Origin of the sequence: Amycolatopsis sp. NPDC005961 (genome assembly GCF_040629235.1) — a bacterium.
Classification (GTDB): Bacteria; Actinomycetota; Actinomycetes; order Mycobacteriales; family Pseudonocardiaceae; genus Amycolatopsis; species Amycolatopsis camponoti.
The window spans coordinates 1-221,595 of the sequence record NZ_JBEXVF010000004.1 but is presented as its reverse complement, the minus strand read 5'-3'; the positions used below and the strand labels follow the sequence as shown (position 1 = coordinate 221,595).

228 protein-coding genes, 1 tRNA gene and 1 pseudogene (1 of these 230 only partly in view) are annotated in these 221,595 nt (G+C 70.7%); 119 read left to right on the top strand and 111 right to left on the bottom strand.

Going from position 1 to position 221,595, the window contains the following annotated elements:
• Positions 1-301, top strand: the 3' portion of a protein-coding gene (locus ABZ342_RS05855) for a hypothetical protein (protein WP_155547929.1). It extends 272 nt beyond the left edge of the window; the window shows 301 of its 573 coding nt (coding positions 273-573); its start codon lies beyond the left edge, outside the window; it ends in the stop codon at positions 299-301.
• Here the strand turns inward: ABZ342_RS05855 and ABZ342_RS05850 are convergent.
• Complete coding sequence (locus tag ABZ342_RS05850; protein ID WP_360469131.1) at positions 294-1,064, bottom strand: NAD(P)H-binding protein; 771 nt, start codon at positions 1,062-1,064, stop codon at positions 294-296. The two genes, ABZ342_RS05855 and ABZ342_RS05850, sit on opposite strands and share 8 nt — an antisense overlap.
• Before the next feature lie 109 nt (positions 1,065-1,173).
• On the opposite strand from ABZ342_RS05850, the gene ABZ342_RS05845 reads away from it, so the two are divergent.
• Positions 1,174-2,721 (top strand): pentapeptide repeat-containing protein, encoded by a 1,548-nt coding sequence (locus tag ABZ342_RS05845; protein ID WP_360469128.1) that lies wholly within the window; start codon positions 1,174-1,176, stop codon positions 2,719-2,721.
• Positions 2,722-2,826: 105 nt separating this feature from the next.
• Here the strand turns inward: ABZ342_RS05845 and ABZ342_RS05840 are convergent.
• From ABZ342_RS05840 to ABZ342_RS05825, 4 genes are all read right to left on the bottom strand, one after another.
• Positions 2,827-2,914, bottom strand: a tRNA-Ser gene (locus ABZ342_RS05840).
• A 33-nt stretch (positions 2,915-2,947) separates the two neighbouring features.
• The gene (locus ABZ342_RS05835; protein ID WP_155547934.1) at positions 2,948-3,151 is read right to left on the bottom strand and encodes a CsbD family protein; all 204 of its coding nucleotides are present in this window, start codon (positions 3,149-3,151) and stop codon (positions 2,948-2,950) included.
• A gap of 30 nt (positions 3,152-3,181) precedes the next feature.
• Positions 3,182-3,610: a nucleoside deaminase gene (locus ABZ342_RS05830; protein ID WP_360469125.1), complete on the bottom strand. Its 429-nt coding sequence runs from the start codon at positions 3,608-3,610 to the stop codon at positions 3,182-3,184.
• Between the two features lie 23 nt (positions 3,611-3,633).
• Positions 3,634-4,116, bottom strand: a complete 483-nt coding sequence (locus ABZ342_RS05825; protein ID WP_230863018.1) for a tRNA adenosine deaminase-associated protein — start codon at positions 4,114-4,116, stop codon at positions 3,634-3,636.
• Between the two features lie 77 nt (positions 4,117-4,193).
• Between ABZ342_RS05825 and ABZ342_RS05820 the strand changes: the two genes are divergently transcribed.
• Positions 4,194-5,423 carry a M20 family metallopeptidase gene (locus tag ABZ342_RS05820; RefSeq protein WP_360469121.1) on the top strand — a complete coding sequence of 410 codons (1,230 nt, stop codon included), beginning with the start codon at positions 4,194-4,196 and terminating at the stop codon, positions 5,421-5,423.
• Here the strand turns inward: ABZ342_RS05820 and ABZ342_RS05815 are convergent.
• A complete protein-coding gene (locus tag ABZ342_RS05815) occupies positions 5,420-7,366 on the bottom strand; it encodes a phosphocholine-specific phospholipase C (RefSeq protein ID WP_360469118.1) in 1,947 nt (648 codons plus the stop codon). The two genes, ABZ342_RS05820 and ABZ342_RS05815, sit on opposite strands and share 4 nt — an antisense overlap.
• 69 nt (positions 7,367-7,435) lie before the next feature.
• Here ABZ342_RS05815 and ABZ342_RS05810 point away from each other — a divergent pair, with 69 nt between their 5' ends.
• From ABZ342_RS05810 to thrS, 4 genes are all read left to right on the top strand, one after another.
• A complete protein-coding gene (locus ABZ342_RS05810; protein ID WP_360469115.1) occupies positions 7,436-7,813 on the top strand; it encodes a VOC family protein in 378 nt (125 codons plus the stop codon).
• A gap of 25 nt (positions 7,814-7,838) precedes the next feature.
• Positions 7,839-8,306 carry a heme-degrading domain-containing protein gene (locus ABZ342_RS05805; protein ID WP_155547940.1) on the top strand — a complete coding sequence of 156 codons (468 nt, stop codon included), beginning with the start codon at positions 7,839-7,841 and terminating at the stop codon, positions 8,304-8,306.
• A gap of 60 nt (positions 8,307-8,366) precedes the next feature.
• A complete protein-coding gene (locus ABZ342_RS05800) occupies positions 8,367-8,990 on the top strand; it encodes a dihydrofolate reductase family protein (protein WP_360469112.1) in 624 nt (207 codons plus the stop codon).
• A 161-nt stretch (positions 8,991-9,151) separates the two neighbouring features.
• On the top strand, positions 9,152-10,321 hold the full coding sequence (gene thrS, locus ABZ342_RS05795) for a threonine--tRNA ligase (protein ID WP_360469110.1): 1,170 nt from the start codon (positions 9,152-9,154) through the stop codon (positions 10,319-10,321).
• Here the strand turns inward: thrS and ABZ342_RS05790 are convergent.
• From ABZ342_RS05790 to ABZ342_RS05770, 5 genes are all read right to left on the bottom strand, one after another.
• Complete coding sequence (locus ABZ342_RS05790) at positions 10,311-11,150, bottom strand: MerR family transcriptional regulator (protein ID WP_360469107.1); 840 nt, start codon at positions 11,148-11,150, stop codon at positions 10,311-10,313. The genes thrS and ABZ342_RS05790 overlap by 11 nt on opposite strands.
• A 111-nt stretch (positions 11,151-11,261) precedes the next feature.
• Positions 11,262-12,089 (bottom strand): ABC transporter permease subunit, encoded by an 828-nt coding sequence (locus ABZ342_RS05785; RefSeq protein ID WP_155547944.1) that lies wholly within the window; start codon positions 12,087-12,089, stop codon positions 11,262-11,264.
• Positions 12,086-12,979, bottom strand: coding sequence for an ABC transporter permease (locus ABZ342_RS05780; RefSeq protein ID WP_360469104.1), 894 nt, complete (start codon positions 12,977-12,979; stop codon positions 12,086-12,088). Before ABZ342_RS05780 ends, ABZ342_RS05785 begins: the two co-directional genes overlap by 4 nt.
• Positions 12,976-14,019: an ABC transporter ATP-binding protein gene (locus tag ABZ342_RS05775; protein ID WP_360469101.1), complete on the bottom strand. Its 1,044-nt coding sequence runs from the start codon at positions 14,017-14,019 to the stop codon at positions 12,976-12,978. Before ABZ342_RS05775 ends, ABZ342_RS05780 begins: the two co-directional genes overlap by 4 nt.
• Positions 14,016-15,242 carry an extracellular solute-binding protein gene (locus ABZ342_RS05770; RefSeq protein WP_155547947.1) on the bottom strand — a complete coding sequence of 409 codons (1,227 nt, stop codon included), beginning with the start codon at positions 15,240-15,242 and terminating at the stop codon, positions 14,016-14,018. Before ABZ342_RS05770 ends, ABZ342_RS05775 begins: the two co-directional genes overlap by 4 nt.
• 62 nt (positions 15,243-15,304) lie before the next feature.
• Here ABZ342_RS05770 and ABZ342_RS05765 point away from each other — a divergent pair, with 62 nt between their 5' ends.
• The 4 genes from ABZ342_RS05765 to ABZ342_RS05750 all read left to right on the top strand — a co-directional run bounded on the left by ABZ342_RS05765 (position 15,305) and on the right by ABZ342_RS05750 (position 18,596).
• Positions 15,305-16,009: a GntR family transcriptional regulator gene (locus ABZ342_RS05765; RefSeq protein WP_360469238.1), complete on the top strand. Its 705-nt coding sequence runs from the start codon at positions 15,305-15,307 to the stop codon at positions 16,007-16,009.
• Entirely contained in the window at positions 16,006-16,911 is a 906-nt protein-coding gene (locus tag ABZ342_RS05760) for a dihydrodipicolinate synthase family protein (RefSeq protein WP_360469097.1), read from the top strand. Before ABZ342_RS05765 ends, ABZ342_RS05760 begins: the two co-directional genes overlap by 4 nt.
• Before the next feature lie 468 nt (positions 16,912-17,379).
• The gene (locus ABZ342_RS05755) at positions 17,380-18,417 is read left to right on the top strand and encodes an acyl-CoA desaturase (RefSeq protein ID WP_155547949.1); all 1,038 of its coding nucleotides are present in this window, start codon (positions 17,380-17,382) and stop codon (positions 18,415-18,417) included.
• Entirely contained in the window at positions 18,414-18,596 is a 183-nt protein-coding gene (locus tag ABZ342_RS05750) for an RGCVC family protein (protein WP_360469094.1), read from the top strand. The genes ABZ342_RS05755 and ABZ342_RS05750 overlap by 4 nt, the downstream gene beginning before the upstream one ends.
• Positions 18,597-19,002: 406 nt before the next feature.
• Here ABZ342_RS05750 and ABZ342_RS05745 read toward each other — a convergent pair whose 3' ends face one another.
• Positions 19,003-19,986 (bottom strand): RNA polymerase subunit sigma-70, encoded by a 984-nt coding sequence (locus ABZ342_RS05745; RefSeq protein ID WP_360469091.1) that lies wholly within the window; start codon positions 19,984-19,986, stop codon positions 19,003-19,005.
• A 196-nt stretch (positions 19,987-20,182) separates the two neighbouring features.
• Here ABZ342_RS05745 and lysA point away from each other — a divergent pair, with 196 nt between their 5' ends.
• Positions 20,183-21,526 carry a diaminopimelate decarboxylase gene (gene lysA, locus ABZ342_RS05740; RefSeq protein ID WP_360469087.1) on the top strand — a complete coding sequence of 448 codons (1,344 nt, stop codon included), beginning with the start codon at positions 20,183-20,185 and terminating at the stop codon, positions 21,524-21,526.
• Here lysA and ABZ342_RS05735 read toward each other — a convergent pair.
• Entirely contained in the window at positions 21,504-22,124 is a 621-nt protein-coding gene (locus tag ABZ342_RS05735; protein WP_360469084.1) for a TetR/AcrR family transcriptional regulator C-terminal domain-containing protein, read from the bottom strand. The genes lysA and ABZ342_RS05735 overlap by 23 nt on opposite strands.
• 63 nt (positions 22,125-22,187) lie before the next feature.
• Here ABZ342_RS05735 and ABZ342_RS05730 point away from each other — a divergent pair, with 63 nt between their 5' ends.
• Together ABZ342_RS05730 and ABZ342_RS05725 are read left to right on the top strand one after the other, a co-directional pair.
• A complete protein-coding gene (locus ABZ342_RS05730; RefSeq protein ID WP_360469082.1) occupies positions 22,188-23,549 on the top strand; it encodes an FAD-dependent monooxygenase in 1,362 nt (453 codons plus the stop codon).
• A 182-nt stretch (positions 23,550-23,731) separates the two neighbouring features.
• On the top strand, positions 23,732-24,208 hold the full coding sequence (locus ABZ342_RS05725) for an Lrp/AsnC family transcriptional regulator (protein WP_155547955.1): 477 nt from the start codon (positions 23,732-23,734) through the stop codon (positions 24,206-24,208).
• 60 nt (positions 24,209-24,268) lie between these two features.
• On the opposite strand, the gene helR is transcribed toward ABZ342_RS05725, so the two are convergent.
• Positions 24,269-26,473, bottom strand: a complete 2,205-nt coding sequence (gene helR, locus ABZ342_RS05720) for an RNA polymerase recycling motor ATPase HelR (protein ID WP_360469080.1) — start codon at positions 26,471-26,473, stop codon at positions 24,269-24,271.
• A 102-nt stretch (positions 26,474-26,575) separates the two neighbouring features.
• A complete protein-coding gene (locus ABZ342_RS05715) occupies positions 26,576-28,399 on the bottom strand; it encodes a LamG-like jellyroll fold domain-containing protein (protein WP_360469077.1) in 1,824 nt (607 codons plus the stop codon).
• Positions 28,400-28,479: 80 nt separating this feature from the next.
• Between ABZ342_RS05715 and ABZ342_RS05710 the strand changes: the two genes are divergently transcribed.
• The gene (locus tag ABZ342_RS05710; RefSeq protein WP_155547958.1) at positions 28,480-28,872 is read left to right on the top strand and encodes a VOC family protein; all 393 of its coding nucleotides are present in this window, start codon (positions 28,480-28,482) and stop codon (positions 28,870-28,872) included.
• Here ABZ342_RS05710 and ABZ342_RS05705 read toward each other — a convergent pair.
• The 3 genes and pseudogenes from ABZ342_RS05705 to ABZ342_RS05695 form a co-directional block, all read right to left on the bottom strand.
• The gene (locus ABZ342_RS05705) at positions 28,848-29,336 is read right to left on the bottom strand and encodes a DUF6328 family protein (RefSeq protein ID WP_360469074.1); all 489 of its coding nucleotides are present in this window, start codon (positions 29,334-29,336) and stop codon (positions 28,848-28,850) included. The genes ABZ342_RS05710 and ABZ342_RS05705 overlap by 25 nt on opposite strands.
• Before the next feature lie 29 nt (positions 29,337-29,365).
• Positions 29,366-29,761 carry a WYL domain-containing protein gene (locus ABZ342_RS05700; protein ID WP_360469070.1) on the bottom strand — a complete coding sequence of 132 codons (396 nt, stop codon included), beginning with the start codon at positions 29,759-29,761 and terminating at the stop codon, positions 29,366-29,368.
• A gap of 47 nt (positions 29,762-29,808) precedes the next feature.
• Positions 29,809-30,327 (bottom strand): annotated as a pseudogene (locus ABZ342_RS05695) (HTH domain-containing protein); the annotation flags it as partial.
• Positions 30,328-30,383: 56 nt separating this feature from the next.
• Between ABZ342_RS05695 and ABZ342_RS05690 the strand changes: the two are divergent.
• On the top strand, positions 30,384-30,911 hold the full coding sequence (locus ABZ342_RS05690) for a DinB family protein (protein ID WP_360469068.1): 528 nt from the start codon (positions 30,384-30,386) through the stop codon (positions 30,909-30,911).
• Complete coding sequence (locus ABZ342_RS05685; protein WP_360469066.1) at positions 30,908-31,522, top strand: GNAT family N-acetyltransferase; 615 nt, start codon at positions 30,908-30,910, stop codon at positions 31,520-31,522. The genes ABZ342_RS05690 and ABZ342_RS05685 overlap by 4 nt, the downstream gene beginning before the upstream one ends.
• Positions 31,523-31,525: 3 nt before the next feature.
• Here the strand turns inward: ABZ342_RS05685 and ABZ342_RS05680 are convergent, their stop codons facing one another.
• From ABZ342_RS05680 to ABZ342_RS05670, 3 genes are all read right to left on the bottom strand, one after another.
• Positions 31,526-31,918 carry a TIGR03667 family PPOX class F420-dependent oxidoreductase gene (locus tag ABZ342_RS05680; RefSeq protein WP_360469063.1) on the bottom strand — a complete coding sequence of 131 codons (393 nt, stop codon included), beginning with the start codon at positions 31,916-31,918 and terminating at the stop codon, positions 31,526-31,528.
• Between the two features lie 67 nt (positions 31,919-31,985).
• Positions 31,986-33,797, bottom strand: coding sequence for a DUF2339 domain-containing protein (locus ABZ342_RS05675; protein WP_360469060.1), 1,812 nt, complete (start codon positions 33,795-33,797; stop codon positions 31,986-31,988).
• A gap of 45 nt (positions 33,798-33,842) precedes the next feature.
• Positions 33,843-34,805 (bottom strand): Gfo/Idh/MocA family oxidoreductase, encoded by a 963-nt coding sequence (locus ABZ342_RS05670; protein ID WP_360469058.1) that lies wholly within the window; start codon positions 34,803-34,805, stop codon positions 33,843-33,845.
• A 97-nt stretch (positions 34,806-34,902) separates the two neighbouring features.
• Between ABZ342_RS05670 and ABZ342_RS05665 the strand changes: the two genes are divergently transcribed.
• The 14 genes from ABZ342_RS05665 to ABZ342_RS05600 all read left to right on the top strand — a co-directional run bounded on the left by ABZ342_RS05665 (position 34,903) and on the right by ABZ342_RS05600 (position 50,428).
• Positions 34,903-35,295 carry a hypothetical protein gene (locus tag ABZ342_RS05665; RefSeq protein ID WP_155547965.1) on the top strand — a complete coding sequence of 131 codons (393 nt, stop codon included), beginning with the start codon at positions 34,903-34,905 and terminating at the stop codon, positions 35,293-35,295.
• A gap of 38 nt (positions 35,296-35,333) precedes the next feature.
• On the top strand, positions 35,334-36,473 hold the full coding sequence (gene dusB, locus ABZ342_RS05660) for a tRNA dihydrouridine synthase DusB (RefSeq protein ID WP_360469054.1): 1,140 nt from the start codon (positions 35,334-35,336) through the stop codon (positions 36,471-36,473).
• 225 nt (positions 36,474-36,698) lie between these two features.
• Positions 36,699-37,358: a VC0807 family protein gene (locus ABZ342_RS05655; protein WP_360469052.1), complete on the top strand. Its 660-nt coding sequence runs from the start codon at positions 36,699-36,701 to the stop codon at positions 37,356-37,358.
• Positions 37,359-37,390: 32 nt separating this feature from the next.
• Entirely contained in the window at positions 37,391-38,083 is a 693-nt protein-coding gene (locus tag ABZ342_RS05650; RefSeq protein ID WP_196425777.1) for a GntR family transcriptional regulator, read from the top strand.
• Positions 38,080-39,099 carry an ADP-ribosylglycohydrolase family protein gene (locus tag ABZ342_RS05645; RefSeq protein ID WP_360469049.1) on the top strand — a complete coding sequence of 340 codons (1,020 nt, stop codon included), beginning with the start codon at positions 38,080-38,082 and terminating at the stop codon, positions 39,097-39,099. The genes ABZ342_RS05650 and ABZ342_RS05645 overlap by 4 nt, the downstream gene beginning before the upstream one ends.
• A gap of 16 nt (positions 39,100-39,115) precedes the next feature.
• On the top strand, positions 39,116-40,555 hold the full coding sequence (locus tag ABZ342_RS05640; RefSeq protein ID WP_360469046.1) for a cytosine permease: 1,440 nt from the start codon (positions 39,116-39,118) through the stop codon (positions 40,553-40,555).
• A complete protein-coding gene (locus ABZ342_RS05635; RefSeq protein ID WP_155547971.1) occupies positions 40,552-41,079 on the top strand; it encodes a cysteine hydrolase in 528 nt (175 codons plus the stop codon). Before ABZ342_RS05640 ends, ABZ342_RS05635 begins: the two co-directional genes overlap by 4 nt.
• Positions 41,080-41,089: 10 nt before the next feature.
• Positions 41,090-44,140: an NACHT domain-containing protein gene (locus ABZ342_RS05630; protein WP_360469042.1), complete on the top strand. Its 3,051-nt coding sequence runs from the start codon at positions 41,090-41,092 to the stop codon at positions 44,138-44,140.
• A complete protein-coding gene (locus ABZ342_RS05625) occupies positions 44,137-44,970 on the top strand; it encodes an alpha/beta hydrolase (protein ID WP_360469040.1) in 834 nt (277 codons plus the stop codon). Before ABZ342_RS05630 ends, ABZ342_RS05625 begins: the two co-directional genes overlap by 4 nt.
• Before the next feature lie 86 nt (positions 44,971-45,056).
• A complete protein-coding gene (gene idi / locus ABZ342_RS05620; RefSeq protein WP_360469037.1) occupies positions 45,057-45,620 on the top strand; it encodes an isopentenyl-diphosphate Delta-isomerase in 564 nt (187 codons plus the stop codon).
• A 120-nt stretch (positions 45,621-45,740) separates the two neighbouring features.
• Positions 45,741-46,430 (top strand): GGDEF domain-containing protein, encoded by a 690-nt coding sequence (locus ABZ342_RS05615; protein ID WP_155549349.1) that lies wholly within the window; start codon positions 45,741-45,743, stop codon positions 46,428-46,430.
• A 300-nt stretch (positions 46,431-46,730) separates the two neighbouring features.
• Positions 46,731-49,001, top strand: a complete 2,271-nt coding sequence (locus ABZ342_RS05610) for an LCP family protein (protein ID WP_360469035.1) — start codon at positions 46,731-46,733, stop codon at positions 48,999-49,001.
• An 83-nt stretch (positions 49,002-49,084) separates the two neighbouring features.
• Positions 49,085-49,750, top strand: a complete 666-nt coding sequence (gene phoU, locus ABZ342_RS05605; RefSeq protein ID WP_155547975.1) for a phosphate signaling complex protein PhoU — start codon at positions 49,085-49,087, stop codon at positions 49,748-49,750.
• Between the two features lie 117 nt (positions 49,751-49,867).
• Positions 49,868-50,428: a dihydrofolate reductase family protein gene (locus ABZ342_RS05600; RefSeq protein WP_360469033.1), complete on the top strand. Its 561-nt coding sequence runs from the start codon at positions 49,868-49,870 to the stop codon at positions 50,426-50,428.
• A gap of 83 nt (positions 50,429-50,511) precedes the next feature.
• Here the strand turns inward: ABZ342_RS05600 and pstB are convergent, their stop codons facing one another.
• The 6 genes from pstB to ABZ342_RS05570 all read right to left on the bottom strand — a co-directional run bounded on the left by pstB (position 50,512) and on the right by ABZ342_RS05570 (position 56,410).
• Positions 50,512-51,288, bottom strand: a complete 777-nt coding sequence (gene pstB, locus ABZ342_RS05595) for a phosphate ABC transporter ATP-binding protein PstB (RefSeq protein ID WP_103337881.1) — start codon at positions 51,286-51,288, stop codon at positions 50,512-50,514.
• A gap of 9 nt (positions 51,289-51,297) precedes the next feature.
• Positions 51,298-52,212, bottom strand: a complete 915-nt coding sequence (pstA, locus tag ABZ342_RS05590) for a phosphate ABC transporter permease PstA (protein ID WP_360469030.1) — start codon at positions 52,210-52,212, stop codon at positions 51,298-51,300.
• A 2-nt stretch (positions 52,213-52,214) separates the two neighbouring features.
• Positions 52,215-53,135, bottom strand: coding sequence for a phosphate ABC transporter permease subunit PstC (gene pstC, locus ABZ342_RS05585; protein ID WP_155549351.1), 921 nt, complete (start codon positions 53,133-53,135; stop codon positions 52,215-52,217).
• Between the two features lie 198 nt (positions 53,136-53,333).
• Positions 53,334-54,464: a phosphate ABC transporter substrate-binding protein PstS gene (gene pstS, locus ABZ342_RS05580; protein ID WP_155547978.1), complete on the bottom strand. Its 1,131-nt coding sequence runs from the start codon at positions 54,462-54,464 to the stop codon at positions 53,334-53,336.
• 226 nt (positions 54,465-54,690) lie between these two features.
• Entirely contained in the window at positions 54,691-55,596 is a 906-nt protein-coding gene (gene mshD / locus ABZ342_RS05575; RefSeq protein ID WP_360469026.1) for a mycothiol synthase, read from the bottom strand.
• A gap of 67 nt (positions 55,597-55,663) precedes the next feature.
• Positions 55,664-56,410: a response regulator transcription factor gene (locus tag ABZ342_RS05570; RefSeq protein ID WP_196425778.1), complete on the bottom strand. Its 747-nt coding sequence runs from the start codon at positions 56,408-56,410 to the stop codon at positions 55,664-55,666.
• A gap of 152 nt (positions 56,411-56,562) precedes the next feature.
• Here ABZ342_RS05570 and ABZ342_RS05565 point away from each other — a divergent pair, with 152 nt between their 5' ends.
• From ABZ342_RS05565 to ABZ342_RS05520, 10 genes are all read left to right on the top strand, one after another.
• The gene (locus ABZ342_RS05565) at positions 56,563-57,462 is read left to right on the top strand and encodes a DUF2993 domain-containing protein (protein ID WP_360469023.1); all 900 of its coding nucleotides are present in this window, start codon (positions 56,563-56,565) and stop codon (positions 57,460-57,462) included.
• Positions 57,463-57,472: 10 nt separating this feature from the next.
• Positions 57,473-57,913 (top strand): thioredoxin family protein, encoded by a 441-nt coding sequence (locus ABZ342_RS05560; protein ID WP_360469020.1) that lies wholly within the window; start codon positions 57,473-57,475, stop codon positions 57,911-57,913.
• A gap of 7 nt (positions 57,914-57,920) precedes the next feature.
• Positions 57,921-58,094, top strand: a complete 174-nt coding sequence (locus ABZ342_RS05555) for a putative leader peptide (RefSeq protein ID WP_360469017.1) — start codon at positions 57,921-57,923, stop codon at positions 58,092-58,094.
• Between the two features lie 83 nt (positions 58,095-58,177).
• Entirely contained in the window at positions 58,178-58,612 is a 435-nt protein-coding gene (locus ABZ342_RS05550; RefSeq protein ID WP_360469014.1) for a DUF4395 domain-containing protein, read from the top strand.
• A 30-nt stretch (positions 58,613-58,642) separates the two neighbouring features.
• Positions 58,643-59,479, top strand: coding sequence for a sulfurtransferase (locus ABZ342_RS05545; RefSeq protein WP_360469011.1), 837 nt, complete (start codon positions 58,643-58,645; stop codon positions 59,477-59,479).
• Positions 59,479-59,790 carry a DUF1416 domain-containing protein gene (locus tag ABZ342_RS05540; RefSeq protein ID WP_196425779.1) on the top strand — a complete coding sequence of 104 codons (312 nt, stop codon included), beginning with the start codon at positions 59,479-59,481 and terminating at the stop codon, positions 59,788-59,790. The genes ABZ342_RS05545 and ABZ342_RS05540 overlap by 1 nt, the downstream gene beginning before the upstream one ends.
• A 250-nt stretch (positions 59,791-60,040) precedes the next feature.
• The gene (locus ABZ342_RS05535; protein ID WP_155547985.1) at positions 60,041-60,655 is read left to right on the top strand and encodes an FABP family protein; all 615 of its coding nucleotides are present in this window, start codon (positions 60,041-60,043) and stop codon (positions 60,653-60,655) included.
• A gap of 4 nt (positions 60,656-60,659) precedes the next feature.
• Positions 60,660-61,256 (top strand): allophanate hydrolase subunit 1, encoded by a 597-nt coding sequence (locus ABZ342_RS05530; RefSeq protein ID WP_360469007.1) that lies wholly within the window; start codon positions 60,660-60,662, stop codon positions 61,254-61,256.
• Positions 61,253-62,098: a biotin-dependent carboxyltransferase family protein gene (locus ABZ342_RS05525; RefSeq protein ID WP_360469004.1), complete on the top strand. Its 846-nt coding sequence runs from the start codon at positions 61,253-61,255 to the stop codon at positions 62,096-62,098. The genes ABZ342_RS05530 and ABZ342_RS05525 overlap by 4 nt, the downstream gene beginning before the upstream one ends.
• A 98-nt stretch (positions 62,099-62,196) precedes the next feature.
• Positions 62,197-62,616, top strand: a complete 420-nt coding sequence (locus tag ABZ342_RS05520; protein WP_196425780.1) for a hypothetical protein — start codon at positions 62,197-62,199, stop codon at positions 62,614-62,616.
• On the opposite strand, the gene ABZ342_RS05515 is transcribed toward ABZ342_RS05520, so the two are convergent.
• A complete protein-coding gene (locus ABZ342_RS05515) occupies positions 62,595-63,443 on the bottom strand; it encodes an aminodeoxychorismate lyase (protein WP_360469002.1) in 849 nt (282 codons plus the stop codon). The genes ABZ342_RS05520 and ABZ342_RS05515 overlap by 22 nt on opposite strands.
• 31 nt (positions 63,444-63,474) lie before the next feature.
• Here ABZ342_RS05515 and ABZ342_RS05510 point away from each other — a divergent pair, with 31 nt between their 5' ends.
• From ABZ342_RS05510 to ABZ342_RS05500, 3 genes are read left to right on the top strand one after another with little or no spacing between them, the layout of a single operon-like run.
• Positions 63,475-64,605, top strand: a complete 1,131-nt coding sequence (locus tag ABZ342_RS05510; protein WP_360468999.1) for a folate-binding protein — start codon at positions 63,475-63,477, stop codon at positions 64,603-64,605.
• A 49-nt stretch (positions 64,606-64,654) separates the two neighbouring features.
• Positions 64,655-65,218, top strand: coding sequence for an aerial mycelium formation protein (locus ABZ342_RS05505; RefSeq protein ID WP_155547990.1), 564 nt, complete (start codon positions 64,655-64,657; stop codon positions 65,216-65,218).
• Positions 65,215-66,147 carry an asparaginase gene (locus ABZ342_RS05500; protein WP_360468997.1) on the top strand — a complete coding sequence of 311 codons (933 nt, stop codon included), beginning with the start codon at positions 65,215-65,217 and terminating at the stop codon, positions 66,145-66,147. Before ABZ342_RS05505 ends, ABZ342_RS05500 begins: the two co-directional genes overlap by 4 nt.
• A gap of 60 nt (positions 66,148-66,207) precedes the next feature.
• On the opposite strand, the gene ABZ342_RS05495 is transcribed toward ABZ342_RS05500, so the two are convergent.
• Entirely contained in the window at positions 66,208-67,104 is an 897-nt protein-coding gene (locus ABZ342_RS05495; RefSeq protein ID WP_360468994.1) for a hypothetical protein, read from the bottom strand.
• 207 nt (positions 67,105-67,311) lie between these two features.
• Between ABZ342_RS05495 and ABZ342_RS05490 the strand changes: the two genes are divergently transcribed.
• Together ABZ342_RS05490 and ABZ342_RS05485 are read left to right on the top strand one after the other, a co-directional pair.
• Complete coding sequence (locus ABZ342_RS05490) at positions 67,312-67,503, top strand: DUF3073 domain-containing protein (protein WP_155547992.1); 192 nt, start codon at positions 67,312-67,314, stop codon at positions 67,501-67,503.
• A gap of 119 nt (positions 67,504-67,622) precedes the next feature.
• Positions 67,623-68,477, top strand: coding sequence for a 3-hydroxybutyryl-CoA dehydrogenase (locus ABZ342_RS05485; protein ID WP_196425782.1), 855 nt, complete (start codon positions 67,623-67,625; stop codon positions 68,475-68,477).
• Here ABZ342_RS05485 and ABZ342_RS05480 read toward each other — a convergent pair.
• The 4 genes from ABZ342_RS05480 to ABZ342_RS05465 form a co-directional block, all read right to left on the bottom strand.
• On the bottom strand, positions 68,468-69,301 hold the full coding sequence (locus ABZ342_RS05480; protein WP_360468990.1) for an ECF transporter S component: 834 nt from the start codon (positions 69,299-69,301) through the stop codon (positions 68,468-68,470). The two genes, ABZ342_RS05485 and ABZ342_RS05480, sit on opposite strands and share 10 nt — an antisense overlap.
• 118 nt (positions 69,302-69,419) lie before the next feature.
• Positions 69,420-71,018, bottom strand: a complete 1,599-nt coding sequence (locus ABZ342_RS05475) for an ATP-binding cassette domain-containing protein (RefSeq protein WP_360468987.1) — start codon at positions 71,016-71,018, stop codon at positions 69,420-69,422.
• Positions 71,015-72,076, bottom strand: a complete 1,062-nt coding sequence (locus ABZ342_RS05470; protein ID WP_360468984.1) for a CbiQ family ECF transporter T component — start codon at positions 72,074-72,076, stop codon at positions 71,015-71,017. The genes ABZ342_RS05475 and ABZ342_RS05470 overlap by 4 nt, the downstream gene beginning before the upstream one ends.
• Positions 72,066-72,695 carry a hypothetical protein gene (locus ABZ342_RS05465; protein ID WP_360468981.1) on the bottom strand — a complete coding sequence of 210 codons (630 nt, stop codon included), beginning with the start codon at positions 72,693-72,695 and terminating at the stop codon, positions 72,066-72,068. The genes ABZ342_RS05470 and ABZ342_RS05465 overlap by 11 nt, the downstream gene beginning before the upstream one ends.
• 66 nt (positions 72,696-72,761) lie before the next feature.
• Here ABZ342_RS05465 and ABZ342_RS05460 point away from each other — a divergent pair, with 66 nt between their 5' ends.
• The 3 genes from ABZ342_RS05460 (at position 72,762) to ABZ342_RS05450 (ending at position 75,497) form a co-directional block, all read left to right on the top strand.
• On the top strand, positions 72,762-73,667 hold the full coding sequence (locus tag ABZ342_RS05460; RefSeq protein ID WP_360468979.1) for a Gfo/Idh/MocA family oxidoreductase: 906 nt from the start codon (positions 72,762-72,764) through the stop codon (positions 73,665-73,667).
• A 260-nt stretch (positions 73,668-73,927) separates the two neighbouring features.
• Positions 73,928-74,581, top strand: a complete 654-nt coding sequence (locus ABZ342_RS05455) for a VanZ family protein (RefSeq protein ID WP_360468976.1) — start codon at positions 73,928-73,930, stop codon at positions 74,579-74,581.
• 181 nt (positions 74,582-74,762) lie between these two features.
• Positions 74,763-75,497 carry a GNAT family N-acetyltransferase gene (locus ABZ342_RS05450; RefSeq protein ID WP_360468973.1) on the top strand — a complete coding sequence of 245 codons (735 nt, stop codon included), beginning with the start codon at positions 74,763-74,765 and terminating at the stop codon, positions 75,495-75,497.
• Here the strand turns inward: ABZ342_RS05450 and arfB are convergent.
• From arfB to ABZ342_RS05420, 6 genes are all read right to left on the bottom strand, one after another.
• Complete coding sequence (gene arfB / locus ABZ342_RS05445) at positions 75,494-75,910, bottom strand: alternative ribosome rescue aminoacyl-tRNA hydrolase ArfB (RefSeq protein WP_155549356.1); 417 nt, start codon at positions 75,908-75,910, stop codon at positions 75,494-75,496. The genes ABZ342_RS05450 and arfB overlap by 4 nt on opposite strands.
• A 48-nt stretch (positions 75,911-75,958) precedes the next feature.
• On the bottom strand, positions 75,959-77,029 hold the full coding sequence (gene purM / locus ABZ342_RS05440; protein WP_155548000.1) for a phosphoribosylformylglycinamidine cyclo-ligase: 1,071 nt from the start codon (positions 77,027-77,029) through the stop codon (positions 75,959-75,961).
• Positions 77,030-77,058: 29 nt separating this feature from the next.
• Positions 77,059-78,585 carry an amidophosphoribosyltransferase gene (gene purF / locus ABZ342_RS05435; protein ID WP_155548001.1) on the bottom strand — a complete coding sequence of 509 codons (1,527 nt, stop codon included), beginning with the start codon at positions 78,583-78,585 and terminating at the stop codon, positions 77,059-77,061.
• Between the two features lie 117 nt (positions 78,586-78,702).
• The gene (locus ABZ342_RS05430) at positions 78,703-79,008 is read right to left on the bottom strand and encodes a hypothetical protein (RefSeq protein ID WP_155548002.1); all 306 of its coding nucleotides are present in this window, start codon (positions 79,006-79,008) and stop codon (positions 78,703-78,705) included.
• Complete coding sequence (locus tag ABZ342_RS05425) at positions 78,995-79,234, bottom strand: DUF397 domain-containing protein (RefSeq protein ID WP_360468969.1); 240 nt, start codon at positions 79,232-79,234, stop codon at positions 78,995-78,997. Before ABZ342_RS05425 ends, ABZ342_RS05430 begins: the two co-directional genes overlap by 14 nt.
• 316 nt (positions 79,235-79,550) lie before the next feature.
• Positions 79,551-80,429, bottom strand: a complete 879-nt coding sequence (locus ABZ342_RS05420) for a helix-turn-helix transcriptional regulator (RefSeq protein WP_155548004.1) — start codon at positions 80,427-80,429, stop codon at positions 79,551-79,553.
• 200 nt (positions 80,430-80,629) lie between these two features.
• Between ABZ342_RS05420 and ABZ342_RS05415 the strand changes: the two genes are divergently transcribed.
• Entirely contained in the window at positions 80,630-81,427 is a 798-nt protein-coding gene (locus ABZ342_RS05415) for an SAM-dependent methyltransferase (RefSeq protein ID WP_360468965.1), read from the top strand.
• Positions 81,428-81,461: 34 nt separating this feature from the next.
• On the opposite strand, the gene ABZ342_RS05410 is transcribed toward ABZ342_RS05415, so the two are convergent.
• Positions 81,462-81,842 carry a sterol carrier family protein gene (locus ABZ342_RS05410; RefSeq protein WP_360468962.1) on the bottom strand — a complete coding sequence of 127 codons (381 nt, stop codon included), beginning with the start codon at positions 81,840-81,842 and terminating at the stop codon, positions 81,462-81,464.
• A gap of 62 nt (positions 81,843-81,904) precedes the next feature.
• Here ABZ342_RS05410 and ABZ342_RS05405 point away from each other — a divergent pair, with 62 nt between their 5' ends.
• The 6 genes from ABZ342_RS05405 to ABZ342_RS05380 all read left to right on the top strand — a co-directional run bounded on the left by ABZ342_RS05405 (position 81,905) and on the right by ABZ342_RS05380 (position 87,542).
• Positions 81,905-82,603, top strand: coding sequence for a type VII secretion system-associated protein (locus ABZ342_RS05405; RefSeq protein WP_155548006.1), 699 nt, complete (start codon positions 81,905-81,907; stop codon positions 82,601-82,603).
• A 99-nt stretch (positions 82,604-82,702) separates the two neighbouring features.
• Positions 82,703-83,503, top strand: a complete 801-nt coding sequence (locus ABZ342_RS05400) for a lysozyme (protein ID WP_155548007.1) — start codon at positions 82,703-82,705, stop codon at positions 83,501-83,503.
• A gap of 188 nt (positions 83,504-83,691) precedes the next feature.
• Positions 83,692-84,561, top strand: a complete 870-nt coding sequence (locus tag ABZ342_RS05395; protein WP_360468958.1) for a lysozyme — start codon at positions 83,692-83,694, stop codon at positions 84,559-84,561.
• A gap of 182 nt (positions 84,562-84,743) precedes the next feature.
• Complete coding sequence (locus ABZ342_RS05390) at positions 84,744-85,652, top strand: hypothetical protein (RefSeq protein WP_360468955.1); 909 nt, start codon at positions 84,744-84,746, stop codon at positions 85,650-85,652.
• A 4-nt stretch (positions 85,653-85,656) separates the two neighbouring features.
• Complete coding sequence (locus ABZ342_RS05385; protein ID WP_360468952.1) at positions 85,657-86,721, top strand: pentapeptide repeat-containing protein; 1,065 nt, start codon at positions 85,657-85,659, stop codon at positions 86,719-86,721.
• 62 nt (positions 86,722-86,783) lie between these two features.
• Entirely contained in the window at positions 86,784-87,542 is a 759-nt protein-coding gene (locus ABZ342_RS05380; RefSeq protein ID WP_360468950.1) for a pentapeptide repeat-containing protein, read from the top strand.
• A 696-nt stretch (positions 87,543-88,238) separates the two neighbouring features.
• Here the strand turns inward: ABZ342_RS05380 and purL are convergent.
• Entirely contained in the window at positions 88,239-90,521 is a 2,283-nt protein-coding gene (purL, locus tag ABZ342_RS05375; protein ID WP_360469233.1) for a phosphoribosylformylglycinamidine synthase subunit PurL, read from the bottom strand.
• A 361-nt stretch (positions 90,522-90,882) separates the two neighbouring features.
• Here purL and ABZ342_RS05370 point away from each other — a divergent pair, with 361 nt between their 5' ends.
• The 3 genes from ABZ342_RS05370 to ABZ342_RS05360 all read left to right on the top strand — a co-directional run bounded on the left by ABZ342_RS05370 (position 90,883) and on the right by ABZ342_RS05360 (position 94,752).
• Positions 90,883-92,517 carry an ABC transporter ATP-binding protein gene (locus ABZ342_RS05370; RefSeq protein ID WP_360468948.1) on the top strand — a complete coding sequence of 545 codons (1,635 nt, stop codon included), beginning with the start codon at positions 90,883-90,885 and terminating at the stop codon, positions 92,515-92,517.
• Positions 92,514-94,259: an ABC transporter ATP-binding protein gene (locus ABZ342_RS05365; RefSeq protein ID WP_360468946.1), complete on the top strand. Its 1,746-nt coding sequence runs from the start codon at positions 92,514-92,516 to the stop codon at positions 94,257-94,259. Before ABZ342_RS05370 ends, ABZ342_RS05365 begins: the two co-directional genes overlap by 4 nt.
• 67 nt (positions 94,260-94,326) lie before the next feature.
• Positions 94,327-94,752 (top strand): pyridoxamine 5'-phosphate oxidase family protein, encoded by a 426-nt coding sequence (locus ABZ342_RS05360; protein ID WP_155548013.1) that lies wholly within the window; start codon positions 94,327-94,329, stop codon positions 94,750-94,752.
• Positions 94,753-95,084: 332 nt separating this feature from the next.
• Here ABZ342_RS05360 and purQ read toward each other — a convergent pair whose 3' ends face one another.
• Together purQ and purS are read right to left on the bottom strand one after the other, a co-directional pair.
• Positions 95,085-95,762 carry a phosphoribosylformylglycinamidine synthase subunit PurQ gene (gene purQ, locus ABZ342_RS05355; RefSeq protein ID WP_360468944.1) on the bottom strand — a complete coding sequence of 226 codons (678 nt, stop codon included), beginning with the start codon at positions 95,760-95,762 and terminating at the stop codon, positions 95,085-95,087.
• On the bottom strand, positions 95,759-95,998 hold the full coding sequence (purS, locus tag ABZ342_RS05350; RefSeq protein WP_086675945.1) for a phosphoribosylformylglycinamidine synthase subunit PurS: 240 nt from the start codon (positions 95,996-95,998) through the stop codon (positions 95,759-95,761). Before purS ends, purQ begins: the two co-directional genes overlap by 4 nt.
• Positions 95,999-96,158: 160 nt before the next feature.
• Between purS and ABZ342_RS05345 the strand changes: the two genes are divergently transcribed.
• Positions 96,159-97,718, top strand: a complete 1,560-nt coding sequence (locus ABZ342_RS05345; protein WP_360468941.1) for a GMC family oxidoreductase N-terminal domain-containing protein — start codon at positions 96,159-96,161, stop codon at positions 97,716-97,718.
• A 140-nt stretch (positions 97,719-97,858) separates the two neighbouring features.
• Here ABZ342_RS05345 and ABZ342_RS05340 read toward each other — a convergent pair whose 3' ends face one another.
• Together ABZ342_RS05340 and ABZ342_RS05335 are read right to left on the bottom strand one after the other, a co-directional pair.
• The gene (locus ABZ342_RS05340; RefSeq protein WP_155548016.1) at positions 97,859-99,355 is read right to left on the bottom strand and encodes an aldehyde dehydrogenase family protein; all 1,497 of its coding nucleotides are present in this window, start codon (positions 99,353-99,355) and stop codon (positions 97,859-97,861) included.
• 34 nt (positions 99,356-99,389) lie between these two features.
• A complete protein-coding gene (locus tag ABZ342_RS05335) occupies positions 99,390-100,535 on the bottom strand; it encodes an MFS transporter (RefSeq protein ID WP_360468938.1) in 1,146 nt (381 codons plus the stop codon).
• 61 nt (positions 100,536-100,596) lie between these two features.
• On the opposite strand from ABZ342_RS05335, the gene ABZ342_RS05330 reads away from it, so the two are divergent.
• From ABZ342_RS05330 to ABZ342_RS05320, 3 genes are read left to right on the top strand one after another with little or no spacing between them, the layout of a single operon-like run.
• Positions 100,597-101,529, top strand: a complete 933-nt coding sequence (locus ABZ342_RS05330; RefSeq protein WP_360468936.1) for a DUF5937 family protein — start codon at positions 100,597-100,599, stop codon at positions 101,527-101,529.
• 3 nt (positions 101,530-101,532) lie between these two features.
• Positions 101,533-102,303, top strand: a complete 771-nt coding sequence (locus tag ABZ342_RS05325) for a tyrosine-protein phosphatase (protein ID WP_360468934.1) — start codon at positions 101,533-101,535, stop codon at positions 102,301-102,303.
• Positions 102,304-102,336: 33 nt separating this feature from the next.
• The gene (locus tag ABZ342_RS05320; RefSeq protein ID WP_360468932.1) at positions 102,337-102,972 is read left to right on the top strand and encodes an MBL fold metallo-hydrolase; all 636 of its coding nucleotides are present in this window, start codon (positions 102,337-102,339) and stop codon (positions 102,970-102,972) included.
• Here ABZ342_RS05320 and ABZ342_RS05315 read toward each other — a convergent pair.
• The 3 genes from ABZ342_RS05315 to ABZ342_RS05305 form a co-directional block, all read right to left on the bottom strand.
• Positions 102,969-103,664, bottom strand: a complete 696-nt coding sequence (locus ABZ342_RS05315; protein ID WP_360468930.1) for a DUF2334 domain-containing protein — start codon at positions 103,662-103,664, stop codon at positions 102,969-102,971. The genes ABZ342_RS05320 and ABZ342_RS05315 overlap by 4 nt on opposite strands.
• Positions 103,665-103,738: 74 nt before the next feature.
• A complete protein-coding gene (locus ABZ342_RS05310; RefSeq protein ID WP_360468928.1) occupies positions 103,739-104,203 on the bottom strand; it encodes an NADPH-dependent FMN reductase in 465 nt (154 codons plus the stop codon).
• Positions 104,124-105,128: a phosphoribosylaminoimidazolesuccinocarboxamide synthase gene (locus ABZ342_RS05305; RefSeq protein WP_360468926.1), complete on the bottom strand. Its 1,005-nt coding sequence runs from the start codon at positions 105,126-105,128 to the stop codon at positions 104,124-104,126. The genes ABZ342_RS05310 and ABZ342_RS05305 overlap by 80 nt, the downstream gene beginning before the upstream one ends.
• Before the next feature lie 47 nt (positions 105,129-105,175).
• On the opposite strand from ABZ342_RS05305, the gene ABZ342_RS05300 reads away from it, so the two are divergent.
• Complete coding sequence (locus tag ABZ342_RS05300; protein ID WP_360469230.1) at positions 105,176-105,982, top strand: SAM-dependent chlorinase/fluorinase; 807 nt, start codon at positions 105,176-105,178, stop codon at positions 105,980-105,982.
• Here ABZ342_RS05300 and ABZ342_RS05295 read toward each other — a convergent pair.
• From ABZ342_RS05295 to ABZ342_RS05255, 9 genes are all read right to left on the bottom strand, one after another.
• Positions 105,865-106,746 carry an MOSC N-terminal beta barrel domain-containing protein gene (locus ABZ342_RS05295; protein ID WP_360468924.1) on the bottom strand — a complete coding sequence of 294 codons (882 nt, stop codon included), beginning with the start codon at positions 106,744-106,746 and terminating at the stop codon, positions 105,865-105,867. The genes ABZ342_RS05300 and ABZ342_RS05295 overlap by 118 nt on opposite strands.
• A 42-nt stretch (positions 106,747-106,788) precedes the next feature.
• The gene (locus ABZ342_RS05290) at positions 106,789-107,529 is read right to left on the bottom strand and encodes an amino acid ABC transporter ATP-binding protein (protein ID WP_196425790.1); all 741 of its coding nucleotides are present in this window, start codon (positions 107,527-107,529) and stop codon (positions 106,789-106,791) included.
• Positions 107,526-108,290, bottom strand: coding sequence for an amino acid ABC transporter permease (locus ABZ342_RS05285; protein ID WP_155548022.1), 765 nt, complete (start codon positions 108,288-108,290; stop codon positions 107,526-107,528). The genes ABZ342_RS05290 and ABZ342_RS05285 overlap by 4 nt, the downstream gene beginning before the upstream one ends.
• A gap of 6 nt (positions 108,291-108,296) precedes the next feature.
• The gene (locus ABZ342_RS05280; protein ID WP_360468921.1) at positions 108,297-109,109 is read right to left on the bottom strand and encodes an ABC transporter substrate-binding protein; all 813 of its coding nucleotides are present in this window, start codon (positions 109,107-109,109) and stop codon (positions 108,297-108,299) included.
• Between the two features lie 123 nt (positions 109,110-109,232).
• A complete protein-coding gene (purB, locus tag ABZ342_RS05275) occupies positions 109,233-110,660 on the bottom strand; it encodes an adenylosuccinate lyase (RefSeq protein ID WP_360468919.1) in 1,428 nt (475 codons plus the stop codon).
• On the bottom strand, positions 110,657-111,499 hold the full coding sequence (locus tag ABZ342_RS05270; protein ID WP_360468917.1) for a DUF4380 domain-containing protein: 843 nt from the start codon (positions 111,497-111,499) through the stop codon (positions 110,657-110,659). The genes purB and ABZ342_RS05270 overlap by 4 nt, the downstream gene beginning before the upstream one ends.
• Complete coding sequence (gene dgoD, locus ABZ342_RS05265; protein ID WP_360468915.1) at positions 111,493-112,638, bottom strand: galactonate dehydratase; 1,146 nt, start codon at positions 112,636-112,638, stop codon at positions 111,493-111,495. Before dgoD ends, ABZ342_RS05270 begins: the two co-directional genes overlap by 7 nt.
• 13 nt (positions 112,639-112,651) lie before the next feature.
• Entirely contained in the window at positions 112,652-113,335 is a 684-nt protein-coding gene (locus tag ABZ342_RS05260; RefSeq protein ID WP_360468913.1) for an SDR family oxidoreductase, read from the bottom strand.
• A gap of 14 nt (positions 113,336-113,349) precedes the next feature.
• Positions 113,350-115,389: a hypothetical protein gene (locus ABZ342_RS05255; protein ID WP_360468911.1), complete on the bottom strand. Its 2,040-nt coding sequence runs from the start codon at positions 115,387-115,389 to the stop codon at positions 113,350-113,352.
• A 112-nt stretch (positions 115,390-115,501) separates the two neighbouring features.
• Between ABZ342_RS05255 and ABZ342_RS05250 the strand changes: the two genes are divergently transcribed.
• The 3 genes from ABZ342_RS05250 to ABZ342_RS05240 all read left to right on the top strand — a co-directional run bounded on the left by ABZ342_RS05250 (position 115,502) and on the right by ABZ342_RS05240 (position 117,517).
• Positions 115,502-116,119, top strand: coding sequence for a bifunctional 4-hydroxy-2-oxoglutarate aldolase/2-dehydro-3-deoxy-phosphogluconate aldolase (locus ABZ342_RS05250; protein ID WP_360468909.1), 618 nt, complete (start codon positions 115,502-115,504; stop codon positions 116,117-116,119).
• Positions 116,112-117,116, top strand: coding sequence for a beta-propeller fold lactonase family protein (locus tag ABZ342_RS05245; RefSeq protein ID WP_360468907.1), 1,005 nt, complete (start codon positions 116,112-116,114; stop codon positions 117,114-117,116). The genes ABZ342_RS05250 and ABZ342_RS05245 overlap by 8 nt, the downstream gene beginning before the upstream one ends.
• Before the next feature lie 206 nt (positions 117,117-117,322).
• Positions 117,323-117,517 carry a hypothetical protein gene (locus ABZ342_RS05240; RefSeq protein WP_360468905.1) on the top strand — a complete coding sequence of 65 codons (195 nt, stop codon included), beginning with the start codon at positions 117,323-117,325 and terminating at the stop codon, positions 117,515-117,517.
• Between the two features lie 18 nt (positions 117,518-117,535).
• Here the strand turns inward: ABZ342_RS05240 and ABZ342_RS05235 are convergent, their stop codons facing one another.
• The 4 genes from ABZ342_RS05235 to ABZ342_RS05220 are packed head-to-tail and all read right to left on the bottom strand — an operon-like array spanning position 117,536 to position 122,598.
• Positions 117,536-119,548, bottom strand: a complete 2,013-nt coding sequence (locus ABZ342_RS05235) for an alpha-galactosidase (protein ID WP_360468903.1) — start codon at positions 119,546-119,548, stop codon at positions 117,536-117,538.
• Positions 119,549-119,562: 14 nt separating this feature from the next.
• Complete coding sequence (locus ABZ342_RS05230) at positions 119,563-120,384, bottom strand: carbohydrate ABC transporter permease (RefSeq protein ID WP_360468901.1); 822 nt, start codon at positions 120,382-120,384, stop codon at positions 119,563-119,565.
• Complete coding sequence (locus tag ABZ342_RS05225) at positions 120,381-121,298, bottom strand: sugar ABC transporter permease (RefSeq protein WP_360468899.1); 918 nt, start codon at positions 121,296-121,298, stop codon at positions 120,381-120,383. Before ABZ342_RS05225 ends, ABZ342_RS05230 begins: the two co-directional genes overlap by 4 nt.
• A 1-nt stretch (position 121,299) precedes the next feature.
• Positions 121,300-122,598, bottom strand: a complete 1,299-nt coding sequence (locus ABZ342_RS05220) for an extracellular solute-binding protein (protein ID WP_360468897.1) — start codon at positions 122,596-122,598, stop codon at positions 121,300-121,302.
• Positions 122,599-122,756: 158 nt separating this feature from the next.
• On the opposite strand from ABZ342_RS05220, the gene ABZ342_RS05215 reads away from it, so the two are divergent.
• From ABZ342_RS05215 to ABZ342_RS05205, 3 genes are all read left to right on the top strand, one after another.
• Entirely contained in the window at positions 122,757-123,455 is a 699-nt protein-coding gene (locus ABZ342_RS05215; protein WP_360468895.1) for an FCD domain-containing protein, read from the top strand.
• 77 nt (positions 123,456-123,532) lie between these two features.
• Positions 123,533-124,303, top strand: coding sequence for an inositol monophosphatase family protein (locus ABZ342_RS05210; RefSeq protein ID WP_360468893.1), 771 nt, complete (start codon positions 123,533-123,535; stop codon positions 124,301-124,303).
• The gene (locus ABZ342_RS05205) at positions 124,300-124,911 is read left to right on the top strand and encodes an NAD(P)H-binding protein (protein WP_360468891.1); all 612 of its coding nucleotides are present in this window, start codon (positions 124,300-124,302) and stop codon (positions 124,909-124,911) included. Before ABZ342_RS05210 ends, ABZ342_RS05205 begins: the two co-directional genes overlap by 4 nt.
• A gap of 23 nt (positions 124,912-124,934) precedes the next feature.
• Here ABZ342_RS05205 and ABZ342_RS05200 read toward each other — a convergent pair whose 3' ends face one another.
• The 4 genes from ABZ342_RS05200 to ABZ342_RS05185 are packed head-to-tail and all read right to left on the bottom strand — an operon-like array spanning position 124,935 to position 127,716.
• Positions 124,935-125,855, bottom strand: a complete 921-nt coding sequence (locus ABZ342_RS05200) for a LysR family transcriptional regulator (RefSeq protein WP_360468889.1) — start codon at positions 125,853-125,855, stop codon at positions 124,935-124,937.
• 11 nt (positions 125,856-125,866) lie between these two features.
• Positions 125,867-126,463: a TetR family transcriptional regulator gene (locus ABZ342_RS05195; RefSeq protein WP_155548039.1), complete on the bottom strand. Its 597-nt coding sequence runs from the start codon at positions 126,461-126,463 to the stop codon at positions 125,867-125,869.
• Between the two features lie 34 nt (positions 126,464-126,497).
• Positions 126,498-127,214 (bottom strand): hypothetical protein, encoded by a 717-nt coding sequence (locus tag ABZ342_RS05190; protein WP_360468886.1) that lies wholly within the window; start codon positions 127,212-127,214, stop codon positions 126,498-126,500.
• Positions 127,207-127,716 carry a SigE family RNA polymerase sigma factor gene (locus tag ABZ342_RS05185; RefSeq protein WP_360468884.1) on the bottom strand — a complete coding sequence of 170 codons (510 nt, stop codon included), beginning with the start codon at positions 127,714-127,716 and terminating at the stop codon, positions 127,207-127,209. The genes ABZ342_RS05190 and ABZ342_RS05185 overlap by 8 nt, the downstream gene beginning before the upstream one ends.
• Before the next feature lie 135 nt (positions 127,717-127,851).
• On the opposite strand from ABZ342_RS05185, the gene ABZ342_RS05180 reads away from it, so the two are divergent.
• The 3 genes from ABZ342_RS05180 (at position 127,852) to ABZ342_RS05170 (ending at position 130,365) form a co-directional block, all read left to right on the top strand.
• Positions 127,852-128,877 carry a threonine aldolase family protein gene (locus ABZ342_RS05180; protein WP_360468882.1) on the top strand — a complete coding sequence of 342 codons (1,026 nt, stop codon included), beginning with the start codon at positions 127,852-127,854 and terminating at the stop codon, positions 128,875-128,877.
• Between the two features lie 14 nt (positions 128,878-128,891).
• Positions 128,892-129,470, top strand: coding sequence for an HAD family phosphatase (locus tag ABZ342_RS05175; protein ID WP_360468880.1), 579 nt, complete (start codon positions 128,892-128,894; stop codon positions 129,468-129,470).
• A gap of 82 nt (positions 129,471-129,552) precedes the next feature.
• On the top strand, positions 129,553-130,365 hold the full coding sequence (locus ABZ342_RS05170; RefSeq protein WP_360468878.1) for an SAM-dependent methyltransferase: 813 nt from the start codon (positions 129,553-129,555) through the stop codon (positions 130,363-130,365).
• 4 nt (positions 130,366-130,369) lie between these two features.
• Here the strand turns inward: ABZ342_RS05170 and ABZ342_RS05165 are convergent, their stop codons facing one another.
• From ABZ342_RS05165 to purD, 9 genes are all read right to left on the bottom strand, one after another.
• The gene (locus ABZ342_RS05165) at positions 130,370-130,561 is read right to left on the bottom strand and encodes a hypothetical protein (protein ID WP_155548045.1); all 192 of its coding nucleotides are present in this window, start codon (positions 130,559-130,561) and stop codon (positions 130,370-130,372) included.
• Positions 130,562-130,663: 102 nt separating this feature from the next.
• A complete protein-coding gene (locus tag ABZ342_RS05160) occupies positions 130,664-131,836 on the bottom strand; it encodes a pyridoxal phosphate-dependent aminotransferase (RefSeq protein ID WP_360468876.1) in 1,173 nt (390 codons plus the stop codon).
• 15 nt (positions 131,837-131,851) lie between these two features.
• Positions 131,852-132,994 carry a transglycosylase SLT domain-containing protein gene (locus ABZ342_RS05155; protein WP_360468874.1) on the bottom strand — a complete coding sequence of 381 codons (1,143 nt, stop codon included), beginning with the start codon at positions 132,992-132,994 and terminating at the stop codon, positions 131,852-131,854.
• Between the two features lie 20 nt (positions 132,995-133,014).
• A complete protein-coding gene (locus ABZ342_RS05150; RefSeq protein ID WP_360468872.1) occupies positions 133,015-133,326 on the bottom strand; it encodes a hypothetical protein in 312 nt (103 codons plus the stop codon).
• Positions 133,327-133,458: 132 nt separating this feature from the next.
• A complete protein-coding gene (locus ABZ342_RS05145; RefSeq protein WP_360468870.1) occupies positions 133,459-134,217 on the bottom strand; it encodes an ESX secretion-associated protein EspG in 759 nt (252 codons plus the stop codon).
• 1 nt (position 134,218) lies between these two features.
• Complete coding sequence (locus ABZ342_RS05140; RefSeq protein ID WP_360468868.1) at positions 134,219-135,805, bottom strand: hypothetical protein; 1,587 nt, start codon at positions 135,803-135,805, stop codon at positions 134,219-134,221.
• Positions 135,806-135,815: 10 nt separating this feature from the next.
• The gene (locus ABZ342_RS05135) at positions 135,816-136,382 is read right to left on the bottom strand and encodes a DUF3558 domain-containing protein (RefSeq protein ID WP_360469227.1); all 567 of its coding nucleotides are present in this window, start codon (positions 136,380-136,382) and stop codon (positions 135,816-135,818) included.
• Between the two features lie 25 nt (positions 136,383-136,407).
• Positions 136,408-136,788: a hypothetical protein gene (locus tag ABZ342_RS05130; RefSeq protein WP_360468866.1), complete on the bottom strand. Its 381-nt coding sequence runs from the start codon at positions 136,786-136,788 to the stop codon at positions 136,408-136,410.
• A 113-nt stretch (positions 136,789-136,901) separates the two neighbouring features.
• The gene (gene purD / locus ABZ342_RS05125; RefSeq protein ID WP_360468864.1) at positions 136,902-138,176 is read right to left on the bottom strand and encodes a phosphoribosylamine--glycine ligase; all 1,275 of its coding nucleotides are present in this window, start codon (positions 138,174-138,176) and stop codon (positions 136,902-136,904) included.
• A gap of 168 nt (positions 138,177-138,344) precedes the next feature.
• On the opposite strand from purD, the gene ABZ342_RS05120 reads away from it, so the two are divergent.
• The 3 genes from ABZ342_RS05120 to ABZ342_RS05110 all read left to right on the top strand — a co-directional run bounded on the left by ABZ342_RS05120 (position 138,345) and on the right by ABZ342_RS05110 (position 142,072).
• Positions 138,345-139,481, top strand: coding sequence for a glycerophosphodiester phosphodiesterase (locus tag ABZ342_RS05120; RefSeq protein ID WP_360468862.1), 1,137 nt, complete (start codon positions 138,345-138,347; stop codon positions 139,479-139,481).
• A gap of 40 nt (positions 139,482-139,521) precedes the next feature.
• Positions 139,522-140,460: a serine hydrolase domain-containing protein gene (locus ABZ342_RS05115; RefSeq protein ID WP_360468860.1), complete on the top strand. Its 939-nt coding sequence runs from the start codon at positions 139,522-139,524 to the stop codon at positions 140,458-140,460.
• A gap of 70 nt (positions 140,461-140,530) precedes the next feature.
• Complete coding sequence (locus tag ABZ342_RS05110) at positions 140,531-142,072, top strand: amino acid permease (RefSeq protein WP_155548054.1); 1,542 nt, start codon at positions 140,531-140,533, stop codon at positions 142,070-142,072.
• A 582-nt stretch (positions 142,073-142,654) separates the two neighbouring features.
• On the opposite strand, the gene ABZ342_RS05105 is transcribed toward ABZ342_RS05110, so the two are convergent.
• Positions 142,655-143,920 (bottom strand): aromatic acid/H+ symport family MFS transporter, encoded by a 1,266-nt coding sequence (locus tag ABZ342_RS05105; protein WP_360468857.1) that lies wholly within the window; start codon positions 143,918-143,920, stop codon positions 142,655-142,657.
• A gap of 150 nt (positions 143,921-144,070) precedes the next feature.
• On the opposite strand from ABZ342_RS05105, the gene ABZ342_RS05100 reads away from it, so the two are divergent.
• Entirely contained in the window at positions 144,071-145,705 is a 1,635-nt protein-coding gene (locus tag ABZ342_RS05100) for a cation:proton antiporter (protein WP_360468855.1), read from the top strand.
• Positions 145,706-145,730: 25 nt separating this feature from the next.
• Here the strand turns inward: ABZ342_RS05100 and ABZ342_RS05095 are convergent, their stop codons facing one another.
• Complete coding sequence (locus ABZ342_RS05095; RefSeq protein WP_360468853.1) at positions 145,731-145,958, bottom strand: hypothetical protein; 228 nt, start codon at positions 145,956-145,958, stop codon at positions 145,731-145,733.
• Positions 145,959-146,168: 210 nt separating this feature from the next.
• Between ABZ342_RS05095 and ABZ342_RS05090 the strand changes: the two genes are divergently transcribed.
• Complete coding sequence (locus tag ABZ342_RS05090; RefSeq protein WP_155548057.1) at positions 146,169-146,666, top strand: OsmC family protein; 498 nt, start codon at positions 146,169-146,171, stop codon at positions 146,664-146,666.
• Positions 146,667-146,677: 11 nt separating this feature from the next.
• Here the strand turns inward: ABZ342_RS05090 and ABZ342_RS05085 are convergent, their stop codons facing one another.
• Positions 146,678-147,964 (bottom strand): adenylosuccinate synthase, encoded by a 1,287-nt coding sequence (locus tag ABZ342_RS05085; RefSeq protein ID WP_360468851.1) that lies wholly within the window; start codon positions 147,962-147,964, stop codon positions 146,678-146,680.
• Positions 147,965-148,078: 114 nt separating this feature from the next.
• Here ABZ342_RS05085 and ABZ342_RS05080 point away from each other — a divergent pair, with 114 nt between their 5' ends.
• From ABZ342_RS05080 to ABZ342_RS05055, 6 genes are all read left to right on the top strand, one after another.
• A complete protein-coding gene (locus ABZ342_RS05080) occupies positions 148,079-148,723 on the top strand; it encodes a hypothetical protein (RefSeq protein ID WP_155549367.1) in 645 nt (214 codons plus the stop codon).
• A gap of 140 nt (positions 148,724-148,863) precedes the next feature.
• Positions 148,864-149,502, top strand: coding sequence for an HNH endonuclease family protein (locus ABZ342_RS05075; protein WP_155548059.1), 639 nt, complete (start codon positions 148,864-148,866; stop codon positions 149,500-149,502).
• Between the two features lie 134 nt (positions 149,503-149,636).
• Positions 149,637-151,247, top strand: coding sequence for an ABC transporter substrate-binding protein (locus tag ABZ342_RS05070; RefSeq protein ID WP_360468849.1), 1,611 nt, complete (start codon positions 149,637-149,639; stop codon positions 151,245-151,247).
• A complete protein-coding gene (locus ABZ342_RS05065; protein WP_360469224.1) occupies positions 151,244-152,197 on the top strand; it encodes an ABC transporter permease in 954 nt (317 codons plus the stop codon). The genes ABZ342_RS05070 and ABZ342_RS05065 overlap by 4 nt, the downstream gene beginning before the upstream one ends.
• A complete protein-coding gene (locus ABZ342_RS05060; RefSeq protein ID WP_360468847.1) occupies positions 152,190-153,011 on the top strand; it encodes an ABC transporter permease in 822 nt (273 codons plus the stop codon). Before ABZ342_RS05065 ends, ABZ342_RS05060 begins: the two co-directional genes overlap by 8 nt.
• Positions 153,008-154,558 carry an ABC transporter ATP-binding protein gene (locus ABZ342_RS05055; RefSeq protein ID WP_360468845.1) on the top strand — a complete coding sequence of 517 codons (1,551 nt, stop codon included), beginning with the start codon at positions 153,008-153,010 and terminating at the stop codon, positions 154,556-154,558. The genes ABZ342_RS05060 and ABZ342_RS05055 overlap by 4 nt, the downstream gene beginning before the upstream one ends.
• A 3-nt stretch (positions 154,559-154,561) precedes the next feature.
• Here the strand turns inward: ABZ342_RS05055 and ABZ342_RS05050 are convergent, their stop codons facing one another.
• Positions 154,562-155,185: a hypothetical protein gene (locus ABZ342_RS05050; RefSeq protein WP_360468843.1), complete on the bottom strand. Its 624-nt coding sequence runs from the start codon at positions 155,183-155,185 to the stop codon at positions 154,562-154,564.
• Between the two features lie 328 nt (positions 155,186-155,513).
• On the opposite strand from ABZ342_RS05050, the gene ABZ342_RS05045 reads away from it, so the two are divergent.
• Together ABZ342_RS05045 and ABZ342_RS05040 are read left to right on the top strand one after the other, a co-directional pair.
• Positions 155,514-156,407 carry a glycosyl hydrolase family 18 protein gene (locus ABZ342_RS05045; RefSeq protein WP_360468841.1) on the top strand — a complete coding sequence of 298 codons (894 nt, stop codon included), beginning with the start codon at positions 155,514-155,516 and terminating at the stop codon, positions 156,405-156,407.
• Positions 156,408-156,424: 17 nt separating this feature from the next.
• Positions 156,425-157,531, top strand: coding sequence for a glycosyltransferase (locus ABZ342_RS05040; protein WP_360468839.1), 1,107 nt, complete (start codon positions 156,425-156,427; stop codon positions 157,529-157,531).
• Here ABZ342_RS05040 and ABZ342_RS05035 read toward each other — a convergent pair.
• Positions 157,515-159,392, bottom strand: coding sequence for an FAD/NAD(P)-binding protein (locus tag ABZ342_RS05035; RefSeq protein WP_360468837.1), 1,878 nt, complete (start codon positions 159,390-159,392; stop codon positions 157,515-157,517). The genes ABZ342_RS05040 and ABZ342_RS05035 overlap by 17 nt on opposite strands.
• Before the next feature lie 218 nt (positions 159,393-159,610).
• Between ABZ342_RS05035 and ABZ342_RS05030 the strand changes: the two genes are divergently transcribed.
• The 4 genes from ABZ342_RS05030 to ABZ342_RS05015 all read left to right on the top strand — a co-directional run bounded on the left by ABZ342_RS05030 (position 159,611) and on the right by ABZ342_RS05015 (position 164,223).
• Positions 159,611-159,934 (top strand): hypothetical protein, encoded by a 324-nt coding sequence (locus tag ABZ342_RS05030; RefSeq protein WP_360468835.1) that lies wholly within the window; start codon positions 159,611-159,613, stop codon positions 159,932-159,934.
• 81 nt (positions 159,935-160,015) lie between these two features.
• Positions 160,016-161,161, top strand: a complete 1,146-nt coding sequence (locus ABZ342_RS05025; protein WP_155548067.1) for an LLM class flavin-dependent oxidoreductase — start codon at positions 160,016-160,018, stop codon at positions 161,159-161,161.
• A 317-nt stretch (positions 161,162-161,478) separates the two neighbouring features.
• Positions 161,479-162,738 carry an MFS transporter gene (locus ABZ342_RS05020; protein ID WP_360468833.1) on the top strand — a complete coding sequence of 420 codons (1,260 nt, stop codon included), beginning with the start codon at positions 161,479-161,481 and terminating at the stop codon, positions 162,736-162,738.
• A 318-nt stretch (positions 162,739-163,056) separates the two neighbouring features.
• A complete protein-coding gene (locus ABZ342_RS05015; protein ID WP_360468831.1) occupies positions 163,057-164,223 on the top strand; it encodes a GGDEF domain-containing protein in 1,167 nt (388 codons plus the stop codon).
• A gap of 12 nt (positions 164,224-164,235) precedes the next feature.
• Here the strand turns inward: ABZ342_RS05015 and ABZ342_RS05010 are convergent, their stop codons facing one another.
• Entirely contained in the window at positions 164,236-164,880 is a 645-nt protein-coding gene (locus ABZ342_RS05010; RefSeq protein WP_155548070.1) for a TetR/AcrR family transcriptional regulator, read from the bottom strand.
• A gap of 88 nt (positions 164,881-164,968) precedes the next feature.
• Between ABZ342_RS05010 and ABZ342_RS05005 the strand changes: the two genes are divergently transcribed.
• The gene (locus ABZ342_RS05005; RefSeq protein WP_360468828.1) at positions 164,969-166,192 is read left to right on the top strand and encodes a lipase family protein; all 1,224 of its coding nucleotides are present in this window, start codon (positions 164,969-164,971) and stop codon (positions 166,190-166,192) included.
• 40 nt (positions 166,193-166,232) lie between these two features.
• On the opposite strand, the gene ABZ342_RS05000 is transcribed toward ABZ342_RS05005, so the two are convergent.
• A complete protein-coding gene (locus ABZ342_RS05000) occupies positions 166,233-166,643 on the bottom strand; it encodes a DUF3151 domain-containing protein (RefSeq protein WP_155548072.1) in 411 nt (136 codons plus the stop codon).
• Between the two features lie 231 nt (positions 166,644-166,874).
• Between ABZ342_RS05000 and ABZ342_RS04995 the strand changes: the two genes are divergently transcribed.
• Positions 166,875-168,074 carry a hypothetical protein gene (locus ABZ342_RS04995; RefSeq protein WP_360468826.1) on the top strand — a complete coding sequence of 400 codons (1,200 nt, stop codon included), beginning with the start codon at positions 166,875-166,877 and terminating at the stop codon, positions 168,072-168,074.
• Positions 168,075-168,178: 104 nt separating this feature from the next.
• A complete protein-coding gene (locus ABZ342_RS04990) occupies positions 168,179-169,093 on the top strand; it encodes an HIRAN domain-containing protein (protein ID WP_360468824.1) in 915 nt (304 codons plus the stop codon).
• 66 nt (positions 169,094-169,159) lie between these two features.
• On the opposite strand, the gene fbaA is transcribed toward ABZ342_RS04990, so the two are convergent.
• Both fbaA and ABZ342_RS04980 read right to left on the bottom strand, forming a co-directional pair.
• Complete coding sequence (fbaA, locus tag ABZ342_RS04985; protein WP_155548076.1) at positions 169,160-170,191, bottom strand: class II fructose-bisphosphate aldolase; 1,032 nt, start codon at positions 170,189-170,191, stop codon at positions 169,160-169,162.
• A 152-nt stretch (positions 170,192-170,343) separates the two neighbouring features.
• Positions 170,344-171,165 (bottom strand): LLM class F420-dependent oxidoreductase, encoded by an 822-nt coding sequence (locus ABZ342_RS04980; protein WP_155548077.1) that lies wholly within the window; start codon positions 171,163-171,165, stop codon positions 170,344-170,346.
• 63 nt (positions 171,166-171,228) lie between these two features.
• Between ABZ342_RS04980 and ABZ342_RS04975 the strand changes: the two genes are divergently transcribed.
• The 6 genes from ABZ342_RS04975 to ABZ342_RS04950 all read left to right on the top strand — a co-directional run bounded on the left by ABZ342_RS04975 (position 171,229) and on the right by ABZ342_RS04950 (position 176,997).
• Positions 171,229-172,137 carry an aldo/keto reductase gene (locus tag ABZ342_RS04975; RefSeq protein ID WP_360468821.1) on the top strand — a complete coding sequence of 303 codons (909 nt, stop codon included), beginning with the start codon at positions 171,229-171,231 and terminating at the stop codon, positions 172,135-172,137.
• Between the two features lie 72 nt (positions 172,138-172,209).
• Positions 172,210-173,124: an SDR family oxidoreductase gene (locus ABZ342_RS04970; protein WP_155549370.1), complete on the top strand. Its 915-nt coding sequence runs from the start codon at positions 172,210-172,212 to the stop codon at positions 173,122-173,124.
• An 11-nt stretch (positions 173,125-173,135) separates the two neighbouring features.
• Positions 173,136-173,609, top strand: coding sequence for a pyridoxamine 5'-phosphate oxidase family protein (locus ABZ342_RS04965; RefSeq protein ID WP_360468819.1), 474 nt, complete (start codon positions 173,136-173,138; stop codon positions 173,607-173,609).
• An 81-nt stretch (positions 173,610-173,690) separates the two neighbouring features.
• Positions 173,691-175,163 carry an NAD(P)/FAD-dependent oxidoreductase gene (locus tag ABZ342_RS04960; RefSeq protein WP_360468817.1) on the top strand — a complete coding sequence of 491 codons (1,473 nt, stop codon included), beginning with the start codon at positions 173,691-173,693 and terminating at the stop codon, positions 175,161-175,163.
• A complete protein-coding gene (locus ABZ342_RS04955) occupies positions 175,160-176,011 on the top strand; it encodes a metal-dependent hydrolase (protein ID WP_360468815.1) in 852 nt (283 codons plus the stop codon). Before ABZ342_RS04960 ends, ABZ342_RS04955 begins: the two co-directional genes overlap by 4 nt.
• Positions 176,008-176,997, top strand: coding sequence for a PDR/VanB family oxidoreductase (locus ABZ342_RS04950; protein ID WP_360468813.1), 990 nt, complete (start codon positions 176,008-176,010; stop codon positions 176,995-176,997). The genes ABZ342_RS04955 and ABZ342_RS04950 overlap by 4 nt, the downstream gene beginning before the upstream one ends.
• On the opposite strand, the gene ABZ342_RS04945 is transcribed toward ABZ342_RS04950, so the two are convergent.
• The gene (locus tag ABZ342_RS04945; protein ID WP_155548083.1) at positions 176,992-177,276 is read right to left on the bottom strand and encodes a YciI family protein; all 285 of its coding nucleotides are present in this window, start codon (positions 177,274-177,276) and stop codon (positions 176,992-176,994) included. The genes ABZ342_RS04950 and ABZ342_RS04945 overlap by 6 nt on opposite strands.
• 201 nt (positions 177,277-177,477) lie before the next feature.
• Here ABZ342_RS04945 and ABZ342_RS04940 point away from each other — a divergent pair, with 201 nt between their 5' ends.
• From ABZ342_RS04940 to ABZ342_RS04925, 4 genes are all read left to right on the top strand, one after another.
• Entirely contained in the window at positions 177,478-178,050 is a 573-nt protein-coding gene (locus ABZ342_RS04940) for a SigE family RNA polymerase sigma factor (RefSeq protein ID WP_196425916.1), read from the top strand.
• 91 nt (positions 178,051-178,141) lie between these two features.
• Positions 178,142-179,293: an N-acetylglucosamine-6-phosphate deacetylase gene (gene nagA, locus ABZ342_RS04935; RefSeq protein WP_360469221.1), complete on the top strand. Its 1,152-nt coding sequence runs from the start codon at positions 178,142-178,144 to the stop codon at positions 179,291-179,293.
• Positions 179,294-179,319: 26 nt separating this feature from the next.
• Positions 179,320-179,682, top strand: coding sequence for a hypothetical protein (locus ABZ342_RS04930; RefSeq protein ID WP_155548085.1), 363 nt, complete (start codon positions 179,320-179,322; stop codon positions 179,680-179,682).
• 45 nt (positions 179,683-179,727) lie between these two features.
• Complete coding sequence (locus tag ABZ342_RS04925; RefSeq protein WP_360468810.1) at positions 179,728-180,432, top strand: VTT domain-containing protein; 705 nt, start codon at positions 179,728-179,730, stop codon at positions 180,430-180,432.
• 124 nt (positions 180,433-180,556) lie between these two features.
• On the opposite strand, the gene ABZ342_RS04920 is transcribed toward ABZ342_RS04925, so the two are convergent.
• Together ABZ342_RS04920 and ABZ342_RS04915 are read right to left on the bottom strand one after the other, a co-directional pair.
• Positions 180,557-181,948 carry an FAD-linked oxidase C-terminal domain-containing protein gene (locus ABZ342_RS04920; protein ID WP_360468808.1) on the bottom strand — a complete coding sequence of 464 codons (1,392 nt, stop codon included), beginning with the start codon at positions 181,946-181,948 and terminating at the stop codon, positions 180,557-180,559.
• 58 nt (positions 181,949-182,006) lie between these two features.
• Positions 182,007-182,432: a PPOX class F420-dependent oxidoreductase gene (locus ABZ342_RS04915; RefSeq protein ID WP_360468806.1), complete on the bottom strand. Its 426-nt coding sequence runs from the start codon at positions 182,430-182,432 to the stop codon at positions 182,007-182,009.
• Positions 182,433-182,617: 185 nt separating this feature from the next.
• On the opposite strand from ABZ342_RS04915, the gene ABZ342_RS04910 reads away from it, so the two are divergent.
• The 4 genes from ABZ342_RS04910 to ABZ342_RS04895 all read left to right on the top strand — a co-directional run bounded on the left by ABZ342_RS04910 (position 182,618) and on the right by ABZ342_RS04895 (position 187,368).
• On the top strand, positions 182,618-183,148 hold the full coding sequence (locus ABZ342_RS04910; RefSeq protein ID WP_155548089.1) for a MarR family transcriptional regulator: 531 nt from the start codon (positions 182,618-182,620) through the stop codon (positions 183,146-183,148).
• Positions 183,145-185,751 (top strand): MFS transporter, encoded by a 2,607-nt coding sequence (locus tag ABZ342_RS04905; protein WP_155548090.1) that lies wholly within the window; start codon positions 183,145-183,147, stop codon positions 185,749-185,751. The genes ABZ342_RS04910 and ABZ342_RS04905 overlap by 4 nt, the downstream gene beginning before the upstream one ends.
• On the top strand, positions 185,748-186,569 hold the full coding sequence (locus tag ABZ342_RS04900) for a YceI family protein (protein WP_155548091.1): 822 nt from the start codon (positions 185,748-185,750) through the stop codon (positions 186,567-186,569). Before ABZ342_RS04905 ends, ABZ342_RS04900 begins: the two co-directional genes overlap by 4 nt.
• Before the next feature lie 130 nt (positions 186,570-186,699).
• Entirely contained in the window at positions 186,700-187,368 is a 669-nt protein-coding gene (locus tag ABZ342_RS04895; RefSeq protein ID WP_155548092.1) for a DedA family protein, read from the top strand.
• Positions 187,369-187,371: 3 nt separating this feature from the next.
• Here ABZ342_RS04895 and ABZ342_RS04890 read toward each other — a convergent pair whose 3' ends face one another.
• From ABZ342_RS04890 to ABZ342_RS04855, 8 genes are all read right to left on the bottom strand, one after another.
• On the bottom strand, positions 187,372-187,785 hold the full coding sequence (locus tag ABZ342_RS04890) for a VOC family protein (RefSeq protein ID WP_360468802.1): 414 nt from the start codon (positions 187,783-187,785) through the stop codon (positions 187,372-187,374).
• A 182-nt stretch (positions 187,786-187,967) separates the two neighbouring features.
• Positions 187,968-189,011 (bottom strand): 2OG-Fe(II) oxygenase family protein, encoded by a 1,044-nt coding sequence (locus ABZ342_RS04885; RefSeq protein ID WP_360468800.1) that lies wholly within the window; start codon positions 189,009-189,011, stop codon positions 187,968-187,970.
• Positions 189,012-189,083: 72 nt separating this feature from the next.
• On the bottom strand, positions 189,084-189,824 hold the full coding sequence (locus tag ABZ342_RS04880) for an SDR family oxidoreductase (protein ID WP_360468798.1): 741 nt from the start codon (positions 189,822-189,824) through the stop codon (positions 189,084-189,086).
• Positions 189,821-190,456 carry a nucleoside/nucleotide kinase family protein gene (locus ABZ342_RS04875; protein ID WP_155548095.1) on the bottom strand — a complete coding sequence of 212 codons (636 nt, stop codon included), beginning with the start codon at positions 190,454-190,456 and terminating at the stop codon, positions 189,821-189,823. The genes ABZ342_RS04880 and ABZ342_RS04875 overlap by 4 nt, the downstream gene beginning before the upstream one ends.
• The gene (locus tag ABZ342_RS04870; protein ID WP_155549373.1) at positions 190,453-191,286 is read right to left on the bottom strand and encodes a PfkB family carbohydrate kinase; all 834 of its coding nucleotides are present in this window, start codon (positions 191,284-191,286) and stop codon (positions 190,453-190,455) included. The genes ABZ342_RS04875 and ABZ342_RS04870 overlap by 4 nt, the downstream gene beginning before the upstream one ends.
• Before the next feature lie 2 nt (positions 191,287-191,288).
• The gene (locus tag ABZ342_RS04865; protein ID WP_360468795.1) at positions 191,289-192,098 is read right to left on the bottom strand and encodes an ATP-binding cassette domain-containing protein; all 810 of its coding nucleotides are present in this window, start codon (positions 192,096-192,098) and stop codon (positions 191,289-191,291) included.
• Positions 192,095-193,096, bottom strand: a complete 1,002-nt coding sequence (locus ABZ342_RS04860) for an ABC transporter permease (protein WP_360468793.1) — start codon at positions 193,094-193,096, stop codon at positions 192,095-192,097. The genes ABZ342_RS04865 and ABZ342_RS04860 overlap by 4 nt, the downstream gene beginning before the upstream one ends.
• Positions 193,093-194,109 carry a substrate-binding domain-containing protein gene (locus ABZ342_RS04855; RefSeq protein ID WP_360468791.1) on the bottom strand — a complete coding sequence of 339 codons (1,017 nt, stop codon included), beginning with the start codon at positions 194,107-194,109 and terminating at the stop codon, positions 193,093-193,095. The genes ABZ342_RS04860 and ABZ342_RS04855 overlap by 4 nt, the downstream gene beginning before the upstream one ends.
• A 119-nt stretch (positions 194,110-194,228) precedes the next feature.
• Between ABZ342_RS04855 and ABZ342_RS04850 the strand changes: the two genes are divergently transcribed.
• The 3 genes from ABZ342_RS04850 to ABZ342_RS04840 all read left to right on the top strand — a co-directional run bounded on the left by ABZ342_RS04850 (position 194,229) and on the right by ABZ342_RS04840 (position 196,757).
• Positions 194,229-195,266, top strand: coding sequence for a LacI family DNA-binding transcriptional regulator (locus tag ABZ342_RS04850; RefSeq protein ID WP_360468789.1), 1,038 nt, complete (start codon positions 194,229-194,231; stop codon positions 195,264-195,266).
• Positions 195,267-195,335: 69 nt separating this feature from the next.
• A complete protein-coding gene (locus ABZ342_RS04845) occupies positions 195,336-196,202 on the top strand; it encodes a substrate-binding domain-containing protein (protein WP_360468787.1) in 867 nt (288 codons plus the stop codon).
• 33 nt (positions 196,203-196,235) lie between these two features.
• The gene (locus ABZ342_RS04840; RefSeq protein ID WP_360468785.1) at positions 196,236-196,757 is read left to right on the top strand and encodes a GNAT family N-acetyltransferase; all 522 of its coding nucleotides are present in this window, start codon (positions 196,236-196,238) and stop codon (positions 196,755-196,757) included.
• Here ABZ342_RS04840 and ABZ342_RS04835 read toward each other — a convergent pair.
• Positions 196,722-197,744 (bottom strand): glycoside hydrolase family 76 protein, encoded by a 1,023-nt coding sequence (locus tag ABZ342_RS04835; protein WP_360468783.1) that lies wholly within the window; start codon positions 197,742-197,744, stop codon positions 196,722-196,724. The genes ABZ342_RS04840 and ABZ342_RS04835 overlap by 36 nt on opposite strands.
• A 72-nt stretch (positions 197,745-197,816) precedes the next feature.
• Between ABZ342_RS04835 and ABZ342_RS04830 the strand changes: the two genes are divergently transcribed.
• A complete protein-coding gene (locus tag ABZ342_RS04830; RefSeq protein WP_360468781.1) occupies positions 197,817-199,952 on the top strand; it encodes a molybdopterin oxidoreductase family protein in 2,136 nt (711 codons plus the stop codon).
• An 82-nt stretch (positions 199,953-200,034) separates the two neighbouring features.
• Positions 200,035-201,012, top strand: a complete 978-nt coding sequence (locus tag ABZ342_RS04825) for a cellulase family glycosylhydrolase (RefSeq protein WP_360468779.1) — start codon at positions 200,035-200,037, stop codon at positions 201,010-201,012.
• Here the strand turns inward: ABZ342_RS04825 and ABZ342_RS04820 are convergent, their stop codons facing one another.
• From ABZ342_RS04820 to ABZ342_RS04790, 7 genes are all read right to left on the bottom strand, one after another.
• Positions 201,013-201,669 (bottom strand): RNA methyltransferase, encoded by a 657-nt coding sequence (locus ABZ342_RS04820; protein ID WP_155548105.1) that lies wholly within the window; start codon positions 201,667-201,669, stop codon positions 201,013-201,015.
• Between the two features lie 14 nt (positions 201,670-201,683).
• On the bottom strand, positions 201,684-202,070 hold the full coding sequence (locus tag ABZ342_RS04815) for a DUF2784 domain-containing protein (protein WP_155548106.1): 387 nt from the start codon (positions 202,068-202,070) through the stop codon (positions 201,684-201,686).
• 300 nt (positions 202,071-202,370) lie between these two features.
• Positions 202,371-202,796, bottom strand: a complete 426-nt coding sequence (locus ABZ342_RS04810) for an Asp23/Gls24 family envelope stress response protein (protein WP_155548107.1) — start codon at positions 202,794-202,796, stop codon at positions 202,371-202,373.
• Positions 202,797-202,864: 68 nt separating this feature from the next.
• On the bottom strand, positions 202,865-203,176 hold the full coding sequence (locus tag ABZ342_RS04805; protein ID WP_155548108.1) for a hypothetical protein: 312 nt from the start codon (positions 203,174-203,176) through the stop codon (positions 202,865-202,867).
• Positions 203,173-203,529: an Asp23/Gls24 family envelope stress response protein gene (locus ABZ342_RS04800; RefSeq protein ID WP_155548109.1), complete on the bottom strand. Its 357-nt coding sequence runs from the start codon at positions 203,527-203,529 to the stop codon at positions 203,173-203,175. The genes ABZ342_RS04805 and ABZ342_RS04800 overlap by 4 nt, the downstream gene beginning before the upstream one ends.
• Positions 203,526-204,110, bottom strand: a complete 585-nt coding sequence (locus ABZ342_RS04795; protein WP_360468776.1) for an Asp23/Gls24 family envelope stress response protein — start codon at positions 204,108-204,110, stop codon at positions 203,526-203,528. The genes ABZ342_RS04800 and ABZ342_RS04795 overlap by 4 nt, the downstream gene beginning before the upstream one ends.
• Positions 204,101-204,664 (bottom strand): RNA polymerase sigma factor, encoded by a 564-nt coding sequence (locus tag ABZ342_RS04790; RefSeq protein WP_360468774.1) that lies wholly within the window; start codon positions 204,662-204,664, stop codon positions 204,101-204,103. Before ABZ342_RS04790 ends, ABZ342_RS04795 begins: the two co-directional genes overlap by 10 nt.
• Before the next feature lie 160 nt (positions 204,665-204,824).
• Between ABZ342_RS04790 and ABZ342_RS04785 the strand changes: the two genes are divergently transcribed.
• Entirely contained in the window at positions 204,825-205,010 is a 186-nt protein-coding gene (locus ABZ342_RS04785; RefSeq protein WP_155548112.1) for a CsbD family protein, read from the top strand.
• Positions 205,011-205,052: 42 nt separating this feature from the next.
• Here ABZ342_RS04785 and pyrE read toward each other — a convergent pair whose 3' ends face one another.
• The 4 genes from pyrE to ABZ342_RS04765 all read right to left on the bottom strand — a co-directional run bounded on the left by pyrE (position 205,053) and on the right by ABZ342_RS04765 (position 209,668).
• Positions 205,053-205,616, bottom strand: coding sequence for an orotate phosphoribosyltransferase (pyrE, locus tag ABZ342_RS04780; RefSeq protein WP_086671745.1), 564 nt, complete (start codon positions 205,614-205,616; stop codon positions 205,053-205,055).
• Between the two features lie 27 nt (positions 205,617-205,643).
• Positions 205,644-208,091 carry an FtsX-like permease family protein gene (locus ABZ342_RS04775; protein WP_360469217.1) on the bottom strand — a complete coding sequence of 816 codons (2,448 nt, stop codon included), beginning with the start codon at positions 208,089-208,091 and terminating at the stop codon, positions 205,644-205,646.
• Positions 208,091-208,825, bottom strand: coding sequence for an ABC transporter ATP-binding protein (locus ABZ342_RS04770; RefSeq protein ID WP_196425796.1), 735 nt, complete (start codon positions 208,823-208,825; stop codon positions 208,091-208,093). The genes ABZ342_RS04775 and ABZ342_RS04770 overlap by 1 nt, the downstream gene beginning before the upstream one ends.
• Before the next feature lie 75 nt (positions 208,826-208,900).
• Positions 208,901-209,668, bottom strand: a complete 768-nt coding sequence (locus ABZ342_RS04765; protein WP_360468771.1) for an SDR family oxidoreductase — start codon at positions 209,666-209,668, stop codon at positions 208,901-208,903.
• A gap of 71 nt (positions 209,669-209,739) precedes the next feature.
• Here ABZ342_RS04765 and ABZ342_RS04760 point away from each other — a divergent pair, with 71 nt between their 5' ends.
• Positions 209,740-210,408 carry a hypothetical protein gene (locus ABZ342_RS04760; protein WP_360468769.1) on the top strand — a complete coding sequence of 223 codons (669 nt, stop codon included), beginning with the start codon at positions 209,740-209,742 and terminating at the stop codon, positions 210,406-210,408.
• On the opposite strand, the gene ABZ342_RS04755 is transcribed toward ABZ342_RS04760, so the two are convergent.
• Together ABZ342_RS04755 and ABZ342_RS04750 are read right to left on the bottom strand one after the other, a co-directional pair.
• Complete coding sequence (locus ABZ342_RS04755) at positions 210,405-211,169, bottom strand: hypothetical protein (protein WP_360468767.1); 765 nt, start codon at positions 211,167-211,169, stop codon at positions 210,405-210,407. The two genes, ABZ342_RS04760 and ABZ342_RS04755, sit on opposite strands and share 4 nt — an antisense overlap.
• Before the next feature lie 100 nt (positions 211,170-211,269).
• Positions 211,270-211,704 (bottom strand): MarR family winged helix-turn-helix transcriptional regulator, encoded by a 435-nt coding sequence (locus tag ABZ342_RS04750; protein ID WP_360468765.1) that lies wholly within the window; start codon positions 211,702-211,704, stop codon positions 211,270-211,272.
• A gap of 56 nt (positions 211,705-211,760) precedes the next feature.
• On the opposite strand from ABZ342_RS04750, the gene ABZ342_RS04745 reads away from it, so the two are divergent.
• Entirely contained in the window at positions 211,761-212,441 is a 681-nt protein-coding gene (locus tag ABZ342_RS04745) for an SDR family NAD(P)-dependent oxidoreductase (protein ID WP_360468763.1), read from the top strand.
• A 1-nt stretch (position 212,442) separates the two neighbouring features.
• On the opposite strand, the gene clpB is transcribed toward ABZ342_RS04745, so the two are convergent.
• From clpB to ABZ342_RS04730, 3 genes are all read right to left on the bottom strand, one after another.
• On the bottom strand, positions 212,443-215,037 hold the full coding sequence (gene clpB / locus ABZ342_RS04740) for an ATP-dependent chaperone ClpB (protein WP_360468761.1): 2,595 nt from the start codon (positions 215,035-215,037) through the stop codon (positions 212,443-212,445).
• A 97-nt stretch (positions 215,038-215,134) separates the two neighbouring features.
• The gene (locus tag ABZ342_RS04735; protein WP_360468759.1) at positions 215,135-216,322 is read right to left on the bottom strand and encodes an MFS transporter; all 1,188 of its coding nucleotides are present in this window, start codon (positions 216,320-216,322) and stop codon (positions 215,135-215,137) included.
• Positions 216,323-216,421: 99 nt separating this feature from the next.
• Positions 216,422-216,907 carry a MarR family winged helix-turn-helix transcriptional regulator gene (locus tag ABZ342_RS04730; protein WP_360468757.1) on the bottom strand — a complete coding sequence of 162 codons (486 nt, stop codon included), beginning with the start codon at positions 216,905-216,907 and terminating at the stop codon, positions 216,422-216,424.
• A gap of 280 nt (positions 216,908-217,187) precedes the next feature.
• On the opposite strand from ABZ342_RS04730, the gene ABZ342_RS04725 reads away from it, so the two are divergent.
• The 4 genes from ABZ342_RS04725 to ABZ342_RS04710 all read left to right on the top strand — a co-directional run bounded on the left by ABZ342_RS04725 (position 217,188) and on the right by ABZ342_RS04710 (position 221,469).
• Entirely contained in the window at positions 217,188-218,363 is a 1,176-nt protein-coding gene (locus ABZ342_RS04725; RefSeq protein ID WP_196425797.1) for a globin domain-containing protein, read from the top strand.
• A gap of 281 nt (positions 218,364-218,644) precedes the next feature.
• Positions 218,645-219,820, top strand: coding sequence for a globin domain-containing protein (locus ABZ342_RS04720; protein WP_155548119.1), 1,176 nt, complete (start codon positions 218,645-218,647; stop codon positions 219,818-219,820).
• Between the two features lie 37 nt (positions 219,821-219,857).
• The gene (locus ABZ342_RS04715) at positions 219,858-220,574 is read left to right on the top strand and encodes a dienelactone hydrolase family protein (RefSeq protein ID WP_155548120.1); all 717 of its coding nucleotides are present in this window, start codon (positions 219,858-219,860) and stop codon (positions 220,572-220,574) included.
• A 145-nt stretch (positions 220,575-220,719) separates the two neighbouring features.
• Positions 220,720-221,469, top strand: a complete 750-nt coding sequence (locus ABZ342_RS04710; RefSeq protein WP_360468754.1) for a lytic polysaccharide monooxygenase — start codon at positions 220,720-220,722, stop codon at positions 221,467-221,469.
• Positions 221,470-221,595 lie beyond the last annotated feature (126 nt).

The following is a 221,595-nucleotide window of genomic DNA, read 5'->3' as shown; positions in this document are numbered from 1 at the left end:
GGACGGTCAGTACACGGCGGCGGCCCGCGCGGCCGCCGCCACCGCCGAGCTGGGCGTCCGGATCGCGGCGCGACTGGACGAGCTGGCGATTTCGGCGTCCGCGGAGGTGTGCGCCCTGGCGTCCGCCGCGGAGGACGCGGTGTCGGCGGTCCTGGCGGACGACCGCTCCCCCGAGGTGGTGAGCGCGGTCAGCGCCGCGTGCACTTCGGTGGTGCGGGTGATCCAGCAGGGGGTGGCTTCGCTGTCTTCGCTGCTGGCGGAGCTGGAGCCGTTGACGGCGCCGGCGGTCCAGCTCAGCTGAACCTTTCCCGGGCCCAGTCATCGAAGGGCCTTGCCGGGTGCCCGGTGACTTTCGCGACGTCCAGGGAGACGGGCTCCGGATCGTCGACCAGCGAGGCCCAGTAGGGCAGGGCGCTCTTCGCGAATTCCTCGCCCAGCTGCGCGGTCGCTTCTTCGATCGGTTGTTCTTCCCACTTCGCGGGTGTTCCGAGTGCTTCGCCGATGATCCTCACCTGGTCCGCCTGGCTGAGGGCTTCCGGTCCGGTGACGAGGTAGATCTGCCGGGCGTGGTCTTCGGTGAACGCCTTGATCGCCATGTCGGCGACGTCCTTTTCGTGGACGAGAGACCGTTTGGCTTGCCCGTAAGGCGCCCTGACCTTGCCGGTTTTCGCTTGCCCCACCCAGCCGAGGGTGTTGGTGGCGAGGCCGGTGATGCGGAGGAAGGTCCAGTCATCGGTGACGTTTCGTATGGCTTCTTCGACGTCGCCCCAGAACCCGCCCGCTTCGGCGGCCGCCGAGGAGACGTAGACGATTTTCTTGTCTTTGAAGGGTTTTACGGCTTTGTCGATGCCTTCGGCGGAGTAGAAGGGCCAGACGAGATAGACGGCGTCGACTCCCTCGGCAGCTTCGGCCGGGTCGGTGATGTCGCCGACGACGACTTCCGTTCCTTCGGGGGCTTTCGCCGGGTCGCGAACGAGGACTTTGACGTCCACGCCTTCGCCGAGCAGGCCGCGAACGACGTGGCGGCCGGTGTTGCCGGTGGCCCCGGTGACGAGGACCTTCATGATGCGCTCCTTGGTGATCGGGTTCGCTGACCACCGTCACACTTCAAGAGCCCTTCAGGTCAAGACTGCCGTCGTGTAGCACTGAAGCTGATCTCACGACTCTTGGAGCATGACCGGTAGAATCCGATCGTGGTCCTCGCTCGCCAAGCGTGTGAACGTGACCTTTGTGGCCCGTCTGATCTTGAGCACGGGCATTGCCCTGACCATCTGGGCAGCACGCCCACTGTGGGGGTCGCTCTGGCGGGTGCTCAGCGACTGGTGGGCCGCAACACTGGCCGGGGTGTCGCTCACCGTCGCAGTACTTCTCTTCGCGATCGGTGAGCGCCGCAAGCCCGCCGAGAGCGAACAGCCGACCGCAGCGGAGGCGCTGCGATCGCTCAGCTCACGATCGATCGCACTCGGCGCGGTAACCCTGCTGACAGTGGGCGTCACGGCAGCCGTCCTTCTGCTCGACACGTCGTCGGGACCAGGGGCCGCCGAACGGCTCGAAGCGATTAAGACGGCTGCGACACTGGTGGCAGGAACCGGTGGAGCCGCAGCCCTGCTCCTCGCCGCGCGACGACAGCGCTCTACTGAACTGACTCTCCTCCACCAGCAACGAGTCTCTCAGTCGACCGAGCACGATGCCGCCGAACGCAGACTGACCGATCTGTACCTGAAGGCGGTGGAACAACTCGGCTCACCGCAGGCCGCGGTCCGCCACGGCGGGCTCTACGCTCTCGAACGGGTGGCGCAGGACAACCCGCACCAACGACAGACCGTGGTGAACGTCATCTGCGCTTACCTCCGGGGAAGCCCGATCACCTCGCGTGCGCACAGCCCTGGACACCGCAAATCCGGCATCAGGCGGCCCGGCACGGCGTCGGCCGACGCACTGTCCGCCAAACCGGATGAGCGCCGCCAAGAGCGAGAGGTTCAACTGACCGCGCAGCGCATCATCCAAGCTCATCTCCGAGTCGAGACGGAGAAGTTCTGGCCGGACATAGATGTAGATCTCACCGGTGCCACGTTGATCGAACTCGACCTCACGGGTTGCCGCCTGAGGACAGCAACCTTTACCGACGCCACCCTGCTCGGAGATACAAAATTCCGCGAAGCAAGATTCGACGGCAGGGTATCCTTCACCGGCACCCAGTTCGCCGGCGAGCTGAATTTCGACGGCGCCGAGTTCTTCGACGAGTCACGTTTTGAAGCGGCGATATTTCACCGTTACTCGACCTTCAGCAGAGCCTGTTTTCACCGCCGCACCTGGTTCATCGGAGCAACCTTCAGGATGTTCTCGTCGTTCGATCATGCGAACTTCGACGCAGGCGCGAACTTCTTCAAATCTCACTTCGGCGAAAGATTCACTCTGACACAGGCCGAATTCGGCGACGACGCCAACTTTATCGAATGCAAATTCGATAAATCAACATCTTTCACGGACACCAAGTTCAGTGGAGCAACTTTTCAAAGATCCCATTTCAGAGACTCCGCCTTCTTCACCAATACTTCTTTCACCGAATACGCCCAGTTCGAAGAAGCGAAGTTTTTCTCACTCACCAACTTCGCGAAAATCACGTTCACCAAATCACCTGGTCTCACAGGAGTGGCTTTCACCTATCGGCGTCCACCCGAGCTCGCGGAGCAGGTCGACGCTCCGCCGCCCAGCCCGTGACCGCCGGCAGCCATCTCCACCGTGTCGCCGAGGGCGTGGCGACGCCTGGCCGGACGGACGCGAAAACACCCGGCAACCTGTGAAGGCTGCCGGGCGTTTCAAGAGCGGTGGCGGTGGGATTTGAACCCACGGACGGGGATTAGCCGTCACACGATTTCGAGTCGTGCTCCTTCGGCCGCTCGGACACGCCACCGCCGAGAACAATACCGGAGCGCCTACCCGAGCCTCACGAGGGGTCGCCCGGGCGGGGCGAACGGCGCCTGGCCTGGGCGTCCCGGAAGCGGTCGCGCAGGTCGTGGGCCACCTCGGCGACCTGCGCGCGGCGGCGCTGGACGCGTCCCGATGCCTCGAGACGGCGGTTGCCCGTGGCCGCGCCGAGCTTCGAACGGGCGCCGCCGACCGCTTGCTGGACCTTGTCCTTCATAGTCATGTCCACTGGGTACCCACCCGGGCGCGAACGTCAGCGCCGCGTGGCGAAATACGTCTCCAGGACGGAAGCGCACTCCGCCGAAAGGACGCCTCCGCGGACCTCCGGGCGGTGGTTGAGACGGCGGTCACGCACGACGTCCCACAGCGACCCCACCGCACCCGTCTTGGGCTCCCACGCCCCGAACACCAGCCGCGAGATCCGCGCCAGCACCAGCGCGCCCGCGCACATCGTGCACGGCTCCAGCGTCACCGCCAGCGTGCAGCCCTCCAGGCGCCAGCCGTCGTCCACCACGCGGGCCGCCGCCCGGAGGGCGAGGATCTCCGCGTGCGCCGTCGGGTCGCCCAGCTCGACACGCGCGTTGCGCGCCGCCGCCAAGGGGACCCCGTCGGGGCCGAACACGACCGCCCCGATCGGCACGTCCGCGCCGGGAGCCCGCGCCGCTTCGAGCGCGGCCTCCACGGCCTCGGTGTCGGACGGCCGTCTCAGAGCTCGTCCAGGAGCTTGGCGAACTCGCTGCCGAACCCGCACCGCTGCGCGACCATCTGCAGCTGCTCGTCCGGGTACAGGTCGACCTCGCCGACGATGACCTCCAGCTCGGGCCCGGGCAGCCCGAGGTCCGCCAGCAGCCCCAGGTCACCCTCGGGCCAGACGGAGTCGTCCTCCTCGTCCGGTGGATCGACGCGCAGGACGTCGAGGACGTCCGCCGCGATGTCGTAGTCCAGTGCCGCCGCCGCGTCCGAGAGCAGCAACGACGGCCCTCGCGGGCTCGGCCGGACGATGACGAAGAACTCGTCGTCGACCGCCAGCAGCCCGAAGGACGCACCGGTGGAACGTAGTTTGCCCAGTTCAGTGATCGCTGCGTCCAGCTCGGTCAGCGCCCCCGGGTCGAGCGCACTGCACCGCCACCGACCGTCTTCCCGGACCACGGCTACCGCGAAGCCCGTGACCGGCTCATCCACCGCCATGCGCACACCGTATTCCGCCGCTCGACCGAACGCACGCACGGTGCGCCCGAAGCGCCGCATGGGGCACTATCGGGACCATGACCGGCCCCACTGACCTGCCCACCCTGCCCGGTACGCCGTTCGACGGCCTCCTCGGCGACGCACGGGCGCTGCAAGACCGCACCGTCGCGCTCCGGCGCGCCGTGCACCGCCACCCGGAACAGGGCCTGCACCTCCCGCGCACCCAGGCGGCGATCAGGGAGGCCCTCGCGGACCTGCCGCTGGAGATCACCGAAGGCAAGGCGACGACGTCGCTGACGGCCGTCCTGCGCGGCGGGCGGCCCGGTCCGGCGGTGCTGCTGCGCGGCGACATGGACGCGCTGCCCCTGACCGAGGAGACCGGCCTCGACTTCGCGTCCGAAGACGAGCAGTCGATGCACGCGTGCGGGCACGACACGCACGTCGCGATGCTCGCCTCGGCCGCGCGGCTGCTCGCCGGGCGCAAGGACAAGCTGGCCGGCTCGGTCGTCTTCATGTTCCAGCCGGGCGAGGAGGGGCACCACGGCGCCCGGTTCATGATCCACGAAGGCGTGCTCGACGCTGCCGGGACGCGGGTCGAGCGCGCGTTCGGCGTCCACATCCTCGCCAACCTCCGGAGTGGACTGCTGTCGGTCCGGCCGGGCCCGCAGATGGCGTCGGCGGACTCCTTCACGGTGCACGTGACCGGCAAGGGCGGCCACGGCTCCGCGCCGCAGCACACGATCGACCCGGTGCCGGCGGCCGCGGCGATGGTCGGCGCGCTGCACACGATGATCACGCGCCGGGTCAGCGTGTTCGACCCCGCGGTGCTCTCGGTGACGCGGATCCAGGCCGGGACGACGTCCAACATCATCCCGGAGACCGCCGAGCTGGAGGGCACGATCCGCACGCTGTCCGAGCAGACGCGCGCGCTGGTCCGCGACGAGCTGTACAAGGTGTGCGAGCAGGTCGGCGCGGCCTACGGCTGCCGCGTCGTCGCCGACGTCGAGCCGGGCTACCCCGTGACGGTCAACGACGAGCGCGTCGCCGCCGAGGTCCTGACGCTCGGCGAGGCCGTGCTCGGCCCGGAGAACGTCGAGCTGATGGCGGACCCGCTGATGGGCGCCGAGGACTTTTCCTACGTCCTGCAACGCGTTCAGGGCGCGTACGCGTTCCTGGGCGCGTGCCCGCCGGGCGTCGACCCCGCCGAAGCGGCCGCGAACCACTCCAACCGCGTGCTCTTCGACGAGGACGCGATGCCGAGCGGCGTCGCGATGCTGGCCGCGTTCGCGCTCGACGCCCTGCGTTAAGGCCCGGTCCGCGACGGACGGCCGTCTTCGAGGTGCCCGGCGAAGCGGCGACGCCACCCCGGCGCCTCGAACGTGACGTCGTACCAGCCGTTCTTCGCCGACACCGGGAAGTCGTGCGTGGCTTCCGGCGCGATCGTGACGCCGTTCAGCACGACCGGCACCGGCCCGCTGTTGGTCACCGTGACGCGCAGCGCGGGCGCCGGGGTGAACGTGACGGAGGCGTCGAGCCCCGGTCGGCCCGAAGCCTCGACGACAAACCCGTTCGGGCCGTGGATGGCGATGTCGTACGACTCTCCATACGGGACTTCGCCCGTCATCTCGCTTCCCGGGCCGACGTCGAAGCGTTGTGACGCTCCGCCCGCGTGGTAGGCGTACGCGGCCAGCTGCAGCGTCTGCGTCCCGTGGTTGGCCAGGTTGAGCTTCAGCGCGCCCGGCGCCGCCGTGGCCCAGGCGACCGGCTGGTACGGCAGCGGGCGCGCCTTCGCCGTGCCGGGCTCCTGCACCAGGGCACCCGGCCCGAGCCCGGGCTTCGGGAGCCGGGACTGCGTCCGGTCGGCGTCGGCGCGCAACGCGTCCACGTCCGGCAGCAGCGGGATCGTCGTGTCGTGCGAGCGGAAGTCGAAACAGCTGGTCAGGTCGCCGCAGATGGCCCGGCGCCAGGCCGAGATGTTCGGCTCGCGCACCCCGGTCCACGTCTCCAGGAAGCGCAGCACCGACGTGTGGTCGAAGACCTGCGAGTTCACCCAGCCGCCGCGGCTCCACGGCGAGACGACGGTCATCGGCACGCGCGGCCCCAGCCCGATCGGCAGCGGGGCACCGGACGCCCCACCCTTCTCCGGGCGGTTCCCCGGCAGGTACTCGCCCGGGGTCCCGGGCGGCGGCGTCGGCGGGACGACGTGGTCGAAGAAGCCGTCGTTTTCGTCGTAGTTGAGGAAGACGACGGTCGATTCCCACAGTTCCGGCTTGTCCCACAACGCTTTCAGCATCCGCTGGACGTAGGAGGCACCGTCGACCGGCCGCGCGGAGGGGTGCTCGCAGTAGCCGTACGGGGCCACGACCCACGACACCGCGGGCAACGCCCCGGAGGCGCAGTCGGCGATGAACTCGGCCAGCGTGTGGTCGAGGTCCTTGCCCTTGCCGGAGTCGGGCAGCAGCTTCGTGCGCAGGTTCGCGCGCTCGGCCAGCCGGTGCTTGACCGGGTCCATCGAGTAGAGCGCGTCGTGGAAGTTCTGGAACAGCCACAGCGGGTTGTCGCCGTAGTCGCCGGCGAAGTGCTCGGGGACGCCGCGCTCCTCGTCGTTCGCGTAGATCCGCCACGTGATCCCGGCGGACTCGAGCCGCTCCGGGTACGTCGTCCAGCGGAAGGACGGCTCGTAGTCCGGGAAGTTGTGCGTGACGGGACCGCCGGCGACGCCGTCCGGGTCGATCGTGCCGGTCCAGTGGAACAGCCGGTTCGGCTGGGTCGGGCCCTGGATCGAGCAGAAGTAGTGGTCGCACAGCGTGAACGCGCTCGCCAGGGCGCGCTGGAACGGGATGTCGTCGCGGGTGAAGTACCCCATCGTCATGGGGCTCTTCGCGGCGACCCAGGCGTCGTACGCGCCGCCGTTCCACGCGCGGTGCGTGCTGTTCCAGTCGTGCGGCAGCTCGCCGAGGTCCTGGCCGTCCACAACGGACGTGTCGACCCGGAACGGCAGCACCGGCGCGCCCTTGCCGCGCTGGCGGAAGACGTCCCGCAGCGCCGCGCGGTCGCCGAAGCCGCGCACGCCGGCCATCGTGCCGTAGTAGTGGTCGAACGACCGGTTCTCCTGCATCAGCACCACGACGTGGCGGACGTCGTCGATCGTCCCCTTCCGCGGCGGAGCTGCGCACGCGGCCGTCAACGAGCCGGCGACGGTGGCCGCGGCCGCGCCGCCGAGCACCGTGCGCCGCCGAATGCGGCCCATGCCTGCCTCCTCATCCCCACGCCGGCGGCCCGGCGAGGGGTACCTTCTCCGCCGAGAGAGGTGGTACCCATGCTCGACTCAGCGGATCTGGTCGCCTTCGCACCGTCGACCGACCTGGAGCGCTCCCGTGCCTTCTACACGGACGTCACCGGGCTCGAGTTCATCGAGCAGTCCCCCTTCGCGTGCGTGTTCCGCAGTGGAACGACCATGCTCCGCGTCACCGCCGTCGCGGAGTTCACGCCGCAGCCGTTCACGGTGCTCGGCTGGGCGGTCGCCGACATCCGGGCGTCGGTGGCCGAGCTGCGGGGCCGGGGCGTGGAGTTCCTCACGTTCGACACGCTGCCACAGGACACCGACAAAATCTGGACCACGCCGGGCGGGCGGATCGCCTGGTTCCGCGATCCGGACGGCAACGTGTTGTCCCTGACCGAGTTCACTGGCAATTAAACAACAGTGTTGATTTAATGGGCGGATGACCGAAGCCGATCGTCTCGCCCAGCTCGCTGACCAGGAAGAACGTCTCCAGTTCACGAAGTTCGACAACGAGACGGCGCTCACTCTCGGCGCCCAGCTGCTGGCCGCGGCCCGGGAGCGCGGGCTGCCGGTGACGATCTCGGTCCGCCGGGGCGGCCAGCGGCTCTTCCACGCGGCGCTGCCGGGGACATCGGCCGACAACGACGCGTGGATCGACCGCAAGAGCCGCGTCGTGGACCGCTACGGGCACAGCTCCTTCCTGGTCGGCACGCAGTTCCGCGCGAAGGGCGGTTCGTTCGAAGCGGACTCGCGCCTGAACCCCGACGAGTACGCGGCCCACGGCGGCGTGTTCCCGGTGCTGGTGCGCGGCGTCGGTCCGGTGGGCACGGTGGGCGTCTCGGGACTCCCGCAGGCCGACGACCACGCGTTCGTCGTCGAGCAGCTGGAGCTGTTCCTGGCTTCCTGAGGCTGTCGATCCGGCGCCTCCTCGGGTGACGTACTGGTACACGGCATCCGAGGAGTCTCCATGAGCAAGCTGATCGCCACGACGTTCCTGAGCCTGGACGGCGTCTACCAGGGCCCGGGCGGCACCGAAGAGGACCCGTCCGGCGGCTTCGACCTGGGCGGCTGGGTGACGCCGTTCTACGAGAAGGGCATGGCGGACCTCGCCGAAGAGTGGATCTCCCGGGCGGGTTCGTTCCTGCTCGGCCGGCGGACGCACGACATCTTCGCCGCGCACTGGCCGAAGGTCACCGACCCCGCCGACCCGCTGGCCTCGCGGCTCAACGGCCTGCCGAAGCACGTGGTTTCGCGGACCCTGACGACGTCTCCCTGGGCGGGTACGTCGATCGTGCGCGGCGACGTCGTCGAGTCCGTCCGCGAGCTGAAGTCGCGGCCGGGCGACGAGATCCAGGTCCACGGGAGTGGCGCGCTGCTGCAGACGTTGATCGCGCACGACCTCGTCGACGAGTACCGGCTGTGGCTGTTCCCGGTCGTGCTGGGCAAGGGGCGGCGGCTCTTCCCGGCCGGGGTGGTGCCGAAGAAGTTCGAGCACGTCGAAAGCCGGCGCACCGCCGCGGGGGTCACCGTGCTCGTGCTGCGGCCGGCCGGGAGCCCGGACTACGACACCTTCCGGCTCGTGGCGGAATAGCGGTGGACGGTCTTGCTACCGTCGAAGACATGAAGCGCGCAGCGGACACGACGACGCCGGAAAGTGTCCCGGCGCGCTGATCCACGCTCACCGAAGCCCGGGGCGGTCGCCCCGGGCTTCGTCTTGTGGTCGATCGCCTCGCCGTCCACGAGGAGTCCACCATGCACGATCACCGCAAGCTCGGCCGTGAGCTCGGCCTGTTCGACGCCGATCCGCTCATCGGCGCGGGCCTGCCCTACTGGCTGCCCGACGGCGCGATCGTCCGCCACAGCCTCGAGGAGTACGTCCGCGGCCTGGAACGGCGCGCCGGGTACCAGCACGTCCATTCGCCGGTGCTCGGCAAACGTGAGCTGTACGAGATCTCCGGGCACTGGTCGCACTACCGCGACGACATGTACCCGCCCATGGACGTCGGCGGCGAGCAGCTCGTGCTGCGGCCGAGCCTCTGCCCGCACCACGCGCTGATCTACCGTTCGCGCGGCCGCAGCTACCGCGAGCTCCCGCTGCGCATCGCCGAAATCGGCGGGATGTTCCGCAGCGAGCTCTCCGGCGTGCTCGGCGGGCTGAGCCGGGTGCGCGCGATCCAGCTCAACGACGCGCACATCTTCTGCACCCCCGAGCAGGTCGAAGCCGAGGCGGGCGCCGCGCTGGCCATGATCCGGAAGGCTTACGACGCGCTCGGGATCAGCCCGGCGCGTTACCGGCTTTCGCTCCCCGGCCCCGGCGGGAAGTACGTCGCCGGCGACTGGGACCGGGCCGTGGACATCCTGCGCTCCGTCCTCGACGGCCTCCCGTACGACGCCGTCGAGGGCGAAGCGGCCTTCTACGGACCGAAGATCGACGTCCAGATCGTCGACGGCGCGGGCCGCGAATCGACCCTGTCCACCGTCCAGATCGACTTCCACCAGCCCGAGCGGTTCGGCCTCGAGTACGTCGGCGCGGACGCGGCGAAGCACCGGCCGGTGATGGTGCACCGCAGCATCATCGGCAGCGTCGAACGCGCGGTGGCGCAGCTGGTCGAGGTCCACGGCGGCGCGTTCCCGGCCTGGCTGGCGCCGGTCCAGCTGCGGCTGCTGCCGGTGTCCCCGGCCGAATTGCCTTACGCACGGTCAATTCTCGACCGGTGTGACGATCTGCGCGTCGAGATCGCGCCGGAAGGCAGTCTCGGCGCACGGATCCGGGACGGCCGGCTGGTGCCGTACCAGGCCGTGCTCGGCCCGCAGGAGGTCGCCGCGGGGCAGCTTTCCCTGCGGTTGCGCGACGGGCGCCGGGTCGACGCCCAGCCGGCCGAGGAGGCGCTGGCGTGGATCAGATCGGAGGTCAAGCCGTAGCCGCGGCCAGCCAGCCGAACGCCGGCGCCAGGCTTTCCGGGGCGGCCCAGCCGTTGACCACCGCGAGCAGCCGCAGGTAGCGCTCGCGGCGGGGGTCGCCGACGAGGGCGAGCCATTCCCGCACCTGGCCGGGGTCGCGCCCGAGACCGTCGACGATCGCCCGGGCCTCGGGCGACTCCGGTGCGACTCCGGCCTCGAGCGCCGGCGTGACGGCGTCGCGCACCTCGGCGGCCAGGCCGCGGCGCAAACCACCCTCGTGCTGCTCCACGAGCCGGCGCAGGATCGCGCGGAACTCCTTGTCCTGCGTCAGTCCGGCCAGCTCCACCCACGCCTCGACCTGCTCGGGGCTCGGCTCCTCCGGCAGCTCGGGGGTCAGGGTGCGGGCGACGCCTTCGAGGTCGGGACGGTCGCCCAAGGCGTCGGTGAGGAAGTCGCCGACCAGGCGCCGGCGCTCCACTTCGGACAGTCGGGCCAGCTCGTGCATCAGCGTTGCCTCCTCGGGGGTCGAACCACGTTTCGCGACGGCCGTCAGCACCGCGTGACGCACGCGCAGCACGCGGATCTGCAGTTCCAGGGCCTCGGCGTGCCTCGCCGCGACGTCGGCGACGGTCGCTTCGCCGTCGACGACCTGCCGGATCGTCGCCAGGCCGACGCCGAGTTCCCGGAGGGTGCGGATGAGGTCGAGCCGGGTGCGCGCGGTGTCGTCGTACTGGCGATGACCTGCGGCGTTGCGCCCGGACGGCGGGACGAGGCCGCGGTCGGAGTAGAACCGGACGGCCTTGACCGTCAGGCCGGTCCGGCTGGCCAGCTCGCCGATCGAGTACCACATGCCCTCAGCGTGGCACCTCCCCTCGGAGGAGGGGCAAGTCCCAGGTTCGCCCGATCGTGTCGATCATCTGTTCGACGTTTCGCGGTAAAGTCAAACGCATGAGCGAACGGACTAGGTCTCCTCCCGGATCCGGGTGACCAGCTGGGTCGGGTTCACGAACCGCAGCGCGACGAGAAGGAGCACGAGCATGGAGGCGGTGTAGATGGTCGCCATGGCATCGACCGACTGGTTGGCCCGGATGCCGGCGGCGAACACGGAGTTGTAGAGCGCCACGACGAGGGTCGTCGAGTCCGGGCCGGCGGTGAGGAACGTCAGCTCGAACATGCCGACCGTCCGGACCAGCACGAGGATCGAGGCGGCCAGGATCCCCGGCAGCAGCAGCGGGCCCAGGATCCGGGTGAACACCGAAACCGTGCGCGCGCCGGACATGCGGGCGGCGGCTTCGATCTTCGGGTCGATCTGCTCGATGAACGGCGTCATGGTCAGCACGACGAACGGCACCGACGGCACGAGGTTCGCCAGGATGACGCCGGTGGTCGTGCCGGCCAGGTGGAACTTGTAGAGCACGGTGGCCAGCGGGATGCCGTAGGTGATGGGAGGGATCAGGATCGGCAGCACGAACAGCAGCATCACCAGGCGCTTGCCGGGGAACGAGCGGCGGGCCAGCGCGTAGGCGGCCGGGACGCCGACTGCCACCGACACGGCGATCACCACCAGCGCGACGATCGCGGTGGTCAGGAGCACGTCGGACAAGCCGAACTCGCGCCAGGCGTCGGCGTACCAATGGGTGGTGAAGCCGTCCGGGAGCCAGGTGCCGAACCACTGCTTGCCGAACGAGTCGACGACGACCGAGAGCACCACGCCGGCGAGGTTGACGAAGAAGAACACGACGACGGCCCAGACGACCCAACGTCCGGGACGCGCGACCCAACCGGTCATCCCTTGCCTCCGGTCGCTCCGCGGTACAGCGTGCCGCGCCACGCCATGACCAGGCCGATCACGATCAGCATGACCACCGCCATGAGCATCGCGACGGCCGAGCCCATCGAGTAGTCGTACTCCTCGAACGCGGCGTGGTAGGCCGCGATCGAGATGACGCGGGTCTCGTTCGCGGGGTCGCCGACGAGCTGCGCGCTCGGGAACACCGAGAACGCCATCACGAACGAAAGGCAGAAGGTGATCGCCAGGCCGGGAGCCAGGAGGGGCAGCGTGATGCGCCGGAAGCGCTGGGCCCAGTTCGCGCCGAGGGTCGCGGCCGCCTTCTCCAGGGAGGGGTCGATGCCCGAGAGATAGGACAGCGTCAACAGGAAGGAGAACGGGAAGCCGGTGATCACCAGGGACAGCAGCACGCCGGTGTAGTTGTGGATCAGCGGGAGCGGCTCGTCGGTGATGCCGAGGACCGTGAGCACCTTGTTCAGCCAGCCCGCCGGCCCGCCGTACATGATCAGGCCCTGCGCGGTGAGCACCGTGCCGAGCGTGATCGGCACGACGAGGATCGTCGTCAGGAGCCGCTTGCCGCGGACGCGGCCGCGCATCACGTAGGCGATCGGGATGCTGGCGAGCACGTTGATGAAGGTCGCGGGCAACGCGATGCCGAGCGTCGTCCAGATGGTGTCGTGCAGGTACGGGTCGCCGAAGAACCGTGCGTAGTTGGCGAAGACCCCGCCCTGGCGCGGGGCGAAGGACAGCTGGAGGCCGTAGAGGAAGGGGTACAGGAACAGGCAGGCGGTGACCAGCAGGCCGGGCACCAGGAGGAGCAGGGTGCGGTCGACACCGCGTTCGGCCAGACGGTGACGCAACGCCGGGCGGGCACTCGCGAGGGCCGTCATGGCTCGAACACCAGGACACGCTCGGCCGGGACACCGATCCGGACGGTGTCGCCCGGGGCGAGGCGCTTGTCCGTGCGGAAGTACACCGGTGTCCCGCTCTCGAGACGGGCCGAGACCGACAGTTCACGGCCGTGGTACTCGACGATCTCGACCGTGACGTCGAGGGCGTTCTCGGCGCCGTCGCCGATGACGAAGTCCTCCGGGCGGATCGCGACCTTCGCCGGGCCCTCGGTGAGCGAGCCGCGGCCCGTCAGCCGGACTCCGGCGCCCTCCACGGTGACCGACGAGCCCGCGGTCTCGACGACCGTCACGTCCAGGAGGTTCCGATATCCCATGAAGGAGGCCACATAACTGTTCACCGGCTGGGCGTACACCTCCTCGGGGGTGCCGATCTGCTGGACCGTGCCGTCGCGCAGCACCACCAGGCGGTCGGCCAGCGACAGGGCCTCCTCCTGGTCGTGGGTGACGTACACCGTGGTCAGGCCGAGGGTCTGGTGGAGGCGGCGGATCTCCATCCGCATCTCGAGGCGGAGCTTGGCGTCGAGGTTGGACAACGGCTCGTCCATCAGGACGACCGGGGGCTCCAGCACCACGGCCCGGGCGATGGCGACGCGCTGCTGCTGGCCGCCGGAGAGCTGCGCGGGGAACTTCCCCGCGTGGTCGGTGAGCTGGACCAGGCGCAATGCCTCGTCGACGCGGCGGCGGGCGTCGGCGCGGGCGACCTTGCGCATCTTGAGGCCGAAGCCGACGTTGGCGCGGACCGACATGTGCGGGAACAGCGCGTAGTTCTGGAAGACCATCCCGAACCCGCGCTGCTCCGGGGGCCGGCCGTCGATGCGGGCGTCGTCGAGCCAGATGCTGCCGCCCGTCAGGGGCAGCAGTCCGGCCAGGCAGTTGAGCGCGGTCGACTTGCCGCAGCCGGACGGGCCGAGGAGGGCCACGAACTCGCCGCGCGAGATGGCGAGGTCGAGGCCGCTCAGGGCGTTCGCGGTGCCGAAGCTGCGCGAGACGCCGTCCAGCCGGAGCTGCTCGAACGTCACTTCTTGCCGACCTTCGAGCCGCCGACCAGCTGGTTCCACTTGTCGAACGCCTTGACCTGCTGCTCGGCCGGCAGCGAGGTCTCCTTGGGGTACTGGGAGATCCACTGCTCGTACTCCGGGCGCCCGAACTGCTTGATCGTGTCCTGGCTCTTCTGCGGCGCCATCTGCAGGGTGACGTCCTTGACCGCCGGGCCGGGGTAGAAGTAGCCGTCGTCGTAGGCGATCGCCTGCTGGTCCGGCTTCAGCATCCACGCGATCAGCTGCAGGATCGCCGACTCCTGGTCGGGCGAGAGGCCCTTGGGGATCAGGGCGTACTGGGCGTCGGTGACCCAGTGCATCGGCTGCATGATCGCGGTCTTGACCGTGTTGGGCACCGTGCCGAGCTTGCGCGGGTTGATGTCCCAGCCGGTCGTCGACATGACCATGTCCACCGAACCCGACGCGAGGTTCTTCATCGTCTCGGTGGTGCCGGACGGGTAGTACTTCACGTACTTGCCCAGCTCCTGCAGGAACGCCCAGGTCTTGTCCCAGCCCTTGTCGGGATCCTTCGGGTCCTTGTCGCCGAGCAGGTACGGCAGGCCCATCAGGAACGTCCGGCCCGGGCCGGAGTTCGACGGCTGCGCGTACTGGAACTTCTCCGGGTGGGCCTTGGCCCAGTCGAGCAGCTCCTGCGGGGACGCCGGCGCCGCCGGAACCGCTCCCGGGTTGAACTCCAGCAGCGGGCCGGACGGGTAGTAGACGACCTCGACGCCGTAGCCGTTGGCCAGCTCCTGCATCTTGGCCGCGGGCTCGAGGTAGTTCTGCATCAGGTTCGGAAACCGGCTGGAGAAGTCCGGGAGGACCTTGGCGAGCGTGCCGTTCGCGATGCCGGCGGACAGGCCGTCCGTGCCGCTGAGGACCAGGTGGGTCTGGGCGACGCCGCCGTCCTGCTCGGCCTTCAGCTTGCCGGCCATGCTCGGTGCGGGTGCCGTCGAATAGGTGACCTTCGAGAGCACTTCCGGGTGCGCGGCCTTGAAGTTCTCGATCATCTGCTTGGTGAGCTGAAGGTTGCCCGCGATGTCGAGGATGTTCAGGTCGACGGGCTTGCTCGGCTTGTCGGGGACGGCCTTCGGATCCGCCGCCTGGCCGCCGTCCCCGCCGGGCGCGCCACAGGCCGCCAGTCCGGCGGCGAGGCCGGCCGCCAGGAGTGCCCGGCGGAATCGGAAGCCGGTGCGACGCTGCATGGCTGCTCCCTGGGTCCGTGATAATGTTGTATGTCGCATCGTATATCAGATCGGACATGCCAGTGGCGAGCACTTCTTCGGCCCGGAGGCCGCCGCCGCCCGTCTCGCGCACGGATTTCGTGCGTGATGCGATCAAGGAGTCGATCTTGAGCGGGGAGTTCGGGCCGGGCGAAACGCTCGTCGAAGCCGAGGTGGGCGCCCTGCTCGGGGTGTCGAAGACACCGGTGCGCGAAGCGCTGCGAATCCTCGCCGGTTCCGGTTTGGTCACGATGAGCACGTACAAGGGCGCCGCGGTCCGGGTCATGGACGCCGAGAGCGCCCACGCCGTGTACGACCTGCGAGCGCTCCTCGAGCCCGAAGCCGTCCGACGCGCTGTCGAGCGCGGCGCGGACTTCGGTGAAGCGCGGGGAGTCCTGGCCGACGTCGGCACCGGTACCGCGGCCGCCGACCGCGCCAAAGCCAGCCTGACCAACCGGCTGTTCCACCGCGCGCTCTACTCCGGATGCGGGAACCCTTTGCTCGTCGAGATCCTCGACGGCCTACGCGACCAGGCCGCCCTGATCACCGTCACCGGCTGGGGCATCAGCCCGACGTGGCGGGGTGAAGCGGCCGAACACCGGGCGATCCTGACCGCCGCCGAGAGCGGCAACGCCCGGCAGGCCGAACACCTGCTGCGCAAGCACATCACCGATTTCATCGACCGGATCGCCTTCGGGCTCCCGGGCGAAAGCACCGCAGAGACCGGCGATCCGAAGGGGACCCGATGACGTTCGAGCAGCAGAGGCGGCGGCTTTCCGGGGTGGTGGCCATCCCGGTGACGCCGTTCGACGCCGAGGGCGCCGTCGACGGCCAGACGTACGCGAAGCTCGTCGACCGGCTGATCACCGGCGGCGTCGAAGTCGTGACGCCGAACGGGAACACCGGCGAGTTCTACGCGCTGGACGCGGCGGAAGCCCGGCACTGCCTGGAGGTCACGGTCGAGGCCGTGGCCGGCCGGGGCAGCGTGCTCGCCGGGATCGGCCACGACGTCGCGTCGGCGACGCGGGCGGCCACGCACGCGCGGGACGCCGGCGCCGACATGATCATGATCCACCAGCCCGTGCACCCGTACATCTCCGGCGACGGCTGGGTCGACTACCACGCCGCGATCGCGGCCGCCGTGCCCGATCTCGGCGTCGTGCTCTACGTCCGCAACCCGGCGATCGCCGGCGACCAGCTGCGCGCGCTCGGCGAAGCGGCGCCGAACGTCATCGGCGTGAAGTACGCCGTGCCCGACCCGGTGCGGTTCGGCTCGGTCGCGCGGGACGCGGGCTTCGAGCGCTTCGTGTGGATCGCCGGCCTGGCCGAGCTCTCGGCGCCCGGGTACTTCGCCGTCGGCGCCACCGGTTTCACGTCGGGACTCGTGAACGTCGACCCGGCGATCTCGATGGAGATGTTCCGCGCACTGTCCACAGGGGACTATCCGGGCGCGATGGCGGTCTGGGAGCGGATCCGGCCGTTCGAAGAGCTGCGCGCCGCGAACGGGAACGCCAACAACGTCAGCGTCGTCAAGGACGCGCTCGGGCAACTCGGCCTGTGCCGCCCGGACGTCCGGCCGCCGAGCCGGCTGCTGACGGGCACCGAACGCGAACGGCTCTTCGGACTGCTTTCGTCCTGGGGGCTTTCGTGAAGGTGGTGGCCCATCGGCGCGCCGGAGCGCGGTGACGCCGAAGCCCGGCTCGCCGACGAGCCACCTGATGACCGGAGTCGCACCGGAAGAACCAAGCTGTAGCAACCCAATTGGGCACCTCGGGCGTCACTCTGCGCGACTACGGGCGGCTGCTCGCCGGCCGAACGGCCGACATGGTTGCGTACGAGCGGGGTTCCGGACCCGGCTCCTGCCCCCGGTCGGGGCGGCCCGGCCGGGAAGTTTCGGGTGTGTGGTAAGTCACCTTTCATCCCGATGTGGCTGACTGTACACCTCTTCGGCAGGCTGCGGGGAATTGCCTTCACGGCGGCGGGATGGGAGGCTGAGGACAGGACGCGGTACCACCGCGACCAGGCCCCAGTGCCCTTTCCCGGACCGGACCCGGACCCCGTCGGGGCTGGAAACCGTTGCTGGACAAGCCTTTGCGACTTAGCCAGAGCGGTGACGTTGATGACTTCCACCCAGGTTCCGGACACCCCGGCCACGGCCGGCAGCGACTTCGCCGAGCTGTCCCGGCTCATCAAGGACGCCGGGCTGCTCCGGCGGCGACGGCGGTACTACGCGGTGCGGATCGGGCTGAACCTCGCCGCGTTCGGTGGCGGCTGGGTCGCGTTCGCCTACCTCGGCGACTCGTGGTGGCAGCTCTTCCTCGCGGCGTTCTTCGCGATGATGTTCGCGCAGCTGTCGTTCATCGGGCACGACGCCGGGCACAAGCAGATCTTCCGCACCCGCCGGGCGAACGACGCCACCGGGTTCGTCCACGGTGGACTCACCGGGCTGAGCTACGGCTGGTGGATCGGCACGCACGCGCGGCACCACGCCAACCCCAACCACGAAGACGAAGACCCGGACGTCGACATCGCCGCGCTCGCGTTCAGCAAGGCGCAGAGCTCGCAGAAGCGCGGGTTCCTGCGCTGGATGGCGAAGTACCAGGCGTTCCTGTTCTTCCCGCTGCTGCTGCTCGAAGGCCTGAACCTGCACGTGTCGAGCGTGAAAGCGGTGCTGCGCAAGGACATTCGCCGCCGCAAGCTGGAGTCCGCGCTGCTGATCGCGCACCTGGCCGCGTACCTCGCCGCGGTGTTCATCGTGCTGTCGCCGTTGACCGGGATCATCTTCATCCTGGTGCACCAGTTCCTGTGGGGGCTGTACATGGGCTGCTCGTTCGCGCCCAACCACAAGGGCATGGAGATGCTGGAGACCGGGCACAAGCTCGACTTCCTGCGCAAGCAGGTACTGACGTCACGCAACATCCGCGGCGGCCCGGTGGTCGACTTCGCGCTGGGTGGGCTGAACTACCAGATCGAGCACCACCTGTTCCCGAGCATGGCCCGGCCGAACCTCAAGCACGCGCAGGTGATCGTCCGCGAGTTCTGCGACCGGCACGGGATTTCCTACGCGCAGTGCGGCTGGGCCCGCTCGTACGGTTACGTGCTCCAGCACCTGCACTCGGTGAGCGAGCCGCTGCGGGCGAAGAAGGTGCCGGCATGACGGCCCCGGCGCCCGGCGCGCCCGAGGTGCCCCGCACCGAAGCCCAGTGCCCGAACTGCCCCCACGACCTGGAAGCGCACGACGCGATAGCCCGCCGCTACTGCGCGGCAACGGCGGCCGGCCAGGGAGCCGACCGCGGCTGCGTCTGCGGCACGGCGGCGGACCACAAGGCCCGCTGAGGCAGGGACCGAGCGACCCGGCTCCCGGCTCCCGGCTCCCGGCTCCCGGCTCCCGGCTCCCGGCTCCCGGCTCCCGGCTCCCGGCTCCCGGCTCCCGGCTCCCGGCTCCCGGCGAGTGGGCACGCTGCGGCCGGGCCGGCGCCATCCGGCGCACCGAACGCCCGGCAGGCCCGCCACAACTCAAGCGCCCTCCGACAGCGAGCCCGGCGGGCCCGGACGCGCGCGCCCGACCGGCCTGTCCTGATTGCCCCTCGGCAGCACGCCCGGCAGACCGAACGCGCGTCAAGACCCAGCTTCGATCGAGCAGCAAGTCCGGCAGACCGCGCCAACGCCCGGCCCGCCACACCCAAGGGCCCTCCGGCAGAGCAACTCGGCACACCGAACGCGCGTCGCCGATCGGCCCGCCTCAAGCGCCCTCCGGCAGCACCTCCGGCAGACCGAACGCCCCGAACACCGCTGGGACGAACGTCGTCACCTCGGCCACCTGGCCGTTGACCACCCTCAGCGCGTTCAGCCCCAACGCCCGGAACCGGCCGTCGTGGCGGAGGTACGTCGCTACCGCTGGGCCGCCGTTTGCGCGGACCGGGAGCAGGCGCAACTCCATCGCCCCCGGCCCGTGCAGCACCGGCGCCCAGCCGGCCAGGACCGTTGACCGGCCGCCGTACCAAGTCGGGTGGGGGCCGGTGTGGCCGCCCGCTCCCGGCTGGTGGCTGCAGCGGATGTCCTCGCTGAGTACCGCGGCGATCGCCGCGTCGTCCGCCGACGTCAAAGCCGAGATGTAGCGCGCGACGACTTCGCGCTCTTCGCCGCTTGAAGCCACGCGCCACTCCGTACGCTGCGAAGGCAGCTGCTCCTTCAACTCCGCCCGAGCGCGCTGAAGCGAGCTGCTCACCGAAGCCGGGGTTGTCGACAACGCCGCCGCTGTCTCCTTCGCCGACCAGCCGACGACGTCGCGAAGGATCAAGACAGCGCGTTGGCGCGGCGAAAGGTACTGGACCGCCGCCAGGAACGCCAGCTCGACCGTCTCCCGCGAGATCGCCGTCTCGAGGACGTCGTCCGGGGCCGGCTGCAACCACGGGACGGCCGCCGCGGGTCGGGGGGCCAGGTGCGAGCCGGATGCCACCGGGAGGTCGAGCGCGGGCACCTCCCGCACGAACCGGGCGAGGAAGTCGAGGCACGCGTTCGTGGCGATCTTGTACAGCCACGCCCGCACGCTCGCCCGCCCGGCGTACTGGTCACGCCCGCGCCACGCGCGCAGGAACGTCTCCTGCACCAGGTCCTCGGCCTCGTCGAGCGACCCCAGGAACCGGTAGCAGTGCACCCGCAGCTCCCGGCGGTGCCGCTCGGTCAGTTCGGCGAACTCGGTCTCGTCCATCGTGTCGGTAACCATGCCCCGTGTGACGGCGGCCGCCGTGGAAATTCAGCTCTGCGCAGGCAAGCGGGGTGTGGCCGAAGTTACTCGCGCGTTAATAAGGCATCAGCACACCGCCGGACACCGTCAGGACGACATTCACGGGGGAAGCCCGGCGAAGAAGACAGCGATGTCCTGACGGAGTCCGATCCGCCGTGATGCCCGGAGGCACACCGTGACGCTCAGCGAGCTTCTTCCCAGCCTCGGCTGCGAAGCCGCCGATCACCTCGAGCCAGGAGTCTGGCCGCGAAGCACCCGAATCGGCGAAGACGGCGAGCTCCTCTTCGCCGGCGCGCGGGTCAGCCACCTCGCCGCCCGCTTCGGGACGCCGTCCTACCTCATCGACGAGCAGCAGGTCCGCGACACCGCCCGCGAGTACCGCGAAGCGCTCCCGGACGTCGAAGTCGCGTACGCGAGCAAGGCGCTGTGTACGCGGTCCGTACTGCGTTGGGTCGCCGAAGCGGGGTTGTCGCTCGACACCTGCTCCGCGGGCGAGATCGCCGTCGCGCGCGGAGTCGGCTTCCCCGCGGAGCGCATGCTGCTGCACGGCAACGCGAAGACGCCCGAAGACCTGAAGGCCGCTCTCGCGTACGGCGTCCGCCGGATCGTGGTCGACTCGCTCGACGAGATCGAGCAGCTCGGCGCGCTCGCCCACGGCGCGCAGCAGGTGATGATCCGCGTGACGCCGGGCGTCGCGGCCGGCGCGCACGCGGCCATCAGCACCGGCACCGAGGGCCAGAAGTTCGGCTTCTCGCTGCTCGACGGCGTCCCCGACAACGTCGACGCGGCCGTGCGGGCCGTGCGAGGCCAGCCCGGGCTGCGGCTCGCCGGCCTGCACTGCCACATCGGCTCGCAGGTCTCCCGCGTCGACCGCTACGAGGCCGCCGCGCGCCGGATGGCCGAGGTGCTCGTCCGGATCCGCGACACCCACGGCGTCACCCTGCGGGAGCTCGACCTCGGCGGCGGGCACGCGGTGCCGTACGTCGGCGGCGAGCCCGCGTTCGACCTCGGCGGCTACTCGCGACGCCTGCGCGTGGCGCTCGCCTACGAGTGCGCGGCGCACGGATTCCCGTTGCCACGCTTGACGATCGAGCCCGGCCGGGCGCTCGTCGGGCCGGCCGGGATCACCGTCTACCGAGTCTGCGCGGTCAAGCGCGGCAGCCGCACGTTCGTCGCGGTCGACGGCGGGATGAGCGACAACGCGCGGCCATCGCTCTACGGCGCGCGCTACACGACGCGCCTGGTCGGACGGCGATCGAAGGCGAAGCGTCTCCCGATGACCGTCGTGGGCCGGCACTGCGAAGCCGGCGACGTCCTCGCCGACGGCCTCCTCCTGCCCGGCGACCTGCACGCCGGTGACCTGCTGGCCGTGCCGTGCACCGGCGCGTACCACTACTCGCTGGCCTCGAACTACAACCAGGTCGGACGCCCGCCGCTGGTCGGCGTCAAGGACGGCGTCGCGACGCTGCTGGTGCGCCGCGAAACCGAGGAGGACCTCAGCCGGCGCGACTTGGGCTGACCGCGTCGAGGCCGGCAAGCAGCACGCCGAGCGCGTAGCGGAAGTCGTCTTCGACCGTCGAACCGGCGCGTTCGCGCAGGCCACGCGCCATCAGCGGGAACGGGAACGAGGCCGACGCGATCACCGCCGCCTCCTCGGCGGGCGGCAGCCGCGTCTGGTCCTCGACGGCCCGGCCGAGCACGAAGTGGACCAGCACCCCGGCCGCGCGGGTGGCCTCGCCGAGCGGGAAGCCCGCGTCATGCAGCACCCCGACCGCGCGCTCGGCCAGCTCACCGAGCGCGCGGGCCGTGGTGAGGTCCGCGCCCAGCGCGACGCGGGCGCCGTCGCGGTGTGCGAGCAACGCCGTGTGCAGCGCCAGACCAGCGTCTTCGAGCCACTTCAGCCACGGCCCGCCGGACGGCAGCGCGGCGACGACCGGCGCGACGATCGCGTCCGTCATGTGGTCGAGCAGCGCGCGCTTGCTCCGGAAGTGCCAGTACAACGCGGGCGCCTTGACCCCCAGCTCCGTGGCCAGCCGCCGCACGGTCAGCTTGTCGAGACCCTCGTCTTCCAGCAGTTTCAGCGCGACGCGCACCGCGTCGCCGACTTCCAGCGGCATGCTGCTCCTTGACGACTTAACTTGTTAAGGCCATCTTAGTCCTTAACAAGTTAAGGAGACAGCATGGATGCCGACGTGATCGTCGTGGGCGCGGGTCCGGTGGGCCTGTTCCTCGCCGCCGAGCTCAAGCTGGCCGGCGCCGAGCCGCTGGTCCTGGAACGCCTGACCACACCTTCCGAAGAACCGAAGTCGCGCGGCCTGGGCGTGCTCGCGACCGAGGCACTCCGGCGACGCGGGCTCGGTGCCCAGCTCGCCGAAGCCGATGTCGAAGGCACGAAGGACCTCGCGCGCGACCACGGCAGCACCCGCGGCCACTTCGCGAACATCTTCAAGATCGTCCCGCGCGAAGACCGCCCGCGGACGAACATCTGGCAGCCGGAACTGGAACGCGTCCTCGCGAAGCACGCCGAGGGCATCAGAATCCTGCGCGGTCACGAGGTCACCGCCCTGGAATCCGATGTGGACGGTGTCACCGTCACCGCCGGGAAGACCTGGCGCGCCCAGTACGTCGTCGGCTGCGACGGCGGCCGCAGCACCGTGCGCAAGCTGGCCGGCTTCGCCTTCCCCGGCACGCCGGCCCTGTTGCGCACGGTCGCCGGGCAGGTCCGGTTCGCGGGCGCCATCCCGCCCGCCGGGCGGTACGCCGGGGGCACCTTCCTGCACGGCGGCAGCATGGTCGGGGTCACCGAACCCGCGTCGAACCCGGAGCCGGTCACCGCGGCCGAGCTCGCCGAGAGCATCCGGCGGGTCACCGGCGCGGACGTCGTCGTCGAGGACTTCCGGGAGGAACGGCGGTTCGGCGACCAGGCCCGCCAGGCCGACGACTACCGCCGCGGCCGCGTCTTCCTCGCCGGCGACGCCGCGCACGTGCACTCGCCGAGCGGCGGGCATGGCCTCAACCTCGGCATTCCGGACGCGGCCAACCTCGGCTGGAAGCTTGGCGCCGTCCTTCGCGGCGACAAGCCCGAAGCGTTCCTCGACACGTACACGCGCGAAAGGCACCCGGCCGGCGAAGCGGTGCTACGCAACACACGCGCGCAGTCGGCGTTGCTGGCGCCCGGCCCGCACATCGACGCGCTGCGGGAGATCGTCGGCGAAGTGCTGGACCTGCCCGAGGCGAACCGGTACTTCGCGGACCTCCTGTCCGGCGTCCGCGAGCGCTACGACTTCCCTTACCCCGCCCCGGCCCCGGCCGGCGAGCACTGCCCGGACCTCGAACTCGTCGACGCCGACGGCCGCACGACCCGGCTGCACGAACACACCCGCACCGGCCGCGGCCTCCTGCTGAGCGCGGAGCACCCGGCCGATCCGCGCGTCGACGTCGTGCCGGTCACGAACACCGGCCCGCTGCTGCTCCGGCCCGACGGCGTGGTCGCCTGGGCTGGCGAGGGGCCGCTCGACGTCGCCCTCGCCACCTGGTTCTAGATCGGCCGCCCGAGGCCGCCTCGGAATGACTCGTGAGTTTCCTCCCCAGCCACCGATTCCTCGGCAAATCACGATCCTGGCGCCGGATCACGTGAAGCTGGCGCAGGGGTCTCGCTTTCTGGTCAGGTCTCGATACGCTGCGCACTTGACAAATCACATGCCGAAACACAGGGAGGGACGGCATGGGTGAAGATTCACGTGCGCGCGGGCTGGACAACACGGACAGATCGCTGATCGCCCTGCTGCAGCAAGACGGCCGGGCCTCGTTCACCGCGCTCGCGAAGGCGGTCGGGCTCTCGGAGGGGGCCGTTCGCCAGCGCGTGCAACGACTCCTGCGTGACGACCTCATGCAGATCGTGGCGGTGACCGACCCGGTCAACGTCGATCTGACGAGGCAGGCGATGGTCGGGATCAGCGTCGACGGCGCTGATCCGCGCGCCGTGGCCGACAAGCTGTCCGAACTGCCGAACGTGCACTACGTCGTGCTGTGCGCCGGGCGCTACGACCTGCTGGCCGAACTCGTCTGCCGGGACGACGACCACATGCTCGAAGTGCTGGGCGAGGAGATCCGCAAGATCGACGGCGTGTCCGGGACCGAGCTGTTCGTCTACCTCAAGCTGGCCAAGCAGAACTACGCCTGGGGCCGGCTCACGGCGTAAGCCCGTCGTGAGTGAGAAACAGCGTTAGAACACTGTTTCTCACTCACGAGCGAGCGCGCGCTACTGGAACCGCCGGTGGCCCGCCCGCGCGGGCACGCCCGCTTCGGCGAGCCCGGCCAGCACCGCCGGGAGCGGATCCCGGTGCAGCACCCCGAGGCGCTGCGTGGCGCGCGTGAGCGCGACGTACAGCTCCGCCGCGCCACGCGCGCCTTCGGCCAGGATCCGTTCCGGCTCGACGACGAGGACCGCGTCGAACTCCAGGCCCTTCGTCGCCGACGGCGGAACGGCGCCCGGTACGCCGGGCGGGCCGATCACGACGCTGGTGCCTTCGCGTTCGGCCTCTTCGCGATCGAAATCGTCGATGGCGGCCGCCAGCTCGGCGTCCGAGACCCGCCGCGACCACGGCCGGATCCCGCTCGCCCGCACGGATTCCGGCGGCCGCGCGTCCGGCGCGAACCGCGCGAGCACCGCGCCGGCGACCGTCATGATCTCCGCCGGGGTCCGGTAGTTTACCGTCAGCTCCCGGTACGCCCACCGGTCGGCGACGTACGGCGCCAGCATCGATCCCCACTCGGTCGCCCCGGCGGCGCTGCGGCGTTGCGCCAGGTCGCCGACGACCGTGAACGACCGGCTCGGACACCGCCGCATCAGCGCCCGCCAGTCCATTTCGGACAGTTCCTGTGCCTCGTCGACGACGACGTGCCCGTAGGTCCAGTCCCGGTCCTCGGCCGCGCGCTCGGCGAGGTCGCGGGTGTCGCGCTCGGCGAACCGGTCGGCCAGGTCCTCGGCGTAGAGCAGGTCGGTGGCGACCAGGCCGAGATCCTCATCCTGCTCTTCGCGGTCCAGCTTGATGAGGTCCATGACGCCTTCGGCGTACTCCGCGTCCTCCTCCGCCTGGCGACGCGCGGCGGCGCGCTCGGCGGAATCGTCCCGGCCGAGCAGGTCGACCAGCTCGTCGAGCAGCGGCACGTCCGACACGGTCCAAGCCGCGCCGTCCGCGCGGAACAGCGCCGGATCGGCGCCGGCGGCTTCGAGCCGGCGCGGCGACATGTACAGCGGGGCCAGCAGTGTCTCCGGCGTCAGCTCCGGCCACAACGCGCCGAGCGTGCCGCCGAGGTCTTCGTGCCCGGCCAGCTCGTCGAGGACGTCGGCGCGCAGGTCGGCCCACGCCCCACGGTCCTCGCGGGTCAGCCAGCCTTCCCCGATCTCGGCCACGGCCCGCTCGGCGAGGAGCGCCACGACCTGCGCGCGGAAGACCGCGCCGGCCTCGTTGTGCGGCAGCCCGGACCGGCGGGCTTCGAGCCGGGCCTCGTCCGCGATGCCGGCGTCGAGCGCCACGGTGACGTCGGCCAGCTCGACCGGCACCGGTTCCTCGGGCACGCGCTGCCGGTCGGCGACCGCCGCGGTCAGCACGTCGAGGATCTTCAGCGACCCCTTGAGCTTCGCCACCTCCGGCTCGTCTTCGGCGGTGACGCGCAAGCCCGGCACGAGGTCGCCGGTCGTCACGAACACGACGTCCGACTCACCGAGCGAAGGCAGCACGCGGCCGATGTGGTCGAGGAACAGGGGGCTCGGCCCGACCACCAGCACGCCGCTGCGCGACATCCGTTCGCGCTGCGTGTAGAGCAGGTACGCCACCCGGTGCAGCGCGACGGCGGTCTTCCCGGTGCCGGGGCCGCCCTCGACGACCAGCACCCCCGAGTGGCCGAGCCGGATGATCTCGTCCTGCTCGGCCTGGATCGTCGCGACGATGTCCCGCATGCCGTCGCCGCGCGGGGCGTTGACCGCGGCCAGCAGCGCCGCGTCCCCGCGTTCGCCGTCACCGGGACGGCCGAGGATTTCGTCGGTGAAATCGACGACCTTTCGCCCCAGCGTGTGGAACTGACGGCGGCGGCGCAGGTTTTCCGGCGACGCCGCGGTGGCGACGTAGAACGGCCGCGCCGCCGGCGCCCGCCAATCCAGCAGAAGGGGTTCGTAGTCGTTTTCGCCGTCGAAAAGACCGATCCGGCCGATGTAGCCGGTTTCCCCGCTCAGTGCGTCCACCCTGCCGAAGCAGAGCCCGTTGTCGGCGACGTTCAGCCGGACCGTCTCACGAGCTCGGACACGCACGTCGGCGTCGCGCTCCACCAGCGTGGTCCCCGGTTCCCCGAGCGCGCCGCGCAAGCGCGCCCCCGCCTGCTCGCGTTCGCGGTCGAGGCGCGCGTACAGCCCGGTGACGTACGCGCGCTCGGCCCGCAATTCCTCGTCGTACCCCTGGTTTGACAAATTCCCCTCACAGCGGTTAGACTAAAGCTACATTCGACGGATCTTCCTATTATTCCCGGGAAGGCACGTCGATTTTTTATTGTCCACCCGCTGTCAAGACCCCTATCCGAGCATGAATTCGCGCGGGTTCAGCGGCCGGTCCACCACCCGCACGTCACCCAGCAGCCCGGCGAAGCTCCGGTCGACCTTCCCGTCGTAGGACGAGGCACCGACCAGCCACGAGCCGCCGGGATTCGCGAGGCCGACCGCCGGGGTGGCCGGGTTGCGCACCACCGGGCAGCCGTCGACGAACACCGTCGTGCGCCGGCCATCGTTGACGACCGCGACGTGCCACCACTTCTCGACCGGCAGCTCGTGGCCCCAGTTCGTCGAGATCCGGTTCTGGTTCAAGGGGAACACCGCCCACTGCAGCTCGCCACCGTCCGAAAGGGACAGTGTGGCGGCCGATTCCTTCGGGTCGTCGCCGGTCTTGCCTGCGGCGCCACCGCTGCCCTCGCGGGCGAAAAGGCCGCACCAGCCGTGGTGGCCGTCCTTGAAGTTCGCCGGCAGCCAGAAGAACGCCTCGACGGTGTAGCCGCGCTCGAACTTCAGCTTGTTCATCGGGGCCGCGTCGACCGTGCGCAGGTACGCGCCGCGGCTCGGGTCACGGCCGCCGTCGAACCGCAGGCTCGCCCGCGACGGCTGCCGCGGCGAGAACTCGCTCGCGTACTTCAGCGCGTCCGGACCGCTCCCGGGCGCCGTGACGCGCGTGAGGTCGTTGCCGCGGCCGCTCTGGTCGCGCACGACGACGTCGGCCGGCACCGGCTTGCCGTCCTGGCCGCCCTCGAAGCGCCAGTACGCGACCGTTCCCGGCACCAGCACCTGCTTCGCTGGACGCCCGGGCGGGACCGGCACCGGTGCGAACCCCTTGAAGCGCTCGGCGAAGTCGATCTCCAGGCTGAAGTAGTCGGCGGCGCCGCTGCGCTCGGCCTCGACCCGCTGCATTTCGCTGAGGTGGTCCTGCGCGGCGAGCCACGGCGAGAACGTCCGGACGTCGACGACGCCGCGCGCGAGGTCGAACTGGTAGAGCCGGACCATGGCGCTGCCGCCGTAGTAGCGGTCCTGGTAGTTCGCGATGTGGACGTGGACGTCGTGCCCGGCGGCGTTCTCGCGGACCGTGCGCCCGGTCGGCCAGTAGTGGCCGTTGAGCGTCAGGAAGATCTGGTCGTTGCCGTTCACCAGCTCCTTCCAGACCAGTTCGCCGAACGTCGAGAACTGCGCCTGGTGGTCGTCGCCGGCCCAGACCAGCTCGTGGATGGTGAGGATCGCGGGCAGCGCCGGGTGCTGCGCGAGGACCTGCCTGGCCCACTCGAGCCCGCCCGCGGAGGGCCGCCAGTCGAGGGCGAGCAGCAGCCAGTCGCGGCCACCGCCGCGGAAGACGTGGTAGGTGTTGTAGCCGTCCTTCGACGCGCCCTTGAACGTCGGCGAATTGCGGTGACGCTGCGGGCCGAACGCGTCCAGGTAGGGCGAGGGGCCGCGCTGGTCGTCCTTCGAGCCGTCGATGTCGTGGTTGCCCGCGAGGGTGCTGTACGGGAACCGGCGGCGGTCGAGGGCCTGGAACGACCTGCTGATGCGCGAGAACTCGTCCGCGCGGCCGTTCTGCGTGAGGTCTCCGAGGTGAGCGAGGAAGACAACGTTGTCGTCAGCCTCGTCGAGGACGTAGCGCAGCGAGGCGTCCAACGGGGCCGCGTCGCCGCGGTCCTCGTCGAACAGGTACTGCGTGTCCGGCATGACCACGAGCGTGAAGCGCGGATCTTCGGCGTCGGGGCGGTGGTGGCCCCGCGCTTCGGCGGCGACGGCCGGCGTGCCGAGGGCGACGGCCGGCAGGGTCGCCGCGGCGGCGGCGCCCGCGCCGAGGAGGAAGGTCCGGCGAGAGGTGTCAGTCACGCGCCGGAAGCTACGGGCGCCGGCCGACCGCACCGGCAACGGCCGCCGAACTCGGGATGAACAGCGGTACTGTTCGCGCCATGAGCGGAGCGCGGGTCTTCCGGTTGATCCAGCCGGTCGACGACATCGAGATCGCGGTCGCGTTCTACGCCGCCGTCCTGGACGGTCCCGGCGAGCGGATCTCGGTCAACCGGCACTACTTCACCTGCGGCGACGTCGTGCTCGCCTGCGTCGAGGCGCCGCTCGAACACCGCGAACCGCGGCCGCAGCGGGACCCGCGGATCGTCTACCTGGCGGTCGAGGACGTCGAGGAGACGTTCCGGCGGGTGCGCGACGCCGGGCCGCGCTGGATCGACGACGCGATCGAAACCCAGTTCTGGGGCGAACGGTCCTTCTACGCGGACGACCCGTTCGGCAACCCGCTCTGCTTCGTCCAGGAGGACACGCTCTACCTGGGCGGTCCCGTCGGCTGACCGCCGGTGGCGCGGTGGATCCGGAGCGGCATGACGAACCAGAGGATCCCGAAGAGCAGCACGCACAGCGCGGCCAGGACGATCATCGCGATCTCGCCGTAGACGACCTTGGCGATCAGCGCGACCGTCGACGTGATCGCGAGGGCCAGGCAGACCAGGCCGACGAGCACGAGCCGGTTGCCGACGGTCAGGATCCGCTCCCGGCTGCCCGTGCGGAACAGCAGCCGGTGCCACGCCGCGGGCGCGGTCAGCAGCGCGGTCGCGGCCACCGCGAGCGCCACCGCGGACAGGTGCAGTGACTTCTCGAACCCGCTGGCGTCGTGGAACCGGTCGGTGAACACGACCGAGAGCAGGAAGCCGAAGAGGATCTGCACGCCGGCCTGCGCGACCCGCAGCTCCTGCAGCAGCTCGCCGATGTTGCGCGTCAGCTGCTCGTTGCGGGTCTCGCCGGTGTGTTCCGCCACAGGAGGACGATACGCGGCCGTTCCTGGGTTCACCCGTCGATCCGGGTGGCGTCCAGCAGCCGCTGCCCGAGGACCCGCGCGGCCTCCCGCAGCTCGGGGCAGCGCACGATCCGGTACGGCGCCGGGATCCTGGCCAGCTGCTCGGCGTACCAGGCGGGATTGCCGGTGCTGCCGGTCAGGCGGGTCGTCCCGTCGTCGATGCGCCCGAGCTGCCCGACGGCGCGGGGCAGGCATCGGCGGGCCAGGTCGAGGGGTGCGTCGATGACGACCTCGACGTCGTACTCCCAGCCGACGGCGAGGTGTTCCTCGACCATCGCGACCGGGTCCAGGTCACGGGGCGGCTCGAAGGTGTCGTCGCCGATGCCGGCGCTTCGGACCCGGTCGATCCGGTACGCCCGGCGCTCGCCTTCGGATGCTTGCGGCACAAGAGGTACCACCGGCCGTGGCGGACGACGACGGCCCACGGGTCGACGTCGCCCGTCCACTCGGTGCCGGCCTCGGAGCGGTAGCCGAGGCGGACCCGCCGGTGCTCGGCGCAGGCGTGCACCAGGGCCGAGGTGGTCTCGGGGTCCGGCCGCGCGGCCGCGGCGTCCGGTGCGGCCGCGGCGGTCCGCCGGACGGCCTCGGCCTGCGCGGCGACCGACTCGGGGAGGGCCTGCACGATCTTGCCCAGCGCACCGCCGACCAGGGTGGCGGGATCGCCGGCGTCGTGGTGGCCGTCGAGCACGGCCATGACCAGGCCGAGGGCCTCGGCGGGGCTGAACGTCAACGGCGGCAGCCGCAGGCCGCGCCCGACCCGGTAGCCGCCGTGGGGCCCGCGGACGGAGACGATCGGAATGCCCGCCTCGCGCAGGATCCCGACGTAGCGCCGGGCGGCGCGTTCGGAGACGCCGAGCTTGCCGGCGAGCCGTTCGGCCGTGATGCCCGGACCGGCCTGGAGGAGCTCGAGGGTGCGCAGGGCCCGCGCCGTCGGGCTCGTGTCGTCCGCCATGGGAATTCCCGATTCCGGAAGTGGATCGTCCGGAACCGATCCTAGGCTCCCCGGCCATGACCGACTCCTACGCGACGCTCGTCGTGGACGGCGACGAGATCGCGACCCTCCTCAGCACGCTCGAGCGCATCCGGCGCACGTTCGCCTGGAAGTGCGGCGGCCTGGACGCCGGGCAGCTCCGGGTCACCGTCGCGGCGAGCACGATGACGCTGGGCGGCCTGCTCAAGCACCTCGCCCACGTCGAGGCCGACTGGTTCGCCGTCAAGCTGCGCGGCGAGCCGATCGGGCCGCCGTGGGACGCCGCCGAGCCGGGCTCGGAGTGGTCCACGGCCGCCAGTGACAGCCCGGAGTCGCTGTACGCGCTCTGGGAGTCCGCGGTCACCCGGTCCCGCGCGCTGGTCGCCGCCGCCCTGGCCGAGGGCGACGCCGGTCGGCCCGGCCGCTTCACCTGGCCCGACGGGCGGACCCCGAACCTGCGGCGCATCATCGCGGACATGATCGAGGAGTACGCGCGCCACACCGGCCACGCCGACCTGCTCCGCGAAGCCGTGGACGGCCTGGTGGGCGAGGACGCGCCGGCGTGACGGCGGCCGAGGACGTCACCGTCGTGCCCGCCAACGAGGCGTCGTGGGACGACGTCGCCGCGGTCTTCGGGACCACCGACTACCCGGGCCGCTGCCAGTGCCAGCGGTTCAAGGTCGCCGGCTGGATCTGGCGCGACTCCACGCAGGAGCAGCGCACCGCCATGCTGCGGGCCCAGACCGCCTGCGGCGAGCCGGGCGCCGCCACGAGCGGGCTCGTAGCGTACGTCGGTGGTGAGCCGGCCGGCTGGGTCGCCGTCGAGCCGCGGATCGCCTACCCCAAGCTGCGCGGCACCCGTGTTCCGTGGACCGGCCGCAGCGAAGACAAGGACGACGAAGGCGTCTGGGCGGTGACGTGCTTCGCCGTCCGCAAGGGTTTCCGCGGCCGCGGCCTCACCTACCCGCTCGCCCGCGCCACCATCGGCTTCGCCCGCGAACGCGGGGCCCGCGCGCTCGAGGCGTATCCGATGATCACCCAGCCGGGCAAGGAGATCACCTGGGGCGAGCTGCACGTCGGCGCCCGCCAGGTGTTCGCCGACGCCGGTTTCGAAGAGGTCGGCCACCCGACGCCGCGGCGCGTCGTCATGCGTATTGAATTGTCTACAGTGGACTGATCGTCACCACCCCCAGGTGCGGTCGGGCACCAGGCGGATGCGGACGGAGTACTCGGCGTCGAAGGCGTCCGGCGTCTCGAACCCGATGGCGGCGTACGCCGGGCCGTACTTGTCGAGGTAGCCGGGCGCTTCCGACGCCTTGCCCTCCTCGACGTGCGCCTTGCCGTTGACGACGAGGATCGCGCCGCCGCTTTCGTTGCCGTTGAGGTGAAAGCTCACCTCGGGGTTGGCCTCGATGTGCCGCAGCTTCGCGGTGTCCGGCTTGCTGAACACCACGATGTCGTCGCCGTCGAGGACGAACCACACCGGCCGGGGCGCGGGCCGCCCCTTCGGCGTGACGGTGGTCAGCCAGCCGATCCTCTCGGTGGAGCGATCACTGAGCTTCGGTTCTGCCATCGGTGGTACCCCCTGGTCGTCGGTCGTGTGATCCAGGTAACCACAGGGCACCGACAATTCTTCCCCGTCAGCGCGAGGCGACGAGCCGGGCGTACCGCGTCCCGGCCGCGAGCAGGACCAGCCCCGCGCCGAGGAACGCGCCCACCCGCGCGAGGCCGTCCAGCGTCGCCAGGTCGAACAGCACCAGCTTGAGCACCGCCGCGCCGACCAGGACCAGCCCGATCACGCGCAGCGCGACGACGTCGATACCGCGCAGCAGGAGCACGAGCGCCGCGATCGTCCAGGAGACCGTGATCAGCGCGTGGCCGAGGAGGAAGCCGGTGCGGCCGGGGACGGCCAGCAGCGACCCGCACAGCACGACCCCGGCGGCGCCGTAGAGCGCGGAAACCCCGGCGACGAGCCAGATCGGCAGGTCGTCGGCCGGTCCGCGGAAGACCGCCAGCCGCACGGCCGCCCACGGCAGCGCCACCGAAACCGCGAGGAGCAGCAGGGCGACCGCGAGCGCGCCGGCGACGTCGGCGGCCGGCCGGATCCGGTACACCATCAGCAAAGCGGGCGTGACGTCGAAGAACACGCCGATCAGGCCCCCGATCGTCGCGAAGCCGAGTGCGGCCCCCAGCGCGAACTTGTTCCGCCCGCCCACCGCGGCCACGGCGAGCAGCAGCGCCTCGCCGAGCAGCACCGCGGCACGAGCGGGACCGTCGAACTGCGTGACGGTCGCCTGCAGGATCGCCAGCAGCCCGGCGAGCCCGGCCAGCTGCCCGGCGATCCCCGGCCACCAGCGGCGCGTCGCCCAGACGGCCAGGAGGACGACACCGGCGCCGGCCGCGACCGGCACGGCCTGGGCCTTGGGCAGGAGCAACGCGGCGACCAGCGTCGGGACGATCGCTGTCGCCAGCACAGCGAGCGCGGCGGGGTCGTTTTCGCGGCGGCGCAGCACGATCAGCGCGAGGGCGATGCCGATGACGCCCGCACCGAGCGCCGCGGCGGTGTTCTGCCAGCCGTCGTGCGCGACCGCGGTGCTGATGACGGAGGCGAGCAGCGGCGGGACCCCGGCGGCGAGCGTCAGCGACGACCAGTCGCGGCGCAGCTGCACCGGCGCCGTAGCGAGCTGGACCATCAGCAGGAAGGCGACGAGTTCGGGGGTGAACCCGCGGGTGATCATCGGCGCGCACACCACGCAGCCGACGACCACGACGGAAGCCAGCAGCGGCGACTCCCAGCGCACGGCCACGAGCAGCCCGCCGGCGGCGACCGCGAGGCCCACGGCGAGCCCGGCGAGCACCGGCAGGAAGTCGTACAGCGACGTCGCGGCGACGGCGTCCAGGTAGAGCGTCGCGATGCCGGTCCAGGCGAGGGCGAACGCCCCGGTGCGGCCGGCCGGCTTGCGGTGCAGCCAGACGCCGGCCCCGGTCAGCGCGAGCCCGAAGGCGGCGCCGACGAGCACGCGCGGCAGCGGCCCGAGCCAGCCCCGCTGGACGGCCAGCACGAGCAGCAGGACGACGCCCAGCAGCGTCACGGCGCCGCCGACCCAGGCCAGGACACGGCTGCCCGCGCCCTCCTTGCCGAGCTTTTCGCCCAGCGTCTGCCGCGGGACGGGCTGGTAGGGCGCCTGCGGCGGGACGTAGTACTGCCGGGGCGGCTGCCAGGGGTGCGAGGGCCACGGCGGCGGCATCTGCTGTTGCGGCGGCAAGGGCCAGGGCTGGGGCTGGGGCTGGGGTTGGGGCGGCTGCTGAGGCTGCTCGGCCGGTTTCGGCTGCTCGGCCTGCTGGGGCTGGTCGGCCCGGACGGTCCGCAGTTCGGAGCCCACCACGGCGAGACGACGCCCCAGGTCGTCGATCTCGCCGGCGAGCCGGAGGAGCACATCTTCGGTGGTCATACAGGACAGAGTCACCCACAAGGGGCGCCCAGCGGATCCGTATCTCTACTCAACCGAGCTGAGTACCCGGTCCATGGTCGTCATGATCGAGACGGTTTCGTCGAGCGGCATGAGCGCGCTCTCGGTCTCGCCGGCGGCCAGCAGCCGGGCCACTTCGTCGGCCTGGTGCCGCAGGCCACGGCCCTCGTCGAAGTACTCGAAGCGGCTTCGCTCGCCTTCGCGCGGGATGAGCGTGAAGGACGCGGGCGCGTAGAAGGGCCCTTCGACCTCGATGCGCGCGTCGGTGCCGACGATCGCCGCCGTGGTCGGCGAAACCGCGCTCAACGTGCAGCTCAGCACGGCCTGCGCGCCGCTCGTGTAGCCGAACAGCATCGACGTCTGCGCGTCGACGCCGGTGAACGCCGGGGTCACCATCGCGGCGACGCGGTCCGGTGCCCCGAGCACCATCGACGCGAACGAAACCGGGTAGATCCCCAGGTCGAGCAGGGCGCCACCGCCGAGCTCGGGCGCGAACAGCCGGAAGGCGGGGTCCTCGGCGAACCACTGGCCGTGGTCGGCCATGACGGTGACGACGTCGCCGAGGCTCGGCAGCAGCTCGCGGATGTGCCGGATGTGCGGCAGGAAGCGCGTCCACATGGCTTCCATGAGGAAGAGGCCGCGTTCGCGGGCGAGCGCGACCAGGTCGCGCGCCTCGTCGGCGTTCATCGTGAACGGCTTCTCGACCAGCACGGGCTTGCCGGCTTCGAGCGCCAGCCGCGCGTTGCCGTGGTGCAGGGGGTGCGGCGTGGCGACGTAGACGATGTCGACGTCCGGATCGTTCGCGAGGGCTTCGTAGCTGCCGTGGCGAGTGGGGATGCCCAGTCTCCCGGCGAACGCGTCGGCGCTTTCGGCCGTGCGCGACCCGACCGCGGCGACGACGCCGGATCCGGTCAGCTTCAGGTCTTCCGCGAAGGCCCCGGCGATGCCGCCGGTCCCCATGATTCCCCAGCGCAGGGGCTTGTCGGTCATGCCGGAACCCTACGGGCAGTGGCGGTAAAACCACGGTGGATACCCGTCGCGCGATCGGGCAGGGTGGTGGTTTCCCGAGTCGAGCGGAGGGCCTGCCGTGCCCCGTCGCCGTGTTCCCGAACGTGCCACGCCCGTCGGCGCCGGCCGGATCTTCCTGCCGGTGATGCTGGTGGTCTTCGGCCTGGGCACGCTGGTGCTCCTGGTCGCCTCGATCAAGGTCCTGGCGGACGACCTCGGCCACGGCGGCGATCCATCGCCGTGGTTCGTGCTGTCGGTGTTCGCGACGGCGATCCAGCTGCTGGCCGTCGTCGCCCTCGGTTTCCGCCGTCGATGGGGCGCGAAGCTGCTCGCGGCGGCGTTCGTGGCGAGCGTGCTGCTGGACTTCACGGGACTCACCGGGCTGACCACCGGAGCGGTCCTGATCAAGATCATCGCGGCCGGCCTCCTGGCCACGGCGATCCTGGTCCGCTGGGACGACCTCGTCGCCTGACCCGCCCCTGGTCGACGTGATCGACACCACAAGCGACAATGGAGGACGTGACCGCCACCCTGAGCAAGCCCGCCCTGAAGATCGGCCCCTACCAGGTCGATCCGCCAGTGGTGCTCGCTCCGATGGCCGGCATCACCAACGTCGCCTTCCGCCAGCTGTGCGCCGAGTACGGCGGCGGCATCTACGTGTGCGAAATGATCACCGCGCGGGCCGTCGTCGAACGGCACCCCGCGACCATGCACATGATGACCTTCGGGGCCGAGGAAAAGCCCCGGTCCATGCAGCTCTACGGCGTCGACCCGAAGACGATGGCCGAAGCCGTCCGGATCATTGTCGGCGAGGGCCTGGCCGACCACATCGACTCCAACTTCGGCTGCCCGGTCGCGAAGGTGACCCGCAAGGGCGGCGGGGCGGCGCTGCCGTACAAGCGGAAGCTGTTCGAGGCGATCGTCCGCGAGTCGGCTCGCGCGGCCGGAGACGTGCCGTTCACGGTCAAGTTCCGCATCGGCATCGACGACGACCACCGCACGTACCTCGACGCCGGCCGCATCGCCGAGGGCGAGGGCGCGGCCGCCGTCAGCCTGCACGCCCGCACCGCCGCGCAGCGCTACTCCGGCCAGGCCGACTGGACCAAAATCACGGCGCTGAAAGAGGCCGTGACCAGCATCCCGGTCCTCGGCAACGGCGACATCTTCTCCGCCGCCGACGCGCTGCGCATGGTCGACGAAACAGGCTGCGACGGCGTGGTCGTCGGCCGCGGCTGCCTCGGCCGCCCGTGGCTGTTCGGCGAGCTGGAAGCCGCCTTCGCCGGACGTCCGCTGCCGACGCCACCCAACCTGGGCGAGGTGGCGCGGGTCCTGCGCCGCCACGCCGGGCTGCTCATCGGGCACGACGGCGAGACGAAGGCCCTGCGCGACCTGCGCAAGCACATGGCCTGGTACTTCATGAACTTCCCGGTCGGCTCCGAACTGCGCCGCGGCTTCGCGATGGTGTCCGGCCTCGCGGAACTGGACGACCTGATCGGCCGCCTCGACCACGACGCCCCGTTCCCGGACAACGCCGACGGTCCTCGGGGGCGTCAGGGTTCGCCGGGCAAGGTCACACTGCCCCACGGCTGGCTGGACGACCCGGACGACGACTGCGTCCCGGAAGCGGAAGACATGCACTCCGGCGGCTGACCACGGCGTAAAGGATCGGCCAAACAGGGCCGCCGCCCGGCTTCCACGCCAGGACCGGTGAAAGGAACACGGCCAGCGTCTGCAGGCCGATCGTGAAACGCAGGAAGGTCGCCATACCCGTTACGACGACGCGGCCGCGCCGAACGTGAGGTCGTGACAACTGTCATCCCTCGATCGTGGCGGATGGCATCTCTGCGGAACCCCGCGCCGCGACAAGCTTTTCGCATGACGAACCACAGCGCTCCCGCCTCTCTGCTTCAGACCCTCGGCGTCGAGATCGCCGTCCCGCTCGGCGTCTACTACGGGCTCCACTCGCTCGGCGCGAGCGACTTCACCGCGCTCGCGCTCTCCGGTGTCTTCCCGCTCGGCCGGACGTTGTTCCAGTTCGCCAAGCACCGCACCCTCAACGGGCTCGCCCTCGTGGTCCTCGTGACCAACGTCGTCGGGATGCTGCTGACCTTCGTCTCCGGCGACGCCCGCATGATGATCGCCAAGGACTCGATCGGGAGCGGGATCACCGGGGTCGTCATCCTGATCTCCGCGTTCACCGCGCAGCCGATCATGACGAAGGCCCTGCGCCCCTTCCTCACCCACGGCAAAGCCGACCACGAATCCGCGTGGGAACGTTTGCGGGGCAACGAAAGGTTCGCCACCGTCCTGCGTCGCAGCAGCATCATCTGGGGTGTCGGGTTCGTGCTCGAAAGCGCCGCTCGCGTGGTCGGCGCCTTCACCCTGCCCGTCTCGACCATGGTGTGGCTGAGCACGGTCGTCTTCATCGGCACCTTCGCGCTGATCATGGTCATCGCCGGTGCGGTCGCGAAGGAAGCCGGCGTGATGGTGGCCCGCGAGGCCGAAGCCGACGTCAAGACCCTCGTCGCCGCTTGACCAGCACGAACGCAGCGTGTACAGGTGTGTACATGTACAGCAAGCGGCAGCAGCTCGTCGGCGACCTCTCCGACTTGATCCGGTCGGGTCGCCTCGCCCACGGCGAACGTCTCCCGGGCGAGAACCAGCTCGCCGAGCAGTACCAGGTCAGCCGCGGGACCGTCCGCAGCGCCCTCTCCGAGCTCCAGCAGCTCGAGCTCATCTCCACCCAGGCGGGCGTCGGGTCGTTCGTCACCTTCGACGGCGTCCAGCTCGACCAGCGGCTCGGCTGGGCCCGCGCCCTCGCCGACGCCGGGGCGCCCGTCACCACGCAGCTCCTCGGCATCGAGACCGTCGAAGACCGGGCCCTCGAAGAAGAGTTCGGCGAGAAGACCTACGTCGCCGTGCGGCGGCTGCGGCGGGAGCACGATCGCGGCGTCTCGCTCGAGACCGCCACCGTCTCCGCCGACGGCCCGCTCGCCGACCTCCCCGAGACCGGCCTGCGGGACGGCTCCCTCACCAAGACCCTCGAAGCCGCCGGACGGATCTCCGTCGGCGGGGACCAGTGGATCAGCACCGAACGCCTCGACGCCGCCGACGCCGAGCTGCTCGGCCGCGGCGTCGGCGAGCTCTTCCTCCGCGCCGAACGCACTTCGGTCGACGTCGAAGGCCGGCTCGTCGAGCGGGTCGTCAGCCTGCTGGACCCGGACCGGTTCCAGTTCCACCTCACCTTCGGACACCGGTGAACGCGCGGGACCGGGCGCTCGGCGCGTTCACCGGCCTCGCCGTCGGCGACGCGCTCGGCATGCCGACGCAGTCCATGTCCCGCGCCGCGATCGCCGCCGCCTACGGGCCGGTCACCGGCCTGCTCCCCGCCGTCGCCGAGCAGCCGGTCGCGCCGTCGATGCCCGCCGGGTCGGTCACCGACGACACCGAGCAGGCCGTCCTGCTGGCCCGCCTCCTCATCGACGGCCGCGGCACCGTCGAGCCGCAGGTCTTCGCCGACGCCCTGCTCATCTGGGAGGCGGACATGATCCGCCGCGGCTCCGCCGACCTCCTCGGCCCGTCCACGAAACGCGCGCTCACCCGCCTCCAGGACGGCGTCCCCGCCGAAGAGGCCGGCCGCACCGGCACGACCAACGGCGCCGCCATGCGCGTCACGCCGGTCGGCATCGCGACCCCCTCCGAAGACCTCCACGCGCTGGTCGACGCGGTCGCCGCGACCGCGCGCGTCACGCACAACACCAGCCTCGGCATCGCGTCCGCCGCCGCGGTCGCCGCCACCGTGTCCGCCGGGGTCGAGGGCGCGAGCCTCGCCGAAGCGCTCGACGCCGGCGAGCGGGCCGCGGTCGTCGGCGGGGAACGCGGGCACTGGGCGGCCGGTGGGGAGATCGCCGCCCGGATCACCTGGGCCCGCGGCTGGGTGCGGGGCATGGCGCCGGCCGCCGTCGCCGACGCGGTCGCCCGGGTGATCGGCACGTCCGTCGCGTCGCAGGAGTCCGTCGTGGCCGCGTTCGCGCTGGCCGAGGCCATGGGCGACGACCCGCCGGCCGCGCTGCGCCTGGCCGCCGGGCTCGGCGGCGACACCGACACCGTCGCCGCGATCTGCGGCGCGATGCTCGGCGCCGCGCACGGCGTCGGTGCTTTCCGCCCCGACGTCGTGGAGACTGTGCTCTCCGTGAACCGGCTCGAGTTCGGGCCGCTCGTCGACGAGCTGCTCGCCCTGCGACGGCGGACCGGGCAGAGTCAGCGCACCTACTGACCACAGGGGACGGGCCATGACCGAAGCGGGCACCCGGAAGCTCAAGGTGGAGACCAACGGCCTCGACGTGATCGACGACGCCGAGCGCCGCGGGCGTCCGCGCCAGCTGTTCTGGCCGTGGTTCGGCGCGAACGTGTCGGTGCTGGGGCTGAGCTACGGCTCGTTCACGCTCGGCTTCGGCATCTCCTTCTGGCAGGCGTTGGTCGCCGGCGTCGTCGGCATCCTGTTCTCGTTCCTGCTGTGCGGGTTCATCGCGATCGCGGGCAAACGCGGGTCGGCGCCGACGATGCTGCTCTCGCGCGCGGCCTTCGGCGTCCGGGGCAACCGGCTGCCGTCGGCGATCTCGTGGCTGCTCACGGTCGGCTGGGAAACCGTGCTCACCGCGCTGGCGACGCTCGCCACGTCGACGGTCTTCGAGCGCCTCGGCTGGGGCGGCGGGACCTCGACGAAGGTGGTCGCGCTGGTCGTCGTCGCCGCGCTGATCGTCGCCGCCGGCGTCCTCGGCTTCGACGCGATCATGAAGCTGCAGACGTGGATCACCTGGATCACCGGCGTGCTCACGGTCGTCTACATCGTCCTGGTCGTCGGGGACGTGCACTGGGACACGGTGAGCGCGCTGCCGTCCGGCTCGGCGCAGCAGTGGGTCGGCGCGCTGGTGTTCCTGATGACCGGCTTCGGCCTCGGCTGGGTCAACGCGGCCGCGGACTACTCGCGCTACCTGCCGCGGTCGTCGTCGAGCCGCGGCGTGGTCGGCTGGACGACGTTCGGCGCGTCGGTGGCCCCGCTGGTGCTGCTGGTGTTCGGGCTGCTGCTGGCCGGCTCGTCGCCGGAGCTGAGCAAGGCCATCGCGACGGACCCGATCGGCGCGCTCACGACCGTGCTGCCGCTGTGGTTCCTGGTGCCGTTCGCGCTCGTCGCGGTGCTCGGCCTCGTCGGCGGCGCGGTGCTGGACATCTACTCGTCCGGGCTGGCGCTGCTGTCGGCCGGGCTGCGCGTGCGGCGGCCGGTGGCGGCGTTCGTGGACGGCGTGCTGATGGTGCTCGGCACGGTCTACATCGTGTTCTTCGGCGGCGAGTTCCTGTACCAGTTCCAGGGTTTCCTGGTGACGCTGGGCGTGCCGGTCGCGGCGTGGTGCGGCGTGATGCTCGCGGACGTCCTGCTGCGACGGCGCGACTACGCCGAGCCCGACCTGTTCGACCCGGCCGGTCGCTACGGCGACGTCCGCTGGGGGCCGATCGCGCTGGTGCTGGTGGCGACGGCGCTCGGCTGGGGCCTGGTCACGAACACGGCCGCCGGCTGGCTGCAGTGGCAGGGCTACCTCCTGGAGCCGTTCGGGCTCGGCGGGCGCGGCGGGTCGTGGGCGTACGCGAACCTCGGCGTCCTCGTGGCCTTGGTGCTCGGTTTCGTCGTCACCCTGCTCACGCGCCGACGCGTCCGCGCGCAGGAGGCGGCGTGAGGTCGGTCCTGGCGGTCATCGACCTGCAGAACGTGTTCGCCACCCCGGCGAGCGAATGGTTCACCCCGCGCTTCGCCGAGGTGCTCCCGCCGATCCACCGCTTGGTGACGGCGTTCGGCAACGACGTCGTGTTCACCCGGTTCATCGCCCCCGCTCACCCGGAAGGGGCGTGGAAGCAGTACTACGAGCAGTGGCCGTTCGCGTTGCGACCGCCGGATGATCAGCTGTACCAGGTGATCGACGAGTTCCAGCCACCATCCACAGTGGACGCGACGACGTTCGGCAAGTGGACCCCGCGCCTGGCGACCCGCGTCGGCGGCGCCCGGCTGGTGCTGGCGGGCGTCTCGACGGACTGCTGCGTGCTGTCGACGGCGCTGGCCGCGGCGGACGCGGGCGTGTCGGTGACGGTGGTGTCCGACGCGTGCGCGGGCGTGGACGACGAGAGCCACGCGAAGGCACTGGACCTCATGCGGCTGTACGGGCCGCTGGTGAAGGTGGCCACGACCGACGAGGTGCTCGGCTAGGCTCGCCTCGGTGAGCCTCGAAGCCTCGGCCATCGCGCTGACGACCGCGGTCGTGAAGGCCGCCGCGAAGCTCTGGCTCGGCGACCGCCCGATCGCCGCCGACGCCACGGCCAAGGCGTTCGACCTGCTGGAGAAGCAGGTCACCGGCCTCAACGACCGTCGCAAGCTCCACCTGCTGTTCACGAACCTCGAGTCCCGCGTCGCCGACCGGCTGCTGCCCTTCATCGACGTCGAGTTCCGCGCGCTGCCGGAGAACGAGCGGGCCGCGGCGGTGGACGCGGTGCACGACACGTTCGACCGAGCCGCGCTGACCGACGAAGACCTCTTCGCCGCCGACCTCGACGCCGGCTACCTGTACCGCTACCTGCTGCGCACCGTGCCCGGCGCCGCGACGCTCCTTTCGGCCGACGCGACCGAGCTGTACCAGCGGGTGCTGCGGGAGTGCTGCGCGTACCTGGTGCAGGTGACGAGCACCCTGCCCCGCTTCCAGCCGGGCGCGCTGGTCGAGGTGCTCCGGCGGGAGACGGAGATCCTGGAGACGGTCCGCAACGTCCTGACGGCGCTGCCGGAACGCCGTCACCCGGACGACTTCGCGGCGGATTTCCGGCGCCAGGTCGTGACGGCGCTGGACCGGATGGCGTTGTTCGGCGCGGGTCTCACCGACGCGACCCGGCTGTACCCGCTGTCGGTCGCGTACCTGAGCCTGAGCGTCAGTGCCGAGGACGACGGTCCGCCCGCCGACCGGATCGAGCACGTGCTGCCTCGCACCCGGCGGATCCTGCTGCGCGGCGAGGCGGGCTCCGGCAAGACGACGATGCTGCAGTGGCTGGCCGTCCAGTGCGCGAGCCGGCAGCTGGAAGAGGTCGACGGCTGGGCCGGCCTGGAGCCGTTCCTGGTGCGGCTGCGGCGATTCGGCCAGGCGCCGCTGCCCACGCCGGAACGCTTCCTCGACGAGGTCGGCAGGCACATCGCGGACGAGATGCCGCCGGGGTGGGTGCACAAGCGGTTGCGCAAGGGATGGGCCGTCGTCCTCGTCGACGGAATCGACGAGCTGCCGGACGAGCGCCGCCGTGAGGTGCGCGGCTGGCTCCGCGAGCTCGTCGGCGCATTCCCGAAGGCCCGGTTCGTCGTGACCACCCGCCCGGCCGCGGTGGCCCCGGACTGGCTGCGCGGCGAGGGGTTCACCGAGGTCCGCCTCCAGCCGATGACGCCCCGCGACGTCCGCACGTTCGTCAAGCGCTGGCACGCGGCGATGCCGGCCCTCACGGACCGCGGCGACGCCCTGATCGCGGCCATCGGCGCCCGCAGCGCGGTGCGGCGCCTGGCCGAGAACCCGCTGATGTGCGCGTTGCTCTGCGCCCTGCACCAGGAGGGCAACGGGCGCCTGCCGGACAACCGCATGGAGCTGTACGACGTCGCGTTGCGCATGCTGCTCGACAGCCGCGACATCGAGCGCCGGATCGAAGCCACGGTGCGGCTTTCGCTGACCGAAAAGCTCGTGCTCCTGCGAAGTCTGGCTTACTGGCTGGTTCGCAACGGCCACACGGATGTCCCGGCGGCCGACGCCGAAGCGCGCGTCGCGGCGAAGCTGCGCTCGATGGGCCAGATCGACGTCACGCCCCACACGGTGTTCCGCCACCTGGTGGACCGCGGCGGCGTGCTGCGCGAACCGGTCCCGGGCCGGATCGACTTCGTGCACCGGACGTTCCAGGAGTACCTGGCCGCCCAGGCGGCGGTCGAAGAGGACGACATCGGCGTCCTGACGGCGAACGCGCACCTGGACGAGTGGGGCGAAGTGGTGGTCCTGGCCGCGGGGCACGCGCATCCGGCGCAGCGGGAGCGGTTGCTGGACGGGATTCTCCAGTGGGACGCGGATGAGCAGGAGCGGCTGAAGCTCGATCTGGTGGCGTTGGCGTGCTTGGAGACGTCGCCGGAGCTGAGCGAGCGGCTGCGGAACGAGATCGAGGACCGGGCGAGCACCTTGATCCCGCCGCAGACCAGCGACGAAGCGGAAACGCTGGCAGCGGTGGGCGAGTTCGTCCTGGACCTCCTCGCCGACTGCGAGCCCGAGACCCCCGAGGCCACGGCTGCGACCATCCACGCGATCGCGTTGATCGGCGGCCCGAGCGCGCTCGAGTTGTTGACCCGCTACCGCGCGGAGCAGGACGAGGCTGTGGTCGACGAGCTACTCGATGCCCGGCAGCGGTTCGATCCTGCCGACTACGCCGAACGCGTGCTGGCCGGCCTGCCGATCGACCACCTGCTGGTGGACGATCCGGCCGACTACGCAGGCCTGGAACACTTGCGTAACCTCGAACACCTCGAATGCTGGGGCGAGTTTCCCGACGGTGATCTCGGCTTCGTGCGGAAGCTGCCTCGACTGCGGGAACTCGAGATCGGCGATCCGGACGGACTCGACCTGAGTTCGCTGGCGAGCACCTCACTGGAACGCATCGCCTTGACGGGCGACTCGTTGCACTCGACGGACGTGGGACCGCTTGCCGAGATCCCCACCCTGCGCGCTGTCGTCGCCGAGGTCGAGACACACGGGTGGGCGCGGCTCGCCGAGCTACCAGACCTGCAGTACCTCAAGCTGAGCATTGTCGAAGAAATCCACCAGCTGGCCGAACTGGCCCCCTTGTGCCACCTGCCGGCACTGGCGCTTAACCAGGTACTGGACCTCGATGACCTGCATGCTTTGTCCTTTTTGGACCGACCGAGCGAGCTCAGCTTTGAGCAATGCCCCGGCCTTCAAGACATCCGAGCCCTCGCCCGCTGGGCCGGGAGCCTGACGGAACTCACCTTCGACAGATGCCTCAGCGTGGATCTGAGCCTGCTTCCGCCGCTGCCTAGGCTCCGGCGGCTGCGCCTCGTGGATACTCCTGCTCCGGATCTTCGGTTCGTGTCCAGCCTCAGCGCATTGCAGGAGCTGTACCTGGAGGGCTCCAAGGAGTTCGATCTGACCTCCCTCCCCAGCCGGCCTGATCTCAAGGTGCAAACGATCGTCCAGGCCACGCTCTTCGACTTGGACGAAGTTGCAAGCGATACATTCGGCTCGTGATCGACCACATCAGCATCCCCACGGAAGCCGGTTCCTTCGACGCCATCGCCGCCGGGCCCGAAGACGGGCGGCCCGTGCTGCTGCTGCACGGCTTTCCCGAAGCCGCCGTCGAGTGGGAGCATCAGGTTGCCACCCTCGGGGTGCTCGGGTACCGGGCCGTCGCGCCGGATCAGCGGGGCTACTCGCCCGGGGTGCGGCCCGAGCCGGCCGGGGACTACTCGATCGATCACCTCGTCGGGGACGTCGTCGCCATCGCCGACCGGCTCGGCTGGCCGAAGTTCGACCTCGTCGGCCACGACTGGGGTGGGGCCGTCGCCTGGTGGACCGCCGACGCGCACCCCGGACGCCTGCGCAGCCTCGCCGTCGTCTCCACGCCGCACCCCGCCGCGCTCGCCGAGGCCATGAAGACCGACGAAGACCAGCACCTGCGGTCGCGCTACATGACCGAGTGGCGGCAGACCCGCGTCACCGAGCGCAAGATGCTGGAGAACGACGCCCGGGCGCTGCGGGACATGTTCGAGCGACGCGTGTCACCGAGCAAGATCGACGAGTACGTGCGGCGGCTGTCCGAGCCGGGGGCGCTCACCGCGGCCCTCAACTGGTACCGCGGCGGCCGGCCCGGCGGGAAGATCGGCAAGATCTCCGTGCCGACGCTGTACATCTGGAGCACCGAGGACGTTTCGTTCGGCTCGACCGCCGCGCTCGACACCGCGAACCGGGTCACCGGGCCCTTCCGGTTCGAAATGGTCGAAGACGTCACGCACTGGGTGCCGGAAGAGGCGCCGGAGGTCGTCACCTCGCTCCTCGTCGAGCACCTCGACGCGTGGTGACGGCCCGTCACCCGGCCGGGCGGAGCGCCCGTAACCCACCCGGCTCGCGGTACGAGGCCCTCCCGCCCGTCGTGTTCACTGGGCTTGTGGACACCGCGACCGAACCCGAGACCGAGCAGGTCGTCTTCGTCACCGAGGACGGCGTGCCCACCGGCGAGACCGGCCCGAAGCTGGCGAGTCACCACGAGCACACCCGGTTGCACCTCGCCTTCTCCTGCTACGTCCTGCGACGCACGGACAACGCCTTGTTGATCACCCAGCGCGCGCTGCACAAGAAGGTCTGGCCGGGGGTCTGGACGAACAGCGTCTGCGGGCACCCCGCCCCCGGCGAGTCCCTCGAGGACGCCGTCCGCCGGCGCGCGGCCTACGAGATCGGGCTGCCGTCGCTGTCCGGGCTGCGCTGCGTGCTGCCGAGCTACCGCTACCGGACGCCGCCGTTCCAGGGGATCGTCGAGAACGAGTTCTGCCCGGTCTTCGCCGCCTGGGCCGACGCCGAGCCCGAGCCGAACCCGGCCGAGGTCGGCGACTGGCGGTGGGTCGCCTGGGCCGACTACCAAGAGCTACTGAACGACGAGACGGCTAATGTGAGTTACTGGGCCAAAGACCAGTTCTCCCAGCTCAAGGGCATCGAGCCGTTCTCCGGACTCTGACGTCGAAACTCCGGAGCGTCACTGTCGTAGTCCCGTTTGAGCGAAATTCACCTTCGTCCGCACCCGCGCCTCAAGCACGGCCTCCACGACGACGACAACCAATGCGTGGTGGAGGTGGGCATGGTCGCCGGGGACGAAGGCGTGCTGCGCCGGAGCCCGCAGCCGCCGGACCTGCTGCGCCTCCACGAGGCCGTCGCCACCCTCTTCGCGACCCAGGGCGACTGGCGGCGCGCCTACCAGCACCTTCGCTCCGCGCTGGACATCGCGCGCGACGGCAGCCTGCGCGACGTGCTGACGTCGAGCTACAACCGGCGCTACCTCGACGAGCGCTTGTACGGACCGTTCGCCGATCGGCGGCCCGCCCGGCCGCGGCCGGCGTTGGGCATCGCGCTCGTCGATCTCGACCGCTTCAAGCGCGTGAACGACACGTACGGTCACCTCGTCGGCGACCGCGTCCTCCGGCGGGTGGCCGACCTGCTCCAGGAGGGGCTGCCGCCGGACGGCTTCTGCGCCCGCTACGGCGGCGAGGAGTTCGTGCTGTGGCTGCCCGGCGTCGACGCGGGGGACGCGGTCCGCATCGTCGACGCCGCCCGGGTGCGCGTCGCCCGTCACCCCTGGTCAGAACTCCAGCCGGGGCTGCACGTGACCATCAGCGCCGGGCTCGCCCACGAGGGCCCCGACGCCCCGACGCCGCCCGAGCGCCAGCTGCGCAGTGCCGACGACCTGCTTTACGCGGCGAAACGGGCCGGGCGGAACAAAGTCGCCTATCACGACGCGCAAAGCACGCAGTTAATAACCCACTCTGAGTAACGTAAACGCCGCATTACCCCGGAAAGCTGCGGGCACCCTTCACCCGTTTGTCGACGGCCAGCGGCCGTTCGTCGACTCAAGGTGAAGAAAATTCCGGGAGGGTGTCGTCACGAACGGGGGGTATCCGTACGATAACGAAAACCTCCCGGAGAACGATCACCTCTCGCGGGGGAAGACGGCCAAGTACCACCCGCCTTCGATCGCGCGAAAGGAGACCGAGTGCCGGACGAGCACGACAGCCCGGGAACCGGTCGCCGTTCGGACGGTCCCGCGCGGCCCCGGACCGGCAGACGCCGGTCGATGGAGGACCAGGGCGGGATCAGCGTCTCGGACGTCGTCGCCAAGTCCACCGGCGTTCGCCCGGTCCCGCCGCGCGAGGACCGTCCCGAGCAGCCCGGACACCGGGCGCGACCCGCCGAACCCCCGGCTCCGACACGGGGCGCTCAGCCGCCGCGCTCGCGGGCACCGCAGCCGCCCGCCGAGAACCCAGTACCCACGGACGCCACTCGTCAACCGCGCCCGCCGCGGCCGCGGCAGCCACGCCGCACGACGGCCGCCGCCCCGCTGCCCGAGGCCCCGCTGCAGCGCCGCCCGCCGGCCGTGAACCCGGGCGCGCAGCAGACGTCGGCCGCGGCACAGCCGCCCCGGCGCCTCCGCCGCCCCGCGGCCGGTCCTGACGGCGCCGCGCCGCAGCGTCCCGCCGACGAGGCACCCCGCCGCCCCGACAGCGCCGCTCGTCAACGCCCGGCGGCCGAGGGCGTCGCACCCCGCCCGGACAGCCCCCGTCAGCGCGCGGCCGCCGCTCCCGACGCCGCCCCTCGCCCGGACAGCGCCCGGCAGCGCGCCGCCGGAGTCCCGGCCGACGGCGGTGCCGCACCCCGTCCCGCCCGCCAGCGCCCTCCGGCCGACGGACCCGCGCCCCAGCGCCCCGCCGCCGAGGCACCCCGCCGCGCCGCGGCCACCCCCGACGGGGCCGCACCCCGCCGGCCGGCCGACGCCGCCGCACCCGAAGCACCCGCGCGCAGGCGGCCCACGCCGGACTCGCCGGCGCCCCAGCGCCCGGACGCCGAGGCGCCCGAAGCGGCCGCGTCGAGCCGGTCCGCCGGCGACGCCCCGAAGCGCCGTCCGGGCGCGGTGCCCCCGCGCGCCGAGCTGGACCCGCTGACCATGACCGACGAGATGGAAGCGATCGACGAGGCGACGCAGTACCGCCGCAAGATCGACCACACCCTCGCCCGGTTCTCGGCCGCGCACGACGAGATGAACGCCGAAGAGGCGAAGCGGCGCGAACGCCGTGAGCGGCTCTCGCCCGCTTCGCTCATCGAGAGCACGCGAACGGCGCTTCAGCGCGTCGTCACCCCGGTGCCGTCGCCCGAAGAAGATGCCGAGCAGGCCGAACAGACCCGGCTGCAGGAGAAGAAGGCCCGGAAGATCGAGCGCTCGGTCCGGTTCGGCCGGATCGCCGCGGCCGTCGTCGCCGGGCTCGTGTTCCTCGGCATCGGTGGCGCGTGGGGCGCCCAGACCTACTTCGACGCGAAGTTCACGCAGGTCTCCGCGCTCGACGAGAACTCGTCCGACATCCAGGACGCCGACGCGCAGGCCAACGACGAGAACTTCCTCATGGTGGGCTCGGACAGCCGCGACGGTGCGACCGCCGAGGAAGGCGTCGGCACCGCGGACAGCACTCCGGGCGCCCGGAGCGACACCGTGATGGTGGCGCACGTCCCGGCCGACCGGAAGCGGGTCGTCGTCACATCGTTCCCGCGCGACCTCGAGATCAACCGGCCGGACTGCCAGAAGTGGGACCCGGCGCAGAACAAGACCACCGACGAGGTCTTCCCGGGCCAGAAGATCGCGAAGCTCAACACCGCCTACGCGGTCGGCGGCCCGGCGTGCGTCACCAAGGTGATCCAGCAGATCACCGGCCTGCGGATCAACCACTTCGTCGGCATCGACTTCAACGGCTTCAAGGAGATGGTCGACGCCGTGCACGGCGTCACCGTGCACAACGAGAAGCCGATCGACGACGGCATCCTCGGCAAGGTGCTGCTGGAGACCGGGGACGTCACGATCTCCGGCGACCAGGCGCTGAACTTCGTGCGCGCCCGGCACGTCAAGGGCGACCCGACCTCGGACTACGGCCGGATCAAGCGGCAGCAGGAGTTCATCGGCGCGCTGCTCAAGAAGGTCATGTCGTCGGACGTCGTGCTCGACCCCGGCAAGCTCAGCGACTTCATCACGGCCTTCGCGAAGGCCACCTTCGGCGACAACCTCGGCGTCAAGCAGATGATGACGCTGGCGCAGTCGATGAAGGGCATGGACCAGTCGAAGATTTCGTTCCTGACCGTGCCGACGACCGGTGAGGCCAACAGCCGCGGCAACGAGGTTCTCGTCCGCAGCAAGACGAAGGCCCTCTTCGACGCGCTGCGCAACAACACCCAGCTGCCGGACCCCAACGCGCCCGTCCCGGCGAGCGAGCAGGCCCCGCCGACCAGTACGTCGAAGTCGTCGTCCAAGACCACGTCCAAGTCGACGACGAGCACGAGCAAGAAGACGAGCACCACGGGCTGATCCGCGACGATCGTTAGTCCGGGTTCACGTGCGGTTCACCCGGCGATGAGGTGTTTGGCCACGGTTGGCCGTAGGGTTGGGCCATGCGTGAGGCTTACCATGTCGAACTCGAACAGCTTGCCGTCAATCTGGCCGGGATGTCGGTCCAGGTCGCCGACGCCATGGAGCGTGCCACGCGCGCACTGCTGGAGGTCGACCTCGGTCTCGCCGAGCAGGTCATCAGCGACGACGTGAAGGTCGACGACGCCCGGGCCCAGTGCGAGGAGCAGGCGTACGCCCTGCTCGCCCTGCAGGCGCCCGTGGCGACCGATCTGCGCACCGTGCTGGCGGCGATCCACGCCGCGGAAAGCCTGGAGCGGATGGGCGATCTGGCCCTGCACGTGGCGAAGGCCGCCCGGCGCCGTCACCCCGACCCGGTGCTGCCGGAGGCCGTGCGGCCGTACTTCGCCGAGATGGGCGAGGTCGCGGTGAAGCTGGCCCGGTCGACCGAGCAGGTCATCAAGACGAAGGACGTCGAAGCGGCGAAGACGCTCGAGTCCGACGACGACCAGGTGGACGACATCCACCGCCACCTGTTCACGGTCCTGATGGACCGCGAGTGGCCGCACGGCGTGGCCGCGGCGGTCGACGTGACGCTGCTGGGCCGCTTCTACGAGCGCTACGCCGACCACGCGGTGTCGGTCGCGAAGCGGATGATCTTCGTGGTGACCGGCAAGATGCCGGGCTACGGCTCCGACGACGACATCTGAGCAATCCTCGAAAGAGCCCCTGACCACCTGGTCAGGGGCTTTTTTCGTGGAGACCGATGAGTTTCGCGGCGCGGGTGTCTCTCAACGGGTGACAGCACCCTCACGAAGGAGCCGACCATGCGCAACGTGATCGCCTACGTCAACCTGACCCTCGACGGCCACCTGGCCGGCCCGGCGGGCGAGCTGGACTGGATGACGCCCGACCCGGAACTGAACATCGCCCTGTCGGACGAGCTGCGGTCGCGGGTCGACACGATCCTGACCGGGCGCAACTTCCACCACGGGATCGAGCAGAACTTCCGCGCCCAGGCGAACGACCCGGCGAGCCCGGCCGAGCTGGCCGACTTCGCGACGTGGATGATTTCGACGCCGCAGGTGGTGTTCTCGCGGTCACTGACCGAGGTCGCCGCGCCGCACCGGCTCGCCGGGGACGACCTCGCGGCGACGGTGGCCGAGCTGAAGGCGTTGCCCGGCAAGGACATGGTCCTCTTCGGCGGAGTGTCGATCGTGCAGCAGTTCGTCCGCGAGGGGCTCGTGGACGAGTACTGGATCAAGCTCTACCCGACGGCGATCGGGGCGGGGCAGCCGTTGTTCACGGACCGGTGCACGGAATTGCGTTTGACGGAAAGCAAAGCGTGGGAATCGGGAATCCTCACGCTGCGGTACCTCCCGGCCTGATTATCCACAAAGGACAAAAAGAAGAAGGCCTTTCTCGCCTGCCCCGAGCGCGGGCGAGAAAGGCCTTCCACCACAACGACGACTCAGCCGAAACGCCCCGAAATGTAGTCTTCCGTTGCCTTCTCGTCCGGGTTGGAGAAGATCTTCTCCGTGTCGTTGAGCTCGACCAGACGCCCCGGCTGCCCCACGCCGGCCAGGTTGAAGAACGCCGTCTGGTCGGAAACCCGCGCCGCCTGCTGCATGTTGTGCGTGACGATGACGATTGTGTAGTCCTTCTTCAGCTCCCCGATCAGGTCCTCGATGGCCAGCGTCGAGATCGGGTCCAGCGCCGAGCACGGCTCGTCCATCAGCAGGACGTCCGGCTGCACCGCGATCGCACGGGCGATGCACAGGCGCTGCTGCTGACCACCGGACAGCCCGCCGCCCGGCTTGTTGAGGCGGTCCTTGACCTCGTTCCACAGGTTCGCGCCGCGCAGGGCGCGCTCGGCGATGTCGTCGAGGGTCTTCTTGCCCTTGGTGCCGCCCAGCTTCAGGCCCGCGACGACGTTGTCCTTGATGGACATCGTCGGGAACGGGTTGGGGCGCTGGAACACCATGCCGATCGTGCGGCGGACCTGGACCGGGTCGACGGCCGAGGCGTAGATGTTCTCGCCGTCCAGCAGGACGTCACCCTCGACGCGGGCGCCGGGGATGACCTCGTGCATGCGGTTGAGCGTGCGGAGCACCGTCGACTTGCCGCAGCCCGACGGGCCGATGAACGCGGTGACGTTGCGCGGCGGCACGGACAGGGTGACACCGTCGACGGCGTGGAACTTGCCGTAGTAGATGTCCACGTCCTTGACGTCGATTCGCTTTGCCATGGCTACAGCTCACTTCTTCTTCGGGGCGACAAGGCGCGCGAACACGGTGGCGAGGAGGTTGATGATCGCGATGATGAGCACCAGGGTCAGGGCCGCGCCCCAGATCCGGTCGAAGCCGACCGAGCCCGGGTCCATCGAGTTGGTGACGCGCTCGTTGTTCATCAGCAGCGGGAGCGCCGCCTGCTCGCCGCTGAAGATGTCCCAGTTCGTGTAGGCGGAATACCCGACCAGGACCAGCAGCGGCGCGGTCTCGCCCATCACCCGGGCCAGCGCCATCATGATGCCGCCGATGATGCCGGACAGGGCCGTCGGCAGCACGATCTTCACGATCGTCTTCCACTTCGGCACGCCCAGCGCGTAGGAGGCTTCACGCAGGTCGTCCGGGACGATCCGCAGCATCTCCTCCGACGAGCGGACGACCACCGGGATCATCAGCAGCACCAGGGCCAGCGACACGGCGAAACCGCTGCGCGGCAGGCCGAACGTGGTGATCCAGAGCGCGTAGATGAACAGCGCGGCGACGATCGAGGGGACGCCGGAGAGGATGTCGACCATGAAGGTGGTGGCCTTCATGAGCTTGCCCCGGCCGTACTCCACGAGGTAGATCGCGACGAGCATGCCGATCGGCACCGCGATGATCGCGCAGACGAGGCCCTGCAGCAGGCTGCCGATGATCGCGTGCAGGACACCGCCGCCGACCTCGTCGGACAGGAAGTTGCCCAGGTCCTGCGACCACCAGTTGCTGTACGGGATGCGCTTGATGCCGTTCGCGATGACCGTGTAGAGCACCCACACCAGCGGGACGACGGCGATCAGGAACGACAGCCAGACCAGCGTGGTCGCCAGCCCGTTCTTGACCTTGCGAGCCAGGCTGACCTGCTGGAACGCGGGCGTCGTGGCAGGGGCTTCGAGCGTGGTGGTCATGCTCACTCTCCCTTCTTGCCGATGACGGACCGGGCCGCGAAGTTGACGAGGAACGTGAGCACGAACAGCACCAGGCCCGCGGCGATGTACGCGCCGGCCGAGATCTCGTTGTTGAACTCGCTGTAGTTCGCGGCGATCTTCGACGCGAAGGTGGCGCCGCCGTCGAAGAGGCTCCAGTCGAAGTTCCGGCCCTGCGGGATGAGCAGGATGACGGCCAGCGCGATCGTCTCGCCGAGCGCGCGGCCGAGGCCGAGCATCGACGCGCCGACGTAACCGGCCTTGCCGAACGGGAGCACCGTGGTGCGGATGACCTCCCAGCGGGTGGCGCCCAGCGCCAGCGCGCCCTCGAGGTGCGGGGTCGGCGTGCGCTCGAAGACCTCGCGCGAGAGCGACGTGATGATCGGCAGGATCATCACGGCCAGCACGATGCCGGCGGTGAAGATCGTGCCGCGCACGCTCGGCGCGACGTTGCCCGGCGCCAGCAGCGGGAACCACGAGAACGTGTCGTTGATCCACTGCGAGAACGGCTCGATCGCCGGGGCGAACACGAGGATGCCCCACAGGCCGAAGATGATCGACGGCACCGCGGCGAGCAGGTCGATGACGTACGCGAACGGCCGCGCGAGCCGCTTCGGCGCGTACTGGGTCAGGAACAGCGCGATGCCCAGCGAAACCGGCATCGCGATGATCAGCGCCACGAGCGACGTCGCCACCGTGACCTCGAGGAGGTCGAGGATGCCGAACGACATGTTCGCGGGGTCGTTGGTCGACCAACCGTGGTTGGTCAGGAAGTTGCCCTTGTTGGCCTGCAACGCGGGGATCGCCTGGATGAGCAGGAAGAGCCCGATCAGGCCGATCAGGGCGACGACGAAGATCCCGGCCCCGGTGGTCAGGTTCTGGAAGATGCGGTCACCGGGCCGCACCTTCTTCGGTTTCTCGCTCGCGGGCGGCTGGGGCGCCGCCGGCGGGGCTGCTTGCTCCGAAATCGGGACCTCCGGGGGCGTCGTGGCGGACGACGAACGCCCACCGGGGTCGCCGGTGGGCGTTCGCGTCGAGGATGACTCGCTCATCAGCTAGCTCTGACCAGCCTCTATCACTCGGATATCAGTCGCAACGCCGGTTCAGGAAATCGCCTTGACCGCGGCCAGGACCTTGGTCTGCAGCGACTGCGGGATCGGCACGTAGCCCTTGGCGGACAGCGGCTGCTGACCGTCGGTGGCGGCCACCGTCAGGAACGCCTTGACGGCCTTCGCGACGTCCGGGTTCGCGTACTTCGAGCAGACGATCTCGTAGGTCGTCAGCAGCAGCGGGTAGGCACCCGCGGTGTTGCTGGCGTAGATGCCGTTGAGGTCGAGCGCGAGGTCGTTCGAGCCGTCCTTGAGGAACTTCGCCGCGTCGAGGGACTTCGCCACGTTCGCCGCGTTGAGCTCGACGCCGCCGGAGCCGCTGTCGATGAGGGCCGGGGTCAGGCCGTCCTTGGCGAACGCGCCCTCGACGTAGGTGATGCCGCCGTCGGAAGCCTTCACCGCGGTCGCGACGCCGTTGGAGCCCTGCGCACCGTTGCCGACGCCACCGTTGAACTTCTTGCCGGCACCCTTGGTCCAGTCGGCCTTCGCGGCCGCGCCCAGGTACTTCTGGAAGTTGTCGGTGGTGCCCGACTCGTCGGCGCGGGAGACGACCTGGATCGGCTTGTCCGGCAGGTTCAGGCTCTCGTTGCCCTTGACCGCCTTGATGGCCGGGTCGTTCCACTTGGTGATGCCACCGCTGAAGATCTTGGCGGTCACCGACGGGGTCAGCGTCAGCTTGTCCACGCCGGACAGCTTGTAGGCGACCGCGATCGGGCCGACGACGAGCGGGATGTTCCAGGCGTCGCTGGCGCAGCGGGCCTTGGCGGCCGCGGCGTCGGCGTCCTTGATCGGCGAGTCCGAGCCGCCGAAGTCGATCTGGTTGGCGTTGAACTGCTTGACGCCGGCGCCCGAGCCACTCGGGTTGTAGTTGACCTGCTGGCCGGCGCACTTCTTGCTGAACTGCTGCGTGAAGATGTCGATGGCGTTCTTCTGGGCCGACGAACCTTCCGCGGAGAGCGGGCTCTTGCCACCGCACTCCACGTCGGCGGTGCCGGTGGCAGCGGGTGCCGAAGCCGAGTTCGAGCTGCCGCTGTTGGACGCCGCGGGGTCGGAACCACAGGCGGCGAGCACGAGGGCGGCGCTCGCGACGATGCCCACCGCGCTCAGGGGCCGCATGATCTTCACTGCTGTTTCCTCCATCAGGAGCTTGACCGGGTCGTCGCGGCTGTGCTGCCGCGCCGGATCCGGACATTAGGCAGCCCTGGTGGACGGTCGGCCGTGAACAAATGAACGCGAAGTGAACAAGGCCCAGGATGTGAGCAGTGCTACTAGCCCGATAGGGTGCCGTGTCCCGGCCGTGACCTGCGCGTTCGCACACCGTGACGGACTGTTCGCGCGGTGTCCATCGTGGTCACCGACCGTACTGGACGTCGGTTTCGTGACGTGTGAACCCGAGCTTGGTGTAGACGGCGAGCGCCGGGGCGTTGTCGCCCTCGACGTACAGGATGATCTGCCGCAGCCCGCGGCTCGCGAGATACCGCAGCCCGGCGAGCGTCAGCGCCCGGCCGAGCCCGCCGCCCTGCGCCGCCGGGTCGACGCCGACGACGTAGACCTCGCCGACGCGCTCGCCGTCGAAGCGGCCCGGCGTCGCCTCGTGGACCTTCGTCCAGTGGAAGCCGATCACCTCGCCGCCCTGCTCGGCGAGGAAGAAGCCGTCCGGGTCGAACCACGGCCGGTCCTCGTCCGCGCGGAGGTCCTCGACGGTCAGCGCGCCCTGCTCGGGGTGCCAGTCGAACGCCAGCGCGTTGACGCGGATGACGGCGTCCTCGTCCTGCCCCGGGACGAACGTCCGCAGCGAGACGCCGTCGCGCAGCCGCGGCTCCGGCCAGTCCGCGCCCTCGACCTCGGTGTGCAGGATCAGCAGCTCGCGCTTGCGCTCGAGGCCGGTGCGCACGGCCAGCTGCCGCGCCGCCGGGTGGTCACCGTGGGCCCAGATGCGGAACCCCACCGCGGCGCGCTCGTCGACGGCCTGGAGGAGCTTCGCGCCGTAGCCGCGGTTGCGGTGGGCGGGGTGCACGAACAGCTCGGCGACCTGGTGCCCGAAGGAGTCGCCCGTGGTGTCGAGGTGGGCGTAGCCGACGACCTCGCCTTCGACGCAGGCGACGAGGTGCTCACCGCCGTCGAACTCACCGGGCAGCGGCCCCTCGGGTTCGGTCTCGGGCCGCCCGTCGGCCTCGCGCACGGCCAGCAGCAGCCCACGCACGTCCTCGAGCTGCTGCTCGTCCAGTTCCTGGCGCCATTCGCCGTCTCCGCTCACCCTGCGACCGTACCGCCGGAGGAGGCAACTCGACGGCTGTCAGCGCGTCCTGGTGAACGTGGGACGGTCAGCGCGCGAGTTCGGGGGTCTCGGCCGGGGCTTCGGCCTGCGCGGGCACGCTCGGCCGCGCGCCGCCCTTGGCGGGCCGCTCGAACTTGTAGCCGACGTTGCGCACGGTGCCGATCATCTGCTCGTGCTCGGGGCCGAGCTTGGCGCGCAGCCGCCGCACGTGGACGTCGACCGTGCGGGTGCCGCCGAAGAAGTCGTAGCCCCAGACCTCCTGCAGCAGCTGGGCGCGGGTGAACACCCGGCCGGCGTGCTGCGCGAGGTACTTGAGCAGCTCGAACTCCTTGTAGGTCAGTTCGAGGGTGCGCTTGCGCAGGCGGGCGGTGTAGGTCGCCTCGTCGATGACCAGCTCGCCGACCCGCAGCTCGGCCTCCACCTGGGCGGAACCGCCGTCGCGGGTCGTCACCAGCCGCAGCCGCGCGTCGACCTCGGCCGGGCCCGCGGTGGGAAGCAGGATGTCGTCGGTGCGCCATTCGGCGCTCACCGCGACGAGGCCGCCTTCGCCGACGACCGCGATGATCGGGGTGGACGCTTCCTCTTCGCCGGCGCCCTTGAGCAGGCGGCAAAGGCTCTTCGCCGAGGCCAGGTCGCTGCGGGCGTCCAGCACGATCACGTCGCGGTGGCCCGCGTCGAGCAGGGCCGTCACCTCGGGAGGGCGGACGCGTACGGTGTGCGGCAGCAGGTCCAGCGCGGGAAGCACCGAAGTGGCATCGGCTTCCGCAGTCAACACCAGAAGGTCCAGGCTCATGAGCCGCACCGCCTTCACAAATCGTCGCCGCACGGTGGCGTTGTTCGGTGCTAAGTGAGAATAGCGGCTCGACCGCCCGGCACCTAACCCTTGCTGGATCGATCACACCTGGAGAAACTCCGGTGGACCCGACGAACAGGAGTACGGACGCGATGGTGAGCAGGCCCGTGACCCGGGACGACCGACCCGCACCGAGGCCGGACGCGCGGCGCCGCGGACGCCGGGCACGGCGCTGGGTGATCGCTCTCGTCGTGCTGGTGCTGCTGCTGGTCGGCGCCGACTTCGGCGCCGCGGCCTTCGCCGAGCACACGATCTCCCAGAAGGCGCGGACGCAGCTCCAGCTGACCGACGACCCCTCGGTGACGATCCACGGCTTCCCGTTCCTCACGCAGGCGCTGGGCGGTGACTACAGTCACATCAGCGTGTCTGCGGCCGGTGTCCCCGTCGGCGACAAGCTCCAGGACGTCGCGCTCAATGCCGAGCTCGAGGACGTCACCGCGCCGCTGTCGGACCTCACGAGCGGCAACACGAAGGCGATCAAGATCGGCAAGCTGACCGGCGCCGTCACCATCAAGGCCGCCGACCTGGCGCGCGTCTCGCCGCTGGACAAGATCAAGGACCTGCGGATCGAGCCGGCGACCACGGACTACGTCGAGAACGGCGACAGCGGGCAGAGCGAGCCGACGCCGACTCCGACGACCACCACCGAGGGCCAGGCCGACCAGGACCAGTCGAGCACCGGTGTCCGCATTTCGGGACACCTTTCGTTCGCGGGCAAGGATCTGGAAATCTTCTGCTTCGCGATGATCGAGGCCGACGCGAAGGGCGGGGCGATCAGGTTCATCCCCAAGCGGCTGCAGTTCGGGAATGACCAGGAGACCACCATCGTTCCGTCAGCGGTGCAGAAAGCACTGATGCCGAACTTCAGCGCGTCGATCAACACCAAGGACCTGCCGCTGTCGGTCACCCCGACCGGCGTGCGGGTGCAGAGCGGGTCGGTGACGATCAAGGGCGAGGCGACCGATGTGTCGTTCGCGGAGCTGAGCAAGTAGGAGGCGACCGGTGACGGGGCTGTGGGTGCTCGTGGCGGTGCTGGTGGCCGGGCTCGCGGTCGGCGCGCTGCTGAAGGCCCGCAACGGCCGCGTGCGCGTGGCCAAGCCCGAAGCCGAGGTTCCGGCCCGCGCGCTGCCCGGCCCCGTCACCGACGTCCTCGACCCGGCGTCCGCCGTGACGCTGGTCCAGATCTCCACCACCTTCTGCGCGCCGTGCCGGCACGCGAAGGCCGTGCTCGAGCCGCTGGCCGAGCGGACCGACGGCCTGCACCACGTCGAGCTCGACGTGACGAACCAGCCCGAGGTCGCGCAGTCCCTCTCCGTGCTGCGGACGCCGACCACGATCGCGCTGACCCCGGACGGCCGGGAGCTGCTGCGCGTCGGCGGCGTCCCCAAGGGCCCCGAGCTGCTGGACGCGCTGAGGCCTCATCTCACGACCCGGACGCCCTGACCAGGCCGTGTCCCACGCGTCGGGAATCGTCCCAAGGTATGAACGTGGTTCCCACCCTGAGGGAGCTCTGGGTACCCTCGCACCCGTGACCGGGCTGAACACCTTCTTGACGCAGCGACGCGCAGTGGACCTCTGCCGCGTCCGCAGCAGCCTGTGTCGCACCCACTCCGACCGGCGCTGAAGCACGTCCGGTTTCACCCCAGCCTTGATGTCGCTGAAGCGTGCCGTTCGCACGCACCCCCCTCTGCTCCAGCTGGAGGAACCATGTCCGCCGGACCGGCCGTCGACCCGCGGGGCCCGCGCTTCGCCGCCATCCTGACCACGATCGTGCTCGCGGTCGTCCTGGTCACCCAGTGGTGGCCGTTGCTGGCGATCCAGACCGTCGTGTTCGCCATCGGCGCGTTCGTCGGGCTGAAGCCGGCGCCTTACTCGATCGTGTACCGCACGCTCGTCGCCCCGCGCCTCGGCCCGACCGACGAGCGGGAGGACGCGGCGCCGCTGCGGTTCGCCCAGGCCGTCGGGTTCGTGTTCGCGCTCGTCGGCACGATCGGGTTCGCGCTCGACCTCACCCCGCTCGGCATCGTCGCGACGGCGTTCGCGCTCTTCGCGGCCTTCCTCAACGCGGCCTTCGACTTCTGCCTCGGCTGCGAAATGTTCTTGCTGATCAAACGCTTCAGTCCCGCCCGCGCGTCGTCCTGAAGTCCAACCCAGAAAGAGAGTTCTGTTCTCATGAGCCGTGAAGATGTCCTGGTCACCACCCAGTGGGCCGAGGAGAACCTGGACACCCCCGGCGTCGTGTTCGCCGAGGTCGACGAGGACACCACCGCGTACGACGGAGGCCACATCCGGGGCGCGGTGAAGTTCGACTGGCGCAAGGACCTGCAGGACGGGGTGCGCCGCGACTTCGTCTCCAAGGAGGGCTTCGAGAAGCTCCTGTCGGAGAAGGGCATCTCGAACGACGACCGCGTGATCCTCTACGGCGGCAACAACAACTGGTTCGCCGCCTACGCGTACTGGTACTTCAAGCTCTACGGCCACGAGAACGTCCAGCTGCTCGACGGCGGGCGCAAGAAGTGGGAGCTCGACGGCCGTGAGCTGAGCTCCGACGAGGTCAAGCGCGACACCACCGACTACAAGGCCAAGGACCAGGACCTCTCCCTGCGCGCGTTCCGCGACGAGGTCGTCCAGTCCATCGGCGCGAAGAACTTCGTCGACGTCCGGTCGCCGGACGAGTTCTCCGGCAAGCTGCTCGCCCCGGCGCACCTGCCGCAGGAGCAGTCCCAGGTCCCCGGCCACATCCCGGGCGCGCTGAACGTGCCGTGGGCGAAGGTGGCCAACGAGGACGGCACCTTCAAGACCGAGGCCGAGATCGACGAGCTCTACAAGGAGCAGGGCATCGACGCGAGCAAGGGCACCATCGCCTACTGCCGCATCGGCGAGCGTTCGTCCATCGCGTGGTTCGCGCTCCACGAGCTGCTCGGCCACGAGGACGTGAAGAACTACGACGGTTCGTGGACGGAATACGGCTCGCTGGTCGGCGTGCCGGTCGAGTTGGGAGCGAAGTGATGGCGGTCGACGACAGCTGCGGCGCACCGGTCCAGGAGGCCACGCCGGCGGACTACGACACCAAGGGCCAGGTCGTGCTCGCGGGCAAGGTGACGGGCGCGGACGGCCCGGTCGGCGGCGCGTTCGTCCGCCTCCTCGACGGCGGCGGCGACTTCACCGGCGAGGTGGTCTCCTCGGCCGACGGCGACTTCCGCTTCTACGCGGCCCCGGGCGAGTGGACGGTGCGCGCACTGCACCGCACCGGCAACGGCGAAGCATCCGTGACGGCGGAGGGTCCGGGCCTGCACCAGCTGGCCATCTCCGTCGCCTGACTCGCGTACTTCGTGAAGGCCACCTTGAGGAACTTTGAGTTCCTGGAGGTGGCCTTCACGGCTTTCCGGGGCCTGCTCGCGGTGACCGTGCTCACCGCGGCGACCCTGCACCGGGCCCGGTGGGCGGCGGCGGACTATCCTGCTGGGCGTGGAAGCTCTGTTTACGACTTTGCTGGTGCTGGCCGGCGTCGCGATCACCTGGTTCGCCGTGTACGTCGTCTACCGCCTGTACGCGGACCAGCGCTGACCGATGAGTGCCAGCGGCGACGACGCCATCGTGGCAGCGGAGATCCGCGCGGAAAGCACCCGCGCGCGCAACCTCCCGCTGTGGGACGACCTGCCCATCCCGAACGACACCGCGAACCTGCGTGAGGGGCCGGACCTCAACGAAGCCTGCCTCGCGCTGCTGCCGCTCGTCGGCGTCTGGCGCGGTGAGGGCGAGGTCGACTACCCGACCATCGAAGGCCCGCGCAAGTTCGCGCAGCAGCTGACGATCTCCCACGACGGCCGCCCGTTCCTCGTCCACGAGGCCCGCGCGTGGCTGCTGGACGACGACGGCAACGTCATCCGTCCCGCCGCCCGCGAGTCCGGGTTCTGGCGGCCGCAGGCGGACGACACGATCGAGCTGCTGCTCACCCACAACACCGGCATCGTCGAGCTGTACTACGGCAAGCCGCGCACCCAGACGTCCTGGGAGCTCGGCACCGACGCGGTGATCCGCACGGCCACGGCCAAGGACGTCACCGCGGCCCAGCGGCTGTACGGCCTCATCGAAGGCTCCCTCGGCTACGTCGAGGAGCGCGCGATGATGGGCCAGGAGATGCAGCCGCACACCTCGGCCCTGCTGCGTCGCGTCGTCGGCTGACGCCGTGCGCTGGCGGCGCTGTGGCGAGGACGCCGCCCTGCTCGACTGCGATTCGCTCGACCAGATGCGGGCGGCTCACGCCACGGTCCTCGCCGCGCGTCCCGGCGCCGTCGTCGACCTCGTGCCCGGCGCCCGCAGCCTGCTGGTCGTCGGCGGCGTGGCCGCCGTCAAAGAGCTGCTGGACGACGCCGACCTGACGCACCCACCGGCCGGCGAGCCCCGCGAAGTCACCCTCGACGTCCGCTACGACGGCGAGGACCTTTCCCTGATCGCCTCGGACGCCGGGGTCTCCGCGGACGCGGTCGCCGAGCTGCACACCCAGGCCGTCTACACCGTCGCGTTCACCGGGTTCGCGCCCGGATTCGGCTACCTGACCGGGCTTCCCCCGGAACTGCGGCAGCCGCGGCTCGAGTCCCCGCGCACCCGCGTCCCGGCCGGGTCGGTTGGGATCGCCGGTGAGTTCACCGGCGTCTACCCGCGGGCGTCCCCGGGTGGCTGGCGCTTGCTCGGGCACACTTCGGCAACGCTGTTCGACCCGCACGCCGACCCGCCCGCGCTGTTCGCGCCGGGTGACCGCGTCCGCTTCCGGGCCGTCCGATGAGGTCCGTCGAAGTCGTCGACCCCGGGCGGTACGCGCTGGTCGAGGACCTGGGCCGGCCCGGCTACGCGCACCTCGGCGTCGCCCCGTCCGGGGCGCTCGACACGGCGTCGCTGCGGCTGGCGAACCGCCTGGTGGGCAACTCCGAGGGGGCCGCCGGGATCGAAGCCCTGCTCGGCGGCCCGTCGGTGCGGTTCACGGCCTCGGCGACGGTCGCGGTGACCGGTCCGGCCGTCCCGGTTTCGGTCGACGGCCGGACCGTCGGGTCCCACGTGCCGGTGCCGGTGCGGGCCGGCCAGACGGTGTCGGTCGGCACGCCGGCGGCCGGCTTGCGCTGCTACCTGGCGGTTTCCGGCGGGATCGCGGTGGACGAGGTGCTGGGCAGCCGCTCGTCGGACGTCCTGTCGGGCATCGGCCCGGCGCCGCTTCGCGCCGGCGACGTGCTGCCCCTCGGCGAACCCGGGATCCCGGCGGGCGCGGACGTCGTCGTGCCGAGTCCCGCGCCGGCCGACCTGGTCGTCCCGGTGACGCTCGGCCCCCGCGACGACTGGCTCGACGACCCGGCCGGCGGGCTGTCGGCGTGGTGGACGGTCACGGCCGAGTCGAACCGCGTCGGCCTGCGCCTCGACGGGACGCCGTTGCGGCGGGCTATCGAAGGCGAACTGCCCAGCGAAGGCGTGGTCACCGGGGCGATCCAGGTGCCGCCGAGCGGGCTGCCGGTGGTGTTCCTCGCCGACCACCCGACCACCGGCGGCTACCCCGTCGCGGCCGTCGTCCGGGCCGGTGCGCTGAGCGCGCTCGCGCAGGCCCGGCCGGGCACCCGGGTGCGGTTCCGGATGTCCTGAAAGTCCTGTACCGCCACGCGAGTGAGACCCGGGTCACGCCGTGCACCCGTCCGCGTGAGAGCTGGAACCTTGTCGCGCCGCCGCCCGTCCTCATAGGCGTGGAGAAGGTGACGATCAGCGGTGGCACGGGTTTCCTGGACGTGAACGCGCGAGCGCGGGCGGAGCTGCCCCAGTCGCTGCGGATCGCGCTGGCCACCGGTCAGCTGCGCCGCCCGCTCGCCACCACGCTCGGCCCGGTCCTCGACCTGCTCGTCGACGGCGACTACCGCGTGAGCGGTCCCGAACGGCTGGCCGAGGACCAGCTGCTCACCCCCACCGACGTCTGGCCGCCGTCCGACGAGGCCCGCGTCGGCTACTACCGGACCGCCATCCGCACCGGCCACCGCCCGGTCGCGGTCGTGCTGGCCGACGGCGACCGCGAGCTGATCATCGACGGGCACCACAAGATCGCCGCCTACCGCGCCGAGGAGGTCGCGCCGGCGATCGTGCGGATCACTCAGGCGTATTCGCTCTCGTAGGCCGCCACCAGCTCGGCGTACCCGGCCGACGAATCCGGCAGCCGCTCGCCGTCCAGCGTGTGCACGCGGGTCAGCTTCCGCACGCTCGACGCCATGAAGACGCCGTCGCCCTCGACCAGGTCGCGGACGGTCAGCGGCTCCACCTTGACCGCCCAGCCCGCCTTCTCGGCCCCGCGGAACAGCGCGGCCTGCGTCGTGCCCGGCAGGATGCCGATGCTCGACGGCGGTGTGTAGAGCGTCCGGCCCTTCGCCAGCACCACGGTCGACGTCGGCCCTTCGAACACCGAGCCGTCGGCGGCGGTGAAAATCACATCTTCGGCGCCGCGGCGGCCGGCTTCGCGCACCGCGGCCATGTTGACGGCGTACGACAACGGCTTCGCGCCGAGCAGCAGCCAGGCCGCGCGCTCGGCGAGGTCCGGCGGGAAACCACGTTCGAGGGTGATCGCGGCGACGCCCTCGGCGCGGGCCCGCAAGATCGACGGCGAGACCTCCGAACCGAGCGCGAACCCGGTCGGGCCGGCGCCGGGGTCGCCGTCGGAACCCCTGGTGTACACCAGTTTCAACGCCATTTCGGCGCTGCCGGACCACCTTTCGAGCACCAGCGAAACGACCCGTTCCCACGCGCTCAGGTCGGGCTCGGGCAGGTCGAGCATGGCGGCCGAGCGGGCGAGCCGCTCGAGGTGCGGACGCAGTTCGCGGGGCTTGCCGTCGACGACGAGGATCGTCTCGAAGACGCCGTCGCCGCGCAGCAGACCGAGGTCGTCGACCTTGATCTGGGCGGCGTCGGGGTCGGCCGGGGTTCCGTCGAGGAAGACGAGCACGCGCATGCCGACACGGTACTCACCTAGGCTGGGCGGTATGCCGTACCGCTCGCCGCTGCTGGACGTGCCCGGATCCATCCCTCCGCCTGACGACCACCCGGAAGCCGGAGTGCCCTGGCACTGGGGAGACCCGTTCGCGGAGCAGCGCACGGCGTCGCGCGGCGTGGTCGTGATCGACCGGTCGCACCGCGAGGTCCTCGCCGTCTCCGGCGAAGAGCGGCTTTCGTGGCTGCACCTGGTGATCTCGCAGCACGTGACCGAGCTGGCCGAGGGAACCGGCACCGAGGCGCTGGTGCTCGACAGCCAGGGCCGCGTCGAGACGCACATGGTGGTCGCGCACCTCGACGGCACCGTCTACCTCGACACCGACCCGGGCACGAGCGTCACGAGCGCGCTGCCCAAGGGCGGTCCGCAGACGCTGCGCGAGTACCTCGAAGCCATGAAGTTCTGGTCCAAGGTGGACATCCGCGACGCGACCGACGAGCTGGCCCTGCTCACCGTGCTCGGCCCGGACGCCGAGCGCGTGCTGAGCGCGGCCGGCGCCGAGGTCGGCCCCGAGCCGTACGCGGTCGCGGCGTTGCCGGGTGGCGGCTTCGCGCGGCGGATGCCGTGGCCGGGCCGGTCGAGCGTCGACCTGGCGGTTCCGCGCGCGTCGCTGGTGGACTGGTGGAAGCGCCTCACCGACGCTGGGGCCCGCGCGGCCGGCAGCTGGGTGTTCGACGCGCTGCGCGTCGAGTCGCTGCGGCCGCGGCTGGGAGTGGACACCGACGACCGCACGATCCCGCACGAGGTGGGCTGGGTCGGCTCGGCCGCGCACGTCGCGAAGGGCTGCTACCGCGGCCAGGAGACGGTGTCGAAAGTCCACAACGTGGGACGTCCGCCGCGCAACCTGCTCCTGCTGCACCTGGACGGTTCGCCCGAGATCAGACCGGAAACCGGCGACCCGGTGCTGCTCGACGGCCGGACCGTCGGCCGGATCGGCACGGTGATCCAGCACCACGAGCTGGGACCGATCGCGTTGGCGCTGGTCAAGCGGTCTACTCCGGTGGGCGCCGAGCTGCTGGCGGGCTCGGAGGACAACCTCGTCCAGGCGGCGATCGACCCCGACTCCGTCCTGTCGGAGCAGCCCGCGCCGGGCCGCGCGGCGGCGGCGCAACTTCGTGGCTGAACGAAAGCCCCTGACAGCGAGATCACGCTCAACCGGGATAAACTGCGCTGTGATCGAAGTGCGGCCCGGCGGCAGGCGGCGGATCGACCGCGTGCTCGGCCCGGGGTACCTCAGCGGCCTGGGTGAACTGCCGCTGAAGGTGCTGCGCGAGCGGCGCGACGAAGCCGCGCAGGAAGAGACGGACCTGTCCTACCTGCGCCGTCTCCTGCACGCCCGGATCGACATCGTCCGCGCCGAGCAGGCGCGGCGCAGCTCCGGCGGCGAGTCGAGCATCGTCGACCAGCTGGCCACGATCCTGGCGGACAACGCGCTGGGCCCGGCCGCCGGTTCCGGACGTCACCAGCAGCTCGAGCCGTCGCGCGCCGGAGAGCACCGCCGGCACGCCGAGGCCCTGATCGGCGACACCGATCTCACCGACGTCGAGTCCCTGACGGACGAGAAGCTCGCCTCCGCTTTGGACACCTACGCCAGCGAAGAGCTGTCGGTGTCGTCCTTCCGGCGCGAGGTCCAGGGCGTGATGGACGCGTTCAACGCGGAGATCGCGAAGCGCTACCAGCAGGGTTCGGCCACTGTGGACGAGCTGCTGGAGAGCGAAGGCGGGCACGGCGAGTGACGAACCCCGTCCTCGCCGAAGTCGTCCGTTCCGGGTTCGTCGAAAGCGTCCACCGCGGCGCGCTCGTGATCACCGGCCCCGAAGGCGACGCGCGCCTGGCCCTCGGCGACGTGACTTCCCCGGTCTTCCCGCGCTCGTCCAACAAGCCGCTGCAGGCCGTCGGGATGCTGCGGTCCGGCCTGGACTTCACGGGCGAGGACCTGGCGCTGGCGTGCGCGTCGCACTCCGGCGAGCCCATGCACGTCAAGCGGGTCCTGGAGCTGCTGCAGGCCGCCGGGCTGCAGGAAGACGACCTCGCGTGCCCGCCCGACTTCCCGCTGCACGTGCCGAGCATGCGCGACGCCGCCGAGCCGCGGCGCGTGATGATGAACTGCTCGGGCAAGCACACGGCGATGCTGACGACGTGCGTGCGCGCCGGCTGGCCGACGTCCGGCTACGAGTCCCCGGACCACCCGCTCCAGCAGGCGATCGCGGCGGCCGTGTCCGACCTGACCGGCGAGCCGATCGCCCACACGGGTGTCGACGGCTGTGGCGCGCCGCTGTTCGCGTTTTCCCTGACGTCGCTGGCCCGGGCGTTCGGCCGCGTGGCCGTCGCGCCGGACGGGCCGGCGCAGGCGGTCGCCTCGGCGATGCGCGCGCACCCGTGGCTGGTGGCGGGCACCGGCCGCGAGGACACGGACCTGATGTCCGCCGTGGACGGTCTGGTGTCCAAGGGCGGCGCGGAGGGCGTCCACGCGTTCGCGCTCCCGGACGGGTTCGCGATGGCGGTGAAGATCGACGACGGCAACAAGCGGGCGTGCGCGCCGCTGGCCGTCGAGGCGCTGCGGTACCTGGGTGTGGACGTTTCGAGGCTCGACGGCTTGGCCCACGGCTCGGTGCTCGGCGGCGGCCGCCCGGTCGGCGAGGTGCGGGTGCCCGAGCTGCGCTGAGCAGCCCCCGTTTTCCACGCTACCGGCGGGCACCGACAGTTTTGGGAGCCCGGCGGGCGGCTAGTTCGAGCGTTCGCGGGACGCCAGGTCGCCCCAGAACTCGCGCAGGTCGGAGAACAGCTCGGCCAGCTCCTCGACGTTGCCGGAGCGCAGTGCGTCCAGGATGTCGTGGACCTCGTCGGCGGTGTTGTCGGCCTCCAGGATCGGGTCGGCGAACAGCTGCACCAGCCCGCCGTAGTCGAGCTCGACCACGGAGTCCGGGTGGAAGTTGTCCAGCCACCGCCGCGTCTCGAACAGCACGCGCCCCGGCCCGGAGTCGCCGAACGTCTGCTCCAGCAGCTCGCCGGCCTCGCGCGCCCGGTGCTGCGCGTCGGCGAGGGTGGCGCGCCAGGAGACCTCGCGCTCCGGGGCGTCGCGGCCGCCGCCGAGCACCAGCCGGCGCTCGTCGGGGTCGATCAGCACGAACCACGGCAGCGGGACGGTCCAGGTCGTCGACAGCGTGTGCGCCGCCGACGTGCTCAGGTCCGTCAGCGCCGACTTCGTCCGCGCGCGGATCGTCTCCTGGGTGAAGCCGCCCTCGTCGAGGACGACGTTCTTCAGCGCCGGGTGCGCGTCGCCGAGGAAGGTGACCAGCGCGGCGGCCGAGCGGGCCCGCAGCTCCAGCGGGCACACGAACGGCCCGTGCTCTTCCTTGCCCTCCGGCACGTCCTCGGCCGCGAGCACCAGGACGTCGGTCAGCAGGCTCGGTGCCGGACGCCCGTCGGCGAGCTCGGCGGGCAGCAGCCGCCGCGGCGCGGCGACCTGTGACTTGAGCCACATGGCCTGCTCGCGCGCCCCCGCGTCGGTGCGTCGCAGCTTGGCCGCCGCGACGGCCGCACGCAGCCGTTCGTCCGGCGGCTCGCCCAGGGCGAGCAGGGGCTCGTACACCCGCAAGTAGGCCACGAAGGGACGGAGCACGAGTAGATCGTGGCACGCCTACCTGCGTCGATCGCCACCGACCGGCCGGTAACCGGCGTCCGGCGGACACTGTCGCGACCGGCACACCGTGCCACGTCGCATCGAACCCCCCGGACACGGTACGGTGTGAGCAGGAAAGAATTGTCGAGACGATGCGGGGCCGCCGATTCCCCCGGCCGCCCCGCCCCTGTGCGAGGGGGTCGAGCCATGGGGCGCGGCCGGGCTAAGGCCAAGCAGACGAAGGTGGCGCGTGAGCTCAAGTACAGCTCGCACGAGACCGACTTCGATGCTTTGCAGCGCGAGCTGTCGACTGGTTCCTCTAGTGGTCACTACGAGGAAGCCGATAGCGATGATCAAGACGACCCGTACGACGACGGGTACGGCGAGTACCGTCGTTGAGCACGCGTAACCGCGCGAGGGCATAGCCGGACCACAAACTCCGGCGACCGCCCTCGCGCGCTGTGTGCTGCCCACGGTCCGCCGATGCGGGGCTGGGTAGCCGATGAAGGAGTGAGCCGGTGGTAAGTCGGGTTGGAGTCGTCGGAGCGGGCCTCATGGGGTCCGGTATCGCCGAGGTGCACGCCCGGTCCGGAGTGGACGTCGTGGTCACCGAGGTGAACCAGCCGGCACTCGACGCGGGCAAGGCCCGGATCGAGAAGTCGCTGCAACGCGGCGTCAAGAACGGCAAGCTCACCCCCGAGGACGCCGAGTCGGCGCTGAGCCGCCTCCGCTTCACGACGGACATCGCCGAGTTCGCCGACCGCGAACTGGTCATCGAGGCGATCCTCGAGCAGGAGCAGGCGAAGGTCGACGTCTTCCGCCAGCTCGACAAGATCGTCGAGGCGGAGGACGCGCTGTTCGCGTCCAACACGTCGTCGATCCCGATCATGAAGCTGGGCATGGCGACGAGCCGGCCGCAGCAGGTGGTCGGCATCCACTTCTTCAACCCGGTGCCGGTGCTGCCGCTGGTCGAGCTGGTGCCCTCGCTGCTGACCAGCGAGGAGACGGCCCGCCGCGCCGAGGAGCACGCGACGACGGCGCTGGGCAAGACCGTCATCCGTTCGCAGGACCGCGCCGGGTTCATCGTGAACTCGCTGCTGGTGCCGTACCTGCTCTCGGCGATCCGCATGATCGAATCGGGCTTCGCGTCGGCCGAGGACATCGACCGCGGCATGGAGCTGGGCACCGCCCACCCGATGGGCCCGCTGCGCCTGTCCGACCTGATCGGGCTGGACACGATCAAGGCCATCGCGGACTCGATGTACGCGGAGTTCAAGGAGCCGCTGTACTCGTCGCCGCCGCTGCTGCTGCGCATGGTGGACGCGGGCCTGCTGGGCAAGAAGAGCGGCCGCGGCTTCTACTCCTACGGCTGACCGAATCCCACGGGCGCGTCGAAGGCAGCCCGCCGGGCCGCGCGCCGCAGCACGGCTAGGACGGCCGGACCCAGCAGGACGATCGCGACGGCGTTGGTGATCGCGCGGCCGGTGTCCCAGCCGAGGGTCGAGGTCAGGACGGTGAACACCGCGAACCGGTGGAGGTTGTCGGCGAGCGGCGCACCGGGGACGAACCCGAGGCCCGCGGTGGCGCCGACGCTGGTTCCGGCGAGGAACGGCCATGACCAGAGGCTCATGAGGAGCCCGAAGAAGTAGGCGGCGAAGACGCCGTACGCCACGAGCATCGCGATTTCTGTCCTGCCGCGCGGTTTCCGTGGCAAGAGCCCGGCGCCGAGCCCGATGAGCGAGGACGCGAGCATCTGGAACGGCAGCCACGGCCCGACCCCGGCGGTGAGCAGCGCGCTGGTGAAGAGCGAAGTCGAGCCGAGCACGAACCCGAAGCCGGGCCCGAACACCCGCCCGGCGAGCACGAGCAGGAAGAACACGAGCTCGATACCCCCGGTCCCGGCCCCGAGCGGCCGCAGGCCGGCGTTGACCGCCGAAAGCACCCCGAGCAGGGCGAGCGCTTTGGCATCGATGCCCCCACGCGAGAGTTCCGCGAGGACGACGAGGATCAGCACCGGCAGGGTCGCCATGAAGACGAAAGGGGCATCGGCGGTGTGCGCGGCTTCGCTCGGCGCGGGGTGAGCGAAGAGGGGCCAGCAGAACATGGCGAGGCCGAGGACGGACGCGACGCCGAGGACCAGCGCGGGCCGGAGGGCGATCCGGACGGCGCGGGGCGGCGGGCCGAGGAATTCGCTCATGCCGCAACCACCGCTGGTCGCGCCGGCCGCAAGTCACGGCCCCCGCCCGCCCGCCGCCGCGAAACCGCCAGCACCTCCCGGCCCCCGCCCGCCCGCCCCCGCCCCTCCGCCGCCCTCCTCATGCCAGGGCTTCCGCTACCTCGTCCACCGTCAGCCACTGCTCCGGTGCCAGGATCTTCGCCACCTGCGGGGCGAACGCCGGCGACGCGACGATCACCTCCTTCGTCGGGCCGTCCGCGACCACCTCGCCCTCGGCCAGCACCACCACGCGGTGCGCCACCGTGGCCACGAACTCGACGTCGTGAGTGGCCAGCACTACCGCGTGGCCCTGCGAGGCCAGCTCTCGCAGGGTCGACGCGAAGCGCCTTTTCGCGTGGTAGTCCAGGCCGCGGGTGGGCTCGTCGAGCAGCACGACCGGTGGGGCCGATGCCAGCTGGATCGCCAGCACCACCGCCAGTCGCTGCCCTTCCGAGAGGTCGCCGGGGTGCGCTTCACCGGCTATCCCGGGGGCCAGCCGGTCCAGCAGGGCCCGGGCCGTTCCCGCCGGGACCTCCGATTCGGTGTCGGCCTGTACGCACTCGGCGTCGACCGAATCGAGGTACAGCAGGTCGGCCGGGGTCTGCGGGACCAGCCCGACGCGCTGACGGGCCACTCGTGGCTTGAGCGACGCGGGATCCGCGCCACCGACGTCGACCTTCCCCGCCGACCTCGGGCCGCTGCCCTGCACCGCCCAGAGAAGCGACGACTTGCCGGAGCCGTTGCGTCCCATCAGCGCGATCACTTCCCCCTGCCCGACACGCAGGTCCACCCCGCGCACCGCCAGGACATCTCCGTATCGGACCACCACCCCTCTCACGTCCAGTGCTTGACCGGTCACCGAGAGGGTACGACTCACCACCGACAATTTCTGAAGCCGAGAGCGCAAGGGGCCCGCGACCCGGCGAGCGTCCCGCACCGACAACGGCAACGGCGACCACCCCGCCAGCCGTCCCAGCTCGGCGATCGGCGGCGCGATCGACGACGTCGCCAAGATCTCCGACGGCGGTCCGGACCGCACCGAACCGTCGCCCGGCAGGTACAGCACCCGGTCCGCGTACTGCGCCACCCGCTCCATCCGGTGCTCCGCGACGACCACCGTCGTCCCGAGGTCGTGCACCAGCCGGGTGATCGCCGCCAGCACCTCCTCGGCCGCCGTCGGGTCCAGCGCCGACGTCGGCTCGTCGAGCACCACGACGGACGGGTGCGCCGTCAGCACCGAGCCGATCGCGACGCGCTGCTGCTGCCCGCCCGACAAAGTCCGAAGTGGACGGTTGCGCAGCTCCGCGATCCCCAGCAGGTCCAGCGTTTCCTCGACGCGCTTGCGCATGACGTCCGGCGCCACCGCGAGCTGCTCCATCGCGTACGCCAGCTCCTCCTCGACGGTGTCGGTCACGAACCCCGAAAGCGGGTCCTGCCCGACCACCCCGACGACCGAAGCCAGCTCACGCGGCGGGTAGGCAGCGGTGTCCAGCCCGTTCACCAGCACCCGCCCGGCCAGACGTCCGCCGGTGAAGTGCGGGACGAGCCCGTTGATCGCGCCGAGAAAAGTCGACTTGCCGGCCCCGGTCGGTCCCGCGACCAGGCACAGCTCACCCTCCTCGACCAGCAACGAGACGTCCGAAAGCACCGGCCGCGAGGCGTCCGGGTAGGTCACTGTGACCCGCGAAAACTCGATCACCGGACCACCCCGGGAGGACGAGGCGCCGCGAACGCGGGCACCACCGCGATGAGCAGGGAAACCACGTGGAGCAAGGAGACCTCCGGCCACCGCAACGGGCTCAACGACGGGTACAGGTTCGCCGGATCGACTTGAGCGGAAAGAAAGAGCGAAACGCACGACGCGACCCCCGCGAGCACCACCAGCGTCTCCGGCCACCCCCACGAATCCGGCCGGTACGCCGTCCGCCGGACTCGCCGTCCGCCGAGGACGAACCCCACGACAGCCACCGCCAGGCCCACCGCCAGCAGCGGCACGCCGAGCCACGACGACGTCCCGTCGAGCACGCCGTAGACGCCGACGCACACGCCCACCAGCCCGAACAGGACGCAAGAAGCGATCAGCGCCCGCACGCCGGGGCTCAGGTACGCCCGGCGCCCGTAGCCCCGGGAGTCCATCGCGGCCGCGAGCCGCAGCGACCGGTTCATCGCGTCCTCCAGCACCGGCACCACGATGCCCTTCACCGCCCGCAGCCCGCGAGTCCGCCCCGCCCGCAGCCGCCGGGCGCGTCGCACGCGCTGGACGCTCTCGACGAGCTGCGGCGCCACCGTCAGCGCCACCGTGACCGCCGTACCCACCTCGTACAGGGCCCCTGGAACCGCCTTGAGCAGGCGTTTCGGGTTGGCCAGGGCGTTCGCCGCGCCGACGCAGACGACCATCGTGGCCAGCCGCAGGCCGTCGTAGAACCCGCCGAGGAGCGCCTCCGCCGACGTCGGCCCGAGCAGCGACAACCCGGCGGTCAGCGGGATCCGGGGCAGCGCGAGGAGGACGTGGCCGCCGTCCTCGCCGCCGACCAGGATCCGGAACAGCACGCGCGACGCGACGATCAGTGCGCCGACGTACGCGTAGAGCCGGAACGCCAGCGCCCACGGCGCGTCACTCCGCCGGTTCGCGACCACGAAACCCGCGATGGCGATGATCAGGCCGAGCAGCAGCGGGTTCGTCGTCCGGCTCGCGGCGACGGCCAGCGCGAGCGCCCAGACCCACCAGGCGCCGGGGTGCAGCGCCCTACTGCGCACGCCGGCGACGGGCGACGACGATCCCGGCGCCGGCGACCACCACGATCACGACGGCCCCGATGACCAGGCCCCAGGGGAACGAGCTGCCCTGCTCGGCGGGTGCCTGAGCCGGAGAGGCCGCCTGCCGGACCGGCGCGACGCGAGGCGGCGCCGGCAGGTCGTTGACCGACTTCGGCCGCGCGAACGCCCAGCCCTCGAAGCCGTTCGCGACCGGCTTCGACGTCTGCGCGCCTTCCTGGCTCGACTCCCACGTGCCGCCGGGCTTCGCGTGCCAGTAGCTCCAGTACGCCGTCGCCGACGGCATCCCCGCGCACGACTCGACGTCCGGACCCGGCTTGCCGTCGATCCGGCAGGCCACGGCGAGGCCGTACTTCTGCGAGCCGGCGACGTCGACGCCGGCCTCCTGCAGGGCCGCGATGCCGTTCGCGGGCGTGCCGGGCGCGCAGCGGATCAGCGACTGCGGGCCCAGGTCGCCGAAGTCGACGACCACGGTGACCCCGGCACCCTCGGCGCAGGACCCCTCGGTCCCCGTCGCCGACGCGGGCGCGGCCCCGGCGAGGCACGCCCCCAGCAGCAGGGCAGAGGCAGCGGAGAAACGGGCGAAGCGCGCGGCGATCATGCGAGAACCATAACCAGCCGCGGACGCGGTTCCGGCGCGACGAGCGACACACCTAGACTGCGGCTCGTGGGACAGCTCATCGCGGACGGACAGCTGCGCGTCGGCCTGATCGGTGCCGGCCCGTGGGCGACCACCATCCACGCGCCCGGCCTGGCGGATCACCCCGGCACGGCGCTGACCGCGGTCTGGGCCCGGCGGCCCGAGGCCGCGCAAACGCTTGCGGACACGCACTGCGCGGCCACCGCGAGCAGCGTCGAGCAGCTGTTCGAGCAGGTGGACGCGGTCGCGCTGGCCGTTCCGCCGTCGGTACAGGCCGAACTGGGCGTGCGCGCGGCCGAAGCCGGGAAGCACCTGATCCTGGAGAAGCCGATCGCGGCCGACCTCGCCGGTGCGCAGCGGCTCGCGGACGCCGTCGCGGCCGCGGACGTCGCCGCGCTCGTCGTGCTGACCTTGCGGTACTCCGCGCAGACCCAGGACTGGCTCGCGGACCTCGCCCAGGCGGGCGGCTGGGCCGGTGGCGGCGCGCGCTGGCTGTCCGGCGCCCTGCTCGGCGGCCAGTACGCCGCTTCGGAGTGGCGCCAGGACGACGGCGGCGCGCTGTTCGACATCGGCCCGCACGCGCTGGACATGCTGGACGCCGCGCTCGGCCCGATCACCGAGGTCGTGGCGGCCCGGCAGAGCCCCGGCGACCTCTGGCACCTGATGCTGGCGCACGAGAACGGCGTGGTCAGCACCGCGACGCTGTCGCTGCGGCTGCCGGTGCAGCCGACCGTGGTCGAGGTCGCCGTCTGGGGACAGCACGGTTATCGGACGCTCGGGCGCAAACCGGGCACGGCGCAGGAGTCCTACACCGCGCTGCTGGACGACTTCGCGGCGATGATCGCCAGCGGCACCACGACGCACCCGTGCGACGTCCGCCGTGGTCTGCACCTGCAGAACCTCCTCGAGCAGGCCCGGACGCTGGCCGAGTAGTACACAGGCCCGCATCGCGGGTTTACGTTGTGAAGTAAGGCTTCCTCACAAACTCCCCGAATTCATCCACAGGGTTGTCCACAGGATCCACTGTGGACGGTGCGCCTCCCGACCGAACCACGGGAACCTTCGTCGCGCCACCGGAAAGATCACCGAATAGTGCGGTCCGCTCGGACTGCCGAGACGATCTTGTGATGCGAAGGTGATCTTGGGAGGGCACGCGCATCGAAGTTTCTTGAGGGGTTCGAGAGAGGAGGCGCATGGAAGCCTTGCTGCGCGCCTTCTGGGGGATGATTCCGGTTTCGGCCATCGCGCTGCCGTACGCGCTGCTCGGCTGGCCACTGCTCGCGGCTCGACGGCGGCGAAGACTGCCCGCCCGGTACGCGACCGCGACAGCCGGCGTCGACAGCGCCGCATTCCTCGTCGCATTCCTGGTGTTGTGCCTGGTCACGATGCCCGTCGGCACCTCCGGCGTGAGCACGCTCGACCTCGTTCCCGGCGCCGACATCACCGCGGCTTTCAGCGACGACGGGTCGCTCTGGCAGGTGATCGGCAACGTCCTGCTGCTGTGCCCGCTCGGCGCCTTGCTGCCTTTGAGGATGAGCCGCCTGCGCACCCTGCTGCGGATCGCGCTGGCCGCGCTGGTCGCGTCCGTGCTGGTGGAAGGTACGCAATATCTGATCCACACCGGCCGCGTGACCTCGACCGACGACGTCCTGCTCAACACGGCGGGCGCGACGCTCGGCGCGGCCCTCAGCCGTCGCGGCTGGCGGGCGCTCGACCCGCCGCCGCCGGTGCCCGTCACGATTCCGGCGCAACGCCGGACGATCTGCGAAGCCCCGCTCAGGATGCGGGTCCCGCGTTCGGTCTGGGACACGCGCTACGCGGCCGTCGCCCACCCGGAACGCCAGTAAACCGCTTGCGAGCCGTGCCAAGATGGCCGGGAAGAGCCCGTTTCGAGTCAAGGAATGACCGCCTATGCCTGGCGCCGCCTCCGGCGTCGGCCCCCGCTAGGCCTGACGCCCAGCGTTCCGCCCGCCAGCCCGTCCGGGGCCGCGGTTCCTTGACATGCTCTCGAAAGGCTCCAACCCAGCGATGTCCGCTATTCAGGCTTATGTCCGCAAGACGGCGCCGCGCGGCCGGAACACCGAGCAGGTCGGCCCCTTCCTGGCCACCTACTCACCGGGCACGGCCCATCCGATGCTCAACTACGCGATCCCGGACGACGGCGCGAAGCCGACGGCGGCCGAGATCGGCGCCCTGACCGAGGCGTACCGGCGGCGGGACCTGCTCCCGCGGCTCGAGTACTTCACCGACGTCGCCCCCGACCTGGAGAACCTGCTGGTCGAGGCGGGGTACGCGCTCGAACGCCGGGTGCCGCTGATGACCTGTTCGCCGGCCGACCGGGTCGATCGGCCGGCTCCGGCGGGGATCCGGCTGCGGGCGCCGGAGTCCACCGAAGACTTCCGGCGCATGCGAGCCGCGCAGAACATCGCGTTCGGCGAGGCGCCGGAGATCAGCGACGCCGAGGCCGACCGGCTGAAGACCACCGGACGGCACCTCCTCGCGGAAGAGGCCGGCGTGGTCGTCGGCGGCGGGGTCGCGCTGGACATCGTCGACGGCACCACCGAGGTCGCCGGGATCGCCGTGCTCGAGGCGTACCGGAGGCGCGGGATCGCCGCGGCGCTCACCGCGCGCCTCACCCGCGACGTCCACGAAGCCGGCGCGCACACCGCGTTCCTCACCCCGGGTGACCTGGGGATCGGCACCGTCTACGCCCGCGTCGGCTACCGGCCGGCGGGTGAGTGCGTGCACTTGTCGCTGAGCTAATCGTCGAAGCGGCCGGAGCGGCCGCGTTTCACGTCGCTCCGGCGCTTCTTCGACGCCAGGCGGCGCTCCTTCGAACCGCGGGACGGCTTCGTGGCGCGCCGCTTGGCCGGCGGCGGCGCCGACGCGTCCTTCAGGAGGTTCGTCAGGCGGCCGCGGGCCGCTTCCCGGTTCTGCAGCTGCGAGCGGTGTTCGCTGGCCGCGATCGTCAGGACGCCGTCGACCAGCCGCGAGCCGAGCCCGGCCAGGACCCGGTCACGCAGGTGCTCCGGGATCGACGGCGACGAAGCGACGTCGAAGGACAGCTCGACGCGCGAGTCGGTGGTGTTCACGCCCTGGCCGCCCGGGCCGGACGAGCGCGAAAAGCGCTCGCTCAACTCGGCTCCCGGGATCGTGAACCGGGAGCCGATCACCACGTCTTCGGCTGCCACTCGACCAGTGTGACAGCTGCGATCAAGTACGTTTCAGAAGCGCGGGTGGTCGCCCGAGAGAACCGCGCGCGGGCCGTCGACGTCGCCGGCGGGCTGGACGTCACCCAGGATCCACGCGGGGACGTGCCGCGCGGTCAGCATGGCCAGCGCCCGGTCGACGTCTTCGGCGCCGACGATCGCGACCATGCCGACGCCCATGTTGAACGTCTTCTCCAGCTCGGCACGCTCGACCTTGCCGCGCTGGCCGATCACCGCGAACACCGGCGCCGGCGTCCAGGTCCCGCGCTCGAGCCGGGCGACCAGGCCGCGCGGCATGACGCGGGCCAGGTTCGCCTCCAGGCCACCGCCGGTGATGTGCGCGAACGTCCGGACCTCGGTCTCGGCCGCGAGCGCGAGGCAGTCCTTCGCGTAAATCCGCGTCGGCTCCAGCATCTCCTCGCCGAGGGTGCGGCCGAACTCCTCGACGTGCCCGCTCAGCGGCATCCGCGCGATGTCCAGCAGGACGTGCCGGGCCAGGGAGTAACCGTTCGAGTGCAGGCCCGACGAGCCGAGCGCGAGCACGACGTCCCCCGGGCGGACCTTTTCCGGCGAGAGCAGCTGCGACGCCTCGACGACGCCGACCCCGGTGGCCGACATGTCGTAGTCGTGCTCGCCCATCAGGCCCGGGTGCTCGGCGGTCTCGCCGCCCAGCAGCGCGCAGCCGGCCTGGACGCAGCCCTCGGCGATGCCGCCGACCAGCGCGGCGATCTTCTCCGGATGCACCTTGCCGACGGCGATGTAGTCCTGCAGGAACAGCGGCTCGGCGCCGGTCACGACGAGGTCATCGACGACCATGGCGACCAGGTCGATGCCGACGGTGTCGTGCTTGTCCAGCGCCTGCGCGACCGCGATCTTGGTGCCGACGCCGTCGGTCGACGACGCGAGCACCGGCTCCTTCCACTTGTCGAGCCTCAGGGAGAAGAGCCCGGCGAAGCCGCCGACGCCACCCAGGACCTCGGGGCGCGTGGCCCGCGCGGCGTGCGGCTTGAGCAGCTCGACGGCTTGGTCACCGGCGTCGATGCTGACGCCGGCGGCGGCGTACGTGGCGCTCGTGGACTCGCTCACGGTGGAAGGACTCCCTCTGGAAGGAACTGCTAGGGACGCCGGACGGCGTCTTCGGCACCGTACCCGGCGGAGCTGACCGGAGTTGCCGCGCCATTGACCGAGTCGAGGCTTTCGAGCAGGTGCTTGCCGATCAGCGCGTCCTCCGGGAGCGCGATCGGGTACTCGCCGGAGAAGCACGCCGTGCACAGCCGCGACTTCGGCTGTTCCGTGGCCGCGACCAGGCCGTCGAGGGAAATGTAGCCCAGCGAGTCGGCCCCGATCGAGCGGCGGATGCCGTCGAGGTCGACGCCGTTCGCGACGAGCTCGGCCCGCGACGCGAAGTCGATGCCGTAGAAACACGGCCAGCGCACGGGCGGCGACGCGATCCGGACGTGCACCTCGAGCGCACCGGCCTCCCGCAGCATCCGGACCAGCGCGCGCTGGGTGTTGCCGCGGACGATGGAGTCGTCCACCACGACCAGGCGCTTGCCGCGGATGACGTCGCGCAGCGGGTTGAGCTTGAGGCGGATGCCCAGCTGGCGGATGGTCTGCGACGGCTGGATGAACGTGCGCCCGACGTAGGCGTTCTTCACCAGGCCGGTGCCGTAGGGGATGCCGGAGCCCTGCGCGTAGCCGATGGCGGCCGGGGTGCCGGACTCCGGCACCGGCATGACCAGGTCGGCCTCGACCGGCTGCTCGGACGCGAGCCGGCGGCCGATGTCGACGCGCGTGGCGTGCACGCCACGGCCGGCGATCGTGGTGTCGGGACGGGCGAGGTAGACGTACTCGAAGACGCAGCCCTTGGGGTCCGGGCTCGCGAAACGGGACGAGCGCAGGCCTTCCGCGTCGATCGCGATGAGCTCGCCGGGCTCGACCTCGCGGACGAAGGACGCGCCGACGATGTCGAGGCCCGCCGTCTCGCTCGAGACGACCCAGCCGCGCTCGAGCCTGCCGAGGACCAGGGGGTGCACGCCGTGCGGGTCACGCGCCGCGTAGAGCGTGTTCTCGTCGGCGAAGACCAGGCAGAAGGCGCCCTTGAGCGTGGGGAGCAGCTCCATCGCGGCGGCTTCGATGCCCTTGTCGGCGGCGTTCGCCGCGAGCAGGCCGCAGACCAGGTCGGAGTCGCTCGACGAGCCGGTCAGGCCCGCGTGCGGCTTGAGCCCGGCGGCGAGGGTGCGCTCGCGCAGCTCCGCCGTGTTGACGAGGTTGCCGTTGTGCGCGAAGGAAAGGCCGCTGCCGGTCGCGGTGGTGCGGAAGATCGGCTGGGCGTTCTCCCAGATCGTCGCGCCGGTGGTCGAGTACCGGCAGTGCCCGACGGCGATGTGCCCCTGCAGCGACTGCAGGATCTGTTCGTCGAACACCTGGCTCACCAGGCCGAGGTCCTTGAAGACCACGATCTGCGAGCCGTCGGAGACGGAGATGCCGGCGGCCTCCTGCCCGCGGTGCTGCAGGGCGTAGAGGCCGTAGTAGGTCAGCTTCGCGACTTCTTCCCCGGGAGCCCAGACGCCGAAGACGCCACACTCCTCACGGGGTTCCGGGTCGGGCTGGTCGGACACGACTTGCGGGTCGGAAACCACCGAGGAGCTCCTGGGAAGACGTGGTCAGGCCAGCTTCAGTGTAGACGGTGCGAACATGCGTCAGGCCCCGCCCGACGTGGTACTGACCACTTCGGACAGGGCCTGAAGTCTTCATGCCTAGCAAGCATCCGGCAGCGAGAGCATCTCCGCGAGCACTTGGGCGCCTTCACCGCTGCGGCGCCACAGCCAGCGCTCCGGCTCGAAGATGTTGTCTTCGGTACCGGGCATCCGGATCGCCTCCACGTCGTCTTCGGCGTTGAGCCGGACGACGTCCACCACGTCATCGTGCACCCGCACACCGACGACGGCCAGGACCTCACCGCGCTCGTCGGCGGGGTGGACGAACTGGTAGCCGCGGGCCACCAGCGCCTGCAGTCCGGTTTCGATGTCGAAGACGGGGGCGACGGCCTCAGCCGAGGACATCGTCGAATTCACCGTCCTTCGCGCCGGCCAGGAACGCCGCCATCTCCGCGCGCGTGTAGACGAGCGCCGGACCGGTCGGGAACCGCGAGTTGCGCATGGCGATCTCACCGGTGGTCAGCGGCGCGACCTCGACGCAGTTGCCGACGGCGCCGCTGTAGCTCGCCTTGCGCCACTCGGCCCCGGAGAGCCGGTCGGCCGGGATGCCGTTCTCGAATCGCTCAGCCATGGTCCACCTCTCGATGCGGAAAACCTTGTCGAGCAATGCATCTGCATGTGCATTTGCCCGCGTATCGGAGGCTAGCACGTGTGCCTGCAACGGTAAATGCACGTGCAGAATTTCATGCAAAGTTCTCGGACGGTAAAGGATCACCAGGTCACAGTTAACCTATCGGGTGATAGTTAGAGACCCTAATGGGTTAACAACTACGAGTAGTCACCGCTGACCGGGGCATTACCCGGGAGTGCCGCCGACCCGCGGATACCAACGGTGACCACCTACCGGGAACACGTCGACGCCGGTGAAGCGGTTCACCAGGGCGTTCTCAGATCTCGGCGCGCCGCTTCGCGAGCAGCGCCCGGCTCCGCTCCGGCGTCTCGGAGTCGACCGCCAGCATGTCGAGCGAGCGGCTGTACTTCTCGATCTCTTCGCGCTTCTCGATGTAGTGCGCGCCGGTCAGGTACTCGACGTACGCGATGTTCGGCAGTTCCGGTTCGCCGAACCGCAGCAGCGAAAACGCGTGCTCCGCGGACAGCCCGCTCCGGGAGAACGGGAGTATCTGCACCGACACGTGCGGCAGCGCGCTCATCTCCAGCAGGTATTCGATCTGCTGCTTGAGCACCTTCATCCCGCCGATCGGCCGGTACAGGACGGACTCGTCGAGCACCATCCACACGCGGGGCGCGTCCGGCCTGCTGAACATCTTCTGCCGGCGCATGCGCAGCGCGACCAGCTGGTCGACGCGCTCGTCGGCCATCTCCGGACGGCCGTGGCTGAAGATCGCCCGGGCGTACCCCTCGATCTGCAGCAGGCCCGAGACGTACAGCGGCTCCCAGATCTGGATCCGGGCCGCGGCTTCTTCCAGGCCGACGAGGTCGGTGAACCAGTTCGGCATCGTGTCGCCGAAGCGGCGCCACCAGCCCGGCTCGTTCGACTGCTTGACCATGTCGAGGAACGTCTGGCGCTCGGTGGAGTCCTCGACGCCGTACATCGTCAGGAGGTCGGTGACGTCGCGTTCCTTGAAGCCGACCCGGCCCAGTTCCAGGCGGCTGATCTTCGACTCGGACCCGCGGATGTTGTACCCGGCCTGCTGGCGGGTGATGCCGGCCTCTTCACGGAGGCGCCGCAGCTGCGAGCCCAGGATCATGCGGCGCGCAGTGGGGCCGATGTTCTGTTCGCCTGCGGACGCGTTCACCGCGTTCATTCCCGGACCTTCCGCGCTCACGTCACCAGGGGGTTCTAGCCCGACTACCGAAAGTACACGTTAACCCGTCCTGCGCAAAGAGGTGACCCGGTTTACCCCATGCGCGCGTCGGCCTACTCTACGTAGAGTACGAGACTTTCGACACAGAACTTGCGAGGTTCAAGATGCCCGAAGCCGCGACCCGGACCGAACGAGTTCCTGTGGGGGTCGACCCGACCCGAGCGAGCATCGCGCGCGTGTACGACGCCTTCCTCCTCGGGAAGGACAACTACGAGATCGACCGGGAGGTCCTGCACAAGGTGCAGCAGGCCGCGCCGGAAGCTCAGGACCTCGCCTTCGAAAACCGCGGTTTCCTCATCCGCGCGTGCCGCTTCCTCGCCAGCCAGACCGGCATCACCCAGTTCCTCGACCTCGGATCCGGCCTGCCGACGGCGGAGAACACCCACCAGGTCGTCCAGCGGATCAACCCGGAGACCAAGGTCGTCTACGTAGACAACGACCCGGTGGTCCTCGCGCACGGCCGCGCGCTGCTCGAAGAGAACGAGCACACCCACTTCGTCGCCGAAGACATCTTCGAGCCGCAGCGGATCCTCCAGAACGAGGTCGTCCGCGAGCACATCGACTTCACGCAGCCGCTCGTGCTGCTGCAGATGGGCACGCTGCACCACTTCAAGGGCGACCACGACCGGCCGGCCGAGATCATGCGGGAGTACGTCGACGCGCTGCCGTCCGGCTCCTTCGTCGGGCTCAGCCACTTCTCCGACCCCGAGAACGAGGACTCCGCGACCGCGCGCCGCATGGAGGACTTCTTCGTGCACAGCCCGATGGGCTCGGGCACGTTCCGGACGCAGAAGGAGATCGAGGCGCTGTTCCCCGGCCTCGAAATGGTCGACCCCGGTGTGACGCTGTGCGCCGACTGGTGGCCGGACGGCCCGCGGCTCAAGGAGCTCAACGTCGCGCAGCGGACGATCTCCGGCGGCGTCGGCCGCAAGCCGTAGCCCGGCCCGCTCCCGCCTTCCTCCGGATCCGGAATCAGATCCGGAGGAGCGGGAGCCAGTGGGAAAGGTCGGCCCGGGTGCCCGACGCGGACACCCGGCCGTCCGCCACCGCCGTGGTCCAGTCCAGCCGGCCGGTGGCGAGCTCGAGCCACGTGCGCGGGTCGGTCTCGATCACGTTCGGCGGGGTGCCGCGGGTGTGCCGCGGCCCGTCCACGCACTGCACCGCCGCGAACGGCGGCACGCGGACCTCGACGGTGCGGCCCGGCGCGTCGGCCGCGAGCGCGCGCAGGCTGAGCCGGACCGCCGCGGCCAGCTCCGGCCGCGCCGGATCGGGGGCGTCGCCTTGCAGCCACCCGGAAATCGCCAGCACCGCCGCACGTAACTGTCCGGGGTCGACCGAACGCGAAGAGGCCATGGGCAAACAGTAGAGTGGCGCACCAAGACTTTTCAGGCACACCCGAGAACGTGGGGATGTAGATGGCGCAGCGGGACGAGGCAGATCGGATGGTTTCGCAGCAGCCCACCGGAAGCGGGGCCGATCGCCCGGGCAAGCACAGCAAGCACAACCGCGCCGCGCGGCGCGGCGGCCAGCAGGCGCGGCGCTCCGGCAAGCACGGCACGCCCGAGATCACCTCGGAGATGCGCGCGAACGCCCGCGCCAACCCCGACAGCTGGCTCTACGTCATCGACGAAGCCTTCGACCCGAACGGCCCGGTGCCGTCGTGGGCGGTCGTCGGCGCCTACCCGGTGAACGGCGCGGGCGACGTCGTCGCCGACTTCCACCCCAACGACCGCTACCGGCCTTCACCCAAGGCGCTCGGCTTCCCGGAGCCGTCGAACGACCTCGAGCAGCTGCTGCAGCTCGTCCGTACCGAGCACCGGCCGGCGTCGGACCTGCCGAAGGTCGTCCTCGACTCGACGCTGTTCGTCTACGCGATGTCGCCGGTGCAGCGCACGGTGATCGGCTTCCACAACACCGACGGCCGGGTCATGGTGCCCGCCTACACCCGCAAGGCGCTGGTGCCGCGCGAGTGGCCGCACGCCCGCGCCGTGGTCGGCCGCGACATCGTCGGCCTGCTCGGCGGGCACCCCGTCGCGATCAACCCGCACGACCTGATCACGGCCGTCGTCCCGGCCGAGCACCTGCTGAAGGCGCTGGCCGACGAACCGCGCTGACCTGCGGATTTAACTCCATCGGGTGACCACCCGAGTCGCCGGATCGGCGACTCGGGTGCATCGTGAGGCTGGACAAGACTCACGAGACCGGTGGGGAGCATGAGGGTGAGACGTCGTGCACTGCTTCCCTTCGCCGCTGCCGTCCTGCTCGTCGCCGGACCGGCGCCGGCGGAGGCCGACGACATCTACGCCGGCGCCGCGGACCACTACGCCGGCTCGCAGATCGCCAAGGTCGAAGGCGTCGACGCGGCGCCCGGCCCGCTGTACGCGACCGACGACCAGCAGCTCGGGCACGACGTCAGCGGTCACCAGGGCCCGGTCGACTGGCCCGGCGCGGCGCGGACGGGCGCGAAGTTCGTCTACGTCAAGGCGACCGAGGGCACCGGGTTCGTCAACCCGCAGTTCGCCCAGCAGTACAACGGTTCCTACGACGCCGGCCTGATCCGCGGCGCCTACCACTTCGCCCGGCCGGACATCTCCGACGGCGCGTCGCAGGCGCGGTACTTCCTGGCCCACGGCGGCGGCTGGTCGGCCGACGGCCGGACCCTGCCCGGCGCACTCGACGCGGAGTACAACCCGTACGGCGAAACCTGCTACGGCAAGGACGCGGCCGGGATGGTCCGCTGGATCAGCGACTTCTCCGAGACCTACCGCGCGGCGACCGGGCGCTACCCGGCCATCTACACGTCGACGAGCTGGTGGAAGCGCTGCACCGCGAACAACGGCGGCTTCGGCGGCAATCCGCTGTGGATCGCCCGCTACAACACCTTCATCGGCGAGCTGCCCGCGAGCTGGAGCGTCCACACGATCTGGCAGTTCGCCGACAGCGGTTCCCTGCCCGGCGACCAGAACTGGTTCAACGGCCCGGCCGACCGGCTGCGCGCCCTCGCGCTCGGCTGACCGGCCTCACGAATTATAGGTGTTAACCGGTCACCGATTGACGATCTTCTTCCCGGGAAAATCACCCACACGTATACCCAATTTCACGGAACTGAGTGACAAAGCGCCCCTTCGTCCTCACAATCGTGCACGGGCGGCTACCTGCAGTAAGCCGTCCTCAGCGAGGGTATCTGTGAAGGGATTCAACGATGTCCACTTCCCGAAGAAGGCGGCTGTTCGCCGCCCTGGTCGTCCCGGCCACGCTGCTCCTGCTCGGCAGCACGGCCCAGGCGGCGACCTTCTCCCCCGAAGCCGACCCCGTGTCCGCGATCAACGCGGACATCGCCCAGCACGACCACGAACTGGGGTCGCAGATCCGGCGCGTCGAAGGCGACAAGTCGACCCCGGACTCGCAGAAGGCGGCGCAGCAGCCACAGCCCGGCCAGGCGATTCCCGGCCAGGTGCTGGCCACCGTGGCCGGCATGGACGTCGCCGGCTACCAGGGCAACGTCGACTGGGCGAGCTGGTGGAACCAGGGCAAGCGGTTCGTCTGGACCAAAGCCACCGAGAGCACCAGCTACACGAACCCGTACTTCGCGCAGCAGTACAACGGCTCCTACAACCAGGGCTTCATCCGCGGCGCCTACCACTTCGCGACCCCGAACACCGCGAGCGGCGCCGCGCAGGCCAGGTACTTCGTCGCCCACGGCGGCGGCTGGTCCAAGGACGGCCGGACGCTGCCGGGTGCACTGGACATGGAGTACAACCCGTACGGCGCGACTTGTTACGGGCTGAGCAAGGCGGGCATGACGTCGTGGATCCTCGACTTCCACGATACCTACCACTCCCTGACCGGCCGCTACCCGGTGATCTACACGTCGACGAGCTGGTGGGGCAGCTGCGTGAGCGGTGACTTCTCCAGCACGGCCCCGCTGTGGGTCGCGCGGTACGCGTCGTCGGTCGGCACCCTGCCCTACAACTGGGGCTTCTACACCGTTTGGCAGTACACCTCGAGCCCGCTCGACCAGGACACCTTCAACGGTGCCTACGACCGGCTCCAGGCTCTCGCCAACGGCTGACCCCTGTCCCCGCCACCCCGGCTCCCGGATCCGTGACGACTTCGCGTCGTCACGCCCGGGAGCCGGTTTCATGCCGTACCGTCCGACCTTGCAGAATGCTGCTCACCACGTCCTGGGGGAACCGCACAGGCCTTGCGGACGTCGGAAGCGCACGAACATCCAGCGCCCGGAAGGCATGAAAGATGACGTACCCGCCTCAGCCGGGCCAGCCCGGCCAGCCCGACCCGTACGGCCAGCAGCCCCAGTCCGGTGGCTTCCAGCAGCCGTACCCGCAGCAGGGTGGGTGGGACCCCAACCAGCAGCAGCAGCCGTACCCGACGCAGCAGTACCCGCAGGGCTGGGACCCGAACCAGCAGCAGGGCTACCCGGCGAACCCGCAGCCGCAGTGGGGTGACCCGAACGCCCAGCAGCCGCAGCAGACTTGGGGCGACCCGAACGCGCAGCAGCAGTCGGCGTGGGCGGACCCGAACGCGCAGCAGTACGGCCAGCAGGCCTGGGACCCGAACCAGGGTGGCCAGATGGCGGGCTGGGACCAGTCCGGGGGCTACGGCCAGGGCTTCGGCGGGCCGCCGGCGCCGCCGAAGCAGGGCAAGACCGGGCTGTGGATCACCATCGGTGCCGTGGTCGTCCTGCTCGCGGCCGTGGGGATCACCGGCTTCGTCGCGCCCGGCTTCTTCCTGTCGAAGGACAACAACGTCGCGGCGCCGCCGTCGTCGAGCACGTCCGCCAAGCCGTCGACGCCGAAGACGACCCCGAAGAAGACCACGCCGACCACGAAGCCGTCTTCGCCGAGCGGGGGCGGGGCGGACGCCAAGGTCGTGCTGCAGGGCTTCATCGACAAGCTGAACGCGGGCGACACCCCCGGCGCGCTCGCGCTGGGCTGCTCGGACTCGAAGGACCTGCTCGACTCGTGGCTCAAGACGTTCCTCAAGCCGCCGCTGCAGCTCGAGCTCGGCGACGTGCCGGACGACGAGTTCCTCGTCGAGGGCCAGGTCACCGGAACGTCCGCGGGCAAGAACGTCAAGGGCACGCTGAGCGCGACGAACTTCGACGACAAGGGCTTCTGCGTCAGCACGATGCTGGTGTCCTGACCCGGTGAAGCTGTGGCGATCACCGCTGGCGTGGACGTTCCTCGCGTCGGTGGTGCTGCTGGCCGGGGTCGGCGGCTGGTTGCTGACCGACCCCGCCACCAGCCGCAGTGACGCGCTGAAAACCGGCGGCTTGGCCGGCGGCGCGATCGTGGCGCTGTACGCGCTGTGGCTGAACGACCGGCGCCGCCGCGTCGAGGAGCGCCGCCAGGACATCGAGCGGCAGCGGCACGAGCTCGAGTCCCAGCGCGCGGAGCTGGACCGCGAGCGGGTGGCCGACGAGCGGTTCGCGAAGGCCGTCGAGCTGCTCGGGCACGCGGCCGACCAGGTGCGCGTGGGGGCGATGCACGCGCTGGCGGGGTTGGCGCGCAGCCGTCCGGAGTACACGCAGACGGTGCTGGACGTGTTGTGCTCGTACTTGAGGCGGCCGTTCGACGTCGAGGAATCCGAGGGGCCGGAACGGGAACGCGAGCTCACGGTCCGGCTCACGGCGCAGCGGCTGGTTTCCGACCTGCTGCCCGGCCGGGACGCCGAAGGCCCGGCGTACGACCTGGACCTGACCAGCGCGACGCTGGAGTACTTCGATCTTTCGGGCAAGCTGGTCGGCGGCCTCCTGCTGCGGTACGCGTCGTTGCGCAGCAGCACGAACCTGAGCGGCTGCCGCTTCAGGGGCCGGGTGTACCTCACCGCGGCGGGCACCGGAGACGGCCGTCTGGTGGGCCACTTCCGGTGCCGTGGAACGGTTTTCGAGAGCCACGCCTGGTTCAGCGGAACGACCTTCACCGAGGACGCGGAATTCACGGCGACGACGTTCGCCGGCCGGACGACGTTCAAGGACGCGAAGTTCGCCAAGGACGCGGTGTTCACCGACGTGGCCGTCACCGCCGAGCTGGACCTGCGGCGGACGTCGTTCGGCGGCCAGACGGACTTGCGGTTCGCGTCGCTGCCGGAGTCGGTTTCGCTGTACAACACCCGGGTCCAGTCGGAGAAGACCGTGCAGCTGCCGGCGAGCTGGGCACTGGAGGAACTGCGCGACGGCGAATCCCGGATCGTCTCGAAGGTCGGCAAGTGAGGCGACTGCGCGTCTCACCCCTGGCGACGGCATTCCTGGTCAGCGCGGCGATCTTCGCCGGAGTGCTGGTGTGGCTGCTCGCCGACCGCGCGACCAGCCGGGGCGACGCGCTCAAGACCGCGGGGCTGGCGGGTGGCGCGGTCGCGGCGTTGTACGGGTTGTGGTTGAACGACCGGCGCCGTCGCGTCGAGGAGGACCGGCACGAACTCGAACGCACGCGCATCTCCGACGAGCGGTTCGCGAAAGCGGTCGAGCTGCTCGGGCACGACGCCGACCAGGTGCGCGTGGGGGCGATCCACGCGCTGGGCGGAGTGGCGCGGTCGCGGCCCGAGACTAACACGCAGACGGTGCTGGACGTGCTGTGCGCGTACTTGCGGCGCCCGTTCGCGCACCCCGAGATCGACAAGGTCGACGATCCGGCTGCCGCCGCGCGTGAGCTGCAGGCCCGGCGTACGGCCCAGCGGGTGATCCGCTCGTTGCTGCCGGACGCCGGTTCGGGCGGGCCGGCCTACGCGCTCGACCTTTCGGGGGCGCGGCTCGACCGGTTCAACCTGTCGGGCAAGGAGGTGGGCCTGCTGGGCGCGCAACGGGCGATGATCGTCAACAGTGTTTCGTTCACGGACACGTCGTTTTCGGGTTCCGTCTTTTTCACCGGGGCCAGCGTGCACGGGCCGGTGGATTTCGTGCGGACCAAGTTCGGGGCTGGGACGGGGTTTCGGGACTTCACTGCTCACGATGAGGTGAGTTTTCGGGAGGTTTCGTTTGCCCTGCCGCCGGATTTCGGGCAGGCCAGCTTGCCTGAGGGGACCGAGGTGCCCTGAGCGGTCCCGCGTTTTCGGGTGGGCTCGGGCAAGGTGCTGCTGTGACGATCCGGCTTCCGCCGAGGTCGGCCGCCACCGCGACCAAGGCTATGACCGATCGGTCCAGCCGATCGCACGCAAGCCCGAACCGCGGGTACACCGCACTCGCAAGCCGCCCACTCACCAGCCGCGTGCACCCGCCTCGCGGGTCAGCACAGCCCCGCCCTTCCCTTGCAGGGCCCCGGCAAAGTCGAGGGGGCGGTTTCGGCGGCGCTGGTCTGCGGGGACCTGAATGACTCATTCAAGACGTTGGCGGAGCTGCGGGTGAGCGAGCCACTGCGACTTTGCCGGGCCCCCGCCCTCCCTTGGGGGGTGTCCCTATGGGGTTGTCAAGCCGCAGCGGGGGCCGGAGTGGGTTCGGGGTGGCGGTAGTGGGTGCCGTTGCAGAGCATCGCGTAGAGGACGTCGCAACGGCCGATCGGTCCAGCCGATCGCACGCAAGCCCGAACCGCGGGTACACCGCACTCGCAAGCCGCCCACTCACCAGCCGCGTGCCCCGCCTCGCGGGTCAGCACACTCCGAGCAGCCCCCGCCCTTCCCTGGGGGGGCGTCCCCGAGTCCAGTCTATCGGCGGGGTGCGACGAACCCCCGGGAAAAGCTCACCCTCCCCCGACCTGCCCACATTCGAACCACCCTGTGGACAGGTCCGGGGATCCGTCAGTCGAACAGGGCCGGGAGGGTCTTCTCCCAGGGCTCGCGCAGCTCGTCGAGCGTGAACTCCGTGATTCCCTGCAGCTCCAGGGTTCCCGACTCCGGGTCCACCACGCCCGTCCGGCGCCACGGCAACCCGCGCGCCGTGCACATCTCCGTGAAGCGGAGCTCCTCTGTGCGGGGGATCGCCACCAGGACGCGGCCCGCCGACTCGGAGAACAGCTGGACGAACGGGTCCTGGGTGTCGTCGAGGAACACTCGGGCGCCGCACTGTCCGATGAGGACGGTCTCGACCAGTGTCTGGATCAGGCCGCCGTCGGACAGGTCGTGCGCTGCCGAGATCATTCCGTCACGGGAGCCCGCCACCAGGATCTCGCCCAGCAGCTTCTCGCGCGCCAGGTCGACGCGCGGGGGGACGCCGCCGAGGTGGCCGTGGAGCTCGCGGGCCCACGCCGAACCGTCCAGCTCGTCGTGCGTTTCGCCCAGCAGCAGCAGGGTTTCGCCCGCCTCCGCGCCGATGCCCGTCGGGATGCGGCGGGTCACGTCGTCGATCACGCCGAGGACGCCGATCACCGGCGTCGGCAGGATCGCCGTCGACCCCGTCTGGTTGAAGAAGCTCACGTTGCCGCCCGTCACCGGGATGCCCAGCTCGACGCAGCCGTCCGCCAGGCCGTGCACCGCCTGTTCGAACTGCCACATCACGCCCGGGTCGGTCGGGGCGCCGAAGTTCAGGCAGTCCGAGACCGCCACCGGCGTCGCGCCGCCCGTCGCCACGTTGCGGTACGCCTCCGCCAGCGCCAGCTGCGCGCCGCGGTACGGGTCCAGGTACACGAACTTGCTGTTGCAGTCCGTCGCCACCGAGACGCCGCGGCCACTCGACTCGTCGATCCGGATCATGCCCGAGTCGGACGGCTGCGAGAGCACGGAGTTACCGCGCACGTACCGGTCGTACTGCGACGTCACCCATTCCTTGGAAGCCTGGTTGGGCGAAGAGATGAGGCGAAGCACGTCCGCGCGCAGTTCGTCCGGAGTGGATGGACGCGGCAGCTTCGCCGACGTGTCCGCGATCAGTGCGTCCTGAGTGGACGGACGCTCGATCGGCCGGTCGTACACCGGGCCCTGGTGGGCCACCGTGTGCGCCGGGACGTCGACGACGACCTCGTCGTTCCAGGTGATCACCAGGTGCTCGCCGTCGGTGACCTCGCCGATGTCGGTGGCGATGACGTCCCACTTGCGGCAGACCGCCATGAACGCCTCGACGTTCTCCGGCGAGACGACCGCGCACATGCGCTCCTGCGACTCGCTCGAAAGCACCTCCGCCGGCGTCATCCCGGTGGCGCGCAACGGAACCCGGTCGAGGTAGATGTGCATGCCGCCGTCGCCGGCCGCGGCCAGCTCGGACGTCGCGCAGGACAGCCCGGCGCCGCCGAGGTCCTGGATGCCGACGACGAGCTTCTGCTCGAACAGCTCGAGGCAGCACTCGATGAGCACCTTCTCCGTGAACGGGTCGCCGACCTGGACGCTTGGCAGCTTCTTGCGGCCGCCCGAGGACTCGTCACCCGAAAAGGTGTCACTCGCGAGAACGGACACGCCGCCGATGCCGTCGAGGCCGGTGCGCGCGCCGAACAGGATGATCTTGTTGCCGGTGCCGGACGCGAACGCCAGGTGCAGGTCCTCGACGCGCATCGCGCCGACGCACAGGGCGTTGACCAGCGGGTTCCCGGCGTAGGACGGGTCGAACACCAGCTCGCCGCCGATGTTCGGCAGGCCGAGGCAGTTGCCGTAGCCGCCGACGCCGGCGACGACACCGGGCAGCACGCGCTTGGTGTCGGGGGCGTCGGCCGGGCCGAAGCGCAGCGCGTCCGAGACCGCGAGGGGCCGCGCGCCCATGGCCATGATGTCGCGGACGATGCCGCCGACGCCGGTCGCGGCGCCCTGGTACGGCTCCACATAGGACGGGTGGTTGTGGCTCTCCACCTTGAAGGTGACCGCCCAGCCCTCGCCGATGTCGACGACGCCCGCGTTCTCGCCGATGCCGGCCAGCATCTTGGCCTTCATCTCGTCGGTGGCGGTCTCCCCGAAGTAGCGCAGGTGCTTCTTCGACGACTTGTAGGAGCAGTGCTCGCTCCACATCACCGAGTACATGGCCAGCTCGGCGTCGGTGGGCCGGCGGCCGAGGATTTCCCGGATGCGGGCGTACTCGTCGTCGGCGAGCCCGAGCTCGCGATACGGCTGGCCGTGGTCCGGGGTCGCCCCGGCGCGCTCGGTGGTGTCAACGGTGCTGGTCACGGTGTCCGTGTCAGGGTTCGCCACGGCCGCCAGGATACGGGGCGCTCCCGGCCGGCCCGGACGGTGGGCCCGCCGGGATCGAGCGGACGCCGGCGGGTGTGACCGAGCTGACATCGAGGGCCCCGCTGTGACTTCCCGGCGCCTGGGGACAACTCGGCGGCACCACGCGCGCCTGGGGACAACTCGGGTGCGCGGACCCGGAATTGTCGGCCCCCGCGAGTAACGTTGAAACCGGGGGTCCCCCCACGGGCGGGCGGAGCACGAAAGAGACTCCGGGCCGGGCGCGAAAGAGGGCGTGCGGGCGCGAGGGCGCCGGAAAATCGGTCGCCTTCCGCTGGTCGGCGGCTTACCGTCAGGAATCGTGCTTTCCGCCACGTATCCCTTTCCGCCGCTGCGGCTGCCCGCGCGGCCCAGTGCGAGCCGCTTCCTGCTCGCCGTGTTCCGGGCCCGGCTCGGCACGGTGCTGGGCGCTGCCGCGCTCGGTGTCGTCTGGGCGCTGCCCGGTGCGCTGGTGCCGCTGGTGATCGGCCAGGGCATCGGCGCCGTCAGCGCGCACGACGGCGCCGCCGTCTGGCGCTGGGCACTGGCCGCCGCCCTGCTCGGGGTGGTGCAGACGCTCACCGGGACCTGGCTGCACTTCCTCAACTACGGCCTGTGGCTGCACGGCGCGGGCTCGACGCAGCGCGCCGTGTCGGCGCACACCACGCGCGTCGGCGCCGGCCTGCGGGAGAAGACGACCACCGGCAACCTCGTCGCGATCTCCACGACCGACATCAACCACATCGGCAACACCGTCGAGATGACCGGCCGGGCGTTCGGCTCGCTGCTGGCGTTCGTCGTGGTGGCGGTGTGGCTGCTCTCGACGTCGCCGCTGCTCGGCGTGGTCGCGCTGGTCGGCGTGCCGGTCGCGGTGCTGGGCATCGGGCCGCTGCTGGCGCCCCTGCAGAAGCGCAAGGCGAGCCAGCGTGAGAAGCGCGGTGACGTCAACGCGCTCGGCGCGGACATCGTGTCGGGCCTGCGGATCCTGCGTGGCATCGGCGGTGAGCGGCGGTTCTTCACCCGCTTCCGCGACACGAGCCAGCGGGTGCGGCGGGCCGGCGTCGAGGTCGGCAAGGCCGAGGCGTGGCTGGCCGCGGCGGAGATCGCGATGCCCGGCCTGGTCACCGTGGTGATCACCTGGCTGGGCGCGCGGCTGGCCGTGGCCGGGGAGATCGGCGTCGGGCAGCTAGTGGCGTTCTACGGCGTTTCGGCGTTCCTCATCTGGCCGGTCACGGCGGCGACCGAGGCGGTCGGGGCGATCACGTCCGGCCTGGTCGCGGCGCGGAAGGTGGTGACGCTGCTGGCCATCCACCCGAAGCTGGCGGACCCGGAGAAGCCGGTCCGGCTGCCCGCGGGGCCGCTGGAGCTCCTCGACTCCGAGTCCGGCGTGCGGGTCGCGGCCGGGCGGCTGACGGTCGTCGACTTCGGCGCCGACGGCGAAGCGGTGGCCGACCGGCTGGCGCGGTTCGCCGACCCGGCCGAGGGCGAAGAGGTGCTGGTCGGCGGCGTCCGGGCGGACCACGTCGCGCTCGCGGAGCTGCGGCGGCGGATCGTCTACGCGCACAACCAGGACATCTGGTTCTCGGGCGTGCTGCGCGACCAGCTGGCGCCGGCGCGGCCGAGCGGCGTCGGGATCACCGAAGCGCTGTACGCGGCCGACGCCGACGACATCGTCGAGGCGCTGCCCAACGGCATCGACGAGGTGATCGGCGAGCGCGGGCGCGAGGTGTCCGGCGGCCAGCGGCAGCGGCTGAACCTGGCCCGCGCGCTGGCGACCGACGCGGACGTCCTGGTGCTCGACGAGCCGACGTCGGCGGTCGACGCGCACACGGAGGCACGCATCACCGAGCGCGTCGCGGCGCTGCGCCGAGGCAAGACCACGGTGGTGTTCAGCCAGAGTCCACTGTGGACACATGTGGCCGACGAGGTATTCACGGCGAAGGTGGTGACGGTGTGAAGCGGCTCCCCACGGCGTCCCGGCGGGACGTCCGGCGCTGGGCGCTGAAGACGGCGGCGAACCACAAACGTGAGTTCGGCCTGCTGCTGGGCTCGCTGGCCGTGGCCACGCTGATCGGGCTGGCCGGGCCGCAGCTGCTCGGCTCGCTGGTCGACGACGTCGCGGCGGGCGCGACGACGGGCCGCGTCGACGTGCTGGCGATGGTGTTCGTCGGAATCTTGGCGCTGCAGGCGGTGGCGCGGAAGATCGCGCGGTTGCGCGGCGCGGTGTTCGGCGAGCTGGTGCTGGCCGAGACGCGCGAGGAGTTCGTCGGGACGGCGTTGCAGCTGCCGCTCGGGACGGTCGAGGCGGCCGGCACGGGCGACCTGCTCAGCCGCGCCACCACCGACCTCGGCCGGATCGACCACGCGGCGCGGTTCGCGGCGCCGGAGATCCTGATCGCGGCGGTGACCGTGGTGTTCACGGTCGTCGCGATGGTGGTGACGTCGCCGCTGCTCTCCCTGGGCCTGCTGATCGCGGTTCCGCTGCTGGTGAGCGTCAACGTCTGGTACCAGCGGCGGATCCCGGCGCTGATGCAGTGGATGCTCGACCGGTGGGCGGACCTGACCACCAGCGTCCACGAGACGGCGGAGGGCGCGCGCACGGTCGAGGCGCTCGGGCTGACCGAGCGGCGGGTCGACGCGGCGTACGACGCTCTGGACCAGAGCATCCTCGGCGAGCGGCGGATGCGGGCGCTGCAGCTGCGGTGGCTGCCGTCGCTGGAGATCAGCTACGTGCTGCCGCTGGCGGTGATGCTGCCGCTCGGGCTGCTCGCGTACACGCGCGGCTGGGCCGGGCTCGGCGAGATCACCACGATGCTGCTGTACGTGCAGGCGATGTCGGCACCGCTGAACGAAGCGCTGTTCTGGCTGGAGGACCTGCAGGTCGCGGCGGCCGCCGCGCGCCGGATCCTGGGCATCCACGAGGTGTCCCTCGAAGAGTCGCCGAAGGTGACGGAGGTGCCGCGCGGGCGCGACATCGACGTGCACGGCGTCCGGTTCGCGTACACGGCCGACCGCGAGGTGCTGCACGGCATCGACCTGCGCGTCCCCCGCGGCGAGCGGCTGGCGATCGTCGGCCCGTCCGGCGCGGGCAAGTCGACGCTGGGCCGGCTGCTGGCGGGCATCGCGGCGCCGTCGTCGGGCTCGGTCCGGATCGGCGGCCAGGACGTCTCGTCGCTGGCCGACGACGTCCTGCGTGGCGAGGTGCTGCTGTTGACCCAGGAGCACCACGTGTTCTCGGGGACGCTGCGGCAGAACCTGGCGCTGCCGGCGCGTCGGGCGGGTGGCGACTGGACCGACGACGAGCTGCTGGCGGCGCTGACCTCGGCGGGCGCGGCGGACTGGGTGGCGACGCTGCCGTCCGGGCTCGACACGAAGCTGGGCTCGGGCGAGCACCCGGTCCCGGCGGCGATCGCGCAGCAGCTGGCGCTGGCCCGCGTGGTGCTGGCCGACCCGCACACGTTGGTGCTGGACGAGGCGACGTCGCTGCTGGACACGGGTTCGGCTCGCGACCTGGAGCGGTCGCTGAACGGCGTGCTTGCCGGGCGGACGGTGATCGCGATCGCCCACCGGCTGCACACGGCCGCGGCGGCGGACCGGGTCGCGGTGGTCGAGGGCGGCCGGATCACGGAGCTGGGGTCGCACTCGGCACTGCTGGCGGCGGGCGGTTCGTACGCGCGTCTGGTGGCGGCGGCTTCGTAGTCCGGAATGTCCGGAGTGCTCGGCTGGTTGCTCCCCAGGTAGCCAATCTTTCGACCTGGGGAGTGCCATGTCGTTCGTGATGACCGCGGCCGAGCGCGAAGCGTTCTTGAGCGGGGTGCACGTGGGGGTCCTGGCGGTGGAGCGCGCCGGCCGGGCCCCGCTGGCGGTCCCGGTCTGGTACGACTACTCGCCCGGTGGCGAGGTCTTGATCTGGATGGAGCGCGACACGGTCAAGGACCGCGCGATCACCGCGGCCGGCCGGTTGAGCTTGGCGGTGCAGGACGAGAACCCGCCGTACAAGTACGTGACGGTGGAGGGGCCGGTGGTGGCGAACGACGAGCCCCCGACGCGCGAGCAGGCGTTGCGGATCGCGGGCCGGTATTGGCCCGAGGACCAGGCGAAGGCGTACGTCGACTCGGCGCTCGGGGAGCGGTCGGTGCTGGTGCGGGTGCGGCCGGAGAAGTGGCTGTCGAACGACCAGAGCAAGAGCTGACAAAGTCCGGGGCTGTGGACAACTCGCGTCCGCAACCCCGGAACTGTCGGTGGGGCTCGATAAACTGGTGACCGGGGGCCGAGGGCCGCCCTCCACGCAGCGAACTCGCGTTCCGCGCGGTTGGCTCCGCGATTCCGGGCCCTTTCGGCGGAGCGCGAACCGTCGTCACCCGTGATCAGGAAGCCGACACGCGTGATTGAGCAGTCGACACGCGTACTTGGCTGGACGACACGCGTACCCAGCTGGACGACACGCGTACCCGGCTGGACGACACGCGTACTTGGCTGGACGACACGCAGCCGGGAAGCCCGAAAACTTCCCGGCGGCCGCCCTCAGGCCTTGATCAGCGCGTCCACCGCGCTGTAGAACATGCCGAGCCCGTCGTCCGAAGGCCCGGTCAGCGCGTCGATCGCGTGCTCCGGGTGCGGCATCAGGCCCACGACCCGGCCGTTCTCGGACCGGATCCCCGCGATGTCGTTGCGCGAGCCGTTCGGGTTGCCGCCGACGTACCGGAACACCACGCGCCCCTCAGCCTCCAGCTCGTCCAAAGTGGACTGCTCGGCCACGTAGCACCCGTCGATGTTCTTCATCGGGATGAGGATCTCGGCGCCGGGCTCGTAGCGCGACGTCCACGCCGTCTCGGTGTTCTCCACCCGCAGCCACTGGTCGCGGCAGATGAAGTGCAGGCCCTGGTTGCGGATCATCGCGCCGGGCAGCAGCCCCGCCTCGCACAGGATCTGGAACCCGTTGCAGATGCCGAGCACCGGCATGCCCGCGCGCGCCGCCTCGATCACCGGCGTCATCACCGGCGCGAACCGGGCGATCACGCCCGCGCGCAGGTAGTCGCCGTAGGAAAATCCGCCCGGGACGACCACCGCGTCGACGTTGTGGAGGTTTTCGTCCGCGTGCCACAGGGGCACCGCCTCCGCGTCGGCGTAGCGGACCGCGCGGGCCGCGTCGCCGTCGTCGAGCGTGCCCGGGAACGTGATGACGCCGATGCGCGCGCTCACGCGTCGACCCGCGTGATCGTCCACTGCTCGATGACGGGGTTCGCGAGGAAGCCCTCGGCGATCTTTTCGAGCGTCGCGTCGTCGACCGTGTCGTCGACCTCGATCTCGAAGTGCTTGCCCTGACGGATCTCCTTGATCCCGGTGAAGCCGAGACGGCCGGCGGCGCCGAGCGCGGCCTGTCCCTGCGGGTCGAGGATTTCGGGCTTGGGCATGACGTCGACGACGACTCGGGCCACGGCAGGCTGCTCCTTATTCACGCAGGTCGTGGGTACCCCGCGAGCATAGTTCACCCAGTTCGGCAGGCCGCGGGGGCCGCCGGGAAAACTAGACTGGCCGACGGCGCGCCGCTGCGCCATGATGAGTCGTTGACATCGCGCCAACAGCTGTGGAGGCACCGTGGACTCCTACGACTACGTGATCGTCGGCGCCGGGAGCGCGGGCTGCGTCCTGGCGAACCGGCTGACCGAGGACCCGTCCGCCCAGGTCCTGCTGCTCGAAGCGGGCGCCGAGGACACAGCGGACGAAATCCACATCCCCGCGGCGTTCGCCTCGCTGTTCAAGACCAAGTGGGACTGGAACTACGAGACCGTCGAGCAGAAGCACACGGGCAAGACCGCGTACTGGCCGCGCGGCAAGATGCTCGGCGGCTGCTCGTCGATCAACGCCATGATCTACATCCGCGGCAACCGCGCCGACTACGACGGCTGGCGCGATTCCCACGGCGCCGAAGGCTGGGGCTGGGACGACGTCCTGCCGTACTTCAAGCGCGCCGAGGGCAACCAGCGGTTCGACGGGCCGCTGCACGGCACCGACGGCCCGCTGAACGTCGAAGACCGCCGGTTCACCCACGAGCTGTCGACGGCGTGGGTCGATTCGGCCGTCGCGTGGGGCCTCAAGCGCACCGACGACTTCAACGGCGAGAGCCAGGAAGGCGCCGGCGTCTACCAGGTCACCTGCAAGAAGGGCCGCCGCTGGTCCACCGCCGACGCGTACCTGCGGCCCGCTCTGGAGCGGCCGAACCTGACGGTGAAGACCTGCGCGCCGGCGACCCGCGTCGTCTTCGAGGGCACGCGCGCGGTCGGTGTGTCCTATTTGGACAACGGCGTGGAGCGCACGGCGCATGCGTCCACCGAGGTGCTGCTGAGCGGTGGCGCGGTCAACTCGCCGCAGCTGCTGATGCTCTCCGGCGTCGGGCCGGCCGAGCACCTGCGCGAGCACGGCATCGACGTCGTCGCGGCGCTGCCCGGTGTCGGCGAGAACCTCCACGACCACCCGGCGTGCGGGATCATCTGGTCCACGCGCGGCACGACCGACCTGGTCGACGCGGCCACACCGCGCGGGCTCGTCCGCTACCAGCTGACCAAGCGCGGGCCGCTGACGTCGAACATCGGCGAAGCGGGCGCGTTCTTCCCGACCACCGGCGGGCTGCCGGCGCCGGACATGCAGATCCACGTCGCGCCGACGCTGTTCTACGACAACGGCATGCGCGAGCCGACGGTCCCGGGGTTCACGTCGGCGGCGACGCTGGTGGACGTCGCGAGCCGCGGCCGGCTGCGGCTGAAGTCGGCGAACCCGGCGTGGAAGCCGGAAATCGACCCGGCGTACTACTCGGAATCCGTGGACATGGACCGGATGATCGCCGGGCTGCGCGCGCTGATCGAGATCGGGCGCGCCGGGCCGCTGAAGCGGTTCCTCGACCAGCCGTTCCTGCCCGCGCGGCACGATCTGACCGACGCCGAGCTGGCCGAGCACATCCGCGAGAACACGCAGACGCTCTACCACCCGGTCGGGACGTGCGCGATCGGGTCGGTGGTCGATCCCCAGCTGCGGGTTCAGGGCGTCGAGGGGCTGCGGGTGGTCGACGCTTCGGTGATGCCCGTGGTGCCGCGGGGGAACACGAACGCGCCGACGATCATGGTGGCGGAGAAGGCGGCGGATCTGATCCGGGGGCGCTGAACGGCTGCGGGACGGCTTGTCGCGTGCCCGGCCTTGCTGACAGTGGCCGCGGCCCCCGGTATCCAGCTTAGCGGCGGCCACCGACAGTTCCGGGCGGTTCCGGGGTTGTGGACGCGACTTGTCCACAACCCCGGACCGGCTCAGCGCTTGCCGTGCAGGATCGTCACCAGCTTGGCCACCATCGCGTCCGTCGAAGGCTTGCGGGTGAACGAGGTCAGCGTCAACGGCGCCGTGAAGCGCTGGCGGGCGATCGCCTTCGTGCGGGCGAACTCGCGCAGCCCCTCCGGGCCGTGGATGCGGCCGAAGCCCGAGTCGCCCACGCCGCCGAAGGGCAACGACGCGATTCCGGCAAACGACAGCGGTGCGTTGATCGACGTCATCCCGGTGCGCAGCTTCTCCGCCAGCTCCACCCCGCGGGACTTCGAAAAGACCGTCGAGCCCAGGCCGTACTTCGTGTTGTTCGCCTTCTCGACCGCTTCGTCCATGGTGCGGACCTTCGCGATCGTCACCGTCGGGCCGAACGTCTCCTCGGTGACCGCCTCGGAGTCCTCCGGGACGTCGACCAGCACCGTCGGCTGGGCGTACCGGTCGCCGACCGCTTCCTCGCCGCCGAGGACCGCCTTGCCGCCGCGGGCCAGCGCGTCCTGGATGTGGCGCTTGATCACGCCCAGCTGCGAGGGCATCGTCACCGGGCCGTACTGCGCCGCCTCGTCCGAGCCCGCGCGCACGTCCTTCGACTTCTCGACGACCTTCGCGACGAACTCGTCGTGGACCTTCTCGTGGACGTACACCCGCTCGACGCCGATGCACGTCTGGCCCGAGTTGGAGAACGCGCCCCAGACCGTCGCGTCGGCCGCCGCGTCGAGGTCGGCGTCCGCGTCGACCAGCACCGGGTCCTTGCCGCCGGCCTCGATGACCACCGGCGTCAGCGTCTCGGCCGCCGCGGCCATGATGCGCTTGCCCGTGGCGGTCGAGCCGGTGAACGCGATCTTGTCGACCCCCGCCCCGACCAGCGCCGCGCCCGTCTCGCCGAAGCCCGTGATCAGCTGCAGCACCGGCTGCTCGGGCACGACCTCGGCGAACGCGTCGACCAGCCACTTCCCGACGCCGGGCGTGTACTCGCTGGGCTTGAACACCACGGCGTTGCCCGCGGCGAGCGCGTACGCGATCGAACCGAGCGGCGTGAACACCGGGTAGTTCCACGGGCCGATCACGCCGACCACGCCCAGCGGCTGGTACTCGACGGTCGCCGCCTGGTTCGACATCAGCAGCCCGGCCGAGCGCTTCTGCTTGCCGAGGATCTTCTTCGCGTGCTTGCCCGCCCACGCGATGTGCTCGATGGCCAGGACGCTCTCGAGCTGCGCGTCCGCGATCGGCTTGCCGGTCTCGTCGCGGACGACCTGGCACAGCTGCGGGAGCCGGCGCGTCAGCACGCCCTTCCAGGCGCGCAGCCGCTCGGCGCGCCCGGCGAAGCCCAGGTCCTCCCACCACTTCGCCGCGACACGCGCTCGCGCGACGGCCGCCTGGACGTCCTCGGCGTCGTGCACCGGGTAGGTTCCGACCACCTCGTCGGTCGCCGGGCTCAGCGAGTCGAAGGTCTCGCCGACCGACGTCGGCTTCGGCTGGACGGCAGTCATCGGCGTCTCCCTGGAGGTCGCGGGTCAGCCCAGGTTACGACGTTACTGACACTGTGCCAATAGCTCTCGCGGGCTTCGCCACCAGCATTGCACCCGCGATCGCCGCGGCAAAGACACCGAACAACGGTGCGAGCCACAACGGCAGCACGCCGACGGCCAGCGAACCCAGCCCGAAGCCGGCCGCTTGCACCGTGAAGCTCAGCGAGAACCCCGCCGACCTGCGATTCCTCGGCAGCACGCGCTGCAGGTTGACCGAGGTCGCGGCCACCAGCGGTCCGCCGCACGCGCCGATCAAACCCACCGACGCGACCAAGCCCGGCCAGCCGAGGTTCGCGGCGAGCCCCAGCCCGCCGACGACGAACCCCCCGAGGAACAGCCGCGGATCGCCGATCTTGCCCCGCCACGCGTAGAGCGCGCTGCCCGCGATGCTCGTCCCGGTCAGCACGACAATCACCACCGGCGCGGCCGTCGCGGGTGCACCCAAGCGCTCGACCAGCGGCAACGGCGCGACCTCGATCGACGACGTCAGCAGCCCGATGGTGAAGGTGCAGCAGAGCCAGGGCAGGCAGTCGAACAGCCGCGCGGGCGGACCATCGTCTCCGGCTTCCCCCCGATCGACGGAACTCGCGCGACGCGGGACGAGCAAGGCGGAGGCCACGCAGGCGGCGGCCATCGCGGTCAACGGCACGAACGTGCCGGCCAGGTCGAGCAGCGCGACCAGCGCCGGGCCACCGACGAGCACGCCGTCGAGGATCATGGCGTCGACGGAAACCGCGCGGGGAAGCAACCCGTCGTCGACCGTGTCCGCGAGCAGCGTCCGGAAGCCGCCCGACAACGCCCCGCCTGTGATGCCGGGCAGCAGGACGATCGCGAGCAGCACCGAGGTGGGTGCGGCCGCCGCGGCGGCCGCGGTCAAGACGGCGAACCCGGCGGCGGTCAGGAGCAGCAGCGCGGGCAGCCCTCGCGAAGGGCCGACGCGGTCGAGCAGCCGCCCGACCGGCACCGCGCAGAGCATCTCGGCCGCGACGTAGACCGACATCAGCACGCCGCCGAGCCGGTAGGACCCGGTCGTCGCGGTGGTCAGCAGGGTGAACGCGAGCGGCGCCATGGTCGCCGGGAGCCGGGCGAACTGGACGCCCGCCGACCAGCGCCAGTAGGCGCGATGGGTGAACAACGACATGGTCCTACGCTCACTCGCCGCCCTTCCGGTGCACACTGATTCGGGTGAGAGCGAATCGGCGATGATCGAGCTGGTCCTGACGGCGGCGGGCGCGCAACGCGTCCGGTTCGCGATCTCGCCGCTGGAGGAGGTGCTGGGAGCCGTCCAGACGCTGCTCGGCGTCCGGCGGCACCCGGCGCACCTGCCGTGGCTGTCCGCGGCTCCCGACGTGCCCGAGCTGGCCGCGGTCCTGGGCGCGCGGCACTACATCACCGAGTTCCTGAGCCCGCCGCCCGACGGCCCGGAGACGACGGCGGAGGCGCAGCTGCGGGCCGTGCGGGCGACGCCGCCGCACCAGGTCGCGCTGGAGCTGGGGATGGTCGACGCCGACCTCTCGCTGCTGCCGGACGACCCGGCGACGGCGCGCGACCTGCTGGCCGACCAGCTCGAAACGGTGTGGGACGCACTGCTCGCGCCGGAGTGGCCCCGCCTGCGCGAGCTGCTCGCGGCGGACATCGCGTACCGGACGCGGCAGCTGGGCTCCGGCGGGATCGCGTCGATGCTGGCCGGCCTGCACCCGCGCGTGCGGCTGTCGGACACGTCGGTCCTGGTCGACCTCCGGGCCCGCGAGCGGGTGGAGATCGACGCGCGCGGGCTGCTGCTGATCCCGGCGGTGTTCGCGTGGCCGAACGTCGGCGTGGTGACCGTGCCGCCGTGGCAGATCTCGCTGCTCTACCCGGCTCGCGGCGTGGCCGCGCTGTGGACGTCGTCCGCGACGCCGCCGGAGCCGCTGGTCGAGGTCCTCGGCCGGACGCGGGCGCTGCTGCTGACCACCCTCGACCGCCCGGCGGCGACGACCGAGCTGGCCCGGCGCCACGGCCTGGCGCCGGCGACGGTTTCGGCGCACCTCACCGCGTTGCGCGGGGCGGGGTTGCTGACGTCCGAGCGGCGCGGCCATCGGGTGCTGTACCGGCGGACCGAGCTGGGCGACGCGCTGCTCACCGGCAAACTGTGACGGGTGAGCAGAGCAGTGGCTTGGGAAGGCTTCCACAACACCCGGGACCTCGGTGGCTTGCCGACGCGATCGGGCGGCACGACTCGCCACGGGGCTTTCTTCCGGGCGGCGGACCTCCGGTTCGTGACCGACGCCGGGTGGGCTCAAGCGCGGGAGTCCGGCGTCCGGACCGTCATCGACCTGCGCAACCCGGACGAGATCCGGCCGACGGCGGACGCCCCGACGGCGCTGGCGGGTTCCGCGCAGTTCGCCGCCGCGACCGGCCCGGCCACCCCGCCGGGCATCGACCGCGTGGAGGTTCCCCTCGACGACATCGACGACCTCGAGTTCTGGCGGTACGTCAACGGCGAGCGGCTGAACGCCACCCCGCTCTACTACCGCGTCTTCCTCGACCGGAAGGCCGAGCGCTGCGCCGCGGTCATGATCGCGATCGCCCGGTCCGCTCCCGGCGGCGTCCTGTTCCACTGCGGTGGCGGGCGCGACCGGACCGGTCTGATCGCGCTCCTGCTCCTGGCGCTCGCGGACGCCACCCCCGACGCCATCGCCGCGGACTACGACCTGTCCGCCGAAGCCGTGAAACCGCTGTACGCCGCGATGGGCGCCGAAGACCAGGGGCCGGTCATCGCGGCGGTCCTCGCGGAGCGGGGCACCACGACCGCGGCGGCCGTCCGGGACACGCTCGACGGTTTGGACGTCGAGCGGTACCTCCTCGACGCGGGGGTCGCCCACGAGGACCTCGCCGAGATCCGGCACCGGCTGGTGGACCGGGACTAGGCTGGAATCGACCACCAGCGAAGGAGAACATCGATGCGTATCGTCCATTTCGGACACGCCTGCATACTGCTGGAGACCGGCTCCGAGCGGATCCTGATCGACCCCGGCGCGTTCTCCACCGGGTTCGAGGGTGAGCGGGAGCTGTCCGCGGTGCTGGTCACGCACCAGCACTTCGACCACCTGGACGTCGACCGGCTGCCGAAGGTCCTCGAGGCCAACCCGGACGCGAAGCTGATCGTCGACCCCGGCTCGGCTCCCGAGGTCGAAAAGCTGGGACTGTCGTTCGACATCGCCAATGTGGGTGACGCGTTCGCCGTCGGGGACACCTCGATCAAAGCGGTCGGCGGCGAGCACGCCGTCATCCACGCGGACATCCCGGTGATCCCGAACATCGGCTACGTCTTCGACGACGGCGCGTTCTTCCACCCGGGCGACTCGTTCTTCGTACCCGAGCAGAAGATCGACGTGCTGGGCCTGCCGACGGGCGCGCCGTGGCTGAAGGCCGGCGAAGCGGTCGACTACCTGCGGGCCGTGGCACCGCGGGTCGCCGTGCCGATCCACGAAGCCGTGCTGGCCAACCCGGCTCTGCACTACGGCTTGTTCGGCAACCTCGCGCCGGAAGGCACCGAGGTCAAGGTGCTGGAGCGAGCCGAGCCGGCGAAGTTCTAGGCCGCGATCGCGCGCAGCGAGCCGTAGGTCGCTCCGAAGGCCCGGTTCTCCAACGCCACGTCCACGGCGTCGAGCAGGGCCTGGCGGAGGCCGGGGCGGGTGAGGTCCGTGGCGTCCACCCCCAGCCGGACCAGTCCGCCCCGGCGGGCCGCGCGCGCCGCTGCCAGCACCAGTGCGAAGCAGCGCACCGTTTCCGTGCGGTGCGACTGGCTCGTGAACTCATTCACGCGGGCCCGGCGCACCTCGCCCGTGACCAGGTCGCGCACCGCGCCGAGGTCCGCGCACAGGCGGAACCCGTGCTCCGCCAGCGCCTGCAGCGTGCCCTGGGAGGCGATCCACCGCGGCGGTGCGAAGCCGTCGACAGCCAGACCGTTGCTGTCCAGCGCCGCCTTCGCGGCGATCAGCCGCAGCCGCGCCTCGTGGGCCGGCAGCGTCGCGAACTCCGCCTTCTTGCCCAGGTACACCGTGCGGTGCGTGGGCGTGACGGTGTGGTCGTACCCGTGCAGCAGCACGGAATCGCCGGCCCGGGCGCGCGTGCGCACCCACTCCGTCACCGGGCCGCCGCCGGTGCGGGCGGCGTAGAGCACCGAAAGCGGGACTTTGCGGCGGTCGAGCTCGGCCGCGAGGTCGGCGCACCGGTGCAGCGTGCGCGGGGTGATTCCCGACAGCGAAACCAGCAAGCGAGCTTCCACGCCACCATTGGGACGCACGCGTCTGACGTCGCCGTGAACTGCGCAGAACGGCCGGACGTCGGTTGCCGGAAGGGTCAGATGCCTTCCCGCAGCCGCTGGACCGCCACCGCGATCCGCCCGCGCAGATCCGGGTCGGCGACCTGACCGTCGGCGACGTCGGCGCGCGACACCGGGATGCGCGCGCACGCGTCGTCGACGATCTTCGCGCCCGCGTACGTCAGGACCTTCCGCAGCGAGTCGTGCGCGTCGCGGCCGCCCGTCGGCGCCGCCACCGAGGACGCGTTGATCCACGACACCGGCTTGCCGTAGATCTCGCCGCCGCCGACCGTCCAGTCCAGGAGGTTCTTGAACGAGCCCGGCAGGCCGCCCGCGTACTCCGGTGTGCAGATCAGGACCGCGTCCGCTTCCTTGATCGCCGCCCGCAGCGTCGCTACCTCGGGGTGCAGCGGCTCGCGGTCGTCATCCGGGTTGAAGTGCGGCAGATCGCCGAGACCGGTGTACGTCTTGCTCGCGGTGAGCGTCGCCACGGTCCCCAGCACCGCCGCATTGCCGGAGCCGGCCCGCAGGCTGCCGCAGATCAGCAGGATCACGCAGCCAGTCTGCCAGGGAACGCCCGGTGATGCGGCGGCATGCCTCGAGGTAGCGCTTGCGCGTGGCGGTCACCACCTCGGGCGGCAACGGCGGCAGCGCGGACACGCAGTCCCAGCCGGACGCCGGGTCGACCAGCCAGTCGCGCACGTGCTGCTTGTCGAACGACGGCCGCGGGCGGCCGGGGCGGTGGCCGTCGGCGAGCCAGTAGCGCGCCGAGTCCGGGGTCAGCAGCTCGTCCGCGAGCACGAGCTCACCGTTCGGCCGGACGCCGAACTCGAACTTCGTGTCGGCCAGCAGCAGGCCCTGCTCCGCGGCCCGGGCGGCACCACGGCGGTACAGCTCGAGCGAGGCCTCGCGGACCCGCTCGGCGAGCGGGCGGCCGAGGACCGTCGCGAACGTCTCGAAGTCGAGGTGTTCGTCGATCTCGCCGGGACGCGCCTTGGTGGACGGCGTGAAGATCGGCTCCGGCAGCCGCGCGGACTCGGCCAGCCCGGGCGGCAGCGCGATCCCGCACACCGAACCGGACTTCCGGTACTCCGCGTACCCCCGGCCGGCGAGGTGGCCGCGGACGACGGCCTCCACCGGCAGCATCTTGAGCCGCTCGACCAGCAGCGCCCGCCCGCGGAAGGCCTCCGGGATGGCGGGCCCGTCGTGGGCGATCAGGTGGTTCGGGAGGACGTCGGCCAGCTCGCGGAACCAGAACACGCTCATCGCGGTGAGGACCCGGCCCTTGTCCGGAACGTCGGTGGGGAACACGCGCTCGAAGGCGGAAATGCGGTCGGAAGCGACGACCAGCAGCTGGTCGTCGCCCACGGCGTACAGGTCACGGACCTTGCCGGTGGCGACTCGCTCGGGGGTGGGGAGGGGTGTCACGCGCTGAACCCTAACGCGCACCCTCCGCCACCATGGATGATGCTGGCATGGCGTACGACTGGATCTCGGTGACCACCGACTACGGCCTGCGCGACGGCTTCGTGGCGGCCTGCCACGGCGTGATCGCGCGGCTGGCGCCCGCCGTGCGGGTGCTCGACGTCACACACGAGGTGCCGCCCCAGGACGTCCGGCACGGGGCGATGGCGCTGGCCCAGACGGTGCCGTTCCTGCCGGAGGCGGTGCACGTCGCCGTCGTCGACCCGGGCGTCGGCACGACCCGGCTCGGCGTGGTCGTCGTCGCCGGGAGCGGGCTGCTGGTCGGGCCGGACAACGGCCTCCTGCTGCCCGCCGCGCACGCGCTGGGCGGCGTCCAGGCCGCGTACGAGCTGGCGGAGCCGTCGCTGCGGCTGCCGGTGACCTCGGCGACGTTCCACGGCCGGGACGTCTTCGCGCCCGCGGCCGCGCACCTCGCACTGGGTGTCGCGGCGTCGGACTTCGGTGACCCGGTGTCCGCCCTGGTCGAGCTGCCGGAGCCGTTCGTGGCGGCGTTCCCCGGGAAGCTGGTGTCGGAGGTGCTGACGGTCGACCACTTCGGCAACGTCCAGCTCGCCGCGACCCCCGCGGACCTGGAGCTGTCGGGGCTGTCCGGCGCGGTTTCCGTGCACAGCGAGCGGGTCGCGGTGACCACCGAGATCGGCCGCACCTTCGCCGACGTGCCGGCAGGCGCGAGCGTGCTCTACACCGACTCCGCCGGACGGCTCGCCGTCGCCGTCAACGGCGGTTCCGCGGCCGCCGTGCTGGGCCTCGGACCGGCCCAGGAGTGCACGATCACCTCGTCGCCGACCGCCACCTGACCCGGGCGCAGCACCGCGGCCTTCATCCCGAAGATCACGCCGCCGTCCGGGTGCCGCCGGTAGCCCGCGAGCGTGCGGATGGGCTCGGGGCCGGCCTTTTCGCCCGTGTCCTGGTCGACCATCGGCACCGTGCAGCGCACGCATTGCTTGGCGTAACCGAACTTCGCGGTGCCGGCGGACATCGCGCGGACTTCGTCCTCGGTGTGCGGCTCGACCCAGCCGGAGATGACGATGTTGGGGCGGAAGCGGTCCATCGGCACGGGTTCGGCGCCGCGTTCGAGGATGCGCGCGTTCAGGCCGTCCAAAGAGGACTCGGACGCGACGAGCAGCGCGTGCCCGTCGGCGAACGCGGCCGTGCCGGGCGTCTCGCCGCCGGTGACGCGCTCGTGGTCCGGCGCGACGCCGATCAGGACCGACGGCAGGCCGAGCAGGTCCGAGAACCACTGCGCGGCCTCTTCGCCCTGGTGGATGCCGGTGCCGTGCCAGGAGAACGTCGAGCCCGGGTGCCGCGGGCCGTCGCGCCGGATGTCGACGACGAGGTCTTCGACGCCCGGCGCGGCGAGTTCGAGCTTGCCGCCGTCGACGCGCGGCCGGACCGAGGCGAGGATCGGGTAGCGACGCTGGCTGCGGAAGTCGCCGTCCGGCGCGACGACCTGGAAGACCCGGTCGTGCGCCAGCCCGGCGGGCCCGACCTCGGCGGACGGCACCGAAGTGCCGGCACACCCCTTGACCGGGTAGTACGTCAGCCGCGCGATCCTCGCCATGCCCGCAGGCTACCTGCGAGCACGGCGAGGCGGCGCGCCGTTTTACAGGACCTGGGACAGGAACCGCCGCAGCCGGGGGCTCTGCGGGTCGTCGAAGAGCCGGGCCGGCGAGCCCTGCTCGACGATGCGGCCGGCGTCCATGAACGCGACCTCGTCGGCGACGCTGCGCGCGAAGCCCATCTCGTGCGTGACGACGATCAGGGTCAGTCCCCGCGAAGCCAGACCCGCCATCAGGTCCAGCACGCCCTTGACCAGCTCGGGGTCGAGCGCGCTGGTGGCCTCGTCGAAGAGCATCACCTCGGGCTCCATCGCCAGCGCCCTGGCGATGGCGACGCGCTGCTGCTGACCGCCCGAGAGCGCGCTCGGCCGGTACGGCGCCTTGTCCGCGAGACCGACGTCGGCGAGGCGCGCGCGGGCGATCGCCGACGCCTCCTCCTTGCTCAGCTTCTTCACGCTGCGCAGCGGCAGCACGATGTTGTCCAGCACGCTCCGGTGGCCGAAGAGGTTGAAGTGCTGGAACACCATGCCGACGCGCTGGCGCAGCACGTCCGGGTCGGACCCGATCACGGACTCGCCGTCGAGCAGGAGGTCGCCCGAGTCGGGCTCCTGCAGGCGGTTCACGCACCGCAGGAGCGTCGACTTGCCGGAGCCGGACGGCCCGATCACGCAGGTCGTCTTGCCGCTCTCGACGCGCAGGTCCACCCCGCGCAGGACTTCGAGCGTGCCGAAGCTGACGTGGATGTCGCGCAGCTCCACGCTGGACGACCGCACCGCCGTGGTCACCACGTGCTCACCCTCCCGCCGGGACCGATCTCCACCGGGTCGTCGTCCGGCTCGCCGGCGCGCACCTCGCGGCCGGTCCGGAGCTTCTTGTCGATGTGGTTCACCAGGTGCGTCAGCGGAACCGTGATCACCAGGAAGAACACCCCGGCGGCGACCAGCGGCGACAGGTTGCCGGTGGTCGCCGCGAGGTCCTGGCCGATCCGGAACAGCTCGCGCTGCCCGGACAGCAGGCCCAGCACGTAGACGAGGCTGGAGTCCTTGACCAGCGCGATGAACTGGTTCACCAGCGCTGGCAGCACCCGCCGGACCCCCTGCGGGATGATCACCAGCAGCATCGACTTCGCGTAGCCCATCCCGAGCGCCCGGGCGGCCTCCAGCTGTCCTTTCTCGACGCTCTGGATGCCGGCCCGGAAGATCTCGCCGATGTAGGCCGCCGCGATCAGGGAAAGCGCCAGGATGCCCATCGGGTACGGGTTCGTGCCGACGACGTCCCGCGCGAGCGTGCCGAGTCCCTGGCCGATCAGGAGGATCGTGAGGATGGCCGGCAGCCCGCGGAAGACGTCGGTGTAGATCCGCGCGGGCCAGCGCAGCCACCACTTGGCCGACAGGCCCATGACCGCCAGCAGCATGCCGAACACGGTGCCGATCAGCGCCGAGGACACCGACAGGACGAGGGTGTTCAGCAGGCCGGTCTTGACCAGGTCCGGCAGGACTTGGGAGATGTACTCCCAGTTCAGGAAGGTGTTGACGAAGTCGTCCATTGTGGACTACAGGTTCTTCACGAGCAGACCGGGGCCGCCCGGCTGGAGTTCCTTCGACAACGGTGTCGTCTTGTAGAACTGGGCGTAGATGCGGGCCACCGAACCGTCCGCGATCGCCTTCGCCAGGCCGTCGTTGAGCTTCTTCAGCAGGTCGGGATTGTTCTTCGCGACCGCGAACGCCGACGGCGTGTCCTTGTCCTCCACCGTGTAGCCGAGCTCCAGCGGGACCGCCGGGTTCTGGTCAAGGTACTTCTGGCCGATGTCCTGCGGGACGACCCAGCCGTCGAGCGTGCCGTTCTTCAGCTGCGCGAAACCCGCGTTGTAGTCCGGGAAACGGACGACCTGCGCGCCGGCGGTCTTGCCGGCCAGCTCGTCCTGCACCGACCCCTGGACGACGCCGAGGCGCTTGCCCGCGAACGCCGCCGGGTCCTTGAGGTTCGCGCCCTTGACCGTGACGATCGTGGTGAAGCCCGTGTTGTAGCCGTTGGAGAACGCGACCGTCTTCTTGCGCGCCTCGGTGCTGGAGATCGTCGAGCTGCCGATGTCGAACTTGCCGGTCGCGACGCCGGCCAGCAGGCTGGAGAACTCCGTACCGACGAACTCGACCTCGAACCCCTCACGCTTCGCGATGTCGCGCAGCAGTTCGTTGTCGTAGCCGGTGAACCGGCCGTTTTCCAGGTAGATCGACGGCGGTGCGTCGCTCAGGGTCCCGACGCGCAGGGTGGTCGCCGAGCCGCCGTCCGAGCCGCACGCGGCCAGGGTCAGCGTCAGCGCGGTCGCGGTGACGACCGCGGCGATTTTCGACAGCGTGGATCTCATCGCTTCTTCCGTGGGTTGGACGCGTGCGATCGGCACGCGAAGAACGGCGGGGTTCAGCGATCGAGATTAGGGATTCCGCCCGTTTGCGGGGATTCGTTCCACTCCGTGGACGAGTGCGTCAGCTCACAGGATCGGTTGCGGCGCATAGCCCGCGGCCGCGGGGAACCGCCGCAGCACCTCGGCCACGCGCTCGGCCACCTGCTCGACCTGACGCCCGGCCGTGCCGGTGAACGAAATGCGGTCGGCGAGGAGCTTGTCCAGCTCACCGCGGTCGAGCGGGATGCGCTCGTCGGCGGCGAAGCGGTCGAGGAGGTCGTTCACGGCGCGGCCTTCCCGCATCTCCAGCGCGACGGCGACGGAGTGCTCCTTGATGGCTTCGTGGGCCGTCTCACGTCCGACGCCCGCGCGGACCGAAGCCATGAGCACCTTCGTCGTGGTGAGGAACGGGAGGTAGCGATCAAGCTCACGCTCGATCACCGCCGGGAAGGCGCCGAACTCGGCCAGCACCGTGAGGAACGTCTCCAGCAGGCCGTCGAGCGCGAAGAACGCGTCCGGCAGCGCGACGCGGCGGACGACCGAGTCGGAGACGTCGCCCTCGTTCCACTGGTCGCCGGCCAGCTCACCGATCATGGAGAGGTAGCCGCGCAGCACGACGGCGAGGCCGTTCACGCGCTCGCACGAGCGGGTGTTCATCTTGTGCGGCATGGCGGACGAGCCGACCTGGCCGGGCTTGAAGCCCTCGGTGACCAGCTCGTGCCCGGCCATCAGCCGGATCGTCTTGGCCAGGCTGGACGGCGCCGCCGCGAGCTGGACCACAGTGGACAGCACGTCGAAGTCGAGCGAGCGCGGGTACACCTGGCCGACGCTGACGAATCTCTTGTTAAAGCCGAGGTGCTGCATGACGCGGTCTTCGAGCTGGTCCAAAGTGGACTCGTCGCCGAGCAGGTCGAGCATGTCCTGCGCGGTGCCGACCGGGCCCTTGATGCCGCGCAGCGGGTAGCGCCCGACGAGGTTGTCGAGCCGGTCGAAGGCGACGAGCAGCTCGTCGGCCGCCGTGGCGAACCGCTTGCCGAGGGTGGTGGCCTGCGCGGCGACGTTGTGCGAGCGGCCGGCCATGACGGTGTCGGCGTGCTCGACGGCGAGGGCGGCCAGCCGCGCCAGCACGGCGGCGACGCGCGTGCGCACGAGTTCGAGGGAACGGAGCAGCTGCAGCTGCTCGACGTTCTCGGTGAGGTCGCGCGAGGTCATGCCCTTGTGGATGTGCTCCTGGCCGGCGAGGTCGCTGAACTCCTCGATCCGCGCCTTGACGTCGTGCCGGGTGACCCGCTCCCGGGCGGCGATCGACTCGAGGTCGACCTCGTCGATGACGCGCTCGTAGGCCTCGACGACGCCGTCGGGCACCTCGACGCCGAGGTCCTTCTGCGCCTTGAGGACGGCGAGCCAGAGCTGCCGCTCCAGGACGACCTTGTGCTCCGGCGACCAGAGCGAGACCAGCTCCGCCGAGGCGTAGCGGGCGGCGAGCACGTTCGGAATGCGGGGCTTGTCCGTCACGCCCTCACGATACCTGTGCAGGTCAGGCTCATCGCAGCACCCGGGGCGAGCACGGTCAGCGGGCCGAGCACCTCCAGCTCGACGATCCGCGCGGGCGGATCCAGGTCACCCAGCTCCGCGAGCGGCTCCGGGAGCGGGTGCTCCAGCCAGATCTCCAGCGGCGAGCCCTGGTCCGGGTACTCGCCCGCGGGGTCGACGTCGAAGGAGAGCGTCAAGGCGCCGTAGGTCACCCAGCCCGCGGTCCCCGGCACGCCGAGCTTGCCGACGACGTCCTGGGGCGGCACGACCAGCCGATCACCGTCCACTGTGTACTCCGGCGTGCCGGTCCCGGCGACCAGCGCGACCACGTCGGGCCGCCGGAGTCCCGCGGTGACCGCCCCGCCGCCGGGCAGCTGGGTCACGTTCCACAGCGCCCAGCGCACCACCCGCTCCGACACGTTCTCCGCGCGCAGGTCCAGCCGGTAGCCGTCGTCGAGGATCGTGACCGCGCGGGTGAAGCGCAGGCCGGTGCGCGGGTCCGGCGCGCTGGTCATGGTCACCGTGTCGCCGTCCAGCACGGCGGCGTACGGGCCGGAGTCGAGGACCGGGTCGGGCGGGCCCGCCCACTCGTCCGGGCCGGACCAGCCCTGGGGCGCGGGCCACGTCTTGTCGCCGCCGTAGTTGACCCAGTCGCCCATCCGCCCCGAGTTCGGCGCGTAGTCCGCGAGCAGGTCGTCGCCGAGCAGATCGGCGTTGCGCCACAGCAACTCGACGCCGCGGTAGCGCACCGACAGCAGCCGGCCGCCGAGCTCCGGGACCAGGCCGAGCCGCAGGTCGCCGCGGTCGAGCCAGGTCACCATTCGGCGAGACCGCCGTCTTCGTGGCGCCACACCGGGGAGCGCCAGGCGTGCCCGACCTCGTCGGCGCGGCGGACGGCCGCTTCGTCGACCTCGATGCCGAGACCGGGCCCGAGCGGGCGGGCCGCGTAGCCGTCCTGGAAGGCGAAGACGGACGGATCCGTGAGGTACGCGTGCTCGTGACCCTCGTGGTAGTGCATGCCGACGCTCTGTTCCTGGATCAGGAAGTTCGGCGTCGCGAACGCGACCTGCATCGACGCGGCCAGCGAGATCGGCCCCAGCGGGCAGTGCGGCGCGAGCGAAGCGCCGTACATCTCGGCGAGCGCGCCGATCCGCCGCAGCTCGGAGATGCCGCCGGCGTGCGACGGGTCGGGCTGGACCACCGCCACGCCCGCGTCGAGCACCGGCTTGAACTCCCAGCGCGAGTAGAGCCGCTCGCCGACCGCGATCGGCACGGTCGAAGCCTCGACGACCGAGCGCAGCGCGTCGCCCTGGGTCTCCGGCAGCACCGGCTCCTCGACGAACATCGGCTGGACGTCTTCGAGCAGCTTCACCAGCCGCCGTGCCATCGCGGGCGAGACGCGGCCGTGGAAGTCGATCGCGAGGTCGCGGTGCGGGCCGAGCACCTCCCGGGCCTCCCAGGCCCGGGCTACCGCGGCATCCGCCTCGGCGGGCGACGCGATCGCGGTCAACGGGCCGGCGACGTTCATCTTCACCGCCGTGAACCCCGCCTCGACCTGCGCGGACACGGCCTCGCGGATGCCGGACGGCCGGTCGCCGCCGACCCAGCTGTACACCCGGATGCGGTCGCGGACCGGGCCGCCGAGCAGCTCGTGCACCGGCGCGTTGCGGATCTTGCCGGCGATGTCCCACAGCGCGTGGTCGAACCCGGCGAGCGCGCTGGAGAGCACCGGCCCGCCGCGGTAGAAGCCGCCGCGGCGCAGCACCTGCCAGTGGTCCTCGATGCGCAGCGGGTCCTGGCCGATCAGCAGCTCGGACAGCTCGTGCACGGCCGCGCGCACGGTCTCCGCGCGGCCCTCGACCACGGGCTCACCCCAGCCGCTGATGCCCTCGTCCGTGCTGACCTTGAGGAACAGCCAGCGCGGCGCGACCAGAAACGTTTCAACCCCGGTGATCTTCACCCGTGTCCCCCATCTACGCGGAATCCTTGGCGGCGGACCAGCCGCCGTCGACGGTCAACTCGGCTCCGGTGACGAACGACGCGGCGTCCGAGAGCAGGAAGGCGATCACGTTCGCGACCTCCGCCGGGTCGCCGAGGCGCCCGGCCGGCGTCGCCCGCGCGCTGCGTTCGCGGTCCTCGGGCGAAATGCGGTTCCAGGCCTCGGTGAGCACCGGCCCCGGCAGCACGGAGTTGACCCGCACGTCCGGGGCGTATTCGACGGCGAGCTGCCGGGCCAGCGCGACCAGCGCGCCCTTGCTCGCGGCGTACGCGGGATGCCCCGGCAGGCCGAAGTGCGCGTGCACCGACGAAACCAGCACGACCGCGCCGCCCGTCTTTCGCAGAGAGGGCAGGCAGGCCTTCAGGGCGAGGTACGTGCCGGTCAGGTTGACGTCGAGCTGCCGCTGCCACTCGGCGAGATCGATCTCGTGCAGCGGCCCGGTGCTCGGCATGTAGGCGTTGCTGACCAGGGCGTCCACCTCACCGATGCCCGCCCAGGTCGTTTCGTCGCCGACCGATCCCCGGATCGGCGTGACGCCGTCGGGGAGTTCGGCGATGTCCACGCCCAGCACGCGGTAGCCGTCGTCGAGCAGCTTCCGGGCCGTCGCCAGCCCGATCCCGGACGCCGCTCCGGTCACCACCGCGGTACGCGTGGACATCGCCTCTCCTGTTCCTAGAACTTGGCTACGTGGACATGGTCGTCCGGCCCGCGGGCGGCGAACCACAGCGACGCGCCGTCGGACGCCGCGCCGAGGGTTCCCACGATGCTCCCGCTCGGGTAGTCCGGCCGCTTGAACCAGCCGGCCCACGAACCGGACCACTCGTTGGCCCACAGCGAGTAGTCGCTCGCGGACGCGGTGAGCGCGACCTTCGCGCCGGCCGCGACGAGCGTCGGGCTGCTGCTGACCGTGCCGCCGATGGGCGTCCAGTCCGACCAGGTGCCGCCGGTCTTCGTGCGCACCCAGACGCTGTCGTCGGCCGTGCGGACCGCGACGACCGTGCCGCTCGTCGACGTCGCCGCGCCGGGACGGCCGTAGATCGGCTTGCCGCCGGGCGCGCCGAGACCGGACCACTGACCGGCGCTGGTCCGCTGCCAGACCTGGCCGTCGGCGCCTCTCGCGAAAACGGTTCCTTCGGTGGTGACGGACGGCGAGTCGGTGAGCGTGCCGCCGAGCCGCTTCCAGTCGCCCCACTTCTTCGTGTAGCTGCGCTGGTAGAGAGCGTTGTCGAGGCCGCGGACGTAGACGTCGATCTTGCCCTCGGAGGCGACCGCGGACGGCTGGCCGAGGAACCTGCCGCCGACCTCACGCGGCCCGTCGAGGCCCTTGACCTGCAGGGAGCCGCCCTGGTCGCGGAAGAACGTCACGGTCTTGCCGCCGGTGCGGACGATCGCCGGGCTGGCGGACGCGTTGCCGCCGAGGTCGTCGCCCGGGACGAGGTCGGTGCCGTGCAGGCGCAGGAACGCGGTGCCGTGCGCGGGGACCGTGACCGAGTACGAGCCGGTGGCGCTGCCGCGGTCGGCGCGGGCGCGGAGGTCGCGAATGGACACTCGCCCCTCGAGCCCGGCGTCGGCGAAGTTCAGCGTCATCTGCGTCGGCGTCTCACCGCGGTTGAGCAGGACGACCGCCCGGTCGCCGTCGTGGGAGAGGACCTTGCTGTAGGTGTCGGTGCTGCCGCTGGTCGCGACGCGGACGCCCTGGACGGCGAGGCGGTCCTGGTTGACGCCGACGATCTCCGGGTTCTTCAGCGTCTTGAGCATCGACGCGGGCAGCGTGCGCGGGTCGGAGCCGAGGATCAGCGGGGAGGCCATCTCCGCCCACATGACGAACTGGGTGGTCGACTCCTCCTCGTTCAGCTCGTAGGTGCCCTGCTCGGTCTTGCGCATCGGGATGAGGTAGTCGGGGTCGTTGTAGTGGCCCGGCCCGTTCGCCTCGGGGTGCGCGGCGTTGGCGTCCATGTTGCGCAGGACGTCTTTCCAGATGCCCTCGTACGGCGTGCCGAACGCGATGTCGGTGCTGGTGCGCCAGGAGTCGGCGACGAGCGGGCCGTAGCTGTAGGCGATGCCGGCGACCTGGTCGGGCCCGTGCGGGGTGCCCCACTCGTCGGTGACCGGGTTGCAGACGTTGAGCACCATCGGACGGCCCGCCTTGGCGAGGGCCTGACTGAACTGCGTGAACGCTTCGGCGGGCTTGAGGTTCTGGGCGATGCCGCAGAGGAAGTCGACCTTGACGGCGTCGAACTTCCAGCTCGCGAAGCGCTTGGTGTCCTGCTCGTAGTACCCGCCGGAGCCGGCTGCGCAGTTCTTGCCGTCGGAGGCGCCCGCGTCGGTGTAGATGCCGGCCTTGAGGCTCTTGCCGTGCAGGTAGTCGACCAAAGAGGACAGTCCACTCGGGAACTTCGCGGTGTCCTCGTGGAGGTTCCCCTGTGCGTCACGCGGGTCGGGGGCGGTCCAGCCGCCGTCGATCCAGACGTAGCGGTAGCCGGCGTCGCGCAGGCCGCTGGAGACGAGGAAGTCCGCGACGGACTTCACCGACGCCTCGCTGGGCGCGCCCAGGCCGTAGTAGGTGTTCCAGCCCATGTACGGGGTCTTCGCGACCCCGCTGTCGTAGTAGTCGGGAGCGCCTTGGTCCACGGCCGGGGTCGCGTACGCGGGTACCGCCGCGAAGGTGGCGGCGATCGCGGCGACCACCGCGAGGGTTCTCTTCAGGAGCATGTGCCGGACGCCTTTCTCCGGTGAACTGCGAGCCGGGAGCAGCATGCCGGGACGCGTCGGGGCACGTCAAGAATAAATCCTAAATTAAGATTTCACGGGGTAGGCTGGCCCGATGAGCTACCGCTGGGAGATCACCGCGAACGCACTGCGCCAAGGCGTCATCGGCATCGTCCGGACGCACGACGCGGAGTCGGCGGTGGCCGCGGCCCGCGCGATCCTGGAAGCCGGGCTGCGGTCGGTCGAGCTGCCGCTGACGAACCCGGGAGCGCTGAACGCGATCTCGGGGCTGTCCGCGGCCTACCCGGACGCGACGATCGGCGCCGGCACGGTCCTCGACGAGGCGTCGGCGGTGCTGGCGATCCGCGCGGGCGCCCGGTTCCTCGTGTCGCCGTCGGTCGACGCGGCGGTGATCCGTACCGCTCACCGGTACGGCGCGGCGGCGTTCCCCGGCGCGGGTTCGGTGACCGAAATCGTGCGGGCGCTGGAAGAAGGCGCCGACGCGGTCAAGGTTTTCCCGGCTTCTTCTTGGGGTCCTTCGTGGGTGTCGGACGTGCGGGCGGCGCTGCCGCAGGCGCCACTGGTGCCCACCGGCGGCATCGGACCGGCGGACGTGCCAGGCTGGCTGGCAGCGGGCGCGGTGGCGTGCGGGGTCGGCTCGGCGCTGACCCGCGGCACCACCGCGGAGATCGCCGCCCGCGTCGAGACGCTGTTGAGGAGCGCGCATGGCTGAGCTGGTCTTCGTCGGGTGCTACACCGGCGACGCGGGGAACGGCACGGGGATCACGACGTTCTCGCGTTCCTCTTCCGGGGACTTGACCGAGATCGCTTCGCTGCCGCTCGAGTCGCCGTCGTGGCTGGTGCGGCACCCGTCGTTGCCGGTGCTGTACGCGGCGAACGAGACTTCCACCGGCTCCGTGACGGCGCTGGCGCTTTCGGCTTCCGGCGCGTTGTCGGTGCTGGGCAGCTTGGCGACGGGTGGCGCGCACCCGTGTCACCTGGCGGTGACCCCGGACGGCCGGTTCCTGCTGTGCGCCAACTACACCGGCGGCAGCCTGGCGGTGTTCTCCCTGTCGCCGTCGGGCGCTTTGGTCTCCCGGACGGCGCTGGCCCAGCACAGCGGGAGCGGTCCGGACGCCGACCGCCAGGAGGCGGCGCACGTCCACATGGCGGTCCCGTCGGCCGACGGGTCGATCGTGAGCGCGGTCGACCTGGGCACGGACGAGATCCGCAGCTACACGCTGTCCGCTTCGGGGTCTTTGGAGCTGCTCGCGGTGTCTTCGCTGCCGGCGGGCACGGGCCCCCGCCAGCTGGTCCGGCGGCCGGGTACCGACCTGGCGTACGTCGTCGGCGAGCTGGCCGGGACCGTGGTGACGGTCCGCGAGACGTCGCCGGGGGCGTTCTCGGTGGTGTCGGTGACCCCGTCGACGCTTTCGTCGGTGACGCCCAACCTGGTGGCCCACCTGGAGCTGGCGGACGCGCGGATGTACGTGTCGAACCGCGGCCCGGACTGCGTGACGGAGTTCGCCCTGGACGACACCCTGGCGGTGGCGGACCAGCCGTGCGGCGCGAACCCCCGCCACTTCGCCCTGGTGGACGGGACGTGTTACGTGGCGGCGCAATCGGAGGACGCGATCACGGCGTTCACGCTGACCGCGTCGGGCGAGGCGGACCTGAAGTACTACCCGACCGGATCGCCGACGTTCGTGCTGCCGGTGTCACTACCCTGATGGTTGGACCAGTATCCCCGCAACCTCCCCGCCATTTCGGTGCACTAGATGTCCTCGAATCGGCACTGAACTGCAGGTCAGACGCCCTTTCGGCGCGTTGAAGCACTGGTGCGTCGGCGTTGCTTTTTCGGCCGACGCGCGGTATGAAGCGAAGCGGGCCCCGAAGGTTGCGCCTCACTTGATCTTTCAGGTGAGGAAGGTGTGCGATGCGGGAGTGGCTCATCGCGGCGACGGCCGGCTACGTATTGCTACTGATCTCTTTCGTCGTCGTGGTCGCCGTACTCGACCGCAACCATCGGCGCGCTGACCGTGCCGTACGCGTTTTGCGAATGCTGCTGATCGGCGCCGCCCCTGGCGTGGCAGGTGTCGTGCTGAAGCTTCACCAAGCCGGGTTGCTGTGACCAGGCACCATCAACGAGCTACGACCGCTCCCGCCGGAGGATCACGACGTCGGCGTCGTGGTCGGCGGTCCAGTCGAAGGGCAGGCCCGCGTACCTCAGGTGCGCACCCGAGTACCGGGTGCCCAGGTGGTCCACATAGGACGCATCCGGTACGGAGAGGCGCACCCGCGACGACCGGCCCGGCACCAGCGGCGCGCCGGTCAACGGCCCGGTGCTCCACGCCAGCACGACGACCGTGTCGCCGTCCTCGGACGTGTACTGCGTGGCCGCCGTCGGCTCCGACGGACCGGCCAGCACCCGGGCGACGCCGTGGTGGATAACCGAGCGGATCGACTTGTACACCGCGATCAGGGACGCCGCCTCCGCGTGCTGGGCGGGCGTCCACCGCGACAGGTCCGCGCCGATGCCCAGTACCCCGGCCATCGCCGTCACGAAGCGGAACCGCAGTGACCGGGGGCGGGGGTCGAACACGCCCGGCGCGTCCGTCACCCATGAACTCATCAGGTGCGGCGCGTGCATCAGCAGGAACCCGTCCTGGATCGCCAGCCGGTCCAGGGGGCCGGTGTTGTCGCTCGGCCACACCACGTCCGTGCGGGCCACCGTTGCCAGGTCCGTCCGGCCGCCGCCGCCCGCGCACGCCTCGATCGTCACGTGGGGATGCTCGGCACGCAGGTGATCCAGCACGGACAGGTAGCCCGCCACGTGCTCGGCGTCCAGGTCGGCGAAAGGCGAGCCCGGGCGGCCGCGTTCCGTCGGGGGGCGGTTCATGTCCCACTTCAGGTACGAGATCGGGTACGCCGACAACAGTGTGTCCAAAGTGGACTTCACGAACGCGACGACGTCGGGCAGCCCCAGGTCCAGCAGCAGCTGGTTGCGGATCAACGTGAGCGGACGGCCGTCGATCCGGTACACCCAGTCGGGGTGCTCCGCGTAGAGCTGCGACTTCGGGCTGACCGCCTCCGGCTCGACCCACAGGCCGAACTCCAGGCCCAGGTCCCGCACCGACTCGACGAAGTCGCCGAAATCCGAATCCGCCGGGGTCCAGTCACCGAGACCGCCGGTGTCGTCGTCGCGGCCGGTGAACCAGCCGTCGTCGACCACGAACAGCTCGATGCCGAGGTCGGCCGCCCGTTTCGCCAGCTCCAGCTGGCCGTCGCTCCGGACGTCGAAGCCGGTCGCTTCCCACGAGTTGTAGAGCACCGGACGCGGGCGCCGCCGACGGGAGCCCGCCAGCACGCGGTCGTAGTCGTGCCACACGGACGCCAGCCCGGCCAGACCGTCCACACTGGACGCCAACGCGACGGCCGGAGTCGATAAGGCGCCACCGGGCTCCAGGCGCACCGGGCCCGGTGAAGGCAGCCGGCCGGCCCGGACGCGCGTCAGCCCCGAAGGCTCCACGTCCGCCTCGATCGACCACGATCCGGGCCATTCCAGCGAAACGCCGAAAGCCGGTCCACCGGACGAGTCCTGCACCGCCAGCCACGGGACGTGCGCGTGCCCCGGGACGCCGAAGCGGCTCTCCATCCGGAACCCGCCCGCGGGCAGCCTCAGCGACTGGCGCGTGAACTCCCGCGACCACTGGCCGGTCAAGTACGTCAGCCGGGCGCCGGACACCGTCGGCACGCACACGCCCGCCGAGCCCAGCCGGTCGAACTCCAGGGTCGACGAGCCCGTGTTCTCGAATTCGACCCACCGGGTGAGCACGTCCGTCTCGGGCACCGGCCGGTAGCAGAGCACCGCGCGCAGCCCGGAAACCTCGTCCACGAAGGCCAGCCGCAGGTCGGCGGCAGAAGAAGCGCCGTCGAACCGCCACCACGAACCGCCCCGCACCGCGACGTCCGCGCCCGAGAACGGGCGCAGCCCCAGCGGCGCGTACTCCACCGGCGCCGCGTCGGCCTCGGTGATGAAGTGCACCGAGCCCGCGTTCGTGAACACCGACGGCCCGTCCTCGATCCCGTGTGGACCCCAGGCCACCAGCTCAAGCCAGCGCTCAGTGGGGTCCAGCGCCACGGTGTACGAAGTCGTCTTCATGGACACGGTCCACGTCACTTGATCGCCCCGATCGCGAGCCCCGAGATGAAGTGCTTCTGGAACCGCAGGAACACCGCGACCGTCGGCACGGCGGCGATCACCGAACCCGCGGCGATCACGTTCCAGTTGGACACGTACTGGCCCTGCAGGCCGAGCAGCGCCGGCGTCACCGGCATCACCGTTCCGGTGCGCAGCACGGTGATCGACCACAGCAGGTCGTTGAACGTCCAGGTGAACGCCAGCGCGCCGAGCGCGGCCAGCGCCGGGCGGGTCATCGGCAGGATGATCCGCCAGAAGATCTGCGCGACGCCGGCGCCGTCGATCAGCGCGGCCTGCTGGATCTCACCGGGGATCGACCGCATGAACCCCTGCAGCACGAACGTGTAGAAGCCGAGCCCGAACCCGACCTGCACGACGATCAGCGCCGTCAACGTGTCGTAGATGCCCAGCAGCTCGGCCAGCTTCGCCACCGGCACCAGCAGGATCTGCGGCGGGAGCAGGTTTCCCGCCAGCATCACGAGAATGATCGTGCGGCGGAACGGGATCTCGTACCGGCTCAGCGCGAACGCCGCCGCCGAGCTGAGCAGCAGCGCCAGCAGCACCGTCGGGATCGTGACGAGCAGGCTGTTCAGCATCGCGTGCCCGCCGCCGCCCTCGCCCCACGCCTGCCCGAACCCGTCGAGCGAGAACGACGCGGGCAGCGCGCCCAGCCCGTTCGACGCGATGTCGGAGAACGTCCGGACGCTCGTCGTCAGGACCAGCACGATCGGCAGCAGCCACAACACCGCCAGCCCGCCGGATAGGAGGTGGAACCCGAAGGTCCGCGTTCTCCTCACGAGTCCTCCCGGAACGCGCGCACGAGGTAGGTCACGATCACGCCGAACGCCAGTACGAAGATCACCACGGCCAGCGCGGACGCGTAGCCGAGGCGCAGCGACTGGAACGCCGTCGCGTACATGTACGTGCTGAGCACCTCGGACGAGTGGTACGGCCCGCCCTTCGTCATGGACCAGATGACGTCGAACGACCGCAGCGAGTCGATGATGATCACCGACAGGACCACCGAGTTGACGCTGCGCAGCTGCGGCCAGGTGACGTTGCGGAACTGTTGCCACGCGGTCGCGCCGTCCAGCTTGGCCGCTTCGTACAGCGCCGGGTCGATGCCCTTGAGGCCGGCCAGGTACAGCACCATCACGTAGCCGAGCTGCCGCCACAGCGCCGGCACGAGCACCGCGTACAGCGCCGTCTTCGGGTCGGCGAGCCACGCGTGCTGCCAGCTGCCGAGCCCGATCGCGCCGAGCACCTTGTTGAAGACGCCGTCCGGCTGGTAGATCACCTGCCAGATCAGCGACGTCGCGACCAGCGAGAACACCACCGGCGTGAACAGCGCGGCCCGGTAGAACCCGACGCCACGGCGTTCCTTCTGCAGCAACGCCGCCAGCGCGAGCCCTCCGACCGCCGAGAGGCCACCGAAGAGCACGAGCCAGATCACCGTGTCGAGCGCGGCGGTCTTGAAGATGTCGTCGGAGAACATCTCGGCGAAGTTGCCCAGGCCGACGAACGTGGGCGCCGAGACGCCGTCCCAGTTCGTCATCGCCAGGTAGAACCCCTGCAGCGCCGGCCAGAACACCCAGAATCCCTCGACGACCAGCGGCACCAGGACGAACGCCAGCAGCACGGGCGAGACCCGGCGACGGCGCTTCGGGGTCCGTGCCGCGGTCTTCGGCCGATCAGCGGTCAGCACCGCCATCTCAGGACTGCCAGACCTTCTGCGCGGCGGTCTGCCAGTCGCTCAGGATCGAGTCGAGCTCGTTCGGCTTCTGGATGAACCGGATCAGCGCGGCGTCGGCGGTCGGCTGCAGCGCGTCGGAGGAGTCGCGGTTGAAGAACTGCGTGATCTCCTTGGCGTCGGTGAGCAGCTTCCGTCCCTTTTGGACCAGCGGCGTGCCGTTGTCCTTGGCCTTCGGGTTGGTCGGCAGGACCGTGCCGGAGGAGTTCTTGATGTAGAGCTCCTGCGCCTCGGCCGTGGCGACGTACTTGAACCACTCCTTGACCTCGGCGACGTGCGGGGTGCGCGCGCTGGCGAAGAAGCCGTCGGTCGGGCCCTCCTCGGCCACCGGCACGGCCGGGTCGAGGATCGGGAACTGGAAGAAGTCGAGGTCGTCGAGCGCGTCCTTCGGGGCGGCGTCGGCGAAGAACGTGCCGGTCAGGACCATGCCGGTGCGGCCCTGCAGCAGCACGGTGGTGGCGTCCTGGAACGCGATCGCGGTGCCGTTCGGGTCGAAGTACGGCAGGGCCTGGCGCCACGGGTCGAAGATCTTCTTGACGCGCGGGTCGTCGAAGCGCTGCTTGCCCGCGAGCAGTTCGCGGTGGAAGGGCGCGCCGTTGATCCGGATGTTCAGGTAGTCGAACCAGGCGGACGCGGTCCACGGCGTGGTGCCGCCCGCGCCGAGCCCGATCGGCGCGATTCCCTTGCCTTTCAAGGTTTCGCACAGCGCGAGGAACTCGCTCCAGTTCGTCGGCGGCCGCACGCCCCACTTCGCGAAGTTGGACTTCCGGTAGAAGAAGCCCCACCAGTAGTAGGACGTGGGGACGAAGACCTGGTGGCCGGCGCCGTCGCCGGAGAGCGTGCGGAACGCGGCGCTGTAGTCGCCCATGGTCTGCCAGACGTCGCCGACATCGAGCAGCAGGCCCTTGCGCGCGTAGCCGGACAGCAGCGAACCCGGGTACCACGTGTAGGTGTCGGGCGGGGTGGCCGCGGTGAGGTAGCTGGGCAGCTGGGTGCGGAAGGTCTCCGACGCGACGGTGTTGACCGTCGCCGTCGTGCCGCCCTTCGCGCCGAACGCCTGGGCCAGCGCTTCGATCGCCTTCTTCGCCTCGGGCGAGGACAGGTTCGACTGGACGGTGACCGCGCCGGCGGCCTGCTTGACCGGGCCGGAGTTCGCTGAGGTGGCGCAGGCGGCGAGGAAGCTGCCCGAGCCGATGGCGCCCAGCCCGGCCAGGCCGGTGTTGCGCAGGAAACGACGGCGGGACAGGCCTGCACTCGTCATGTCGTGACCCCTTTGTCTTGGTGCCCGCTCGGGCTTGACTGCTGCCAAAGAGTGCAACCGGGCGCCGCCGGTGTCAAGATGTATTCATAATTTATGACGACTTCAGTCGCAGCGTAGGATGGCCCGACCACGAACCACCAGTCGAGAGGGCCCCTCCATTGACCGAACACCGGCCACGCGGGTTGCACGGCCAGACCGTGGAGGCACTGGCCAGCCGGATCCTCTCCGACGAGTGGGGCGAGGGCACCGTCCTGGACCTGCCGGCCCTGCGCGAAGAGCTCGACATCAGCCTGACCGCGCTGCGCGAGGCGCTGAAGGTGCTGGCCGCGAAGGGGATGATCGACGCCCGGCAGAAGCGCGGCACGTTCGTCCAGCCGCGCGAGAAGTGGAACATGCTCGACGCCGACGTCATGCGCTGGCAGACCGCGGCCGCCGACGACCCGGGCCTGCTCGACGAGCTGACCGAGGTCCGCACGGTCGTCGAGCCCGCGGCGGCGCGGATCGCGGCCGAACGCGCGTCGGAGGAAGACCTCGATTCGCTGCGGGAGGCGCTGGCCGACATGGCCGCGGCCGATGACGCGGAGGCGAGCGTCCAGGCCGACCTCGCGTTCCACCGGCGGCTGATGACCGCCACCCACAACAACTTCCTGATGCGGATGGAACGCGTCATCGCGATCGGGCTGGCCGAGCGCGACAAGCTGGTGCACGGCGCGTCGGCGGCGGAGGACCCGGTGCCGAGCCACCGCAAGGTGTTCGACGCGATCGTGGCCGGCGACCCCGTGGCGGCCGAGCAGGCGATGCTCGCGCTCGTCACGAAGTCCCGCGACGACCTGGCGAAGGCGCAGCGCAAGTCCTAGCTCAAGTGCATGACGGTAACTCGTCGATTGAGAAGATTGCACTGGAGTCAGGCTTTGGTCCGTGCCGTAATGGGTGCATGACCAACGTTCTGGAAGCAGCGGTTCAAGCGGCCGAGAAGGCCGGACAGGCTTTGCTGGTCGCGTTCGACCCGGCGCGCCGGCCGGCGGACCGGGCGGCGATGTACGAGCTCGGCACCCGCCTCGAAGCGACCTCGACGGCGATCGTGCGCGAGGCCCTCGACGGCGTGGCGCCGGAGGTGGGCTGGTGGGACGAAGACGAGACCGGCCGGGTCGTGCCGGCCGGGCGGTGGTGGGTGGTCGACGGCACCGAGGGCGCGGTCAACCACGTGCACGGCCTGCCGGAGTGGGGCGTGACGATCACGCTGGTCACGGACGGGCAGCCGGAGCTGACCGTCGTCCGCCAGCCGATCGGCGATCTGACCTACACGGCGGTGCGCGGCGAAGGCGCCTTCCTCAACGGGCAGCGGCTGCACGTCTCGGCCAAGACCGATCTCGCGGACGCGGCGGTGACGGCGAGCCAGGCCGGCAGCTCTCCCGAGGTCTACACGCGGTTCGCGGACGCGTTCGTGGCCATGGCCTCGAAGGCATTGCTGGTGCGCAACACGATTCCGACGACGTTTCCCTTGCTGGGCCTCGCCGCCGGGCAGTACGACGTCTTCTGGCAGTACGAACCGGACCTGCCCGGCAGCGCGGCCGGCGCCCTGCTCGCCGCGGAAGCGGGCGCGGTCGTCACCGACCTCACGGGCTCCCCTTGGGACGTCAACTCGGCCGACATCCTCGTCGCCGCACCGGGTTTGCACGCCGCGGCGCTGGCGGTGCCGAAGTGAGCCGGGTGGCGGTGCTCGGCGCGTCGGGCGCGGTGGGCAGCGAACTGGTGCGGCAGGCGCTCGAGCGCGGACACGAGGTGGTGGCCGTCAGCCGGAACCCGCCGCCGTCGTCCACCGAGCGGCTGACCACGGTCGCCGCCGACGTCCACGACGCCGCGGGGATCGCGGAAGCGTTGCGGGGCAGCGAAATCGTGCTCGACGCACTGGGACTGCGGAAGGGCGACCCACCCGGCGTGCTGACCGCGGGCGCTCGCGCGGTGGTGGCCGCGGGACCGGCGCGGGCGGTGTCGGTCGGCGCGCTCGGGACCGGACCGTCTGCGGAGGCGGCGGGCTGGCTGTCCCGGACGTTGGTGGCGCGGCTCCTGAAGGCCGAGGTCCCGGACAAGGTGGCCGCGGACACGGCGATCCTCGGCATGGGCGGCACGGTGGTCCACGTGGGCCCGATGAAGAGCGGCCCGATCAGCCCGGCTCGGCAAAGCGTGCGGCTCGACTCCTTGCCCCGCAAGCTGTTCCCGCCGATGATCAGCCACGCGACGGTGGCCGCGGCCATGCTCGACGCGGCCGAAACCGGCCCCCGCGGCGAAGTACTGGTAGCGCTGGCCAAGTGAGGTCGTGAGTGAGAAACCGTGTTCTAACCCTGTTTCTCACTCACGACGCCCGCGGCGGATCCGGCCAGTACGTCGGTCACCGCGGCGCGGCAATGGGCGCGCAGCCATTCGTGGGCCGGGTCGGTGTCGTAGCGGCTGTGCCAGCTCAGCACCACCGGTGCGTGGGGCGGGTCGAACGGCAGTTCCACCGCGCTCAAGCCGACGTCGGCGCGGGCCTGGGCCGTGAACCGCTCCGCCAGCACCGCCACGACGTCGCTGTGCACGATCGCCTGCAACGCCAGGGCCGCCGTCGGGAGCGCCGCCACCACCCGGCGGCGCAACCCCAGCTCGGCCAGCACCTTGTCGACGCCGTCGCGCAGCCGGCCGCGCCGCGACACGATCACGTGCTCCGCCGCCGCGAACTCCTCGATGTCCAGCTCGCGCCCGGCGCGCGTGACCAGCACCAGCCGGTCCTCGCCGACGACCTCGTGGCTGATCTCCGGCGACGCCGGCACCGTCGCCCCGAGCTCCAGATCCACGTGCCCCCGCGCCAGGTCGGGCGTGTCCACCGGCGCCTCCGCCAGCAACCGCAGCCCCAGCCCGGGCGCTTCCGCCGACGCCGTCCGCAGCAACGCCGGGAACAGCGCGGCCAGCAGCACGTCGTGGCCCTGGATGGTGAACGTGCGGCGCAACGTCGCCGGGTCCACCGTGCGGGCCGGCGCCAGCACCCGGTTCGCGCGGGCCACCAGCGTCCGCACCTCGTCGCGCATCGCCAGCGCGCGGGGCGTCGGGGTCATCGTCCGGCCGGTGCGCACCAGGATGTCGTCCCCGGTCGTCGCCCGGATCCGGGCAAGCGTGCGGCTCATCGCGGGCGGGGTGAGGTGCAGCCGGTCGGCGGCCGCCTGCACGGAGTTCTCCTCCAGCAGCGCGTCCAGTGCGGTCAGCAGGTTCAGATCCACCTGCACGACAGTAATGGTCAGGAGCCGTCGAGTGCGTTCCGCAGCATCCGGGACGCCGCCGCCCGCGGGGCCGGGTCGACCGCGATCAGTGCGTTGACGACGGCGCCGTCGACCAGGGCGACCAGCCGTTCGAGTTCGGCAGCGGGCACCGGCGTGCCGGAGCGCGCGAAGATCTCCGTCAGCAGCTCGTCGAGCTGGGCCGACAGCGTCCGCATCAACGGCCGCAGGTACGGGCGGCGACCGGTCGCGACCAGGCGTTCATAGCGCAGGAGCACCGCCTCGGCGTCGGCCTCCGGGTCGTCGGTCTCCGGCCCGAGCAGCATCTCCAGCACCAGGTCGACGGTGGCCTGCGCGCCCCGGTTGCGGGTCGCCAGCTCGTCCAGCCGGCGGCGGCCCGCGTCCAGCTCGGCGTTCGAATGGTGCTCGACGGCCGCCGTGACCAGGTCTTCCAGCGAGTCGAAGTAGTACGTCGTCGAGGCGAGCGGCAAGCCCGCGCGCTCGGCCACCGCCCGGTGCCGGACGGCGTCGAACCCGCCCTCGACGAGCAGCTTCGCGGCGGCCTCGACGAGCGCGGCGCGCCGTCGTTCCCCTTTCGGGGTGGTCGCAGCGGTCATGACCGGTCATTCTGCCAACCGGGCGACCCCGGGCTCAGAAGCGGGGCGCGAGAGCGAGCGCGAACGCCCGCACCTGGCCCGCGTAGGGCGCCGTCACCCCGGACGAAGGCACGCTCACCAGCACCAACGACCCACCGGACGCGGTGGCCACCTGGACCGTGACCGCGCCGGCCGGCTGGGACTTGAAGACCACGGAAATGCCCTTCGGGTACACCGCCGCGGACACCTCGCCGCCCGGAACCGGGAACCCGGCGGAGCGCGACGCCGTCGAACAGGCGCCGCCCGGCACGGCCGGGGTACCGGCGACGTGGCCGGGGAGCTCGCCAGCGAGGGCAATGGCGAGCTCCCCGTCCACCTGTTCGCACCCGGAGGCGCCTTCGGCCAGCTGGCCGGTCTTCCCGCCCTGGTCACCTCCCTGCCGAGGTGGTTCGGACGAGAAGTTCGGTGACTCCCCACCGATTTCAGGACGTGCCGGGCTCAAGCCGGGTTGCCCCGATCCCGGTCCGGATTGCGACGCCATGGCGCCGTTGTCGGCGGACGTCAGCGTCTCGGGGGTACCCCCGGACAGCACCCCGTACGCACCGAACCCGACGATCACCAGCGCCGCGGCGCTCATCCCGGCGGTGATCCGGTTCCGGCGCCGCACGGTCTGGCGGCGGGATTCGCGGACGACGTCGTCCTGGCTGAAGGTCGGCTCGGGCGCGTCCGGCGGCGCGGCGGAGAACAACGAGCGCAGCTCCTGCTCATCCATTGGTCCCCACCTCCCGTTCCAGTACCTGCTTGAGGTTCGCCAGCCCGCGCGCGGTCTGGCTCTTCACGTTGCCTTCGCTGCAGCCCAGTTCCTTCGCCGCGCTGGTCACGTCCAGCCCTTCGAAGTACCGCAGGACCAGCACCGCCCGCTGCTTGGGCGGCACCTCCTTCAACGCCGTGAGCAGGTCTTCCCTGGTCGCGACGAGGTCGTCGAGGCCGGGCGAGTCGTCGGCGGGCTCGGGCAGCGTCTCGGTCTGCCACTCACGCCGCCACGGACGCCGCGATTCGTCGATCGACGCCCGCACGAGCGTCGTGCGGACGTACGCGTCGGTCGCCGCGCGATCCCTGATCTTCTTCCACCTCCGGTGCAGCGCGACGAACGCCGTCTGCGCGAGGTCGTCCGCCCGGTGCCAGTCGCCGCAGAGCATGTACGCGGTCCGGCGCACGGCGTCCCGCCTGGCGGCGAAGTACTCCGCGAACTCCTCCTCGTCGCGCTGGTCCACGCGCAGTCGTGCTCCGCTCTGTTGTCGTCGGTGGGTAGGACGGAATCAGGGGCGTCCACGGTTGCACGGACCGAGCAGGTCCCACCACCCGAGGGCTCATTGATCCTCATCCGGTGGGTGTGATGTGATCGCTCTGTGACCTTCACGCTGCCGCCGCTGGACTTCCGTTCCGACACCGTCACCCGTCCGGATGAAACGATGCGCGCGGCGATGGCGTCCGCCGAGGTCGGGGACAACGTCCTCGAGCGCGACCCGACGGTCCAGGCGCTGGAGGAACGCGCCGCGCACGTCCTGGGCATGCCGGCCGCGCTGTGGGTGCCGAGCGGGACCATGGCGAACCTCGTCGCGCTGAGCCTCCACCTGCAGCGCGGCGACCGGTTCCTCGCGACGCGCGGCGCGCACGTGCTGTCCAACGAGCTCGGCTCGGCGGCGTGGCTGGCCGGCGGGATGCCGGACGTCCTGGAGCACGACGGCGGCCCGGGCCGCCCTTCGCCGGACACCCTCGCGGCCGCGATCGGGCAACCCGGGCCGTACTTCACATTACGGACATCGCTGCTCTGCCTCGAGAACACGCACAACGCGGCCGGCGGCGCGGTGACCCCGCCCGACGAGCACGCCCAGCTGCTGTCCGTCGCGAAGGAAGCCGGCCTGACCGTGCACCTCGACGGCGCCCGGCTGTGGCAGGCCGCGGTCGCGCTGGAGGTGCCGCCCGCCGCGCTCACCGTCGGCGTCGACACCGTGTCGGCCTGCTTCAGCAAGGGCCTCGGCGCGCCGGTCGGCTCGGTCGTCGCGGGCAGCGTCGCGTTCGTCGAGCGGGCCCGCCGGATGCGGCAGATGCTCGGCGGCGGCGTCCGGCAGGGTGGCGTCCTGGCCGCGGCCTGCCTGGTCGCGCTGGACCGCATCCCCGAGCTGGCCGACTCGCACGAGAACGCCCAGCGCCTGGCCGAAGGCCTGACCGAGTACGGCTGGGCGACGAACGTGCCGGACACCAACATCGTGCTCGCCGAGGTACCCGACATCCCGACCGCGCTGGCCTGGCTCGACTCGCTCGGCATCCGCGCGGTGCCGATGGCGGGCAAGGTCCGGTTCGTCACGCACCGGGACCTGAGCGCGACCGACGTCGAAGAAGCCTTGCGCCGCATCAAGACCGGCGCTCGATGAGTACTGGGGGCACTGTGAACTGGATCGTGTTCGACTACGGCGACGTGCTGAGCAAGCCGAGCCTGGCGCGCCCGGACATGGCCGCGGCGATGGGCGCGCCGCTGCCGGAGTTCGAGAAGGCGTACTGGGACTACCGGATTCCCTACGACGCCGGGAGCACGCCGCTCGAGTACTGGCAGGCGGTCGGCAAGGCGCTGGGCGTGTCCGTCGACGAAACACTGTCGGCCGAGCTGACCCGCATCGACGTCGAAGGCTGGGCTCACCTCGAGCCGTCTTCGCAGGCGCTGGTCGAAGCGCTCTCCGAGGCCGGTGCGTCGCTGGCGCTGCTGTCGAACGCCCCGGTCGTGTTCGGCGAGTGGGTCCGCGGGCAGGACTGGGCCCGCCACTTCCGCGTGACGCTCTTCTCGGGCGACGTCCGATGCGTCAAGCCGGACGCGAAGATCTTCCGGCTGCTGCTCGACGAGCTGGGCGCGGAGCCCGTCGACTGCCTGTTCTTCGACGACCGTCCGTCCAATGTGGACGGCGCACGGGCGGTGGGGCTCAAGGCGCAGGTGTGGAACGGCGCCGACGCCGCCCAGGCCTGGCTGGACTGACCTCACCCGCACCGCACGTCCGCCTACCGGCGGTGATCGCCGGTGACCTAGGCTGCACGGACCCCGACACCGGTAGGCCGCCATGACGACCGAACTCCCGCCGGCCCGCGTCGACTTCGACCGGCCGAACATCGCGCGTGTCTTCGACGCGCTGATGGGCGGCCAGGACAACTACGAGGCCGACCGCGCGGTGCTGCGGGAGATCCTGGCGGTCGCACCGGAGTCGCCGGCGATGGCGCGGGAAGTGCGGCAGTGGCTCGTCCGCGCCGTGCGGTACCTGACCGAACGCCTCGGCGTCGACCAGTTCCTCGACCTCGGCTCGGGCTTCCCGACGGTGGAGAACACCCACCAGGTGGCGCAGCGGTACAACCCCGAGGCGCACGTCGTCTACGTCGACAACGACCCGGTCGTGCAGGCGCACAACCGCGCGTTGCTCGTCGACAACGACTTCACGCACATCTCGGGCAGCGATCTGCTGCGGTCCGGCGAAACACTCGCGGACGTCGGGCGGTTCCTCGACTTCGACCGGCCCGTCGGGCTCGTGCTGTGCGCGATCGTCCACCACATCACGGACCTGGAGCAGGCGCGGCAGGTGGTCAAGTCCTACGTCGGCGCGCTGGCGCCGGGGTCGTACCTGGTCCTGCTCCACCAGCACAACCCGGACGACGGCTCCGCCGCGGCGGACGTCGCGACGGCCCTGCAGAAGAGGTACAGCGGCACCGGGCTCGACACGCGCTACCGCACGCGGGCCGAGATCACGTCGTTCTTCGACGGCCTCGACCTGCTCGAGCCCGGGGTCACGGCGCCGCACCTGTGGTGGCCGGACGGGCCGCGCCTGGCGCCGCTGACGCCCGTCAACTGGACGTCGCTGTGCGGCGTGGCGCGGATCCCCTGAAGTCTCAGTAGCGGTTGATGCGGCGCGGGTCCTTCTTGCCACCGCTGATCGCGCGGTAGCCGGCGGCGCCGAGGAACGCGATGCCGCCGATGATGGCGATCCACAGGACGGCCTTGAACACGAAGCCGATCACGGCGCCCAGCACCATGAACGCCACCCAGGCGACGATCAGGCCGCCGACGATCTTCCAGAACATGGCTTCCTCCGATTGCTCCCGTGGCCGCTGGCGGCCCGATGCCTCCACTCTGGCACCCCGGCCGGGGAAACTCCCCTCGGCGAGCCAACGTTCAGGGATGAATCAGGGTTCCCCCTGGCCCAGCCACGCACCCAGCCGCCGGACGCCCTCGTCGATGTCCTCGGCGCTCCCGGCGAAGGAAAACCGCACGTACTTGCCGCCGTCGACCGGGTCGAAGTCGACGCCGGGCGTGATGGCGAGACCCGTGTCGGCGAGCAGCCGCTGGCACCAGCTCAGACTGTCCTGGGTGTACGCGCTGACGTCGGCATAGGCGTAGAAGGCACCGTCGGCGGGGGCGAGCTTGTCGAGGCCGATGCCCTTGAGGCCGGCGAAGAGCCGGTCGCGGTTGGCGCGGTAGTGCTCGACGTGCGCGTCGGCCTCCGCGTACGCCTCCGGCGTGAAGGCGGCGAGCGCCGCGTACTGCGAAACCGCGGGCGGGCAGATGGTGAAGTTGCCGGTCAGGACGTCGACGGCGCGGTGGAGGCGCTGCGGCACGAGCATCCAGCCGAGCCGCCAGCCGGTCATCGCGAAGTACTTCGAGAAGCTGCCGAGCACGAGCGGCTCACGGCCGAACTGCCACGCGCAGTCGAGCTCGGCGCCGTAGGAGATGCCGTGGTAGATCTCGTCGCTGATCAGCTGCACGCCGTGCGACGAGCACCAGCCGGTGATCGCGGCCAGTTCCCCGGGCGGCAGCACGGTCCCGGTCGGGTTGCTCGGGCTGGCGACGATCAGGCCGTCGATCGGGCCGAGCTCGTCGAGCAGGGCGACGGTCGGCTGGAAGTTCGTCTCGGCCGTGGTGGCGAACTCGACGACCTCGCAGCCGAGGACGGACAGCAGGTTGCGGTAGGCGGGGTAGCCGGGCCGCGCCATCGCGACCTTGGCGCCGGGGTCGAAGGCGCTGAGGAAGGCGAGCAGGAAGCCCCCGGACGACCCGGTGGTCATGACGACGTCCCGCGCACTGACGTCGAGCTGGTACTTCCGCCGGTAGTGCCCCGCGACGGCGTCCCGCAGCTCGGGGATGCCGAGCTGTTCGGTGTAGCCGAGGGTGCTTTTCCCGAGCGCTTCGCGTGCGGCGTCGAGAACGGGTTCCGGCGCGGGCACGGAAGGCTGCCCGGCGGCGAGCGACACGAGATCGCCGTGGCTGCGCTGCCGGGCACCCGCCGCGGAAAGGACGTCCATGACGTGGAAGGGCGGCACACCGGCCCGCAGCGCGGGACCCGCCTCGAGGTCGGCCATGCGGCCAGGCTAGTTCTAGTACCCCTGGTAGGCACCACCGTGGGCCATGGCCTTGATGCCCGGCACGTTGCCCAGGCCGCCGTAGCGGTCGAAGGAGTACCGGACGCCCGCGATGATGTTGTCGACCGGGTTGTAGATGTTGTCGTGGCCGGGCAGCTTGTGGGCGTTGAACGTCCCGTCGATGCACTGCATGAGCCCCTTGGACGGGTGCCCGGCAGCGGCATTGGAATCCCAGTTGTTGATGGCATTGGGATTCCCGCCCGACTCGTGCTGGATGATCGCCCAGATGTTGGGGATGTCCGCGTCCGTGACGGGCACGCCAGCAGCCTGGAGCGCCTTGATGGCCTCCTGGATCCACTGCTGGACGTTGCCCGGGGGCGGGGACGACGGCGGGCCGCCGCTGGGGCCGAGGCCGCCACCTCCGCCGCCACCACCACCGCCGCCTCCTCCGCCACCGCCACCGGCGTGGTGGGAGGAGCCGTTGCTGTGGATGCCGCCGGTGCTCTTGGGAGCCGCCGGAGTGCTGCTCGGCAGGGGGACCTGGTCGTAGCCGCCCTCGATCTGCTGGGACATCAGCGTCTGCGACGCCTTGATCGCGGTGTCGGCCTGGGTCTGCAGACCGGTCACGTCACCGTCGAAGCCGGCGGTGATGGTGTGGATGTCGGTCTTCGCCGTGGCGAGGATCTCGGCGGCGGTCGGGCTCGGGCCGGGCTTGCCCTCGTCGTGCGCGGTCTTCGCGTCGGCCAGTGCCTTGTTGATGGCGGTCTCGGCCGTGGCGTTGCGCGCGTTGACTTCCTTCTCCGCGGCCAGCTGCTTGTCCCCGACGTTCTTCTTGATCTGCTCGAGGGTCGACGTGAGGCCGTCGAGGTCCTTCGCGACGTCCTCGAGGTGTGTCTGCACCTTGGTACCGGCGTCGCGCACCTGGCGGACGTAGGTGAAGAACTGTTCCGCCGCCGGACCGGCCCACACGCCACCGTTGAGCGCGTCCGTCGAAGACTTCAGGGACGCATTGTGATCACCCGCGTTCTTTCCGGCCTCGCGGAACTGCGCCGCCGCCGCGGAGATTTTGTTCAGATCGACCTTTTCGACCTGATCGACCTTCTTCATGAAGGCGTCCCAATTGTCCGGCGTTCCGGCGCCGACCCCGTTCAAGCCCACTCTGGTGCCCCCTGCTCAGTTCACTTGTCGACGTGCAGCTTGAGGTCGCTCGCCCCGACCTGGTCGGTCTCGGCGATCAGGCCTGCCGCCTTGCGCATGGCGAACCCCAGCGCCTCCATGTGCTTGCCCGCGGCGTCGAACTGGCTGTGCACGCCGTCCTTGAACTTGCCGACCGCGCCGTGCGCGTCGCCTTTGTCGTCCATCCCGCCGAAGGGGCTTTCGTGCTCGTGGTCCAGGCCGGTGACCTTCTGCTTGGACTTTTCGAACTCGTCCTTCAGCTTCTCCACCTGGCCGGCCGCGATGGCCATCGAGTCGGCGTCGTAGACAGGCACGGTTCGTCATCCCCTTCGCAAACTTGCATCCGCCGGGTCAGACGTCGTCCTGACCGGGACGGTTCCCGTGCTTACTTTATGACTTCCCGCGCACCGCGCGTACCGATCCCGGCCAAGTTCCCCCGGCGGGGCTCAGGCCTCCGCCATCAGTTCCCGGATTCGCGTCGCCAGCAGGGCGTTGTCCGCCGGGGTCACCGTCGCCCACTCGCGGCCGTCGCGGTCCCGCGCCACCTGGAACAGGTATCGCCCCGCGTCCGTGTCGAAGAACGCCACCACCCGACTCGCGCGGTGGACCACTCCGTCGCGGCCCACGCGTTCCGCGCCGAACTGGCCCCTGGCCTCCTGGCCCAGCAGCATCCCCGACAGCTCCTGAGCGAGGAACAGCTCCACGCCCCGATCCTCCAACGCCGTGACCAGCCCCTTCGCGTCGCCGCGTGCGGCCGCGTCGGCCTCGCGGAGGACCGAATACGGGATGCTCACCGTCTGGCCGATGCCCGGTCCGAGGTCTCCCGCCACCGAGACCGCCGTCTCCGGGAGGCCGTCCTCCGTGGCCGGGATCAGCCAGACCTCGCCGTTGTCCACCACCGCCAGCACCGCCTGGCCGCGGGTGCTCACCGCGCGGCCGCGGATCTCGCGCTCGGCCCACACCCACACGTCCAGGCCGGACTGCGGGCGGGACAGCAGGTGCAGCTGGTCCGCCACCTCCCCCGACACCCGGCGGTTGCGGGCCAGCCGCCGCTCGCTCAGCGACGCCCACGCCGCCTCCACGACCTGCGCCCGCTCGGCGCGAGTGGTTCCCTCGCTCGGCACGTCCAGCGCGACGTGCTTGCGCGGCAGGTCCAACGACTCCCAGAGCACGTCGAACTCCCGCGCGGACAGCACCAGCGACACGTCAGCGCCCGTCCCCGCCGTGGTCGCCGATCACGTCGGGGGAAACCATCCGCTGGTCGGCGAACAGGTCCTGGTCGTCAACGCCGAAGCGGCGGACGTGCTCGGCGTCGTCCTCCTGCGGGGCCGCCTCGGACAGGAACTTCGACTCGCCGGCCTGCTGCTTCGGGCTGATCTGCTCCGACTTCCGCAGCGCGACGGCCTCCTCCTCGGGCAGCTCGCCGACCGGCAGCGGCCGCACCGGGCCCTTCGCCTGGCCCTTCTCCCGCCGCAGGCGCTCCTTGTCGCCGCTCAGCGCGCCACCGGCCGCGCCCGCGCCGACCGCCGCCGCGCCCGCGCCGATCTCGCCCGGCGTCGCGCCGGGCTTCGCCGTGAAGCCGCGTTCGGCCGTGAACTGGCCGGGTGGGAGCGGGGGCTGCGGCATCGCGCCGACCGTGCGGCCCTTGGCCAGCAGGCCGTCGGGGCCGCGGTTGGTCCCGCCGAGCGCACCCTCGACGCCGGTCGAGCCGGCGCCGGACGCGCCGCCGCCGCCGAGCGACTTGATCGGTGCCGTCGCCGGTGACGAGCCGGGTGGCAGCGAGCCGGGCGCACCCGGCGGCACGAACTGCTCGCCGCTTCCGCCGCCGGCCGGGCCGGGCGCGAAGTGGGAGGAGTCGCCGGAGGACGTGCCGCGGCCCGGCGCGTTGACCCAGCCGGGGCCGGGCGCCGAGGTCGGCGGCCTGACGCCGGCCGGCGTGGTCGTCGACGACGGGGTCGTGTGCTGCGCGGGAGCCGTGCCCCCGCTGCTGCCGGTCTGGCGCGGCGGCTGCGCGGGCGGCCGGGACGGTTGCTGCGCCGCGACGCCGTAGACCGGGGTCGGCGGGTCGGCGTGCACGGTGTGCGAAACCGGCTGCACCACCGGCGGGTCGACGTGCACCGACCGGACCTTGTCCGAGGCCGGCTTCACGCCGCCGTCCGGCGTCACCGCGACGGCGGCGCCCGCGACGTCCAGCACGCCCGGCGTGATGCCCGGGGCGGCCAGCTTGAGCGACTCGGGGTCGGACAGCGACTGCGTCGAGAGCAGGTTGGTGCCGCTCTCCTGCGCGTACTCGTTCAGCGCCTGCTTGGCCTGTTCCTTGGCGTCGTTCGCGGCCTCGACCTGCCGGGCGTGGTCGGTCTCGAAGCCGATCAGGCTGAGCAGCAGGCCGTCGGTGAGCGTGTAGCCGCCCGCGCCCTTCCGGACGGTCTCGGCGTCCGGGAGCTTGTACTTGGTCCGGTTGAACGACTCGCCCTGCTCGAACACCATCTCCGCGGCGTGCGCGACCTTCGTCGTCGCGTCCTGGGAGAACCCGGCCTGCTCGGTGAGCACCTGGCTGGCGGCGCCGCCGGCCTGGCTCTGCCATTCGACGCCGAGCTTGAGCAGCTGCGCGCGCAGCGTCTGGTCGGTGTGGGCGAGAGCGGTCGCGACGGCTTTCAGCGCGTCGACGGCCGTGCCGATGCTGCCGGTGCCGTCACCGTTGACCATCCGCGTGATCTGGTCGGCGATCGCGGTGTTGGTCCAGCCGTCGAACCGGTGGTTCTGGATCCCGGCCGCGAGCTCGGAGAATTCCACGCGCCCTCCCTCAGTTGCGTGCTTTCAAGGTCTGCAGCGCGATGTCGGCGGCTCGCACCGACAGGTCGCACAGCTGCGGCTGCGTGAACTTGCCGCGGGTGATGGCGAAGGTCTGGACGGCCAGCGTCTGGCCCCTCGCGACACCGACGAGCGCTTCGCAGTCGGCGGGGTCGCCGGCCGCGCGGTAGTTCGTCAGCGCCGGGTAACCGCCGATGGTCTTCGGCTCGGTGGTCATGCTGTTCTTCTTGCGGGCCCCGGTGATCCACTCGTCGAGGTCCGCCGACACGGCGCGCACGTGGTAGGCGTGCACGGGCTCGGCGCCGTCCGCGTCGAACACGCACGTCGGCCCGTCTTCCGGCGGCGCTTCGCGGGGCGTGCTGGTGATCTTCATGGCGTCGAGCTGCACCTGCGGGAAGACCTCGCACAGGTTGACGCCTTGCAGGGGCAGCTCGGCCGGGCGTTGCGGCAGCTGGGCCGCCTTGGCGCTCTGCGACGCCGCGGTCGCGGCCGTCTCGATCGGGTAGGGCGTGCCGTCGGTGCCCGCCGAGCAGCCGGCGAGCGCCGCCGTCGCGAGCACGCCTCCGGTGATGCGCAGCTTCCGGCTACGCACCGTGCTTGCCGCGGTCACCGAACACCGCCGCCTTCTCGTCTTCGCTGACCTTGTAGTCCTTGGCGGCGTCGCGCAGCTGCGAGACCAGGCGCTTCAGGCCGGCGACGTACTCGCGGACCTGCCCCGCGTAGGAGCGGTCGCCGTCGGCGATCAGGGTGTTCCAGGCGTCGATCGACTGGGTGCTGATCACGTCGGCGGACGGCGCGTCGATCCGCAGCTGCCCGAGCTTGGTCAGCAGCTGGTCTTCGAGGGAGTTCGCCTGCTCTTCGACGATCCGGGCGACGTCCAGGAGCTTGTCCGGGTGGACCAGGACGTCCGCGGCCGCCGGCGCCACGGGGACGGCCGAGCTGAGGTCGTACGAGGGTCCTGACATGCGCTCCCCTGACGTCATACGGACAGTGACCGGCCGACTCCCGCCGAGGCTACCAACCCGGGTGTGACAGCAGGCTGAGATGGGACGAACATCGTCGGCCGCCGGTTCCCGGATCAGGCGCGCTGTTTTGCCGTCGGCGCGGTGATCTCGCCGTTCGCCGCTTTCAGCGCGATGTCCGTTCGGTGGTGCGAGCCCGCGAGGTGGACCTTGTCGACGGTCTCGTACGCGTGCTTGCGAGCCGACTTGAGCGTCTTGCCGGTGCCGACGACCGACAGCACGCGGCCGCCGGAGGAGACCACGGCGCCGTCGTCGCGACGGCGGGTGCCCGCGTGCAGCACGCCCTCCAGCTCGGCACCGCCGATGACGTCGCCGGTGCGCGGCTTGCCCGGGTAGCCGTCGGCGGCGATCACGACGGTGACCGCGGCGCCGCCCGCCCACTCCAGCGGCGGGTGCTCGGCGAGCTTGCCGGTGGCGGTGGCGTGCATCAACCCGGCGATCGGGGTGCGCAGCAGGGCCAGCACGACCTGCGTCTCGGGGTCGCCGAAGCGGCAGTTGAACTCGATGACCTGCGGGCCGTCGGAGGTCATCGCGAGCCCGGCGTAGAGCAGGCCGGAGAACGACGCGTCGCGCGCGACCAGCTCGTCGGCGACCGGCTGGACGACCTTCTCGACCAGCTCGTCGACCAGGTTCTCGGGCGCCCAGGGCAGCGGCGCGTAGGCACCCATGCCGCCGGTGTTCGGGCCGGCGTCGTCGTCACCGACGCGCTTGAAGTCCTGCGCGGGCAGCAGCGGGACGACGGTGTGGCCGTCGACGAAGCAGAACAGCGACACCTCCGGACCGTCCAAAAAGGACTCCAGGAGGACCGGGTGGCCGCCGTCGAGCAGCATGATCGCGTGCTTGCGGGCGACGTCGTAGTCGGTCGTGACGACGACGCCCTTGCCGGCGGCGAGGCCGTCGTCCTTGACCACCCAGGTCGGGCCGAAGCGGCCGAGCGCGGCGTCGAGGCGGGCCGGGTTGTCGACCACCTCGCTGCGCGCGGTCGGCACATCGGCCGCCGCCATGACGTCCTTCGCGAACGCCTTCGAGCCTTCGATGCGGGCCGCCGCGGCCGAGGGGCCGAAGCAGGCGATGCCCGCCTTGCGGACGGCGTCGGCGACGCCGGCGACGAGCGGGACCTCGGGCCCGACCACGACGAGGTCGGCCTGCCAGTTCTTCGCGAGCGTCGCGACCGCTTCCGGGTCGGCCGCCTCGACGCCGAGCTGCTCGGCCATGGCGGCCGTCCCGGCATTGCCGGGCGCGCAGGCCAGGGCGGTGACCGTGGGGTCGCCGGACGCCGCGAGGACGAGTGCATGCTCACGGGCGCCGGAGCCGATTACCAGTACGCGCACGCCGCACAGCGTATCCGGCCGGATTCGCGCCGGACATTTCGCCGTCCCCGGGACGGGTGTCCACGTGTCGTTTACCGCGCTGACCGCCCCGGTACCACCGGGAGACGCTTGCGGCCATGAGGGTGGCGGGGTAGTCAGGGTCAACCCTGTGTGAAAAGAGGTCACCAGATGAAGCGCAAACGTGTCGGCGTCCTGACACTCGCCGGACTGGCGTTGCTGAGCGTCACCGGATTCGCGATCGGCTCGGCGAACGCGGCCGAGACCGGGTCCGCCGATGCGGCCGCGCACGGACGGGGCCACGATGACCCCGTGATCATCGGACACCGCGGCGCGCCCGGGTACCGGCCGGAGCACACCCTCGCCTCGTACGAGCTCGCCTACCGCATGGGCGTGAGCTGGGTCGACGTCGACCTCGTCCCCACCAAGGACGGCCAGCTCGTCGCCCGGCACGAGCCGGAGATCAGCGGGACCACGGACGTCTCGAAGCACCCGGAGTTCGCGAACCGCAAGAAGACCCTGGTGGTCGACGGCGTCGCGACGACCGGCTGGTTCACCCAGGACTTCACGCTCGCCGAGCTGAAGACGCTGCGCGCGGTCGAGCGGATCCCGGCGAACCGGCCGCACAACACGCTCTACAACGGGCGCTACCAGATCGCCACCTTCCAAGAGGTGCTCGACCTGACCAGGCGGCTCGGCAAGGAGCTGCACCGGACGCTCGGGACCTACCCCGAGGTCAAGCACTCGACGTTCTTCCAGTCGATCGGCAACCCGACCGAGCCGAAGCTGGTCGCGGCGCTCAAGCGCAACGGCCTCGACCGGCCGGACGCGCCGGCGATCATCCAGTCGTTCGAGGTGTCGAACCTGATCGACCTGCACAAGCAGGTCCGGACGCCGTTGCTGCAGCTGACGTCGGCTTCGGGCGCTCCGGCGGACTTCGTCGCGAAGGGCGACAAGCGGACGTACGCGGACATCGTCTCGGCGAAGGGGCTGCAGGACGTCGCGAAGTACGCGAAGTACCTCGGGCCGGACAAGGGCCAGATCATCCCGCTGGACGCGTCCGGCGCCCTGACGAAGCCGTCGGCGATCGTCGCGGACGCGCACAAGGCGGGACTGAAGGTGCAGCCGTACACGTTCCGGAACGAGAACCCGTTCCTGCCGGCGAACCTGCGCTCGTCGGCCGAGCCGGACGCTTACGGTGACGTCTTCACCGAGGAGGCCGCGTTCCTCGCGGCCGGGGTCGACGGCTTCTTCGCCGACCAGCCGGACACCGCCCTCGAGTCGCTGCACGCGTTCCTGGGCCGGTAATCGCTTTGCCGTGAAGGGCACGCTCCTGGACGCTGGGTCCATGAGCGTGCCCTTCACGGCTTTCGACGGCTTTTCCGGCGTGATCCTGGTGACCCGCGGCGAAGAGACGCTCGTCGCCCAGGCCCACGGGTACGCGCACATCGCCTACGGCGTCGAGAACACCGTCGACACCCGGTTCGCGATCGCCAGTGGCACCAAGGGGTTCACCGCCCTGGTCGTCGTCGGCCTGGTCGCCGAGGGACGGCTGGAGCTGGCGACCACCGCCCGCGAGGTCCTCGGCGACGACCTGCCGCTGATCGACGACCGCGCGACCGTCGAACACCTGCTGACGCACACCTCCGGCATCGGCGACTACTGCGACGAAGAGGAGGACCCGCCGCCGACTCCCCTGCTCGCGACGTCCGCCGACTACCTGGCCGCGCTCGACGGCTTCACGCAGAAGTCCCCGCCCGGCACCGAGTTCCGCTACAACAACGGCGCGTTCGCGGTACTGAGCCTGATCGCCGAACGGATCGCGGGCATACCTTTCGCCGAGCTCGTCCGGAGCCGCGTGACCGAGCCCGCCGGGATGACCGGGACGGCGTTCCTCCGCTCGGACGCGCTGCCCGCCCGGACGGCCACCGGCTACCTGGAAGACGGCCGCACCAACGTTTTCAGCCTGCCCGTCGTGGGCTTCGGCGACGGCGGCGCCTACACGACCGCGGCCGACGTCCGGAAGTTCTGGCCGGCCCTGCTCGACGGCCGGATCCTGCCGCGCGAGTGGATCGACCGGATGCTGCGCCCGCACGCGGACGGGTACGGCCTCGGCTTCTGGCTGCCGCGCCCGGGTGTGGTGCACCTGGACGGCGGCGACCACGGCGTCACGTTCTGGAGTTCGCACCAGCCGTCATCGGGCGTCACCGCGACGCTGATCTCGAACAACCACCGAGGTGGCGGGCCCCTGCTGCGACGGCTGGACGAGTTCTTGACGAAGGCTTGACACCCCTCGGGACCGGGGCTACCTTCGGCGAATTCATTGGTCTGGCCGCATACCTTTCAAGAGGTGCCCGATGGACGTTTCCGACCAGCAGACCACCCCCGACCACGCCGACGAAGACAGTGCGCGCCTCCATCAACTGGGGTACGCGCAGGAGCTCAAGCGGACGATGTCGGGGTTCTCGAACTTCGCCGTCTCGTTCACCATCATCTCGATCCTCTCCGGCTGCCTGACCCTCTACGGGTTCGGCATGAAGACGGGCGGGCCGGCCGCGATGATCTGGGGCTGGCCGCTGGTCGGGGTGTTCGTCATCCTGGTCGGGCTCGGCATGGCCGAGGTCTGCTCCAGCTACCCGACCGCGGGCGGCCTGTACTACTGGGCGGCGAGGCTGGCGCGGAAGAACGGCCCCGCGTGGTCGTGGTTCACCGGCTGGTTCAACCTGGTCGGCCAGATCGCGGTCACCGCGGGCATCGACTTCGGCGCGGCGCTGTTCCTCAACGCGTTCCTCGACCTGCAGTGGGGCTTCAGCGCGACACCCGGGCACACGATCCTGCTGCTCGCGATCATCCTCGTGGTGCACGGCCTGCTGAACACCTTCGGCGTCCGGATCGTGGCGATCCTCAACAACGTCAGCGTGTGGTGGCACCTCATCGGCGTGCTGGTGATCGTCGGCGTGCTGGTCTTCGTGCCGGCCAAGCACCAGGACGCGTCGTTCGTCTTCGGCAGCTTCGTGAACCAGACGGGCTGGGGTTCGGCGTTCTACGTCTTCGCGCTCGGGTTGCTGGTCGCGCAGTACACGCTGACCGGCTACGACGCGTCGGCGCACATGACCGAGGAGACGAAGAGCGCGGCGACGGCCGGACCGCGCGGCATCGTGATGTCGATCGTCGTCTCGCTCGTCGCGGGGTGGATCCTGCTGATCGGACTGACGTTCGCGATCCAGGACTACGCCGGTGAAGTCGGTTCCGCCACCGGTGTCCCGCCCGCCCAGATCTTCATCGACGCGACGGGCGCGGTCACCGGCAAGTTCCTCCTCCTGATCTGCATCGGCGCGCAGCTGTTCTGCGGCATGGCGTCGGTGACCGCGAACTCGCGGATGATCTACGCGTTCGCCCGCGACGGCGCGATCCCGGGGTCGAAGTTCTGGCACAAGATCAACAAGCGGACGCAGACGCCGACCAACGCCGTCTGGCTCGGCGCCGGCGGCGCGCTGCTCCTGGCGCTGCCGTACTTGTGGAGCTACACGGCCTACAGCGCCGTCACGTCCATCGCCGTCGTCGGCCTGTACGTCGCGTACGTGATCCCGGTGTTCCTGCGGGTGCGGCAAGGTGACGACTTCGAGCGCGGGCCGTGGCACCTCGGCCGCTGGGGCAAGCCGGTGGGCATCATCGCGACGATCTGGGTCGTGCTGATCTTCTTCCTGTTCATGCTCCCGCAGGCGTCGCCGGTGACGGTGGACTCCTTCAACTACACCCCGATCGCGTTCCTGGTCGTGCTCGGCGGCGCGGCCCTGTGGTGGGTCGTCTCGGCCCGGAAGTGGTTCAAGGGGCCGAAGGTCCAGGGCTCCGAGGCGGAACTGGCTGCGGTCGAGCAGGAGCTGAAGGAGCTGGGCTGAACCCGGCCCGGAGCCGGTAGCCCGTCCGTCCCGCACGGACGCGGCTACCGGCTTTCGGACGCAACAGCGAGGCCGGGGACCTGGTGCTAAACCTGCTGTATCCTGATCGCACTGCCGACCGGCAGCCTCGCTTAAGCAGAACGGACACGTCGACAGCTCCCGCGAGTACCGAGAATGCAGTCTTGGCCGCGGGGCCCTCGATGGTTGAGGGTCGGGAGCTGGTGCTCCCACGGCGCTCCGTCTGGCATCTTGTCACTTGCCATCCGAGGTCTGAGCGTCTTGAGGGACGGCGGACACCGGATACGCCTCCGGCCGAACGGAAATCCGCACTGCAGCAACCCCATCCGGGGCGGCTGGACACCTCGGACCGGTTGCCCGGGATCTGGATTTTGTATGGACCCGTGGTCCACGGGAATCATCTGCCTGACGGTGATCATCCTTGTATGGCTCTCGTACGTGTACAAGCGGCCGTTGTCGCTCAAGGTGTGGCCGTTCGCGCTGGTCTCCCCGATGAAGAGCGACGACGCCCTGCATCCGCCGAGGGCGCAGTGGCGCGAGCTGCGACACCGTGAAGGAAGGCCCTCACGGCGTTAGGGGATCGCGAGTGCGGGATTCCGCGACCCGAGCGGATTCGACGTCCGGCGCGCTCGTCGTCGTCGGAGAGCGGCGGCCGGGGCGGACCACCGTCACGGCCGCCGCGCCCAGCGCACCGACGGCGGCGAACGCGTAGAAGCCCCACGGGTACGCGATCCCGGCGGTCAGCAGCGCGCCGCCGAGGAGCGGGCCGGAGATCGCGCCGATCCGGCCGATACCGGCGGACCAGCCGAGGCCGGTCGCGCGGATCGCGTCCGGGTAGACGCGGCCGATGTAGGCGTACACCAGCACCTGCGCGCTGAACACGAAGCAGCCGGTCAGGAACACCGCCGCGTACAGCCCGACCGCCGGCAGCTTCACGCTCAGCAGCGCGAGGAACACCGCGCCCAAGCAGAACCAGACGATGGCCGACGGGCGGATGCCGACGCGGTCGGCGACCCGGCCCGCGACGAGCAGGCCCACGATGCCGCCGACGTTCAGCGTCAGCAGCAGGCTCAGCGCCGCGCCGAGCGGGTACCCGGCCTGGCGCATGATCTCGGGCAGCCAGGTGTTCAGGCCGTACACCAGCAGCAGGCCCATGAACGACGTCACCCAGAACGCGATCGTCGCGCGCAGCAGGCCGCCGCGGAACAGGCCGGCCACCGCGTGCCCGGCCGATCGCTCGGTCTCGCGGACCCGCTGGAACGACTCCGACTCCGGCAGGAACTTCAGCATCAGCGGGATCAGCACGGCCGCGGGCAGCGCGCCGGCGACGAACATCGCGCGCCAGCCCAGCGGCGAGATCAGCACGATGCCGAGCAGCGCCGTCAGCACCGCGCCGACGTGGTAGCCGGTCATCACGGTGGTCGTCGCGCTGCCGGACTTGCCGTGGCGCGCGTACTCCGTGACCAGCGTGATGGCCGTCGGCAGGCAGCCGCCGAGACCGAGCCCGGCGACGAACCGCAGGAGGCCGAAGACGAACGTCGACGGCGCGAACGCGCACAGCAGCGTGCACAGCGAGAACAGCGTCACGGAGATGAGCAGCGACTTCCGGCGGCCGATGACGTCGGTGATGGTGCCGATCGCGAGCCCGCCCAGCATCATCCCGGCCAGGCCGACGGTCGAGACGACCGACGCCGTCGCGGGCGTCAGGCCCCAGACGTGGTCGCGCAGCAGCACGGGCAGCACGGAGCCGAGCACGACCAGGTCGAACCCGTCGAGCAGGACGGCGGTCCAGGCCAGGGGCACGACCCAGGAGCGGGCGCCAGGGGACATGGGAGAACCTCCGGATGTGCGTCGGTGCACGTGATCCGCACAAGTGTGCGGATTGCGCACGAGTATGCATGCCGGATATGGGGTTTTCCAGGGCACTTCCATTGAGCGGAAGCCGAGCGCAGGGCCTCTACCTGGGAGAAGATCACGCGGGTGGAGATCCTGACGCTGATGGGCGTGCTCGCCGGTTCGCTCGCGCTGACCGCGGTCGCTCGCCGCTACAACCTGTCCGCGCCGCTGCTGGTCGTGGTCGTCGCGCTCGGGGTCGCGCTGATCCCCGGGGTGCCGCGGTTCGAGCTGGAACCCGAGCTGGTGCTCACGGTCGTGCTGCCGCCGTTGCTCTACTCGACGTCGCTGGAAAGCTCCCTGACGCACTTCAAGAACAGCCTCCGGCCGATCGTCGCGCTCGGCGTGGTGCTGGTGGCGGTGACCGCGGTGGTCGTCGCGGTCGTCGTGCACCTGCTGCTGCCGGACGTGCCGTTCGCCTCCGCGCTGGTCCTCGGCGCGGTCGTGGCGCCCCCGGACGCGGTGACGGCGGTGGCGATCGGCCGCAAGCTCGGCCTGCCGCGGCGGCTGATGACCGTGCTGACCGGGGAGAGCCTGGTCAACGACGCCGCCGCGCTGACGCTGTACAAGGTCGCGCTCGCCGCGGTCGCGGGCACCGCGGGCTCGGCCGGGCACGGGTTCGCGGTGTTCGGGGTGGCGACGGTGCTGGGCATCGGGGTCGGCCTGGCGATCGGCGCCGCGGTCGTGCTCATCCGGCGGCTGCTCGACGACCCGCTGCTGGAGTCGGCGTTCGGGATCATCGTGCCGTTCGGCGCGTACGTCCTCGCCGAGCACCTGCACCCGTTCGGCCCGGAGTTCAGCGGGTCCGGCGTCCTGGCTGTCGTCGCCGCGGGGCTGTACCTGGGCGCGCGTTCGCTGTACGCGTCACCCGCGACGCGGATGCAGGACAGATCGGTGTGGGCGTCCGTCGACGTCCTGCTGGAGGCGCTGGTGTTCGCGCTGATGGGGCTGCAGCTGCCGTTCGTGCTCGACGGCGCCCAGCACGCGGCCCGCGACAACGGGACGCTCGTGCTGGTCGCGGTGGTCGTGCTGCTGGTGACGATGCTGGTGCGGATCCCGGCGGTGTTCGTCTTCGCGTACCTGCCGCGGACGTTGCGGCTGTTCGGCTACGGGCGCGCGGCCCCGTCGTGGCGGACGCTCATGGTGCTCTCGTGGACCGGCATGCGCGGCGTCGTCACGCTGGCCGCGGCCGCCGGTGTCCCCGCCGCGACGCCGGGACGGGAGGAGATCCAGCTGTTCGCGTTCGCGGTGGCGATCGGGACGGTGCTGATCCAGGGGCTCACGCTGCCCCCGCTGATCCGCGTGCTGAAAGTCCAGGACCCGGCGGAGGCTTCCCGCGACGAGGCCGAAGAGCTGGCCGCGCGCGAAGTCGCGAAGAAGGCGGCGCACCAGCGGCTGCGCGAGATCAGCCACGACCGGCTCGCGTCCCTGGACCTGCCGCCCGAGAAGGTCGAACAGCTGAAGGAACGGCTGAAACGGCTCGTCGACACGCGCTACCGGTTCGCCGAAGCCACGATCAAGCTGTCCGGCGAGGACCGCTCCGGCACCCCGCAGGCCCAGTTCGCGAAGGCCCGCAAGGAACTCCTGATCGCCCAGCGCAAGGCGATGATCGATGAGAACCGCGCCGGCCGCCTCGACGACGACATCCTCCAGAAAGTGCTGCGCGAACTGGACCTCGAGGAGATGTCGGTGACGGCGGCGCTCACGAACCGGTTGAGCTGACGACCTCCCGGGCGTGGGGAGCCCGTCAGCGTCGCCGGCCCAGAAGCCGTTTCAGGGAGCGAAGACGACGTCGCGGCTGAGTAGTTCCTGTCTGCAGGACGAGCTCGAGCACGGCGGCTTGCTGATCGACGTGGGCCCGGGCATAGCCGGGCGACGCGGCGACGGCGCGCCGCAGATCGTCGGGATCGGCGGTGGCGGTGCGGAACCCGGCGACCCGGGTCACGTCGATCGGGCCCCGGCTGTGCGTCTCCACCCTGTGCGTCTCCAAGAAAGGCTCTCCTGCTGTCCGGCGGCGGTGTCTGCCCTCGTTATCGCTCCGTTACCGCGGGCGTTACCGCCTTCGCGTCCCCCGGTCGAGTGCTTCCGCATGCCGGACACCGCCGCTCCCAGGACTTGAGAACCCGAGCGAGCGCTTTCGGAATCGCCCACCCTGTGGCGAAACCGATCACCCGAGGAGAACCCCATGTCGCTGACCGACGTCATCGAAGGCACTCGCAAGGCGGTCGACGCCGACCCGCACAACGCCGCCGTCTCCTTCAGCGTCGACCACACCCTCAAGCCCGGGACCAAAACCGAGGTCCTGGTCAAGGTCCGGGACCACAGCTTCACCGTCGACGAGCCGCCCGCGCTCGGGGGGACCGACCAGGCCGCGAACCCCGTCGAGTTCGCGCTCGCCGCCCTCGGGTCCTGCCAGGTCATCACCTACCAGTTCTGGGCGGCGAAGCGCGGCATCCCGCTCGACTCCGTCAAGGTCACCGTCGACGGCGATCTCGACCTGCACGGCTTCTTCGGCTTCTCCTTCAACACCCGCCCCGGTTTCGGGGACGTGCGCGTGTCCGTCGAACTCGAAGGCCCGGCGAGCCGGGAGCGCTACGAAGACCTCAAGCGCGAGGTCGACGAGCACTGCCCGGTGCTCGACCTGTTCCGCAACGAGACGCCGGTCAGCACGAAGCTGACCTAGACGTACAGCGCCTATACAAACGTGTGCCGGACGATCGTCTGCTCGCGGCCCGGGCCGACGCCGATCGCCGAAATGCGGGCGCCCGACAGCTCTTCCAGACGCTCGACGTACGCCCGCGCGTTCGCCGGGAGCTCCTCGAACGTGCGGCACGCCGAGATGTCCTCGAACCAGCCCGGGTGCTCTTCGTAGATGGGGATCGCGTGGTGCACGTCGGTCTGCGTCATCGGCATGTCCTGCGTGCGGAAACCGTCGACCTCGTACCCCACGCACACCGGCACCTTCTCCAGCCCGGACAGCACGTCCAGCTTGGTGAGGAAGTAGTCGGTGATGCCGTTGACGCGGACCGCGTAGCGCGCGATCACCGCGTCGAACCAGCCCGTGCGCCGCGAACGCCCCGTGGTGACGCCGAACTCGCCGCCCTGCTTGCGCAGGTACTCGCCGGACTCGTCGTGCAGCTCGGTCGGGAACGGGCCCGAGCCGACGCGGGTCGTGTACGCCTTGAGGATGCCGAGCACCGTGGTGATGCGGCCCGGGCCGATGCCCGAACCCGCGCTCGCGCCGCCGGACGTCGGGTTCGACGACGTCACGAACGGGTAGGTGCCGTGGTCGACGTCGAGCAGCGTGCCCTGTGACCCCTCCAGCAGCACGATCTCGCCGCGCTCCAGCGCCTGGTTCAGCTGCAGCCGCGTGTCGGCGATGCGGTGCGCGAACTTCTCGCCCGCGGCCAGCACCTCGTCGGCGACCTCGTTCGCGTCGAGGGCCTTGCGGTTGTAGACCTTCACCAGCACCTGGTTCTTGAACTCCAGCGCGGCTTCGACCTTCTGGCGGAAGATCTTCTCGTCGAGCAGGTCCTGCACGCGGACGCCGACGCGGGCGATCTTGTCCTGGTAGCACGGCCCGATGCCGCGGCCGGTGGTGCCGATCTTGCGGCTGCCGAGGTAGCGCTCGGTGACTTTGTCGATGGCCACGTGGTACGGCATGATCAAGTGCGCGTCGGCCGAGATCAGCAGCTTGGACGTGTCGACGTCCCGCGCTTCCAGTCCGGACAGCTCCTCGAGCAGCACGCCCGGGTCGACCACCACGCCGTTGCCGATGACGTTCGTCACTCCCGGCGTGAGGATGCCCGAAGGGATGAGGTGCAGGGCGAAGTTCTCGCCGTTCGGCAGGACGACCGTGTGACCGGCGTTGTTGCCACCCTGGTAGCGGACGACCCACTGGACGCGGTCACCCATCAGGTCGGTGGCCTTGCCCTTGCCTTCGTCCCCCCATTGGGCACCGATGAGCACGATGGCCGGCATGTGACACTCCAAGGTGGTCGACGACGTGAGGTTTAGTGTCCCGGACGGACACCGGTGGCGCTGAGGAAATGCCGGTGCATGACTGTAACGGAGGTCCTGCGGGTGCGCGGACTAGTGGTGGCCTGTGGCGATGGCGCGGCCGGCTTCGAAGAAGTCGATGACGTCGAATCGATCCGCGTGCCCAGCCGTCCCGGCAAGGCGGAAATCGACCCCTTGCTGGGCGAACACGATCACCTCGTCGTGTCGGGCACCGACGCGGACCTCGCCGCGGTCGTGGTGCGCCTGCTCCGTAAGGACGCTCTCACCGGCGTGTCGGTCGGGTTCGTGCCGTCGTCGCCGGACTCGGCCGTCGCCGCGCTCTGGGACCTGCCCAAGACGCCGTTGCAGGCCCTCGCGCTCGCCCTGCGCGGGGAGGTCGACCCGGTGCCGCTGATCCGCGACGACGTCGGCGGCGTGCTCGTCGGGCGCGGGGTGCTGCGGCTCGTGCGCGGCGTGGCCTACGCCGACGAGCAGGTGGCGCTGCGCGGGCCGGCGTCGTCGGTCGAGGTGACGCCGGACTCGGGCGGCCCGGGCTTGGCCGTCCGCGTCGTGAAGGGGACGATCTTCAAGCGCCCGACGACGTTCTACTCGCGCGCGTTCCAGATCGGCTGCATCCCGACGCGGCCCGTCAGCGACGACGTCGTCCACGACCGCGCGCTGAACAAGTGGACCTGGTACCGGCACACCGAGGATCTGCGCCTGGTGCGCGGTACTCTCTGACCTGCGAGTTTCACGTCCGGGTGAGTAAACAGCCACGCATCGTTCATCAACGGGCAGCAACATGTCACCTATACGTGTTGCACCCGCCACTCCGGTGTATCAGGGTTAGCTGTCCCCACACCTGAACCGGAGGCAGCAAAATGCCAACCAGGCGTGCTGTTCGTCATTCCTTGACCGTTCTCGCGGCCACCGCCGTGCTCTCCGGGACGCTGGTCAGCGTCGCCGAGGCCACTCCGCCGGGCATCCCGTCGGCCACGACGGCGAAGTCCGAGCTCGCGTCCCTGACCGTCAAGGCCGACGGTTCCCAGACCGGCTACAGCCGGGACAAGTTCCCGCACTGGATCGACCAGGGCAGCAGCTGCAACACCCGCGAGGTGGTCCTGAAGCGCGACGGCACGAACGTGCAGACCGGCTCCGACTGCGCGGCGACGTCCGGCAGCTGGTTCAGCCCGTACGACGGCGCGACCTGGACGGCGACGTCCGATGTGGACATCGACCACGTCGTGCCGCTGGCCGACGCGTGGCGCACCGGCGCGTCCGCGTGGACGACCGCGCAACGCCAGGCGTTCGCGAACGACCTCACGGATCCGCAGCTGATCGCCGTGACGGACAACGTGAACCAGCAGAAGGGCGACAAGTCTCCCGACCAGTGGAAGCCGCCGCTCACGAGCTACTGGTGCACCTACGCGAAGATGTGGACCGCGGTGAAGTACAAGTTCAAGCTCACGATCAACACCGCGGAGAAGTCGGCTTTGACGGACATGCTCGGCCGGTGCTGATCGCGGCCGGTTAGTCAAGGGGCATTCGTTGCGGTGTCAGGGAATGGGACCGCGGTTCGCCTGATGGGACGGCCTTCAGCGCGTGGTTAGCGTCGCTCTCGAAGACGCAACCGCTCCCCGCTGGAGGCCGTCCGGTGTCCCCACTCTTCCGCGCCCGCAACGCCGCGGCCCTGCTCGCCCTGCCCATCCTGCTTACCGCCTGCTCCGCCGCCGGTACCGAACAAGCCGCCGACGCCGGCCCGCCGAAACCCGGTGGCACGCTGCGCCTGGGCATCTCGTCCGCGCCCGACTGCCTCGACCCGCAGCAGGTCGCCACGAACGCGTCCATCAACGTCGCGCGCCAGCTCGTCGACTCGCTCACCGACCAGGACCCGAAGACCGGCGAGATCAAGCCGTGGCTCGCCGAGAAGTGGGAGGGCAACGCCGATTCGACGGCGTTCACCTTCCACCTGCGCGCCGGCGCGACGTTCTCCGACGGCAGCCCGGTCGACGCCGCCGCCGTGAAGACGAGCTTCGACGGCATCAAGGCCCTCGGCACCAAGGCCCAGCTGGGTTACGGCTACCTGGCCGCGTACAAGGGCTCCAGCGTGGTCGACCCGCGGACCGTCCGCCTCGAGTTCTCCGCGCCCAGCGCGCAGTTCCTGCAGGCCAGCTCGACGATGTCGCTCGGCGTGCTCGCGCCCGCCGCGTTCGGGAAGACGCCGGAACAGCGCTGCCAGGGCAACGGCTTGATCGGCTCCGGGCCGTTCGTGTTCGAGAGCCTGAAGCAGAACCAGGAGATCGTGCTGGCCAAGCGCAAGGGCTACAACTGGGGCTCGTCGCTGTTCAAGCACCAGGGCGAGGCCTACCTCGACAAGATCGACTACAAGATCGTGCCCGAGCCCGGCGTCCGCACCGGCAGCCTCGCGTCCGGCCAGCTCGACGCGGCGACCGACATCCAGCCGGTCGACGAGCCGCAGTTCAAGGGCAACGGCTTCACCGAGAACATCCGGCCCAACCCGGGTGTCGTGTTCAACCTGCACGCCAACACCTCCCGCGGCGTGCTCGCCGACGAGAAGGTGCGCCAGGCCGTGCTCAAGGGCGTCGACCGCCCCGAGGTCGTGAACACCGTGCTGACGGCGTCCTACCGGCCCGCCACCAGCATCCTCGGCTCGGCGACACCGCTGTATGAGGACCTCTCGCAGCAGCTCGCGTACGACCAGAAGGGCGCCGCCGCGCTGCTCGACGCCGACGGCTGGGTGCCCGGCCCGGACGGGATCCGCGTCAAGAACGGGCAGCCGCTGAGCGCGTCCGTCGTGTTCTCGCCGGTGTTCAACCAGAACCGCAGCGTGCTGGAGCTGGTCCAGCAGCAGCTCCGCAAGATCGGCTTCGACCTGCGGATCGAGCAGCACACGACCGCCGAGACCACGCAGATCCAGCTCAGCGGCAACTACGACTTCCTCTGGTACAACGTCACGCGCGCCGACCCGGACATCCTGCGCGGCCAGTTCTCCACCAAGGCCGGCAACCGAAGCAAGCTCGCCCCGGGCAACCCCCTCGATGTGGCACTGGACGCGCAGTCGTCCACTGTGGACAACGCCAAGCGCAAGCCGTCGGCCGACGAGGCGCAGAAGCTGATCATCGACCACGCCTACGCGATCCCGGTCTTCGAGCTGACCCAGGTCGTCGCGCTCGGCTCGCAGGCGCACGCCGTCGACTTCGAAGCGTCGTCACGGTTGCAGCTCTTCGACGCGTGGCTCTCGTGAGGCGGTACCTGCTCCGCCGCGTCGGGCAGGCGGTGTTCGTGCTGTGGGCGGCGTTCACGCTGTCGTTCCTGATCCTCTACCTGCTGCCGGGCGACGCCGTTTCGGCGAAGCTCGCCAGCGGGGAGGCCGGTTCGTCGGCGACGCCCGAGCAGCTCGCCGCCGCCCGCGCGGAGTACGGTCTCGACTCGCCACTGCCGGTCCAGTACCTGAAACGCCTGGTCTCGGCGCTGCACGGCGACTTCGGCCGCAGCGTCGCGACCGGCGACGACGCGTCGCACATGGTCGTCACGGCGTTGCCGCCGACGCTCGCCGTGACGAGCCTGGCGCTGGTGTTCGCGGTGCTCTTCGGCGGCGGCTCGGCGTTCCTCGGCACGTTCACGCGGTTCCGCTGGCTGCGGCAGGCGCTGCTGTCCCTGCCGTCGCTGGCGATCTCGCTGCCGCCGTTCTGGGTCGGGCTGCTGCTGATCCAGTTCTTCTCGTTCCGGCTGCGGTTGCTGCCCGCGCTCGGCACGCAGGGCTTCTCCGCGGTGCTCCTGCCCGCGATCACCCTTGCGCTGCCGACCGGCGCGATCATCGGCCAGGTGCTGGCGAAGAGCCTGGCCACGCAGCAGGAGGAGCCCTACGCGGAGATCGCCGCGGCCAAGGGCGCGAGCCGCTGGCGTGTCCACTTCGGACACCTGCTGCGCAACGCGGCCGTGCCGACGCTGACCGTCGCCGGCGTGGTGGCGGGCAACCTCGTCGCGGGGTCGGTGATCACCGAGACGGTGTTCTCCCGCGACGGCGTCGGCCGGATCACCGCGGCCGCCGTCACCGCGCAGGACGTCCCGGTGGTGCAGGCGGTGATCGTGCTGGCCGCGCTGGTGTTCGTGGTGTTGAACCTGATCGTCGACCTGCTCTACCCGCTGCTCGACCCGCGCATCGCCCGGACGCCGGAGGTGGCCCGTGGTTGACCTCGCCACCCCGGCTCGCGTGGTACGCCGCCCGGGTCTCGTGCTCGCGATCGCCGTACTGGCGTTCGTGCTGCTCGCGGCCTTCGTGCCCGGCCTGCTGACCGCGTACGACCCGATCACCGGCGTCCCGGTCGAACGGCTGCAAGGACCGTCGCTGCACCACCTCTTCGGCACCGACGAAACCGGCCGTGACGTCTACGCGCGGGTGATCCACGGCGCGTCGCTGTCGCTGCGGGCCACCGCGATCGCCGTGCTCGTGGCCCTGGTCGCGGGCTCGGCGCTCGGGCTGCTGGCCGGGTTCCGCGGCGGCTGGGCGGACACGGTGATCATGCGGATCGTCGACGTCTTCCTGGCCATCCCGCCGATCCTGCTGTCGCTGGCCCTGGTGACGGCGCTGGGCTTCGGCACGACGAACGTCGCGATCGCCGTCGGCATCGCGAACCTCGCGTCCTTCGCGCGGGTCATGCGCGCGGAGGTGCTTCGCGTGCGAAACGGCGTGTTCGTCGAAGCGGCGCGAGCGAGCGGAGTGCGCTGGTCGGGCGTGCTGCTGCGGCACGTCCTGCCGAACGCGGCGGGCCCGGTGCTCGCGCTGGCGACGCTCACGCTCGGGACGGCCGTGCTCGAGGTGTCGGCGCTGAGCTTCCTCGGCTTCGGCGCGACGCCGCCGACGCCGGAGTGGGGCTCGCTCGTCGCGGGCGGGCGCAGCTTCCTGGCCACCGCGTGGTGGATGACGACGTTCCCGGGCCTGACGGTCGCGGCGGTGGTCCTCGCCGCGAACCGGCTGTCCCGCGCGCTGGACGGAGGAGACCGATGACCCTGCTGCGGATTTCGGACCTGGCAGTGTCGTACAAAAAGATTCCGGCTGTGCGTGACGTCGGCCTGCACGTCGACGCGGGCGAAGTCGTCGCCGTCGTCGGCGAGTCCGGCTCGGGCAAGTCGACGACCGCGCACGCGGCGATCGGCCTGCTCCCGCGCGGCGGCCGGATCGACGGCGGTTCGATCACCTTCGACGGCCGGGACCTGCTCGGGCTGTCGTCCCGGCAGTGGCGCGGGGTGCGTGGGCGCGAGATCGCGCTGGTGCCGCAGGACCCGGCGGTGTCGCTGAACCCGGTGCACCGGATCGGCGACCAGGTCGCGGAGGTGCTGAAGATCCACGGCCTCGCGGACCGGCGGTCGGCGTCGCTGGAGGCGATCTCCTTGCTGGAGCGCGCGGGTGTCCCTTCGCCGGAGCTGCGGGCTCGGCAGTACCCGCACCAGCTGTCGGGCGGGCTGCGGCAGCGGGTGCTGATCGCGTCGGCGCTGGCCGGGCGGCCGAAGCTGATCATCGCGGACGAGCCGACGTCGGCGCTGGACGTCACCGTGCAGCGGCGGATCCTCGACCACCTGACGTCGTTGGCTGCCGAGTCGGGTACCGCGATCCTGCTGATCACGCACGACCTCGGTGTCGCGGCTGATCGCGCGTCGCGGATCGTGGTGCTTTCGCAGGGCTCGGTGGTCGAAGAGGGGTCTTCGGTCGTCAGCGCACCGACGCATCCCTATACCCGGCAGCTGATCGCGGCGGCGCCGAGCATGACGAGCACCGTGCGTCCGCCCGCGCCGGCCGCCGAGCCCCTGGTGTCCGTGCGCGACCTCGCGAAGACGTTCGACGGCGGGATCCGCGCGGTCGACGGGGTGTCGTTCGACATCCCGCGCGGCCAGACCCTGGCACTGGTCGGCGAGTCGGGCTCGGGCAAGTCGACGACCGCCCGCATGGTGCTCCGGCTGGAGACGCCGTCGGCGGGTTCGGTTTCGTTCGACGGGAGCGATATCACGTCGCTCGCGGGTCCCGAGTTGCGCCGGCTGCGGCGGCGGATGCAGATCGTCTACCAGAACCCGTACGCGTCGCTGAACCCGAAGTTCTCGATCGAAGACGTCGTCGCGGAGCCGCTGCGGGCGTTCGGGCTGCCGCGCACCCGGGTCCCGTCGCTGCTGGACCAGGTGGCGTTGCCGTCGTCGGTGGCGCGTCGGAAGCCGTCCGAGCTGTCGGGCGGCCAGCGGCAGCGGGTGGCGATCGCGCGGGCGCTGGCATTGCGGCCGGACCTGGTGGTGTGCGACGAACCGGTGTCGGCGCTGGACGTTTCGGTGCAGGCCCAGATCCTGCGGCTGCTGGCGGAGCTGCAGTCGTCGCTCGGGTTGTCGTACTTGTTCATCTCCCACGACCTGGCGGTGGTCCGCCGGCTCGCGGACCAGGTCGGCGTGATGCGCGAAGGGGCGCTGGTGGAGCTGGGCCCGGCTTCGCAGGTGCTGGAGGAGCCCCGGGCGGAGTACACGAAGGAACTGCTGGCGGCGATCCCCGGACGTTCGGCGCAGGAGGTGGGCTGAGGCTCAATGAATGCCGCAGCCACCGAACTGCTGGCAATCCTTCAGGTAGCGGCCTGCATTGTGGTAGCCGAGTTGCAGAGACATGGCGTGCGCGTTTCGTGGATCCAATTTCCGCAGCCACTGCGGTTCGATCTCGATCTTCCGGACCGGCTCAGGATAATCGCAGATCACCGGCCAGATCTCGGCCGGTGGGCAGCTTTTGGACGGCCACCCGTTTTGTCGACGGAACCCTTCGAGGTAGCGCACAGTCACCCACCGTGGCTTGGCTTCTTGCACCTCGGCCTTCCGCCACCCGCGCTCCCAAGCCCACACAGGATCGCCGGGATCATACGAGGTCGCTGACTGGTACGCCCCGACATGCGTAGCTCCAGGCATTCCAGCCATCTGGAACTGCGGCGCTCCGCCCATGACCCGGTAGTCGTCCGGCACCATGAACGGCTCCACGCTGAACGGTTCCCACCGGGAGTCGCGCCGGACGAGATGAATCTCGCCGAACCCGACGCACCGGTAGATCGGCGTGCCCGGCGGGATGAGACGCGCACGCTCACGGTATCCGCGCGACGACACACTGGTCGCGACCTTGACCCGCAGGTAACGGTCGCCGGGATGGGAGTCGAACTCTTCCACTCGCACCACTCGTTCAGGCACCCAGTCGCCATGGCCAAGCTGCCGAAGCAAGACTTTGTCGCCGAATCGAAAATGAGCGGAACGAACTCTGTTCACTGCCGCACTCCTGAAGATAGTCAGGAGGACACAGTAAATCAGTAGAAATGTACCACAAAGTGCGGGTTTCTTGGCCTAAGCCTGAAGTCCCTGGTCACGACACTCCCGACCCTCCAGCGAAGCATCATTTGGCACCCACGGGGGACAGATGTCGACAAAGCGAGACAGGAAACCGGACAAGTTCGACGGTGGGTGTTTCCCCAACCACCCACTGCCACGTATGGTCTGGACCATGCGGAGGATCGGCGTGGCCTTCGTGGCCTTGGTGCTGATGATTTCGGGTGCGGTGCCGGCTTCGGCCGCCGCCGGGCGCAGGGTTGTCGTCTACTACCAGACCATCTACAACGGCTCCGCCTACGTCTCGCCGCTCGCGCTCCAGAGCGCCGGGGCCACGGACGTGATCGTCGGGGCCATCCACCTCGACGCCAACAGCGTCGTGCACCTCAACGACGATCCGCCGAACGCGAGCAAGTTCACGCGGATGTGGCAGGACCTCGCGACCCTGCGCGGCCAGGGCGTGCACGTCCTCGCCTTCGTCGGCGGAGCCGCCGCCGGCAGCTTCCAGCGGCTCGAAACGCAGTTCGACACCTACTACCCGTTGCTGCGCAACCTCATCCGCACCTACTCGCTGTCCGGCATCGACCTCGACATCGAAGAGCACATGTCGAACGCCGCCCTCAACAAGGTGATCGACGCGCTGCGGGCCGATTTCGGCAGTTCGTTCCTGATCACCCTCGCCCCGGTCGCCACCGAGCTCAGCGGCGGCGGCGGGCTCTCGGGCCTCAACTACGACACCCTCTACCGCGACCGCGGCGCGCAGATCTCCTGGTTCAACGCGCAGTTCTACTGCGGCTGGGGCTCTCTCTCCAGCACCTCCGGCTACGACAACATCGTCCGCCGCGGGGTCGTGCCCGCGAGCAAGGTCGTCGCCGGGACCGTGACCAATCCCGCCAACTGCAGTGGGTACGTGGACATGTCGACCCTCCAGTCGACCGTGCGGAGCCTCAAGAGCAAGTACGCCGACTTCGGCGGGATCGACGGCTGGGAATACTTCAACTCCCTGCCCGGCGGGACGTCGGCGCCACAGCAGTGGCTGCAGCAAATCGCTCCGGTCGTGAAGGGCTGACGAGTACGCTCAGGGCGGTGCGGATCCTCTTCACGTGCCGCCCGGCGTACGGCCACCTGTTTCCCTTGCTGCCGTTGGCGAACGCGGCCCTCGACGCCGGTCACGAAGTCGTCTTCGGCACCGGTGAGGCCTTCGTACCCAAAGTGCGTGACCTCGGGTTCGCGGTCCACCGCGCCGGGATCGGCATCGGCGAGGCGGAGGCCGAAGCCAAGAAGCGGCACGGCGAGGACGCCGGGTTCATGGACGTCGGCATCACGATGTTCGCCGAGCTGCTGCCGCGGTCACTGCTCGACGACCTGACGCCGCTGCTCCCCGAACTGCGCCCCGACCTGGTCATCTACGAGATGAGCGACGTCGGTGCCGGGATCGCGGCGCGCCGGGCGGGTCTCCCCGCCGTCGCGGTCGTGATCGGCCGCTCGATGCCGCCGGAGCTCCTGTCCGTCGCCGCCGAACGGCTGCGCCCGCTCTGGGGCACGCTCCCCTCGGACGCCCTCTTCGGCGACGCCTGCGTCGATGCCTGGCCGGACAGCGTCCGCGACCCGGGCACGGCGGCCGTCCCGAAGGTGTTCCGGATGCGCCCGACGCCGTACGACCCCGACGTTCCGCTGCCGCCGCTCCCGGCAGACGGCTTTGTCTACCTGACGCTCGGCACCGTGGTCTACGGCGCTACGGACGTCCTGCGCGGCGCGATCCGCGCGCTGGCGAACCTCGACGTCGACGTGCTGGTGGCGCTCGGCCCCGGCGATCCCGCGCTGCTCGGAGACCTCCCGGAGCGAGTGCGAGCGGCCGGGTTCGTGCCGCAGGCCGAGGTGCTGAAGCACGCGGGCCTGGTGGTGCACCACGGCGGAACGGGCACGGTGCTCGCCTCGCTCGCGGCCGGGCTGCCCCAGCTGATCCTGCCCCAGGGCGCCGACCAGTTCGCCAACGCGGAGACGCTCTCCGCCCTCGAACTCGCCCGCTCACTGGTGGGCGACGAAGTCCGGATCCCCGCGATCGAGACGGCGGCACGCGAGCTGCTCGCGGATCCGAAGCCCCGGAACCTCGCGCGGGACATCGCGGCGGAGATCGCGGCGATGCCACCGCCGGAGCAGGTGCTGGCCGACATCGTCAGCTGGGCGCGCTGACCAGCGCCAGGATCTCCCGGGCCACCGCGTCGTTCTGGCGGAAGCTCGACGCGTTCGTCCGGGGGCGGGTGAACGCCGCCGCCGAGCGGGCGCTCGTGTGCGGGCCCACCGCGAAGCGGTGCGGGTGCGGCTGACCCGTTCCGTCGAGCAGGCGGGAGTCCGACACCCGCGTGTGGATCCGGCCCGAGGGCAGCAACGCGCCGGTGACCGGGTCCGCCACCGTCTCCTCCGCCAGCTCGCCCGTGTCGCGCAGCTGCCGGAGCAGCCCGTCCGCCGCCCGCGTGACGCTCGGGCCCGGCAGCCGCGCCTCGACCAACGTCCGCGCCGAGACCTCTCCCGGGTAGCTGGCACTGGACGCGACGAACGCGTCGCGCTCCGCCGTCACCCGCATGTCCGCGCCGGCGAACGAAACCACGCCGGCCTGGTGCAGGGCCAGCAGCTCCTCCAGCCGGCGCGGGGGCGGCCCGCTCGCGTAGTACGAGAAGAACCCGTGGAACCAGCCGTCCATGTCGGACACCTGCGAAGACGCGGCCAACCGTCCTTTTTGGACGAGCACCGGCAGCTGGCCGTACACCGAGAGCAACGCCATGAACGCGCCGAGGTCGGCGCTGAACGCCTGGTCCGCCCGGCGCGCGAGGTCGGCTTCGACGTACTCCCGCAGCTCCTTGCCGAACTCCTCCGCCGAGCCGAACTCGCGGCCTTCCAGGGGCCGGTCGAGCCGGTCCAGGTCGAGGCGGTCGGCCTCGGCGGGCACCGCCCGCGCGACGAGGTCGCGCATCTCCGGCGAGTCCCACGGCAGGTCGGCGAAAGCGTCCGCGAACACGACGAAGTCCAGGTTCACGCGATCCGGGTGCCCGGTGAACAGCTCGCTGTAGTAGCCCCAGGCCAGCTCCTTCGCGATCAGCGGCCAGACGTCCGCGCGGAAGTCGAGCGCCTGCCCGGGGAGGCCGTCCATGGCGTAGGCGTCGAAGAACCTGGGCAGCCGCAACGGTTTTCCGCGCAACCGGTAGCCGATCTTCGCGTGGTACGGGACCCCGCGCCGGGAGCCGACGTGCAGCACCGGCTCGGCCCCGCTCGGGTGGTAGCGCAGGCCGCCGCCCGGGAGGTCCTCGAACCGGCCGCCGCGGCCCTCGGTCAGCAGCAGCATCAGGTCGACGAACGCCAGCCCGAACCCGCGCACCAGCACGGTTTCACCCGGCGCGATGCCGGAGTAGTCGACGTCGGCGGTGTAGCCGGCCGGGTAGTAGGCGAGCCCGTGCCGCGCGGCGAACGTCACGAGCTCGCGCTCCCGTTCGTCCGGTTCCGCGTCGAGGTGCCCGACGGTGAACACGACGGCGTCCGCCGGGACGGTCGTCCCGTCGGAGAGGCTGACGGTCCGGCCGTCGACCCCGACCGCCCGCGCGGCGTGTTCGACGACATCGATGCCGTCGGGCAGGTCGCCGAGGACCTGGCGGTAGAACCAGGTCAGGTAGGCGCTCTGCAGCCGCCGGGTCGGGAAGTCGAAGCTGTCGAGCGCGGTCAGCTCGGCGACGACGTCCGGCGGGACCTCGGCGTCGAGCTCGCCGTCACGCACCTTGCGCGCCCACTCCAGCAGCGTCGGCCCCGCGCGCACCGGGCCCGTCATCTTCACCGATTCGTCGGTGAACATCGTGACGTCCTCGGGCATGGAGTTCATCCGCAGCAACGGCGACTGGTCGTACCGCCACACCCGGCCGGGCCCCGGCGGGAACGGGTCGATCAGGTGCACCTCGAGCCGGCGGTCGCGCAGGAGCTCGGAATTCGCGCCGAGCCGCTCGAGGACGCCGACCCCCCGGGGTCCGGCGCCCACGACAGCGAGGGTGAACGGCGCGCGCTCGGCCATGAAACCGAAGCTACGCGGCGGTCCGGGCCCGGGACGTCCTTCCCATACTCCGGAATTCCGGGAATAAAACCAAACACTCCGGGTCGCGGCGCCGAATGCCCGGGGCACCACGGCGAGAGGAGCGGATTTGTCCGAAGTCCCACCAGGCGCCCGGGCCTTACCACCCGCTTTGCGGGGGTCCGGGTGGCGGAGCCCCCGGCCGCGGGGCGGAGCTCCGCATGTCACGGCAGCACTGCCGCGACGACGAAGACTTGGCCGCTGAGATAGGCCCGCCGCACCGCGTCCACACCGCGCAGGACGTGGTCGGCACCCTGCTCAGGGGCAACTGGGCGATCTTCGCGCACGAATGGGCCGACCCCGACGGGATCGACCCGAAGCACTGGCGAGACGTCGTCGAAGCCGCGTCAGAGGCGGCCGGGGTCGACGTCGAGTTCGTCGTGATCCCGCGCCGGTCCCTGACCGTCGTGTTCAACCGGGCGGCGCCGCCCACCTTCGAGCAGGTCCGCGCGTCGATCGAGGTGATCGAGAAGCACCGGGCCTGAGTTCCACCCTGCGGACTCCGTTGCCGTCCTCCGCTCGCCAGGCGTAGCCCTGGAAGCAGCGACGCGAGAGAAGGTGACGGAATGCCGGTGGAGTTCCTGGGCATCGGAGGCACGCACGACGGGTCGGAGACGCACGCCCGCTCGGGCGGGGTGTTCGACAAGGAGTACACGCTGCGCCTGGCCCGCGCGCACGAGGACTTCGGCTGGGACCGGGTGCTGTTCGCCTACGGTTCCGGCTCGCCGGACCCCGCGCAGGCGGCCGCGTACGTCGCCACGAAGCTCGACAAGCTGCAGATCCTGCTCGCGCACCGCCCGAACGTCTCGTACCCGACGTTCGCGGCGAAGACGTTCGCGTCGCTCGACCAGATCTCCGACGGCCGCCTGACGGTGCACTTCATCACCGGCGGCAACGACCACGAGCAGCAACGCGAAGGCGACTTCCTCACGAAGGACGAGCGCTACGCGCGCACGCGCGAAGCCATCCAGATCATCAAGAAGGCGTGGACGTCGGACGAGCCCTTCGACTTCGAGGGCGAGCACTACCGCTTCAACGACTACGTCAGCGACATCAAGCCCGTGCAGAAGCCACGGCCGGGCGTCTCCTTCGGCGGCTCGTCGCCCGCCGCGTACGCCGCCGGCGGCGCGGAAGCGGACATCTACTGCCTCTGGGGTGAGCCGCTGGCCCAGACCGCGGAGCAGATCGAGTCGGTGAAGGCGGCGGCGCTGGCGGCCGGCCGCACGGACGTGCCGCGGATCCAGGTCGCGTTCCGGCCGATCATCGCGCCGACCGAGGAGCTGGCCTGGGAAAAGGCGTACGCGACAGTCGGTGCGATCAAGGACCGGACGAAGGGCGGGCAGCCGCTGACCCGGCGGCACAAGCTCACCGAGCCCGAGAACACCGGCTCCCAGCGGCTGCTGGCCCTGGCGGCGCAGGGCGAACGCTTCGACCGCGCGCTGTGGACCCCGACGGCGGCCGCGACGGGCGGCGCGGGCAACTCGAACGCGCTGGTCGGCACGCCGGAGACGGTCGCGCAGGCGCTGCTGGACTACTACGACCTGGGCGTCGAGATCCTGTCGGCGCGCGGCTACGACATGCTCGGCGACACGATCGACTTCGGCCGGTACGTCATCCCGATCGTCCGGGAAGAGGTCGCCAAGCGGGACGCCGCACGCGCTTCCGGCGTCACGCGGGCACCTGCGGAGGACGCCCTCGCCGTAGACGGCTGACCTGCGTTTCCCTCAAGTAGCCACCTCGCGAACGCGAGGTGGCTACTTTTGCCTCTGGCCCTCCGGCCATCGGGTGCGGAATGATCCATTGGTGACTCCTGGGCGACCGGCCAGACACTGCGGGCTATCGTCTGACCCGTTCAGGAAAGCTCCGTGACACCTTGGATACCGGCGAAAGAACCTAGAGATTTACCAACCGTCACGGGACACTGGCTGAGGTAACTCACGTACCGTGACTGCCTCATGACCGATCGCCCTTTTTGTCACCTGCGGTCATGCGAAGGGCACGGTCTGCACAAGAGGTCGGGAGAAAGCGCATGGCAGCTCCGCGGGATCGCGTCACGTTCCGCGAGGTGTTCGGGATCGCCGAGTTCCGCGCGCTGTGGTTCGGGGAACTGCTGTCGATCGCCGGGGACCAGCTCGCCAGGGTCGCCCTGTCCATCCTGGTGTTCACCGGGACCAACTCCGCCACGCTGACCGGCCTCACGTACGCGCTGACCTACGCTCCCTCGCTGCTGGGCGGCGTCTTCCTGACCGGGTTCGCCGACCGCTTCCCGCGCCGCAGCGTGATGGTGCTCGTCGACCTCGTGCGCGCCGCCCTGATCCTGCTCGTCGCCCTCCCCGGGGTGCCGTTCTGGCTGATGTGCGTGCTGGTCGGCGGGGTGTCCCTGGTCAACCCGCCGTTCAAGGCGTCCCAGCTCGCGCTGCTGCCCCAGGTGCTCGAAGGCGACCGGTTCGTCGTCGGGATGGGCATCCGCAGCATGACCGTGCAGAGCGCGCAGCTGCTCGGGTTCGCCGGCGGCGGTGCGCTGCTGATCGCCCTCGACCCGCACGTGGCACTGGCCATCGACGCCGCCACCTTCGTGCTCTCGGCCCTGTTCATCCGCCTCGGCGTCCAGGCCCGGCCGGCCGCGGCGACCGGCGAGCAGCGCAAGTCCTTCTTCGCGACGCTCGGCGGCGGCAGCCGGACGGCGTTCGCGAGCTCGCCGCTGCGCACCCTGGTGCTGTTCACCTGGCTGATGGGGCTGCTGCCGGTCTACGAAGGCATCGCCGCGCCGTACGTGTCGGCGGCGGGCGGCGGCCCCGAAGCGATCGGCCTGCTGCTCGCGGCCGACCCGATCGGCAGCGTCATCGCGACGTTCGCCTACACGCGCTGGGTCCCCGCCCGGGTCCGCCCGAAGCTGATCGGGCCGCTCTCCGGGTTGTGCGCCGTCCCGCTCGTGCTCTGCTTCCTCAACCCCGGGCCGATCGCGTCGATCGTCCTGTTCATCGTGTCCGGCGGGCTCGGCACCGTCTGCCTGCTGCAGGCGACCGCGTCACTGACGCTGGCCGTGCCCGACGCGCAGCGCGCGCAGGTGATGGGCCTGTCCAACACCGGGCTGACCACGATGATGGGCATCAGCCCGCTGATCGGGGGCGTGCTCGCGGATCAGCTGAGCCCACACGGCACCGTCGGGATCTTCGGCATCGCCGGGATCGTGCTCACCCTGCCACTGGCGGCGCTGTGGGCACGATCGTTATCGGGCGAGCCCGGACGATGGCACGACAAAGAAGCCGCACGCGCCGAACATGCTTGACATGCCCCGCGCGTGGGCCTGACCTGCGCGACCTTGCGGTGCGCTGTGCGGTCACTGATCTTTGCCGCGCATCGCTGGCCACCTCTCGTTCCGGTGTCAAAGAAAAAGTACACACCGAAAGCCCTTGTGGACAGCTGGCAAACGGTCTGAAACTGTCCGTGAGTAGATTGTCACTGATCACCTGCGCAAGGGGCTGGGGGAAAAATGGTCACATCGGGGGAACGGTCTGGACAAGCCTCGGTTCGTGGTGTTGCGGCCTGGGCGCTGTGGTCCAGGCCACGCGCTTGGGTCGCGGTCACGCTCACCGCGATCACCGTCATGCTTGCCTGGACCACCGCTGCCGCTCTGTCGATTCCGGTCACGCTCGCGAACGTGGGGACGTTCGCGCTGCTCACCGGCCTCGCGGTGGCTCAGACCGAAGTCAGCAGGCGCATCGAGCGCCAGCGCCGGATCCTGAGCAACGGGCCGCACGTCAACATGACGTCGGTCTGGCTGCTGCCCGCCGGGCTGCTCGTGCCGCCACAGCTCGTCGCCGTGCTGGGCACCGTTCTGTACGTCTACCTCGCGTTCCGCAGCTGGTCCGGGTTCCGGCCGGGTGAGTTCCACCGCGTCGCGGCCAACGCGACGACGATGATCCTCTCCGGCTTCGCCGCCGGCCTCGTCGCGGAAGCGCTCCACGGCCACGGCATGACCGCCGTCGCGCTCGCGGCCATCGCCTTCTTCACCACGAACACCGCCCTGACGGGGCTCGGCCTGTACCTCGCCGCACCGGAGAAGGCGAGCGTCGAAGGCTGTCTGGGGAACATGGACGACAACCTGCTGGAGCTGGCCACCCTGTGCGTCGGCGGCCTGCTCGTCATGGTCCTGACGACCGAGCCGCTGCTGTCCTTGCTGGTCATCCTGCCGCTGTACGTGCTCCAGCGGTCCGTGCTGATCAAGCGGCTCGAGGAGCTCGCCACCACCGACCAGAAGACGCAGCTGCTCAACGCCACCACGTGGCAGGACGGCGCGCAGCGGGAGATCTCGCGCGCGGCGCGGGACAACGGCAGCTTCGGCGCCATGATGATCGACCTCGACCACTTTAAGCGGATCAACGACACCTACGGGCACCTCGCGGGCGACGACGTGCTCAAGGCGGTGGCCGCCGTGGTCAAGCAGGAGACCCGGGCGCACGACCTGGTCGGCCGTTTCGGCGGCGAGGAGTTCGTCGCGCTGTTGCCGTCGACGTCCAAAGCGGACGCGATCGTCACGGCGGAACGGATCCGGCAACGGGTCAGCGAGCTGATCATCAGTACGAAGACCAACGAAGGCGCCGCCGTCGCCATCGAACGGCAGACGGCGTCCATCGGCGTCGCCGCCTACCCGCTCGACGGGTCGTCGATCGAGGAAGTGATGGCGTCCGCCGACGCGGCCGTGTACGCGGCCAAGCACGGCGGGCGGAACCGGGTGGTGGGGTCCGCCGAAGTGGCTTTGGCCGCGGCTTAGCTGTGCTGATCGTTACCGCAGCCGGTCGATGACGTCGCTCGCCTTCGTCTGGAGGCGAGCGACTCCGCCGACCGTGAACTCGGTGAGCAGGTCGATCAGGGCGTCCTGGTCCGGCGGCTCACCGTCCCAGGTCGCCTGGACCAGTGACTCCGTCATCGCGAAGAAGAGCGTGACGAGGGCGCGGTCGGCGCGGCCGGAGTCGATGCCGTGCGCGGCCCACCGCTTGCGGCTCGCGTCGGCGTAGACGACGGCCAGCCTCTCCCTCAACCGGGTGAGAGCGGGGTCGCCCGCGCGCTCGGCCGCGCGGAGCACGCCGTACGCCTCGGGGCTGTCGGCGACGAAGGTGACCATGTTGGCGTAGTTGGCGCGCGCCCAGGCCCGCAGGCCGGGCTGCGGGTCGGCGACCGACGGGCCCGCGATGGCGGCGAACGCCTGCTCCTCCGTCACCGCCACGACCTCGGAGAACAGCGTCGCGCGGTCGCCGAACTGCTCGTAGACGGCTTGGCGGGACACGCCGGCTTCGCGCGCGATCTGCTCGATCGTCGCGCCCTGCATCCCGTGCTGCGCGACGACCCGCGCCGCCGCGTGCAGCACGCGGGCGCGCTGCTCCCCGACCGGGAGCTTGCGCGGCCGCCCGCGCGGAGCCGGGCTTGACATTGTGGTCCACCTCACGTGATTCTTTTTCCGACACCTCTGTCCAAAAAGGTGTTCCCCGCGCACTAGTCCTGCTCAACGAGGAGCAAGCATGCGTATCTTCTCTCGCCGCGCCCTCTCCGCGGCGGTCGCCACGGTTTCCGTTCTGGCCCTGGCCGCGCTCGGCCCGCCGCAGGCCTCCGCGGCGTCGTTCTACGACCCCCCTTCACCCCTGCCGGCCGGCGGCAACGGCGACGTCATCCGGCACGAGACCTCGACGTTCTACCTCGACCCGATCAAGCTGACCAAGGCCGACGCGGGTGTCCAGCGGATCATGTACCGCAGCACCGACACCCACGGCTCGCCGATCGCGGTCACCGGCACGGTGCTGACCCCGCGGTCGGCCTGGCGCGGCGCCGGCGTGCGCCCGATCGTCTCCTACGCCGTCGGCACGCAGGGCGAGGGCGATGACTGCGCCCCGTCGAAAGCGCTTGCCGCCGGCTTCGAGTACGAAGGGCCGTTCATCGCCGGGCTGCTGGCGCGGGGCTACGGCGTCGTCGTGACCGACTACGAGGGACTCGGCACGCCGGGCGACCACACCTACGTCAACCGCGCGTCGGAAGGACACGCGGTGCTCGACGCGATCCGCGCGGCGCAGCGGCTGCCCGAGGCGGGCCTCCCGGACGACGGCCCGGTCGCGATCGCGGGTTACTCCCAGGGCGGCGGCGCCTCGGCCGCGGCGGCGGAACTGCAGCCGTCCTACGCGCCCGAGTTGAAGCTGAAGGGCGCGTACGCGGGCGCGGTGCCGGCAGACCTGGCTTCGGTGGCGAAGAACCTCGACGGCCACTACGCGGTCGGGTTCCTCGGGTTCGCGCTGGTGAGCATGAACTACGCGTACCCCGAGCTGGACATCCCGGCCCTGCTCAACGCGCGCGGCAAGCAGTTGTTCGAGCAGGTCCGGACCGAGTGCACGGTGGAGGCGATCGCCGCGCACGCGTTCACGCAGTCGTCGACGCTGACGAACGACGGCCGCTCGCTCGTCGCGTACCTCGGTGAGGAGCCGTACGCGTCACGGGTGGCGGAGCAGAAGATCGGGACGCTGAAGCCGGCGGCGCCGGTGCTGATCGTCCACAGCGCACTCGACGACATCGTGCCCTACGCGCAGGACCGCGACCTGGGCCGGACGTGGTGCGGCAAGGGCGTGAAGGTGCAGTTCAGCACGTCACTGGTGCCCACGCACGCGCTCACCGCGGTGCGGGCGTTCCCGGAGGCGTTCGCGTGGCTGGAGGCGCGCTTCGCCGGCCTCCCGGCGTTCTCCAACTGCGGGCTGTTCTGACGCGCCGGGCCCGGGACCGCGCGGTCCCGGGCCCACGCGGTCACTTGAGGCCGGTGGCTTCCGCGGCGGCGGGGTCGGAGTCGGCGAGGAAGGTCCGGCAGCGGTCGTACTCCTCGGTCTCGCCGATCTTCCCGGCGGCCTTGCCCAGCACGGCGAGGGCGCGCAGGAACCCCTGGTTCGGGCGGTGCGCCCACGGCACCGGGCCGAAGCCCTTCCAGCCGGCGCGGCGCAGCTGGTCGAGACCGCGGTGGTAGCCGGTGCGCGCGTACGCGTATGCGGCGACGGTCTCACCCGCGTCGAAGGCCTTCTCGGCCAGCGAAGCCCACGCCTCGCTGTAGTCGGGGTGTTCGGCGGCGACCGCGGCCGGGTCGGTCCCGGCGTCGAGCGCGGCCTGGGCGGCGGTGTGCTCGGGCAGCAGCGTCGGCTCGGGGCCGAGCAGGTTGTGCGTCATGCCGCCCATTCTGCCCTCAGAAGAACAGCGCTCCGAGAACCCCGCCACCGGCCAGCACCAAGGCGCCGATCAGGACGGCGGCCACAACTCGTTTCGGCATCATGGCGGCACACCCTGCCAACCGACGCCGGGCGAAAGCAAGTCGTCCACCCGTAGGGGTGATCCCTGGTTTTGGAGGTCTTTGCCACGGTCTTGGCCCGCTCGTGACCATGACCGGCCATGATGTCCGGCATGGCCAAGGCAGTCGACGTCCCGGTGGACGTGATCCCGCGCAGTCCGATCGGCAAGACGCGGCTGTTCTTCACGCGGCACTGGCACCGCGGCGCCCCCGGGCAGCCGACGCCGGACTGGGTGCTCCGGTTCTGCTACGGCATGTGGCTGGCGGCGTTCGCGTTCAAGCTGGTCGGCTCGTCGTGGGACATGTCGTGGCACTTCATGTGGCTGCGCGACGACCTGGCGCCGCCGCACCTGATCAACACCGTCGGCACGGTGATCATCGTCGTGCTGGTGGCGATCCACAGCTACACGGGCCTGGGTGCCGACAAGACGTCGCTGCGGCTGATGCAGATCGGCCTGCTGACGTTCCTGGTGGCGGCGCCGCTGGACGTGATCAACCACCGCGTCAACGGTCTCGACCTGACCGCGTGGAGCCCGTCGCACCTGATGTTGTACCTGGGCACGGGCATCATGCAGGCGGGCGTGCTGCTGGGCTGGCTGCGGCTGTCCCCGCCGGGGCGCTTCCGCACGGGCGTGCTGCTCGCGCTGTGGGCGTTCTTCCTGGAGAACACGTTCTTCCCGAACGGCCAGCAGGAGTACGGGATCCTGGGGCTGCGCGCGTGGGAGCGTGGCGCGCCGGAGGCCGAGCCGTCCCTGCTGTCGTTCGCGGCGAACCAGATCGGCCACCCGGTCGACCGGACCGCGATCCTGCACTTCACGATGCCGATCCCGGAGTGGGTGTACCCGGTGTGGGGCATCGGCGTGATGGCGCTGATCTTGGCGCTGGCCCGCCGCACTTTGGGTTTCCGCTGGGCGGGTTCTCTCGTGGCGGTGGCCTACATCGCGTACCGGTCGGTGATGTGGCCGCTGCTGCTCGGGATGGGCTTCCCGGTGTCGACGGTGCCGTTCTACCTGCTCTTCGTGGGTCTCGCGGTGGACCTGGCGTTCGTGATCGGCCGCGAACACGGCCTGCTGACGGCGGGAGTCGGGGCGCTGCTCGTCACGGCGTTCGGGTACGGGGCGCTGTGGGTGCAGTCCCAGGTCCGGCCGTGGGTGCTCGGCGACGCGCACACGGAGTCGGCCCCACCGGTGGCGTACTGGACGGCGGCGGTGGTGCTGGTTGGGGTATTCGCCCTTTGGGCGACGGCCGGTCCGGCTTCACGCCGGTGGTCCGCTCGGCGTCCGGTGGCGACAGGGTCACCCAGCGTCGGATGAGGACCTCACCGGGAGCCGTCGTCCGGCTCCCGTAACAACGAGCCGGACGACGGCGACTCCGATGCACGCGTGATCCAACTGCGCCGAGGTCGGAGGACGAAGACATGTGGCCCTTCTCGCGAAGGAACAAGGCGCCGCACCCGCAAGGGGTCCCGGCTCCCGCCCGGCCCCCTCGGCAACCGGTCTCCGCCGGAGGTCGGCAGTTCGCCGTTCAACCGCCGAGCCCGCGCGAGGCACGCCTCAAGCTCGTCCCCCTTTCGGATGACGGCCGGCTCGCTGTCGTCGGCGAAAGTCACTACCAGGACGCACTTCGCCAGGTCGCCGGCGGAAGAGCCTTCGGCACGGACTTCGAAGAGCATCTGCCCGCGACGGCGGTACTGGTACCGGAGCCGGAGAATCCTTGGGACCGGAACGCCGTCCGGGTGGACGCCCTGATGGGCAACCGCCCGCTCAAGGTCGGTTACCTGTCCAGCACCTGGGCGGAGGACTACCAGCCTGAACTGCTGAAACTTCGAGCCGCCGGCGTGCTGGGCACCTGCCCGGCGCGGATCACCGGTGGCGGAGCGAAGTCGTACGGCATCTATCTCCACGTGGCCGGCCCCGACGAGCTGCACTCCCGCAAAGAACCCGAAGACCCGGTGGTCGCGAAGCTGACGGCCTCGGACGTGCTTCTCCGGAACGCCTGGTCGTGCACGGTGACCAAGGAGGAGAACCACCAGGATGTCCTCCGCGACTTCGCCCCCACGGGCAAGCAGGAGTACCGGGAGGTCGTCGCGTCTTTGACGTTCTGCACGATCGAGAGCGGCAAGTACCAGGGCCGACGGGCCATCGAAGTCCGCCTCGGCGATCACCGCGTCGGCCAGCTCACCTACGCGATGACCGAGAGGTACCGATCGATGGTCGAGCGGTTCTCGGAGCAGAACCTGATCGTCCGGTGCGAGGCCTACACGACCAGAACAGCCAAAGGTGTCGAGGTGGAGCTTCTGATGCCAAGGGACCCGCGACGCGCGGCCCTGTGAGGCGACGGACAACACGACGAAGGGGCCGCCACAGACGTTCGTGGCGGCCCCTTCGCGCGAAAAGACTTACTTGACCTTCGTGCCCGCCGAGCCCAGAGCCTCGCAGGCCTCCACGACGCGAGCGGCCATGCCGGCCTCCGCCGCCTTCAGGTACGAGCGCGGGTCGTACACCTTCTTGTTGCCGACCTCGCCGTCGATCTTCAGCACTCCGTCGTAGTTCTTGAAGAAGTGGTCGACGATCGGGCGGGTGAACGCGTACTGCGTGTCCGTGTCGACGTTCATCTTCACCACGCCGTACGACACCGCCTCGCGGATCTCCTCCGGGAGCGAGCCCGAGCCGCCGTGGAAGACCAGCTCGAACGGCTTCGAGCCGGGGTCCAGGCCGAGCTTCTTCGCCGCCGCCTCCTGGCCGCCCTTCAGCACGTCCGGGCGCAGCTTCACGTTGCCCGGCTTGTAGACGCCGTGGACGTTGCCAAAGGTCGCCGCCAGCAGGTAGCGGCCCTTCTCGCCGGCGCCCAGCACGTCGATCGTCTTCAGGAAGTCGCCCTCGGCCGTGTACAGCTTCTCGTTGATCTCGGCCTCGACGCCGTCCTCTTCGCCGCCGACGACGCCGATCTCGACCTCGAGGATGATCTTCGCGGCCGCCGTCTTGGCGAGCAGCTCCGCGGCGATCTCGAGGTTCTCGTCGAGGTCGATCGCCGAGCCGTCCCACATGTGGGACTGGAACAGCGGGTTCTGGCCGTTCTTGACGCGCTCGGTCGAGATCTCGATCAGCGGGCGGACGAAGCCGTCCAGCTTGTCCTTCGGGCAGTGGTCGGTGTGCAGCGCGACGTTGATGTCGTACTTCGCCGCCACGACGTGGGCGAACTCGGCGAGCGCGGTCGCGCCGGTCACCATGTCCTTGACCTTCTGGCCCGACGCGAACTCCGCGCCGCCGGTGGAGAACTGGATGATCCCGTCGCTCTCCGCTTCGGCGAACCCCCGGATGGCGGCGTTCACGGTCTCGGACGAGGTCACGTTGATGGCCGGGTACGCGAACTCGTTCGCCTTGGCCCGGTCGAGCATCTCCGCGTAGACCTCGGGGGTCGCGATGGGCATCGGTATTCCTCCTAGGCAGGGATGGGTCCCGACCGCATCGTACGAGGTGTACCGCCGTCGCACACCGGTCCCCGCGCGGAAAGTTCTTCGCACGTGGAATCGGTTCAGAAGGAGTGCGTCCGGCCGCCGGCGAACCGGCGGCCGGACGAGGATCACAGCAGCTCGGCGGCCAGCGCGCGGTAGGCCGGCCACGGGTCCTCGTTGAGCACCTGGACGTTCACGTGGTCCGCACCCGCCTCGAAGTGGGCCGACAGGCCGCGCGCCACCGTTTCGGCGTCGCCGTGCAGGGTCAGCGCGTCGACCAGGCGGTCACTGCCCTCGCCCGCGAGATCCTCGTCGGTGAAACCGAGTTTCCGCAGGTTGGCGGTGTAGTTCGACAGTCCGAGGTAGAACTTCACGGTCTTGCGGCCGATCGCGCGGGCCTTCTCGGCGTCGGTCTCGAGGACGACCTTGTGCTCCGGGGCCAGCAGCTTGCCCGCGCCGAGGATCTCCCGGGCGTCGCGAGTGTGCTCCGGCGTCACCAGGTAGGGGTGCGCGCCGGCGGTGCGGTCGGCGGACAGCTTGACGACCTTCGGGCCGAGCGCGGCCAGCGCGCGGCCGGAAACCGGGACGCCCGCCGCGTCGAGACCGTCGAGGTAGTCGACCAGCGCCGCGTACGGCTTCTTGTACTCCTTCGTCGCCTCGCGGTGCCCCGCGCCGACGCCGAGCAGGAACCGGTCCGGGTACTTCCCGGTGATCCGCTCGTACGCCTTCGCGATGTCCGCGGGCTCGTCCTGCCAGATGTTCACGATGCCGGTCGCGACGACCAGCGAGTCCGTCGCCGCCAGCAGGTCGTCCACGTAGGCGAGGTCACCACCGGGTGAGCCGCCCAGCCAGATCGCGCCGTAGCCGAGCTTCTCCGCCTCGGCCGCGAAGCCCGCGTCGACCTGCGCGTAGTGCCGCCAGATACCGATCTTGCCCAGTTCGATAGCCATGGAACACTCCAACGCGTGGGACGGCGATTTTCCTCCCGGGATCGGCGAACTAACGTCGGAAGCATGACCAAGCTGGGCAACACCGACCTCGACGTGTACGGCCTCAACCTCGGCGGCAACGTCTTCGGCTGGACGGCGGACGAGCCGCAGTCCTTCGCCGTCCTCGACGCCTACACCGCGGCCGGCGGCAACTTCGTGGACTCCGCCGACCTCTACGGCGGGGGCGGCGGCTCCGAGGAGATCCTCGGCAACTGGCTCGCCGCGCGCGGCAACCGGGACGACGTCGTCGTCGCGACCAAGGTCGGCATGTGGGAGGGCCGGCCGGGCCTGTCCGCGAAGAACATCCAGGCCGCGGCCGAGGACTCGCTGCGCCGCCTCAAAACCGACCACATCGACCTCTACTACGCGCACCGGGACGACCCGGACACCCCGCTCGAGGAGACGCTCACCGCGTTCGACGCGCTGGTCCGCGCGGGCAAGGTGCGCCACCTCGGCGCGTCCAACTACAGCGCCGGGCGGCTCGCCGAAGCACTGTCCATTTCGGACTCGGGTGGCCTCGCGCGCTACGCCGTGCTGCAGCCGCACTACAACCTCGTCGAGCGGGACTACGAGCACGACCTCGCCCCGCTCGTCGAGCGCGAAGGCCTCGCCACGCTGCCGTACTTCGCCCTCGCCAAGGGTTTCCTCACCGGCAAGTACCGCACGAAGGACGACACGGTCGACAGCCCGCGCGCCGCCCGCGCATCGTCCTATTTGGACACACATGGCGAGCGCGTGCTGGCGAAGCTCGACGAAGTGGCGGCCGCCCACGGCGTCTCGGTGGCCACGGTCTCGCTGGCCTGGCTGCGGCAGCAGCCGACGGTCGCCGCACCGATCGCCAGCGCCCGGACACCCGAGCAGCTCACCGACCTCATCGCGTCGGTGACGCTCGAGCTGACCGACGCCGAAGTCGCCGCGCTGAGCGAAGCCTAGAACCTACTTATGGGTAGCTTACTGCGGGTAAGGTGAGGTACGGTGCCCTCAAGTGACGTCTAGGAGGGCACCGTGGCCAACCCGTTTTCGCTGCTGAGCGGCACCAAGAAGGTCGACGGCAAGGTCGTGCTGATCACCGGCGCCGCCCGCGGCATCGGCGCCGGGCTGGCCGAACGCCTCGCCGCGCGCGGCGCGAAGGTCGCCCTCGTCGGGCTCGAGGCCGAGGAGCAGCGGAAGGTCGCCGACCGGATCGGGCCGAACGCGCACTCCTGGGAAGCCGACGTCACCAGCTGGGACGCGCTGGAAGCCGCGACGGCCGGCGTCGTCGAGCACTTCGGCGGCATCGACATCGTCATCGCCAACGCCGGCATCGCGACCGCGGGCTTCGTCCGCTCGGTCGACCGGGCCGCGTTCGAGAAGGTCATCGAGGTCGACCTGCTCGGCGTCTGGCGCACGTTCCGCGTCACGCTCCCGCACGTCATCGAGCGCAAGGGCTACCTGCTGGCCATCTCCAGCCTCGCCGCGATCACGCACGCGCCGGGCATGGCGAACTACTCCGCCGCGAAAGCCGGCGTCGAGGCGTTCTCCAACAGCCTCCGCGCCGAGATCGCCCACCTGGGCGTCAAGGTCGGCGTCGCGCACCCGACGTGGATCCGCACCGACCTCGTCGAAAGCGCCGACGCGCACCCGGTGTTCGGCAAGCTCCGCGCGTCCATGCCGGGCCTGATCGGCAAGACCTACCCGCTCGACACCGCCCTGGACGACCTCGAAGCGGGCATCCTCAAGCGCGCCCGGACCATCCACGTGCCGCGCTGGGTCGGCGGCCTCAAGCTGCTCCGCGCGTTCCTCCCGCCGATCATCGAAATCGGCTCCCGCAGCCGGGTACCTTCGGCGGACAAGGCCGCGCTGGCCGACATCGAGGCGCGCGGCGCGTTCGAGTCGGCGGTCACCGGGCACGGCGGCCGCGCGGCGACGACCAAGTCGTAGGGAGACCGCGGATGTCGCGTCGGGACCAGATCCGGATGACCGAAGACGAGGTGCGCGCGTACTTCGCCGAGCAGAAGGTCATCAACGTCGCCAGCGTCGGCCCGAACGGCCGCCCGCACCTCGCGCCGCTCTGGTACTTCCCGCACGAGGACGGCGTCGCGACCTGGACGTACGGCACCTCGCAGAAGGCGAAGAACCTCCGGCGGCTGCCGGAGGCGACGGTGCTCATCGAGGACGGCGACAGCTACGAGAAGCTGCGCGGCATCTCGCTCGAGGCCGACGTCGAGATCATCGAGGACACCGCGGAAGTCACCCGGATGGGGATCACGCTCATGCAGCGGTACGCGGGCGCCAAGCCGGGCGACCCCGTACCGTCCGAACTGAGCGCCTTCATCGCAGGTCAGGCCCCCAAGCGGGTGGGCCTGGTCTTCCGCCCGACGAAGATCGTCAGCTGGGACCACACCAAGCTCGGCGGGACATACTGATCAGTAGGTAATACTTCCAAGTAACTGTTACTTGAGGTAACGTCATCTGCGGCAGACCCCCAGCGCAGCGGAGGCCGACAGATGACCGAGCGGTTCAAGGTCGTGATCGTGGGCACCGGGTTTTCCGGGCTCGGCCAGGCGATCCAGCTCGAAAAGGCCGGCATCCGGGACTACGTGATCCTGGAGAAGGCCACCGAGGTGGGCGGTACCTGGCGCGACAACTCCTACCCCGGGTGCGCGTGCGACGTGCAGTCGCACATGTACTCGTTCTCGTACGAGCAGAACCCGGACTGGTCGCGGTCGTTCTCGCCGCAGCCGGAGATCTTCGACTACCTGAAGGGCGTCGCCGACAAGTACCGGCTGCGCGAGAAGATCCGGTTCGGCGTCGAGCTCACCGGCGCGCACTGGGACGAGCGGGAGCGCCGCTGGACGGCGACGACCAAGGACGGCCGCGAGTTCGTCGCGCAGTTCCTCGTCTCCGGCGTCGGCGGCCTGCACATCCCGCAGGTCCCCGAGCTGCCGAGGATCGCGGAGTTCAAAGGCCAGACCTGGCACTCCGCGCAGTGGAACCACGAATACGACCTGCGCGGCAAGAAGGTCGCCGTGGTCGGCACCGGCGCCAGCGCGGTCCAGTTCGTCCCGAAGATCGCGCCCGAAGTCGCCGAGCTGACGCTCTTCCAGCGCACGCCGCCGTGGATCATGCCGAAGCCCGACCACGCGATGCCGTCGTGGGCGCAGACGTTGTTCAAGCGCGTGCCCGGCACCCAGCGCCTCTACCGCAACGCGCTGTACTGGCTGCTCGAAGCGCGCGCCATCGGCTTCAACGGCCACCCGGCGATCATGAAGGCCGGCGAGCTGATCGCCAAGCGCAACATCGCGAAGGGCATCAAGGACTCCGCGCTGCGCAAGAAGGTCACGCCCGACTACACGATGGGCTGCAAGCGCGTCCTGATCTCCAACGACTACTACCCGGCGCTGGCCCGGCCGAACGTCGACGTCAACACCTCCGGGATCAAGGAGGTCAAGGCGCACTCGATCGTCGACTCCGCCGGGGTCGAGCACGAGGTCGACGCCATCATCTACGGCACCGGGTTCAAGGTGACCGACGCGCTGGAGTACCTCGACATCACCGGCGTCGACGGCCGTGACCTCGCCAAGGAGTGGGCCACCGAAGGCATGCGGACGCACAAGGGCATCGCCGTCTCCGGCTTCCCGAACCTCTTCTTCCTGCTCGGCCCGAACACCGCGCTGGGCCACAACTCCGTGGTGTTCATGATCGAGTCGCAGTCGCGGTACGTCGTCGACGCCATCAAGCTCGCCGGCTCCCGTGACGCCGCCGCGCTCGACGTCCGGCCGGGCGTGCAGGAGAAGTTCCAGCGCGACATCCAGGACAAGCTGGTCAAGGGCGTCTGGACGCAGGGCGGCTGCAAGAGCTGGTACCTCGACGCCAAGGGCGTGAACCGGACGATCTGGCCCGGCTTCACCTGGCGGTACTGGCTGGAGACGCGGAAGGTGGACCCGGCCGACTTCGAGCTGTCCGGCCGGTCGTCGTGACCGACGAGCACTTCGTCCTGCACGCGCGGAACGTCGAGTTCGGCTGGGCGGCGCTGCCGATGCACTGGATCCCCGGCGAGCCGCAGGTCACGCACACGATGAACGTCCTGCACCTGGCGCTGCCCGAGGGTGAGCGCTGGTTCGTCGAGGTGTTCAAGCAGGCGGTGCCGCTGATCCGCGACGAGCGGCTGAAGGCGGACGTCCTCGGCTTCATCGGCCAGGAAGCCGTGCACGCCGAGGCCCACGACGGCGCGGCGGCGCACCTCGAAGCCGCCGGCCTGCGCGTGCGGCCGTACGTCGCGCAGATGGAGTGGCTGTTCCGCAAGCTGCTCGGCGACCGCGACCTCACCGGCCGGGCCGCCGAGGAGTGGCTGGTCGAACGGCTCGGGATCGTCGCCGCGATCGAGCACTACACGGCGTTCCTCGGCCAGTGGGTGCTCGACGCGCCCCTCGAGGACGCCGGCGCCGACCCGGTGATGCTCGACCTGCTGCGCTGGCACGGCGCCGAGGAGGTCGAGCACCGGTCGGTCGCGTTCGACCTCTTCATGCACCTGGACGGGCGGTACACGCGCCGGGTGCGCAGCATGGCGGCGGTGACGCCGGTGCTGGCGTGGGTCTTCGCCCGCGGCACGCGGTACCTGATGCGCAACGACCCGACGCGGCCCGGCCGGGCTTCTCTGCGGGCGTACCGGCGGGCGGCGAAGCGGGGACTGCTGCCGGGCGGGCGTCAGCTGCTGCGCGAGATCCGGCCGTACTTCCGGAAGACCTACCACCCGACCGAGACCGGGAGCACCGAGCAGGCGGTCGCGTACCTGGCCAGTTCACCGGCCGCCCGGGCGGCGGGGTGACCCTCGGCCGGCCCACCCGGCTGGACGGGAGCGACCGGACCGACCGGCTGATGTCCACTTTGGTCGGTGTCGTGGGTGCTTACCGCCGGATGTCGCAGTTCAGCGGCAAGCGGCGGCCACCGGTCCGCGCCGTCGACCGGAACCTGCCGCTGGTCGTCGAAGCCGTCGAACCCGAAGCCGAAGGCGTGGTCAGCCTGCGCCTCGCGAACGGGTCGGCGTTGCCGGGCTGGCGGCCGGGCGCGCACATCGACCTCGTGCTGCCCTCCGGCCTGGTCCGGCAGTACTCGCTGTGCGGAAACCCGTCCGAAAAGGACCATTACCGGATCGCCGTGCGGCAGCTCGGCGTCGCGTCGACCGAGGTCCACGCGCTGACGCCGGGCACGCGGGTCACCGTGCGCGGCCCGCGGACGGCGTTCCCCTTCGTCGGCGAGGGACCGTTCCTCTTCATCGCGGGCGGCATCGGGATCACGCCGATCCTGCCGATGGTCGGCCGCTGCGTCGAATCAGGCGCGGACTGGCGACTGGTCTACACCGGTCGCAGCCGCGCATCGATGCCGTTCCTGGACGAGCTGCCGGACGACGACCGCGTCCGCATCCGTCCGGACACCGAGTACGGCATTCCCGCGTCGGGCGCGGAACTGCTCGAAAGTCTGCCCGAAGGGGCTTCGGTGTACTGCTGCGGCCCGGCACCGATGATCACCGGCGTCCGCGTCGACCTCGCCCTGACCAGGGGTGCGGTGCATTTCGAGCGGTTCGCACCGCCGCCGATCGTCTCCGGCGAGCCGTTCCGGCTGACTCTCCGCAGGTCGGGGCTGGTCCTCGACGTCCCGGCCGACCGCAGCGCCCTGGACGTCCTCCGGGAGGTACGGCCCGGCACGCCGTATTCGTGCCGCCAGGGCTTCTGCGGGACGTGCGCGGTGCCGGCGGCCGACGGCGGGTCCGTGCGGATCTGCGTCGACCGCGGCACCACCGTGCTCGACCTATGACTCCTCGGGCACCCAGGCGCCGATGACCGGCTTGAACTCGCGGATCGTCCGCTCCGCGATGACGCCCTCCAGGGCGTACGGGTCCTGGTCGATGGTCGCCTTCAGGTGCGCTTCGTCATCGGCCTGGTACAGCGTGATGCCGCCGGACCCGTCGCCGAGCGGCCCGGCGACCGCGACACGCCCGTCCGCGGCCAGGTTCCGCAGGAACTCGCGGTGCCGGGGCCGGACGTCCGGCATCTTCTCCTGGACGTAGGTGATTTCGACGAGGTACCAGGCCATGTGGATCTCCGGGGTCGGGCAGGGGCGGGACGGGACCGACGCTACCCGGGCGATCGCCGTGTCCCAGCATCCGATCTGTGGCGACGGGAAGCCAACCCGATAGGCTGGGCGTGCGTCAGTACCTGTGTGAGCGCTGTGAATACCGTGAACCTGCTGACGCGACACACCGTGCAAACCGGGGTCGAGGACAGGCAGGGGTTCATGCTCGAGGGCAATGCGGAACGCAGTGTCGAGGCGACCCTCGGCCACCTGCGGGTCATGGACGGTCCGGCCCCGGCACAGGCGCCGGTGCCCCTGACCCTCGAAGACCTCTACCGCCAGCACCGCATGCGGCTGGTCCGGCTGGCGATTCTGCTGGTCGACGAGCCCGCGACGGCGGAAGACGTGGTCCAGGAGGCCTTCACCGGCCTGCATCGCAACTGGGGGCGCCTCCGGGACGCCGCGGCCGCGGTCGGCTACCTGCGCACCGCGGTGGTCAACGGGTCGCGCAGCGTGCTGCGCCGGCGCAAGACCGCCCGCGAGTACGTGCCGCCGCACGCGGTCAACGCGCGGTCCGCGGAGAGCCTCGCGATGCTCTCCAGCGAGCACCAGGCGGTGGTCAGCGCGCTGTCCAAGCTGCCGCCCCGCCAGCGCGAAGTGCTGGTGCTGCGTTACTACGGCGGGCTGAGCGAGGCCGAAATCTCTGAGGCCGCAGGCATCTCCAAGGGTACCGTTAAGTCGACCGCCAGCCGGGCGCTCGAGGCACTCCAGAAGGCCATGCAGGCCCCACAGTGACCCGGGTGGACCATTCCGATCACTGAGTCGTATCACCATGCTTGGTCCAGACCAATATATGCTGGGGTGCGTGAGAGGCGCCGGAGATTTCGTGATCATGGGCGGACGGGTCGCTGCCCCGGACCGTGTACTCGATGACGGCTGGGTAGCCGTCTCCGACGGGCGGATCGCCGGCGTGGGTTCCGGGACCCCGCCGTCGGGCGAACACGTCGACGTCGGCGGGGCACTGGTCGTGCCCGGGTTCGTAGACACCCACTGCCACGGCGGGGGAGGTGCTTCGTTCACCTCCCTCGATCCCGAGGAGCTCCTGACGGCGGTGCGAGCGCACCGCCGTCACGGCACCACCACCATGCTCGCCAGCCTGGTGTCCGACCCGGTGGACATCCTGCGTGAGCAGGTCGCCGCGCTGCGTGAGATCGTCCAGGACGGCGAGGTCGCGGGCATCCACCTGGAGGGGCCGTTCATCTCGAAGGCCCGCTGCGGGGCCCACGACCCGGAGACGCTGCTCGAGCCGGACACCGGCACGGTCGACAAGCTCCTGAAGGCCGGCCAGGGCGCGATCCGGATGGTCACGATCGCCCCGGAGCTGTACGGCGGGATCAAGGCCGTCCGGCAGCTGGCCGAATCGGGCGTCATCGCCGCCATCGGGCACACCGACGGTGTCGAGGAGCAGCTGCTGCCGGCCATCGACGCGGGCGCCAGCGTCGCGACCCACCTGTTCAACGGCATGCGGCCGCTGCACCACCGCGAACCGGGCCCGGTCGGGGCACTGCTCGATGACGAGCGCATCACGATCGAGCTCATCTGCGACCTGGTGCACCTGCACCCGACCGTCGTGCGGCTGGCGGCGAAGCACGCGGGCCGCGACCGGACGGTGCTGATCACCGACGCGATGTCGGCCACCGACGCCGCCGACGGCCGCTACACGCTGGGCCGGCTCGAGGTCGACGTCCACGACGGCGTCGCGACCCTCGCGGACAACGGCTCGCTGGCCGGCAGCACCCTGACGATGGACACCGCCTTCCGCAATCTGGTCCGGGGTGCGAAACTCGGCATCCTCGACGCGGTGCACGCGACGTCGCAACGGCCCGCCGAGCTGCTCGGCATCGCCGGCCACACGGGGATGCTGTGCACCGGGTACGTGGCCGACATCGTCGTCCTCGATCAGGACCTGCGGCCCGCGAAGGTGCTGCGCCGGGGTGAATGGGTCGCCGAGGTGGGTACGGCTACCTTGAGTACCTGAGGTAACTGCGAGCGAGACGGGCGGAGATGAGCGAGCCGAAGGACCCCGAGCAGCTGCTGGCGGACGCCCTTCGCGCGCAAGCGGTCTTCGCCCCTTCGGCGTCACCGGCACCGGCTCGCGACCCCGAGCCGGCCACGGACGCCGTCCCGACCAGCGCGATCAACGAGCTGCCCTCGGCGTACGGCCTGCTCTCGGGAGCGAGCGCGGACTCCCTGGAGCGCGAGCGCGCGGCACTCGACCCCGTCGCCGAGGCCCCCACGGCGTACGCCCCGCGTCCGCCGGAGCCGCCGCGGCAGGGCGCGCAGCTGCCCGCGTACTGGATCCTGTTGCTCGCGGTGCTCCTGGGGCTCGCCGCGGGGTCCGTGGTGGGCCTGCTCACGCTGGTCTGACCGGGTCTCAGTAACGACTCAGGGTGACCCTGTACCGTTTTTGGGGTGATTCTCGCCCAGAGCACGGTCAACACGATGTCCCTGCTGCCGTCATGGCTCGACCCGCAGCACCTGCTGAGCGGCCTGACCACGCCGGTCATCGCGGTGCTCTGCCTGATCATCTTCATCGAGAGCAGCGTCTTCCCGGTGCTGCCCGGCGACTCCCTGCTGTTCACAGCGGGCCTGTTCATCGCGAACGGCACCCTCGACGCGCCGTTGTGGCTGGTCTGCGTGCTGGTGACGGTCGCGGCGCTGCTCGGCAACGTGGTCGGCTACTACATCGGCTACTTCGCCGGCCCCAAGCTGTTCAACCGGCCGGACTCGAAGATCTTCAAGCGGGAGTACGTCGACAAGACGCACGAGTTCCTGGAGAAGCACGGGCCCAAGGCGGTCGTGCTGGCCCGGTTCGTGCCGTTCGTCCGGACGTTCATCACGTGGATCGCGGGCATCGGCCGCATGGACCCGAAGCGCTACTTCACGTACACGGTGATCGGAGGCATCCTGTGGGCCGCGGGCATCACGGTGCTGGGGTCGCTGCTGGGCGGCGTGCCGTTCATCGCGAACAACGTCGACGCGATCTTCGTGCTGATCGTGCTGGTGTCGGTGGTGCCGATCGGGCTGGAGTACCTGAAGGCCCGGCGCGAGAAGAAGGCGGTGGCCACGGAGACCGACCCGGAGGTCACACAGCGGATTCCGCGGATCAAGGACTGAAGCTCGGACTCGGAGGGCCCCACCGGTCGGCGGTGGGGCCCTTTTCGTGCGGGCGAAAACTGTCGTACCCCCGCGGTAACGTGAAAGCAGGGGTCCCCCGGGAGGGGACCCCCGCAGGCGCGGCTCAGGTCATCGAGAACATCGAGCCCGGGTTGAACAGGTTCTCCGGGTCCAGCGCCGCCTTGATCTGGCGGTGCACCCGCAGCCCGACCGGGCCGATCTCGCGCGCCAGCCACTCGCGCTTGATCTTGCCCACCCCGTGCTCGCCCGTCACCGTCCCGCCGAGGGACAACCCCACCTCGAGGATCGCGTCGAACGCGCGCTGGGCGCGGGCGAACTCGTCCTCGTCGTCGGGCTGGTAGACGATCGTCGGGTGCATGTTGCCGTCGCCGGCGTGGCCCACCACCGCGATGCGCAACCCCACCTCGGAACTGATCTTCTCGCAGCCGCGGATCAGCTCCGCGATGCGCGTGCGCGGGACGCAGACGTCGTCGGTCAGCCACTGGCCGTACGTCTCCAGCGCCGTCAGCACCACCCGGCGGGCCTGCAGCAGCATGCGGCCCTCTTCGAGGTCCTCGGTCGTGTACGCCAGGTCCGCGCCGCAGTCGGTGCAGATCTGCTCGATCGCCGCCAGCTCGCGGCGGGCCACCTCGCCGCCCGCGTCCGACTGGCCCAGCAGCAGCGCCTGGCAGTCCGAACCCGCGCCCAGATCGGTCTTCAAGTACGTCTCGGACGCCTTGATCGACGACGCGTCCATGATCTCCAGCAACGACGGCACGAGTCCTTCGCGCACGATCCGGGCCACGGCCTCGCCGGCGGCTTCGGTCGTCGTGAAGCCCGCGACGAGCGTCGCCGGGGCCTGGGGCAGCGGCTTCAGCTGGACCGTCGCCTGCGTGATGACGCCGAGCGTGCCCTCGCTGCCCACGAACAGCCGGGCCAGGTCATACCCCGCCACTCCCTTGACCGTCCGCCGCCCGGTCTTGAGCAGGGACCCGTCGGCCAGGACGACCTCCAGGCCCAGCACCGAGTCCGTCGTGACGCCGTACTTCACGCAGCAGAGGCCGCCGGCGTTGGTCGAGAGGTTGCCGCCGATCGTGCACCAGTCGTAGCTCGACGGGTCCGGCGGGTAGAAGAGCCCGTGCTTCTCGACGGCGTTGCGGAAGTCCAGGTTGACGACGCCCGGCTGCACGACGGCGAGCCGGTTGCCCGGGTCGATCTCGACGATCTCGTCGAGCTTGGTCAGCGTCAGCACCACGCAGCCGTCGATGGCGTTCGCGGCGCCGGAGAGACCGCTGCCCGCCCCGCGCGGCACGATCGGCACCCCGGCCTCGGCGCACGCCTTGACGACGGCCTGCACCTCCTCGACGTTCGCGGGCAGCACGACGGCGAGCGGCCGGCCGGACGGCGCCAGCGGCATCATGTCGCGCGAGTAGGACGCGGTGACGTCGGAGTCGGTGAGCACCGCGCTCTTGCCGAGCAGGTCGCGCAGCCGGGTGACCAAAGCTTCGTCGCTCATGGCTTCGATGGTAAGCCCAGATAGTCCGCACTGCGGAACTTCTATTTCAAAAACACCCCTACCGGACCAGGCCCAGCAGCTTGTCGACGTGAATCCGCAGCAGCACGCGCTGGTCGCTGACCATCGCGTCGCGGTACTCGTCCCAGTCGGGGTGCTCGCCGGCCGCGAGGCGGTAGTAGTCGACGAGGGCTTCGACGGTCTCGTCGTCCCGGGAAGCGGCCGGCGCCGTGAGCGAAGCACGCCCCTCCACGACGACGTAGCTCCAGCCGTCCTCACTGCCCACGTGGTAGGTCACCCGCGGGTCGCGGCGCATGTTCTTCGTCTTCGCCCGCGTCTCGGTGATGGACGCGATGATCGTGCCCGTCTCCGCGTCGTAGTGGTGCGTGATCGTGGACAGCTGCGGCCGCCCGTCGCGGCGGATCGTGGCCAGGACGCCGTGGCGGTGCGCGGCGAGGAAGTCCTTAAACGCTGTGTCGTCCGTCATAGCTGTACCAACCGGACGTCGCCGGGTTTGTTCCGGGAGCCCCCGGGAGATCTGCTTGCATACGACAACTAAAGTGTGTTCCGACACATCGAACTGCCCTCCGCTTGCATAACCGCTAGTGAAGGCACATCCTTGCCTGAGGCAACTAGTTGCAGCCGCCAACCAACGCCGTTGAAGGATCCCTCATGGCACCGAACAGCTCCGCCACCCGGCCCAAAGCCGAACTGGACCTCGCCGACCAGCTCGGGCACGAGCTCGTCCGCCTGGTCCGGCTGATCAACAAGGCGAAGTCCCAGGTGTCCAAGCAGGGACCGGACGGCATCGAGCGGGCGGCCTACGCGATCCTCTTCACCCTCATCCACGAGGGCCCGCAGCGCACCAGCCGGCTCGCCGAGTCGCTCCACTCCGAGATCTCCACGATCAGCAGGCAGTCGAGCTCGCTCGTCCAGCACGGCCTGGTCGAGCGCCAGGCCGATCCCGAAGACGGCCGGGCCTGCCTGCTCGCCCCGACGAACGAGGGCATGCGGGTGTTCGAAGAGAACCGCAAGCAGCGCAACCAATGGCTGGCCGACGTGCTCGGGGACTGGACCGAAGGGGAGATCCAGACCCTGAACAAGCTGTTCGGCCGACTCAACACAGGTATCGAGAACCACTCTCCACAACTGGCCGACGCGAACGCGTCCGCCGGTGCACCGGCCAAGGGGGCCAACGCATGAGTTCCACCACCGAAGCAGTCGCTCAGCCCGAGGTGGGGCAACCGCCCCGGCTGAGCCACCGCCAGATCGTCACGATCCTGAGCGGCCTGATGTGCGGCATGTTCCTCGCCGCGCTGGACCAGACGATCGTCGGCACGTCGATCGTCAAGATCGCCAACGACCTGCACGGCTTCGACCTGCAGGCGTGGGCGACCACGGCGTACCTGATCACCTCGACGATCGTCACGCCGATCTACGGCAAGCTCTCCGACATCTACGGCCGCAAGCCGTTCTACCTGGCCGCGATCACGATCTTCGTCGCCGGTTCGCTGGCCTCGGCCTTCGCGCAGTCGATGTACCAGCTGGCCGCGTTCCGCGCGGTGCAGGGCCTCGGCGCCGGCGGCCTGATGTCGCTGGCCATGACGATCCTGGGCGACATCGTGCCGCCACGGGAACGGGCGAAGTACCAGGGTTACATCCTGGCCGTGTTCGGCTTGTCGACCGTGCTCGGCCCGGTGCTGGGCGGCTTCTTCGCCGGCATCGAGCACGCGGGCAGCATCTTCGGCTACGACATCCACGGCTGGCGCTGGGTCTTCCTGATCAACGTCCCGATCGGCATCCTCGCGCTGTTCGTCGTCGCCCGGGTGCTGAACGTGCCGCACGTCCCCCAGAAGCACAAGATCGACTGGTGGGGCGCCCTCGCCCTGGTCGTCGCGGTCGTGCCGTTCCTGATCGTCGCGGAGCAGGGCCAGAAGTGGGGCTGGGGCGACGGCAAGTCGATCCTCTGCTACGTCGTCGGCGGTGTCGGCGTGATCGCGTTCATCGCGATCGAACGGTGGATGAAGGACGCCGCGCTGATCCCGCTGCGGCTGTTCAAGAACTCGACGTTCACCGTGGCGATCATCGGCGGTGTCATCGTCGGTGTCGCGATGTTCGGCGCGATCACGATGATCCCGCAGTTCATGCAGGTCGTGCAGGGCTACACGCCGACCGAATCCGGGTTGCTGATGCTGCCGCTGATGGCGGGCATCATGCTCAGCTCGATCGTCTCCGGGCGGATCACCGGCAAGACCGGTCGCTACAAGGTCTTCCCGATCGTGGGCACGCTGATGATCGCCGCCGGCGCGTTCTTCTTCGCGCAGGTCGATTACGACTCGCCGCTGTGGCACCCGCTGGTCGCGGCCGCCATCATCGGTCTCGGCCTCGGCCAGTGCATGCAGACGCTGATCATCGCGGTGCAGAACGCGGGCCCGCGCAGCGACATGGGCGTCTCGACCGCGTCGGCGACGTTCTTCCGCCAGATCGGTGGTACCGCGGGTGTCGCGATCTTCCTGACGGTCCTGTTCAACACCCTGATGCCCAACATCACGAAGGCGTTCGGCGGCCAGCTGCCGGCCGGCGCGGGCGCGAACATCGGCAACCTGTCCGAGAACACCAGCGTGATCCAGTCCCTGCCGGACGCGATCAAGACGCCGATCCTGGTCGGCTTCACCGAGTCGATCACCACGGTGTTCTACATCGCGGGCGCGGTGGCTCTGCTGGCCACGGTGGTGCTGCTGTTCATGAAGGAGATCCCGCTGACCAACGCGGCTCCGGCCGCGGCGACCATGGAGGGCGGCGAGGCGCTGCTCGACGAGCACGAGCACGACTTCGCCGACGAGCCCACCGAGATCGTCGAGCCGGTCAAGCCGGTCGACCGCGAGCCGGCACTGGTCGGCGGCGGGAAGCACGCCTTGAGCACCAACGGGCACGGCGACTACCAGGCCGTGTCGGGCGCGCTGCCGATGCCGATCACGAACTCCGTCTCCGAGTCCGAGCTCGACGCCCCTGTCGGCGCGGGCGGGGTGCCGGTCGTCGGCCACGTCCGCCGTCAGGACGGCAGCCACGTGTCGGGTGCGGCGCTGACCCTGATCGACCAGCGCGGCCGCCAGGTCGCGCGGGCCACCGGTGCCTCGGACGGCAGCTACTCGGTCCCCAGCCAGGGTCCGGGCGCGTACGTCCTCATCGTGTCGGCCCACGGCCACCAGCCGCAGGCCTCCAGCGTCGTGATCGGCAACGGGCCGGCGACGGTCGACGTCACGCTCACCGGGTCCGGCGAGCTGACCGGCACCGTGAAGGCCGCCGCGACCGGTTCGCCGCTGCCGAACGTCACGGTGACGCTGACCGACAGCCGCGGCGAGGTCAACGGCGCGTTCATCACGACGACGGACGGCACCTACGCCTTCGTCGGGGTCGGCGCCGGGGCCTACACCCTGGTCGCCAGCGGTGCGGGCCACCGGCCCGTCGCGGTGACGCTGACCGTGCCGGACAGCGGCGTGCTGCGCCACGACGTCGAGCTGTCCAGCTCGGTGCAGCTCAGCGGGGTCGCCCGGACCGAGGGCGACCGGGTCGTCCCGGACGCGCGGATCACCGTCCTCGACGCCGAAGGCAACGTCGCGGCCGTGGCCCGGACCGACGGCGAGGGCCGCTACCTGGTGAGCGACCTGCCCGCGGGTGCGTACACCGTGGTCGCGAGCGGCTACCCGCCGGCGACCAGCCAGGTGGAGCTGACCGGCGGCGAGGCGGGCCACGACGTCCGGCTGAGCTACGACCAGGCCCTCGACGAGCTGGTCGACCGGTCATGACCGGCCTGCGCGCGACCTTCCGCACGGCCGAGGGCTGGGCGGTGGAGCACGCGGTGCTCACCGTCACGGACCCGGCCGGGCGGCAGGTCGCCCGGCAGGCGGCGGACGTCCGCGGCGAAGTGGTCACCGACGCTCTCGCGCCGGGGACCTACACCGCGGTCGTCACGGCGGCCGGGTACACCCCGATCGCCCGGATGACCCAGGTCGCCTCGGACGGCTCGGCCTCGCTCGGCGACGTCGTGCTGGCCCCGGTCGCCGAGGCGATCGACCTGCCGCCCGCCGGGCCGTGGACGATCGACCCGATGCACTCGTCGGTGGTCGCGACCGCCCGGCACCTGGGCATCGCGAGCATCAAGGCGCGGTTCCCGGACGTGTCCGGCCGGATCGAGATCGGCCGCCCGGCCGAGCGGTCGTCGGTGCACGCCGAGATCAAGGCGGCGAGCATCGACACGAACATCCGGATGCGCGACGACCACCTGCGCTCGCCGGACTTCCTCGACGTCGACGTCCACCCGGTCATCACGTTCACGAGCACCGGGCTGCGCCAGCGCGGCGTGGACTCGTGGACGCTGGCCGGCGACCTCACGCTGCACGGCGAGCGCCGCGAGATCGAGCTGGAGCTGACCTACGGCGGCTGGGGCCCGGACCCGTGGGGCGGCGTGCGCGTGGCGTTCCACGCCGAGACGACGCTGCACCGGAACGACTTCGCGATCAACTACAGCGCGATGGTCCGGGCCGGCGTGGCGGCGGTCGGCACGGTGGTGAAGATCGAGCTGGACGTCGAAGCGGTCCAGGGCGAGTCGCTGCCGCAGTTCTGAGTCTTGCTTCATGAAGGCCCTCTCACCGCTGGTGAGGGGGCCTTCACCGTTCGTAGATCCTGAATATCCCGCAGCGCTCGATTCGACCGTTCGCCGTGGGCCGTTCACTTCGGCCACGTAGGCTCCTTGTGTGAACGTCGTGAGCTTCGAGGCCGCGGGCGTCGGCGTGAGCTGGCTGGACACCGCCGGTCCGCTGCTCGTCTGGGTGATCGTGCTGAGCTTCGTGCTGGTCGAATGCGCGCTGATCATCGGGCTGTTCCTGCCCGGCGACTCGCTGCTGTTCGGCGCCGGCGTGGTGCTGGCCCAGCACGGTTCGGACGCGAACGCGTGGTTCCTCTCGGGGGCCGCGCTGATCGTCGCCGTGCTCGGCAACCAGATCGGGTACTACATCGGGCGCACGAGCGGCACCAAGCTCATCGCGCGCCGCGACGGCAAGGTGCTGAACCGGCAGGCCCTCGACCGCGCGCAGCGGTTCCTGGACCGCAGGGGCTTCTTCGCGATCGTGGCGGCCCGCTGGATCCCGTGGATCCGCACGCTGGCCCCGCTGATCGCGGGTGCGGCGCGGATGGACCCGCGCCGGTTCATGGCGGCGACCGCGCTGGGCGGCCTGCTCTGGGTGCCGACGCTGGTCCTGCTCGGCTACTACGGCGCCGGCCTGCTGGACACGCTGCCGTGGCTGAAGACGGCGGCGCTGTGGATCAGCATCGCGTTCTTCGTGGTCGGAACCGGGTACGGCGTGCTGCGCTACCGCCAGGAGATGCGCCGCCCGGTCGAAGAGCGGGACGACGCGCGGGCCTGAGCGTCAGAGCTCCGGGTCCGCCCAGATCTCCAGCTGGATGCCGTCCGGATCGCGGAACACGACGACCTGCGATCCTTCGAACGTCCGCGAAGGCGCGGCCGGCAGGTAAGACACCCCGAACTCGGCGAGCCGGCACTCCCACTCGGCCAGCTCGGTGGTCGTCCGGACCCGGAAAGCGACGTGGTCGAGCCCGGTTCTGCGTTCGTCGAACCCGCGTCTTCCGGTGTCCGCGTGCTGGACCAGCACCACGGAGAACTCGTCCCCGGCGGACCGGAGCACGACCTTGCGCAGTCCCGTGTCCGGCTCTTCGCGCCGGATGACCTCCTCGAGGTCGAGGACGCGGACGTACCAGGGCACGCTGCGGTCCACGTCGGTCACGGTGAGCGCCAGATGGTGCACGGACATGAGTTTTGCCATGGCTTTCGAAGCCGTCCTTTCGCGTGGCGGCTCCCCAGAGTTGCACAGCGTTCGCCGACCGAAACCAGGGTGACCAAGTTCCCGGTCCGATCGTGATCTCGCCGTCTCCGGACGTCTCAGCAGGCGGACGGAACCTACCGCCGGTCACACCCGTCTTACGGATGGTGACCGGCGGTGACGGGTCAGCCGCTCAGGCTCCGCGCCCGGAGACGGTCGAGCGTGACCAGGCGCTCTTCCCGGTGGATCCGCTGCGTGGTCACCCGGTCCGGGTAGCAGCGGGTGAACATGTTCGTGAAGTGGGTGCCGTAGTGGATGTACTCGTCGCTGCCGTCTTCGCTGCTCAGGGGGCGGACCGTGGCACCGAACGACGGCTCGTGGAAGTACGCCAGCGTGTACCGCTCGCGCGTCGCGAGCCGGACCTTGTGCGGCGTCGACAGCAGCCGGCCACCGGTGAGGAACTGGAGGATGTCGCCGGGGAAGACGGTGAACACGCGCGGCTCGGGCTCGACGAAGTGCCACGGCTCCTCGTCCTGGTACATCCCGGCCGTGCTCTCCTCCGGCAGCCAGTTCCGGTTGCGCGGTTCACCGGGCACCGGCGGCCGGATGAAGAGACCCCCGACGTCGTCCTGGGCGGCGATCACGAGCAGGCCGTAGTCGGTGTGCGCGCCGATTCCGCGTTCGGTCGTCGCGGAGCGGGCCGGAAACCGCAGCACGCGCATGTGGTGCCACCCGTTTCGGGTGAGCCAGGTCAATTGATCCAAGTCCGCCCCCAATCCGAGCGCGACGAGTTCCAGCAGTTTTTCACCGATTTCCCCGACCTCGTGGAGATAGTTTTTCATCGCCGCCCGGTAATCCTCGTCCGGCCAGGGCACCGGCCCGTGGCACGGCCAGCCTTCGGCCACGCGGGTGTCGGCGAGCGGGACATCGGGGCACACCGTGAAGATCTCGGAGTAGTCGGCCTCGCCCGCGGTCACCTCTTCCCCGGACGCGATGTAGCCGCTGTAGGTCAGATCGCTGACGAACTTCGCCTTCTCGGGCAACGATCCGGCGAAGAACCGCCGGCTGGCAGCAAGCGCTTCCCCGGTGGTCCGGTCCTGCTCCGCCGTGGCGGCGACCTGGAAGATCCCGTCGGTCTCCCAGGTGCGGACCAGCTGACGGCCCAGTATTCGATCAACAGTCGTCCCGCTCACCGAATCAGGGAGCTCGAACGTACGCAACGCGGTCATTTCCTGTTCACCTTTCGCGCGGTTTCGGGAACGTCCACCACACGAATAGCAGGAATTACCGGTTCACAGGGATCAACGGCCGCCACCGACGTCGAGCACCGCTCCCGTGGTGAACGACGACGCCGGCGACAGCAGGAACAGCACCGCTTCGGCGATTTCGGCCGGCTCCCCGGCGCGCCCCATCGGGATCTGCGGCGCGTACTTCGCCATCCGGTCCGGCAGGCCGGCCGCCTCGTGCAGGCCGGTGTGGATCATCCCGGGCGCGACGGCGTTGACCCGGATGCCCTCGCCCGCGACCTCCTGGGCGAGCCCGAACGTCAGCGTGTCGACGGCGGCCTTCGACGCCGCGTAGTGCACCCACTCCCCGGCCGACCCGGTCCGCGCGGCCGTCGAGGAGATGGTGACGATCGCGCCGCCGTCGCCGCCGTACCGCGTCGACATCCGGCGGACCGCCTCGCGGCAGCACAGGAACACGCCGGTGACGTTGACGTCGAGGGTCCGCCGGACGACCTCGACGTCGTAGGAGTCGAGCCGCCCGGGCGTGTTGCCGACGATCGCCGCGTTGTTGACCAGCGCTTTTACCGGCCCGAGCCCCTCCGCGGCGTCGAACAGCGCACGGACGTCGTCCTCCACCGAGACGTCCGCGCGGACCGCCAGCGCCTGACGGCCGTGCGAACGCACCTCGTCGGCCACCGCGAGAGCGGGCGCGGATTCGCCGGAGTAGTTGACCACGACGTCGTAGCCGCGCGAAGCCGCCAGCGTGCAGATGGCCGCGCCGATCCCCCGGCTGCCACCCGTGACGATGAGAGTCAAATCGCGAAGTTCGCCAGCGGCAGGTTCTCCAGCACCAGGTCCGCGCGGTCGCGCGTCTGCGAGATGAGGTCGGCGTTGCGCTGGTCCGAGCCGAGCGCGCGGCGGCGGGCCTCGACCAGCGAACGGCCGTAGCGGCGGTGGCGCGACACCAGCCGTTCGATCCGCTCGGGCTCGTCCGGTGCGAGGAACCAGGCCTCGGTGAGCAGCGGCCGGATGGCGCTCCACGGGTCGTCCGGCAGAAGCAGGTAGTTGCCCTCGGTGATCACCAGCTGGACCTCCGGCGGCACGGCCACCGCGCCGGCGATCGGCTCCTCGATCTCGCGGCGGAACTCCGGCGCGTAGACCGTCTCGCGGCCTTCGGCGAGCCGCTTGATCATGTGGTAGTAACCGGCCGCGTCGAACGTGTCCGGGGCGCCCTTGCGCTCGGTGCGCTCCAGCCGGCGCAGCTCGACCTGCGCGAGGTGGAAGCCGTCCATGCCGACCACCGCGGCGCGCGAGCCGAGCGCGTTGGCCAGCGCCCAGGCCAGCGTGGTCTTGCCCGACGCGGGCGCGCCGATGATGCCCAGCACGTTGCGCTGCCCGCGCACGGTCAGGCCCTCGGCCCGGGCCAGCAGGTCGTCGAACGCCGTCATGTCCTGTTCCTTCCTGCGATCGCGGTCGTCCACGACCGCGGTCCCACCTGCCGCACCCGTTCGGCGGCCACCTCGTTGGCGAAGCGAATCCGGTCCGTCACCGTCGGTTCGCGCGTCACGGCCACGGCGAGCGCGCCGTGCCAGACGTCGCCCGCACCTAGTGTGTCTCGCGCTTCGACGCTCGCGACAGGCACCTCACCCGAGCCGCCGTCCGCAGTGGACCATCGCACCGGGCGGGGCCCCGCGGTCGTGATGACGGTCGGGACGCCGCGCTGGTGGAGGCCGGGTTCCGGGGCGCGGAAGTGCGCGGAACACGCGGCGATGCCGACCAGCGGGAGGAGTTCGTCGAGCACGGGTTTCCAGCTCCCGGCGTCGAGCACGACCGGCACGCCGTCGGCGTTGGCGGCCTTCGCGACAGCCAGCGCGAGGTTCGGGTGGTGGCCGTCGACGAGCACCACGTCCGCGTCCAGCGTGCCGCTCCAGGTGACTTCGGAGCCCGCCGCGTTGCGCGAGACGACCGTGCGCTCGCCGTCGCGTTCGCGGACGGCGACGGCGCTGACCGGCGGCGGATCGGACCGCGTGGGATCGAGGTCGACGACCCGCACGCCACAAGCTTCGAGGTCGGCGCGGGCGAGCGCCGCCAGCGGGTGTGCACCGAGGACGGTCAGCAGGGTCGCCTCGGCGCCGAGCGCGGCGGCGGTCACCGCGGCGTTCGTCGCGGGCCCCCCGGCCGCGACGTCCACCCGCAGCGACTGCACCTTCTCGCCCGGCGCCGGAAGCTCGTCGACCCGCTGGACGACGTCCACGGTGCACAGCCCCGCCAGCAGCACTCTCACGTCAAGCCGGCCACGTGTGTCGCGGCTGCCGCCTCTTCGATCTCGCCGTTTTCGTTGAGCCGCAACGCACCCGTGAGCAGGCCGACGACCTGGTTCATCGTGTGCGTCTTCGGCGAGACGACCGCGACGCGCTTGCCGAGGCGGTGCACGTGGATGCGGTCGGCGATGTCGAAGACGTGCGGCATGTTGTGGCTGATCAGCACCACCGGCAGGCCGCGGTCGCGGATCCGGCCGATGAGGTCGAGCACCTTGCCGGACTCGGCGACGCCGAGCGCGGCGGTGGGCTCGTCCATGATCACGGCCTTGGTGCCGAACGCGGCCGCGCGGGCAACGGCGACGCCTTGGCGCTGACCACCGGAAAGCGTCTCGACGGGCTGGGAGATCGACTTGATGTTGACGCCCAGCTCGTCGAGGATCCGCTGCGCCTCGGACCGCATGGTCGCGGTGTCGAGCTTGCGGAACAGCCCGAGCGGACCCTTGAGCCGCTTTTCCCGGCCCAGGAACATGTTCGACGCGATGTCGAGCGCGGGCGCGACGGCGAGGTCCTGGTAAACCGTCTCGATCCCGTAGTGGCGAGCGTCCAAAGGGGACTTGAAGTGGACGGTCTGACCGTCCACTTTGATCTCGCCCTCGTCCGGGATCACCGCTCCGGACAGGGCTTTGATGAGCGACGACTTCCCGGCGCCGTTGTCCCCGACCACGGCGAGCACCTCTCCGGGCAGCAGGTCGAAGTCGGCGCCATCGATGGCGGTCACCCGGCCGTAGCGTTTCACCAGGCCACGGGCCTGCAGGATCGGTTCGGTCATGACTGCTGCTGCCTCCTCGCGATCCGGTCCACCACGACGGCGGCGATGAGCAGGGCGCCGGTGGCGAGGTCCTGGTAGTTGCCGTCCACGTTCATCTGCGTCAGCCCGGACCGCAGCACGGCCACGACCAGCGCGCCCATCAGCGTCCCGAGCACCGAACCGCGGCCGCCGAAGAGGCTCGTCCCGCCGAGGACGACGGCGGTGATCGAGTCGAGGTTGCCGAGCTGGAACTGGTTCGGGTCGGCGTTCGGCGTGCGGCCGAGCGCCTGCCAGGCGGCGATGCCGAAGGTCAGCCCGGCCACGATGTAGACCGAGAGGACCGTGCGGTTGACCTTGATGCCGGACAGCCGCGCGGACTCCGGTGCGTTGCCGACCGCGTAGACGTGCTTGCCCCACGCGGTTTTCGTCAGCGCGTACCAGACGCCGAGGTACATCAGCAGCGCCAGCGTCATGCCGTAGGTGATCGGGATGCCGCCGAAAAGGTAGCGCTTGGTGCCGAGCCACTGCAGCACCCCGTCGGTCACCGGGACGGCCTGGCCGCCGGCGATCAGCTTCGAAACCGCGGTCAGCATGGTGAACGTGCCGAGCGTGATGATGAACGCCGGGAGCTTGACCCGCGTGGCGAGCCCGCCGATGAAGATGCCGACGATGATCGTCAGCACGACGCCGGCGAGCAGCGCGACGAAGCCGTTGGTGCCCGCCGCGGCGAGCTTCGCCATGATCAGCGTCGCGACGACCAGCGAGGCCGCGTTGGACAGGTCGATGCCCGCGATGAGGATGACGAGCGTCTGGCCCAGCGCGAGCGTCCCGACGACCAGCGACTGCTGGACCACCGTGGACAGGTTGTCGAGGTCGAAGAACGTGTCCGTGGCCAGCGAGAACACCACGATCGCGACGACCAGCGCGAGCGCCGGACCGACCGCGGGGGCTCGGAGGAGGAACTCGCCGAGCGACTCACGGTCCTTTGTGTCCCTTGTGGACACTGTCGCCGTCGTCATTTCTTTCCTCCCCAGCAGTTCTGCAGGCCCCACGCGGTGTCGTGGCTTTCGACGCCGGGCAGCGGCTTGTCGGTGATCACCGCGGACCCGGTGTTGACGAAGCCGGTCGGCTTCTTGCCGGTCTTCGCGTAGTCGACGGCCGCGAGCACGCCCTGTTCGGCCATCTTCTTGGGGAACTGCATGACGGTCGCGGCGTACTGACCGTCCTTGACGTTCTGGACGCCCTCGCAGCCGCCGTCGATCGAGCCCATCACGATCTGGCCGGTGAGCCCGCGGGCCTTCAGCGCCGCGTACGCGCCGCGGCCCATCGGCTCGTTCATCGAGTAGACGGCGTTGATGTCCGTACTGCGCTGGAGCAGGTTCTCCATGCCCTGCTGGGCGAGGCTCTGGTCGCCGTTGGCCGCGGTGTGGCCTTTGATCTCCGGCGAGCCGTCGGTCAGCCCGATGCCCTTGAGGAACCCGCCGTGGCGCTGGGTGTCGACCGAGCTGCCTGCCGTTCCGTCGACCATGAGCAGCTTGGGCGGGACGCCCTTGAGCGCGGCCTTGACGTAGGCGCCCTGCTGCTCACCGGCGGCGAAGTTGTCGGTGGCGAAGGTGGCGTCGACGGCGTCGGGCGGTTCGGTGGCGGTGTCGAGCGCGATGACGAGGATCCCGGCGTCGCGGGCGTCCTTGATCGCCTTGAGCACGCCGGTCGACGAGCTGGGGGTGATGAGGATGGTGTTCGCGCCCTGCTGCACCAGGTTCTCGATGGCGCGGACCTGGCCGTCGTTGTCGCCGTCGAACTGGCCGGCGAGCGCGCTGAAGTCGGCGCCGTTGGCCTGCGCGGCCGCTCTGGCGGAGTTGCGCAGTTCGACGAAGTAGGGGTTCGTGTCGGTCTTGGTCACCAGGCCGACCTTCGCTTTGCCGCTCCCGCCGGTGTTCGTGCTGCCACCCCAGTGGCGTTCGACGGTGCAGCCGGTCGTCGCGACGAGCACGGCGGCCAGTGTGAGTGCGGTGAGACTTCGCTGTCTCATGGGTTCCCACCCCTTAAAGAAGACACGGTGTGATCGGGTGCTTGCCGATGGTCGGGAAGGTAGACAGACTGCACCGCGTACGCAAGCGTTTGCGCAAACGCTTGCCGGAAAGGATTGGCATGCCCCAGCCGAGATCATCGCGGCCGACCCAGCGGGACATCGCCGAGCTCGCCGGCGTTTCGATCACGACCGTGTCGCACGTCGTCAACGGGACGCGGGCGGTCGCGGAGGACACCAAGGCGGCCGTCCTCCGGGCGATCGAGACGACCGGCTACACCGGCGACGCGATCGCCCGTTCGCTGGTCACCGGCGGGACGCGGTCGATCGGGATGGCCATCTCGCTGGTGGCCAACCCGTACTTCGCGACGCTGATGCAGGCGATCGAGCGGGAGGCGTCGGCGCACGGGTACACCGTGCTGCTGGCCGACACGCACGACACCGCCGGCACGGAGCGTGACACCGTGCGGGCGCTGCGTTCGCGGCGCGTCGACGGCCTGCTCATCACCCCGGCCCCGGGCGACGGCCCGGTGATCGGCGAGCTGGTGTCGCTGGACGTGCCGACGGTGCTGATCGACCGGCTGACCACCCGCGCCGACGTCGACCAGGTGGGCACGGAGAACATCCAGGCGACGTCGGCGCTGACCGCGCACCTGGCGACGCTCGGGCACCGGCGGATCGGGATGATCAGCGGCACGCCCGGGCTGTCGACGAGCGAGGAGCGCGTGCTGGGCTACCGGCTGGGGCTCGGCCGGTCCGGGCTGACGTGGTCGGCCGACCTCGTGGCCTGCGGAAACTCGTCGCACGAAGGGGGCTCGCTGGCGTTGAGCACGCTGCTGGCGCTGCCCGAGCCGCCGACGGCGCTGGTCGTCGGGAACGACAGCATGATGGTCGGGGTGCTGCACGAAGCGCGGCGGCGGGGCCTGCGCATCGGGCGTGACCTGCCGGTGGTGGTCTACGACGACGTCGAGTGGGCGGACCTGGTGGACCCGCCGCTGACGACGATGGCGCAGCCGATCGAGGAGATCGGGCGGCAGGCCGTACGGCTGCTGCTGGCCCGGATCAACGACCCCGCGCGCAAGGCCGAGACGGTCCGGCTGCCACCCACTCTGCGTCACCGTGAGTCGTGCGGCTGCCCGCCGGTTCACTCACATAAGTGATTCTGGGGTCCTAGCGCTTCGGCGTGAGCGCTCAGCGGATACCTTTCGGCTGAGCGTCTGCGAGGGCTTATGACCGCACTATCGCCAGAGCTCCGGTTGTGGGACCCCCCGGTCACCTACCGGATCGGCGTCGCGATGGGTACGCACGCGAACCCTTACTCGGGTGAGCTGCTGCGCTCGATCAGGGCCGCCGCCGCTCAGGCGGGGTGCGACGTCACGCTGGCGGACACCGGCGACACGGCGAGTGAAGAGGATTCACTGGTGCGCGCGCTGCGAGCGGACCTCGTGGACGGCGTGTTGCTGGTGCCCTCGACCGGCGGCGAAGCGGTGATCAACGGCCTGGTCCGGATGGGCGTGCCGACGGTGCTGGTCGACCGCGTCGCCGCCCGCAACGACGTCGACCAGGTGGGCACGGAGAACGTGCACGCGGTGGCGTCGCTGGTCCGTCACCTGGTCGAGGGACGCAACCGCAAGATCGGCCTGATCTCGGGCGACGAGAGCCTGGACATCAGCCGCGAGCGCGTCCGCGGCTACCGGCTGGGCCTGGAGCAGGCGGGGCTGCGGTACAACCGCGAGCTGGTGGAGTGCGGGTTGTCGACGTCGGGCGGAGCGGCACGGGCCACGGCCAAGCTCCTGGACGGCTGGCCTTCCCCGACTGCACTGGTGGTGGCGGACGAGTCGATGCTGGTGGGCGTCCAGTACGAGGCCCACCGCCGCGGAATCCGCATCGGCTCGGAGCTGGCGGTGGTCGGCTACGGCGACATGGAGTGGGCCCGCCGGGTGAGCCCGGCGGTGACAACGTTGGCCCAGCCGGTCGCCGACATCGGACGCCGGGCGGTGCAGCTGCTGCTGTCCCGGATGGCCGACCCCGACCGGCCGCCGGAGACGGTGTCGCTGACGCCACGCTTCTTGCACGGCGCCTCCTGCGGCTGCTGACCACTCCCGGCCCGGGCGCGGGAGAATGGGCCGGTGATCCGGCTCGCGCACACCGCCCAGCTGCCCTCCGCCGACCTCGATGCCGTCCGGGCTCTGCTCGAAGGCGCGTTCGCCGACTTCGACCTTCCGGGCTGGGAAAACACCCTCGGCGGGATGCACGCCCTGACCTTCGACGGTGACGACCTGGTCGGCCACGCCTCGCTCGTGCAACGCCGGCTCCTGCACGGCGATCGCACGCTGAACACCGGCTACGTCGAGGGCGTCGCGGTGCACCCGGACCACCGGCGGCGTGGGGTCGCGAGTGCGTTGATGGCGGCGATGGAGGACCTGTTGCCCGGGTACGAGGTCGGCGCCCTGAGTGCGACCCGGGCCGGGGCGCCGCTGTACGCCGGACGGGGCTGGCAGCAGTGGCGGGGACCGACCTTCGCCCTGACGCCTGCGGGAGTGCGGCGCACCGAGGACGACGACGGCGGGGTCTACGTCTTCCCCGGCCGGGCCTCGCTCGACCTGGACGGCGCGCTAACCGCCGACTGGCGGGCCGGCGACGTCTGGTGACAGCGTTGCCGCGGCCTCCAGCAGCATCCAGCCGCCCACCTGGACCGACATGTCGCGCTCCGGGGCGTCCTCCGGCAGTGGCAGCAAAGGCGCCGGGCGGTCCCAGAACGCGCTGAACACCGGCCCTTCCGCCGCGCCCGACCAGCAGGCCTCCGCGGAGTCCAGCACCAAGGACCGCGCCAGAGAAGCCTCCGGACCGGGCAAAGCACGCGCTGCCAAGGCCAGGTACCGGGCCAAGATCGCCGCGAACAGCCCGCCGTCGCCACCGCCTTGGCCGCGGATCACCCCTCCCGGGGCGCAATGCGAAGCCACCGCCCGCACCGTCCGAGCTGCGTCGTCCACTAAGGACAGTTCCAGGCACGCCCCGAGGTAAACCCCTTGGCAGTACGTGTAGATGTGCTTGACCAGCTCGCCCGTGTCCGTGCGGATGCCGTCCAAGACCAGGCCGGTCGCGGGATCGACCAAAGTGGACGTCATCCAGTCCGTCATCTCACGAGCGCGGGAGAGATTTCCCGACCGGGCGTGGAAGATCGCCGCCGGGCCGTTGGCCGGCGCGTTCTTGAACTCGTCGCCGACGCGCCACCAGATTCCGCCGCCCGCCGCGGACGTCCAGCCCGACAGCAGCTGCGTGTCGATCGCCGCGACGGCCGGGCCGACGTCGATCCCAAGACGCTGAACCCGTTGCAGCGCAAGGCCGAGCCAGGCGATGTCGTCGTAGTACTCGTTCGTCCAGCGCCCGAAGTTGCGCAACCGCACCGAACGCACGAACGACCGGATCAGGGCCAAGCGCGAAGCAGACGGAGACCGCAGCTGAGCGTCGACCAGCGTGTCCAGCAAATGGGCCTGCCACCAGTAGTTCCAGTGCCAGTGCAGCCGCTGACCGGCCGATGCCGGCCAGCCGCTGCGGCCGAGGACCGTGCCGGGCAGCCCCCAGACGCGGCGGAGGTGCCGGGCGGTCACCGCGCGTTCGGCGGCCGAGACGTCCATGGCGCAATCCTGCCTTGCCCATCGACATACCGCTCGGTATGTTGAGAGACCCCGACGGCCTGCGAGGTACTCATGACCACGGCACACGTCACCTGCCCGCTGTGCGAGGCCACCTGCGGCCTCGAGGTCACGCTCGACGAGAACCAGCAGGTCACCCGGGTCACCGGCGACGACAACGACGTCTTCTCGAAGGGCTACATCTGCCCGAAGGGCGCGTCGCTCGGGGCGCTGCACCACGACCCCGACCGGCTGACCGCGCCCCTGCTCAAGCGCGACGGCGAGTTCGTCGAAGTCAGCTGGCAGGAGGCCTACGACGAGATCGACCGCCGCCTCCCGCCGATCCTCGAGGAGCACGGCCGGGACGCCGTCGCCGTCTACGCGGGCAACCCCGGCGTGCACAACATCGCGCTCACGCTCTACGGCCGCGTGCTCTACAAAGCGTTGGGCACCAGGAACTTCTACAGCGCTACTTCGGTCGACCAGATGCCGAAGCACTACTCGTCCGGCACGATGTTCGGCGACCCGCTCGCCATCCCCGTGCCCGACCTCGACCGCGCGCGGCACCTGCTGATCCTCGGCGCCAACCCGCTCGTCTCCAACGGCAGCCTGATGACCGCGCCGGACATCCGCGGGCGGCTGCGCGGGATCCGCGAGCGCGGCGGCAAGATCGTCGTCGTCGACCCGCGCCGCACGCGCACCGCGCAGTTCGCCGACGAGCACCACGCCATCCGGCCCGGCACCGACGCGCTGCTGCTGTTCGCGCTGGTCAACGTCCTGTTCGCGGAAAATCGCGTGGCACCCGGCCGGCTCGCGGAGCACCTCAACGGCCTCGACGACGTCCGCGAGCTGGCCCGGCCGTTCACCCCGGAAGCCGTCGCCTCGCGCACCGGCATCGACGCCGCCGACATCCGCCGGATGGCGCTCGAACTGGCCACCGAGAACGCCGTCGTCTACGGCCGGATCGGCACCACGACCCAGACGTTCGGCACGGTCGCGAGCTGGCTGGTGGACGTCCTCAACGTGCTCACCGGCAACCTCGACGAGCCCGGCGGCGCGATGTTCCCGCTGGCCGCGTGCCAGCCGACCGGGAACCGGCGGCCGTTCGCCGTCGGGCGGTGGCACAGCCGCGTGCGCGGCTACCCCGAGGTCGTCGGCGAACTGCCGGTCGCGACGCTGGCCGACGAGATCGAAACCCCGGGCGACGGCCAGGTCCGCGCGCTGATCACCGTCAGCGGCAACCCCTGCCTGAGCACGCCCAACGCGGGCCGCCTCGCCGAAGCCCTGAAGAAGCTCGACTTCATGATCTCCGTCGACGTCTACCTGAACGAGACGTCACGCCAGGCCGACGTCATCCTGCCCGGCCCGTCGCCGCTCGAACGCCCGCACTTCGACCTGGCCTTCTACCAGCTGTCGGTGCGCAACGTCGCCAACTGGACGCCGGCGACGCTGCCGTCGAAGCTCCCGCAGGAGTGGGAGACGATGCTGCGGCTCACCGGCATCGTCACCGGTCAGGGCCCCGAAGCGGACGTCGCGGCGCTCGACGACTTCGTCGCCGCCGAAACCGCGCGCCGGAACAAGCTCGACGTCACCGGTGAGCGCACCGGGCCCGCGCGGCTGGTCGACCTCCTGCTGCGCGCCGGGCCGTACGACGTCACGCTCGCCGACCTCGAAGCCGCGCCGCACGGGGTGGACTTCGGGCCGCTGAAGCCGCGGATCCCCGAGGTGCTGTGCACGGCGTCCGGCCGGATCGAGCTGGCCCCGCCGGAGGTCGTCGCCGACGTCCCGCGGCTGCGTGACGAGCTGGCGAAGCCGGCCGACGAGGGCCTCCTGCTGATCGGACGGCGGCACCTCAGCTCGAACAACTCGTGGATGCACAACCTGAAACCGCTGATCCGCGGCGGCAACCGCTGCACGGTCCTGGTCCACCCGGCCGACGCCGCCCGCCTCGGCCTCACCGACGGCTCGCTGGCGTCGGTGACCTCGCGCGCGGGCAAGCTCGAAGTCCCGGTCGAGGTGACGGACGAGGTCCGGCCGGGCGTCGTCAGCATCCCGCACGGCTGGGGCCACGACGTCGACGGCTCGCGGACGCGGGTGGCGCGTGCGAACCCCGGCGTCAACTCGAACCTGGTCGCGGACGAGACACTGCTGGACGTTCCGTCCGGAACGTCGGTGTTGAACGGCATCCCGGTCGAGGTCGCACCCGTCTGACGCTTGACACCGGCGACGGTCCGAGAGGATTCTCGGCCAGGCATGTTGACGTCAACATCGATCATCGGACATCGGAGTTCGCATGACCTGCCTTCGTCGCTGCCTGCGTGTCCTCCTGCTCGCCGTGCTCACCGCGCCCCTGCTCACGGTCCCGCCGGCGTCCGCCGCGACGAACGCCTTCCGCGGCGTGAACTGGGCCGACGCCCGCGACAACTACGTGGACGGCTGGGTCATCCCGACCGGTCTCACCGCCGGTGACAGCTACGACGTCGTCCGCACCAAGGCGGACGGCATCATCACCGGCTTCCAGCAGCAGCTCGGCGCGAACACCGTGCGGCTGCCGATCAACCCGCAGAGCGTGAATTCGGACTGGTGGGCGCGGTACAAGGGCGCCGCCGACTCCGCGTTGGCCCACGGCATGAAGGTCATCTTCGGGTACTGGGAAGCGAACAAGGACGGGTTCGTCGACGACGTCACCGCGTGGAACACCATGTGGGACAAGGTCACCGGCGACTACGGCGGCAACGGGAACGTCTACTTCGAGCCGATGAACGAGCCGTTCGGCTACAGCCTGAACTCCTGGGTGTCGCTCTGCTCGACCTGGCTGTCCCGGCACTCGGCCATCCCGCGCGGCCGGGTGCTGATCAGCGGCACCGGCTACAACGACAACGTCACCGGCGTCGGCGCGGCGAGCGCGTTGAGCGGAACGCTGCTGTCCCTGCACTTCTACGGCTTCTGGGCCTCGGACACGACCCGCTCGGCGTGGACCGCGAACCTGAGCAACCGGCTCGGGTCGTACTCCTCGCGCACGGTCATCGACGAGGCCGGCGCCCCGATGACGACCGGCCTGGACTACTCCGCGGGCCACCAGGACGGCAACACCTTCACCGCGTACTTCGCCGCCACCACCGACCTGGCGAGGTCACGGCAGCTGGGCGTCGTCTACTGGCCCGGCCTGCGCTCGGGGGACACCTACTCGATCACGCGGCAGAGCGGCAGCGGGCTGGCCACGAACAACGCGTCCGGCGTAGTGCAGCTGCGCTGGGGATGGGGGCTCTGACTACCAGGCCGTCGACAGGTCGGCGTGCTGCCGGACCCAGGCGTGCATGACGATCCCGGCCGCGACGCCCGCGTTGATCGAGCGCGTCGTCCCGAACTGGGCGATCGACACCACCAGGGACGCCGCTTCCTGCGTGCCCTCGGACAAGCCCGGACCCTCCTGGCCGAACACCAGCACGCACTCGCGCGGCAGCGACGCCGTCTCCACCGGCTCGGACCCCGGGGTGTTGTCGACCGCCACCACCGCCAAGCCGTGCTCGGCCGCGAACGAGACCAGCCCGGAGACGTCGTCGTGGTGGCGGAGGTGCTGGTAGCGGTCGGTCACCATCGCGCCGCGGCGGTTCCAGCGGCGGCGGCCGACGATGTGGACCTCCGCCGCCGCGAAGGCGTTCGCCGTGCGGACCACGGTGCCGATGTTGTGGTCGTGCTGGAAGTTCTCGATCGCGACGTGGAAGGGGTGCCGCCGGCGGTCCACATCGGACACGATCGCCTCACGGCGCCAGTAGCGGTAGGCGTCGACGACGTTGCGGCGATCGCCGTCGCGCAGCAGGTCGGGGTCGTACCGCTCGTCCGTGGGCCAGTCACCCGGCCACGGGCCGACGCCGACCTCTTCGCGGCTCACCCACTCGGTGGGTCCGGCGTCGGGGGAGGTGCTCACCCCCCGATTGTCGCCTAGCCCAGGCGCACCTGGTGCGTCCGGGCGTCCTCCGCGTGGTGACGCCAGCGGTGGTAGACGCCGACGTAGGAGTAGATGACCACCGAGATCGCGACGACACCGATGGCCGGCAGCCACGACTGGGGGAACACCGTGCCGTAGAGGTAGTAGGCGTTGAACCCGCCGGGCAGGTCACCGAGACCCTGCTGGTGGCGGAAGAAGTTCTCCAGCGCGGTGAACGGGCACGGCACCGGGGCGACGTTGACCAGGATTCCCCAGGCGACGGCGAGCATGTGCACGAAGATCAGCTTTGGCCAGCGCCAGGCGACAAATCCGCCGAAACCGATCAGAAGCAAGGCCAAAAGGTGTACCGCGACAGTCACATCCGCCAGGAACTTCGCCACCACACGCCCCCTTCACCGTCCCCCTACCAGCGACTTTACTCCGCTGATCGAGTTCGGCCGCCCCTGAGAATGCCCCGGCGTGTGATGTTTAACCCACCGGAGCAACCCGTTCACCTGGGCGGTGACGGAGGCGTTACACCCGGTGGGAATTCCGGTGGGCGTTTCGCCGGGTATTTCGTGGGCTCCTCGTGCGGGTACTGCTCGGGCGGTTTCTTCCACGGCGGCGCGTGCCCCGGCCGCTCCGGTGGCTCGTCGGGCTTCGACGGCTCGTCCATGCTCCCGACGGTACGCCGGGCGGGGTCAGCGCACCCGATCACTCGGCGCGGGCTCGTCGTCGCCGGGCAGGTGGACGTCGCTGACGTTGATGTTGACCTCGACGACCTGCAGCCCGGTCATCTGCTCGATCGAGGTGACGACGTTGCGGCGCACCGACCGCGCGAGGTCGGCGATGGCGACGCCGTACTCGACGAGGATCTGCAGGTCGACGGCCGCCTGCTTCTCCCCGACCTCGACCGAGACGCCTTGGCCGGCGCTGGCCGACGCGCCCGGGATGCGGTCGCGCAGCGAGCCGAACGCCCGCGCCGCGCCACCCCCGAGGTCGTGCACGCCGCTGACCTCGCGCGCGGCGAGGCCGGCGATCTTCCGCACCACGGTGTCGGCGATCGTGGTCGTGCCCTGCTTCGTGACGAGGACGTCGGTCACGGTGTCTTCGGCGGTCACGGTCATGGAGTTCCTCCCTGAATGTCCTGAGCCCCAGGCTCTTCGTCGCCAAGGACCCGCGGGACGGGAAGGGATCACTGTGACGTGGGTCTCGCGAACGCCGCGCCGTCGAGGTCGGTGACCACCAGCCGCAGCCGCGCGTCCGCCCACTCCGTGCCCGCCAGGATCGGCCGCACCGCCGCCGCGGCCTGGTCGAGCAGCGGCGGAATCGGCAGCCGCGTCGCGATCAGGCGGATCTGGACGACCTCCGCCGACAGGTCGACCGCCAGGCCGGCCCAGTCGACCGGCAGCCACGTCGTCTCGGGGGAAACCGGGGTCGCCGGCCGGAGGCCGTCCACCGCCGCGAGGGCGCCGACGATCTTCTCGACGGCTTCGGACCCGGTCACCGGCCCTCGATGTCCATGATGGACACCGAAACCCGGTCGACGACCAAGCCGGTCTGCTCGGTCACGAACCGCCCGACCGCGCGCTGGACGGCCCGGCCCACCGCCGCGGCCTGGTCGGCCGAGGCCGTGACCAGGTCGATCTCGACGCTCACCCGGCCGTCCGCCGTGCGGACCCGGACGCCGTCGGCCGGCGCCGGGTCGAGGCCCTTCCAGCGCTGGCGGGCGGCCCGCGTCCACGCCGTCACCAGGCCGCGCAGGCCCGGTTCGAGCCGCACCACGCCCGGCGTCCCGATCGCCGCCCTGGCCGCCACGCTGGCGATCACCGGATCGGCGATGACGTAGTCCACGCTCATTCCCCTGGCTCCCCGGCAGTGTCTTCCTCGACAGTGACTTCCTCGAAGATGTCGTCGACCAGCAGGTCGAGCTTCGCCAGCGTCAGCCCCACGCGGGCCGCGGCCGCCGTCGTCACCCGCTCCCGCACCAGCGCCAACGCTTCACCGCCGGTGACGTTCCGCAGACTCACCGCGAGGGTGAGTTCGACCTCCACGACGCCGTTCTCGGCGGTTCGCACCCGGCAGCGTCGCGCCCGGACGCCGCCGACCGTGTCCGCCGCGTACCGCAGCACCGCGGCCACGGCCTGTTCGCTGATCTCGACGACCCCCGGTTCCGGGGTCGGCAGCGCCACCATCGAGCCGCGCCGCACCTCGGCCCGCACCGCCGACATGATCCGGCCGAACAGGGCGGGCGGCAGGTCGTCGTCGGCCACCAGTTCCGCGGTGGCCTCGCGCAGGGCCAGCAGGCTTTCGCGCGCGGCCCGGCAGTGCGGGCAGGTCAGCTCGTGCTCGTCGGCCTGCCCGGCGCCGACCGCGTCGAGCCGCTCCCACACCTGCTCGACATCGCGTTCGCAGGGTAGTTCGTAGTCCGTCATCGCCATGGCTTCATCACCTCCGCCAGCTGGGCCCGGGCCCGCGCGATCCGGCCGCGGACCGCGGTCGCGTTCGCGCCGACGACTTCGCCGATTTCGTCGTAGGACCGGCCGTGCACTTCGCGCAGCAGCCAGCACGCTCTCTGTTCCGGCGTCAGCTGCGCCAGCGCCGCGTTCAACGCCGCGAGCTGGCCGCTGACCTGGGCGGCCCGCTCCGGCTGGAGGTCCACCCGTGGCGACTCGGCGGTGTCCAGGTCGACGTCCGCCTGGGGCTTGCGCGCCCGGATCGCGTTGAGGCAGCGGTTCGTCGTGGCCCGGTAGAGCCAGCCGACGAACGCCGCGTCCTCGCCGAGCTGGTCGAGCTTGCGCCAGGCGTTGAGGAACACCTCCTGCACGACATCTTCCGCGTCGCCGCGGTGGGCGAGCATCTTGACGGCGAGCCGGAACATCGGCCCCTGGTAGCGCAGCACGAGCTGCTCGTACGCCTGGACATCGCCGTCCTTCGCGCGCCCGACAAGGGTCACGTCGTCGAGCGGCGTCACCGGCTCCGCGCTGGTCGTCACGGCACCTCCTCTCCCAGAAGACACCGGCGGGCGGAAAACGTCACGCGTCGATTGTCGGTGACCCGAGTCACCCGGGCGAGTCCGTGACGATCACGCGCCTCGGTGGTCTTCACGGCACCAAGGCATCCCACCGGGGTGCCGCCGAACCGGGAGGTGCCCCATGTCGCTGGGCGACAAGATCAGCAACAAGGCCGAGGAGCTGGGCGGCAAGGCCAAGGAGGCGGCCGGGTCCGCCACCGGCGACGAGCAGCTGCAGGCCGAGGGTCAGGCCGACCAGGCGAAGGCCGGGCTGAAGGGTGCGGTCGAGAACGTGAAGGACGCCGCGAAGGACCTCTTCAAGAAGTGAGCCCGGAGCCGGGGACCGCCGCGGCGGTCCCCGGCCGGCCGGTCAGTCCAGGCCGAGGTCGTCCTTGCCGAGGACGTACCGGTACTCGAGGCCTTCCTTTTCGATGGCCTCGCGCGCGCCGGTGTCGCGGTCGACGACCGTCACGACGCCGATCACGTTCGCGCCCGCTTCCCGCAGGGCCGCGACCGCCTCGAGCACGCTGCCGCCGGTCGTGGAGGTGTCCTCCACCGCCAGCACGCGCTGCCCCCGGACCTCCATGCCCTCGATGCGGCGCTGCATGCCGTGTTCCTTGACGGACTTCCGGACGACGAACGCGTCGAGCACGACCCCGTCGGTCGCCGCGGAGTGCAGCATCGCCAGCGCGACCGGGTCGGCACCGAGCGTCAGCCCGCCCGCGGCGACGTAGTCCCAGTCCGCGGTGAGCTGGCGCAGCAGCTTGCCGATCAGCGGCGCGGCCGCGTGGTGCAGCGTCGCGCGCCGGAGGTCGATGTAGTAGTCGGCTTCCTTGCCGGACGCCAGGGTCACTTTTCCGTGCACCACGGAAAGATCGGTGACCAGCCTGGCCAGTTCGAGTTTCGCCGCTTGATCCAACCCGGGGTTCGCCACGGCCGAGAGTCTTACACACGACCGTTCTCACTCACCGATGGATGTGGCGTCGACCGCACGCCCGCGCGTCGCCGCCCAGGCCGGGACGAGGATCGCGACGAGCGAGAGGACCACGGCGATCGCCAGCACCACCAGGTAGATCGCCAGTGGACCGGACGGCAGCACCGATCCGCTCACCACCAGGCAGAACGGCACGATCGAGCCCGCCGCGACGAGCGTCCCGAGCAGGACCGCGATGGTCGCGATCAGCCCGCCTTCGACGCCGGCCATCCGCAGCACCTGGCCGCGGGTGAACCCGCTGAGCCGCTGCAGCCCGAACTCCCGGCGCCGCTTGGCCGTCGCCATCACGAGCGTGTTCACGACCGAAATCACGGTGTACGCGATGATCATCCCGACGAGCAGGTAGTTGACCCACGCGCCGATCTCGTTGCCCTTCGCGTGCGCCGCGATGAGCGCGTCCCGGTCGCCGACAGCCACCGGCAACCCGGCTGTCGCCTCGCGAAGCCGCGAAGTCAGCGTCGCCGTGTCGACACCTTCGCCCGCCCGCACCAGCAGCTGCGGCGCGAGCCCGAGCGTCGTGTGCGGAGCCAGCAGTGACGCCGGCAGCACGAGCCGTTCGAACCCGGCGCGCTGGCTCACCACGGCGGCCACCCGCACGTCCACCCGCGCGCCGTCGCCGAGCCGCAGCGACAGCGTGTCGCCGACGTGGCGGCCGAGCTTCTCCGGTACCTCGACGGCGTTCCCGGTCAGCTCGCTGACGCCGAGCGCGGGCCAGCCGTCGTCACCGGACGTCGAATCGAACGGCTTTTCGACGAACACCGTGCTGGTGACGTACTCCGACGCACTGGCGACGCCCGGGACCGCGGCGACCCGGCCGAGCACCGACGGGTCCAGCCCGCCCGGCCCGGCGACGACCGCGTCCGCCCGCAGGTCCTCGGTGTACGCCTGGTTCGAGACGGCTTCCTGGGTGGTCTGCAGGTAGATGTTGGCGGTCGCGATGCCGACCGCGAGCATGATCGGGGTGACCGCGCCCGCCGTCCGGACCGCGCCGACGCGGGTGTTGAGCAGCGCGACCCGGCCGGTGACGCCGCTGAGGGCCCGGACCGGCCAGCTCAGCAGCATCGCCGTCACCTTGGTGACGCCGGGGCTGATCGCCGCGAGCCCGAACGCCCACAGCATCACCGCGGGGCCGGCCGTACTGGCCGCGACCGGGCCGGTCATCACGGCGACCGTGACGATGGCCAGCGCCGTCCCGCCCGCGAAGCACAGGATCGCGGTGATCACCCGGATCGGCGTCAGCCAGCGCCGTTCGACCAAAGCTTCCGCCAGTGCCTCGGTCGGCCGGACCTTCGACGCACGACGGCCGGCGACGAAGGACGCGGCGATGACGGCCAGCAGCGACGCGCCCGCGGCGACCGTCGCCGGGAGCCAGCCCTGCTCGTACTCCAGCACGTCCGGCACGACGTGGTGGGCCGCGAGCTCGCCGAACAGCCAGTTCCCGAGCACCGGGCCGAGCACGACCGCGACGGCGACCGCCAGGACGCCGACGACCAGCGCCTCGCCGAGCACCATCCGCCGCAGCTGGCGCGGGGTCGTGCCGATCGCCCGCAGCAGCGCGAGTTCGCGCAGGCGCTGCTGCGTCGACAACGTGAGCGTGCCCGCGACGACGAACACCATGACCATCGCCGACAGCCCGCCCGAGACGGCGGCCAGCACGATCAGGTTCTCGCCGCTCTTGGTCACCTCGGGGAACTCCAGGGCACCGCGGTCGGCGCCGGTCGTCACGACCCCGGCGTCCCCGACCACCGCCGACACCGCGGCGACGTCACCGCCGAAGACGCCGATCGCGTCGAACTGCCCAGGGTGTCCCGAGAGCTTTTCCGCGTCCGAAGCCGCGAAGAACAGCGCCGAGTCCCGCATGGACCGGGGCGCCTTCGCGACGCCGGACACGCGGTACTGAGCGATGGTGCCGTGCGCCGCGACGGGCAGAGTGGTTCCGGCGGCGATCCCCATGTCGGCGTCAACAACCACTTCACCCGGCTTCGGCGCTTCGCCCGTCAACGCGTACGGCGTCAAGGCGGCGGAATCCCACGCGTGCCCGAGCGCGCTCGCCGTGCCGAGCTGCACCGGGAAGCTGACTTCGCCGACGACGTTCGTGACGCCGGGGACCGCGCGCAGGCGGCCGGCCAAAGCCGCGTCGACGCGGACGCGCTCGGGCAGGGTCGCGTTCTTGACCTTGTGCTTGTCCTCGGGGTCCAGGGTCGCCGGGTCCTCTTCGGGCACCGCAAGCGTTTGCTGCCCGCCGACGACGATCGGCGCCGCGGCCAGCCGCTGCACCGGCGTCTCGGACCGGATGCCGGTCTCCATCAGGCCACCGCACGCCGAGACGATCAGCGCGCCGAAGAACACGGCGACGAACGTCGCCAGGAAGCCGCCCTTGCGCAGGCGCAGCGTCCGCATCGCGAGCTTGAACATCACGCCGTCACCCGGTCCCACGCCCCGAGGTGGGTCATCCGCTCGGCGACGGCTTCCGCGGTCGGCCGTGCGAGCCGCCCGGCGATCCGGCCGTCGGCCAGGAACACGACCTCGTCGGCGTAGGAGGCGGCGACGGGGTCGTGCGTCACCATGATCACCGTCTGGCCCGACGTCCGGACGGAGTCGCGCAGCAGGCCGAGCACGTCGGCGGCGGTGCGGGTGTCGAGCGCGCCGGTCGGCTCGTCGGCGAACAGCACGGCCGGGTCGGTGACCAGGGCCCGCGCGATCGCGACGCGCTGCTGCTGCCCGCCGGAGAGCTGCCCGGGCAGGTGCTTGCGACGCCCGTCGAGCCCGACGTGCGAGAGGATCCGCGCCACGAGCCGCTTGTCCGGGCGCTTCCCGGCCAGCTGCAGCGGCAGCACGACGTTCTGCTCGACGGTGAGCGCCGAGAGCAGGTTGAACGCCTGGAAGACGAACCCGACGCGGTCGCGGCGCAGCTTCGTCAGGTATGTCTCGCTCTTGCCGTCGAGGTCCTGGCCGTCGAGCACGACGCGGCCCGACGTCGGCCGGTCGAGCCCGGCCGCGCAGTGCAGGAACGTGCTCTTGCCCGACCCGGACGGGCCCATCACCGCGGTGAAGCCGCCGCGCGGGAACGAGATCGAGACCCCGTCCAGCGCGACCACGCCGTCGTACTCCTTGCGCACGGCCTCGAGCCGCACCGCCTCATTCGTCATGCCGAGAACGCTAGGGAGACAGCCCTTCGATCACCCTGGTGCGCACGTGCGTCTTGGGGGTGGGGACAGCCCTACTCAGGTGCGGCCCTTGCCGCCGAAGCCGCCGCTGATCCGGCGCAGCACCGCGCGTGGCAGCAGCCCGCCGATCGCGACGACGGCCTTGTACTGCAGGCTCGGCACCGAGATCACCTTGCCGCGGCGCAGGTCCGCGAGTGCTTCGCCGACCACCTGTTCGACACCCAGCCAGGCGATTTTCGGGCCCGGCTTGCCGATGCCGGCCCGCTGGTGGAACTCGGTCGCGGTGAACCCGGGGCAGAGCGCCATCATCCGGACGCCCTTCGGCAGCGACGCGGCGATGCCTTCGGTGAACGACGTGACCCAGTTCTTGCTGGCGGTGTACGTCGAACCGCGGCCGCTGAAGAACCCCGCGACGCTGCTGACCTGGATGATCTCGCCGTGCCCGCGCTCGATCATGCCGGGCAGCACGGCCCGGGTCAGCCTCAGCACGGCCGTGACGTTGACGTCGAGCTGGCGTTGCAGCGCGTCGGGCGGGATCGTCCAGAAGTCGCCGTTCAGCCCGAACCCGGCGTTGTTCACCAGCAGGTCGACCGGCCCGGCGGCGAGCCGCTCCTCGACCGCCGTCCGTCCGTCCACTTCGGACAGGTCGGCGGGCAGCACCTCGACGGCGACGCCGTGCTTTTCCCGCAGCTCAGCGGCATAGGCCTCCAAGCGCTTGGTGTCGCGCGCGACGAGGACCAGGTCGTACTTCTCGGCGGCGAGCGTGCGCGCGAACTGCGCGCCGATGCCCGCGGTGGCACCGGTTATAAGAGCGGTGGTGGTCATGTGAGTGAACGATACCCACAGGTCAGGGCCTCCGGATGCAGTCTTTTGGGCCCCGGGCTATCGTCCCGCCCATGGGTAAGCACAGCAGGCGCAAGAGCGGCTACCTGCCCAGGGTCGCCGCCGGCGCGGCACCCGTGGCTCTCCTGTTCGCGGCCCCCGCGGTGGCACTCGCGGCCCCGGCCGAACTGACCCTGCCGATCGACCACCGGCACACCACGACGCTCGACAACGACGGCGACACGCTCTCCGCGAGCCGTCGCGACGTCGTCGTCAAACAGCTCGGGGACGCCCGGCTCGCGTCCGACCTCACGGAGGCCGTCGCCACCCGCGGCGACCGCGCGGGCGCCCTCGAGCGGGGACACCAGGGCGTCTGGCTCGCCAAGGGTGTCGACGTCCTGAGCGAGAACGCGGAGCAGCTCGACGCCGGGCTGTTCACGGGCGACCTCACCGGCGGGATCGCCGCGCGCCGGTCGTCCGGGCAAGCCGTCGACCTCGGGCAGCTGGGCGCGGTCGGCACGACGTCCGAGGTGCACGCCGTCGGCAGCTTCGCCGGCGACCTCGACGTGGGTCAGGCGCACGAGCTGGGCGGCCAGCTGAGCCCGGCCTCCGGCCTGGTCAAGACGACATCGGGCTCGTTCAGCGGCGACCTCGGAGTAGACCACGTCGTCCACGTCCAGGGCGGCACGACGTCGATGCGCGGGTCGCTCAGCGTGCTCGACCAGCCGGTGCTCGGCTTCTAGTTGTTCTGCGGGTCCGCGGGCGGCTGCTGCACCGGAATGCCGGCGGCCGGGGTCGGCGGGGTCGCCGGGGTGCCGCCGACGGACGGGATGGGCGCGCTCGCCTGGTGGCGGCCCGCGTCGTAGTCCTCGTCGAACGGGTCGACGATGTCCGCGATCTCGCCCAGATCCCGGAGCAGCCGCTCGAGCCGGGACGGGCCGGCCGTCGGGACGACGCTGGCGAGCACCCACTCGGCCTCGAGCCACGCCACGCCGACGTCGCCGCCGAGCTGGTCCGCGGCGTCGACGAGCTCCTGGGTGATCACCGCGCGGGCGCCGTCGGCGTCGTCGGCGAAGGCGTAGCGCGAGCCGATCGGGCCGAGCATCTCGGGCATGTCGGCGCGCTGGAACGGCACGCTGGACAGCCACATCTCGATCGGGATCCGGTGCTTCTTGTTGCAGCGCACGGCGACGACGACGGCCGGGATCTGCCCCTCGGACTCGATGTCGAAGATGAACACCGGACGGCGGCCGTCGGAGGTGAAGGTCGACCCCGCGACGACGTTCACGGCGGCGTCCGCGCCGAAGTAGCCGATCGCGCCGTTGGACCACTGCTGCGGCAGCCGTTCGTCCTCCTCGACGAACTGCCAGCCGCGCAACTGCGCCCAGCGCATGCGCTCGCGGTTGCGCGAGCCCTCCTTCGCCCGATCGGCAGCGAGCAGCCCGAGGCCCGCCACCAGGGCGACGGCCGCGATGACGAACCAGATCCACGCCGGAATACCCACGACGTGCAGGGTATCGCCTGCTACGCCGAAGAGATGATCGCCGGTACCCGTGTCGCCGGGCCCGTTCGGGCCAATTCCCGTTTTCGGGTCGACAAATCGCTTAACCGCGCGATTCAGTCAGGGCTGCAAGGCAGGCGAGGAACGTGGCGCGGTCGGCGGCCCCCAGCGGTTCGACCAGGTGAGCCCGCACGGCGGCGGCGTGCACCGGCCGCGCGCGGGCGACCTCCGCGCGACCGGCGTCGGTGATGAGCACTTCGACGCCGCCGTCGACGGGCCGCCGGGTGACGAGGCCCCGCTGCTCCATCCGCGACAGGTGGTGCGACAAGCGGCTGCGGTGCCAGCCCATCGAGTCGGCGAGCTGGTTCTGCCGCAACCGGCCACGCCCGTCCTCGGCAACGCGGGTGAGCACCCCGAAGTCCGGATCGGACAGTCCGGTCGCCGCGGCGACGTCTTCGACGACTCGCGCGCGCACGGTTTCGGCCGCTCGCTTCCACGCGTGCCACAGCGCCAGGTCGTCCTTGCTCAGCCGGTCCACCGGACAACTCTACGTCGGTGTTGTCATGACAACAACCTGCGGCGTACGGTGTTGTCATGACAACAGCATTGGTGACGGGCGGGAACAAGGGCATCGGCAAGGCGATCGCGGCCGGGCTCGTCCGACGGGGCTTCACCGTCTACTCGGGAGCGCGGGACGAACGACGCGGCGAAGCCGCCGCCGCGGAGATCGGCGCGCGGTTCGTGCGGCTCGACGTCCTTTCCGATGAGGACGTCGAAAACGCGGTGCGGGAGATCGGAGAGCTGGACGTCCTGGTCAACAACGCCGGGATCAACTCGGGCGGTTACGGGAAGCCCTCGGAGGAGACCGCCGAGGCGTTCCGGCTGGTCTACGAAACGAACGTGTTCGCCGTCGTCCGTGTGACGAACGCGTTCCTGCCGCTGCTGCGGCGCTCGCCCGCGGGCCGGATCGTGAACGTGACCAGCAAGCGCGGCTCGATCGGCGAAGACGGCGCTTGGGCGGGGCAGCCGTCGATGCCCTACTCGTCTTCGAAGACCGCGCTCAACGCGCTGACCGTCCACTACGCACGGGAGCTCGCGGGCACGAACATCAAGGTGAACGGGGCCGCGCCGGGCCACGTCGCCACCGACTTCAACGGCTTTCGCGGCAGCCGCACGCCCGAAGAAGGCGCCGAGGTGGCCATCCGGCTGGCCACTGTGGACGAAAACGGGCCAACCGGCGCCGTCTGGGAAGACGAGCGCCGGTTGGCCTGGTGAATCAGACGCGGGTGACGGTCAGCGAGTCCCCGGCTTCCAGCTCCGGGATGTCGACACGCACCGTGTCGCCGTCGCGGACCTCGCCGGACAGCAGCTCCTTCGCCAGCTTGTCGCCGATCGCCGACTGGACCAGCCGCCGGAGCGGGCGGGCGCCGTAGATCGGGTCGAAGCCGTTGAGCGCGAGCCACTCGCGGGCGCCGTCGGTGACCTCCAGGTTCAGCCGGCGCTGGGCCAGCCGCGCGGCCAGCCGCGCCACCTGGATGTCCACAATGGACGTCAGCTGCTCGGTGCCGAGCGAGTGGAACACGACGATGTCGTCGAGCCGGTTGAGGAACTCCGGCTTGAACTGCCGCTGCACCACGTTCAGCACCGCGTCCCGCCGCTGGCGTTCGTCGAGCGACGGGTCGGCGATCGCCTGCGAACCGAGGTTCGAGGTCAGGATCAGGATGGTGTTCCGGAAGTCGACCGTCCGGCCCTGGCCGTCGGTCAGCCGCCCGTCGTCGAGGACCTGCAGCAGCACGTCGAAGACGTCCGGGTGGGCCTTCTCCACCTCGTCGAGCAGCACCACCGAGTACGGCCGGCGCCGGACGGCCTCGGTCAGCTGGCCGCCCTGGTCGTAGCCGACGTAGCCCGGCGGGGCACCGACCAGGCGCGCCACCGAGTGCTTCTCGGCGTACTCGCTCATGTCGATGCGCTGGATCGCGCGCTCGTCGTCGAACAGGAACTCGGCCAGCGCCTTCGCCAGCTCGGTCTTGCCGACGCCGGTCGGGCCGAGGAACAGGAACGAGCCGGTCGGGCGGTCGGGGTCGGCGACGCCGGCCCGGCTGCGGCGCACCGCGTCCGCGACGACCTGCACGGCCTCCTGCTGCCCGATGACGCGCCGGCCCAGCTCCTCTTCCATCCGGAGCAGCTTGCCGGTCTCACCTTCGAGCAGCCGGCCCGCCGGGATGCCGGTCCACGCGGCCACGACGTCGGCGACGTCGTCCGCGCCGACCTCTTCCTTGAGCATCACGTTCTGCTGGCTGGCCTCGCTCGCCGCCGTGGCCGCTTCGAACTCCTTCTCCAGCGCCGGGATCCGGCCGTAGCGCAGCTCGGCGGCCTTGCCCAGGTCGCCGTCACGCTCGGCGCGTTCGGACTCGCCGCGCAGCTGCTCCAGCTGCTCCTTGAGCTCGCGGACCTTCTCGATGGAGCCCTTCTCGTTCTGCCAGCGCGCGGTCAGCGCGGTCAGCGTCTCGCGCTTCTCGGCAAGCTCCGCGCGCAACGCGTTGAGCCGGTCCTTCGAAGCCGCGTCGCTTTCCTTGGCGAGCGCCATCTCCTCGATCTCGAGGCGACGGACGGCCCGCTCGACCTCGTCGATCTCCACCGGCCGCGAGTCGATCTCCATGCGCAGCTTGGACGCGGCCTCGTCGACCAGGTCGATGGCCTTGTCCGGCAGGAAGCGCGCGGTGATGTAGCGGTCGGACAGCGTCGCGGCGGCGACCAGCGCGGCGTCCGTGATCCGGACACCGTGGTGTACCTCGTAACGCTCCTTGAGCCCGCGCAGGATCGCGATCGTGTCCTCCGGCGACGGCTCGCCGACCAGCACCTGCTGGAAGCGCCGCTCCAGGGCGGCGTCCTTCTCGATGTGCTGGCGGTACTCGTCGAGCGTGGTCGCGCCGACCATCCGCAGCTCGCCGCGGGCGAGCATCGGCTTGATCATGTTGCCGGCGTCCATCGCGCCTTCACCGGTGGCACCGGCGCCGACGATGGTGTGCAGCTCGTCGATGAAGGTGACGACCTCGCCCGCGGAGTCGGTGATCTCCTTGAGCACGGCCTTCAGCCGCTCCTCGAACTCGCCGCGGAACTTCGCGCCGGCCACCATCGACCCGAGGTCGAGGGCGACGACGCGCTTGCCGCGCAGCGACTCCGGCACGTCCCCGGCGACGATGCGCTGGGCCAGCCCTTCGACGATGGCCGTCTTGCCGACGCCCGGCTCGCCGATCAGGACCGGGTTGTTCTTCGTGCGCCGCGACAGCACCTGCACGACGCGGCGGATCTCGGTGTCCCGGCCGATGACCGGGTCGAGCTCGCCGGCGCGGGCGCGCGCGGTCAGGTCGACGCCGTACTTCTCGAGCGCCTTGAACGTGCTCTCCGGGTCCTCGCTGGTGATCCGGGCGGAGCCGCGGACCTTGACGAACGCCTCGCGCAGCGCGTCCGGCGTCGCGCCGTGGCGCTTGAGCAGGTCGGCCACCTGGCCGCCTTCGGTCGCGAGCCCGACGAGCAGGTGCTCGGTCGAGACGTACTCGTCGCCCAGCTCGGTCGCCAGCTTCTGCGCGTGCGTCAGCGACTTCACGGCGAAAGTGTCGAACTGCGGGCTCGACACCGTCGCGCCGGTCGCGGACGGCAGCGCCGCGATGAGCGGCTCGAGCTCCTTGTGCACCACCCCCGGGTCGGCCCCGACCGCGGTCAGCAGCGGTGCGGTCAGCCCCTCACCCTGCGCCAGCAGGGCGCCCAGCAGATGGGCGGCCGACACGTGCGGGTTGCCGGCCATGGTGGCCGCCTGTGCCGCGGACGAGATCGCCTGCTGGGTCTTCGTGGTCGGGTTGAAAGCGTCCATCCCTCACCTCATGCTCGAATACTTCAAAAGTCCTGGTGGCAGGCCTGACCGTGACCTGACACTATCCCTAACGCACGAAAACTTGAGTCTGTTCCGCTCAACTCTGACCGGGTGCGACGGCGTCCGCCGGCAACCGCGAGCCGAGCATCCCCAGGCCGGCCACGGCAAGACCGGCGCACGCCCCGACCAGCACCCAGGGTAACCAGTCGGCGACCGAGAACAACGCCACCACGGCGGGCGCGAGGACCTGCGCCACGGTGAACGCGTACTGGTACGCAGCGAGATAACGGCCGCGGGCCACCGGAGGTGCCGCGGCCTCGGCGAGAGCACCCGAACGCGGCCCGAAGACCAGGTCACCGGCGGCGAAGATCAGCGTCGACACCAGCAAGTACGCCACCCGCCAGCCCTCGGGCACGAGCAGCACGCCGAGGCTGACCAGGCACCACGCGGCGAACAGCGCCGAGCCCGCGCGCATCGCCGTGATCCGGCTCAGGTGGGCGGTGAGCCGCAGCGCCAGCGTGCCGCCGACGCTCGTCAGCACGGTCAGCAGCGCGAGGATCGCGCCGGGCAGCCAGGCCGGGCCGTGCAGCCGGTCGAGCACGAACACCGGCGTGCCGATCAGGAAGAAGTCGAGCGAAAGCCCGAAGAGGCCACTGAAGAGGATCAAGGCGAGGTACGGGCGGTCGCGCAGCACCCGGGCCGACCGCTCGCCGTCCTGGCGGTGCGGTCGCGCCGACTGGACGAACACGGCGAGGATCGCGGCGGCCACGACGAACGTCGCGACGTCGAGGACGAGCAAGATCGGGTAGCCGCCCGCACCGAGCCACGTCAGCACCGTCCCCGCGACGAGACCACCGAGGCCGAAGCAGCCGGCCCGCACCATCCCCACCTCGGCGAACGGCCGATCCTTCGGGACGTCGCCCGCGACGTCGGCGATGAGCACGAACAGGGAGCTGTAGAACAGCTGCTGGCCGGTGGAGAGCAGGACGGCGGCGACCACGACCGGGCCCACGCCGTCGGCGAGCAGGTACGCGCCCGCGCCGGCGGCCTGCAGCAACTGTGCCCCGATGACGACGACGCGCGGCCCGACGCGGTCCACGAGACGGCCGGCCAGCGGCGGCACGAAGAGCCCGCCGACGGTTCCGAGCGTGACGGCCGTGCCCGCCACCGCGAGCGGCACGCCGACCACCTGCGTCACGTAGACCAGCGCCAAGGGGAGGACCAGACCTGAGCCGAAGTTGTCGATCCCCAGCGCGCACAGCAGTACGACCCGGCTACGCGTCACCTGACGACGTTAACCCTGTGGCGCACCGCCAAGTCAGGACCGAACGGACACTTTCCCGCGTGCAAAATGCAACTCCCGGTGTTACCGCTTGGCCAGGAGTCACTTGGTCGTGTCAGCCAGGTACGCGGCACTGCCGAGCGCGCGGCGCAGGTCGGCGTTCATCTCCGCGAGCCGGCCGATGAGGTCGGTGACGCGCTCGTCGTCCCAGCCGCCGAGCGCCGTCTCCATGAACTCGAGGTAGTTGGCCCGCCAGCGGGCGAGCTCCTCCCGGCCCTTCTCGGACACGCTCACCAGGGACGCACGGCCGTCTTCGGGCGCGGGACGGCGGTCGACCAGCCCGGCGGCGGACAGCTGCGTGATCTGCCTGCTCACCACCGACAGGTCGACGAACCGGCGCTTGGCCAGCTCGGACGGCCTGGCTTCGCCGTTCTTCGCGAGGTCGGACAGCAGCATCGCGGCCGCCGGGTGCAACCCCGGCTGGTCCTGCCAGGCCTGCATGACCCAGGCGTGCTGAAGCTGCGACGCGGTCTTCAGCTCACGCATGAGCTCGACCCGGACGTCGTCGTCGGTGTCGTCGAAGCCCATCGGACCCTCCCTGCTGCTGCACCGGGGCGCCGCCCCGGGCACCCGGAACCCCCAAGAGCTAATACTTGTGCAATACAAGTTTATTGGCAATCGCTTGCGCGAGCAAGGATCACCCCGGTGAGGTCGCCCACGCTCCGACCGGGGGTAATACACCCGGTCGGAGCAACAATGCGGGCAAAAGGGCGCCCGGCGGCTACCCTGCGGACGGACCGCGCGCGCGGTCCCGACGAGTGACCGAGGTGCAAGCAGTGGCGATGGATCCAGGAGGCGGCCCCCACCCATGACCGCCGACTCGGTCAGCCCGCTCCCGAGGTCTTCGTCGCCGCGTGAAGCCCCCGCCGCCGTCGTCGCGATGGTCGGGCTCATCCGCGACAGCTGGGCGAAGTCCGAGCCGTACATCGCGGACATCTCCCAGTTCTTCTACGGGATGCTGTTCACCCTCGCCCCGACCACGCGCGACTTCTTCCCGATCAACATGGAGATCCAGCGCGGCCGGCTGGTGCGCGCGCTGGTGCACATCGTGCAGATGGTGGACCGGCCCGACGACCTCGCGCCGTTCCTGCGCCAGCTGGGCCGCGACCACCGCAAGTTCGGCGTGGTCCCGCGGCACTACGAAGCCGTCGGCACCGCGCTGCTCGCGTCGCTCAAGAACCACCTCGGCCGCGAGTGGACACCCGAGGTCGAACGGGCCTGGGCCGAGGCGTTCACCATCGCGGCGCGGGCCATGCAGGACGCGGCCGCCTCCGACACGAACCCGCCGGCCTGGCAGGCCACCGTGGTCGAGCACCGGCGGCTGACCTGGGACCTCGCGCTGGTGCGCCTCGTGCCCGACCAGCCCGTCCCCTACCACCCCGGCCAGTACGTGAGCGTCGAAGTCCCGCAGCGGCCGCGGCTGTGGCGCTACCTCTCACCGGCGAACGCGCCGCGCGAGGACGGCGGCATCGAGTTCCACGTCCGCGCCATCGACGGCGGCTGGGTGTCCAGGGCGATAGTCAGCCACACCCAGCCCGGTGACGTCTGGCGGCTCGGCCCGCCCCTCGGCCGGATGGCGGTCGACCGCGAATCGTCGCGGGGCGTGTTGATGATCGCGGGCGGGACGGGTGTCGCGCCACTGCGGTCGATCCTCGACCACCTCGCACTGTGGGGCGAAAACCCGAAGACCTGGCTGTTCTACGGCGGCCCGGCTCGCGAGGACCTCTACGACCTCGAGGAACTGCGCTCGCTCGCGTCCGTCAACCCCTGGCTGCACGTGACGCCGGTCGTGGAGCGCGGCGGCGACGTCCCCGGCTTCGAGCAGGGCACGCTCGCCGAGGCCGTCACGCGCTACGGCGCCTGGCCCGACCACGACATCCTCGTCTCCGGCTCGCCGGCGATGATCCGCGCGACGGTGTCGCGCATGCTGGTCGCGGGCAGTGCGCTGGACCAGATCCAGTACGACCCGTTCACGATCGACTAGCACCTCCTATTTCGGTCGCACCGGTCCGGTGCACAAATCGAACGAACGACGAGAATTGTTACGCGAGTCGCGTATATCTTCGGGGTGATCGTTTTTACGTAGCGCCAGACGGGGTTTACCCGGTGTGGCGAAATTGGTCCGTTCGAGCGGACCGCGCGGAATCACGCGCATCTGCACGGGAATTCGCATACAGTCGGAAACCCTCGGGGGCGGCACCGCCACAGCGTCGCCACATGCACGGCGCAGAAAAGCCTTTGCACGACTGGAGATTACCGTTCCCGATGACTGCTGAATCCGTGAAGATCTCCGCACCGCCCAAGAACCTCCCCGTTTCCACAGTGGAAGGTCGCGAACAAGCACGGCTGATTCGTGAAAGTTTCGCGGAGATCGAACCGAAAGCCGACGAAGTCGCGCAGTACTTCTACGGCGTGTTGTTCGTGGTCGCACCGGATTGCCGCGATCTGTTCCCGGTCACCATGGCGAGCCAGCGCAGCCGGCTGCTGCGCGCGCTCGTGTACGTGGTGCAGATGGTCGACCGGCCCGACGAGCTGATCACCTTCCTCGGGCAGCTGGGCCGCGACCACCGCAAGTTCGCCGTCGTCTCCCGCCACTACGACGCCGTCGGCGTCGCGCTGCTGGCCGCGCTGAAACGGTTCCTCAAGCAGAAGTGGACGCCCGAGGTGGAGTCCGCGTGGACGACGGCGTACGGGCTCATCGCCAAGACCATGCGCGAGGCCGCGCAGGCCGAGACCGGGCCGGCGTCGTGGTCGGCGCGGGTGCTCGACCACCGCAAGCTGTCCCGCGACGTCGCGATGGTCCGGGTGCAGACCGAAGGGCTCCTGCCGTTCCGGGCCGGCAGCTACGTGAGCGTCGAGGTGCCGCAGCGGCCGCGGATGTGGCGTTACCTCTCCCCGGCGACCGCGCCGCGCGGCGACGGCCGGATGACCTTCCACGTGCGGGCGGTGCCCGGCGGCTGGGTCAGCGGCGCCATCGTCAACCACACCAAGCCGGGGGACACGTGGCGGCTCGGGCCGGCGATGGGCACGCTCAACGTGCGCCCGACCGCCACGAGGAAGCGGCTGCTGATGATCGCCGGCGGGACCGGGGTCACCCCGTTCGTCTCGATCCTCGACGATCTCGCGCACTGGAAGCGCAACCCGCCGGTGCACCTGTTCTTCGGCGGCAGAAGACCCGAGGACCTGTACGCGCTGGACGACCTCCGGCGGCTGACCGCGGTGTCGAAGTGGCTGACGGTCACCCCGGTGACCGAGGAGGGCGCGATCCCGGGCGGCGACCGCGGCACGCTCGCCCACGCGGTGACCCAGCGCGGCGGCTGGAAGGACCACGACATCCTCGTGTCCGGTTCGCCCGAGATGATCCGGGCGACGATCGCGAAGCTGCTGACCGCCGGAATCGAGCTCGAACGCATCCGCTTCGACCCGTTCACCCTGGACTGAGGACCGCTCAGCGGGCCGCCGCGCTATCTTCGCCTATATGGAGACGACTATTCCGGTTTCGGACGGAACCATCGGCGGCTACCTGGCGGAGCCCGCGGGCGAGGGACCACACCCGGGCGTGGTGCTCATCCACGACGCGTTCGGGCTGAGCCAGGACACGAAGAACATCACCGACCGCTTCGCCGCCGAGGGCTACCTCGCGCTGAGCCCCGACCTGTACTCGCGCGGCGGCTTCCGACGGTGCGTGCGCCGCGTGTTCTCGGACATGTTCGCGAACCAGGGCCGGTCGTTCGACGACATCGAGGCGTCGCGCGCGCTCCTGGCGGGCCGCGCGGACTGCTCGGGCCGGGTCGGCATCGCCGGGTTCTGCATGGGCGGCGGCTTCGCGCTCGTCGCGGCGTCGCGCGGCTTCGAGGCGTCGGCGCCGTACTACGGGCAGCTACCGAAGAACCTGTCGGTCCTCGACGACGCGTGCCCGATCGTCGGGAGCTTCGGCAAGAAGGACTTCTCGCTGCGCGGCGCGGCGGCGAAGCTCGAGACGGCGCTCACCGAGCGTCAGATCCCGCACGACGTCAAGGAGTACGAGGGGGCGAGCCACGGGTTCGCCAACAAGGTCGAGGTCGCGCCGCCGTTGAACCTGCTGCTCAAGGTCGTCGGGTTCACCTACCACCACGAGGCGTCCGAAGACGCGTGGCGCCGAGTGACGTCTTTCTTCGGCGAACACCTGCAGCAACCGGCCCGACCTTCGCACTGAGCCGAGCGGGCTAGCGTTTCTGCTGAACGGCTGTAGTTGATTGACCGTTGTGCCCGAATCGCTTTATGGTCTAGACCACGTCTTCCCCGGACGTGCTCGTTCTTCCTCCCTCCGGAACACCGCCGTTCCCCCTCGAGGAGCCGAAATGACCCTGAAGCGAAAGCTCTTCGCGGCCGCAGCCGGTGCTCTCCTCGCCCCGGTGCTGGTCGTCGTCCTCCCCGCCACCTCCGCGAGTGCCCACGGGTACATCTCCGATCCGCCCAGCCGGCAGGCCAACTGCGCGGCCGGGAAGGTCCCGAACTGCGGCCAGATCGTCTACGAACCCCAGAGCGTCGAAGGTCCCAAGGGCCTGCGCAGCTGCAACGCCGGGCTGACGCAGTTCGCCGAGCTGACCGACGAGTCGAAGCCCTGGCCGGCCAAGTCCGTCGGCACGTCGGTGACCTTCAACTGGGTGTTCACCGCCCGGCACGCCACGAAGAGCTACGACTATTACGTCGGCAACACGCTCGTGGCGTCGTTCAACGGCAACAACCAGCAGCCACCGGCGACGGTTCAGCACACGGTCAACCTGTCCGGCTATTCCGGCCGGGTGAAGGTGCTGGCGATCTGGAACATCTCCGACACGGCCAACGCGTTCTACAGCTGCGTCGACCTCCAGATCGGCGGTGGCGGAACCCCGCCGCCGACCACCACGACCCCGCCCCCGACGACGACCCGCCCGCCGACGACGACCCCGACCACGCCGCCGTCGAGTGGCACGTGGGCGGCCGGAACGGCGTACAAGGCCGGCGACGTGGTCACCTACAACGGGGTGAGCTACCGCTGCCTCCAGCCGCACACGGCGATCGCGGGCTGGGAGCCGCCGAACACGCCTGCCTTGTGGCAGCGCCAGTGAGAGTGCTGCTGGCCGTCGTCGCGCTGCTGCTCGCGAGCCCGGAAGACTTCACCGCCACCGCGAAGGTCACCGCCACCGACGCCACGAACCGTCCCGTGACCGCCACCGCCGGGGAACCGGTCGATG

What these genes read in the sequence shown, in the direction of transcription:
- ABZ342_RS05800 (WP_360469112.1), top strand. Translation starts at nt 8,367, where the DNA reads ATGAGCAAGCTGATCGCCACGACGTTCCTGAGCCTGGACGGCGTCTAC.
- ABZ342_RS04825 (WP_360468779.1), top strand. Translation starts at nt 200,035, where the DNA reads ATGACCTGCCTTCGTCGCTGCCTGCGTGTCCTCCTGCTCGCCGTGCTC.
- ABZ342_RS05760 (WP_360469097.1), top strand. Translation starts at nt 16,006, where the DNA reads ATGACGTTCGAGCAGCAGAGGCGGCGGCTTTCCGGGGTGGTGGCCATC.
- ABZ342_RS05340 (WP_155548016.1), bottom strand. Translation starts at nt 99,355, where the DNA reads ATGACTGCCGTCCAGCCGAAGCCGACGTCGGTCGGCGAGACCTTCGAC.
- ABZ342_RS04980 (WP_155548077.1), bottom strand. Translation starts at nt 171,165, where the DNA reads ATGGCTATCGAACTGGGCAAGATCGGTATCTGGCGGCACTACGCGCAG.
- ABZ342_RS05750 (WP_360469094.1), top strand. Translation starts at nt 18,414, where the DNA reads ATGACGGCCCCGGCGCCCGGCGCGCCCGAGGTGCCCCGCACCGAAGCC.
- ABZ342_RS04835 (WP_360468783.1), bottom strand. Translation starts at nt 197,744, where the DNA reads ATGGACGTCTCGGCCGCCGAACGCGCGGTGACCGCCCGGCACCTCCGC.
- ABZ342_RS05240 (WP_360468905.1), top strand. Translation starts at nt 117,323, where the DNA reads ATGCGGGAGTGGCTCATCGCGGCGACGGCCGGCTACGTATTGCTACTG.
- ABZ342_RS05025 (WP_155548067.1), top strand. Translation starts at nt 160,016, where the DNA reads ATGCCGGTGGAGTTCCTGGGCATCGGAGGCACGCACGACGGGTCGGAG.
- fbaA (WP_155548076.1), bottom strand. Translation starts at nt 170,191, where the DNA reads ATGCCCATCGCGACCCCCGAGGTCTACGCGGAGATGCTCGACCGGGCC.
- pstA (WP_360469030.1), bottom strand. Translation starts at nt 52,212, where the DNA reads ATGACCACCACGCTCGAAGCCCCTGCCACGACGCCCGCGTTCCAGCAG.
- ABZ342_RS05120 (WP_360468862.1), top strand. Translation starts at nt 138,345, where the DNA reads ATGAAGCGCAAACGTGTCGGCGTCCTGACACTCGCCGGACTGGCGTTG.
- ABZ342_RS05360 (WP_155548013.1), top strand. Translation starts at nt 94,327, where the DNA reads ATGTCGTTCGTGATGACCGCGGCCGAGCGCGAAGCGTTCTTGAGCGGG.
- ABZ342_RS04785 (WP_155548112.1), top strand. Translation starts at nt 204,825, where the DNA reads ATGTCGCTGGGCGACAAGATCAGCAACAAGGCCGAGGAGCTGGGCGGC.
- ABZ342_RS04760 (WP_360468769.1), top strand. Translation starts at nt 209,740, where the DNA reads ATGGGTAAGCACAGCAGGCGCAAGAGCGGCTACCTGCCCAGGGTCGCC.
- ABZ342_RS05115 (WP_360468860.1), top strand. Translation starts at nt 139,522, where the DNA reads ATGAGCGTGCCCTTCACGGCTTTCGACGGCTTTTCCGGCGTGATCCTG.
- ABZ342_RS04800 (WP_155548109.1), bottom strand. Translation starts at nt 203,529, where the DNA reads ATGAGCGTGGACTACGTCATCGCCGATCCGGTGATCGCCAGCGTGGCG.
- ABZ342_RS05250 (WP_360468909.1), top strand. Translation starts at nt 115,502, where the DNA reads ATGAGCTACCGCTGGGAGATCACCGCGAACGCACTGCGCCAAGGCGTC.
- ABZ342_RS04775 (WP_360469217.1), bottom strand. Translation starts at nt 208,091, where the DNA reads ATGTTCAAGCTCGCGATGCGGACGCTGCGCCTGCGCAAGGGCGGCTTC.
- ABZ342_RS05255 (WP_360468911.1), bottom strand. Translation starts at nt 115,389, where the DNA reads ATGCTCCTGAAGAGAACCCTCGCGGTGGTCGCCGCGATCGCCGCCACC.
- ABZ342_RS05220 (WP_360468897.1), bottom strand. Translation starts at nt 122,598, where the DNA reads ATGACGAGTGCAGGCCTGTCCCGCCGTCGTTTCCTGCGCAACACCGGC.
- ABZ342_RS05090 (WP_155548057.1), top strand. Translation starts at nt 146,169, where the DNA reads ATGTCGCTGACCGACGTCATCGAAGGCACTCGCAAGGCGGTCGACGCC.
- ABZ342_RS05785 (WP_155547944.1), bottom strand. Translation starts at nt 12,089, where the DNA reads ATGACCGGTTGGGTCGCGCGTCCCGGACGTTGGGTCGTCTGGGCCGTC.
- ABZ342_RS04875 (WP_155548095.1), bottom strand. Translation starts at nt 190,456, where the DNA reads ATGACGGCGTTCGACGACCTGCTGGCCCGGGCCGAGGGCCTGACCGTG.
- ABZ342_RS05210 (WP_360468893.1), top strand. Translation starts at nt 123,533, where the DNA reads ATGACCAACGTTCTGGAAGCAGCGGTTCAAGCGGCCGAGAAGGCCGGA.
- ABZ342_RS04765 (WP_360468771.1), bottom strand. Translation starts at nt 209,668, where the DNA reads ATGACCACCACCGCTCTTATAACCGGTGCCACCGCGGGCATCGGCGCG.
- ABZ342_RS04915 (WP_360468806.1), bottom strand. Translation starts at nt 182,432, where the DNA reads ATGACGGACGACACAGCGTTTAAGGACTTCCTCGCCGCGCACCGCCAC.
- ABZ342_RS05490 (WP_155547992.1), top strand. Translation starts at nt 67,312, where the DNA reads ATGGGGCGCGGCCGGGCTAAGGCCAAGCAGACGAAGGTGGCGCGTGAG.
- ABZ342_RS05020 (WP_360468833.1), top strand. Translation starts at nt 161,479, where the DNA reads ATGGCAGCTCCGCGGGATCGCGTCACGTTCCGCGAGGTGTTCGGGATC.
- ABZ342_RS05110 (WP_155548054.1), top strand. Translation starts at nt 140,531, where the DNA reads ATGGACGTTTCCGACCAGCAGACCACCCCCGACCACGCCGACGAAGAC.
- ABZ342_RS05565 (WP_360469023.1), top strand. Translation starts at nt 56,563, where the DNA reads ATGGTGAGCAGGCCCGTGACCCGGGACGACCGACCCGCACCGAGGCCG.
- ABZ342_RS05570 (WP_196425778.1), bottom strand. Translation starts at nt 56,410, where the DNA reads ATGAGCCTGGACCTTCTGGTGTTGACTGCGGAAGCCGATGCCACTTCG.
- ABZ342_RS04975 (WP_360468821.1), top strand. Translation starts at nt 171,229, where the DNA reads ATGACCAAGCTGGGCAACACCGACCTCGACGTGTACGGCCTCAACCTC.
- ABZ342_RS05810 (WP_360469115.1), top strand. Translation starts at nt 7,436, where the DNA reads ATGCTCGACTCAGCGGATCTGGTCGCCTTCGCACCGTCGACCGACCTG.
- ABZ342_RS05825 (WP_230863018.1), bottom strand. Translation starts at nt 4,116, where the DNA reads ATGGCGGTGGATGAGCCGGTCACGGGCTTCGCGGTAGCCGTGGTCCGG.
- ABZ342_RS05330 (WP_360468936.1), top strand. Translation starts at nt 100,597, where the DNA reads ATGATCGAGCTGGTCCTGACGGCGGCGGGCGCGCAACGCGTCCGGTTC.
- ABZ342_RS05610 (WP_360469035.1), top strand. Translation starts at nt 46,731, where the DNA reads ATGGAGGACCAGGGCGGGATCAGCGTCTCGGACGTCGTCGCCAAGTCC.
- ABZ342_RS05845 (WP_360469128.1), top strand. Translation starts at nt 1,174, where the DNA reads ATGACCGGTAGAATCCGATCGTGGTCCTCGCTCGCCAAGCGTGTGAAC.
- ABZ342_RS05430 (WP_155548002.1), bottom strand. Translation starts at nt 79,008, where the DNA reads ATGTCCTCGGCTGAGGCCGTCGCCCCCGTCTTCGACATCGAAACCGGA.
- ABZ342_RS05690 (WP_360469068.1), top strand. Translation starts at nt 30,384, where the DNA reads ATGACCGACTCCTACGCGACGCTCGTCGTGGACGGCGACGAGATCGCG.
- ABZ342_RS05245 (WP_360468907.1), top strand. Translation starts at nt 116,112, where the DNA reads ATGGCTGAGCTGGTCTTCGTCGGGTGCTACACCGGCGACGCGGGGAAC.
- ABZ342_RS05655 (WP_360469052.1), top strand. Translation starts at nt 36,699, where the DNA reads ATGACGAACCACAGCGCTCCCGCCTCTCTGCTTCAGACCCTCGGCGTC.
- ABZ342_RS05730 (WP_360469082.1), top strand. Translation starts at nt 22,188, where the DNA reads ATGGATGCCGACGTGATCGTCGTGGGCGCGGGTCCGGTGGGCCTGTTC.
- ABZ342_RS05735 (WP_360469084.1), bottom strand. Translation starts at nt 22,124, where the DNA reads ATGCCGCTGGAAGTCGGCGACGCGGTGCGCGTCGCGCTGAAACTGCTG.
- ABZ342_RS05670 (WP_360469058.1), bottom strand. Translation starts at nt 34,805, where the DNA reads ATGACCGACAAGCCCCTGCGCTGGGGAATCATGGGGACCGGCGGCATC.
- ABZ342_RS04885 (WP_360468800.1), bottom strand. Translation starts at nt 189,011, where the DNA reads ATGACCGCGTTGCGTACGTTCGAGCTCCCTGATTCGGTGAGCGGGACG.
- ABZ342_RS05295 (WP_360468924.1), bottom strand. Translation starts at nt 106,746, where the DNA reads ATGGCGAGGATCGCGCGGCTGACGTACTACCCGGTCAAGGGGTGTGCC.
- ABZ342_RS04855 (WP_360468791.1), bottom strand. Translation starts at nt 194,109, where the DNA reads ATGAGACAGCGAAGTCTCACCGCACTCACACTGGCCGCCGTGCTCGTC.
- ABZ342_RS04890 (WP_360468802.1), bottom strand. Translation starts at nt 187,785, where the DNA reads ATGGCAAAACTCATGTCCGTGCACCATCTGGCGCTCACCGTGACCGAC.
- ABZ342_RS05270 (WP_360468917.1), bottom strand. Translation starts at nt 111,499, where the DNA reads ATGGTGACCTGGCTCGACCGCGGCGACCTGCGGCTCGGCCTGGTCCCG.
- ABZ342_RS04905 (WP_155548090.1), top strand. Translation starts at nt 183,145, where the DNA reads ATGAGTTCCACCACCGAAGCAGTCGCTCAGCCCGAGGTGGGGCAACCG.
- phoU (WP_155547975.1), top strand. Translation starts at nt 49,085, where the DNA reads ATGCGTGAGGCTTACCATGTCGAACTCGAACAGCTTGCCGTCAATCTG.
- ABZ342_RS04795 (WP_360468776.1), bottom strand. Translation starts at nt 204,110, where the DNA reads ATGGCGATGACGGACTACGAACTACCCTGCGAACGCGATGTCGAGCAG.
- ABZ342_RS05005 (WP_360468828.1), top strand. Translation starts at nt 164,969, where the DNA reads ATGCGTATCTTCTCTCGCCGCGCCCTCTCCGCGGCGGTCGCCACGGTT.
- ABZ342_RS05650 (WP_196425777.1), top strand. Translation starts at nt 37,391, where the DNA reads ATGTACAGCAAGCGGCAGCAGCTCGTCGGCGACCTCTCCGACTTGATC.
- ABZ342_RS05280 (WP_360468921.1), bottom strand. Translation starts at nt 109,109, where the DNA reads ATGAGATCCACGCTGTCGAAAATCGCCGCGGTCGTCACCGCGACCGCG.
- ABZ342_RS05130 (WP_360468866.1), bottom strand. Translation starts at nt 136,788, where the DNA reads ATGTCAGGACCCTCGTACGACCTCAGCTCGGCCGTCCCCGTGGCGCCG.
- ABZ342_RS04940 (WP_196425916.1), top strand. Translation starts at nt 177,478, where the DNA reads ATGCTCGAGGGCAATGCGGAACGCAGTGTCGAGGCGACCCTCGGCCAC.
- ABZ342_RS04845 (WP_360468787.1), top strand. Translation starts at nt 195,336, where the DNA reads ATGACCGCACTATCGCCAGAGCTCCGGTTGTGGGACCCCCCGGTCACC.
- ABZ342_RS04720 (WP_155548119.1), top strand. Translation starts at nt 218,645, where the DNA reads ATGACTGCTGAATCCGTGAAGATCTCCGCACCGCCCAAGAACCTCCCC.
- ABZ342_RS04930 (WP_155548085.1), top strand. Translation starts at nt 179,320, where the DNA reads ATGAGCGAGCCGAAGGACCCCGAGCAGCTGCTGGCGGACGCCCTTCGC.
- ABZ342_RS04995 (WP_360468826.1), top strand. Translation starts at nt 166,875, where the DNA reads ATGGCCAAGGCAGTCGACGTCCCGGTGGACGTGATCCCGCGCAGTCCG.
- ABZ342_RS05015 (WP_360468831.1), top strand. Translation starts at nt 163,057, where the DNA reads ATGCTTGCCTGGACCACCGCTGCCGCTCTGTCGATTCCGGTCACGCTC.
- ABZ342_RS05260 (WP_360468913.1), bottom strand. Translation starts at nt 113,335, where the DNA reads ATGTCCACGCGTACCGCGGTGGTGACCGGAGCGGCGTCCGGGATCGGG.
- ABZ342_RS04910 (WP_155548089.1), top strand. Translation starts at nt 182,618, where the DNA reads ATGGCACCGAACAGCTCCGCCACCCGGCCCAAAGCCGAACTGGACCTC.
- ABZ342_RS05195 (WP_155548039.1), bottom strand. Translation starts at nt 126,463, where the DNA reads ATGACCGCTGCGACCACCCCGAAAGGGGAACGACGGCGCGCCGCGCTC.
- ABZ342_RS05395 (WP_360468958.1), top strand. Translation starts at nt 83,692, where the DNA reads ATGTCCACTTCCCGAAGAAGGCGGCTGTTCGCCGCCCTGGTCGTCCCG.
- ABZ342_RS05465 (WP_360468981.1), bottom strand. Translation starts at nt 72,695, where the DNA reads ATGATCGCCGCGCGCTTCGCCCGTTTCTCCGCTGCCTCTGCCCTGCTG.
- ABZ342_RS05480 (WP_360468990.1), bottom strand. Translation starts at nt 69,301, where the DNA reads ATGAGCGAATTCCTCGGCCCGCCGCCCCGCGCCGTCCGGATCGCCCTC.
- ABZ342_RS05235 (WP_360468903.1), bottom strand. Translation starts at nt 119,548, where the DNA reads ATGAAGACGACTTCGTACACCGTGGCGCTGGACCCCACTGAGCGCTGG.
- thrS (WP_360469110.1), top strand. Translation starts at nt 9,152, where the DNA reads ATGCACGATCACCGCAAGCTCGGCCGTGAGCTCGGCCTGTTCGACGCC.
- ABZ342_RS05320 (WP_360468932.1), top strand. Translation starts at nt 102,337, where the DNA reads ATGCGTATCGTCCATTTCGGACACGCCTGCATACTGCTGGAGACCGGC.
- ABZ342_RS05545 (WP_360469011.1), top strand. Translation starts at nt 58,643, where the DNA reads ATGAGCCGTGAAGATGTCCTGGTCACCACCCAGTGGGCCGAGGAGAAC.
- ABZ342_RS04850 (WP_360468789.1), top strand. Translation starts at nt 194,229, where the DNA reads ATGCCCCAGCCGAGATCATCGCGGCCGACCCAGCGGGACATCGCCGAG.
- ABZ342_RS05675 (WP_360469060.1), bottom strand. Translation starts at nt 33,797, where the DNA reads ATGACCACCGAAGATGTGCTCCTCCGGCTCGCCGGCGAGATCGACGAC.
- ABZ342_RS05170 (WP_360468878.1), top strand. Translation starts at nt 129,553, where the DNA reads ATGACGACCGAACTCCCGCCGGCCCGCGTCGACTTCGACCGGCCGAAC.
- ABZ342_RS05035 (WP_360468837.1), bottom strand. Translation starts at nt 159,392, where the DNA reads ATGGCCGAGCGCGCGCCGTTCACCCTCGCTGTCGTGGGCGCCGGACCC.
- ABZ342_RS05410 (WP_360468962.1), bottom strand. Translation starts at nt 81,842, where the DNA reads ATGGCCTCTTCGCGTTCGGTCGACCCCGGACAGTTACGTGCGGCGGTG.
- ABZ342_RS05755 (WP_155547949.1), top strand. Translation starts at nt 17,380, where the DNA reads ATGACTTCCACCCAGGTTCCGGACACCCCGGCCACGGCCGGCAGCGAC.
- ABZ342_RS05455 (WP_360468976.1), top strand. Translation starts at nt 73,928, where the DNA reads ATGGAAGCCTTGCTGCGCGCCTTCTGGGGGATGATTCCGGTTTCGGCC.
- ABZ342_RS04770 (WP_196425796.1), bottom strand. Translation starts at nt 208,825, where the DNA reads ATGACGAATGAGGCGGTGCGGCTCGAGGCCGTGCGCAAGGAGTACGAC.
- ABZ342_RS05770 (WP_155547947.1), bottom strand. Translation starts at nt 15,242, where the DNA reads ATGCAGCGTCGCACCGGCTTCCGATTCCGCCGGGCACTCCTGGCGGCC.
- ABZ342_RS04900 (WP_155548091.1), top strand. Translation starts at nt 185,748, where the DNA reads ATGACCGGCCTGCGCGCGACCTTCCGCACGGCCGAGGGCTGGGCGGTG.
- ABZ342_RS04965 (WP_360468819.1), top strand. Translation starts at nt 173,136, where the DNA reads ATGTCGCGTCGGGACCAGATCCGGATGACCGAAGACGAGGTGCGCGCG.
- ABZ342_RS05190 (WP_360468886.1), bottom strand. Translation starts at nt 127,214, where the DNA reads ATGGATGAGCAGGAGCTGCGCTCGTTGTTCTCCGCCGCGCCGCCGGAC.
- ABZ342_RS05225 (WP_360468899.1), bottom strand. Translation starts at nt 121,298, where the DNA reads ATGGCGGTGCTGACCGCTGATCGGCCGAAGACCGCGGCACGGACCCCG.
- ABZ342_RS04725 (WP_196425797.1), top strand. Translation starts at nt 217,188, where the DNA reads ATGACCGCCGACTCGGTCAGCCCGCTCCCGAGGTCTTCGTCGCCGCGT.
- ABZ342_RS05075 (WP_155548059.1), top strand. Translation starts at nt 148,864, where the DNA reads ATGCCAACCAGGCGTGCTGTTCGTCATTCCTTGACCGTTCTCGCGGCC.
- ABZ342_RS05285 (WP_155548022.1), bottom strand. Translation starts at nt 108,290, where the DNA reads ATGGACGACTTCGTCAACACCTTCCTGAACTGGGAGTACATCTCCCAA.
- ABZ342_RS05055 (WP_360468845.1), top strand. Translation starts at nt 153,008, where the DNA reads ATGACCCTGCTGCGGATTTCGGACCTGGCAGTGTCGTACAAAAAGATT.
- ABZ342_RS04730 (WP_360468757.1), bottom strand. Translation starts at nt 216,907, where the DNA reads ATGGGCTTCGACGACACCGACGACGACGTCCGGGTCGAGCTCATGCGT.
- ABZ342_RS04960 (WP_360468817.1), top strand. Translation starts at nt 173,691, where the DNA reads ATGACCGAGCGGTTCAAGGTCGTGATCGTGGGCACCGGGTTTTCCGGG.
- ABZ342_RS05680 (WP_360469063.1), bottom strand. Translation starts at nt 31,918, where the DNA reads ATGGCAGAACCGAAGCTCAGTGATCGCTCCACCGAGAGGATCGGCTGG.
- ABZ342_RS05420 (WP_155548004.1), bottom strand. Translation starts at nt 80,429, where the DNA reads ATGAACGCGGTGAACGCGTCCGCAGGCGAACAGAACATCGGCCCCACT.
- ABZ342_RS05045 (WP_360468841.1), top strand. Translation starts at nt 155,514, where the DNA reads ATGCGGAGGATCGGCGTGGCCTTCGTGGCCTTGGTGCTGATGATTTCG.
- ABZ342_RS05515 (WP_360469002.1), bottom strand. Translation starts at nt 63,443, where the DNA reads ATGCGCGTGCTCGTCTTCCTCGACGGAACCCCGGCCGACCCCGACGCC.
- ABZ342_RS05600 (WP_360469033.1), top strand. Translation starts at nt 49,868, where the DNA reads ATGCGCAACGTGATCGCCTACGTCAACCTGACCCTCGACGGCCACCTG.
- ABZ342_RS05390 (WP_360468955.1), top strand. Translation starts at nt 84,744, where the DNA reads ATGACGTACCCGCCTCAGCCGGGCCAGCCCGGCCAGCCCGACCCGTAC.
- ABZ342_RS05010 (WP_155548070.1), bottom strand. Translation starts at nt 164,880, where the DNA reads ATGTCAAGCCCGGCTCCGCGCGGGCGGCCGCGCAAGCTCCCGGTCGGG.
- ABZ342_RS05165 (WP_155548045.1), bottom strand. Translation starts at nt 130,561, where the DNA reads ATGTTCTGGAAGATCGTCGGCGGCCTGATCGTCGCCTGGGTGGCGTTC.
- ABZ342_RS05790 (WP_360469107.1), bottom strand. Translation starts at nt 11,150, where the DNA reads ATGTGGTACTCGATCGGCGAGCTGGCCAGCCGGACCGGCCTGACGGTC.
- ABZ342_RS05745 (WP_360469091.1), bottom strand. Translation starts at nt 19,986, where the DNA reads ATGGTTACCGACACGATGGACGAGACCGAGTTCGCCGAACTGACCGAG.
- ABZ342_RS04920 (WP_360468808.1), bottom strand. Translation starts at nt 181,948, where the DNA reads ATGAGCGACGAAGCTTTGGTCACCCGGCTGCGCGACCTGCTCGGCAAG.
- ABZ342_RS05000 (WP_155548072.1), bottom strand. Translation starts at nt 166,643, where the DNA reads ATGACGCACAACCTGCTCGGCCCCGAGCCGACGCTGCTGCCCGAGCAC.
- ABZ342_RS04810 (WP_155548107.1), bottom strand. Translation starts at nt 202,796, where the DNA reads ATGACCGTGACCGCCGAAGACACCGTGACCGACGTCCTCGTCACGAAG.
- ABZ342_RS05400 (WP_155548007.1), top strand. Translation starts at nt 82,703, where the DNA reads ATGAGGGTGAGACGTCGTGCACTGCTTCCCTTCGCCGCTGCCGTCCTG.
- ABZ342_RS05540 (WP_196425779.1), top strand. Translation starts at nt 59,479, where the DNA reads ATGGCGGTCGACGACAGCTGCGGCGCACCGGTCCAGGAGGCCACGCCG.
- ABZ342_RS04710 (WP_360468754.1), top strand. Translation starts at nt 220,720, where the DNA reads ATGACCCTGAAGCGAAAGCTCTTCGCGGCCGCAGCCGGTGCTCTCCTC.
- ABZ342_RS05725 (WP_155547955.1), top strand. Translation starts at nt 23,732, where the DNA reads ATGGGTGAAGATTCACGTGCGCGCGGGCTGGACAACACGGACAGATCG.
- ABZ342_RS05820 (WP_360469121.1), top strand. Translation starts at nt 4,194, where the DNA reads ATGACCGGCCCCACTGACCTGCCCACCCTGCCCGGTACGCCGTTCGAC.
- ABZ342_RS04865 (WP_360468795.1), bottom strand. Translation starts at nt 192,098, where the DNA reads ATGACCGAACCGATCCTGCAGGCCCGTGGCCTGGTGAAACGCTACGGC.
- ABZ342_RS04860 (WP_360468793.1), bottom strand. Translation starts at nt 193,096, where the DNA reads ATGACGACGGCGACAGTGTCCACAAGGGACACAAAGGACCGTGAGTCG.
- ABZ342_RS04830 (WP_360468781.1), top strand. Translation starts at nt 197,817, where the DNA reads ATGACCACGGCACACGTCACCTGCCCGCTGTGCGAGGCCACCTGCGGC.
- ABZ342_RS05160 (WP_360468876.1), bottom strand. Translation starts at nt 131,836, where the DNA reads ATGGCCGACCTCGAGGCGGGTCCCGCGCTGCGGGCCGGTGTGCCGCCC.
- clpB (WP_360468761.1), bottom strand. Translation starts at nt 215,037, where the DNA reads ATGGACGCTTTCAACCCGACCACGAAGACCCAGCAGGCGATCTCGTCC.
- ABZ342_RS05510 (WP_360468999.1), top strand. Translation starts at nt 63,475, where the DNA reads ATGCCGTACCGCTCGCCGCTGCTGGACGTGCCCGGATCCATCCCTCCG.
- ABZ342_RS05030 (WP_360468835.1), top strand. Translation starts at nt 159,611, where the DNA reads ATGTCACGGCAGCACTGCCGCGACGACGAAGACTTGGCCGCTGAGATA.
- ABZ342_RS04990 (WP_360468824.1), top strand. Translation starts at nt 168,179, where the DNA reads ATGTGGCCCTTCTCGCGAAGGAACAAGGCGCCGCACCCGCAAGGGGTC.
- ABZ342_RS05525 (WP_360469004.1), top strand. Translation starts at nt 61,253, where the DNA reads ATGAGGTCCGTCGAAGTCGTCGACCCCGGGCGGTACGCGCTGGTCGAG.
- dusB (WP_360469054.1), top strand. Translation starts at nt 35,334, where the DNA reads ATGGAGGACGTGACCGCCACCCTGAGCAAGCCCGCCCTGAAGATCGGC.
- ABZ342_RS05535 (WP_155547985.1), top strand. Translation starts at nt 60,041, where the DNA reads ATGAGTGCCAGCGGCGACGACGCCATCGTGGCAGCGGAGATCCGCGCG.
- ABZ342_RS05550 (WP_360469014.1), top strand. Translation starts at nt 58,178, where the DNA reads ATGTCCGCCGGACCGGCCGTCGACCCGCGGGGCCCGCGCTTCGCCGCC.
- ABZ342_RS04945 (WP_155548083.1), bottom strand. Translation starts at nt 177,276, where the DNA reads ATGGCCTGGTACCTCGTCGAAATCACCTACGTCCAGGAGAAGATGCCG.
- pstB (WP_103337881.1), bottom strand. Translation starts at nt 51,288, where the DNA reads ATGGCAAAGCGAATCGACGTCAAGGACGTGGACATCTACTACGGCAAG.
- ABZ342_RS05850 (WP_360469131.1), bottom strand. Translation starts at nt 1,064, where the DNA reads ATGAAGGTCCTCGTCACCGGGGCCACCGGCAACACCGGCCGCCACGTC.
- ABZ342_RS05405 (WP_155548006.1), top strand. Translation starts at nt 81,905, where the DNA reads ATGGCGCAGCGGGACGAGGCAGATCGGATGGTTTCGCAGCAGCCCACC.
- ABZ342_RS05710 (WP_155547958.1), top strand. Translation starts at nt 28,480, where the DNA reads ATGAGCGGAGCGCGGGTCTTCCGGTTGATCCAGCCGGTCGACGACATC.
- ABZ342_RS05300 (WP_360469230.1), top strand. Translation starts at nt 105,176, where the DNA reads ATGGCGTACGACTGGATCTCGGTGACCACCGACTACGGCCTGCGCGAC.
- ABZ342_RS05105 (WP_360468857.1), bottom strand. Translation starts at nt 143,920, where the DNA reads ATGTCCCCTGGCGCCCGCTCCTGGGTCGTGCCCCTGGCCTGGACCGCC.
- ABZ342_RS05835 (WP_155547934.1), bottom strand. Translation starts at nt 3,151, where the DNA reads ATGACTATGAAGGACAAGGTCCAGCAAGCGGTCGGCGGCGCCCGTTCG.
- ABZ342_RS04715 (WP_155548120.1), top strand. Translation starts at nt 219,858, where the DNA reads ATGGAGACGACTATTCCGGTTTCGGACGGAACCATCGGCGGCTACCTG.
- ABZ342_RS05425 (WP_360468969.1), bottom strand. Translation starts at nt 79,234, where the DNA reads ATGGCTGAGCGATTCGAGAACGGCATCCCGGCCGACCGGCTCTCCGGG.
- ABZ342_RS05335 (WP_360468938.1), bottom strand. Translation starts at nt 100,535, where the DNA reads ATGTCGTTGTTCACCCATCGCGCCTACTGGCGCTGGTCGGCGGGCGTC.
- ABZ342_RS05450 (WP_360468973.1), top strand. Translation starts at nt 74,763, where the DNA reads ATGTCCGCTATTCAGGCTTATGTCCGCAAGACGGCGCCGCGCGGCCGG.
- ABZ342_RS05805 (WP_155547940.1), top strand. Translation starts at nt 7,839, where the DNA reads ATGACCGAAGCCGATCGTCTCGCCCAGCTCGCTGACCAGGAAGAACGT.
- ABZ342_RS05815 (WP_360469118.1), bottom strand. Translation starts at nt 7,366, where the DNA reads ATGGGCCGCATTCGGCGGCGCACGGTGCTCGGCGGCGCGGCCGCGGCC.
- ABZ342_RS05780 (WP_360469104.1), bottom strand. Translation starts at nt 12,979, where the DNA reads ATGACGGCCCTCGCGAGTGCCCGCCCGGCGTTGCGTCACCGTCTGGCC.
- ABZ342_RS05085 (WP_360468851.1), bottom strand. Translation starts at nt 147,964, where the DNA reads ATGCCGGCCATCGTGCTCATCGGTGCCCAATGGGGGGACGAAGGCAAG.
- ABZ342_RS05615 (WP_155549349.1), top strand. Translation starts at nt 45,741, where the DNA reads ATGGTCGCCGGGGACGAAGGCGTGCTGCGCCGGAGCCCGCAGCCGCCG.
- ABZ342_RS05640 (WP_360469046.1), top strand. Translation starts at nt 39,116, where the DNA reads ATGACCGAAGCGGGCACCCGGAAGCTCAAGGTGGAGACCAACGGCCTC.
- ABZ342_RS04745 (WP_360468763.1), top strand. Translation starts at nt 211,761, where the DNA reads ATGACAACAGCATTGGTGACGGGCGGGAACAAGGGCATCGGCAAGGCG.